This is a genomic window from Pseudomonas mandelii (assembly GCF_006438925.1).
GTDB classification, from domain to species: domain Bacteria; phylum Pseudomonadota; class Gammaproteobacteria; order Pseudomonadales; family Pseudomonadaceae; genus Aquipseudomonas; species Aquipseudomonas mandelii_C.
The window spans coordinates 1-230,101 of record NZ_RCZA01000006.1 but is presented as its reverse complement, the minus strand read 5'-3'; the positions used below and the strand labels follow the sequence as shown (position 1 = coordinate 230,101).

Annotated in this window: 207 protein-coding genes, 10 tRNA genes and 8 pseudogenes (1 of these 225 cut by a window edge); 143 read left to right on the top strand and 82 right to left on the bottom strand. The window is 58.9% G+C overall.

What is annotated here, in order from left to right; genetic code table 11:
- Positions 1-328, bottom strand: the 5' end (the start) of a protein-coding gene (gene dusA, locus EAH74_RS15760; protein ID WP_140679682.1) for a tRNA dihydrouridine(20/20a) synthase DusA. Its footprint begins 668 nt before the window's first position; 328 of the gene's 996 nt are visible here — the first part of the coding sequence; the start codon lies at positions 326-328; its stop codon lies off the left edge, out of view.
- Between the two features lie 150 nt (positions 329-478).
- Entirely contained in the window at positions 479-748 is a 270-nt protein-coding gene (locus tag EAH74_RS15755; RefSeq protein ID WP_046047769.1) for a hypothetical protein, read from the bottom strand.
- 479 nt (positions 749-1,227) lie between these two features.
- On the opposite strand from EAH74_RS15755, the gene EAH74_RS15750 reads away from it, so the two are divergent.
- Positions 1,228-1,446: a hypothetical protein gene (locus tag EAH74_RS15750; protein WP_033061890.1), complete on the top strand. Its 219-nt coding sequence runs from the start codon at positions 1,228-1,230 to the stop codon at positions 1,444-1,446.
- Positions 1,447-1,572: 126 nt separating this feature from the next.
- Here EAH74_RS15750 and EAH74_RS15745 read toward each other — a convergent pair whose 3' ends face one another.
- The 8 genes from EAH74_RS15745 to EAH74_RS15710 form a co-directional block, all read right to left on the bottom strand.
- Complete coding sequence (locus tag EAH74_RS15745; RefSeq protein ID WP_140679680.1) at positions 1,573-2,358, bottom strand: transporter substrate-binding domain-containing protein; 786 nt, start codon at positions 2,356-2,358, stop codon at positions 1,573-1,575.
- Between the two features lie 85 nt (positions 2,359-2,443).
- Positions 2,444-2,713, bottom strand: coding sequence for a heavy-metal-associated domain-containing protein (locus EAH74_RS15740; RefSeq protein WP_140679679.1), 270 nt, complete (start codon positions 2,711-2,713; stop codon positions 2,444-2,446).
- Positions 2,714-2,812: 99 nt separating this feature from the next.
- The gene (locus EAH74_RS15735) at positions 2,813-3,211 is read right to left on the bottom strand and encodes a hypothetical protein (RefSeq protein ID WP_140679678.1); all 399 of its coding nucleotides are present in this window, start codon (positions 3,209-3,211) and stop codon (positions 2,813-2,815) included.
- Positions 3,212-3,471: 260 nt separating this feature from the next.
- Positions 3,472-4,407 (bottom strand): copper homeostasis membrane protein CopD, encoded by a 936-nt coding sequence (copD, locus tag EAH74_RS15730; protein ID WP_140679677.1) that lies wholly within the window; start codon positions 4,405-4,407, stop codon positions 3,472-3,474.
- 3 nt (positions 4,408-4,410) lie between these two features.
- Complete coding sequence (gene copC / locus EAH74_RS15725; RefSeq protein ID WP_008151329.1) at positions 4,411-4,782, bottom strand: copper homeostasis periplasmic binding protein CopC; 372 nt, start codon at positions 4,780-4,782, stop codon at positions 4,411-4,413.
- A gap of 55 nt (positions 4,783-4,837) precedes the next feature.
- Positions 4,838-5,725: a copper resistance protein B gene (locus EAH74_RS15720; RefSeq protein WP_140679676.1), complete on the bottom strand. Its 888-nt coding sequence runs from the start codon at positions 5,723-5,725 to the stop codon at positions 4,838-4,840.
- 11 nt (positions 5,726-5,736) lie between these two features.
- Positions 5,737-7,434 carry a copper resistance system multicopper oxidase gene (locus tag EAH74_RS15715; protein WP_140679675.1) on the bottom strand — a complete coding sequence of 566 codons (1,698 nt, stop codon included), beginning with the start codon at positions 7,432-7,434 and terminating at the stop codon, positions 5,737-5,739.
- Positions 7,435-7,542: 108 nt separating this feature from the next.
- Positions 7,543-8,247, bottom strand: a complete 705-nt coding sequence (locus EAH74_RS15710) for a murein L,D-transpeptidase catalytic domain family protein (RefSeq protein WP_140679673.1) — start codon at positions 8,245-8,247, stop codon at positions 7,543-7,545.
- A gap of 81 nt (positions 8,248-8,328) precedes the next feature.
- On the opposite strand from EAH74_RS15710, the gene EAH74_RS15705 reads away from it, so the two are divergent.
- The 3 genes from EAH74_RS15705 to EAH74_RS15695 all read left to right on the top strand — a co-directional run bounded on the left by EAH74_RS15705 (position 8,329) and on the right by EAH74_RS15695 (position 11,627).
- Positions 8,329-10,086 (top strand): L,D-transpeptidase family protein, encoded by a 1,758-nt coding sequence (locus EAH74_RS15705; RefSeq protein ID WP_140679672.1) that lies wholly within the window; start codon positions 8,329-8,331, stop codon positions 10,084-10,086.
- Positions 10,087-10,274: 188 nt separating this feature from the next.
- Entirely contained in the window at positions 10,275-11,066 is a 792-nt protein-coding gene (locus tag EAH74_RS15700; protein ID WP_240050519.1) for a lipopolysaccharide biosynthesis protein, read from the top strand.
- A 165-nt stretch (positions 11,067-11,231) separates the two neighbouring features.
- A complete protein-coding gene (locus EAH74_RS15695) occupies positions 11,232-11,627 on the top strand; it encodes a hypothetical protein (protein WP_140679671.1) in 396 nt (131 codons plus the stop codon).
- A gap of 51 nt (positions 11,628-11,678) precedes the next feature.
- On the opposite strand, the pseudogene EAH74_RS15690 reads toward EAH74_RS15695, so the two are convergent.
- Positions 11,679-12,368, bottom strand: a pseudogene (locus EAH74_RS15690) (LysR substrate-binding domain-containing protein); the annotation flags it as partial.
- A gap of 74 nt (positions 12,369-12,442) precedes the next feature.
- Between EAH74_RS15690 and EAH74_RS15685 the strand changes: the two are divergent.
- From EAH74_RS15685 to EAH74_RS15675, 3 genes are all read left to right on the top strand, one after another.
- Positions 12,443-13,234: an aldolase gene (locus tag EAH74_RS15685; protein WP_140679670.1), complete on the top strand. Its 792-nt coding sequence runs from the start codon at positions 12,443-12,445 to the stop codon at positions 13,232-13,234.
- Positions 13,235-13,299: 65 nt separating this feature from the next.
- A complete protein-coding gene (locus EAH74_RS15680; RefSeq protein WP_140679669.1) occupies positions 13,300-14,871 on the top strand; it encodes a sensor domain-containing diguanylate cyclase in 1,572 nt (523 codons plus the stop codon).
- A 143-nt stretch (positions 14,872-15,014) separates the two neighbouring features.
- Positions 15,015-16,421, top strand: a complete 1,407-nt coding sequence (locus tag EAH74_RS15675; protein ID WP_140679668.1) for a DUF1254 domain-containing protein — start codon at positions 15,015-15,017, stop codon at positions 16,419-16,421.
- A 32-nt stretch (positions 16,422-16,453) separates the two neighbouring features.
- Here EAH74_RS15675 and EAH74_RS15670 read toward each other — a convergent pair whose 3' ends face one another.
- Genes EAH74_RS15670 through EAH74_RS15660 form a run of 3 tightly spaced genes read right to left on the bottom strand, consistent with a single transcriptional unit; the run spans position 16,454 to position 17,645 of the window.
- Entirely contained in the window at positions 16,454-16,792 is a 339-nt protein-coding gene (locus EAH74_RS15670; protein WP_140679666.1) for a hypothetical protein, read from the bottom strand.
- A gap of 35 nt (positions 16,793-16,827) precedes the next feature.
- Positions 16,828-17,400: a GNAT family N-acetyltransferase gene (locus EAH74_RS15665; protein WP_140679665.1), complete on the bottom strand. Its 573-nt coding sequence runs from the start codon at positions 17,398-17,400 to the stop codon at positions 16,828-16,830.
- The gene (locus tag EAH74_RS15660) at positions 17,400-17,645 is read right to left on the bottom strand and encodes a hypothetical protein (protein ID WP_140679664.1); all 246 of its coding nucleotides are present in this window, start codon (positions 17,643-17,645) and stop codon (positions 17,400-17,402) included. Before EAH74_RS15660 ends, EAH74_RS15665 begins: the two co-directional genes overlap by 1 nt.
- On the opposite strand from EAH74_RS15660, the gene EAH74_RS15655 reads away from it, so the two are divergent.
- The 3 genes from EAH74_RS15655 (at position 17,638) to EAH74_RS15645 (ending at position 22,042) form a co-directional block, all read left to right on the top strand.
- The gene (locus EAH74_RS15655) at positions 17,638-20,208 is read left to right on the top strand and encodes a bifunctional diguanylate cyclase/phosphodiesterase (protein WP_140679663.1); all 2,571 of its coding nucleotides are present in this window, start codon (positions 17,638-17,640) and stop codon (positions 20,206-20,208) included. The two genes, EAH74_RS15660 and EAH74_RS15655, sit on opposite strands and share 8 nt — an antisense overlap.
- 99 nt (positions 20,209-20,307) lie before the next feature.
- A complete protein-coding gene (locus tag EAH74_RS15650; RefSeq protein ID WP_140679662.1) occupies positions 20,308-21,102 on the top strand; it encodes an exodeoxyribonuclease III in 795 nt (264 codons plus the stop codon).
- 112 nt (positions 21,103-21,214) lie between these two features.
- The gene (locus tag EAH74_RS15645) at positions 21,215-22,042 is read left to right on the top strand and encodes an arylamine N-acetyltransferase family protein (protein WP_140679661.1); all 828 of its coding nucleotides are present in this window, start codon (positions 21,215-21,217) and stop codon (positions 22,040-22,042) included.
- Between the two features lie 21 nt (positions 22,043-22,063).
- Here the strand turns inward: EAH74_RS15645 and EAH74_RS15640 are convergent, their stop codons facing one another.
- Entirely contained in the window at positions 22,064-22,549 is a 486-nt protein-coding gene (locus EAH74_RS15640) for a hypothetical protein (RefSeq protein ID WP_140679659.1), read from the bottom strand.
- Positions 22,550-22,789: 240 nt separating this feature from the next.
- On the opposite strand from EAH74_RS15640, the gene EAH74_RS15635 reads away from it, so the two are divergent.
- Entirely contained in the window at positions 22,790-24,307 is a 1,518-nt protein-coding gene (locus EAH74_RS15635) for a nucleobase:cation symporter-2 family protein (protein WP_140679658.1), read from the top strand.
- Positions 24,308-24,498: 191 nt separating this feature from the next.
- On the opposite strand, the gene EAH74_RS15630 is transcribed toward EAH74_RS15635, so the two are convergent.
- Positions 24,499-24,574: transfer RNA gene (locus EAH74_RS15630), tRNA-Asn, on the bottom strand.
- 228 nt (positions 24,575-24,802) lie between these two features.
- Here EAH74_RS15630 and EAH74_RS15625 point away from each other — a divergent pair.
- Positions 24,803-25,033 (top strand): hypothetical protein, encoded by a 231-nt coding sequence (locus EAH74_RS15625; RefSeq protein ID WP_140679657.1) that lies wholly within the window; start codon positions 24,803-24,805, stop codon positions 25,031-25,033.
- Here EAH74_RS15625 and EAH74_RS15620 read toward each other — a convergent pair.
- On the bottom strand, positions 25,030-25,230 hold the full coding sequence (locus EAH74_RS15620; RefSeq protein WP_140679656.1) for a hypothetical protein: 201 nt from the start codon (positions 25,228-25,230) through the stop codon (positions 25,030-25,032). The two genes, EAH74_RS15625 and EAH74_RS15620, sit on opposite strands and share 4 nt — an antisense overlap.
- A gap of 252 nt (positions 25,231-25,482) precedes the next feature.
- Positions 25,483-26,679 carry an amino acid aminotransferase gene (locus EAH74_RS15610; RefSeq protein WP_140679654.1) on the bottom strand — a complete coding sequence of 399 codons (1,197 nt, stop codon included), beginning with the start codon at positions 26,677-26,679 and terminating at the stop codon, positions 25,483-25,485.
- A gap of 338 nt (positions 26,680-27,017) precedes the next feature.
- Between EAH74_RS15610 and uvrB the strand changes: the two genes are divergently transcribed.
- Positions 27,018-29,033, top strand: coding sequence for an excinuclease ABC subunit UvrB (gene uvrB, locus EAH74_RS15605; RefSeq protein WP_140679652.1), 2,016 nt, complete (start codon positions 27,018-27,020; stop codon positions 29,031-29,033).
- Positions 29,034-29,162: 129 nt separating this feature from the next.
- On the opposite strand, the gene EAH74_RS15600 is transcribed toward uvrB, so the two are convergent.
- Positions 29,163-30,713, bottom strand: a complete 1,551-nt coding sequence (locus tag EAH74_RS15600) for an MDR family MFS transporter (RefSeq protein ID WP_033061865.1) — start codon at positions 30,711-30,713, stop codon at positions 29,163-29,165.
- Entirely contained in the window at positions 30,703-31,752 is a 1,050-nt protein-coding gene (locus EAH74_RS15595; protein ID WP_140679651.1) for an HlyD family secretion protein, read from the bottom strand. The genes EAH74_RS15600 and EAH74_RS15595 overlap by 11 nt, the downstream gene beginning before the upstream one ends.
- 218 nt (positions 31,753-31,970) lie before the next feature.
- Between EAH74_RS15595 and gltX the strand changes: the two genes are divergently transcribed.
- The 10 genes from gltX (at position 31,971) to EAH74_RS15540 (ending at position 38,028) form a co-directional block, all read left to right on the top strand.
- A complete protein-coding gene (gene gltX, locus EAH74_RS15590) occupies positions 31,971-33,452 on the top strand; it encodes a glutamate--tRNA ligase (protein WP_140679650.1) in 1,482 nt (493 codons plus the stop codon).
- Positions 33,453-33,734: 282 nt separating this feature from the next.
- A tRNA-Ala gene (locus tag EAH74_RS15585) sits at positions 33,735-33,810 on the top strand.
- Positions 33,811-33,889: 79 nt separating this feature from the next.
- Positions 33,890-33,965 (top strand) — tRNA-Glu (locus EAH74_RS15580).
- A gap of 53 nt (positions 33,966-34,018) precedes the next feature.
- Positions 34,019-34,094, top strand: a tRNA-Ala gene (locus EAH74_RS15575).
- 80 nt (positions 34,095-34,174) lie between these two features.
- Positions 34,175-34,250, top strand: a tRNA-Glu gene (locus EAH74_RS15570).
- Positions 34,251-34,433: 183 nt separating this feature from the next.
- The gene (locus EAH74_RS15565) at positions 34,434-34,973 is read left to right on the top strand and encodes a TetR/AcrR family transcriptional regulator (RefSeq protein ID WP_008028313.1); all 540 of its coding nucleotides are present in this window, start codon (positions 34,434-34,436) and stop codon (positions 34,971-34,973) included.
- A gap of 31 nt (positions 34,974-35,004) precedes the next feature.
- On the top strand, positions 35,005-35,838 hold the full coding sequence (locus EAH74_RS15560; RefSeq protein ID WP_140679649.1) for an alpha/beta fold hydrolase: 834 nt from the start codon (positions 35,005-35,007) through the stop codon (positions 35,836-35,838).
- A 48-nt stretch (positions 35,839-35,886) separates the two neighbouring features.
- Complete coding sequence (locus EAH74_RS15555; RefSeq protein ID WP_140679648.1) at positions 35,887-36,336, top strand: acyl-CoA thioesterase; 450 nt, start codon at positions 35,887-35,889, stop codon at positions 36,334-36,336.
- Positions 36,337-36,501: 165 nt separating this feature from the next.
- Positions 36,502-37,461 carry a tRNA dihydrouridine synthase gene (locus EAH74_RS15545; RefSeq protein WP_095128599.1) on the top strand — a complete coding sequence of 320 codons (960 nt, stop codon included), beginning with the start codon at positions 36,502-36,504 and terminating at the stop codon, positions 37,459-37,461.
- Positions 37,462-37,581: 120 nt separating this feature from the next.
- Entirely contained in the window at positions 37,582-38,028 is a 447-nt protein-coding gene (locus EAH74_RS15540) for an Hsp20 family protein (RefSeq protein WP_140679647.1), read from the top strand.
- 237 nt (positions 38,029-38,265) lie between these two features.
- On the opposite strand, the gene EAH74_RS15535 is transcribed toward EAH74_RS15540, so the two are convergent.
- Positions 38,266-41,544 carry a bifunctional diguanylate cyclase/phosphodiesterase gene (locus EAH74_RS15535; RefSeq protein ID WP_140679646.1) on the bottom strand — a complete coding sequence of 1,093 codons (3,279 nt, stop codon included), beginning with the start codon at positions 41,542-41,544 and terminating at the stop codon, positions 38,266-38,268.
- Between the two features lie 66 nt (positions 41,545-41,610).
- Complete coding sequence (locus EAH74_RS15530) at positions 41,611-42,501, bottom strand: LysR family transcriptional regulator (RefSeq protein WP_140679644.1); 891 nt, start codon at positions 42,499-42,501, stop codon at positions 41,611-41,613.
- 153 nt (positions 42,502-42,654) lie between these two features.
- On the opposite strand from EAH74_RS15530, the gene leuC reads away from it, so the two are divergent.
- The 35 genes from leuC to EAH74_RS15355 all read left to right on the top strand — a co-directional run bounded on the left by leuC (position 42,655) and on the right by EAH74_RS15355 (position 82,633).
- Entirely contained in the window at positions 42,655-44,073 is a 1,419-nt protein-coding gene (leuC, locus tag EAH74_RS15525) for a 3-isopropylmalate dehydratase large subunit (protein WP_008151269.1), read from the top strand.
- A 10-nt stretch (positions 44,074-44,083) separates the two neighbouring features.
- Positions 44,084-44,728 (top strand): 3-isopropylmalate dehydratase small subunit, encoded by a 645-nt coding sequence (gene leuD, locus EAH74_RS15520; protein WP_140679643.1) that lies wholly within the window; start codon positions 44,084-44,086, stop codon positions 44,726-44,728.
- Positions 44,729-44,884: 156 nt separating this feature from the next.
- Positions 44,885-45,652, top strand: coding sequence for a class I SAM-dependent methyltransferase (locus EAH74_RS15515; protein WP_140679642.1), 768 nt, complete (start codon positions 44,885-44,887; stop codon positions 45,650-45,652).
- A 72-nt stretch (positions 45,653-45,724) separates the two neighbouring features.
- A complete protein-coding gene (leuB, locus tag EAH74_RS15510) occupies positions 45,725-46,807 on the top strand; it encodes a 3-isopropylmalate dehydrogenase (protein WP_140679641.1) in 1,083 nt (360 codons plus the stop codon).
- A gap of 69 nt (positions 46,808-46,876) precedes the next feature.
- Positions 46,877-47,989: an aspartate-semialdehyde dehydrogenase gene (asd, locus tag EAH74_RS15505; protein WP_033061853.1), complete on the top strand. Its 1,113-nt coding sequence runs from the start codon at positions 46,877-46,879 to the stop codon at positions 47,987-47,989.
- A gap of 227 nt (positions 47,990-48,216) precedes the next feature.
- Complete coding sequence (locus EAH74_RS15500) at positions 48,217-49,227, top strand: aspartate-semialdehyde dehydrogenase (protein WP_140679640.1); 1,011 nt, start codon at positions 48,217-48,219, stop codon at positions 49,225-49,227.
- A gap of 207 nt (positions 49,228-49,434) precedes the next feature.
- Positions 49,435-52,281 carry a FimV/HubP family polar landmark protein gene (locus EAH74_RS15495; RefSeq protein WP_140679639.1) on the top strand — a complete coding sequence of 949 codons (2,847 nt, stop codon included), beginning with the start codon at positions 49,435-49,437 and terminating at the stop codon, positions 52,279-52,281.
- Between the two features lie 313 nt (positions 52,282-52,594).
- Positions 52,595-53,419, top strand: a complete 825-nt coding sequence (gene truA / locus EAH74_RS15490; RefSeq protein WP_140679896.1) for a tRNA pseudouridine(38-40) synthase TruA — start codon at positions 52,595-52,597, stop codon at positions 53,417-53,419.
- Positions 53,420-53,482: 63 nt separating this feature from the next.
- On the top strand, positions 53,483-54,109 hold the full coding sequence (locus EAH74_RS15485; RefSeq protein WP_140679638.1) for a phosphoribosylanthranilate isomerase: 627 nt from the start codon (positions 53,483-53,485) through the stop codon (positions 54,107-54,109).
- A 248-nt stretch (positions 54,110-54,357) separates the two neighbouring features.
- Entirely contained in the window at positions 54,358-55,278 is a 921-nt protein-coding gene (gene accD / locus EAH74_RS15480; RefSeq protein ID WP_033061847.1) for an acetyl-CoA carboxylase, carboxyltransferase subunit beta, read from the top strand.
- A complete protein-coding gene (gene folC, locus EAH74_RS15475; RefSeq protein ID WP_140679636.1) occupies positions 55,275-56,582 on the top strand; it encodes a bifunctional tetrahydrofolate synthase/dihydrofolate synthase in 1,308 nt (435 codons plus the stop codon). The genes accD and folC overlap by 4 nt, the downstream gene beginning before the upstream one ends.
- Positions 56,566-57,216 (top strand): SPOR domain-containing protein, encoded by a 651-nt coding sequence (locus tag EAH74_RS15470; protein WP_140679635.1) that lies wholly within the window; start codon positions 56,566-56,568, stop codon positions 57,214-57,216. The genes folC and EAH74_RS15470 overlap by 17 nt, the downstream gene beginning before the upstream one ends.
- Before the next feature lie 290 nt (positions 57,217-57,506).
- The gene (locus EAH74_RS15465) at positions 57,507-58,067 is read left to right on the top strand and encodes a CvpA family protein (protein ID WP_123365499.1); all 561 of its coding nucleotides are present in this window, start codon (positions 57,507-57,509) and stop codon (positions 58,065-58,067) included.
- A gap of 41 nt (positions 58,068-58,108) precedes the next feature.
- Complete coding sequence (purF, locus tag EAH74_RS15460; RefSeq protein WP_010456022.1) at positions 58,109-59,614, top strand: amidophosphoribosyltransferase; 1,506 nt, start codon at positions 58,109-58,111, stop codon at positions 59,612-59,614.
- A 64-nt stretch (positions 59,615-59,678) separates the two neighbouring features.
- Positions 59,679-60,890 (top strand): O-succinylhomoserine sulfhydrylase, encoded by a 1,212-nt coding sequence (locus EAH74_RS15455; protein ID WP_140679634.1) that lies wholly within the window; start codon positions 59,679-59,681, stop codon positions 60,888-60,890.
- Positions 60,887-61,663, top strand: coding sequence for an SDR family oxidoreductase (locus EAH74_RS15450; RefSeq protein WP_140679633.1), 777 nt, complete (start codon positions 60,887-60,889; stop codon positions 61,661-61,663). The genes EAH74_RS15455 and EAH74_RS15450 overlap by 4 nt, the downstream gene beginning before the upstream one ends.
- A gap of 255 nt (positions 61,664-61,918) precedes the next feature.
- Positions 61,919-61,994: transfer RNA gene (locus EAH74_RS15445), tRNA-Val, on the top strand.
- Between the two features lie 55 nt (positions 61,995-62,049).
- A tRNA-Asp gene (locus EAH74_RS15440) sits at positions 62,050-62,126 on the top strand.
- Between the two features lie 93 nt (positions 62,127-62,219).
- Positions 62,220-62,296 (top strand) — tRNA-Asp (locus EAH74_RS15435).
- 392 nt (positions 62,297-62,688) lie between these two features.
- The gene (locus EAH74_RS15430; RefSeq protein ID WP_140679632.1) at positions 62,689-63,198 is read left to right on the top strand and encodes a sigma-70 family RNA polymerase sigma factor; all 510 of its coding nucleotides are present in this window, start codon (positions 62,689-62,691) and stop codon (positions 63,196-63,198) included.
- Positions 63,195-64,145 (top strand): FecR domain-containing protein, encoded by a 951-nt coding sequence (locus EAH74_RS15425; RefSeq protein WP_140679631.1) that lies wholly within the window; start codon positions 63,195-63,197, stop codon positions 64,143-64,145. The genes EAH74_RS15430 and EAH74_RS15425 overlap by 4 nt, the downstream gene beginning before the upstream one ends.
- Before the next feature lie 67 nt (positions 64,146-64,212).
- Positions 64,213-66,636, top strand: a complete 2,424-nt coding sequence (locus EAH74_RS15420) for a TonB-dependent receptor (protein WP_140679630.1) — start codon at positions 64,213-64,215, stop codon at positions 66,634-66,636.
- 355 nt (positions 66,637-66,991) lie between these two features.
- Positions 66,992-68,368: a diaminobutyrate--2-oxoglutarate transaminase gene (locus EAH74_RS15415; protein ID WP_140679895.1), complete on the top strand. Its 1,377-nt coding sequence runs from the start codon at positions 66,992-66,994 to the stop codon at positions 68,366-68,368.
- Positions 68,369-68,581: 213 nt separating this feature from the next.
- Complete coding sequence (locus tag EAH74_RS15410; protein ID WP_140679629.1) at positions 68,582-70,366, top strand: IucA/IucC family protein; 1,785 nt, start codon at positions 68,582-68,584, stop codon at positions 70,364-70,366.
- Complete coding sequence (locus EAH74_RS15405) at positions 70,359-71,570, top strand: type III PLP-dependent enzyme (protein WP_140679627.1); 1,212 nt, start codon at positions 70,359-70,361, stop codon at positions 71,568-71,570. The genes EAH74_RS15410 and EAH74_RS15405 overlap by 8 nt, the downstream gene beginning before the upstream one ends.
- Complete coding sequence (locus EAH74_RS15400) at positions 71,567-72,994, top strand: DHA2 family efflux MFS transporter permease subunit (RefSeq protein ID WP_140679894.1); 1,428 nt, start codon at positions 71,567-71,569, stop codon at positions 72,992-72,994. The genes EAH74_RS15405 and EAH74_RS15400 overlap by 4 nt, the downstream gene beginning before the upstream one ends.
- Before the next feature lie 19 nt (positions 72,995-73,013).
- Complete coding sequence (locus EAH74_RS15395) at positions 73,014-74,885, top strand: IucA/IucC family protein (RefSeq protein WP_140679626.1); 1,872 nt, start codon at positions 73,014-73,016, stop codon at positions 74,883-74,885.
- Positions 74,879-75,652, top strand: a complete 774-nt coding sequence (locus EAH74_RS15390) for an HpcH/HpaI aldolase family protein (RefSeq protein ID WP_170206625.1) — start codon at positions 74,879-74,881, stop codon at positions 75,650-75,652. Before EAH74_RS15395 ends, EAH74_RS15390 begins: the two co-directional genes overlap by 7 nt.
- 4 nt (positions 75,653-75,656) lie before the next feature.
- Positions 75,657-77,504: an IucA/IucC family protein gene (locus EAH74_RS15385; RefSeq protein WP_140679624.1), complete on the top strand. Its 1,848-nt coding sequence runs from the start codon at positions 75,657-75,659 to the stop codon at positions 77,502-77,504.
- A complete protein-coding gene (locus EAH74_RS15380) occupies positions 77,497-78,417 on the top strand; it encodes an ABC transporter substrate-binding protein (protein ID WP_140679623.1) in 921 nt (306 codons plus the stop codon). Before EAH74_RS15385 ends, EAH74_RS15380 begins: the two co-directional genes overlap by 8 nt.
- Entirely contained in the window at positions 78,414-79,403 is a 990-nt protein-coding gene (locus EAH74_RS15375; protein ID WP_140679622.1) for a FecCD family ABC transporter permease, read from the top strand. The genes EAH74_RS15380 and EAH74_RS15375 overlap by 4 nt, the downstream gene beginning before the upstream one ends.
- A complete protein-coding gene (locus tag EAH74_RS15370; protein WP_140679621.1) occupies positions 79,396-80,427 on the top strand; it encodes a FecCD family ABC transporter permease in 1,032 nt (343 codons plus the stop codon). Before EAH74_RS15375 ends, EAH74_RS15370 begins: the two co-directional genes overlap by 8 nt.
- A gap of 12 nt (positions 80,428-80,439) precedes the next feature.
- A complete protein-coding gene (locus EAH74_RS15365; RefSeq protein ID WP_140679619.1) occupies positions 80,440-81,231 on the top strand; it encodes an ABC transporter ATP-binding protein in 792 nt (263 codons plus the stop codon).
- Positions 81,228-82,010, top strand: coding sequence for an IucA/IucC family C-terminal-domain containing protein (locus EAH74_RS15360; protein ID WP_140679618.1), 783 nt, complete (start codon positions 81,228-81,230; stop codon positions 82,008-82,010). Before EAH74_RS15365 ends, EAH74_RS15360 begins: the two co-directional genes overlap by 4 nt.
- Positions 82,001-82,633 (top strand): RraA family protein, encoded by a 633-nt coding sequence (locus EAH74_RS15355; RefSeq protein ID WP_140679893.1) that lies wholly within the window; start codon positions 82,001-82,003, stop codon positions 82,631-82,633. Before EAH74_RS15360 ends, EAH74_RS15355 begins: the two co-directional genes overlap by 10 nt.
- 59 nt (positions 82,634-82,692) lie before the next feature.
- Here EAH74_RS15355 and EAH74_RS15350 read toward each other — a convergent pair whose 3' ends face one another.
- Positions 82,693-83,976 carry an NAD(P)/FAD-dependent oxidoreductase gene (locus EAH74_RS15350; RefSeq protein WP_140679617.1) on the bottom strand — a complete coding sequence of 428 codons (1,284 nt, stop codon included), beginning with the start codon at positions 83,974-83,976 and terminating at the stop codon, positions 82,693-82,695.
- Positions 83,977-84,159: 183 nt separating this feature from the next.
- Here EAH74_RS15350 and EAH74_RS15345 point away from each other — a divergent pair.
- Positions 84,160-84,236: transfer RNA gene (locus EAH74_RS15345), tRNA-Val, on the top strand.
- A gap of 112 nt (positions 84,237-84,348) precedes the next feature.
- Here the strand turns inward: EAH74_RS15345 and EAH74_RS15340 are convergent.
- The 3 genes from EAH74_RS15340 to EAH74_RS33355 all read right to left on the bottom strand — a co-directional run bounded on the left by EAH74_RS15340 (position 84,349) and on the right by EAH74_RS33355 (position 85,757).
- Entirely contained in the window at positions 84,349-85,194 is an 846-nt protein-coding gene (locus tag EAH74_RS15340) for a phage integrase Arm DNA-binding domain-containing protein (protein ID WP_140679616.1), read from the bottom strand.
- Complete coding sequence (locus tag EAH74_RS15335; protein WP_140679615.1) at positions 85,194-85,382, bottom strand: hypothetical protein; 189 nt, start codon at positions 85,380-85,382, stop codon at positions 85,194-85,196. The genes EAH74_RS15340 and EAH74_RS15335 overlap by 1 nt, the downstream gene beginning before the upstream one ends.
- A gap of 126 nt (positions 85,383-85,508) precedes the next feature.
- The gene (locus EAH74_RS33355) at positions 85,509-85,757 is read right to left on the bottom strand and encodes a hypothetical protein (protein ID WP_240050517.1); all 249 of its coding nucleotides are present in this window, start codon (positions 85,755-85,757) and stop codon (positions 85,509-85,511) included.
- Positions 85,758-86,024: 267 nt separating this feature from the next.
- Here EAH74_RS33355 and EAH74_RS15325 point away from each other — a divergent pair, with 267 nt between their 5' ends.
- Complete coding sequence (locus tag EAH74_RS15325; protein ID WP_140679614.1) at positions 86,025-86,279, top strand: hypothetical protein; 255 nt, start codon at positions 86,025-86,027, stop codon at positions 86,277-86,279.
- 32 nt (positions 86,280-86,311) lie between these two features.
- Here the strand turns inward: EAH74_RS15325 and EAH74_RS33095 are convergent.
- Positions 86,312-86,617: pseudogene (locus EAH74_RS33095) on the bottom strand (DNA methyltransferase); the annotation flags it as partial.
- Positions 86,618-87,162: 545 nt separating this feature from the next.
- Here EAH74_RS33095 and EAH74_RS32990 point away from each other — a divergent pair.
- On the top strand, positions 87,163-87,363 hold the full coding sequence (locus EAH74_RS32990; RefSeq protein ID WP_161600333.1) for a hypothetical protein: 201 nt from the start codon (positions 87,163-87,165) through the stop codon (positions 87,361-87,363).
- Between the two features lie 34 nt (positions 87,364-87,397).
- The gene (locus EAH74_RS15310) at positions 87,398-87,592 is read left to right on the top strand and encodes a hypothetical protein (RefSeq protein ID WP_140679612.1); all 195 of its coding nucleotides are present in this window, start codon (positions 87,398-87,400) and stop codon (positions 87,590-87,592) included.
- Between the two features lie 66 nt (positions 87,593-87,658).
- Here the strand turns inward: EAH74_RS15310 and EAH74_RS15305 are convergent, their stop codons facing one another.
- Positions 87,659-88,411: a carbonic anhydrase gene (locus tag EAH74_RS15305; RefSeq protein WP_140679610.1), complete on the bottom strand. Its 753-nt coding sequence runs from the start codon at positions 88,409-88,411 to the stop codon at positions 87,659-87,661.
- A gap of 176 nt (positions 88,412-88,587) precedes the next feature.
- Positions 88,588-89,295: an alpha/beta fold hydrolase gene (locus EAH74_RS15300; protein WP_140679609.1), complete on the bottom strand. Its 708-nt coding sequence runs from the start codon at positions 89,293-89,295 to the stop codon at positions 88,588-88,590.
- Between the two features lie 24 nt (positions 89,296-89,319).
- Here EAH74_RS15300 and EAH74_RS15295 point away from each other — a divergent pair, with 24 nt between their 5' ends.
- A complete protein-coding gene (locus EAH74_RS15295) occupies positions 89,320-89,559 on the top strand; it encodes a DUF6124 family protein (protein WP_140679608.1) in 240 nt (79 codons plus the stop codon).
- A gap of 122 nt (positions 89,560-89,681) precedes the next feature.
- Here EAH74_RS15295 and EAH74_RS15290 read toward each other — a convergent pair whose 3' ends face one another.
- Entirely contained in the window at positions 89,682-89,894 is a 213-nt protein-coding gene (locus EAH74_RS15290; RefSeq protein ID WP_033061943.1) for a hypothetical protein, read from the bottom strand.
- Between the two features lie 287 nt (positions 89,895-90,181).
- On the opposite strand from EAH74_RS15290, the gene EAH74_RS15285 reads away from it, so the two are divergent.
- On the top strand, positions 90,182-90,637 hold the full coding sequence (locus tag EAH74_RS15285) for a DUF2214 family protein (protein WP_140679607.1): 456 nt from the start codon (positions 90,182-90,184) through the stop codon (positions 90,635-90,637).
- A 179-nt stretch (positions 90,638-90,816) separates the two neighbouring features.
- Here the strand turns inward: EAH74_RS15285 and csrA are convergent, their stop codons facing one another.
- On the bottom strand, positions 90,817-91,011 hold the full coding sequence (csrA, locus tag EAH74_RS15280; protein ID WP_007938114.1) for a carbon storage regulator CsrA: 195 nt from the start codon (positions 91,009-91,011) through the stop codon (positions 90,817-90,819).
- 250 nt (positions 91,012-91,261) lie between these two features.
- On the opposite strand from csrA, the gene EAH74_RS15275 reads away from it, so the two are divergent.
- The gene (locus EAH74_RS15275; RefSeq protein WP_140679606.1) at positions 91,262-91,627 is read left to right on the top strand and encodes an SPOR domain-containing protein; all 366 of its coding nucleotides are present in this window, start codon (positions 91,262-91,264) and stop codon (positions 91,625-91,627) included.
- 101 nt (positions 91,628-91,728) lie between these two features.
- Positions 91,729-92,459 (top strand): annotated as a pseudogene (locus EAH74_RS15270) (siderophore-interacting protein).
- A gap of 277 nt (positions 92,460-92,736) precedes the next feature.
- Here the strand turns inward: EAH74_RS15270 and EAH74_RS15265 are convergent.
- The 4 genes from EAH74_RS15265 to EAH74_RS15250 all read right to left on the bottom strand — a co-directional run bounded on the left by EAH74_RS15265 (position 92,737) and on the right by EAH74_RS15250 (position 96,161).
- Entirely contained in the window at positions 92,737-93,426 is a 690-nt protein-coding gene (locus EAH74_RS15265; RefSeq protein WP_140679604.1) for a flavodoxin family protein, read from the bottom strand.
- A 491-nt stretch (positions 93,427-93,917) separates the two neighbouring features.
- Positions 93,918-94,607 (bottom strand): endonuclease, encoded by a 690-nt coding sequence (locus EAH74_RS15260; protein ID WP_140679602.1) that lies wholly within the window; start codon positions 94,605-94,607, stop codon positions 93,918-93,920.
- Between the two features lie 4 nt (positions 94,608-94,611).
- Positions 94,612-94,902, bottom strand: a complete 291-nt coding sequence (locus EAH74_RS15255) for a DUF1654 domain-containing protein (protein ID WP_076030442.1) — start codon at positions 94,900-94,902, stop codon at positions 94,612-94,614.
- Between the two features lie 170 nt (positions 94,903-95,072).
- Positions 95,073-96,161: an asparaginase gene (locus EAH74_RS15250; RefSeq protein ID WP_046047713.1), complete on the bottom strand. Its 1,089-nt coding sequence runs from the start codon at positions 96,159-96,161 to the stop codon at positions 95,073-95,075.
- 349 nt (positions 96,162-96,510) lie between these two features.
- Here EAH74_RS15250 and EAH74_RS15245 point away from each other — a divergent pair, with 349 nt between their 5' ends.
- From EAH74_RS15245 to EAH74_RS15210, 8 genes are all read left to right on the top strand, one after another.
- Positions 96,511-96,984 (top strand): hypothetical protein, encoded by a 474-nt coding sequence (locus EAH74_RS15245; protein WP_140679600.1) that lies wholly within the window; start codon positions 96,511-96,513, stop codon positions 96,982-96,984.
- A gap of 196 nt (positions 96,985-97,180) precedes the next feature.
- A complete protein-coding gene (locus EAH74_RS15240) occupies positions 97,181-98,137 on the top strand; it encodes a sugar ABC transporter substrate-binding protein (RefSeq protein ID WP_140679599.1) in 957 nt (318 codons plus the stop codon).
- Positions 98,138-98,193: 56 nt separating this feature from the next.
- Entirely contained in the window at positions 98,194-99,747 is a 1,554-nt protein-coding gene (locus EAH74_RS15235) for a sugar ABC transporter ATP-binding protein (RefSeq protein ID WP_140679597.1), read from the top strand.
- Positions 99,744-100,721, top strand: a complete 978-nt coding sequence (locus EAH74_RS15230; protein WP_123365555.1) for an ABC transporter permease — start codon at positions 99,744-99,746, stop codon at positions 100,719-100,721. The genes EAH74_RS15235 and EAH74_RS15230 overlap by 4 nt, the downstream gene beginning before the upstream one ends.
- A 3-nt stretch (positions 100,722-100,724) precedes the next feature.
- Positions 100,725-101,744 carry a LacI family DNA-binding transcriptional regulator gene (locus EAH74_RS15225; RefSeq protein WP_134423092.1) on the top strand — a complete coding sequence of 340 codons (1,020 nt, stop codon included), beginning with the start codon at positions 100,725-100,727 and terminating at the stop codon, positions 101,742-101,744.
- A 57-nt stretch (positions 101,745-101,801) separates the two neighbouring features.
- A complete protein-coding gene (gene rbsK / locus EAH74_RS15220; protein ID WP_140679596.1) occupies positions 101,802-102,719 on the top strand; it encodes a ribokinase in 918 nt (305 codons plus the stop codon).
- On the top strand, positions 102,716-103,120 hold the full coding sequence (rbsD, locus tag EAH74_RS15215) for a D-ribose pyranase (RefSeq protein ID WP_140679595.1): 405 nt from the start codon (positions 102,716-102,718) through the stop codon (positions 103,118-103,120). Before rbsK ends, rbsD begins: the two co-directional genes overlap by 4 nt.
- 43 nt (positions 103,121-103,163) lie before the next feature.
- Entirely contained in the window at positions 103,164-104,192 is a 1,029-nt protein-coding gene (locus EAH74_RS15210) for a nucleoside hydrolase (RefSeq protein WP_140679594.1), read from the top strand.
- Positions 104,193-104,230: 38 nt separating this feature from the next.
- On the opposite strand, the gene EAH74_RS15205 is transcribed toward EAH74_RS15210, so the two are convergent.
- The gene (locus tag EAH74_RS15205) at positions 104,231-104,437 is read right to left on the bottom strand and encodes a hypothetical protein (RefSeq protein WP_123365560.1); all 207 of its coding nucleotides are present in this window, start codon (positions 104,435-104,437) and stop codon (positions 104,231-104,233) included.
- Positions 104,438-104,569: 132 nt separating this feature from the next.
- Between EAH74_RS15205 and EAH74_RS15200 the strand changes: the two genes are divergently transcribed.
- Together EAH74_RS15200 and EAH74_RS15195 are read left to right on the top strand one after the other, a co-directional pair.
- Positions 104,570-104,875, top strand: coding sequence for a hypothetical protein (locus tag EAH74_RS15200; protein WP_140679592.1), 306 nt, complete (start codon positions 104,570-104,572; stop codon positions 104,873-104,875).
- A gap of 166 nt (positions 104,876-105,041) precedes the next feature.
- Positions 105,042-105,362 (top strand): I78 family peptidase inhibitor, encoded by a 321-nt coding sequence (locus EAH74_RS15195; protein WP_123365561.1) that lies wholly within the window; start codon positions 105,042-105,044, stop codon positions 105,360-105,362.
- A 72-nt stretch (positions 105,363-105,434) separates the two neighbouring features.
- Here EAH74_RS15195 and EAH74_RS15190 read toward each other — a convergent pair whose 3' ends face one another.
- Positions 105,435-105,647, bottom strand: coding sequence for a cold-shock protein (locus EAH74_RS15190; protein WP_007905882.1), 213 nt, complete (start codon positions 105,645-105,647; stop codon positions 105,435-105,437).
- Positions 105,648-105,939: 292 nt separating this feature from the next.
- Positions 105,940-106,242, bottom strand: a complete 303-nt coding sequence (locus tag EAH74_RS15185; protein WP_123365562.1) for a hypothetical protein — start codon at positions 106,240-106,242, stop codon at positions 105,940-105,942.
- A 374-nt stretch (positions 106,243-106,616) separates the two neighbouring features.
- Here EAH74_RS15185 and thrS point away from each other — a divergent pair, with 374 nt between their 5' ends.
- The 9 genes from thrS (at position 106,617) to EAH74_RS15140 (ending at position 114,072) form a co-directional block, all read left to right on the top strand.
- Positions 106,617-108,539, top strand: a complete 1,923-nt coding sequence (thrS, locus tag EAH74_RS15180; protein WP_140679591.1) for a threonine--tRNA ligase — start codon at positions 106,617-106,619, stop codon at positions 108,537-108,539.
- Positions 108,539-109,090, top strand: coding sequence for a translation initiation factor IF-3 (infC, locus tag EAH74_RS15175; RefSeq protein ID WP_169857083.1), 552 nt, complete (start codon positions 108,539-108,541; stop codon positions 109,088-109,090). Before thrS ends, infC begins: the two co-directional genes overlap by 1 nt.
- A 60-nt stretch (positions 109,091-109,150) precedes the next feature.
- Positions 109,151-109,345 carry a 50S ribosomal protein L35 gene (gene rpmI, locus EAH74_RS15170; RefSeq protein WP_008145659.1) on the top strand — a complete coding sequence of 65 codons (195 nt, stop codon included), beginning with the start codon at positions 109,151-109,153 and terminating at the stop codon, positions 109,343-109,345.
- Positions 109,346-109,372: 27 nt separating this feature from the next.
- Positions 109,373-109,729: a 50S ribosomal protein L20 gene (rplT, locus tag EAH74_RS15165; protein WP_007905879.1), complete on the top strand. Its 357-nt coding sequence runs from the start codon at positions 109,373-109,375 to the stop codon at positions 109,727-109,729.
- A gap of 109 nt (positions 109,730-109,838) precedes the next feature.
- The gene (gene pheS, locus EAH74_RS15160; protein WP_059404377.1) at positions 109,839-110,855 is read left to right on the top strand and encodes a phenylalanine--tRNA ligase subunit alpha; all 1,017 of its coding nucleotides are present in this window, start codon (positions 109,839-109,841) and stop codon (positions 110,853-110,855) included.
- A gap of 26 nt (positions 110,856-110,881) precedes the next feature.
- Positions 110,882-113,263: a phenylalanine--tRNA ligase subunit beta gene (pheT, locus tag EAH74_RS15155; protein WP_140679589.1), complete on the top strand. Its 2,382-nt coding sequence runs from the start codon at positions 110,882-110,884 to the stop codon at positions 113,261-113,263.
- A 3-nt stretch (positions 113,264-113,266) separates the two neighbouring features.
- Positions 113,267-113,569 carry an integration host factor subunit alpha gene (ihfA, locus tag EAH74_RS15150; protein ID WP_002553164.1) on the top strand — a complete coding sequence of 101 codons (303 nt, stop codon included), beginning with the start codon at positions 113,267-113,269 and terminating at the stop codon, positions 113,567-113,569.
- Positions 113,550-113,906 (top strand): MerR family transcriptional regulator, encoded by a 357-nt coding sequence (locus EAH74_RS15145; RefSeq protein WP_003179985.1) that lies wholly within the window; start codon positions 113,550-113,552, stop codon positions 113,904-113,906. Before ihfA ends, EAH74_RS15145 begins: the two co-directional genes overlap by 20 nt.
- Before the next feature lie 89 nt (positions 113,907-113,995).
- A tRNA-Pro gene (locus tag EAH74_RS15140) sits at positions 113,996-114,072 on the top strand.
- Between the two features lie 255 nt (positions 114,073-114,327).
- On the opposite strand, the gene EAH74_RS15135 is transcribed toward EAH74_RS15140, so the two are convergent.
- Positions 114,328-115,233, bottom strand: coding sequence for a hypothetical protein (locus tag EAH74_RS15135; RefSeq protein WP_140679588.1), 906 nt, complete (start codon positions 115,231-115,233; stop codon positions 114,328-114,330).
- Positions 115,234-115,447: 214 nt separating this feature from the next.
- Here EAH74_RS15135 and EAH74_RS15130 point away from each other — a divergent pair, with 214 nt between their 5' ends.
- Positions 115,448-118,840 carry a TM0106 family RecB-like putative nuclease gene (locus EAH74_RS15130; RefSeq protein WP_140679587.1) on the top strand — a complete coding sequence of 1,131 codons (3,393 nt, stop codon included), beginning with the start codon at positions 115,448-115,450 and terminating at the stop codon, positions 118,838-118,840.
- 419 nt (positions 118,841-119,259) lie between these two features.
- Positions 119,260-120,312, top strand: coding sequence for a hypothetical protein (locus EAH74_RS15125; RefSeq protein ID WP_140679586.1), 1,053 nt, complete (start codon positions 119,260-119,262; stop codon positions 120,310-120,312).
- Between the two features lie 49 nt (positions 120,313-120,361).
- Here the strand turns inward: EAH74_RS15125 and EAH74_RS15120 are convergent, their stop codons facing one another.
- Positions 120,362-120,565, bottom strand: a complete 204-nt coding sequence (locus tag EAH74_RS15120; protein ID WP_140679585.1) for a hypothetical protein — start codon at positions 120,563-120,565, stop codon at positions 120,362-120,364.
- Between the two features lie 59 nt (positions 120,566-120,624).
- Here EAH74_RS15120 and EAH74_RS15115 point away from each other — a divergent pair, with 59 nt between their 5' ends.
- Positions 120,625-121,065, top strand: a complete 441-nt coding sequence (locus tag EAH74_RS15115; protein ID WP_193560135.1) for a hypothetical protein — start codon at positions 120,625-120,627, stop codon at positions 121,063-121,065.
- A gap of 302 nt (positions 121,066-121,367) precedes the next feature.
- Here EAH74_RS15115 and EAH74_RS15110 read toward each other — a convergent pair whose 3' ends face one another.
- From EAH74_RS15110 to EAH74_RS15100, 3 genes are read right to left on the bottom strand one after another with little or no spacing between them, the layout of a single operon-like run.
- Positions 121,368-123,542, bottom strand: coding sequence for a DEAD/DEAH box helicase (locus EAH74_RS15110; protein ID WP_193560136.1), 2,175 nt, complete (start codon positions 123,540-123,542; stop codon positions 121,368-121,370).
- Positions 123,543-123,585: 43 nt separating this feature from the next.
- On the bottom strand, positions 123,586-124,881 hold the full coding sequence (locus EAH74_RS15105; protein ID WP_099549924.1) for an ATP-binding protein: 1,296 nt from the start codon (positions 124,879-124,881) through the stop codon (positions 123,586-123,588).
- Positions 124,878-127,301, bottom strand: coding sequence for a TerB N-terminal domain-containing protein (locus tag EAH74_RS15100; RefSeq protein ID WP_140679582.1), 2,424 nt, complete (start codon positions 127,299-127,301; stop codon positions 124,878-124,880). Before EAH74_RS15100 ends, EAH74_RS15105 begins: the two co-directional genes overlap by 4 nt.
- 843 nt (positions 127,302-128,144) lie before the next feature.
- On the opposite strand from EAH74_RS15100, the gene EAH74_RS33875 reads away from it, so the two are divergent.
- The 3 genes and pseudogenes from EAH74_RS33875 to EAH74_RS15090 form a co-directional block, all read left to right on the top strand.
- Positions 128,145-128,354, top strand: coding sequence for a YagK/YfjJ domain-containing protein (locus EAH74_RS33875; protein WP_140679581.1), 210 nt, complete (start codon positions 128,145-128,147; stop codon positions 128,352-128,354).
- 310 nt (positions 128,355-128,664) lie between these two features.
- Positions 128,665-128,826: a hypothetical protein gene (locus tag EAH74_RS32985; protein ID WP_161600332.1), complete on the top strand. Its 162-nt coding sequence runs from the start codon at positions 128,665-128,667 to the stop codon at positions 128,824-128,826.
- Positions 128,827-128,912: 86 nt separating this feature from the next.
- A pseudogene (locus EAH74_RS15090) lies at positions 128,913-129,260 on the top strand (group II intron maturase-specific domain-containing protein); the annotation flags it as partial.
- Positions 129,261-129,406: 146 nt separating this feature from the next.
- Here EAH74_RS15090 and EAH74_RS15085 read toward each other — a convergent pair.
- The 11 genes from EAH74_RS15085 to EAH74_RS33870 form a co-directional block, all read right to left on the bottom strand.
- The gene (locus tag EAH74_RS15085) at positions 129,407-130,975 is read right to left on the bottom strand and encodes an MFS transporter (protein WP_140679579.1); all 1,569 of its coding nucleotides are present in this window, start codon (positions 130,973-130,975) and stop codon (positions 129,407-129,409) included.
- Between the two features lie 51 nt (positions 130,976-131,026).
- Positions 131,027-131,575, bottom strand: a complete 549-nt coding sequence (locus tag EAH74_RS15080; protein ID WP_140679577.1) for an NADPH-dependent FMN reductase — start codon at positions 131,573-131,575, stop codon at positions 131,027-131,029.
- Positions 131,572-132,870, bottom strand: coding sequence for a cytochrome P450 (locus tag EAH74_RS15075; RefSeq protein WP_140679576.1), 1,299 nt, complete (start codon positions 132,868-132,870; stop codon positions 131,572-131,574). Before EAH74_RS15075 ends, EAH74_RS15080 begins: the two co-directional genes overlap by 4 nt.
- Positions 132,871-132,902: 32 nt before the next feature.
- A complete protein-coding gene (locus EAH74_RS15070; RefSeq protein WP_140679575.1) occupies positions 132,903-133,172 on the bottom strand; it encodes an acyl carrier protein in 270 nt (89 codons plus the stop codon).
- Positions 133,173-133,225: 53 nt separating this feature from the next.
- On the bottom strand, positions 133,226-134,959 hold the full coding sequence (locus EAH74_RS15065; RefSeq protein WP_140679573.1) for an acyl-CoA dehydrogenase family protein: 1,734 nt from the start codon (positions 134,957-134,959) through the stop codon (positions 133,226-133,228).
- Positions 134,956-136,743 (bottom strand): acyl-CoA dehydrogenase family protein, encoded by a 1,788-nt coding sequence (locus tag EAH74_RS15060; protein ID WP_140679571.1) that lies wholly within the window; start codon positions 136,741-136,743, stop codon positions 134,956-134,958. The genes EAH74_RS15065 and EAH74_RS15060 overlap by 4 nt, the downstream gene beginning before the upstream one ends.
- Positions 136,740-138,536, bottom strand: a complete 1,797-nt coding sequence (locus EAH74_RS15055) for a fatty acyl-AMP ligase (protein WP_205012915.1) — start codon at positions 138,534-138,536, stop codon at positions 136,740-136,742. The genes EAH74_RS15060 and EAH74_RS15055 overlap by 4 nt, the downstream gene beginning before the upstream one ends.
- Positions 138,537-138,597: 61 nt before the next feature.
- Positions 138,598-140,292: a thioester reductase domain-containing protein gene (locus EAH74_RS15050; protein WP_205012914.1), complete on the bottom strand. Its 1,695-nt coding sequence runs from the start codon at positions 140,290-140,292 to the stop codon at positions 138,598-138,600.
- Positions 140,289-148,541 carry a non-ribosomal peptide synthetase gene (locus EAH74_RS15045; RefSeq protein WP_140679569.1) on the bottom strand — a complete coding sequence of 2,751 codons (8,253 nt, stop codon included), beginning with the start codon at positions 148,539-148,541 and terminating at the stop codon, positions 140,289-140,291. The genes EAH74_RS15050 and EAH74_RS15045 overlap by 4 nt, the downstream gene beginning before the upstream one ends.
- Before the next feature lie 181 nt (positions 148,542-148,722).
- Positions 148,723-149,340, bottom strand: a complete 618-nt coding sequence (locus EAH74_RS15040; protein ID WP_140679567.1) for an acyl-homoserine-lactone synthase — start codon at positions 149,338-149,340, stop codon at positions 148,723-148,725.
- A gap of 84 nt (positions 149,341-149,424) precedes the next feature.
- A complete protein-coding gene (locus EAH74_RS33870) occupies positions 149,425-149,790 on the bottom strand; it encodes a DUF4902 domain-containing protein (RefSeq protein ID WP_140679565.1) in 366 nt (121 codons plus the stop codon).
- Positions 149,791-149,971: 181 nt separating this feature from the next.
- On the opposite strand from EAH74_RS33870, the gene EAH74_RS15030 reads away from it, so the two are divergent.
- Positions 149,972-150,685, top strand: a complete 714-nt coding sequence (locus tag EAH74_RS15030) for a LuxR family transcriptional regulator (RefSeq protein ID WP_161600330.1) — start codon at positions 149,972-149,974, stop codon at positions 150,683-150,685.
- Between the two features lie 900 nt (positions 150,686-151,585).
- Here EAH74_RS15030 and EAH74_RS15020 read toward each other — a convergent pair.
- Positions 151,586-152,288 (bottom strand): annotated as a pseudogene (locus EAH74_RS15020) (LysR substrate-binding domain-containing protein).
- Positions 152,289-152,375: 87 nt separating this feature from the next.
- On the opposite strand from EAH74_RS15020, the gene EAH74_RS15015 reads away from it, so the two are divergent.
- Positions 152,376-153,239 (top strand): aldo/keto reductase family oxidoreductase, encoded by an 864-nt coding sequence (locus EAH74_RS15015; RefSeq protein ID WP_140679562.1) that lies wholly within the window; start codon positions 152,376-152,378, stop codon positions 153,237-153,239.
- Positions 153,240-153,360: 121 nt separating this feature from the next.
- Here the strand turns inward: EAH74_RS15015 and EAH74_RS15010 are convergent, their stop codons facing one another.
- The 4 genes from EAH74_RS15010 to EAH74_RS33210 form a co-directional block, all read right to left on the bottom strand.
- Complete coding sequence (locus EAH74_RS15010; RefSeq protein ID WP_140679561.1) at positions 153,361-154,449, bottom strand: alkene reductase; 1,089 nt, start codon at positions 154,447-154,449, stop codon at positions 153,361-153,363.
- A gap of 89 nt (positions 154,450-154,538) precedes the next feature.
- The gene (locus tag EAH74_RS15005; protein WP_140679559.1) at positions 154,539-155,378 is read right to left on the bottom strand and encodes a pirin family protein; all 840 of its coding nucleotides are present in this window, start codon (positions 155,376-155,378) and stop codon (positions 154,539-154,541) included.
- The gene (locus EAH74_RS33215) at positions 155,375-155,545 is read right to left on the bottom strand and encodes a hypothetical protein (protein WP_205012913.1); all 171 of its coding nucleotides are present in this window, start codon (positions 155,543-155,545) and stop codon (positions 155,375-155,377) included. Before EAH74_RS33215 ends, EAH74_RS15005 begins: the two co-directional genes overlap by 4 nt.
- A gap of 21 nt (positions 155,546-155,566) precedes the next feature.
- Positions 155,567-155,923, bottom strand: a complete 357-nt coding sequence (locus tag EAH74_RS33210; RefSeq protein WP_275671798.1) for an NADPH-dependent FMN reductase — start codon at positions 155,921-155,923, stop codon at positions 155,567-155,569.
- 170 nt (positions 155,924-156,093) lie between these two features.
- Between EAH74_RS33210 and EAH74_RS14995 the strand changes: the two genes are divergently transcribed.
- Positions 156,094-157,020, top strand: a complete 927-nt coding sequence (locus EAH74_RS14995; RefSeq protein ID WP_140679557.1) for a LysR family transcriptional regulator — start codon at positions 156,094-156,096, stop codon at positions 157,018-157,020.
- A gap of 64 nt (positions 157,021-157,084) precedes the next feature.
- On the opposite strand, the pseudogene EAH74_RS14990 reads toward EAH74_RS14995, so the two are convergent.
- Positions 157,085-157,329 (bottom strand): annotated as a pseudogene (locus EAH74_RS14990) (site-specific integrase); the annotation flags it as partial.
- A gap of 221 nt (positions 157,330-157,550) precedes the next feature.
- A pseudogene (locus EAH74_RS14985) lies at positions 157,551-157,733 on the bottom strand (hypothetical protein); the annotation flags it as partial.
- Positions 157,734-157,848: 115 nt separating this feature from the next.
- Between EAH74_RS14985 and EAH74_RS14980 the strand changes: the two are divergent.
- From EAH74_RS14980 to EAH74_RS14945, 8 genes are all read left to right on the top strand, one after another.
- Positions 157,849-158,538: an SGNH/GDSL hydrolase family protein gene (locus EAH74_RS14980; protein WP_140679555.1), complete on the top strand. Its 690-nt coding sequence runs from the start codon at positions 157,849-157,851 to the stop codon at positions 158,536-158,538.
- A 372-nt stretch (positions 158,539-158,910) separates the two neighbouring features.
- Positions 158,911-159,126 (top strand): hypothetical protein, encoded by a 216-nt coding sequence (locus EAH74_RS14975; RefSeq protein ID WP_033053546.1) that lies wholly within the window; start codon positions 158,911-158,913, stop codon positions 159,124-159,126.
- Between the two features lie 37 nt (positions 159,127-159,163).
- A complete protein-coding gene (locus tag EAH74_RS14970) occupies positions 159,164-159,709 on the top strand; it encodes a DUF4410 domain-containing protein (RefSeq protein ID WP_140679553.1) in 546 nt (181 codons plus the stop codon).
- Between the two features lie 307 nt (positions 159,710-160,016).
- Positions 160,017-160,358, top strand: coding sequence for a hypothetical protein (locus EAH74_RS14965; protein ID WP_140679551.1), 342 nt, complete (start codon positions 160,017-160,019; stop codon positions 160,356-160,358).
- Between the two features lie 101 nt (positions 160,359-160,459).
- A complete protein-coding gene (locus EAH74_RS14960) occupies positions 160,460-161,716 on the top strand; it encodes a TolC family protein (protein WP_140679550.1) in 1,257 nt (418 codons plus the stop codon).
- Positions 161,713-163,197 carry an efflux RND transporter periplasmic adaptor subunit gene (locus tag EAH74_RS14955; protein WP_140679548.1) on the top strand — a complete coding sequence of 495 codons (1,485 nt, stop codon included), beginning with the start codon at positions 161,713-161,715 and terminating at the stop codon, positions 163,195-163,197. The genes EAH74_RS14960 and EAH74_RS14955 overlap by 4 nt, the downstream gene beginning before the upstream one ends.
- The gene (locus EAH74_RS14950; RefSeq protein WP_140679546.1) at positions 163,194-166,352 is read left to right on the top strand and encodes an efflux RND transporter permease subunit; all 3,159 of its coding nucleotides are present in this window, start codon (positions 163,194-163,196) and stop codon (positions 166,350-166,352) included. The genes EAH74_RS14955 and EAH74_RS14950 overlap by 4 nt, the downstream gene beginning before the upstream one ends.
- Positions 166,349-166,699: a copper-binding protein gene (locus tag EAH74_RS14945; RefSeq protein ID WP_140679544.1), complete on the top strand. Its 351-nt coding sequence runs from the start codon at positions 166,349-166,351 to the stop codon at positions 166,697-166,699. The genes EAH74_RS14950 and EAH74_RS14945 overlap by 4 nt, the downstream gene beginning before the upstream one ends.
- Before the next feature lie 160 nt (positions 166,700-166,859).
- Here EAH74_RS14945 and EAH74_RS14940 read toward each other — a convergent pair whose 3' ends face one another.
- On the bottom strand, positions 166,860-167,561 hold the full coding sequence (locus EAH74_RS14940) for a glutathione S-transferase (RefSeq protein WP_140679542.1): 702 nt from the start codon (positions 167,559-167,561) through the stop codon (positions 166,860-166,862).
- A gap of 150 nt (positions 167,562-167,711) precedes the next feature.
- On the opposite strand from EAH74_RS14940, the gene EAH74_RS14935 reads away from it, so the two are divergent.
- Positions 167,712-168,275 (top strand): TetR/AcrR family transcriptional regulator, encoded by a 564-nt coding sequence (locus tag EAH74_RS14935; protein ID WP_140679540.1) that lies wholly within the window; start codon positions 167,712-167,714, stop codon positions 168,273-168,275.
- A gap of 109 nt (positions 168,276-168,384) precedes the next feature.
- On the opposite strand, the gene EAH74_RS14930 is transcribed toward EAH74_RS14935, so the two are convergent.
- Positions 168,385-168,669: a hypothetical protein gene (locus EAH74_RS14930; protein WP_140679538.1), complete on the bottom strand. Its 285-nt coding sequence runs from the start codon at positions 168,667-168,669 to the stop codon at positions 168,385-168,387.
- A gap of 302 nt (positions 168,670-168,971) precedes the next feature.
- Positions 168,972-169,790, bottom strand: a complete 819-nt coding sequence (locus EAH74_RS14925; RefSeq protein ID WP_140679536.1) for a nuclear transport factor 2 family protein — start codon at positions 169,788-169,790, stop codon at positions 168,972-168,974.
- Positions 169,791-169,948: 158 nt separating this feature from the next.
- Between EAH74_RS14925 and EAH74_RS14920 the strand changes: the two genes are divergently transcribed.
- Together EAH74_RS14920 and EAH74_RS14915 are read left to right on the top strand one after the other, a co-directional pair.
- Positions 169,949-171,346 (top strand): NAD(P)/FAD-dependent oxidoreductase, encoded by a 1,398-nt coding sequence (locus tag EAH74_RS14920; RefSeq protein ID WP_140679534.1) that lies wholly within the window; start codon positions 169,949-169,951, stop codon positions 171,344-171,346.
- 18 nt (positions 171,347-171,364) lie between these two features.
- Complete coding sequence (locus EAH74_RS14915) at positions 171,365-171,757, top strand: cupin domain-containing protein (protein ID WP_240050516.1); 393 nt, start codon at positions 171,365-171,367, stop codon at positions 171,755-171,757.
- Here EAH74_RS14915 and EAH74_RS14910 read toward each other — a convergent pair.
- Both EAH74_RS14910 and EAH74_RS14905 read right to left on the bottom strand, forming a co-directional pair.
- Entirely contained in the window at positions 171,735-173,018 is a 1,284-nt protein-coding gene (locus EAH74_RS14910; protein WP_140679530.1) for a nucleotide disphospho-sugar-binding domain-containing protein, read from the bottom strand. The genes EAH74_RS14915 and EAH74_RS14910 overlap by 23 nt on opposite strands.
- A gap of 96 nt (positions 173,019-173,114) precedes the next feature.
- Complete coding sequence (locus EAH74_RS14905; protein ID WP_140679528.1) at positions 173,115-174,047, bottom strand: GntR family transcriptional regulator; 933 nt, start codon at positions 174,045-174,047, stop codon at positions 173,115-173,117.
- Positions 174,048-174,239: 192 nt separating this feature from the next.
- On the opposite strand from EAH74_RS14905, the gene EAH74_RS14900 reads away from it, so the two are divergent.
- From EAH74_RS14900 to EAH74_RS14820, 17 genes are all read left to right on the top strand, one after another.
- On the top strand, positions 174,240-175,295 hold the full coding sequence (locus EAH74_RS14900) for a polyamine ABC transporter substrate-binding protein (RefSeq protein WP_140679526.1): 1,056 nt from the start codon (positions 174,240-174,242) through the stop codon (positions 175,293-175,295).
- Positions 175,296-175,392: 97 nt separating this feature from the next.
- Entirely contained in the window at positions 175,393-176,253 is an 861-nt protein-coding gene (locus EAH74_RS14895) for an ABC transporter permease (protein ID WP_008145697.1), read from the top strand.
- The gene (locus EAH74_RS14890) at positions 176,250-177,056 is read left to right on the top strand and encodes an ABC transporter permease (protein ID WP_134101625.1); all 807 of its coding nucleotides are present in this window, start codon (positions 176,250-176,252) and stop codon (positions 177,054-177,056) included. The genes EAH74_RS14895 and EAH74_RS14890 overlap by 4 nt, the downstream gene beginning before the upstream one ends.
- Positions 177,049-178,128 carry an ABC transporter ATP-binding protein gene (locus EAH74_RS14885; protein ID WP_140679524.1) on the top strand — a complete coding sequence of 360 codons (1,080 nt, stop codon included), beginning with the start codon at positions 177,049-177,051 and terminating at the stop codon, positions 178,126-178,128. The genes EAH74_RS14890 and EAH74_RS14885 overlap by 8 nt, the downstream gene beginning before the upstream one ends.
- A gap of 34 nt (positions 178,129-178,162) precedes the next feature.
- Positions 178,163-179,446 carry a nucleotide disphospho-sugar-binding domain-containing protein gene (locus EAH74_RS14880; RefSeq protein WP_140679523.1) on the top strand — a complete coding sequence of 428 codons (1,284 nt, stop codon included), beginning with the start codon at positions 178,163-178,165 and terminating at the stop codon, positions 179,444-179,446.
- On the top strand, positions 179,439-179,807 hold the full coding sequence (locus EAH74_RS14875; protein ID WP_140679521.1) for a cupin domain-containing protein: 369 nt from the start codon (positions 179,439-179,441) through the stop codon (positions 179,805-179,807). The genes EAH74_RS14880 and EAH74_RS14875 overlap by 8 nt, the downstream gene beginning before the upstream one ends.
- A gap of 24 nt (positions 179,808-179,831) precedes the next feature.
- On the top strand, positions 179,832-180,176 hold the full coding sequence (locus EAH74_RS14870) for a cupin domain-containing protein (protein ID WP_140679520.1): 345 nt from the start codon (positions 179,832-179,834) through the stop codon (positions 180,174-180,176).
- A gap of 5 nt (positions 180,177-180,181) precedes the next feature.
- Complete coding sequence (locus tag EAH74_RS14865; RefSeq protein WP_140679519.1) at positions 180,182-181,249, top strand: aminoglycoside phosphotransferase family protein; 1,068 nt, start codon at positions 180,182-180,184, stop codon at positions 181,247-181,249.
- On the top strand, positions 181,236-182,744 hold the full coding sequence (locus tag EAH74_RS14860; protein WP_140679517.1) for an aldehyde dehydrogenase family protein: 1,509 nt from the start codon (positions 181,236-181,238) through the stop codon (positions 182,742-182,744). Before EAH74_RS14865 ends, EAH74_RS14860 begins: the two co-directional genes overlap by 14 nt.
- A gap of 25 nt (positions 182,745-182,769) precedes the next feature.
- Positions 182,770-183,735, top strand: a complete 966-nt coding sequence (locus EAH74_RS14855) for an NTP transferase domain-containing protein (protein ID WP_240050515.1) — start codon at positions 182,770-182,772, stop codon at positions 183,733-183,735.
- Entirely contained in the window at positions 183,728-185,206 is a 1,479-nt protein-coding gene (locus EAH74_RS14850; protein ID WP_140679516.1) for an aldehyde dehydrogenase family protein, read from the top strand. The genes EAH74_RS14855 and EAH74_RS14850 overlap by 8 nt, the downstream gene beginning before the upstream one ends.
- 170 nt (positions 185,207-185,376) lie before the next feature.
- Positions 185,377-186,549 carry an acyl-CoA dehydrogenase family protein gene (locus tag EAH74_RS14845; protein WP_140679514.1) on the top strand — a complete coding sequence of 391 codons (1,173 nt, stop codon included), beginning with the start codon at positions 185,377-185,379 and terminating at the stop codon, positions 186,547-186,549.
- A complete protein-coding gene (locus tag EAH74_RS14840; protein ID WP_140679513.1) occupies positions 186,546-187,739 on the top strand; it encodes an acyl-CoA dehydrogenase family protein in 1,194 nt (397 codons plus the stop codon). Before EAH74_RS14845 ends, EAH74_RS14840 begins: the two co-directional genes overlap by 4 nt.
- A gap of 14 nt (positions 187,740-187,753) precedes the next feature.
- A complete protein-coding gene (locus EAH74_RS14835; protein WP_046054853.1) occupies positions 187,754-188,536 on the top strand; it encodes an SDR family oxidoreductase in 783 nt (260 codons plus the stop codon).
- Between the two features lie 2 nt (positions 188,537-188,538).
- Entirely contained in the window at positions 188,539-188,997 is a 459-nt protein-coding gene (locus EAH74_RS14830) for a MaoC family dehydratase (protein WP_140679512.1), read from the top strand.
- Positions 188,998-189,028: 31 nt separating this feature from the next.
- The gene (locus tag EAH74_RS14825; protein WP_140679511.1) at positions 189,029-190,231 is read left to right on the top strand and encodes an acetyl-CoA C-acyltransferase; all 1,203 of its coding nucleotides are present in this window, start codon (positions 189,029-189,031) and stop codon (positions 190,229-190,231) included.
- Entirely contained in the window at positions 190,232-190,615 is a 384-nt protein-coding gene (locus tag EAH74_RS14820) for a steroid Delta-isomerase (protein WP_140679510.1), read from the top strand.
- A gap of 109 nt (positions 190,616-190,724) precedes the next feature.
- On the opposite strand, the gene EAH74_RS14815 is transcribed toward EAH74_RS14820, so the two are convergent.
- Positions 190,725-191,210: an SRPBCC family protein gene (locus EAH74_RS14815; protein ID WP_140679508.1), complete on the bottom strand. Its 486-nt coding sequence runs from the start codon at positions 191,208-191,210 to the stop codon at positions 190,725-190,727.
- 17 nt (positions 191,211-191,227) lie between these two features.
- Positions 191,228-192,001, bottom strand: a complete 774-nt coding sequence (locus tag EAH74_RS14810; protein ID WP_140679507.1) for an SDR family oxidoreductase — start codon at positions 191,999-192,001, stop codon at positions 191,228-191,230.
- A 163-nt stretch (positions 192,002-192,164) separates the two neighbouring features.
- Between EAH74_RS14810 and EAH74_RS14805 the strand changes: the two genes are divergently transcribed.
- Genes EAH74_RS14805 through dmpG form a run of 4 tightly spaced genes read left to right on the top strand, consistent with a single transcriptional unit; the run spans position 192,165 to position 195,755 of the window.
- Positions 192,165-192,992, top strand: coding sequence for an alpha/beta fold hydrolase (locus EAH74_RS14805; RefSeq protein ID WP_140679505.1), 828 nt, complete (start codon positions 192,165-192,167; stop codon positions 192,990-192,992).
- Complete coding sequence (locus EAH74_RS14800) at positions 192,989-193,780, top strand: fumarylacetoacetate hydrolase family protein (protein ID WP_140679503.1); 792 nt, start codon at positions 192,989-192,991, stop codon at positions 193,778-193,780. The genes EAH74_RS14805 and EAH74_RS14800 overlap by 4 nt, the downstream gene beginning before the upstream one ends.
- An 18-nt stretch (positions 193,781-193,798) precedes the next feature.
- Positions 193,799-194,707, top strand: a complete 909-nt coding sequence (locus EAH74_RS14795; RefSeq protein ID WP_140679501.1) for an acetaldehyde dehydrogenase (acetylating) — start codon at positions 193,799-193,801, stop codon at positions 194,705-194,707.
- 13 nt (positions 194,708-194,720) lie between these two features.
- Positions 194,721-195,755 (top strand): 4-hydroxy-2-oxovalerate aldolase, encoded by a 1,035-nt coding sequence (gene dmpG, locus EAH74_RS14790; protein ID WP_140679500.1) that lies wholly within the window; start codon positions 194,721-194,723, stop codon positions 195,753-195,755.
- Between the two features lie 53 nt (positions 195,756-195,808).
- On the opposite strand, the gene EAH74_RS33090 is transcribed toward dmpG, so the two are convergent.
- The 4 genes from EAH74_RS33090 to EAH74_RS14765 all read right to left on the bottom strand — a co-directional run bounded on the left by EAH74_RS33090 (position 195,809) and on the right by EAH74_RS14765 (position 199,574).
- Positions 195,809-195,976, bottom strand: a complete 168-nt coding sequence (locus EAH74_RS33090; RefSeq protein WP_170206624.1) for a hypothetical protein — start codon at positions 195,974-195,976, stop codon at positions 195,809-195,811.
- A 652-nt stretch (positions 195,977-196,628) separates the two neighbouring features.
- Positions 196,629-197,177, bottom strand: coding sequence for an ADP compounds hydrolase NudE (gene nudE, locus EAH74_RS14775; RefSeq protein WP_140679497.1), 549 nt, complete (start codon positions 197,175-197,177; stop codon positions 196,629-196,631).
- Between the two features lie 87 nt (positions 197,178-197,264).
- Positions 197,265-198,395: a helix-turn-helix transcriptional regulator gene (locus tag EAH74_RS14770; RefSeq protein WP_046054842.1), complete on the bottom strand. Its 1,131-nt coding sequence runs from the start codon at positions 198,393-198,395 to the stop codon at positions 197,265-197,267.
- Between the two features lie 135 nt (positions 198,396-198,530).
- Positions 198,531-199,574 (bottom strand): Rieske 2Fe-2S domain-containing protein, encoded by a 1,044-nt coding sequence (locus EAH74_RS14765; protein WP_140679496.1) that lies wholly within the window; start codon positions 199,572-199,574, stop codon positions 198,531-198,533.
- Positions 199,575-199,719: 145 nt separating this feature from the next.
- On the opposite strand from EAH74_RS14765, the gene EAH74_RS14760 reads away from it, so the two are divergent.
- From EAH74_RS14760 to EAH74_RS14750, 3 genes are all read left to right on the top strand, one after another.
- Positions 199,720-200,559, top strand: coding sequence for an SDR family NAD(P)-dependent oxidoreductase (locus EAH74_RS14760; RefSeq protein ID WP_140679495.1), 840 nt, complete (start codon positions 199,720-199,722; stop codon positions 200,557-200,559).
- Positions 200,546-201,490, top strand: a complete 945-nt coding sequence (locus EAH74_RS14755; RefSeq protein ID WP_140679493.1) for an alpha/beta hydrolase — start codon at positions 200,546-200,548, stop codon at positions 201,488-201,490. Before EAH74_RS14760 ends, EAH74_RS14755 begins: the two co-directional genes overlap by 14 nt.
- A gap of 251 nt (positions 201,491-201,741) precedes the next feature.
- On the top strand, positions 201,742-202,200 hold the full coding sequence (locus EAH74_RS14750; RefSeq protein WP_140679491.1) for an REP-associated tyrosine transposase: 459 nt from the start codon (positions 201,742-201,744) through the stop codon (positions 202,198-202,200).
- 193 nt (positions 202,201-202,393) lie between these two features.
- On the opposite strand, the gene EAH74_RS14745 is transcribed toward EAH74_RS14750, so the two are convergent.
- From EAH74_RS14745 to EAH74_RS14735, 3 genes are all read right to left on the bottom strand, one after another.
- Positions 202,394-203,371: a 5'/3'-nucleotidase SurE gene (locus tag EAH74_RS14745; protein WP_140679490.1), complete on the bottom strand. Its 978-nt coding sequence runs from the start codon at positions 203,369-203,371 to the stop codon at positions 202,394-202,396.
- A 77-nt stretch (positions 203,372-203,448) separates the two neighbouring features.
- Positions 203,449-204,828, bottom strand: coding sequence for a DUF1329 domain-containing protein (locus tag EAH74_RS14740; protein ID WP_140679488.1), 1,380 nt, complete (start codon positions 204,826-204,828; stop codon positions 203,449-203,451).
- A gap of 22 nt (positions 204,829-204,850) precedes the next feature.
- Entirely contained in the window at positions 204,851-206,428 is a 1,578-nt protein-coding gene (locus EAH74_RS14735; protein ID WP_140679486.1) for a DUF1302 domain-containing protein, read from the bottom strand.
- A gap of 265 nt (positions 206,429-206,693) precedes the next feature.
- Here EAH74_RS14735 and EAH74_RS14730 point away from each other — a divergent pair, with 265 nt between their 5' ends.
- Positions 206,694-208,436: an FAD-dependent oxidoreductase gene (locus tag EAH74_RS14730; protein ID WP_140679484.1), complete on the top strand. Its 1,743-nt coding sequence runs from the start codon at positions 206,694-206,696 to the stop codon at positions 208,434-208,436.
- Positions 208,433-209,311 (top strand): SDR family NAD(P)-dependent oxidoreductase, encoded by an 879-nt coding sequence (locus EAH74_RS14725; protein WP_140679482.1) that lies wholly within the window; start codon positions 208,433-208,435, stop codon positions 209,309-209,311. The genes EAH74_RS14730 and EAH74_RS14725 overlap by 4 nt, the downstream gene beginning before the upstream one ends.
- Positions 209,312-209,641: 330 nt before the next feature.
- On the opposite strand, the gene EAH74_RS14715 is transcribed toward EAH74_RS14725, so the two are convergent.
- The 6 genes from EAH74_RS14715 to EAH74_RS14690 form a co-directional block, all read right to left on the bottom strand.
- Entirely contained in the window at positions 209,642-211,222 is a 1,581-nt protein-coding gene (locus EAH74_RS14715) for a FadD3 family acyl-CoA ligase (RefSeq protein WP_140679480.1), read from the bottom strand.
- 72 nt (positions 211,223-211,294) lie between these two features.
- Entirely contained in the window at positions 211,295-212,041 is a 747-nt protein-coding gene (locus tag EAH74_RS14710) for an SDR family NAD(P)-dependent oxidoreductase (RefSeq protein WP_140679479.1), read from the bottom strand.
- Positions 212,042-212,140: 99 nt separating this feature from the next.
- Positions 212,141-213,229, bottom strand: a complete 1,089-nt coding sequence (locus EAH74_RS14705; protein ID WP_140679477.1) for a ferredoxin--NADP reductase — start codon at positions 213,227-213,229, stop codon at positions 212,141-212,143.
- A gap of 13 nt (positions 213,230-213,242) precedes the next feature.
- Complete coding sequence (locus tag EAH74_RS14700) at positions 213,243-213,998, bottom strand: glucose 1-dehydrogenase (RefSeq protein WP_140679475.1); 756 nt, start codon at positions 213,996-213,998, stop codon at positions 213,243-213,245.
- Entirely contained in the window at positions 213,986-215,665 is a 1,680-nt protein-coding gene (locus EAH74_RS14695) for an FAD-binding protein (RefSeq protein WP_140679474.1), read from the bottom strand. The genes EAH74_RS14700 and EAH74_RS14695 overlap by 13 nt, the downstream gene beginning before the upstream one ends.
- Before the next feature lie 10 nt (positions 215,666-215,675).
- Positions 215,676-216,191 (bottom strand): flavin reductase family protein, encoded by a 516-nt coding sequence (locus EAH74_RS14690; RefSeq protein WP_046049829.1) that lies wholly within the window; start codon positions 216,189-216,191, stop codon positions 215,676-215,678.
- Between the two features lie 1,015 nt (positions 216,192-217,206).
- On the opposite strand from EAH74_RS14690, the gene EAH74_RS14685 reads away from it, so the two are divergent.
- The 12 genes from EAH74_RS14685 to EAH74_RS14630 all read left to right on the top strand — a co-directional run bounded on the left by EAH74_RS14685 (position 217,207) and on the right by EAH74_RS14630 (position 229,554).
- Positions 217,207-218,391, top strand: coding sequence for a flavin-dependent monooxygenase (locus tag EAH74_RS14685; RefSeq protein WP_140679472.1), 1,185 nt, complete (start codon positions 217,207-217,209; stop codon positions 218,389-218,391).
- Between the two features lie 122 nt (positions 218,392-218,513).
- Complete coding sequence (locus EAH74_RS14680; protein WP_140679471.1) at positions 218,514-219,635, top strand: LLM class flavin-dependent oxidoreductase; 1,122 nt, start codon at positions 218,514-218,516, stop codon at positions 219,633-219,635.
- 299 nt (positions 219,636-219,934) lie between these two features.
- Positions 219,935-220,831 carry a VOC family protein gene (locus EAH74_RS14675; protein ID WP_140679469.1) on the top strand — a complete coding sequence of 299 codons (897 nt, stop codon included), beginning with the start codon at positions 219,935-219,937 and terminating at the stop codon, positions 220,829-220,831.
- A gap of 11 nt (positions 220,832-220,842) precedes the next feature.
- A complete protein-coding gene (locus tag EAH74_RS14670) occupies positions 220,843-221,724 on the top strand; it encodes a CoA transferase subunit A (RefSeq protein ID WP_140679468.1) in 882 nt (293 codons plus the stop codon).
- 12 nt (positions 221,725-221,736) lie between these two features.
- A complete protein-coding gene (locus EAH74_RS14665; protein ID WP_140679466.1) occupies positions 221,737-222,525 on the top strand; it encodes a CoA-transferase subunit beta in 789 nt (262 codons plus the stop codon).
- Between the two features lie 24 nt (positions 222,526-222,549).
- Positions 222,550-223,422: an enoyl-CoA hydratase gene (locus EAH74_RS14660; protein ID WP_140679464.1), complete on the top strand. Its 873-nt coding sequence runs from the start codon at positions 222,550-222,552 to the stop codon at positions 223,420-223,422.
- Between the two features lie 2 nt (positions 223,423-223,424).
- Positions 223,425-224,492 carry an NAD(P)H-dependent flavin oxidoreductase gene (locus EAH74_RS14655; protein ID WP_140679462.1) on the top strand — a complete coding sequence of 356 codons (1,068 nt, stop codon included), beginning with the start codon at positions 223,425-223,427 and terminating at the stop codon, positions 224,490-224,492.
- 11 nt (positions 224,493-224,503) lie between these two features.
- Positions 224,504-225,259 (top strand): enoyl-CoA hydratase family protein, encoded by a 756-nt coding sequence (locus EAH74_RS14650; protein ID WP_140679460.1) that lies wholly within the window; start codon positions 224,504-224,506, stop codon positions 225,257-225,259.
- A gap of 10 nt (positions 225,260-225,269) precedes the next feature.
- Positions 225,270-226,436, top strand: coding sequence for an acyl-CoA dehydrogenase family protein (locus EAH74_RS14645; protein WP_140679458.1), 1,167 nt, complete (start codon positions 225,270-225,272; stop codon positions 226,434-226,436).
- A gap of 10 nt (positions 226,437-226,446) precedes the next feature.
- Positions 226,447-227,511 carry an acyl-CoA dehydrogenase family protein gene (locus EAH74_RS14640; protein WP_140679456.1) on the top strand — a complete coding sequence of 355 codons (1,065 nt, stop codon included), beginning with the start codon at positions 226,447-226,449 and terminating at the stop codon, positions 227,509-227,511.
- Complete coding sequence (locus EAH74_RS14635; RefSeq protein WP_140679454.1) at positions 227,504-228,652, top strand: acetyl-CoA C-acetyltransferase; 1,149 nt, start codon at positions 227,504-227,506, stop codon at positions 228,650-228,652. Before EAH74_RS14640 ends, EAH74_RS14635 begins: the two co-directional genes overlap by 8 nt.
- 26 nt (positions 228,653-228,678) lie before the next feature.
- Complete coding sequence (locus tag EAH74_RS14630; RefSeq protein WP_140679452.1) at positions 228,679-229,554, top strand: SDR family oxidoreductase; 876 nt, start codon at positions 228,679-228,681, stop codon at positions 229,552-229,554.
- A 321-nt stretch (positions 229,555-229,875) separates the two neighbouring features.
- On the opposite strand, the pseudogene EAH74_RS33205 reads toward EAH74_RS14630, so the two are convergent.
- Positions 229,876-230,101 (bottom strand): annotated as a pseudogene (locus EAH74_RS33205) (hypothetical protein); the annotation flags it as partial.

The window sequence follows — 230,101 nt, the reverse complement described above, 5'->3', positions numbered from 1 at the left end:
TGTTCTGCACCCGATCGCTCGGGCAGCCGACATTCAGATTCACCTCGTCGTAACCGTGCTCCTGCGCCATGCGTGCGCACATCGCCAGATCCAGCGGCACACTGCCGCCGAGTTGCAGGGCGAGCGGGTGTTCGGCGTCGTTGTGGCGGAGGAAGCGGTCGTGATCGCCGTTGAGGAGTGCGCCGGTGGTGACCATTTCGGTGTAGAGGAGGGCGTGTTTGGAGAGTAGGCGTAGGAAAAAACGGCAATGCCTATCAGTCCAATCCATCATCGGGGCGACGGAGAAGCGGCGGGAGAGCGGGGCGGGTGTGGCGGTGATTGGGGGCATTGGCGGTTCTGAGATGGGTGAGGCTGGGAGGTGGGGAGTTTATCAGGATTGGGGTTGCAGGGTTTAGGCGAGCCTTTCTGCGATTGTTCTGTGTTGGTCTCGGAGTGCCCGTGGGCGGAGGGGCGTCCGGGTGGGCGCCCCGTTGTGACATCAGGACGGTTCAGCATCCATACGGCGCGCAATGACATCCAGCACATCGCATCCATCGCGCAACGGTATGCAGCAAAGCATTGCGAAGTCACTGAGAATCACCGAGTCCGTGGTGATGTCGCCGCGCATCGCGAGGTTTTCCAGGATCTGCGTTACCGCACCAATTCGGTAGCGTGCGGTGCTAAGCAGTGAATGCAGCGGTTGGGTGGTGTTTACATACAGCGAGGGAAGGTCGTCGGCGTTGCTGGTTAAAGCCATATATTCTTTCATGAGTGGTTACCAATTGTAGGTGGAAGACCTACCACTCAATTGTCGCCAAACAAAAGGGTGGTAGCTGTACGCGGGTTGGCGAACCGGACAATGGTAAAACCGGCAGACCCGAAGGTCTCCCACGCACAGCCACCAAAAAACAGGTAGCCAAGTGCGTTCAGAAACCCTCCGAGAAGAGCTCGGAGGTTTCTTTACCGTTGTCATCGAGTCGCCAAACCCGATACGTCATATGGACGCGGATCGGACTATAGGCCTCGTGACAAAGGCTCAGCAATGCGCAAGTGTACGGACAATTCCCAGAGTCGTGTAGGACGTTGCTCTTTTGACAGTTTGTCTGGGGAACACCCATTTTTACATCAGGAAACCGCAGTACCTGAACCAACGCTGTCGCCCCACCAAATTTCATAATTCCTGGTGGTCTCTCGGCATAGGATGACTACCTAAGGTCACCGCGCTTCCAACCCACAGGAAACTGAAAAATGATCTCGAACCTCTTCAAAGTCGCTCTGATCGCCGGTGCATTGCTGTTGAGCGCCTGTTCGGGTGCAAGCACCCATAGCGAATATTCGGAAGCCACCCTGCCGTCTGCCGGCTTTGGCCCGGGGCCTACCAACAACCCCAATAAGATGAATTTCCATGGCAGTGCGCTCGGCAACAGCTTCGGCGAGTACAGTTCGGGGTTGTTGCACGACGATTAACGGCGGAAGTGTTTCCGCCGTTTTGCGTTTTGCGTTTTGCCTGATGTGCCGTGTGCTTTAGGTTGGCGACTGCTGCGCAGTCGGACGCAGGCTTCGCCAGCTGCTACATGGATGGTGTACGTGCGGTTATTTGGGCTCGGGTGTCGCTATCCATTGGCCCAATACTTTTTGGTAGTTGCCTGTGACTTTGGCTAGGTGTAGCCACTGATCGACGTACAACTTCCAAGTCATGTCATCGCGCGGTAGCAAGTAAGCCTTCTCGCCGTATTGCATGAATTGCTTCGGGTTCACCGCGCACAGACCGGGTTTGAGTTTCTGCTGATACAGCGCTTCCGAAGCATCGGTGATCATCACGTCAGCCTTCTTGTCCAGCAGCTCCTGGAAGATGGTCACGTTGTCGTGAAGGCTCAATTGCGCTTTGGGTAGAAAGGCGTGAACAAAGGCTTCGTTGGTGCCGCCTGCAGGTTCGACTAAACGAACCGAAGGCTGGTTGATTTGTTCGACGGTTTGGTACAACGCCTGATCTTCGCAGCGCACCAGCGGGATTTTGCCGTCGACGTCCAGCGTGGTGCTGAAGAAGGCTTTTTTCTGGCGCTCCAGCGTGACTGAGATGCCGCCGACGCCGATGTCGCATTTGCCCGCCAGCATGTCGGGCATCAGGGTTTTCCAGGTGGTCTGCACCCATTCAACCTTGACACCCAGGCTGTCGGCCAGCGAACGGGCCATGGCGATGTCGATGCCCGAGTATTCGCCGTCCTCGGCTTTGGAGGTATAGGGCTTGTAGTCGCCCGTCGTACACACGCGCAGTTGGCCTTGTTGGATGACGTTGTCCAAATGCGATTGCTCTGCCTGAGCGCCAAACGATAGAGCGAGCAGGCCACCGAGCATCATTGTGCTTTTTATGTTTTTCATTGTTATCCGGCTTCCATGATGGAGTGGGGGCTGAGAGTACTTACTTTCTGCCGCACCGCTCAACTTCATCCTCGCCGGGGCGGACTCAGTGACAGCAGCAACTTGACCCGCCGCAGCCAGATTTCTTCTTTACGCCTTCATGTTTGTCTTCTGCCAGTACGCTTGCTGGATACCCTGCCTCCTTCAGTGCCGATAACAGAACATCGCTCTCGGCATCTCCAGTCACCTTGACCCGACCAGACACCATATCGACAGTCACTTCACCCACTCCGGCGAGCGGCTGTAACGCGGCGTTGATGTGTTTGACGCAACTCCCGCAGCTCATGCCTTCGACTTGCAGTTCAGTACTGTTCATTACGTAAACCTCTTTTACTGTGAGTGGCAGGTGGTGTGATGAAGTAGATCGATGGTTGACCTTGCCACGATGTTAAGGTCAAGCGCTTCTTTAAGAGCGTTAGTTGCTCATAGGCATCTTCATCATGCTCGACTGCTGATCCATCATTTTCATCATCATGCCCATCATCTGGTCTGATGGGTCCTTGCCGCCGGACATGCCTTTGCCCATTCCCATGCCTTGGCAGTGGTTGTGCATCATGCCCATGCTGTCCTTCATCGTGGCCATGCCTTCCTGCATGGCGGCCTGGCGTTCGGCCGGGGTTTTGGCGGCGATCATTTTTTTGTGGGCCGCCTGCATTTTTTCCATCTGTTCGCTCATGGCCTTGTCTTGCGTGGTGGCGGTGGCGGTGGCCGGTGTGGTTGGCGGTGTGTCGGGGTGATGTTCGTCGACGGCCAGAGCAACCAATGGGCTACTGATGAGCAGTGCGGCGACGAGTGCTTTGAAGTGTGTATGCATGGCAATCTCCAGTGAGTTGCGCTAAAGAGGCGAAGCCAAAGGGGGCGGCCGGAATTCCGGGCGCTCGGAGGACGGTTTTAATTGTTGAAGCGAACGAAGCGCAGGCGTGCTGGCGGCCACAGTGCGAGCACTTGGCGGATCAGCAGCGGTAGGTGAGTGCGGAACCAGAGCATAGTGTGTACCCGATCCGAGGGATTTTCTTGAGCTTAATCCCGATCAAGAGGCCGTCATTGATCCATATCAAGTGATCCCCCTTTACGTTACTCCGCGCTCATTTCCATCTCTGGACTCAATGTCCCCAACCAGGCAACCAACCCCACAATCAACACTGCCGCCACCAACTCCACTACCACGCTGCGCCGCAATGCATTCGCCGCTACCTGGTATTGCCTGTCCCGCAGCGACCGCTCCAACAGTGACCCAAGGTGAAACCGATTCAACGCGGCCAGCACCAGCATCCCGGCAAACAACCCCACTTTGATAAAAAGCAAAATCCCGTAGGTACTGAGAAACACCTCGTCAAGTTCAGGGCCGACGATGAACAGGTAGTTCACGACTCCCGTCACGGTGATCACGACCACAATCACCGCGCCCACCCATTCAAACCGCTTAACAGCACGGACCAGCAGCCGGATGTGCTCTTCGCTTTGCAGTGAGTTGATCCTCGCTAACAAGGCAAATGCGATCAACCCACCCAGCCACGCCCCCGCCGCCAGCAGATGCAAGATGTCGGTGATGAAATGCCAATACCGCCGGCTACCTTCATCCATCGCCCCATGACCGCTCCAGGCCAAGCTGGCGAGGGCGATGCCTCCAGCAGCAGACGCGATCAGCAGACTGACGCCGGGCGCCCGTTGGTTGAACATGACCGCCAAACTGCCGACAACCAGTGCAACAATGCGAACCGTCCAGGCCAACCCCACGTCCGTCTCAAACACCATCATCTCGATATGCGGACGCAGCTCGGCAAAGTTCGTCTCACCGCTCATGGCCCTGGCCATCATCACCATGCTGGCGACGGAAAACAGCACACCCAGCACCGCCGTTCCCACCAACATTGACCGAAACGGTAACGCCGCGCCCGATATCCGTTCCTGTCCTTTAAGGCTATAGAGCCCAAACAGCGCCACCCCAAACAGCAACATCAAATCCACATACAACCCAAAGCGCAGTGCAATGCTGACCGAGTCGCTCATCAATCACTTCACTTTGAACGTAACGTTGCCGGTGATCGGGTGAGTGTCCGACGACACCGCGCGCCATTCGACTTTGTAGGTGCCGGCAGGCAGTGGCGAAAGCGGTGTGATGACCATGGTTTTCGGATCGCTACCCCCAGAGACTTTGGCTTTCATGGGCATGGGGGAGTGCGCCATGCCGGGCATTTCGGTCATGACCAGTTTCGCGCCGGAAAACTGGGTCATGAGGTTTTCCGAGAAGTGCAGTTCGACAGTGCCGGGTGCCGCGCCATCCGCACCTTCTGCCGGAGTGGAGGAAAGCAGTTTTGGGTGCGCTTGAGCGAGCGCGCTCATGAGCAGCCCAATGGCAACAGCGGTAGTTTTAATCATGCGCATGCAAGGCCTCTTACCGCTTTAAGCGGTTGTTTTTTTGGTTGTTGAGTTAATGCGTTTAGAACCACAGGCGAACACCGAGGACCAGGCGTGCTTCGCTGCGATCCTCACCTTCATCGTTGGCGTAGTCGGCGGTTTTGCCGTAGGTCCGGTTCCAGGTCATGCCGATATAGGGCGCGATTTCCCGGCGGATTTCATAGCGCAGTCGCAGGCCGGCTTCGGTGTTGGATAACCCGGAACCGATACCCCGTTGCGGATCGTTTTTGCCGTAGACATTGAGCTCGGCGGTCGGCTGCAGGATCAGCCGGTTGGTCAGCAGGATGTCGTAGTCGCCTTCCAGTCGCGCGGCGGTTTGGCCGCCTTCACCGATGAAGGCGGTGGCTTCGGTTTCGAAGTTGTACAGCGCCATGCCTTGCACGCCGAACGCGGCCCAGGTTTGCGGGTCGCCAGGTTTGAAATCCTGGCGAATGCCGGTTACCACGTCCCACCACGGGGAGATTGCGTGCCCCCACAGGGCCTGGATTTCGGCGTCTTCGGTTTTGCCGTTGGTGCGTTCGCCTTCGGAGCGCAGCCACAGGCGATCGATGTCGCCGCCGATCCAGCCGGAGAGATCCCAGGCCAGAGTGCTGCCGTTGTCAGCGTCCTGCCATTCGAGTTTGTCGGCGAGGAAGTAATAGTTGAGCGCGGTGTCATGCACGCCGTGGCCGGTCGGGCTGGCATACACGGCGGCCCGGTCGGCATCGGTCAGCGCCGGGATCGGCGTGCGGCTTTCGGTCGGCGCGGCGGGCTGCATCTGGCCGTCGTCCATGCTTTGCATTTGGCTAGGGTCCATGCCCTGCATCTGGCTGTGATCCATGTTCTGCATGTCGTCGGTGGCGGCCATCGCCGAAGAAAGTGTCAGGCTCGCGGTCACGAGTGCCAAAGAGAGGGGGGTGAGTCTGGTCATGGGTAGGCGTCTCATTCTTCCACGCGAACTTCACGGAACATGCCCATTTCCATGTGGTACAGGAGATGGCAGTGATAGGCCCAGCGGCCGAGCGCATCGGCGGTGACCCGATAGCTGCGTCGGGAACCGGGCGGCATGTCGATGGTGTGTTTGCGCACCATGAACTCGCCGTTCTCATCTTCGAGGTCGCTCCACATGCCATGCAGATGGATCGGGTGGGTCATCATTGTGTCGTTGACCAGCACCACCCGAACCCGCTCGCCATATTTGAGGCGCACAGGTTCGGCGTCGGAGAACTTCACACCGTTGAACGACCAGGCAAATTTTTCCATGTGGCCGGTGAGGTGCAGTTCAATCGTGCGGCTCGGGTCGCGGCCGTCCGGGTCTTCGAAGGTGCTGCGAAGGTCGGAATAGGTCAGGACACGGCGGCCGTTGTTGCGCAGGCCCAGGCCGGGATCGTCGAGTTTGGGGGCGGTGGTCATGGCTTGCATGTCTACCAGTGGGTTGTCTTTTTCCGTCTCCGGATGAGACTGCATACCGGGCATGGCCATGGTGCTGTGATCCATACCCGCCATGCTGCCGTGATCCATTCCACCCATGCCCATGTCATCCATGGTCACCAGCGGTCGACGGTCCAGCGGCGGTACCGGCGCGGATAAACCAGCCTTCGCTGCAAGCGTGCCGCGTGCAAAGCCAGTCCGATCCATCGACTGGGCGAACAAGGTGTAAGCCGCTTCGGTCGGCTCGACAATCACATCGAAGGTCTCCGCCACCGCAATGCGAAACTCATCGACACTCACCGGTTTGACGTGTAGCCCATCCGCAGCGACCACCGTCATTTTCAGCCCGGGAATGCGCACGTCGAAATACGTCATGGCGGAGCCGTTGATGAAGCGCAGGCGCAACTTCTCGCCCGGACGGAACACGCCCGTCCAGTTCGAGTTCGGCGCCTGGCCGTTCATCAAGTAGGTGTAAGTCGCGCCGCTGACGTCGGCCAGGTCGGTGGGGTTCATCTTCATTTCGGCCCACATCTTTCGATCGGCGATCGTGGAACCCCAACCTTTCTCGCTGACGTCGTGGATGAAATCACCCACGGTGGGCTTGTTGTAGTTGTAGTAATCGGACTGCTTTTTCAGCGTCTTCATCAGGCCGACCGGATCTTCATCGGTCCAGTCGGTCAGCATCACCACGTAATCGCGGTCGTACTGGAACGGCTCCGGTTCCTTGGCGTCAATCACCAACGGCCCGTAAACGCCGGACTGCTCCTGAAATCCCGAATGGCTGTGGTACCAGTAAGTGCCGTTCTGCCGGACCTTGAACTGGTAGACATACATGCCATCTGGCTCGATGCCGTGAAAGCTCAGCCCCGGCACGCCGTCCATGTTGGCTGGCAGCAAGATGCCGTGCCAGTGAATGGAGGTGTTGTCCTTGAGTTTGTTCTTCACCCGCAATGTAACTGTGTCGCCTTCTCGCCAGCGCAGAAGGGGCCCGGGAATACCACCGTTGATGGTCATCGCGATACGCGGGTTGCCCGTGATGTTGACCGGGGTTTCGCCGATGAGCAGGTCGAAATCGGTGCCCTCCAACACCTGAGGCGCGCCAGGACTGGTGACCGCCCAGACAGGCGTGCGCCATAACCCGAAGCCGCCGAGGAGCCCGCCCACGGCCAGCCCCTTCACGAAGGTGCGTCTTGATGTGTTGGAATGCATGCCGTTTTCCCGGTCCGTCAGCGTGGAGAGCTTGACGACGAGGCTAACGGGCGGTGCCTTTCAGCAGGCTGAGGCGGGGATTACAGTTTTGACAGGTTCATGCCGTATTTATTGGCGTGTACCGGGCGTTGACGCTGCGGCCACAGTGCCGCTACCGCAATTGATATACGAAGACGACTTCAACCAGCGCTGATCCGGATAGTAAGAAAACAACAACTGCCCATCTTTCATCGAATCAATCAACTTATGCGCAATCGCCGGCCGCACAGCCGGACAACCCAGGCTTCTACCGATCCGGCCATTCGCTCGGGCAAGAACCGGACTGACATAGGGCGCCCCGTGAATAACGATCGCCCGCTCAAATGCGTTGTCATTGAAACCCGGCTCCAGACCTTCCATGCGCAAGGAATAACCGTTCTGGCCGACATAGCTCGACTGGGTGCGGTACAAACCGAGGCTGGTGGCAAAGCTTTCATTCTGGTTGGAGAACTTGACCGCCATGTTCTCGCCGCTGTTGCGACCATGGGCAACCAGTTCGTGGAACAGTAATTTACGTTTCTTCAGATCGAACACCCACAACCGTTGTTCGGTCGAAGGCAGTGAGTAGTCGATGACAGCAAGTCTTTGGACAGGTGCTTTACCTTGGGCCAAGCTGCATTGGGTAGCGCGTACGGCCAGCCCGATGACTTTGGCGTTGGCGCCAGGTGCTGCTTTGAGCAGCGCGGCTTCAAGCGAATCGGCGTAGGCTGCCGGTACCGAAACTAACGTCAGCAGCAAGGCCGAGAATAGGAAACCAAAGCGGTCTAGTGCCATATGTAAGTCTCACATTAATGTTTCGAGTCTAGCAGTGCGCAGGATGCTAGCCGTTGAATACGGGGCGATTAAGGATTATCCATGGGGCAATTAACAAGGTTATTCGTCATAAGCCGCATCTTTTTTATGGGCTTTCTGATCAGCGGCGCAGCTTTCGCAGAAACTTCGCCGATTGAGGCGGTATCTGCCGTCATCAGCAGAACTGGCGCGGCACCTGACGATTACGTCGCTCAAACGATTCAGGCGGCACTTGAGCCATTGAGTTCATCGTTTCCACCCTTGCTCACTTCCCGTGGCCATCGACGGGTGGATCCGAGTCGCGTGGTCATGGATTTTTACATGCATCGGGGTTATCGCTCGGCCTGGGCGAACGACAGCGATGTCATCCAGTTATTGAAAAGCCTGAGCGAGACCCAGGCCGATGGGTTGGACCCTGCGGACTTTCATATTGATGAGTTGGCGAACGCCAGAGCGTCGATGCAGGCAGCGGAGCCGACGGTGGCGCAACGGGCGGCGTTCGATATCGCGGCGACCCGGACCTTTATCACGGCGCTGCTGCAATTACGGCGCGGCAAGGTTGACCCTTCGCGTCTGGACATCCATTGGAACTTCGACCCCGTCGGTGCCGATCCTCGTGGAGACATGAACAACCTGTTCGCAGCGCTCGATGCTCATGACGTTGCACGCGCCTTTGCTCAAGCGCCGCCACAAGAGGCGGTTTATCGCAGCCTGCGCGTGGGTCTGGCGCAACTGCGCAAGGTTCGGGATGCTGGCGGCTGGCCGAAGATTGCCGAAGGCCAATCGCTCAAGCCAGGTATGGACGATGCCTCTGTCGCGCAGTTGCGAGCACGGTTGGTGGCAGGCGGTTATCTGGCCCCATCAAAGAAGCAGCGCACTGATTACGACGACAGCGTCGCTGCGGCGGTGAAAAAGTATCAAACCGAGCAATACCTGGGGGCGGATGGCGTGGCGGGGGCCGCGACACTGGCTGCGTTGAATGTGCCCGTAGAGGCGCGGATAGACCAGGTTCGGGTGAACATGGAGCGCGCACGTTGGTTGTTGTTCAAACTTCAGGGCACTTTTGTCATCGTTGATATTGCGGGTTACAAAGTGGCGCTTTATCGCGACGGTAAGGCGATATGGCGGTCCCGGGTTCAGGTCGGTAAGCCGTTCCGCAGTACGCCGGTGTTTCAATCCGAGATTACTTACGTAACGTTCAACCCCACCTGGACCGTGCCACCGACGATCCTCGTCAAAGATTTGCTGCCGAAGATTCAAAGAGATCCCGGCTACCTTGCGGCCAACCGGATAAGAGCGCTTGATCGAGAGGGGAATGTGCTCGATCCAGCGACCGTCGACTGGAGTAATGCGCGCGGTATCACGCTACGACAGGATGCAGGCCCGGACAGCTCGCTCGGGCAGGTGGCCATTCGGTTTCCCAATGAATATTCGATTTACCTCCACGACACGCCGCATCGCGAGTTGTTTGCGCAATCGCGCCGTGCCACCAGTTCAGGCTGCATACGGGTGGAGAACCCGCTGCAGTTGGTAGAGCTGCTGTTCAACGACCCGGTTCGTTGGAACAGCGCCGGGATACAGGCTCAACTGGCGAACGGCAAGACCGAAAACATCAGGCTTCCCGTGAAGGTGCCGGTGCTTTTGGCTTACTGGACGGTGGACCTGAGTAACGATGGTCGAGTGATGTTTAAACCCGATGTATACGGGTACGATTCCGCGGTACTGCGGGGGTTGAATCTGCCTTCGGAACTGCCTGTTCTGGATGTGCGACGAGCAGGAACTTCTGCTGTCGCGACGGGGCAAAACCGGCAATGGCCGTGAAGGAAGCGGGACCTGCTATCCGTATGTAACGGGCAGGTCATCGATGCACCAACGATGCAAGCGCTCTGCGTCAACCTTTCCGCTCCGTCGCAGATTCAGGGGTTGACGAAGCCAAAAGGTTGGCTCGCCCGTTGAAAACTATCACAATGCAAAATAGTCACTCGATGTGAAAGGATAGGAAGTTGAAGATGGATGTTGCGCAAAAAAAACCGTTACTCAACACAGGTATGCTTGATGGGCATGACCTCGATGAGTGCCGCAACATCCAAAAAGGTGCCGTGTTTATCATTGCCTCGGGGGCGTCCGCTAAAGATTTTCCGCTGGAAAAGTTTGCAGACGTTCCGATGATCACCATGAACGGTGCCATTTCCATGTTCTCCGGGACAGGTATCAAGCCGTTCTTTTATGCCTGTACGGATCAAGGCTTTTCCCGACAGCAACCCGAACTGTTTTCAGAGGCCATGCGCATCAGTCAGCGGGTTGCATTGTGGCAAGAGCACATCTGGCATACGACGGTAGCGCCTGAGGGCGAACTGTATTTACTCGGCCGAGCACCCAAACTCTCCTGGACGGACCTGGTTTTCAGGACCGATAAAGAACTCATCAGAAGTCGCAAGCTCGGAAATGGCCGCAATAGAACCCTTGGTTTCAGCAAGAACCTTAAACGCGGTTTTTTTGATGCCCGTACGGTGGCTTATCTGGCTTTGCAGATTGCCTATCACGTGGGCTTTACCAAGGTGTTTTTGGTAGGCGTCGACTTGAATCAGTCTGTGAGTCGTTTTTACGAAGAGGCCGACACGTTAGCGTCGCCATGCCTGCTCGATCAGCATTTTTATACGAGAATCCTGCCGTCGTTCGAGATCTTGTCGAAGTACGTCGTGGATGATGATTTTCAGGTCTACAACCTGTCCAGTGATTCAAGGATTCCGGTTGAACTCATTCCCCGAGTGACGTTAGATGAGATCGACAAGTTGATCTAAAGGTTGTTCGTGCTTTATTCAAATGGGCGCCCTCGGGGTGCCCATTTTTTTGTTTGTAACTAAGTGACCGGCAGCCGTTCGGCACCTGCGTCGGATCCCAAATCAGCGTCGCCTAAGCTTTGATTTATCCGGACATTCTTCCGGAACTTACAAGGACGGTGTGGCATGACTTTATTAAAGTTCGGCGCGTTGATCCTGATGGTGTGTCTGGCAGGCTGCGTCACTACCAGCAACTATGAACCACCACCGGTACCTGCATCAGCGGTAACGCTTGACGATGGGCAAATCACCAGCACGCTAGTGGGCAAGAAGTTCTATGGCACCACCCGAGAAGGCAGTCATCCGTACTCAATGAGTTTTGCTCCAAACGGAGTAGAGATGTTCGAGATGGCGCCTTACAAACCCGAAAAAGAAAAGTGGACATTGAAAGACGGCGTTATTTGTATCGAAGCAAAAGGGTATCCAACCGAATGCAGCCAAGTGAAGGTCGCCAATAATGAGTATTGGTTTGTCGACCCAAAGAATGGGAGAGTCAACGGGCATTTGAAGCTCACGCCTTGATGGTGATGCTCGTGAAGGAATGGGCGTTCGCGGTACGCCCATTCTTTGTGATCATGCCTGTCCCAGCTCGTCCCGCAAAAACTCCACCAACGTCCGTTGCAACCCGGTCAGTGCTCCCTCGCGGCTGATCAACGCCAACTCCGTCGGCGGCAATTCGGGCAGGTCGGTGCACACGCTGTGCTCAGGTAATACCGCCGAAGCGGGCAGCACCGATACGCCCAGACCTGAAGCCACCGCCGCCTGAATGCCCGTCAGGCTATGACTGCCAAACGCAACCCGCCAGGGCCGCTGAGCCACATCCAGCAGGTGAATGGCCCGTTGACGGTAAATGCAGCCCTGCGGGAACAGCGCCAATGGCAATACCCCGTTGGCTGAATCCACGCCTGCGCCTTTGACCCACACCAACACTTCCGGCCAGGCTGCCCAGCACGGCCCGCTGTCCGGTTCGCGCTTGACCAATGCAATGTCGAGGGCGCCCGCGCTCAGTTTCTGTTTGAGATCGGCGCTCATGCCGCTGATAGTTTCCAGGCGCGCTTCAGGTCTGGCCCGATTGAAGCCGGCGAGAATGACTGCCAGGCGCCTGGCGTCGAAATCCTCCGGTACGCCAATGCGCAGGATCTCCAGATCGAGGTCACTGGCCAATGCTTCAACCGCCTCCGAGGACAGCGCCAGCAAGCGCCGGGCATAGTGAATCAGCAGTTCGCCATGCTCGGTGACACTGACGTTCTGCCCGGTCCGATCAATGCGATATTAAGCACGCTGGATCAGGTCGTACCCTTGTTCACATCCCTTGGCTGGTAAAACACGGAGTCGTCATGGCACATACCCTTGCAGGCAGTTCCCGCCCCTCGCGTTACGCCGATCTGAATCTCGATTCGGAGGCCGTCATCACCGCTCGCACGGAATTGGCAGCGTGCTTTCAACTGGCGGCGCTTTACGGATTGGAGGAGGGCATCTGTAACCATTTTTCCGCCATGGTGCCAGGCCGCGATGATCTGTTTTTTGTGAACCCCTACGGCTACGCGTTCGAAGAGGTCACCGCTGACAACCTGCTGGTCTGCGATTTTCACGGCAACGTTGTGATGGGCGAAGGGCTGCCGGAAGCGACCGCGTTCTATATCCACGCGCGACTGCACAAACAGCTGCCGAGGGTGAAAGTGGCGTTTCACACGCATATGCCGCACGCCACGGCGTTGTGCCTGCTGCAAGGTCCGCCGTTGTTGTGGCTGGGGCAAACGGCCTTGAAATTCTACGGCCGTACGGCGGTGGACGAGGACTACAACGGTCTGGCGCTCGACGAGTCTGAAGGCGACCGGATTGCCAGCGTTATGGGCGATGCCGACATTCTGTTTTTGAAGAATCACGGGGTGATCGTCGCCGGGCCAACCATCGCCGAAGCCTGGGATGATCTGTATTACCTTGAACGTGCCGCCCAAGTGCAGTTGATGGCGATGGCGACCCAGCGCGAACTCAAGCCGGTGCCCCATGAGATTGCCCAGCGGGCCTATGAGCAAATGCGCCTGGGGGATGCAGAAAGTGCTCGGGCGCATTTGCACAGTGCGATGCGGCGGCTAGCCAAAGGACATTTGCCCCATACCCCCTCGTAGACTAAGCTCACAAAAAATAAGGGTTTTGGGGTGTTACCCATGCCTTACCCTTACAGGACGAGCTTTTGCCTATCCCTCTTCACGATCCGCACATCGCCACCGGCGTCACGTTGAAACGGTTACCTCTGCGCAAAGCGGCGGTGCTGTTTATCGCGGTCGTGTGCCTGAGCCTGTGCGGTTTGCTTTACCTGCAACTGGAGCAATCGCGCCGGCATGACCTGGCATTGGCGCAAGTGGCGTCATCAAACCTGACGCGGGCCATGGCGCAACAAGCCGAAGACACCTTCATGCAAGCCGATCTGGTACTGACCAGTCTGACCGACTGGATTCAGGCTGACGGTTTCGGCGCGCCCCAAAAGGCACGCTTGCAGAAAACGTTCGCCCGGCGGGTGCAGGCGCTGAATCAATTGCACGGGATATTTCTGTTCGACCAAAAGGGGCAGTGGGTCGTTACCTCTTTCGACGACCTGCCACGCGGACCAGGTGTGGCGGATCGCGATTATTTCAAGTTCCACCAGCAGAACGTCTCCTCCCTGGCGCACATCGGGCCGGCAATTCGCAGTCGGGAAAATGGCGAGTGGATCATTCCGGTATCCAAGCGTGTGAACGACAAGAATGGCAATTTCCAGGGCGTCTTGTTGGCCGGTATCAAGATGGCGTACTTCGATCAGTTCTTCAAAAGCTTCAGCATTGATGACAACGGTTCGATGTTTTTGGGATTGACCGACGGAACGCTGCTGGCGCGACGGCCGTTTGTGGAGTCGCAGATTGGCACATCACTGGCCAAGAGCGAGATCTTCGAGAAATTGCTGCCCAACGCGCCTTCCGGTAACGCGATGTTCAGCTCGCTGGTCGATGGGGTTGTGCGGTTGCATGGCTACCGTCAGCTCGACTCTTATCCATTGGTCGTGTCTGCCGCCTCGTCCAGGGAATCGATTCTCAAGGATTGGTACGACACGGCATTTCGCTCCACAGTCATCGTTGCCCTGGTGGTGTTGGGCGTGGGGCTGTTCGGTTGGATGTTCCTTTATCAGGTGCGTGTCGGCGAACAGGTCGAGGCGGATTTGCGCAAGGCAAAGGAAGCGTTGAAGCTGATCGCGACCCACGACAGCCTGACCGGCCTGGGCAATCGCCGGCTGTTCGAGGGAGCGCTGGACATCGAGTTCGGCCGTGGCGCCCGGCAGTCGAGTTCGCTGAGCCTGATCATGCTCGATATCGATTACTTCAAGCGCTACAACGACGCTTACGGCCACGTAGCCGGGGACCATTGCCTGGCTGAAGTGGCGCGGGCGGTGAAGGGATGCTGCCATCGAAAAGCCGATTTGGCCGTGCGGTACGGCGGTGAGGAATTTGCGGTATTGCTGCCCGACACCGACATTCACGGCGCGATGGTGATTGCCGAGCAGATCCGCCGCAGTGTCATGGACAAGAACATCATCCACAGCGGTTCACCGTCGGGCTTCGTGACGGTCAGTCTGGGTTGTTATTCGTTTGTGCCGACGGGGCGGGACAGCATGGAAGTATTCATCGAACGTGCGGATGCGGCGCTGTATCAAGCCAAGCATTCAGGGCGAAACCGCTCGGCGGTGCTGTCGATGGAGGGCGGTGTCGAGGCACTGCTGCGTTCGGATCGTTGAGGTATCTCGAGAGGGTGTTTCACCCGCGCAACACCCCGACCAGCCGGCTGTCTGCCTGTCAGATTCTCTTCAATTGATCGTCTAGAGTTGCGGTAACGCTGCCGATCCCGGCAGGTCTCCCCACCGCACGGATGATCGTCAGAATGTTGATTACTCAAGCATTGACAGCCGTTGCTCTAACCGTTGCAGCCTGCGCCATCTTTCCGCTCGCGAGCCACGCTCAATCGAAAGTCACAGCCGAAGAAGCACACGCCATCGGCGTGGATGCCTATGTGTATTTTTATCCGCTGTTGACCATGGACATCACCCGCCAGCAATTCACCAACATCGAACCGGGCAAGGAATTCGGTAAAGGTCCGATGAATATGTTTGTCAGTGTTCCGCAGTATCCACCTGCCGATTTCAAAGGGGTGGTGCGCTCGAATTTCGACACTTTGTATTCCATTGCCTGGCTGGATTTGACCAAAGAACCGCTGGTGATCGCAGCGCCCGATACGGCCGGGCGTTTTTATTTGCTGCCGATGCTCGACATGTGGACCGATGTATTCGCCTCACCGGGCTGGCGCACCACGGGCACTCAAGCGGGGCAGTTTCTGGTGACACCGCCGGGCTGGACCGGGACGGTGCCTGCCGGACTGAACCATCTGCCGGCGCCTACGCCCTTTGTCTGGGTCATTGGCCGCACCAAGACCGATGGCGCTGCGGACTACGCGGCCGTGCACAAAATCCAGGCTGGCTACACCGTGACACCGTTGTCCCGACTGGGTAAAAGCCCCGAGCCGGTCAGCGTGAACATTGACCCTGTCGTGGACATGAAGACCCCGCCAAAAATCCAGGTCGACTCAATGTCGGCGGCGAACTACTTTGCCTACGCCGCCGAACTGCTCAAAGTGCACCCCGCGCACATCACCGATCAGCCGATCCTGGCGCAGATGAAACGTATCGGTATCGAACCCGGAAAATCCTTCAACATGGATGCGCTGGACCCTGAAATCAAAACAGCGCTTCAGAGCGTGCCCGAGGACGCGCAGGCGCTGATGACGTGGAAGGTTCCAACCCTCGCTCGCGTGGTCAACGGCTGGTCAATGAACACCGACACCATGGGTGTCTACGGCAACTACTACCTCAAGCGGGCGATCGTCACGCAACTCGGGCTCGGCGCCAACTTGCCCGAGGATGCGATTTATCCGCTGAACATCGGCGATGTCGAAGGCAAGCCACTCGATGGAGCGAACAAGTACGTGCTGCATTTCGACAAGGGTGAAACGCCGCCGGTAAAAGCTTTCTGGTCGATCACCTTGTACGACCCCGAGGGTTTCCAGGTCGGCAATGCGCTCAACCGCTTTGCACTCAGTAGCTGGATGCCGTTCAAGACGAACGCCGACGGTTCGCTGGACATCTACCTCCAGCACGAAAACCCCGGCAAGGAGCTTGAAGCCAATTGGCTGCCGGCACCGAAGGGCGGGTTCAACCTGACCATGCGTTTGTATGGGCCCAAGCCCGATGTTTTGAACGGCAAGTGGAACCCGCCACCGGTCAAGCCCGCCTAGTCCCACGCTTCAGCCCCCAAGGCAGTCGACGATCATCGGCTGCTTTTACGCGTCCAGCTGCCCGTCCCGCCGCCGGCACCGCCCGTTCCACCGCCCGCCGCGCCCGTGCCACCCCCCGCGCCTGAGCCGCTGTTCCCGGCATTGCCAGCATTTGCGCCACTCGACGAGCCCGATCCGCTATTGCCGCCGTCAGCGTTATGGTCGCTCGAGGGTTGGCCAGGGTTATTGTTGGGCGCCATTGTCGAGCCGCTTGTTGCGCCCGGTCTTGTACCGGTCGCATCAGCGCCATCGCCTGAGGCTGCAAAAGCGCCGACGGACAGGGCGGACAGCACGCCAGCCAATAGCAGCGTGGTGACTTTGATGATCATCATGGTATGTCTCCCTCACGCCGGCGTCAGCGAAGGTCTTATTCGGCCAGCTTCCGTTCGAGGTTCTGCCGCACCTGCGGCCACTCATCATCAATGATGCTGAACCGCACCGAGTTGCGCTTGCGTCCGTCCGGCATGATCCGCTCGTGGCGCACGATGCCTTCTTGCTGCGCGCCGAGCCTGAGGATCGCGTTACGTGATTTCTGGTTGTTTTCGTCGGTGGTGAATTGCACCCGCACGCAATCCAGCGTGTCGAATGCGTACTTCAGCATCAGGTACTTGGCTTCGGTGTTGACGAAGGTTTTCTGCCAGCGGGCGCAGATCCAGCTGCTGCCGATTTCGAGCTTGCGGTTTAGCCGGTCGATTTTCCAGAAGCGCGTCGAGCCGATGACCTCGCCGGTGTCCTTGAGCACGATGACGAAGGGCAGCACAGTGCCGGCACCGCGGCCGTCGAGGGCTTTTTTGAGGTAGCTGTCGACGGTGGTCGGCGAGGGCACAACGGTGACGGTCAGGTTCCACAGTTCACCGTCCCGCGCGGCATTGACCAGCGCATCGGCATCACTCAATTGCAGGGGGCGCAGGCAGATTCGTTGACCTTCCAGTGTGTCCATCACCAGGCATTCTCGGCATCAAAAGGTACGTGGGTGTTGCGTGCAATTACAGAGCTGCGGCTGTCGATTGGCAAGGGTTGTGTCAACGGTTCTTCAATTGCTGCAATGGCTTGCGTTATCCAGGCGCCAGGGCCCAGCATGGCTGCTATGGTCAGTGAACGTTCGGCGAGTGCCCTGGTAAAAAAGCATTGCGAGCGTCGCATCCCGATCAGGCAATCGATTGACAGGATCAAGTGCATGGACATGAACGCTGTTACCACCGTCGTCGCTCCCCGTCATACGCCGATAACCCGTAATCTGGTATTTGCCGTCGGCTTGCTGTTTGTTCTGGGTGTGCTGATCGCCCTGTTGGCCTTGTTCAACATTGCCGGGAGGCTGGACGCCCAGGACCTGGCCAAGACCACTTTCTACACCCAGCGTGCGCTGGAAAATCGCATCACCGCCTCGAAAAGCTACATCGCCAGTTATGCAAACTGGACGAGCGCCTACGACCATTTGAACGGCACGGTCGATGTGCAATGGGCCTACGTCGAGCAGAACCTGGGCAAAACCTTGTTCAGCATCGATCACTACGATGGCGTCTTCGTGGTCGATCATCAGCAAACCAAATACGCAGTGGTGCGCGGGCTTCAGGTGCAGGAGGCTGCGACCACCTATCTTTCGGCATCGATGGCGACGCTGATAGAGGCAGTTCAGCGTCAGGAAAGCCTCATTGATCCCGTCAGCCAGTTCACACTGTTCGAGGGCAAACCGGCATTGATGACGGCCGCCGCGATCGTCCCCAATGACGATAGGCCGGCGGTCGATCCTCAAAGCACCTCGGTGCTGGTGTTCGTCGACCAATTAAGCCCTGACAAGCTCAGCGCCCTGAGCGCCGATTACGGTTTGCATGATTTAAACCTGGCGCCTGAAGACACCATTTCGCCCGGCAGGCCAGCCGTGGCATTGGCGGACACCGGCTACAGCCTGGTGTCCCGACTTGAGCAACCGGGTCACCAGTTACTCTGGTCGCTGCTGCCGCCATTGGGCGGCGCGCTGTTGGTGCTGGCGTTGTTAACGGCTTATTTCTTCCGGTATGTCTTACGCACGTCCGGGCACGTGGATGCCAGCTACACCAGCCTCGATTTATCGAACCAGGCGCTGGAGGCCAGTGAAGAGCGTTTTCGTGCCGTGGCTGAGGCCGCTTCCGATTGGATCTGGGAAATCGACGACAAGCATTGCATCTCTTACCTGTCAGGACGTTTCGCCACCGTTACCGGTTATTCCGATCAGCAATGGATCGGGCAGGACATCGGGCAACTGCTCAATTGCGATACGATCCCTTTGTCGCTGTGGCTGCATAAGCTCAATGAAGAACAGCCCGTCAGCCATTTGCGCTGCTCCTATCGCGATCAGTCGGGGCAACAACGTATTTGCCGGGTTTCGGCACGACCGATCCATCGCAAGGGCGCGGTGCTGGGCTATCGCGGAACGGCCAGCGACATCACCGATGAAGTCGCCGCCCATGCCCAGATCCAGCATCTGTCGTTGCACGATGCCCTGACGGGGCTGCCGAATCGCAACAAACTGGCGCGTTTCCTCGACGAGGCCCTGGCGCAGAAAGGGCATTCGGCGGCGCTGGCGCTGTTGATGATCGATCTGGATAACTTCAAGCCGATCAACGATTCCCTCGGTCACCCGGCCGGCGACGCCGTACTGCTGGAAGTGGCCACCCGATTGCGCGAGTGCACGCGGGACATAGATCTGGTCGCCCGGCTCGGTGGTGATGAGTTTGTGCTGGTGCTCAACGGCATGGACAGCCACGCCGAAATCGACCGGTTCTGCGAACGTTTGCTCGAGAGCCTGCAGCAGCCGATTCATTACGAGCATCACACGCTGCACATCGGCGCGAGCATCGGTGTCGCCTTGAGTCGGCGTCAGGGGCACATTCCCAATGAGCTGATCCGGTGTGCCGACATTGCGCTGTATCAGGCTAAATCCGATGGCAAGAAGACCTGGTGTTACTTTGCGCCGCACATGAACGATCAGATCCAGCACCGCCGACAATTGGAAAACGACTTGCGCCGGGCGATCAAGAACAACGAGTTCGTGATGCATTACCAGCCACGCTACAACATGGGCGGCAAGCAGGTGGTCTCGGTGGAAGCGTTGCTGCGCTGGCAGCATCCGGAACAGGGGTTGCTGAGCCCCGACGAGTTTATCCCTTTGGCCGAGCAGACTGACCTGATTGTGCCTTTGGGGCGCTGGGTGTTGCGCGAAGCCTGTGAAACGGCTCTGACCTGGCCCGGTGCGTTGATGGTGTCGGTCAATTTGTCGCCTGTTCAATTTGCCCGCAGTGATGTGGTGGAGGACGTCAGGGAGGCATTGATCCAGAGCCGTTTGCCGGCCAGTCGTCTGGAGCTGGAAATCACCGAAAACGTGATGCTCATCGATGTGGATGGCGCGTTGGCGACCATGAATGCGCTCAAGGAACTGGGCGTGCGGTTGAACATGGACGATTTCGGGACCGGCTATTCGTCCTTGGGTTACTTGCGCACGTACCCGTTCGACGGGATCAAGATCGACAAGCGTTTCATCTCGTCCATGAGCGGCGGCGGCAATGACCGCGCCGTGGTGCAGGCGATCATCAACCTGGGCAAAGCCATGGGCCTGACCGTGACGGCAGAGGGCGTCGAGACCCTGGAGCAACTGGACTTTCTGGTCTCGGACCAGTGCAATGAGGTGCAGGGTTTTTACTTGAGTCGGCCTATGGAAAAGCAGGCGTTACTGCCATTGCTCAGGGCGTCGCATGACGAGTTTCCAGTGTAGGGACGTGCCTTTAGTCGCCTCTCTCGCTCATAGAGGCAACTGCCGGGGCGCACCCCCGGTCACAACTGGATATCGACCCTGCGTTGCGAGCGTTGGAACATGAAGAACCTGAAAATCGCGACATTCAACGTCAACGGCATGCGCGCCCGATTGCCGAACTTGCTGGCCTGGCTTGCGCGCGAGCAACCGGACATTGCGTGTTTGCAGGAACTCAAGTCGGTCGACAGTGCTTTCCCCGCCGCCGAGCTTGAGGCCGCTGGCTACGGCGCGATCTGGCAAGGTCAGTCTTCGTGGAACGGCGTGGCGATTCTGGCGCGGGATGCTCAGCCGCTGGAGAGTCGTCGAGGCCTGCCCGGTGATGACAGCGACACCCATAGCCGGTATCTGGAGGCCGCCGTGCATGGGATTCTGGTGGGCTGCCTGTACCTGCCCAATGGCAACCCGCAGCCGGGGCCGAAGTTCGATTACAAGCTGGCGTGGTTCGAACGGCTGATCCACTACGCGCAGTCGCTTCAGGCCAGTGAGCATCCCGTGGTGCTAGCCGGTGACTACAACGTGGTGCCCACCGACCAGGACATCTACAACCCGCGATCCTGGCTGAAGGATGCGTTGCTGCAACCTGAAAGCCGCGAGTGTTATCAGCGCCTGCTGGCCCAGGGCTGGACCGATGCCTTGCGCCATCTGTATCCGGAGGATCGGCTCTATACCTTCTGGGATTATTTTCGCCAACACTGGCAAAAGAACTCAGGGCTGCGCATCGATCATCTATTGCTTAACCCGGCGCTGAGCCCTTATTTGGTTGAGGCTGGAGTTGATGCCTGGGTTCGCAACGAGCCCCACGCAAGTGATCACGCGCCGACGTGGATTCGTTTGAGTTCGCGCAAGCGGCGTTGAGATTGAAGTGTGTGGCGATTGGCTAAATCAATTGTCAGTCGAGCCGCTTTATCCCTTATACATGGCGCCCATCGGTGGAGAAATCCGCGGCCCCCTGCATAAGGACTGAGCAATGAGCGAGCCACAGCTGAGCAATCTTGCGTTGTACCTGCGGCGCCTGGGCTTCGACGCGCCTCCGGCGCCGACCCTGGAAACCCTGCGTCAACTCCAACTGCGCCACACCGGCGCCTTCCCGTTCGAAAACCTCAGCACGTTGTCGGGCCAGCCGGTGCTCATCGACCTGCCGTCCATCGAGCAAAAGGTCCTGCACGATGGCCGCGGTGGTTACTGCTACGAACTCAACAACCTGTTCCTGGCCTTGCTCCAGGCACTGGGCTTCGATGCTTGCGGTATCTCCGGCCGAGTGGTCATGGGCCAACCCGAAGGCGCGTGGACTGCCCGTACACACCGCTTGAGCTTGGTAACCCTGGACGGCGTGCGCTACATCACCGACGTCGGCTTCGGCGGCATGGTGCCCACCGCACCGCTGATGCTCGATACCCTGGCTGAACAGCTCACACCTCACGAACCCTATCGCATCGAGCAGCACGAGGATGGCTACACCCTGCGCGCCAACGTCGGCGGCGAATGGCGGGCAATGTACATTTTCGATTTGCAGCGCCAGGAAGACATCGATTACGCCGTCGGCAACTGGTATGTCTCGACCCATCCGGAATCGTCTTTTGCCAGACAGTTGATGGTGGCGCGCACCGGCGAAGGGTGGCGCCGCACGCTGAACAACGGCAGTTTTGCGATTCATCGGATCGGCAGTGAGACTGAACGGCGGCAGGTGACTGATGTGGATGAATTGATGGGTTTGTTGCGCAGCGAATTCGACATTCGGGTACCGCGGGAGGCGGCGTTGCGCCGGGTTATTGAAGGGCTGATTCAACAACCCTGAGTTGCATTTCGCCCCTGAGCCTCACAGCTCCAGCCCCTCTTGCACCACCGAAAGCAGAGTGTCTTCGGTCATGGCGATCGCATCCGGTTGTTGCCCGGATTGATCGATCGCCTGCAGCCACCATTGTGTCTCGCCGTGTTCGCTCACGGTTCGCAGCATCGAGAGTGCTTTTCCTTGGGTGCGGATCTCGACCCGCCCGGCACCATCCTCGGTGAAACGAGCGACGGGGTCGAAGGTGATGCTGTGGTGGTTGCCTTCAATCAGTAACTGGTCGATGGCGTAGTCGTAGGTCGCCCCGTCGGGATGACGCTCGAAGACGTGCGTAGGCACTCGCCGAATGTTCAGCCCGGCTTCGCTGAGCGGCGCCAGCCAGGCTTCGATGAGGTGGTAGAGCTCGTAAACCTGCGCAGGCCAGCCGTCTATCTGCTGATCGGCGCAGAGTGTCGCGTCGACGCTGGACTGCTGGGTTTGCTTCAGTTTCGCGGCGAGTTGGTCAGCCTTGCTCATGTCGATTTCCTATCGTGGTCTCAGTGAGAGCGTACCTCTATCAAGGTAGTGCACGTCTTGCCTTGCGTCATGTTGCCGGGAGGTTTTGGCTTCAAGGTGGCTTGCCGACGATGAATCTCGCGGGCTTGGAATGGCCATGTGTCCATTATCTGACTGATTAGTTGTATACAACTCTATAGACATTTGTCCTGAGTCTTGCATACAGTGTGCGCATAACAAAAACCAGGGAACCCCCCAACCATGAAAACGCCCCATGTTTCACACCCACGGCCTGAGGACGAAAATCTCGGGATCGGCGCGAATATGGCTTACGGCCTGCAACACGTTCTGACCATGTACGGCGGCATCGTCGCGGTGCCTTTGATCGTCGGCCAGGCGGCCGGGCTCTCGCCAGCGGACATCGGTTTGTTGATTGCTGCTTCATTGTTTGCAGGGGGGCTGGCGACATTGCTGCAAACCCTGGGCTTACCGTTTTTCGGCTGCCAATTGCCGCTGGTACAGGGCGTGTCGTTCTCTGGTGTCGCGACGATGGTGGCGATTGTCAGCAGTGGCGGGGAGGGCGGGTTTCAATCGATTCTCGGGGCGGTGATTGCCGCGTCGTTGATCGGCCTGCTGATCACGCCGGTGTTCTCTCGAATCACCAAGTTTTTCCCGCCGCTGGTCACGGGCATTGTGATCACCACTATCGGCCTGACCCTGATGCCAGTGGCTGCACGTTGGGCCATGGGCGGCAACAGCCATGCCCCGGACTTCGGCAGCATGGCGAACATCGGTCTGGCGGCGGTGACGCTGGTGCTGGTTCTGCTGTTGAGCAAGATCGGCAGCGCGACCATCTCCCGCTTGTCTATCCTGCTGGCGATGGTTATCGGCACGGTGATCGCGGTGTTCCTTGGCATGGCGGATTTCTCATCCGTCACCCAGGGCCCGATGTTCGGTTTCCCGACACCCTTCCATTTCGGCATGCCGACCTTCCACTTCGCCGCGATCCTGTCGATGTGCATCGTGGTGATGGTGACCCTGGTGGAAACCTCGGCCGACATCCTGGCGGTGGGTGAAATCATCGGCACCAAGGTCGACTCCAAACGCCTGGGCAACGGCCTGCGCGCCGACATGCTGTCGAGCATGATTGCGCCGATCTTCGGTTCCTTTACCCAAAGTGCCTTCGCCCAGAACGTCGGGCTGGTGGCGGTGACCGGGATCAAGAGCCGCTTCGTGGTGGTAACCGGCGGTTTGTTTCTGGTGATCCTCGGTTTGCTGCCGTTTATGGGGCGCGTCATCGCCGCTGTACCGACTTCTGTCCTCGGCGGCGCCGGTATCGTGCTGTTCGGCACCGTGGCGGCCAGCGGTATTCGTACGCTGTCCAAGGTCGATTACCGCAATAACGTCAACCTGATCATCGTCGCCACCTCCATCGGCTTCGGCATGATCCCTATCGCTGCGCCGAGCTTCTACGACCACTTCCCAAGCTGGTTCGCCACGATCTTCCACTCGGGCATCAGCTCCTCGGCGATCATGGCGATCGTGCTGAACCTGACCTTCAACCACCTCACTGCCGGTAACTCCGATCAGCAGTCGGTGTTCGCGGCTGGCACTGAACGCGTTCTGCGTTATCAGGATCTGGCAGCGTTGCGCGAAGGGGATTATTTCAGCGAAGGCAAACTGCGTGACTGCGACGGGAAAGAAGTTCCGGTGGTGGAGGCGGACCATGGACATGGAGAACCGCGTGCGGCACATGCGAAAAGCAGTGAGCATGTCTGACGGTTTATAGCTGGAGGATCAAAAGATCGCAGCCTGCGGCAGCTCCTACATTGGGAATCGCGTCCCCCGTAAATCATCGGGCGAACACAAATTCTGTAGGAGCTGCCGCAGGCTGCGATCTTTTGACTTTATGAAAAGCCACAAAAAAGCCCCTGAACCTTTCGATTCAGGGGCTTTTCGATATTGCTGTCTGGCTCCACGACCTGGACTCGAACCAGGGACCCAGTGATTAACAGTCACTTGCTCTACCAACTGAGCTATCGCGGAATGGCGTGTATGTTACTGATTCAAAAAGAGAAGTCAAGCGCCTGTTAGCAATTTGACGGGTTCATTGGGACGGACGGTGGTTTATCGACCGTGGGCGGTTACCAGAATCGCCTCAGAGGTCTACCATGGCCGCCCGGAAGTGGTCACACGCGCTACCGGCCATTCGCCGAAACAGGTACGCGCCATGAATCATTCAATCCTTACACCTCACACCAATGGGGTGTTCGCATGAGCATCGCTCAGATCAGCTTGCCCAAAGGTGTGGGTCCCCACGCCGAAAAACTGTTCGACGCAATCACGCAGGCCAGCACAGTCGAGGATCTGAACCGTGCCGGTGGCAAGGCCGAAGGTTTTGTTCTGGGCCTGGAAAGTGCCAAGGCGATCAAGAGTCAGATTGCCGAGTCGCTCTATGTCGCTTATGACGACGCCGCCAGCCAGCGTGCAACCGAACTGGCCTAACCGCCGAAGGTGACGGTGGCGAGCATCAGTTTGGCGTACAGCATCGTTGCGGCCAGTTGCACCAGCCACAAGGCCAGGCCGCCGAGAAATACGCCGGCAGCGACTTGCATCACCAGGTTGTTGTTGCGTTTGGCCGGGGTGCGAGGCACGAAGTGGTCCAGCTCATCGCGGTCTGCGCGTAGGTCATCGTTTTTCATGTGGGCTCTCGTCAGAATTCTCGGGTGTACACAAAACCTGTGGGAGCGACGGTGCGGCGATCCGACCTGCTCGCGAAGAGGTTATTACATTCAACATTGATGTTGGCTGACACGACGCTTTCGCGAGCAGGCTCGCTCCCACATTTTGATCTGCGTGCAGTCTAGAGCGGTCGTTCGCTGCGCTGGGAATTATCTGGGGCAAATAAAACGGGAAGCCCATTGGCTTCCCGTTTTTTTTTACCACTCGACGACTCAGATCACCGCAACGATGGCCTTGGTCACAACATCGATGTTGCTCTGGTTCAACGCGGCCACGCAGATGCGGCCGGTGTCCAGGGCATAGATACCGAACTCGCTGCGCAGGCGGGTCACTTGCTCAACCGTCAGGCCGGAGTAGGAGAACATGCCGCGTTGACGACCGACAAAGCTGAAATCACGCTGTGGCGCTTGCTTCGCCAGCTGCTCAACCATCTGGATGCGCATGCCGCGAATCCGCAGACGCATTTCAGCCAGTTCTTCTTCCCACTGAGCGCGCAGTTCCGGGCTGTTCAGGACAGCGGCGACGATGCTTGCACCGTGGGTCGGCGGGTTGGAGTAGTTGGTGCGGATCACGCGTTTGACTTGCGACAGCACGCGCGCGCTTTCTTCTTTCGATTCGCTGACGATCGACAGGGCGCCCACGCGCTCGCCGTACAGCGAGAAGGATTTGGAGAACGAGCTGGAGACAAAGAAGGTCAGGCCCGATTCAGCGAACAGACGCACGGCAGCGGCGTCTTCGTCGATGCCATCGCCAAAGCCCTGATAGGCCATGTCGAGGAACGGGACGTGACCTTTGGCTCTCACCACGTCAAGAACGTTTTTCCAGTCCGCCGGGCTCAGGTCCACACCGGTCGGGTTATGGCAGCACGCGTGCAGGACAACGATGGAGCCGGACGGCAGGGCGTTCAAGTCTTCCAGCAAACCAACACGGTTCACATCGTGGGTCGCAGCGTCGTAGTAGCGATAGTTCTGCACCGGGAAACCAGCCGTTTCGAACAGCGCGCGGTGGTTTTCCCAGCTTGGGTCGCTGATCGCCACGACGGCGTTCGGCAGCAGTTGCTTGAGGAAGTCGGCACCGATTTTCAGTGCGCCAGTACCGCCAACGGCTTGGGTGGTGATGACGCGGCCAGCAGCGATCAGTGGCGAGTCATTGCCAAACAGCAGTTTCTGTACGGCCTGGTCATAGGCGGCAATGCCGTCGATTGGCAAGTAGCCACGGGAAGCGTGTTGAGCGACGCGAATCGTCTCGGCTTCGACAACGGCGCGCAGGAGTGGAATTCGCCCCTCCTCGTTGCAGTAAACACCGACCCCCAGGTTGACCTTGTTGGTACGGGTATCGGCGTTGAATGCTTCGTTGAGGCCCAGGATTGGATCGCGTGGTGCCATTTCGACAGCGGAGAACAGGCTCATTTTTGCGGCGGCTCTGAATGGAATGTGGAGGGACGTGTCGCGCTCCAGCCGAATGCACTAGAGCGGTGCACAAACGGGGAGCTAGTATAGAGGCCATCTGCGATCGATGGCGACAGACGATTTGGCTTTTACGGTAAGTTTTTCCGATTATTTCTCGACCGTTAGTCGATTGGTATCGTCAAAGCTTTTACCCGATGTAGGACGTTTGCCTTGAAAGCGCGGGCAATCGGCTCCACATTGAGCACAATCCAGTTTTTTCCTCGGGCGACATCGGTCGTTTGCGGTCTTTCCCGTTGCTGCCCGGTTCGCCCGGACAGGCGCGAACCCAGAGGTTTTTCATGTCTGAATTCCAGCTAGTCACCCGCTTCGAGCCCGCCGGCGATCAGCCGGAAGCCATCCGCCTGATGGTCGAGGGCATCGAAGCCGGGCTGGCGCACCAGACGTTGCTCGGTGTGACCGGCTCGGGCAAGACCTTCAGCATCGCCAATGTGATCGCCCAGGTTCAACGTCCAACCCTGGTGCTGGCACCCAACAAGACCCTGGCCGCGCAGTTGTACGGTGAGTTCAAAGCGTTCTTTCCAAACAACGCGGTCGAATACTTCGTTTCCTACTACGACTATTACCAGCCCGAAGCCTACGTACCGTCATCGGACACCTTCATCGAGAAAGACGCCTCGATCAACGACCACATCGAGCAAATGCGGCTGTCCGCGACCAAGGCACTGCTGGAGCGCAAGGACGCGATCATCGTCACCACGGTGTCGTGCATCTACGGTCTGGGCAGTCCGGAAACCTATTTGAAGATGGTTCTGCACGTGGATCGCGGCGACAAGCTCGATCAGCGTGCGTTGCTGCGTCGTCTGGCGGACTTGCAATACACCCGCAACGACATGGAGTTTGCCCGGGCGACCTTCCGGGTCCGCGGCGATGTGATCGATATCCACCCGGCGGAATCCGATTTTGAGGCGATCCGCATCGAGCTCTTTGACGACGAAGTCGAGAAGATTTCCGCTTTCGATCCGCTGACCGGCGAAGTGACCCGGCAGCTGCCGCGGTTCACCTTCTATCCGAAAAGCCACTACGTGACGCCACGGGAAACCCTGCTCGGCGCCATCGAAGGAATCAAGGTTGAGCTTCAGGAGCGCCTGGACTACCTGCGCACCAACAACAAACTGGTGGAAGCGCAACGCCTCGAGCAGCGCACCCGGTTTGACCTGGAGATGATCCTCGAACTGGGTTACTGCAACGGCATCGAAAACTACTCGCGCTACCTGTCGGGCCGTGCGTCCGGCGAAGCGCCGCCGACCTTGTTCGATTACCTGCCGGCCGATGCCTTGCTGGTGATCGACGAATCCCACGTCAGCGTGCCGCAGGTCGGCGCGATGTATAAGGGCGACCGTTCCCGTAAAGAGACGCTGGTGGAATACGGTTTTCGCCTGCCATCCGCGCTGGATAACCGGCCGATGCGCTTCGACGAGTTCGAAAACATCAGCCCGCAGACGATCTTTGTCTCGGCCACGCCGGGCAATTACGAGGCGGAGCACGCCGGTCGCGTGGTTGAGCAACTGGTCCGTCCTACTGGCCTGGTGGACCCGCAAATCGAAATCCGCCCGGCGCTGACTCAGGTCGACGATCTGCTCTCGGAAATAGGCAAGCGCGTCGCGCTGGAAGAGCGGGTGCTGGTCACCACGCTGACCAAACGCATGTCTGAAGACTTGACCGATTACCTGGCCGACCACGGCGTGCGGGTGCGTTATCTGCACTCGGACATCGACACGGTGGAGCGGGTCGAAATCATCCGCGACCTGCGTCTGGGTACTTTCGATGTGCTGGTGGGGATCAACCTGCTGCGTGAAGGTCTGGACATGCCGGAAGTCTCGCTGGTGGCGATCCTCGATGCGGACAAGGAGGGCTTCCTGCGTTCCGAGCGCTCGCTGATCCAGACCATCGGCCGGGCGGCGCGCAACCTCAATGGTCGGGCGATTCTCTATGCGGATCGCATCACCGGTTCCATGGAGCGCGCGATCGGCGAAACCGAGCGTCGTCGCGACAAGCAGATTGCCTTCAACCTGGCCAATGGCATCACACCCAAAGGCGTGTTCAAGGACGTTGCCGACATCATGGAAGGCGCCACCGTGCCGGGGTCGCGCAGCAAGAAGCGCAAAGGCATGGCCAAGGCCGCCGAGGAAAACGCCAAGTACGAAGCCGAACTGCGCTCACCGGGCGAGATCGCCAAGCGTATCAAGGCGCTGGAAGAGAAAATGTATCAGCTGGCGCGTGATTTGGAGTTCGAAGCGGCGGCGCAGATGCGCGATGAGATTGGCAAGTTGCGTGAGCGGTTGATCACCGTCTGATTTGCTGCGCCCGTACTGGCCTCATCGCGAGCAAGCTCGCTCCCACAAGGATTGTGGGTGGACACAAATTATGTGAACACCCTCAATCCTTGTGGGAGCGAGCTTGCTCGCGATGGGGGCGCCTCGGTCTCAATGTGCTTCCCCAGCCTTGAGCCCCGCCGGCAACGCCTTGGTCAACAACACCGCCAGCATGCTGATCCCCAGCGCAATCCCGACAAAGTGAAACGCATCGTTGTAAGCCATGATCGACGCCTGCTGATGCGCAATTTCACTGAGCTTGCCCAGCGCTGCCGTCTCACTGCCAAACCGATCCGTCAGCGACGCCATGCGCTCGGCCACCTGCGGGTTGGTCGGCACAATTGCTTCACGTAAATAATCAAAGTAAGTCTTGGTTCGCGCATCCAGCAACGTGGCGAGGAGGGCGATGCCAATCGCTCCGCCCAGATTGCGCAGGATGTTGAACAGACTCGACGCTGACCCCGCGTCCTGCGGCAGGATGTACGCCGTGGCGATCAACGAAATGGTCACCATGATCAGCGGCTGGCCCAGCGCGCGGATGATCTGGATTTGATTGAACTGCGGCCCGGCGAAGTCCGGGTTCAACACCCCCGATGAAAAACTCGCCAGTCCAAATAGCCCGAAACCCAACGTGCACAGCCATTTCGGCGAGACGTATTTCATCAGCTTCGGCACCAGCGGAATCAGAAACAGCTGCGGCACGCCCATCCACATGATCACTTCGCCGATCTGCAGAGCGTTGTAGTTCTGGATCTGCGCCAGGTACAGCGGCAACAGGTAGATCGAGCCGTACAATCCGACACCCATCCCGACACTGGAAATACTTGATAAACCGAAGTTGCGATTGCGCAGAATGCCGAGGTTGATCAGCGGATTAGGCTTGGAAGTCTGCACGATCACAAAGGTGATCAGGCTGACCAGCGCGATGCTGCCCAGGGTTACGATCAGGCTCGATTCCAGCCAGTCCTTGCGATGGCCTTCCTCCAGAAACACTTGCAAACAACCGAGGCCGACACCCAGCGTGAGAATCCCCAGGTAGTCGGTGCTTTTCAGCAGTTCCCAGTGGGCTTCTTTCTTCTCCAAGCCGTACATCAGACCGGCAATCATGATCAGGCCCGGCGGAATGTTGATGTAGAAGATGTATTCCCAGCCCCAGTTCTCGGTCAGCCAGCCGCCCAGCGTCGGGCCGATAGAGGGGGCGAACGTCGCGGTCATGGCGAACATGGCCATGCCTTTGGCGCGGTGGTGTTCGGGGAGTTTGATCAACGTGAGAGTGAACGCCAGCGGGATCAGTGCGCCGCCGGTGAAACCCTGCAAGGCGCGGAAGACGATCATGCTTTCCAGGCTCCAGGCCATGGAGCAGAGCAAGGAAGCGGCAAGAAACCCGAGGGACACCCACACCGCCAGCCGTCGCGCCGAGAGCAACTGCACCAGCCACGCCGTCAGCGGGATCATGATGATTTCCGCTACCAGGTACGAGGTGGAAATCCACGAGCCTTCTTCCAGGGTCGCCGACAGCGCGCCCTGAATGTCCTTGAGCGATGAGTTGGTGATCTGGATGTCGAGCACCGCCATGAAGGCACCGAGCATCACACTCATTACCGCGATCCAGTCCCGCCGGGTCGGTTCACCGACCGGACGGATCAGTTGATCACCGGCCATCGTCAGGGGCGTCTTTGATGTTCACTTTAGCGGTGACCGACATGCCCGGACGAATCTTGCCTTGTAGCGGATTGTTCGCGGCGAAGGTCAGCTTTACCGGAATCCGTTGTACGACTTTGGTGAAGTTGCCGGTGGCATTGTCCGGCGGCAACAGGCTGAACTGCGCGCCCGAGGCGGCGAACAGGCTGTCGACTCGTGCTTCGATGGGCGTGTTGCTGTAGGCATCGAACGTCAGCTCGGCTGTTTGGCCGGGCTGCATGTGGCCGATTTGGGTTTCCTTGAAGTTGGCCTGAATCCAGATGTCCTGATCCGGGACGATCGACATCAAGTAAGCGCCCGCCTGCACATATTGGCCTTCGCGGGCGGCGCGCTGTCCGATCAGGCCACTGATGGGCGCATGGATTTCGCTGCGGGTCAGGTTCAGTTCGGCCTGGGCCAGATCGGTTTTGGCGTTGGCAATCATGGCGTCGAGGCGTTTGATCTCGGCGGTCAGGGAGTTGATTTGTTGGCGCTGACTTTGTGCGTCCGCCTGGGCCTTGGTCACTTGCGAACGGGCGATGTGGTTGTCGGCGGAGAGGGTGGTCACCCGTTCTTCCGAGACATAGCCGGGTTTGCGCAGGGTTTGCGCACGAGACAAATCGATCTGCGAACGACCGAGGCTGGCCTGGCTGGAGGCGACTTGCGCCTCGCTGGCGGCGATCAGACTGGCTTGCTGAGTCAGTTTGCTTCGGGCTTGCAGGCGTTCGGCTTCGCGGGTGGCGAGGGTGGCATTGGCGCGGTCGACGGCGAGGTGGAAGTCATCGCCTTCGAGCTTGATCAGCAACTGACCTTTCTCGACGTGCTGGTTGTCCTGCGCCAGTACTTGATCGATACGTGCGCCCAGTTGGCTCGACACGCGGGTGATCTCGCCCTGTACATAAGCGTTGTCGGTGCTTTCATAAAACCGTCCTTTGAAGAACCACTGGGCAAAAAAGCCCCCGGCAACCAGCAGGACGATCAACAGAAAAATAAACAGGCGACGCTTGAGTTGGGCAGGCATGGGCAGACTGTAGTCGAGAAATTGTAAGGAAGTTATCAGCGGTCGAATCTGGCATACAGCGAATGATGGGTAAATGCCATCGGCTGATAATCGGCCATTCACTGAAGCTAGAGCCCGTTGTAGACGCAACCTTGGCTTAAATGCCCTGCTCACTGGAGCCGGGCGGGCAACGCCTGTTACCATTCGCCCTTTGTTTTATCTTCATTTCGAGACTTGCCATGACCACCGTCCGCACTCGCATCGCGCCATCGCCTACCGGGGACCCCCACGTAGGTACCGCTTACATCGCTTTGTTCAACTACTGCTTTGCCAAGCAGCACGGCGGTGAGTTCATCCTGCGGATCGAAGACACCGACCAATTGCGTTCGACCCGCGAGTCCGAGCAACAGATTTTCGACGCCCTGCGCTGGTTGGGTATCGACTGGAGCGAAGGCCCGGATGTTGGCGGCCCGCACGGTCCTTACCGTCAGAGCGAGCGTGGCGACATCTATCAGAAGTACTGCCAGCAGTTGGTAGAAATGGGCCACGCTTTCCCGTGCTTCTGTACGGCCGAAGAACTCGACCAGATGCGCGCCGAGCAAATGGCCCGCGGCGAAACCCCGCGTTACGACGGTCGTGCGCTGTTGCTGTCCAAGGAAGAAGTCGATCGTCGCCTGGCTGCCGGCGAGCCGCATGTGATCCGCATGAAGGTGCCGAGCGAAGGCGTTTGCGTGGTGCCGGACATGCTGCGTGGCGACGTCGAGATCCCGTGGGATCGTATGGACATGCAAGTGCTGATGAAGACCGACGGTCTGCCGACGTACTTCCTGGCCAACGTCGTCGATGACCACCTGATGGGCATCACCCACGTTCTGCGTGGCGAAGAGTGGCTGCCGTCGGCGCCGAAACTGATTCTGCTGTACGAGTACTTCGGCTGGGAACAACCCGAGTTGTGCTACATGCCGCTGCTGCGTAACCCGGACAAGAGCAAGCTGTCCAAACGCAAGAACCCGACCTCGGTGACGTTCTACGAGCGCATGGGCTTCATGCCGGAAGCGATGCTCAACTACCTCGGTCGCATGGGCTGGTCGATGCCGGACGAGCGCGAGAAGTTCTCGCTGCAGGAAATGGTCGACAACTTCGACCTGAGCCGCGTCTCCCTCGGCGGGCCGATTTTCGACATCGAGAAACTGTCGTGGCTCAACGGCCAATGGCTGCGTGACCTGCCGGTGGAAGAGTTCGCTTCGCGCCTGCAAACATGGGCGCTGAACCCGGAATACATGATGAAGATCGCGCCGCACGTGCAGGGTCGGGTTGAAACCTTCAGCCAGGTCGCACCACTGGCCGGCTTCTTCTTCGCCGGTGGCGTGAACCCGGACGCCAAGCTGTTTGAATCCAAAAAGCTGTCGGGCGATCAGGTGCGTCAGTTGATGCAGTTGATTTTGTGGAAGCTGGAAAGCCTGCGGCAGTGGGAGAAGGACAGCATCACCGCAACGATTCAGGCGGTGGTCGAATCCCTGGAACTGAAATTGCGTGATGCCATGCCACTGATGTTTGCCGCGATCACTGGCCAGGCCAGTTCGGTATCGGTGCTCGATGCGATGGAGATCCTTGGCCCGGACCTGACCCGTTTCCGTCTGCGCCAGGCGATCGACCTGCTCGGTGGCGTGTCGAAGAAGGAAAACAAGGAGTGGGAAAAACTCTTGGGCAACATCGCCTGATCCACTCCGTTCCCGTGTAGCAGCTGCAAAAGGCTGCGTTGGGCTGCGCAGCGGCCCCAATGGCCGCCGCGCAATCTTTCCGAAAGGGCAGGGCGCCCAGATTGCGAGCGCTGCGCACTCGAACGCAGCCTGCGGCAGCTGCTACAGGGACGGATACGCCCCGGATTTACGGGGAAGGGCGGTAAGTGATTGTTATGTCGGCAAAAAACTTTGAAATATTTTAAAAATAAGTTTGACAGCTTTCCGATGCGCCATTAAGATTCGCCCCGTCCTCAGCGATGAGGGGCTATAGCTCAGCTGGGAGAGCGCTTGCATGGCATGCAAGAGGTCGACGGTTCGATCCCGTCTAGCTCCACCAATTTACACTTCAAGGTCTGGCCACACCGGTCTTGAAGCGATCACCACTCAGCGGTGATCAGGTGTATAGAAGGGTTTGCGTCCCCTTCGTCTAGTGGCCTAGGACACCGCCCTTTCACGGCGGTAACAGGGGTTCGAGTCCCCTAGGGGACGCCAGTTTTACAGAAGCGATGTTGCAAGATGTCGCTCCGCCGCGAGGCGAAAAATCCGGGGCTATAGCTCAGCTGGGAGAGCGCCTGCATGGCATGCAGGAGGTCAGCGGTTCGATCCCGCTTAGCTCCACCAATTTTACAGTTCAAGGTCTGGCCACACCGGCCTTGAATCGATCAGCTCTCAGCACTGATCAGTTGTATAGAAGGTTTTGCGTCCCCTTCGTCTAGTGGCCTAGGACACCGCCCTTTCACGGCGGTAACAGGGGTTCGAGTCCCCTAGGGGACGCCACGATTACCCGCTCTGCGGGATTTTATAAGGGTCATTCAATTATTGAATGGCCCTTTTGTTTGTCTGGCGTTTGGCCAAATCCCCTAATTCTTTCAAACTGTTCTTCAGACCAGCGGTCACATCCACGACTTGCGTAAAATTATTATGAGAATAATATTCTAGTCGTAATATTCGGAGGCAACGATGAACGATAAAAAAGCTCAAACCCGCGAACGCATCCTCAAGGCTGCCAGCGCAGCGCTGATTCAGCGCGGCCCGGCCGAACCGAGCGTGGGCGAAGTGATGGGCGCGGCCGGCCTGACCGTCGGCGGCTTCTATGCGCACTTCGAAAGCAAGGACGCGATGATGCTGGAAGCGTTCAAGCAATTGCTCGGTCACCGGCGTGGCTTGATCGCCGACATGGACGCCGAATTGACCGGCGAAGAACGTCGCGCGCTGGTTGCTGCGTTTTATCTGTCGCGCAAACACCGTGATTCCTCTGAGTCAGCGTGCCCGATTCCGGCTTCTGTCGGTGAGCTGGGGCGCCTGCCGGACGCGTTTCGCGTGGCGTTGAATGAGCATGTGGAAATGATGGTCGCGCAGTTGGCGGCCAGCCCGGAAGACACCGACAAAGCCTTGGCCGACATGGCCTTGATGGTCGGTGGTTTGGCTTTGGCTCGCGCGTTGGGGCCAGGAGAATTGTCCGATCGATTGCTGCGCGCCGCCAAGTCTGCGGTGCTGTGACCTAAAGGCATTGGCCTGAGGAGTGAGAGCGATGAGCACGTTGAAGTGGGTTCGTGGCGTTAATGGCACCTTGGGCTGGTTCGCACCGAAACTGGTCGCGAGCAAAATGCGACTGGCATTCATGACGCCGCGGGAACTGCCGTCGCGTGATTGGGAATTGCCGCTGCTGGCCAAGTCCGAGCGAATCACCCTGCGCTTCGGTCTCTCGGCGCTGCGTTGGGGGCAAGGTCCCGCCGTGTTGCTGATGCACGGTTGGGAAGGCCGGCCGACTCAGTTTGCCAGTCTTATCACCGCGCTGGTCGATGCCGGTTACACCGTGGTTGCGCTGGACGGTCCGGCCCACGGTCGCTCGCCGGGTCGCGAGGCCAATGTGGTGCTGTTTGCCCGGGCCATGCTTGAGGCCGCTGCCGAGTTGCCACCGCTGCAAGCCGTCATTGGCCACTCCATGGGCGGCGCCAGTGCCATGCTCGCCGTTCAGTTGGGCTTGCGTACCGAAACCCTGGTCACTATCGCTGCCCCGGCGCGGATTCTCGGCGTATTGCGCGGTTTCGCCCGCTATGTTCGGCTGCCACCGAAAGCCCGCTCGGCGTTCATTCGTCAGGTCGAAAGAGACGTCGGCATGCGCGCTGCGGCACTGGATGTCGCGCACTATCAGCTCGACATGCCCGGCCTGATCGTTCATGCCGAAGACGACTGCTACGTTCCGGTCAAGGAATCGCAGCTGATCAACGAGGCCTGGTTTGACAGCCGTCTGTTGCGCCTGGAAGAGGGGGGGCATCAGCGGGTACTGGCTGACCCTCGAGTGATCGAAGGCGTTCTCTCGTTGCTCGCCGGTCGCAGTCTGCAATCGCGCCAATCGGCCTGAGCATCCGTTACACTGCCCCGGTAAAAATTTTCTGACCGGGAGTGGGGCATGGGCTGGGATCGGGCAACGCCATTTATCATTGATCTGGAAGTCGGCGCAGAGGACATCGATGGGTTGGGTCACGCGAACAACGCGGTGTACGTGACCTGGCTCGAACGCTGTGCCTGGCGCCACTCCCAGCGGCTTGGCCTGGACCTGGTCGAGTATCGTCGACTGGATCGGGCGATGGCGGTGGTGCGGCACGAGATCGATTACCTGGCGGCCGCCTATGAAGGCGATGAGTTGCAATTGGCGACCTGGATCGTCGATTGGGACCAGCGCCTGAAAATGACCCGACACTTTCAGTTGAAACGCCCCAGCGACAACACCACGTTGCTGCGGGCGCAGACCTCCTTCGTCTGCATCGAGCTGTCGACCGGCAAGCCCAAGCGCATGCCGGCAGAGTTCATCGAAGGCTACGGCCCGGCGTTGCAGATGTTGGATACGACCAAAATCTAATGTGGGAGCGGGCTTGCTCGCGAAAGCGGTGTATCAGTCGAAACATAAGTTGTTTGACGCGCCGCCTTCGCGAGCAAGCTCGCTCCCACAGTTGATCTGCGATGTTCTGCAGATTTTCTCTGAACCCAGTAAACTGCCGCACGTTTTTCGTTGAGTGTGTTTTTCATGCAAATTGCTTTGGCGCCCATGGAGGGGTTGGTCGACAACATCCTGCGGGACGTGCTGACCCGTGTGGGCGGTATCGATTGGTGCGTGACCGAGTTCATTCGGATCAACGATCAACTGCTTACGCCTGCCTATTACCACAAATTCGGCCCGGAACTGCTGACCGGCGCCCGCACCGCATCCGGCGTGCCGCTGCGGGTGCAGCTGCTCGGTTCCGATCCGGTATGCCTGGCGGAAAACGCTGCGCTGGCTTGCGAGCTGGGGTCTGAGGTGATCGACTTGAACTTCGGCTGCCCGGCCAAGACTGTGAACAAGTCCCGTGGCGGCGCAGTGCTGCTCAAAGAGCCTGAGCTGCTGAACCAGATCGTCGAACACGTGCGTCGTGCCGTTCCGGCGCACATTCCGGTGACTGCCAAGATGCGCCTGGGTTTCGATAGCCCGGACGGTGCGCTGGTGTGTGCCACGGCCCTGGCCGAAGGGGGCGCGGCGCACATCGTGGTTCATGCACGGACCAAAACTGACGGCTACAAACCGCCAGCCCATTGGGAATGGATCCCCCGGGTGCAGGATGTCGTCAAGGTTCCGGTGTTCGCCAACGGCGACATCTGGAGCGTCGAAGACTGGCGTCGTTGCCGCGAAATCAGCGGCGTCGAGGACATCATGCTCGGTCGTGGCCTGGTGTCGCGCCCGGACCTGGCACGGCAAATCGCAATGGCGCGGGCCGGTGAGGACGTCGTCGAGATGACCTGGGCCGAGCTGTTGCCATTGATTCAGGACTTCTGGCTGCAAGCCAAGGCGCAGATGACGGCGCGCCAATCGCCGGGTCGCTTGAAGCAGTGGCTGGCGATGCTGACCCGTAATTATCCCGAAGCGGTCGAGCTGTTCACCGTGCTGCGTCGTGAGACCGAACTGGATCAGGTCTCGCGTTTACTGGGTCTTCAGGTGTCCGAAGCAGCCTGAGAAAATCTGTAAATAATCTCTTGAAAAGCAATCAGCGGTCCTTATTTAAGGATTACGCGATGCCGAATTCGGGTCGCGGAGACAAAAAAACTTGCTGATATGTTTCAGGAGATTTGAATCATGAGTACTGCATTTTCCATGGCACCACTGTTCCGTTCCTCGGTAGGCTTCGACCGTTTCAATGACCTGTTCGAAACCGCCCTGCGCAACGAGCCAGGCAGCACCTACCCACCTTACAACGTGGAAAAACACGGCGACGACCAATACCGCATCGTCGTTGCGGCCGCCGGCTTCCAGGAAGAAGACCTGGAGCTGCAAGTGGAAAAAGGTGTGCTGACCATCAGTGGCGGCAAACGTGACGCGAGCGAAGACGTCACTTATCTGTACCAAGGCATCGCACAGCGTGCCTTCAAACTGTCCTTCCGTCTGGCGGACCATATCGAAATCAAGGCCGCCGGCCTGAGCAACGGTTTGTTGAGCATCGACCTGTTGCGGGTGATACCGGAAGAGGCGAAAGCCAAACGCATCCCGATCAACGGGACACAAAAGCCAGTGCTGCAGCATTAAGGCAGAGCAATGAAAAGGGCGCCACTGGCGCCCTTTTTTGTGCCCGTCATCCAGATGATTTCAAACATTGCGCATGCTCTGTAGCAGCTGCCGAGCAGCGCGAGGCTGCGTTCGGCTGCGCAGCAGTCGTGAATTCTGCCTGCATAGTTTTCCTGGATAACCGCGAACTTTGACTTTACGACTGCTTCGCAGCCGAACGCAGCCTCGCGCTGCTCGGCAGCTGCTACAAGGTCCGTGTCACTTGAGCAACTTCTGGAAATCCTCCACCGGCAGCGGCGGGCTGTGCAAATACCCCTGATAAAAATGGCAGCCCAGCCCCTGCAAGAATTCGAGCTGCTCCGGCGTCTCTACCCCTTCGGCAATCACTTTCAATTCCAGGCTGCGGGCCATGGCAACGATGGCGCGGATGATCTCGGCGTCGTTGGGGTCGGTGGTGGCGTCGCGGATAAACGATTGGTCGATTTTCAGGGTGTCGACCGGCAGGCGCTTGAGGTAGGTCAGCGAGGAGTAACCGGTGCCGAAATCGTCCATGGCGAAACTCACGCCGAGTTTTTTCAGGTTCCGCATTTTGTTGATGGTGTCTTCCAGGTTCTGGATCACGATGCCTTCGGTGATTTCCAGTTTCAGCAGCGAGCAGGGCAGACCGTGGCTGGCGAGGCTGTGTTCGATGCGTTCGACGAAGTCGTTCTGGCGAAATTGCCGCGGGCTGATGTTCACGCACAGGCTGAAGTCCAGCGGATCGACCAGGCCATTGGCGATCAGTTGTTTGAAGGCGCTGCAGGCCTCGTCGACGATCCAGGTGCCGACTTCCAGAATCAGCCCGCTGTCCTCCAGCACCTTGATGAACTCGGTGGGCGATTGCGCGCCAAGTTCCGGGTGGTTCCAGCGCACCAGCGCCTCGGCGCCGACAATGCGGTCGTTCCGGGCGTCGACTTGAGGCTGGTAGTGCACGCGGAATTCACCCCGGGAAAGGGCCAGGCGCAGGTCGGTTTCCATGCGCAAGCGTTCGCTCGCCGCCTTCTGCATGGTGTTGTGGTACATCTGCGTGGTGTTGCGGCCCGAATCCTTGGCCCGGTAGAGGGCGATGTCGGCGCGTTTGAGCAGGTCGGTCGGGGTCGAACCATGATCGGGAATCAGTGCGATGCCGATGCTCGGGGTTACTTGCAGGCGTTGTCCGTCGAGGAACATCGGCTCCGACAGCAGTTCACGCAAGGTATCCGCCAGTTGCAGGACTTGCTCGCTGACCTCGTTGCGCGAGCCTTCGAGCCCGCTGAGCAGCACCACGAATTCGTCACCGCCCAAACGCGCGACGGTGTCTTCCATGCGCACACTGGCTTCGAGGCGCGCGGTGATGATTTTCAGCACGGTATCGCCCACCGGATGACCGAGGGAATCATTGATGTGCTTGAAGTGATCAAGGTCGAGAAACATCAGGGCGCCGCGCAGGTTGTGGCGCTTGAGCAGGGCAATCTGCTGGCTCAGGCGATCCATCAGCAGGGCGCGGTTGGGCAGGTTGGTCAGCGGGTCATGGTAGGCCAGGTGACGGATCTGCGCTTCGGCGTTTTTCAGCAGGCTGACGTCACGCGCGGTCAGCAGCAGGCAGGCGGTTTCGTTGAGGGTGATCGGTTCTACCGAGACTTCGACGGTCAGCAACTCGCCGCGTTTATTGCGCCCGAGCATTTCCTGGTGATGCACCCGGCCCTTGATCTGTAGTTCGGCGAGCAGCGCCGAACGTTGTTTTTCCTCGGCCCAGATGCCGACCTGATACACCGTGCGACCCACCACTTCATCGGCGCGGTAGCCAGTCAGGCGGCAAAAGCCATCGTTAACCTCCAGATAACGCCCGGTGTCGCGCTCGGTGATGGTGATGGCGTCCGGGCTGGAGTGGAAGGCCTTGGCGAACTTCTCTTCGCTGGCCTTGAGCGCTGCTTCCGAGCGTTGCTGCTGAGTGATATCGCGCAGGGTGGTGACGATGCACGGCTGGTCGCCGACGCTGATCTGACGGCTGGAAATCACGCAGGTCAGGGCTTGCCCGTCTTTGTGCTGAACGAGGATCGCCACGTTGTTCAGACCCTGTTCGCGGATGACCTGCTCGATCCGTCGCAGGCTTTGCGCCGAAGCGTCCCATAGGCCGATTTCGTCGGCGCCGCGGCCAATCACATCGGTGGCGCTCCAGCCGAAGGTTTGGCTGAAGCTGGAGTTGATTTCGATAAATTGGCCGGTGTCCTGACGGGTCACGCAAATGGGGTCCGGGCTGACCTGGAACAGGGTGGCGAACTTCTCTTCGGACGCCACCAGCAGCTGCTCCCGCTCCACCTGATCGGTGATGTCGAGCAAGGTGCCGGCCATGCGCAGCGGGGCACCGTTTTCATCGCGATAGAGTCGGGCGCGGCTTTCCAGGTAGCGCGAGCTGCCGTCCGGCAGTTGTACGCGGTAGGTCAGTTGATAATTGCCGGCAGGGCCTTCTCGCAGGCTGCGATAGGCATCGCGCATGGTGTCGCGCTCTTCGCCGGGCACGCCTTCAAAAAAATCGTCGAAGGATTCATGGAAAGGTATGGCTTCCAGCCCGTGCAGTTGGGCGGCGCGAGCCGAGCCGTACAGCATGCCGCTGGGAATGTGCCAGTCCCAGGTGCCGAGTTGCGCTGAATCCAGCGCCAGGTCGAGGCGCTCCTGGCTGTCTTTCAGGGCATGTTCGGCGGCTTTGCGTTCAGTGGTGTCAAGGAACGTACTCAGTAGATAAGGCTGACCTTCGAGCTCGACCTTTTGCGCGCTGAGGATGCCGTCGTGGATCTGGCCGTTGCTGGCACGAAATTGCACCTCCATGTTGATCAGTTCGCCCTTGGCCTTGGTGGCTTTGACGAGTTGCGCCCGTTGCTCCGGATGCACCCAGAGGCCCAGTTCCAGGGTGGTGCGACCGATGGCGTCCTGTACTGGCCAGCCAAACAGGCTTTCGAAATACTGGTTGGCTTCGCTGATCAGGCCGTCTTCCTGGCGAGTCAGCAGGACCATGTTCGGACACAGGTGGAACAGCGTGGCGAAGCGTTTTTCCGAGCTGCTCAACGCCTGTTCGCGCTGACGCTGGTGGGTGATTTCGCGGATGACGCCAATCATCCGTGGCCGGCCGTGTTTGTCCGGCAGCAGGCTGCCATTGATCTCCAGCCAGTGCAGGCTGCCGTCGGGCCAGCGGATGCGGTGATGCATCGCCTGTTCCAGCGGGGCGCCGGCGATCACCGCGTCGAAGGCGCGAATGGTTTTCGCCCGATCCTCTGGCGGCAGCAAGTCGAGGTATTCCAGATCCGCCGGCAGCGGTTGCCGGGGATCGAAGCCGAACAGCGCCTGGGTACCCCGCGACCAACTGATCTGCCCACGCTCGATGTCCCAATACCAGGCGCCCAAATGTGCACCGTTGAGGGCGGCCAGCAATTGTGGGGCGCTTTCCCAGCTCTGCTCGGACCGTTTTGGGTCAAGCGCCTGTATACGCGGCATCGTCGGAATACGGTCAACAGATTTCGGCATTGGCAAGCCTTGGGCTGAATTAGGCGTTAGGCACAGGTTTTCTCGGCTCTATAGGAGTAGCACAACTTAGCCTTGAGTCCCTGGCAGATCGATTTGTGCATCCAGCAGGGCCATAAAGGCCCGTGCCGCATTCGACAGCGTCCGTTCGGTGTGCAGGATATAGCCTAGCTGGCGAGTGAGTTGTATGCCCGGCAAAGGTATTCGTGCAACTTGTTCATCAAGCATGGTGCGCGGCAACACGCTCCAGGCCAGGCCGATCGAGACCATCATCTTGATGGTTTCCAGATAATTCGTGCTCATGGCGATGTTCGGCGTCAGGCCTTGAGCTTCGAACAGGCGCCGGACGATGTGGTGAGTAAAGGTGTTGCCGCCGGGGAAAACCGCCGGGTGCAGGGCAATGTCCGCCAGGCTGACCGGGCCGTGGCTGATCAGCGAGTGCTCCGGGGCGACCACGAAGTCCAGCGGGTCGTCCCACACCGGCGTGGCCTTGACCAGTGCGTGGGGCTCCGGCGCCAGGGTGATGACCGCCAGTTCGGCGCGGCCATGGAGGATTTCTTCGTAGGCCACTTCCGAATCGAGGAACTGAATATCCAGCGCCACTTGCGGGTAACGTCGGGTGAACTCCCTTAATAAGGGGGGCAAGCGGTGCAGGCCGATGTGGTGGCTGGTGGCCAGCGTCAGGCGACCGGTCACTTCGCCGGTCAGGTTGGTCAGGGCGCGGCGGGTGTCATCCAACACATTCAGAATCTGATAGGCACGCGGCAGCAAGGCGCGTCCGGCTTCGGTCAGGCCCACTTCACGTCCTAGGCGATCGAACAGGCGCACCTTCAATTGCTGCTCCAGCCCGGCAATGCGCTTGCTGATGGCCGGTTGTGTCAGGTGCAGCCGTTCGCCAGCGCCGGAGAAGCTACCGGTCTCGGCAATCGCGATAAAAGCATTGAGGTTGGCCAGATCCATTGTGGTATTCCAGTTGGTTATCCAAAGCATAAAAAATATGAATTTGAGTTATTTAATGTAACCCCCTAGGATCGACCTCACAAGCCAAGGGGCTATTGAACCGTGCACGACCCAAGGCATAGAAAATAGAAGCAAGCTGATGAGGACCGTCTGATGGCCGGCAAAACGCTTTACGACAAGCTTTGGGATTCCCATGAAGTGAAACGGCGCGACGATGGGTCGTCGCTGATCTATATCGACCGCCACATCATCCATGAAGTGACTTCGCCCCAAGCTTTCGAAGGCCTGCGTCTGGCCGGGCGCAAGCCTTGGCGCGTCGACTCGATCATCGCCACCCCGGACCACAACGTTCCGACCACTCCAGATCGCAAGGGCGGCATTGAAGCGATTACCGATCAGGTCTCGCGCCTGCAGGTTCAGACCCTCGATGACTACTGCGACGAATATGGCATCACTGAATTCAAGATGAATGATGTGCGTCAGGGCATCGTTCACGTGATCGGTCCGGAGCAGGGTGCCACCTTGCCGGGCATGACCGTGGTCTGCGGCGACTCGCACACCTCGACCCACGGCGCGTTTGGCGCATTGGCCCACGGCATCGGGACTTCCGAGGTCGAGCACGTGTTCGCCACGCAATGCCTGGTGGCCAAGAAAATGAAAAACATGCTGGTGTCGGTCGAGGGCAAGTTGCCGTTCGGCGTGACCGCCAAGGACATCGTGCTCGCCGTCATCGGCAAGATCGGCACCGCCGGCGGTAACGGCCACGCCATCGAGTTCGCCGGCAGCGCCATTCGCGATTTGTCCGTCGAAGGCCGCATGACCATCTGCAACATGTCCATTGAAGCCGGCGCTCGTGTTGGCCTGGTGGCTGCCGACGAAAAAACCGTGGCTTACGTCAAGGGTCGTCCATTTGCTCCGAAAGGCGCGGAATGGGACATGGCGGTCGAAGCCTGGAAAGACCTGGTGTCCGACGCCGATGCGGTGTTCGATACCGTGGTCGAGCTCGACGCTACTCAGATCAAGCCGCAAGTCAGCTGGGGCACATCGCCCGAGATGGTCCTGGCGGTTGATCAGAATGTGCCGGATCCGGCGAAGGAAATGGACCTGGTCAAACGCGGTTCCATCGAGCGCGCCTTGAAATACATGGGTTTGAGCGCCAATCAGGCGATCACCGATATTCAACTGGACCGCGTCTTCATTGGTTCCTGCACCAACTCGCGGATCGAAGACTTGCGCGCTGCGGCGGTGATCGCCAAGGGCCGTAAAGTCGCTTCGACCATCAAGCAAGCCATCGTGGTGCCGGGCTCGGGCCTGGTGAAGGCGCAAGCCGAGGCCGAAGGCCTGGACAAGATTTTCCTCGAAGCCGGTTTCGAGTGGCGTGAACCGGGTTGCTCGATGTGCCTGGCGATGAACCCGGACCGCTTGGAGTCGGGCGAGCATTGCGCCTCGACCTCCAACCGCAACTTCGAAGGGCGTCAGGGCGCCGGTGGCCGTACGCACCTGGTCAGCCCGGCCATGGCCGCGGCGGCTGCCGTCCACGGTCGTTTCATCGACGTTCGCGAACTGATCTGAGGAACCGCACATGAGAGCTTTTACCCAACACACCGGTTTGGTCGCCCCCTTGGACCGTGCCAACGTCGACACCGACCAGATTATTCCGAAGCAGTTCTTGAAGTCGATCAAGCGCACCGGTTTTGGTCCGAACCTGTTTGACGAATGGCGCTACCTGGACGTGGGCTATGCCTACCAGGACAACTCCAAGCGTCCGCTGAACAAGGACTTCGTCCTCAACGCCGAGCGTTATCAAGGCGCCAGCGTGCTGCTGGCCCGCGAGAACTTCGGTTGCGGCTCCAGCCGTGAACACGCGCCGTGGGCGCTGGAAGAGTACGGTTTTCGCAGCATCATTGCGCCGAGCTACGCCGACATCTTCTACAACAACAGCTTCAAGAACGGCTTGTTGCCGATCATCTTGAGCGACGCTGAAGTGGATGAGTTGTTCCAGCAGGTTGAAGCCAATCCGGGTTACGAGTTGACGGTCGACCTGCAAGCCCAGACCGTGACCCGTCCGGATGGCAAGGTCTACAGCTTTGAACTGGATGAGTTTCGTAAGCATTGCCTGGTGAATGGCCTCGACGATATTGGTCTGACATTGATGGATCACGAGGCGATTGCGTCGTTTGAAAGCAAGCACCGGGCGAGTCAGCCTTGGTTGTTTCGTGACGTTTGATTGATCCGAGATTGATGTAGACAGGGCGGGCCTCTTCGCGAGCAGGCTCGCTCCCACACAGGATTTGCGTCGTTCACAAAACCCCTGTGGGAGCGAGCCTGCTCGCGAAGACGGCAGCCCAGACAGCGTAAGGCTTAACCCCAAAAAGGAAGTCCCATGACCAGCAACGCCCAGCACAGCCAAGTCGTACAAAAGCAATTCGGTGAACAAGCCTCGGCCTACCTGAGCAGCGCCGTTCACGCTCAAGGCACCGAATTCGCGCTGCTACAGGCTGAACTGGCCGGGCAGGGCGATGCCCGGGTGCTGGACTTGGGCTGCGGCGCCGGTCACGTGAGTTTCCATGTGGCGTCGTTAGTGAAAGAAGTGGTGGCTTACGACCTGTCCCAGCAAATGCTCGACGTGGTGGCCGCAGCGGCGATTGATCGCGGTTATAGCAATGTCACCACGGTCAACGGTGCTGCCGAGCGCCTGCCATTCGCCGATGGCGAATTCGATTTCGTCTTCAGCCGTTATTCGGCGCACCATTGGAGCGATCTCGGCCTGGCCCTGCGAGAAGTTCGCCGGGTGCTGAAGCCGGGCGGCGTGGCGGCGTTCATCGACGTTTTGTCACCGGGCAGTCCGTTGTTCGACACTTACCTGCAAAGCGTCGAAGTGCTGCGCGATACCAGCCATGTGCGCGATTATTCCGCCGGCGAGTGGTTGCGTCAGGTCAGCGAAGCGGGGTTGCATACCCGCAGCACCACCCGTCAACGGCTGCGACTGGAGTACACCTCCTGGGTCGAGCGCATGCGCACACCAGAGGTGATGCGCGCGGCAATCCTCGAGTTGCAGAAATCGATGGGCAATGAAGTACGCGACTATTTTGAGATTGAGGCCGATGGTTCGTTCAGTACCGATGTGCTGGTGCTGATGGCTGAACGATAAGCGTCGAGCGATAGAATTTTTCCCGGCTGACCCGCGACCCCAGGGCACGCCGACTGATGACATGAGGAAAGCATGAGCAAGCAGATTCTGATTCTCCCAGGTGACGGTATTGGCCCGGAAATCATGGCCGAAGCGGTCAAGGTGCTGGAGCTGGCGAACGACAAGTACAGCCTGGGCTTCGAGCTGAGCCATGACGTGATCGGTGGCGCTGCCATCGACAAACACGGTGTGCCGCTGGCTGACGAAACCCTGGACCGTGCACGCGCGGCCGACGCTGTACTGCTCGGCGCCGTGGGCGGCCCGAAATGGGACACCATCGAGCGTGACATTCGCCCTGAGCGCGGCCTGCTGAAAATTCGTGCGCAACTGGGCCTGTTCGGCAACCTGCGTCCGGCGATCCTGTACCCGCAACTGGCCGAGGCTTCGAGCCTGAAGCCTGAAATCGTGGCTGGCCTGGACATCCTGATCGTCCGTGAACTGACCGGCGGCATCTACTTCGGCGCGCCACGTGGCGTTCGCACCCTGGAAAACGGCGAGCGTCAGGCTTACGACACCCTGCCGTACAGCGAAAGCGAAATCCGCCGTATCGCCCGTGTCGGTTTCGACATGGCCATGGTTCGTAACAAGAAACTGTGTTCGGTGGACAAGGCCAACGTGTTAGCGTCCAGTCAACTGTGGCGTGAAATCGTCGAGCAAGTGGCCAAGGATTACCCTGAAGTCGAACTGAGCCACATGTACGTCGACAACGCCGCGATGCAGCTGGTGCGCGCACCGAAGCAATTCGACGTGATCGTTACCGACAACCTGTTTGGTGACATTCTGTCCGACCAGGCATCGATGCTCACCGGTTCCATCGGCATGCTGCCGTCGGCGTCGTTGGATACCAACAATAAAGGCATGTACGAGCCGTGCCATGGTTCGGCGCCGGACATCGCTGGCAAAGGCATTGCCAACCCGTTGGCGACGATTCTGTCGGTGTCGATGATGTTGCGTTACAGCTTCAATCTGCAGGACGCGGCCGATGCCATCGAAAAGGCCGTCAGTCTGGTATTGGACCAGGGCCTTCGCACTGGCGACATCTGGTCGAACGGTTGCACTAAAGTCGGTACGCAGCAAATGGGTGACGCAGTAGTCGCCGCGCTGCGGAATCTGTAATCTCTCGGGCCCGCTGCAACTTTCACTCTTGAAAGCAGCGGCCCACTTTTTAAAGAAGGTGTAGTTGCGATGAAACGTGTAGGTCTGATCGGTTGGCGCGGTATGGTCGGTTCCGTGCTCATGCAGCGGATGCTGGAAGAGCAGGATTTCGATCTTATTGAGCCGGTGTTTTTCACCACTTCCAATGTCGGTGGCCAAGGCCCGTCCGTGGGCAAGGACATTGCTCCGCTCAAGGACGCTTACAGCATTGATGAGCTGAAAACCCTCGACGTGATTCTGACCTGCCAGGGTGGCGACTACACCAGCGAAGTTTTCCCGAAACTGCGCGAAGCCGGCTGGCAGGGTTACTGGATCGACGCCGCTTCCAGCCTGCGCATGCAGGATGACGCGGTGATCGTGCTGGACCCGGTGAACCGCAAGGTCATCGACCAGCAGCTCGACGCGGGCACCAAGAACTACATCGGCGGCAACTGCACCGTCAGCCTGATGCTGATGGGCCTGGGCGGTCTGTTCGAAGCCGGTCTGGTCGAGTGGATGAGCGCCATGACCTATCAGGCGGCCTCCGGTGCCGGCGCGCAGAACATGCGCGAACTGATCAAGCAAATGGGCGCGACCCACGCCGCTGTCGCCGATCAACTGGCCGACCCGGCCAGCGCGATCCTCGACATCGACCGCCGTGTGGCCGAAGCCATGCGCAGCGACGCGTACCCGACCGAAAACTTCGGCGTACCGCTGGCCGGCAGCCTGATCCCGTGGATCGACAAGGAACTGCCAAACGGTCAGAGCCGCGAAGAGTGGAAGGCCCAGGCCGAGACCAACAAGATCCTTGGTCGCTTCAAGAGCCCGATCCCGGTCGATGGCATCTGCGTGCGTATCGGCGCCATGCGCTGCCACAGCCAGGCGCTGACCATCAAGCTGAACAAAGACGTGCCGATCGCCGATATCGAAGGGCTGATCAGCCAGCACAACCCTTGGGTCAAACTGGTACCGAACAGCCGCGAAGCCAGCATTCAGGAACTGAGCCCGACGAAAGTCACCGGCACCCTGAACGTACCGGTTGGTCGTCTGCGCAAGCTGAACATGGGCACGCAGTACGTCGGCGCGTTCACCGTCGGCGACCAACTGCTGTGGGGCGCGGCCGAACCGCTGCGTCGCATGCTGCGGATCCTGCTTGAGCGTTGATCGATTGAAGTAATGAACGAACCCGCGCCTTGAAAGAGGTGCGGGTTTTTTCTTTTGGTATGTTCGTCGCCTGCAAAAAGATCGCAGCCTTCGGCAGCTCCTACATTGGTCGCGTGCAAACCCGATTTTGTAGGAGCTGCCGAAGGCTGCGATCTTTTGCTCTAAATTGCCGAACTGCCAACCACCCGGTAAAGTGCCGCTCCCCCCGTTTCGCCAGAGGTAGAACCATGAGCCAGTCCTTTGATATTGCCGTGATCGGCGCCACCGGTACTGTCGGCGAAACGCTCGTGCAGATTCTCGAAGAGCGCGACTTCCCCGTCGGCAATCTGCACCTGCTCGCCAGCAGCGAATCGGCCGGGCATTCGGTGCCGTTTCGCGGCAAGAACGTGCGGGTGCGGGAAGTCGATGAGTTCGACTTCAGTAAAGTCCAGCTGGTGTTCTTCGCTGCCGGCCCGGCGGTAACCCTGAGTTTCGCTTCGCGTGCCACGGCCGCCGGTTGCTCGCTGATCGACTTGTCCGGTGCCTTGCCGGCTGATCAGGCGCCACAGGTCGTGCCTGAAGCCAACGCTCAGGTGCTGGCCGGTTTGAAAAAGCCGTTCCAGGTCAGCAGTCCAAGCCCTTCGGCCACCACATTGGCGGTAGTGCTGGCGCCGTTGCTCGGTTTGCTCGATCTGCAACGCATCAATTTGACCGCTAGTCTGGCCGTCTCCGCCCAGGGCCGCGAAGCCGTCACCGAACTGGCACGGCAAACGGCCGAACTGCTCAATGTGCGTCCGCTGGAGCCGACCTTCTTCGATCGGCAGATGGCCTTCAACCTGCTGGCGCAAGTGGGCAAGCCAGATGATCAGGGTCACACGCTGCTGGAAAAGCGCCTGGTACGCGAGGTGCGTCAGGTCATGGCGCTGCCTTTATTAAAGATTTCCGTCACTTGCATTCAAGCCCCGGTGTTTTTTGGCGATAGCTTTAACGTGACCTTGCAGTCATCGAGCGACATCGACCTGGCTAAAGTCAACGCCGCCCTGGAAGACGCGCCCGGTATCGAGTTGGTGGAAGCCGGCGATTACCCGACGCCGGTAGGCGATGCGGTAGGGCAGGACGTGGTCTACGTTGGTCGGGTTCGCAACGGGATCGACGACCTGTCGGAACTTAATTTGTGGCTGACGTCAGATAACGTACGCAAAGGTGCAGCGCTCAATGCTGTGCAGGTGGCTGAATTGTTGATAAAAGACCTGCTGTAAAAGATACTTGGCAACAATTTGTCGAATGAATCCGGCCGGGCGCTATGCTTGGCTGGACTGCTGAAGGCGGGCTCCCTCCGGGGCTTTGCGTGGCATGAATGAAATGATCGCGCGCGATGACTTTTCGCCGCCGCGCGCAATGCCTTACGGCAGCGACTATCAACACCTTCTCGCTGGCCGAGGAATGTTCAAACAAAGGATGAGGCTATGGTTCAAGTTCGCAAACTGGTGTTAGCAATAGCGGCCGCCTCGGCGCTGTCCTCCGGTATGGCGCATGCCCTCGGGCTCGGGGAATTGACCCTGAAGTCGACGCTGAACCAGCCCCTGGTGGCAGAAATCGAGTTGCTCGACGTCAAGGACCTCACCGCTGCCGAAGTGGTGCCGAGCCTGGCTTCGCCCGAAGATTTCGCCAAGGCCGGTGTCGACCGCCAGGCGTTTCTCAATGACCTGACCTTTACCCCAGTGCTCAACGCCAGCGGCAAAAGCATCCTGCGTGTGACGTCCAGCAAACCACTCTCCGAACCCATGGTGAAATTCCTGGTTCAGGTGATGTGGCCCAACGGTCGCCTACTGCGCGATTACAGCGTGCTGCTCGATCCGTCCAAATTCTCGCCGCAAACCGCTGATGCGGCTGCGCAGCCTGCACCGACGCAAAACGTCACCGCACCGGTGACCGGTGGCACCAAACCAACCCAATACACCACCGCGCCGCGCGATACCCTGTGGGACATCGCTGCGAAGGCGCGCAATGGCGGCTCGGTCCAGCAAACCATGCTGGCCATCCAGGCGTTGAATCCGGATGCCTTTATCGACGGCAACATCAACCGGTTGAAAGCCGGTCAGGTGCTGCGTCTGCCGGATCAGACGCAGAGCGCCAGCCTGCCGCAACCGAAAGCCATTGCCGAAGTCTCCGCGCAGAACACCGCGTGGCGTCAGGGTCGTCGCTACGTGGCGAAGCCCGGGACCGGACAGCAGCAGCTCGATGCCACCAAGCGCGCTCGCGGTGAAGGCCCTTCGTCGCAAACGGCGACAGACAAGCTGAGCCTGGTCTCTGCCGAGTCCGGCAAGGCCGGTGGCAAAGGCGCCGCGGGTGATGCCAAGAATTTGAGCAACAAGCTGGCCGTGACCCAGGAAAGCCTCGACACGACCCGTCGTGACAATGCCGAACTGAAAAGCCGCATGACCGATCTGCAAAGTCAGCTGGACAAGCTGCAACGCCTGATCGAACTGAAGAACAATCAACTGGCCAAGTTGCAGGCTGAAGGTGCGGCGGGTGCGCCGGCACCCGGTGCGACCGCTCCGGCAATGTCAGCCGAACTGGCGGCCAATCCTGCGGCAACAACGCCTGCGGACGCGGCTCCGACTGCACCCGAGGCTGCTGCGCCCGAGGCCACTCCGGCTCCGGCCGAGCCGACGCCGGCAGCATCCGACGATCAGCAATTCAAAGAACTGCTGACCAATCCGTGGCTGCTAGGTCTGGCAGGTGGCGGGGCGGTGGTGGTGCTGTTCCTGCTGCTGTTGCTGGCGCGTCGCCGCAAAGCCCAGCAAGAAGCCGAGAAGCATTTGCGCATGGCCCGTGATTTGGCCGAGGAGCAGGCGTTCTCCGCTGAACTCGACCTGCCAAAAGGCATCTTCGAAGACCTGGAAGTGCCGCCGCCGAGCGTGAAGCTCGCTACCCCAACGCCACCGCCTGCACCAGCCCCTGCACCCGCGCCGGCTCCGGTGATTGCTCCGGTTGTGGTAACACCGCCGATCGCTGCGCCATTGGTTTCGCCTGCTGGCGAGCGCGATGACGACGTATTGACCAAGGCGCAGTCGCACATCACTGCCGGTCGTCTGAATCAGGCGGCTGCCTTGCTGGAAGACGGGATCAAGCAAGAGCCGCAACGCAGTGACCTGCGCCTCAAGCTGATGGAAGTCTACGGTCAGCAAGGCGACCGCGATGCATTCGTTGCCCAGGAACGCCAACTGGTGGCCAATGGTGACAACTTTGCTCAGGTCGAAAAACTCAAGAGCCGCTTCCCGGCCATGGTCATTGCGGCAGCCGGTGGTATCGCAGCCGCTGCGATCGCTGCCGAACTGGACGCGCAATATGTCAAGGATTTGCTGCTGGACGAGCCCGAAACGCCGGCACCAGCAGTGCCCGATGACTTCGACAATGCCTTCGATTTGAGCCTGGATGATCTGGAAGCTGCCGCTCCGGCAGTGGTTGCACCAGAGGCAGAAGCGGAGGCAGAGCCCGATGACTTCGACAGTGCCTTCGATTTGAGCCTGGATGATCTGGAAGCTGCCTCTCCGGCGGTGGTTGCACCGGAACCAGAACCAGAGCCAAAGGCCGAGTCCGATGATCTCGACAGTGCATTCGATTTGAGCCTGGATGATCTGGAAACTGCCCCTGCGACAGTGGTTGCACCAGAGCTAGAACCAAAACCAGAAGCAGAGCCAGTGTCTGCGGCTGAGCTGGACGACTTCCCGCTGGACGACGACTTGAGCTTCGAGTCGGTGTTGCGGCAGCAGAACGACATCAAGGAAAACCTCGATGACCTGTCGGACTTCGACCTGGATATGGACCTTGGTGGGGATGCCTCGCCGGCGACCCTGGCCGAAGACGATTTCCTGTTGAGCCTGGATGACGGCGTCAAGGACCTGGACTTGCCTGCCGCTGAAGCGCCTGCTGTTCCCGAGGCTGCGCTGGACGATCTGGAGCTGCCAGCCGATTTCGACCTGTCGCTGGCTGACGAAATGGACGCGCCAGACGCCCCGGACGCGTTTGCAGCCGAACTGGAAGACGTCAACGCCGAGCTGGATCGTCTGTCCCAGAGCCTTGGCGAGCCGAGCTTCACGGCGGAAGACGCCATGGCCTCCGCAGCTGACGAGCCGGAATTCGATTTCCTTTCCGGCACCGACGAAGTCGCTACCAAACTCGATCTGGCCCAGGCCTACATTGACATGGGCGACGCCGACGGCGCCCGGGACATCCTTAACGAGGTGGTGACCGAGGGTGACGACGGGCAGAAGAGCGAAGCCAAGGAAATGCTTTCGCGTCTGGCTTGATTGATCGGTAAGGCGTAAACAAAACGGCAGCCCATTGAGGCTGCCGTTTTTGTTTCTGTTGGAGGTGCGTTGGTGTCTGTCGGGCCGTCTTCGCGAGCAGGCTCGCTCCCACTTTGAGTCTCTGGTGTTCACAAAACCCCTGTGGGAGCGAGCCTGCTCGCGAAGAGGCCGGCACATTCAATATAATTCGACTCCGCAGGCCCCAAAAAACACACGGCTCTGGCGTCCCGGTCCGGCGGCCTTATAATGCCCGCCTTTGCGTACATCAGCAGGCTGTCACTCCTTGGCAAATATAGATAATCCGGCCGCCGAAATGGTGGCCGACGGCTTTTTCCGGATCGCGTTGGGCGTTGAATACAAAGGCTCGCGCTATCGCGGCTGGCAGCGCCAGGCTTGCGGCGTACTCACCGTGCAGGAAACGCTCGAAAAGGCCTTGTCCAAAGTCGCCGACTCACCGGTGTCGCTGCTCTGCGCCGGGCGTACGGATGCCGGCGTGCATGCGTGCGGTCAGGTGGTGCATTTCGATACCCAGGTCGAGCGTTCGATGAAAGCCTGGGTCATGGGCGCCAATATCAATTTGCCCCACGACGTCAGTGTCAGCTGGGCCAAGGTTATGCCGGCGCATTTTCATGCGCGGTTCAAGGCCATTGCCCGGCGCTATCGCTACGTGATCTACAACGATCAGATCCGCCCGGCGCACCTGAACGAAGAAATCACCTGGAACCACCGTCCGCTGGACGTCGAGCGCATGGCCGAGGCGGCGCAGTACCTGGTCGGAACCCACGATTTCAGCGCTTTCCGTGCCGGCCAGTGTCAGGCCAAGTCGCCGATCAAGGAGCTGCATCACCTGCGCGTCACGCGCCACGGCAAGATGATCGTGCTGGACATCCGCGCCAGCGCCTTCCTGCACCACATGGTGCGCAACATTGCTGGCGTGCTGATGACCATCGGTGCCGGCGAGCGCCCGGTGGAGTGGATGAAAGAAGTGCTGGAGAGCCGCATTCGCCGTTCCGGTGGGGTGACGGCGCACCCGTACGGCCTGTACCTGGTGCAGGTCGAGTACCGCGACGAGTTCGAATTGCCGGAGCGTTACATCGGGCCGCACTTCCTGACCGGCTTCTCGGAACTTGACGGCTGACGCCCTCGAACGCTTTTGTTACCATCCGGGACTTTCTCGGATTTACCTTGGGGTTCTATCGACATGTCGGCCGTTCGCAGCAAGATTTGTGGGATTACCCGCATAGAAGATGCGTTAGCGGCGGTTGAGGCCGGGGCTGATGCGATCGGATTTGTGTTCTACGCCAAAAGCCCCCGGGCCGTGACGTTTCAGCAGGCGCGCTCGATCATCGAGGCGTTGCCGCCGTTCGTGACCACTGTAGGGTTGTTCGTCAACGCCAGCCGCTGCGAGTTGGGGGAAATTCTCGACGCCGTGCCACTGGACCTGTTGCAGTTCCATGGCGACGAAACCGCGGCCGAGTGCGAAGGCTGGCATCGTCCGTACATCAAGGCGTTGCGGGTCAAGGCTGGTGACGATATCGCGGCCGCATGCGATGCGTTTCCAGGCGCCAGCGGTATCCTGCTCGACGCCTATGTCGAAGGCGTACCCGGCGGAACCGGTGAAGCGTTTGACTGGTCTCTGATACCGCAAGGCTTGAGCAAACCGATCATCCTGGCGGGCGGCTTGACGCCGGACAACGTCGCCGAGGCGATTGCCCGGGTTCAGCCTTACGCGGTGGACGTCAGCGGTGGGGTGGAGGCGAGCAAGGGCATCAAGGATCACGCAAAGATTCAGGCATTCATTAAAGCGGTTGTAGGAGCTGTCGAGTGAAACGAGGCTGCGAAGAGCCAAATCAAAAGATCGCAGCCTCGTTTCACTCGTCAGCTCCTACGTTGATGTGACGGCTGGCACACTGCCGCCGTCCACAGGCATGGCTGAGGGTTTTTGGGGTGTACGCAGGTCACGTTTAGCTGATCCGGCAACCCATCGATCATCGCCACACACATGAATTTAGCTCAAGGGCATACGCGGGGCTGCGAACCAGAGCGTTCGGGCCGCCGGTACTGGAGAAAGAAAGCATGAGCAACTGGTTAGTAGACAAACTGATCCCTTCGATCATGCGTTCCGAGGTCAAGAAGAGCTCGGTGCCTGAAGGTCTGTGGCACAAATGCCCGTCTTGCGAGGCTGTGCTGTATCGTCCGGAGCTGGAAAAGACCCTGGACGTTTGCCCCAAGTGCAACCACCACATGCGTATCGGCGCTCGCGCCCGTATCGACATCTTTCTCGACGCTGAAGGTCGTGCCGAACTGGGCGCGGACCTGGAGCCGGTTGACCGTCTGAAGTTCCGCGACGGCAAGAAGTACAAGGATCGCCTGACCGCTGCGCAGAAGCAGACCGGCGAAAAAGACGCACTGATCTCCATGAGCGGCTCCCTGCTGGGCATGCCGGTAGTGGTTTCGGCCTTCGAATTCTCCTTCATGGGTGGTTCGATGGGCGCCATCGTTGGTGAGCGTTTTGTTCGCGCTGCCAACTACGCGCTGGAAAACCGTTGCCCGATGATCTGTTTCGCCGCTTCCGGTGGTGCGCGGATGCAGGAAGCCCTGATCTCCCTGATGCAAATGGCCAAGACCTCTGCGGTGCTGGCGCGTCTGCGTGAAGAAGGCATTCCGTTCATCTCCGTGCTGACCGACCCGGTCTACGGTGGTGTTTCCGCCAGTCTGGCGATGCTCGGCGACGTGATTGTCGGTGAGCCGAAAGCCCTGATCGGCTTCGCCGGTCCGCGCGTGATCGAGCAGACCGTGCGTGAAAAACTGCCGGAAGGCTTCCAGCGCAGCGAATTCCTGCTGGAACACGGTGCGATCGACATGATCATTCATCGTCAGGAACTGCGTCCGCGCCTGGGCAATCTGCTGGCACAAATGATGGGCCTGCCGACGCCGAAATTCGTCGCCGCGCCAATCGAGCCAATCGTGGTTCCACCGGTACCTGCCAACATATGACCCAACGTACCCTTGGCGAGTGGCTCGCCTACCTTGAGCAGTTGCACCCTTCGGCCATCGACATGGGCCTGGAGCGCTCGCAACAGGTAGCGTCCCGCATGGGACTGGGCAAGCCGGCGCCTCGGGTGATCACGGTCACCGGCACCAACGGCAAAGGTTCTACCTGCGCATTCGTGGCTTCGTTGCTGCGGGCGCAGGGCCTGAACGTCGGTGTCTACAATTCGCCGCACCTGCTGCGTTACAACGAGCGGGTGCAGGTCAATGGCGTCGAAGCCACTGACGCCGAGCTGTGCGATGCCTTTGCAGCGGTCGAGGCAGGCCGTGGCGACACATCCTTGACGTACTTCGAAATGGGCACCCTGGCGGCGTTCTGGCTGTTTCAACATGCCAGTCTCGATGCAGTGGTGCTGGAAGTCGGGCTGGGCGGGCGTCTGGATACGGTCAACGTGGTCGATGCCGATATGGCGCTGGTCACCAGCATCGGTGTCGATCACGCGGACTATCTGGGTGATACCCGTGAGTCCGTAGCGTTCGAAAAGGCCGGCATCTTCCGTCAGGGCGCGCCCGCGCTCTGTGGCGACCTGAATCCTCCGCAACCTCTGCTGGATAAAGCGCGAGAGCTCAATTGCCCGTTTTTCCTGCGTGGACGCGATTTCGACCTCGGCATCACCGATCACAACTGGCAATGGCGCGGTCTTGACGCTCAAGGGCGAGTGGTCGAGCTGCATGATCTGCCGTTGCTCGATCTGCCGATGGAAAACGCCGCGCTGGCGTTGCAGGCTTACCTGTTGCTCGGGTTGCCTTGGGTGGATGCACAAATTATTGCTGCGCTGAAAGCCACTCGGGTGGTCGGTCGCCTCGATCGCCGTCAGATTGACTGGCAGGGCAAGCGCCTGAACCTGTTGCTGGACGTGGGGCATAACCCCCATGCGGCAGAGTATCTCGCTCGCCGTCTGGCCAGCCGTCCACCGGCCGGCAAGCGTCTGGCAGTGTTCGGGCTGTTGGCAGACAAGGATCTGGATGGTGTTGTCGGTGAATTGAATGCTAGTGTCCAGCATTGGGCCGTCGCGCCGCTGGATTCACCGCGAGCACGCCCGGTTGCCGATTTGCACGCGGCGTTGCAGAACCTTGGCGCCTCGGTAACGTCCTATGACAGCGTGGCCGCCGCCCTGGAAGGGCAGTGCGCGCTGGCGACGAGCGACGACGAGATTCTGTTGTTCGGATCATTTTATTGTGTCGCCGAGGCCCTCGAATGGCTGGCCCGGCGCTCCACGGAGGAAGCGGCAAATGGCATTGCTGGATAAGGCATACAAACAGCGCATGGTCGGCGCCCTGGTTCTGGTGGCGCTGGCGGTGATTTTCCTGCCGATGCTGTTTTCCCGTCAGGATGAACAGCGTCAAGTGACGGTTGAAGCCCCGACAGCGCCGCAAGCGCCTGCGGTGCCGCAAGTTCAGGTCGAGCCGGTGGTGGTGCCTGAGCCGCAAGCGCTGCCTCAGGAACCTGTGCCGAGTGATGATGAAATCGCTCAGCAAGAAGCATCGTCCACGCCGATTGCCCCAAGTGCCCCGGTTGCGCCTGCCAAACCGGTCGCGCCACCTCCGGCGCCGGTCAACAAGCCAACGGTTGCACCTGGCCAGCCCATCACGGCTGCACCGGGCAAGCCGGACACGACTCAAAGCCGCGTCGATGCCAATGGCCTGTCGGTCAGTTGGTCGGTGCAACTGGCCAGCCTGTCGAGCCGTGCAAGTGCAGAAAGCCTGCAGAAATCCCTGCGCAGCCAAGGCTACAACGCATACATTCGTACTGCCGACGGCAAGAATCGGGTGTTTGTCGGGCCGCTGATCGAGCGGGCAGAAGCTGATCGTCTGCGTGATTTGTTAAGCCGCCAGCAGAACCTCAAGGGTTATGTGGTGCGTTTTCAGCCTGAGCGTGGCTAACGAAGCGCCAATACCCGGCTTTATGTAGCAGCTGCCGAGCCTGCGAGGCTGCGTCCGGCTGCGAAGCGGCCGTAAACCCTGCTTGCACGGTGTGCCGAATAGACCGAATTGCCTGATTTTACGGCTGCTGTGCAGCCGAACGCAGGCTTCGCCAGCTGCTACAGGGGTGAGTGCAGTTTCGATAGGGGCTAAAACTATCGCCTCGATTTGAAATGCACTGACAATCGCAGCTTACCGATAAGCATGGGCTCTGCTAAAATGCGCCGCCTTATCCGTCTGTAGGCTGCACTGTGCCATTTACCTGGGTTGACTGGGCGATCGTTGCAATCGTCGCCATTTCCGCATTGATCAGTCTGAGCCGCGGCTTCGTCAAAGAAGCACTATCGCTGGTGACCTGGATCATCGCAGGAGTCGTCGCCTGGATGTTCGGTGGTTCATTGTCCGAGTACCTCACCGGATACATCCAAACGCCATCGGCACGTGTGATCACGGGCTGCGCAATCATGTTTGTCGCCACGTTAATCGTAGGCGCAATGATCAATTATCTTATCGGCGAATTGGTACGCGTCACCGGGTTGTCCGGGACCGATCGATTCCTCGGCATGGCCTTCGGCGCCGCGCGTGGCGTGTTGCTGGTGGTCGTGGCGGTCGGGCTATTGAGCCTGGGGCCGGTACAGCAGGACGGGTGGTGGCAAGAGTCACAGCTCGTGCCAAAATTTCTATTGGTTGCAGATTGGTCCAAAAACCTGATTCTCGGGTGGAGCAGTCAGTGGCTTGCCAGCGGTATCAGCATACCCGCTGAGATACCGTTCAAGGAGCACCTCTTGCCGATGGCCAAAACGCCTCAGTGAGTTGTGTTCAGTTCAGATCCATTAAGTAGGGGTTGCGTCGCATGTGTGGCATCGTCGGTATCGTCGGTAAGTCGAACGTCAATCAGGCGCTGTATGACGCGCTAACCGTCCTCCAGCACCGCGGCCAGGACGCTGCCGGTATCGTGACCAGCCATGATGGCCGGTTATTCCTGCGCAAGGACAATGGCCTGGTGCGTGACGTGTTCCATCAACGTCACATGCAGCGCCTGGTCGGTCACATGGGTATTGGCCATGTGCGTTACCCGACCGCGGGCAGCTCGACTTCGGCCGAAGCCCAACCGTTTTACGTCAACTCGCCTTACGGCATCACCCTGGCGCACAACGGTAACCTGACCAACGTTGAACAGCTGGCCAAGGAGATTTACGAATCTGACCTGCGCCACGTCAACACCAACTCCGATTCGGAAGTGCTGCTCAACGTGTTCGCGCACGAACTGGCCCAGCGCGGCAAGTTGCAGCCAACCGAAGAAGACGTGTTCGCTGCCGTCACTGACGTGCACAACCGTTGCGTCGGTGGTTACGCGGTTGTGGCGATGGTGACCGGTTACGGCATCGTCGGCTTCCGCGACCCGCACGGCATCCGTCCGATCGTCTTCGGTCAGCGTCACACCGACGAAGGCGTCGAGTACATGATCGCCTCCGAAAGCGTTTCCCTGGACGTCCTCGGTTTCACCCTGATTCGCGACCTGGCACCGGGCGAAGCGGTCTACATCACTGAAGACGGCAAGCTGCACACCCGTCAGTGCGCGACCAACCCGTCCCTGACCCCGTGCATCTTCGAACACGTGTACCTGGCGCGTCCGGACTCGATCATCGACGGCGTTTCGGTCTATAAAGCACGCCTGCGCATGGGTGAGAAACTCGCCGAGAAGATCCTGCGCGAGCGTCCGGAACACGACATCGACGTGGTCATCCCGATCCCGGATACCAGCCGCACCGCGGCTCTGGAGTTGGCGAACCACCTGGGCGTCAAGTTCCGCGAAGGTTTCGTGAAGAACCGCTACATCGGCCGGACCTTCATCATGCCAGGCCAGGCTGCACGGAAAAAATCCGTACGCCAGAAGCTCAACGCCATCGAGCTGGAATTCCGCGGCAAGAACGTAATGCTGGTGGATGACTCCATCGTTCGCGGCACCACCTGCAAGCAGATCATCCAGATGGCCCGCGAAGCCGGCGCCAAAAACGTCTACTTCTGCTCCGCGGCACCGGCCGTTCGTTACCCGAACGTTTACGGCATCGACATGCCGAGCGCTCACGAGTTGATCGCCCATAACCGTTCGACCCAGGACGTGGCTGATCTGATCGGCGCTGACTGGTTGATCTATCAGGACTTGCCTGACTTGATCGAAGCGGTCGGTGGCGGCAAGATCAAGATCGAGAAGTTCGATTGCGCGGTGTTCGACGGCCAGTACGTCACCGGTGACGTCGACGAGGCTTACCTGAACAAGATCGAGCAGGCACGTAACGATGCCTCCAAGGTCAAGACGCAGGCAGTCAGTGCGATCATTGATCTGTATAACAACTGAGTAACTACCGGCCCTGAGGGGCCGGTTTTGTATCTACCAAACGAGCAAGGCAAGGAGTGACAGCATGAGTCAGGATTGGGATGCCGGTCGGCTGGACAGCGACCTCGAAGGCGTAGCGTTCGATACCCTGGCCGTACGCGCCGGTCAGCACCGCACGCCGGAAGGCGAACACGGTGATCCGATGTTCTTCACGTCCAGCTACGTATTCCGTACCGCCGCCGACGCGGCCGCACGTTTTGCCGGTGAAGTGCCGGGCAACGTTTACTCGCGCTACACCAACCCGACCGTGCGTGCGTTCGAAGAGCGCATTGCCGCGCTGGAAAGCGCCGAACAAGCGGTGGCCACGGCGACCGGCATGGCCGCGATCATGGCAGTGGTGATGAGCCTGTGCAGCGCCGGCGATCACGTGCTGGTATCGCGCAGCGTATTCGGTTCGACCATCAGTCTGTTCGAGAAGTACTTCAAGCGCTTTGGCATTGAAGTCGATTACGTGCCTCTGGCGGACTTGTCCGGCTGGGATGCGGCGATCAAGGCCAACACTAAGTTGCTGTTCGTCGAATCGCCATCCAACCCGCTGGCTGAGCTGGTGGACATCGCCGAGCTGTCGAAAGTCGCTCACGCCAAAGGCGCGATGCTGGTGGTCGACAACTGCTTCTGCACTCCGGCGTTACAGCAACCGCTGAAGATGGGCGCGGACATCGTCGTGCACTCGGCGACCAAGTTCATCGACGGCCAGGGCCGTTGCATGGGCGGCGTAGTGGCTGGTCGCAGCGAGCAGATGAAAGAAGTCGTCGGTTTCCTGCGGACTGCCGGGCCGACCCTGAGCCCGTTCAACGCCTGGATCTTCCTCAAGGGCCTGGAAACGCTGAGCCTGCGTATGAAGGCTCACTGTGCCAATGCCCAGCAACTGGCTGAATGGCTGGAGCAGCAGGACGGCATCGAGAAAGTCCATTACGCCGGTCTCAAAAGCCATCCGCAGCACGAGTTGGCCCTGCGTCAGCAGAAAGGCTTTGGTGCGGTCGTGAGTTTCGAAGTCAAGGGCGGCAAAGAGGGCGCCTGGCGCTTTATCGACGCGACCCGTCTGATCTCCATCACCGCCAACCTCGGTGACAGCAAAACCACCATTACGCACCCAAGCACTACCTCTCACGGCCGTTTGGCACCGCAGGAGCGTGAAGCAGCGGGCATTCGTGACAGCCTGATCCGCATCGCGGTCGGTCTGGAAGACGTGGCCGACCTGCAAGCCGATCTGGCTCGCGGGTTGGCTGCCTTGTGATCGAGTTGTCCACGCCAGGCACTGGCACCAACGGCCGCGTCGCACTGGTCACGGGTGCTGCGCGGGGCATTGGTCTGGGGATCTCGGCCTGGCTGATCAGCGAAGGCTGGCAGGTGGTGTTGACTGATCTTGATCGAGTACGCGGTTCGAAAGTGGCGAAGGTGCTCGGCGACAACGCCTGGTTCATCGCCATGGACGTCTCGAACGAAGGGCAGGTGGCATTGGGCGTCGCCGAAGTGCTGGGGCAGTTCGGGCGTCTGGATGCGCTGGTGTGCAACGCGGCGGTTGCCGATCCGCACAACATCACCCTTGAAAGCCTTGATCTGGCGTACTGGAATCGGGTGCTGGCGGTGAATCTCAGTGGACCGATGCTGTTGGCCAAGCACTGTGCGCCGTACCTGCGTGCTCACAGCGGCGCGATCGTCAACCTGGCCTCGACCCGCGCCGGGCAGTCGGAACCCGACACCGAGGCTTATGCGGCGAGCAAGGGCGGCCTGCTGGCCCTGACTCATGCCTTGGCGATCAGCCTCGGGCCGGAAATCCGCGTCAATGCAGTCAGTCCGGGTTGGATCGATGCACGGGATCCCTCCACACGTCGTGCCGAACCTCTGACCGATGCCGATCATGCCCAGCATCCGGCGGGTAGGGTAGGGACGGTCGAGGACGTGGCGGCGATGGTCGCCTGGCTGTTGTCGAAGAACGCCGGTTTTGTCACGGGCCAGGAGTTCGTGGTCGACGGCGGCATGACCAAGAAGATGATTTACAGCGAGTAATAGGGCAGGGGTGCTGTCTTTAGCATTCATGTTGAATGTGCCGCCTTCGCGAGCAGGCTCGCTCCCACATTTAGAAAGCATGTTGCCTGACGAAACGAGGTCCACTGTGGGAGCGAGCCTGCTCGCGAAAGCGGTTTGACGGTTTGCGACCTTGGTGTGGAATGCAACGATTTTGTCTTTTTCAGAAAAACTTCAAGCGGGGTATTGACTTAGCTTCGGTACCTGCGTAAATTTCGCGGCCTCGGAGATGCAAACGGGTGATTAGCTCAGCTGGGAGAGCGTCTGCCTTACAAGCAGAATGTCGGCGGTTCGATCCCGTCATCACCCACCACTTCCGAGAGTCTTGCGAAAGCAAGATGGAAGCTTTTAAAAGCCTCCACCGACGCGCAGCGGTAGTTCAGTCGGTTAGAATACCGGCCTGTCACGCCGGGGGTCGCGGGTTCGAGTCCCGTCCGCTGCGCCATATTTTCCGAGTCAGAGTTTATTCTGGTTCGAGATTGAAAGCCTCGAAGCTTTCAGTCAGACGAGTTACTTGGACGCAAGTCCAAAGCGATACGCAGCGGTAGTTCAGTCGGTTAGAATACCGGCCTGTCACGCCGGGGGTCGCGGGTTCGAGTCCCGTCCGCTGCGCCATATCTGCTTCAAGGCCCACTGAACGCCTTGGAGCTACGAAGAAAGCCGCTGGTAAAGCCAGTGTCTACTTCGAGTCGATAGCAAAGACCCTGGTCGAAAGACCGGGGTTTTTTGTGTCTGCGATTTGGCTTTCTCTCCTACTCCCCGCAACCATGGGTATTCGCATCTGCCAGCCAAATGCGGCTGTGTGTCGAATTCTTACTCCTCTCGACGATATCCCTCAATAACGCTCAGCCCCGACTAACCGGTGGCTGCGTGGCAGAAACACCTGTCTCTCATTCACGTATTCAAGTTTTTCCTGGGGCAAAACTCATAAAGCGCTTGGTTTGAAGTATCAACACTAATTAGAATGAGTCGCATTTAAAATATTTCTTCGCGCAGGGTGCCTTTAGATGAGTGATGCAGCGATGCCGGCGGCGCAAACCTTCCACGACCTGTACCGCGACCATCGTGGCTGGCTCGAAAGCTGGTTGAGACGACGCATGAGCAATGGCCATGATGCGGCGGACTTGAGCCAGGATACGTTCGTGCGTTTACTCGCCAGCTCGCAGCACATCGCTGACCTGCAAGAACCCCGCGCCTATCTGGCGACAGTCGGCAAGCGACTGGTCACCAATTTCTATAAGCGCCGCAGCCTGGAGCAGGCCTACCTCAGTGCGCTGGCGCTGCTGCCTGAGGACTGCGTGCCGTCTCCCGAGCAACGTTGGTTGCTGCTGGAAACCCTGCAAGCCCTGGATGAATTGCTCGATGGATTGCCGACCGCGGTGCGACGAGCGTTTCTCTGGAGCCAGTTGGAGGGCTTGGGTTATCACGAGATTGCTGAACGCCTGCAAGTCTCGGAGCGCACGATCAAGCGCTACATGGCGCAAGCCTATGAACATTGCCTGCTGGTGGAATTGTGATCGGTTCGACCCCTTCGGCTGAAGCCCGGCAAGTCGTGCGGGCTGCCGCTCAATGGCTGGCACTCATGGAGTCAGGCGCCGCCAATGAGCGCGATCGTGCCAATCTGCAGCACTGGCGTGACAGTCATCCCAGTCACGAACAGGCCTGGCAGAAAGCCCAACTCTTGCGCCAACGCTTTGCCGACCTGCCGTCGGCACTGGCCATGGCCAGTCTGGATCGGCCGCAGACGAGTCGGCGTACGGTGCTCAAGCGCGCCGTGGGGGCGGTGGCGCTGGTGCCAACTGCTTGGCTGATCAGCCGGCAGCTACCTCTGGATGTCTGGCGCGCTGACCTGCGAACCGCGACCGGGGAGGGCAAAAAAGTCCAGTTGGCCGATGGCAGCTCGCTGCAATTGAACACCGCGAGTGCTGTCGATATCGACCTGAAGAATCGGCGACTGACACTCGTGGAGGGCGAAGTAGCGCTGAATGTGCCCGGCGCCTCGCCGCTGACGATCCAGACGCACTTCGGGCAATTGGTCGTCAATCAGAGCGAAGTGTGCGTTCGTCAGGGGCAGACGGGGTGCAAGGTGTCAGTGCTTAAAGGCGCGGTGCAGTTGCAGCCTTTGCGCGGGCCGGTCTTTTCATTGCGCGCAGGCCAGCAAGTCAGCCTTCTGGCGATAGGGGCCGGACGCGTCGAACCTTTCGATGTCCTTGCCCCAGGCTGGCGCGACGGCGTGTTGATGGCACAGAACCAGCCCCTGGGCGATTTTCTGCGCGAACTCAGCACCTATCGTCCGGGATTGTTGCGCTGGGAACCGGAACTCGAATCCCTGCGCGTCACCGGCAGTTTCCGTCTGGAAGACACCGATCGCATCCTGACGTTGCTGGCGGCCAGCTTGCCGTTGGAGGTGCATAGGCGAACCCGCTACTGGGTTACGTTGCTGCCGCGCAAAAATAGTGTTTGAGGTGTGTCCCCTTTTTTCGCGTCGCTTGTCATCCAAGGTAAGTGAAACGAAATCAGAGAGATTCTCAATGCCCGTAGTGATGCCCTGCAGTACGCGTCTGGGTTCTTCCAGGCTGCGCCCGTTGTTGCACTTGAGTCTGTTGCTGAGTCTGAGTGCCTGTCCGTTGTTCATCACTGCCGGTTGGGCCGAAGACGCGCCTCGACGCAGTTATCAGGTGCCGGCAGGAAGCCTCAGTGCAGCGCTAACCCGTTTCGCCGGGCTGGCCGGGGTCAATCTGTCAGTGGACCCGGCACTGGTGGGCAGTCGCACCAGCCCTGGACTCTCCGGCGAGTACGCGGTCGAGGAGGGCTTTGCCCGACTGTTGCAGGGTTCCGGTCTGCAACTGCAGCCGGTAGGCGAAGAGGCGTACATCCTGACCCCGGCGCCGGAAGGCAGCAGCCTGCAACTGGGCGCCACCTCGATTCTCGGTGCCATTGACCCGGTGGACGGCGATCCGTATGCCGGTGGCCAGGTCGCGCGCCGTGGTTCGCAAGGCCTGCTGGGCTCGAAAGACTTTATGGAAACGCCGTTCAGCATGACCACCTACACCAGTGAGGTGGTCAAAAACCAACAGGCGCGTACCTTGGGCGACCTGATCGCCAACGATCCTTCGGTTCGCGCCACCAACCCGGCGGGTGGGCGCTATGAGCAGTTCACCATTCGAGGGTTGAGCCTGTTCAATAGTGATGTTTCCTACAACGGTCTCTACGGCGTCCTGCCGACCTACACGATCGACATGGAGATGGCCGACCGTGTCGATGTCCTCAAAGGTCCAAGCCAGCTCATTAACGGCATCTCGCCGCGGGGCAGCGTGGGTGGCGGGATCAACGTGGTGCCCAAGCGCGCGACCGACAAGCCCATCACTTCGTTCACCGGTAGCTACGCTTCCGACAACCAGGTCGGCGGTGCCGTGGATGTCGGCCGACGCTTTGGTGAAGACAACAAGTTCGGCCTTCGTTTCAACGGCGTGAAGCAGTCCGGCGACACCGAATGGGATCACCAGAATGTCGACCGCGAGATGGCCGTGCTGGGCCTGGATTTTCGCGGTGAACGCCTGCGACTCTCGACGGATATCGGGCGCACCGAACGTGATACCGACGCACCGCAGGAGCGCGTACAGGTTGGCCCTAACGCGCAGGTTCCGCATGCCAGCGATGTGCGCCGCAACTATGCGCAGCCCTGGAGCAAGGGGAGTACCAATGACACTTTCGGGATGGTGAATGGCGAATTCGATGTCAACGATTCCGTCATGCTGTATGGCGGCGTGGGGGCACGTAAAAGTAATCATGACTTCCTCCGTCATGCCGTTTCGGTCACCAACGACGCTGGCGATTTCAGCGTTCAACCGCGAGACTTCACCCGTGACGAAAATGTCCGGACGGCCACCGCAGGAGTGCGCAACTGGTTTCATACCGGCCCGGTGAGCCATGAAGTCAACCTGGCAGCCAGCTATTACTACATGGACTTCGAAAATGGCGGTGCCCGTTATGCCACCGCCCGCAGCAACCTCTATGACCCCGTGGAAACACCAACGCCTGTCAGACCCACGCGACAGGATTCGAAGGTCTACACCGAGAACCGTTCCACCGGCGTGGCGTTGTCCGACACCCTGGGTTTCTTCGATGACCGGCTGCTGCTGACCCTCGGCGCCCGCTGGCAGCGCGTGAAGGTTGACGACTGGACCGATAACGTCAGAGGCGACACCGCCTACGACGATGAAAAGGTTTCGCCGTCGGGCGGCATCCTGTTCAAGGCGACCGACAAGCTGTCGCTGTATGCCAACTACATGGAAGGCCTGAGCCAGGGCAAGATCGCACCGTCGACCTCGGTGAACGAGGACGAGATCTTCCCGCCGTTCATCAGCCGCCAGGTCGAGGTCGGCGCCAAGTATGACGCTGGTGCTTTCGCCGTCACCGCCGCCGTGTTCCGGATCAAGCAGCCGGCCTACGAGACCAACGCCACGACGCGCGTCTTCGGCCCGAACGGCAAACGTGAGAACACCGGTGTGGAACTGAGTGTGTTCGGTGAACCGCTCGATGGTTTCCGTCTGCTCGGCGGTGTCATGTACATCGACAGCGAGTTGAGCAACACCACCAATGGCACCTTCGACGGCAACCGGGCGCCGGCCACGCCGAAATACAACGTCAACCTGGGCGCCGAGTGGGACGTACCGACCGTACAGGGCCTGACCCTGACCAGCCGCGGTATCTATTCCAGCTCGCAGTACCTGGACCAGTCCAACAACAAGGAAATCGACTCCTGGGAGCGTTTCGACGTGGGCGCACGCTACGCGTTCAAGGTCGAGGAGAAGAACATCACCCTGCGTGCCAACGTCGAGAACGTGGCGGACAAACGCTACTGGAGTTCGGCCGGAGCCTCGGATGACAGTGAGCCTGGTTTGACGCTGTCGACCCCGCGCACCTACCTACTTTCGGCGACCGTCGACTTCTGATTCACCCCTGTCATGCGCCCCAGGGAGCGGGGCGCCATCGTTGGACTATTACCTGATTCGTATAGAGGAAGGACATATGCACATCCTCAGTTAATAAACAATACAGACACTTTCGTATAAGTAGCTATCTATTGGTAGCCTGTACCGAAGTTGTCAGTTGCATTACAAGATCATGGCTGGATCATGGCACTTGCGGAGTTTTATACCAGGTTTATTAACTTGGTCTTTTGCGTGTCTGATAGTTTTTAAAGTAGTTCAAATTATCCTATGTAAATTTCCAAATAGTACTAAGAATTAGTTGCAACAACTTGCAAATGAGAATAAGTTGCATATCGAATTTAACGAGGGTGAAGCGATGTTGAATGATGGCGTATTGCACTCTAATCCTTTGCAAAAAACCAATGCCGACTATCTGGCTCGACAAAGTAAGTTCGAATCCAATGTACGCAGTTATCCACGCAAGTTGCCGCTGGCCATCGCCAAGGCGCACGGGCTCTGGGTGACCGATGTCGAGGGCAATAGTTACCTCGACTGCCTGGCCGGCGCCGGCACTTTGGCCCTGGGGCACAATCATCCGGCCGTCATGGCCAGCCTCGACAGCTTCCTCGCCTCAGGCCTGCCGATGCATACCCTGGACCTGACCACCGCGGTCAAGGACGCTTTCTGCGAAACCTTGCTCAGTCTGTTGCCGAACCAGGGCCGTGATTACTGTCTGCAATTTTGCGGGCCATCCGGGGCGGATGCAGTGGAGGCCGCGCTGAAGCTGGCCAAGACCTACACCGGGCGCAACAACATCATCAGTTTCTCCGGGGCCTACCATGGCATGACCCACGGCGCACTGGCCCTGACCGGCAACACTGCGCCGAAAAATGCCATCGCCAGCCTGATGCCCGGGGTGCAGTTCATGCCGTACCCCCACGAATACCGTTGCCCGCTGGGCATTGGCGGTGAGGCCGGGGTCGAGGCCTTGACCCACTATTTCACCCAGTTCATCGAAGACGTCGAAAGCGGCGTGTCACTGCCGGCGGCGGTGATCCTTGAAGCGGTGCAGGGTGAGGGCGGGGTCAACTGTGCCCCGGCGAACTGGCTGCGGGCGATCCGCGAAGTGACGCGCAAGCACGGCATCCTGCTGATCCTCGACGAAGTGCAGACCGGTTTCGCCCGCACCGGCAAGATGTTCGCCTTCGAACACGCCGACATCGAGCCGGACCTGATCGTCATGTCCAAAGCGGTCGGTGGCGGTTTGCCCATGGCGGTGCTGGGCATCCGTCGTGAATTCGACGCTTGGGAGCCAGGCAATCACGCCGGAACCTTCCGCGGCAACCAGATGGCCATGGCCGCCGGGCTGGCCACGTTGCAGGTGCTGCAACAGCAAAACCTCGCCGCCCAGGCCGAGCGCCGTGGCCAGTGGCTCAAGGACCGACTGGTCGAGTTGCAGGCGCATTATCCGGCCCTCGGCCAGGTGCGCGGTCGCGGCCTGATGCTGGGCATCGAGATCGTCGACGAGCGCCAGCCGGCGGATCGCCACGGGCATTTCCCGATGGACCCGGCGCTGGCTGCGGCCATCCAGCAACAGTGCTTCAAACAAGGCCTGTTGCTGGAGCGCGGCGGGCGTAAGGGCAATGTCATCCGCTTATTGCCGCCATTGATTATCGACGATGAACAATGCCAGCAAGTGATCCAGCGTTTTGAAAACGCAATGGCTGCCGCTTTATTGCAGTTGCGCCCTTGAATGAATCAATCGAAGTTGCGTTAGCAATCCGCCGAATTGCAGTTTGATGAGGTTGCTGCAAGTAACTTTGTTGGCCGTCTGATTGTTTAAAAAAGGTTCAGTGAAGTGATGTCGTTACGTGGGGTTTCGTCGGCAGTTAAACAGGTCGATCAGCAACTAATTTTTTCGCCATATAACGTGTCCAGTGGCCTCGCGGGCTACTGTGGAGCACCCATGAATCATCCAGATCGCAGTGTTTTATCGAATATGGTCAGTGAGTTGGCGACGACGCGCGCGTTGCTTAATTGTTTGATCAAAGAGTTCGCCTTGCCGGAAAACTGCCTCAGTTACAGTTGGCCGACGCAGATGCAAGGTATCGCCCCGGGCAGTTACCTCGAGGGGCTGGAATGGAAGGGCATTCCCCTGACCGTCAGCCTGCCCAACCAGCAGCAGTTCTTTGTGATGGTGGACCGCCGTGATGGTCTGGGCAGTCACCGTTACCTGTCGGACGTCTATGCGCGGCGTGGCGAGGGCGACTGGTCGTGCCTGAGGTTTACCGAGTTCGTCGAGCAGTTGCTCGCGGCGTGCGAACACATGACCCGCGCCAGCAACGACGAGTTGCTGGATCAGGTATTGCAAAGCCAGTTGCTGACCGCCGCCATCGTCGGCCACAACATGGACGGCCAGCACCCGGCACCGCTCAGCGGTTATCTCGCCAGTGAGCAGGGCTTGTGGTTCGGTCATCCGAACCACCCGGCACCCAAGGCGCGCCTGTGGCCAGCTCATCTGGCCCAGGAAACCTACGCCCCGGAATTCCAGGCCCGTACGCCGTTGCACCTGTTCGAGGTGCCGCTGGAAGGATTGAGCGTCGGGGCCAACGGCCTGAGCAAAGCCCAAGTGCTGGCCGGTTTTGCCGATCAAGCGCAGGCGCGGCCAGGGCATGCGGTTATTTGCATGCATCCGGTACAGGCCCAGCTGTTCATGCAGGATGGTCGGGTTCAGCGTTTGTTGAAATCCGCGGCCATCGTCGATCTTGGCGCCACAGGGCTGATGGCCAACCCCACGGCGTCCATCCGTACCTGGTACATCGAGGGCCATGAGTTCTTCATCAAAGGCTCGCTGAACGTGCGCATCACCAACTGCGTCAGGAAAAACGCCTGGTACGAACTGGAAAGCGCACTGATGATCGACCGAGTCTTTCGTAACCTCCAATTGACCCAACCCGAAACCCTTGGCGGGCTCTCGGTGGTGGCCGAACCGGGCAATCTGAGCTGGGCACCGCAACAGGCCAGCGAAGCCGATAACCACTGGTTCCGCGAGCAGACCGGGGCGATCCTGCGGGAGAACTTCTGCCTCGACACCGGCACCGACTGCAGCATCATGGCCGGTACGTTGTTCGCTCGTGGCCTGCATTTGCCGCCATTGGTGCATGAGTTCCTGAGCCGGTTCAACGGCAATGACATCGACGACCAACAGCTGTTGAGCTGGTTCGACGATTATCAGGCGCTGCTGCTACGGCCGGTGCTGGCGTTGTTCTTCAATCACGGCATCGTGATGGAACCGCACTTGCAGAACAGCGTGCTGGTGCATGACAACGGTCGTCCACAACGCTTGCTGCTGCGGGATTTCGAAGGGGTCAAACTGACCGATGAACTGGGTGCTTCCCGGATCGACGCAGACGTCCATCCTCGGGTGCGTGAGTCGCTGCTCTATTCCCGCCAGCAGGGCTGGAATCGCATCGTCTATTGCCTGTTCGTCAACAACTTGTCCGAGGCGGTACTGGCCTTGAGCTGGGAGCGTCCGCACCTGGCGCCGCTGATGTGGCAACGGGTGGAGCAGCAATTGATCAGCATCCGCGCCGAATTGACCCGCGCTGCGCCGGAGTTGGACGCACTGATCGCCGGCCAGCCGATTGCCTGCAAAACCAACCTGAAAGTCCGCCTGGCAGCCAAGGCTGATCGCCAGGCCAGCTACGTCAGTCTGGTGTCCCCGTGGGGCAAGGAGGCCAAGCATGGATAAGCTGCCCGCAACGGTTGTGGCCGCGATCGACGAAGTCCGTACACAACAAGAAGATCCGCTGGCGCTGTTCATCTATGACCTGGACGCGCTGAAACAGCACGTGACGCAAGTGATGGCAGCGCTGCCCGAAGGCGTGGAGCTTTACTACGCGATCAAGGCCAACAGCGAACCGCAAATCCTGGCCGCCGTCGCGCCATTGGTGCACGGGTTCGAGATTTCCTCCGGCGGCGAGATCGATCGTCTCCAGGCCTGCCCGACGCGCAAGCCATTCATCTTCTCCGGTCCCGGCAAACTGGACTCCGATCTGCGCTCGGCGCTGCAACACCAGGTCGCGGCGATTCACATCGAAAGTCTGAATGAAATCGTCCGTCTGCAACGGCTGGCACTGGAAGCGGGGCGCGTGCAAGACGTCTTGCTGCGGATCAACCCCGAACTGCCGTCGCCGCTCTCCAGCAAACTGGCGATGGCCGGTACGGCCACGCCATTCGGGATCGATGAGTCGGAACTGGCTCAGGCGGTCAGCTGGGTCGATAACGCCAGCCACCTGCGGCTCAAGGGTTTCCATGTGCATGCGATGTCCCATCAGTCGCTGGTGGAACGCCATGAACAGTTGCTTGATCTGTACCTGCAGCGCTGGCCGCAATGGAAAGCATTGTCGGCCGATCCTACGGCGATCACCCACCTCAATATGGGCGGTGGCATCGGCGTCAATTACCTCGGGCCGCAGCAATTCGATTGGCAGCGCTTGTGTGCGCATTTGGGGCAGAGCCTTGCAGCGTGTGCCGATGCGCCTATCGTGCGCTTTGAGCCCGGTCGTTTCATCAGCGCCTTCTGCGGCTATTACGCCATTGAAGTGCTGGACAGGAAAACCAGTCACGGCAAGCATTTCCTGGTCTGTCGGGGCGGCACTCATCAGTTCCGTTTGCCGGTTGCCCAGGGCCATGATCACCCGGTCATTCATCTGCCCCGGCATCGCGTAACGCCAACGGCGCCACAACAGAAGTGGACCGTCGTGGGACAACTCTGTACGCCCAAGGATGTGCTGAGCCGCGATTGCCCGCTCACGGAAGTGGAGATCGGCGACATGCTGGTGCTGCCCCTGGCGGGTGCCTATGGCTACAACATCTCCCACGCCGATTTCCTCTGTCATCCGCGACCGCCGCAGGTGTTTGTGCAAGAAGCCGGAGTCGCCCCGTGGGATTGACGTTTGCCGTGCCGCGCTGGTTGGTGGTGGTCAATGTGTTGTTGGGCACGCTGACGGTCAGCCTGAACAACAGCTCCCTGAACCCGGCGTTGCCGGCGTTTATGGAAGCCTTTGAAATCGGCCCGCTGTTGGCCACCTGGATTGTGGCTGCGTTCATGGTGAGCATGGGCATGACCATGCCCCTCACCAGTTTTCTCAGCCAGCGAATGGGGCGCAAATCTCTCTATTTGTGGGGCGTGGCGTTGTTTGTCTGCGGATCGCTGCTGGGGGCGTTGGCCAACTCCATCGCGCTGGTGATTGCCGCGCGCGTGGTGCAAGGGATCGCCAGCGGACTGATGATTCCGCTGTCGCTGGCGATCATTTTTTCGGTGTACGCCAAGGGCGAGCGGGGCAGGGTCACCGGCCTGTGGGGCGCGGCGGTCATGCTGGCGCCGGCATTGGGGCCCTTGTGCGGCAGCCTGATGCTGGAGTGGTTCAGTTGGCGCTCGCTGTTCCTGATGAATGTGCCGATTGGCCTGCTGGCGCTGATCCTTGGCATCGGCGTGCTGCCGGCTTCTGAAGCATCGGAACGCAAACCTTTCGACCTGGCGGGTTACCTGTTGATCGCGACGGGCATCGGTCTGCTGATGATTGCCGTTGGCCGCTTGCGCCATGCCGAAGCCCTCACTGATCCGCTCAACCTCGGCATGCTGCTGGCGGCCATTCTGTGTCTGGTCGCGTTTGTACGACTGGAACTGAACCGAACCGCGCCGCTGCTTAACCTGCGCATCTTTGCCCTGCGCGGTTATCGCTTGAGCGTGATCATCGCCGTGGTGCAGTCGGTCGGCATGTTCGAATGCCTGGTCCTGCTGCCGCTGCTGGTGCAAGTAGTGATGGGCTTCAGCGCTATCTGGACCGGCCTGTCGCTGCTGTGCACGGCGATGTTCGCCAGCCTGTTCGGGCATCTCGGCGGCAAGTGGCTGGACCGTCACGGCCCGCGTGGCGTGGTGCTCTGGGGGCTGCTGCTGACCGGGGGCGCCACGCTGGGATTGGGCATGCTGGGGGCTGGCGCTTCAATCGGTGTGGTGTTCTTCCTGATGATGGTCCGCGGCGCCGGGCTGGGCCTGTCCTACATCCCCATCACCACCGCAGGGCTCGATGCGCTGCCTGAACCGATGGTCACCCAGGGCGCGGCGATGAACAACATTTCCCGTCGTCTCGTCTCGTCACTGGCCATTGTGATTGCCTCGCTCTGGCTGGAGTTTCGCCTGACCGCCGAGACAGCGAACGGCGTTGTTTCGGTGGCAACTCCGGGGGCCATCAGCGAGGTCTTCTTGGCCACCGGCATCCTCATCCTGCTGGCATTGCCCTGTGCCTGGCGTTTTCCCGTTCACGCATCCGACGAGCCGGCCGAGGCATTGCCCTCAGCCCTCGAACACCGTTAATTCTTTCATGGACAAGGTTATGACTATGGCGACTTCTTCACAGGCAACACCTCAGGCTGCGGATTCAGCGCCAGGCGTCTGGCTGGCGACGGCCGATCCCCGCCACTATCAGCAAGTGGAGCAGCGCGTGGTGGGCCAACTGCTGCAAACGCTGTTGTATGAAAACGTCCTGCTGTATCGCCATTCGCCCCTCGATGGCGGCCAATACCATTTTGTCGTCAGCGGCGTCGATGCGCAGCAACAACCGGTGGAGTACCACTGCAGCGGATTGCTCAGCGAAAGCTTCGAGTTGATCCGCCTCGACTATGCCAGTCTCGAACGCGTTGACGCGTTGGGCGCGCGCCACCGGCCGCACCTTCATCAAGCACTGGCAGAGCTGTTGAGCGAACTTCAGGACAGCCCGCACCTGCCACGCTTCACTCATGAACTGGAGCAGACCCTGCTCAAGGATCTGCAATCGCGCAGTCAGGGTTACGAAGCGGCCAAGCCAACCCATCAACTGGATGTCGATGCGCTGGAACAGCACTTCATGGACGCCCACAGCTATCACCCTTGCTACAAATCGCGCATCGGTTTCTCGCTCAAGGACAACGCCCGTTACGGGCCGGAATTTGCCGCGCCCATCGCGATTGTCTGGCTGGCCGTGGCCAAGTCCTGCGGGGCGATGAATATCTCGCAGCACCTGGATTACAACGGGTTTATCCAGACGGAATTCGGACTTCAGCGCTGGCAGCACCTGGTTGAGAGCCTTACCGACCAAGGCAAGGCGATGGGCGATTACTGGCTGATGCCGGTGCACCCGTGGCAGTGGGAAAACGTCATTGTTCCCGTGTTCTACCCAGAACTGGTCAGCGGTGAGGTGATCTATCTGGGCACTACCGATGACCGTTATCAGGCGCAGCAGTCGATCCGCACCCTGGCCAACGTCACTGAGAAAAAGCGGCCTTACGTCAAGCTCGCGCTGAGCATGACCAACACCTCCAGCACGCGAATTCTGGCCCGGCATACGGTGATGAACGGCCCGATCATCACCGACTGGTTGCAGCAGTTGATCGGCAGCGACAGCACCGCCCGCGACCTTGGCTTTGTGATTCTCGGCGAAGTGGTTGGCGTCAGCTTTGACTACGATCAACTGCCCGCCACGCGGATGTCCCAGGCCTATGGCACGATGGGCACCCTGTGGCGCGAGAGCATTCACCAGTACCTGCAAGACGACGAGCAGGCGGTGCCTTTCAATGGTCTGAGTTCCGTGGACAATCGCTACGGCAGCGGTGCACAGACCCCGTTTATCGATGCGTGGATTGCTCAGTACGGCCTACACGCCTGGACGCGCCAACTGTTGCAGGTGGCAGTGTCGCCGATCATTCACATGCTGTACGCCGAAGGCATCGGCATGGAATCCCATGGGCAGAACATCGTCCTGATCGTGAAGCAGGGCTGGCCGCAACGTATCGCCCTGAAAGACTTCCATGACGGCGTGCGCTATTCACCGCAGCACTTGGGGCGCCCCGAGCTATGCCCGACCCTGGTGCCGCTGCCCGCCAGCCACGCCAAGCTCAATCGCAACTCGTTCATCCTCACCGACGACGTGGATGCGGTCCGGGATTTTTCCTGTGATTCGTTCTTTTTCATCGCCCTGGCCGAGATGGCGATCTTCCTGCATCAGCATTACCAACTGGAAGAAGCCGGGTTCTGGCAGATGACTGCCGAGGTCATCACTGCTTACCAGGCCGAGCATCCGCAACACCGTCCGCGTTATGCGGCGTTTGATGTTTTTGCGCCGTTCTATGAAGTGGAAGAGCTGACCAAGCGCCGCCTGCTGGGCGACGGCGAACGTCGTTTCAAATCGGTGCCGAATCCGCTGCACGCGTTCCGGCCGCAATCATGCTGAGGACCAATTTGCTCAAGCAGAAGCTCAGAACAGGTGAGCGGGTCTACGGCCTGATCAGCTCGATTCCGTCGCCAGCGGCCATCGAACTGATTGCCGAGGCGGGTTTTGATTTTGTGATCATCGATATGGAACACGTGCTGATCAATCCCGAGACCGTGGAGAACATGATCCGCACCGCCGAGAGTTACGCGCTGACCCCGCTGGTGCGGGTGGCCGACCTCAATCCGAAAACCCTGCTGCGCCTGCTCGATGGTGGCGCCCAGGGCATTGTCTTGCCGATGATCGAAGGCCCAGAGCCTTTGGCTGAAAGCATTCGTGCCTGCAAATACCACCCGCAGGGCACCCGCAGCCTGAATGCCGGTCGCCCCGGTGCGTTTGGCAAACACAGCCTGGGGGAGTACGTCGCGCTGGCCAACGAGCAAATCATGGTCGTGGCGATGATCGAAAGTGCCGAAGGTGTGCGGCGGGCGGCAGAAATTGCCGCTGTGCCCGGCCTCGACATGATCCTCGAAGGGGCCGCCGACTTGTCGCAATCGATGGGCCTGCCCTGGCAGATTGACCGGCCCGAGGTGCAGCAAGCGCTGCTCGCCAGTTGGCAGGCAGCCAGCGCCGCGGGCGTGCCGTATTGCGCGATTCCACGTCAGCCGGGCGACCACGAACGATGGTTGGCTCGCGGCGTAAAAAGCTTTGTTTTGGGTGACGAGCGTGGCATCGCTTTTCGTGCCCTCCAGGCCAAATTGGCCGCCACTTCAGCAGAAGGAAAATAATCGGATGAACTTCACCACAATGGCCGCCGACAAGGTGATGCAGGATCTGGTCGATTGTTTGTTGGCCGAACATTTTTTCGGTACCGAGCCGCTGAATCTGGTAGCGCCCTCGTCATCGGCCGATCAGCCGTTTACCGGGTTGAGCGCCAAACAACGGATCTGGGAATGGCCCAGCGATCCCCAAGGCTGCATCGTCATTGCCCTGCGTCCCGGTATTACCCAGCAATGGGAAAAAGTTCCGGGCACGCCGGTTTGGGCGCGACAGAATGAGCAGCTGACCGCGCTATCACCCGAGGCATTTACGACCCAGGTGTTGGCAGGCATGACCGATCGCTACCCGGACAATGAAAAAGGCTTCGCCCTGTTTCTGGATGTGCTGCGCACCAGCGTTCGGCAAACCGAGTTGTCCCTGGCCCATCGGGTTGACAGCGAACGCTTGCTGGAAAAGAGCAACGCGGACTTTTTCCTGACGATGGAACAGTGGGCTTCGCTGCGAGATCGTCCCTACCATCCGCTGGCCAAAGCCAAGCAGGGTTTGGACGACGCGGAATATCAGCAGTATCAGGCGGAGTTTGCTCGTCCGGTGGCGCTCAATTGGGTTGCGGTCGATCGCACGTTGCTGCAATGCGGCGACGGTGTGACGGACCTGGCACAGAGTTATCCCGCCCACTACCTGTTGCCGCCGCTGTTGCAGGCCAACTTGCAACAAGAGCTGCAGCAGCGGGGCATTGCCCAGAGCCACATCGCGCTGCCGGTGCACCCGTGGCAGTTCGAACACGTGCTGGAGGCACAGCTCGGCGACGCTTTCACCAAGGGGGATTGCCATCGACTGGACTTCACCGACGGTGATTTTTTCGCCACCTCGTCATTGCGCTCGATGACCCCGTGCTTCAACAGCGCCGATTACCTCAAGTTGCCGATGGCGATCTATTCACTGGGCGCGTCGCGTTATTTGCCCGCAGTAAAAATGATCAATGGCGGCTTGAGCGAGGCGCTGCTGCGTCAAGCACTGAGCAAGGATGAAACACTGCAACGGTCCCTGCACCTGTGCGACGAAACCAAGTGGTGGGCATTCATGCCGCCAGACGCAACGCTGTTCGACGAAGCGCCGCGTCACCTGTCGGCCATGGTTCGCGGCTATCCGTCGGCGCTGCTGGAAGATTCGGACACTCGACTGGTGCCCATGGCTGCATTGGGCACACCGCTGCCGGGCAGCAATCAGCACTTCTTCGATGACTGGATGGGCTACCGTCAACTGCCGGCCAACGCCGCGTCGGTGATGACGCTGTTCCGCGAGCTGTGCCACAGCTTCTTCGATATCAACCTGCGGATGTTCCGCATCGGCATGCTGGGGGAAATTCACGGGCAGAATGCGGTGCTGGTGTGGAAGGCCGGTTACGCCCAGGGTCTGCTGCTGCGCGATCACGATTCGTTGCGCATCTTCGTGCCGTGGCTGGAACGCAACGGTCTGGCTGATCCGGCTTACCGCTTGAAGAAGGGGCACGCCAACACGCTGTACCACGATCGCCCTGAAGACCTGCTGTTCTGGTTGCAGACCCTGGGCATTCAGGTCAACCTCCGCGCCATCATCGATACGCTGGCTGAGGTCTATGCATTGCCGGCGACCGGGTTGTGGACGGCGATGGGCGAAGTGCTCAACGAGTTGATCGACACCCTCGAGTTTGACGCCGAGGCGCGGATCATGATCAAGCACCAGTTGTTCGAAGCGCCACATTGGCCGCAGAAATTGCTGCTCACCCCGATGATCGAACGCGCGGGCGGCCCTGGCAGCATGCCGTTTGGCAAAGGGCAGGTGGTCAACCCGTTTCACAGGCTCGATCGTAATGCCTGAACCGCGACGTGAACCCTCCAGGCGCACGCTGTTGCGCCTGTCCCTGGGGGCGCTCGCCCTCAGGTTTTCTGCGCCGGCGTGGGCCGAGACCGGCGCCGCGCCGTTGCGGGTGATCACCCTGTTTCAGGGCGCCACCGACTGCGCCGTGGTGTTGGGCGTGACCCCGTGTGGCGTGGTTGATTCCTGGAGCGAAAAACCGACCTATAGTTATTTGCGCGCAGCTCTGGGCGCTGTACCCCATGTCGGGTTGGAAACCCAGCCCAGCCTTGAAGACATTGCACTGCTCAAGCCGGACTTGATCGTTGCCTCGCGCTTTCGCCACGAACGTATTGCACCGTTACTCAAGCAGATCGCCCCGGTGCTGATGCTGGAGGAAGTGTTTGAGTTCAAAAAGACCCTCGCGCTGATGGGCGCTGCATTACACCAGCAACAGAGGGCCGACGAGATTCTGAACCGATGGCAGCAGCGCGTGGCACAACTGTGTCAGCAACTGCGGCAGACATTTGCCGGACGCTGGCCTCCGACGGTGTCGATTCTGGACATCCGCGAAGACCATATCCGCAGTTACCTGCCAGCGAGTTTCCCGGGGTCTGTGCTCACCGAGCTGGGATTCAACTGGAGTGACAGCAGCCGGGAGGCGAGCGGGGTATCGATCAAACTCACCAGCAAGGAGAGCCTTGCGGTGGTGAATGCCGACATCTTTTTTGTGTTCCTGCGCGCGCAGAACGCGGCGGTGCAGCGCAACTACGAGAGCCTGGTGCAACACCCGCTGTGGAAGCAGATGCGTGCCCCGCGGCAAGGGCAGGTGTGGCAGGTCGATGGCGTCGCATGGAGTCTGTCGGGCGGGATGTTGGGAGCGAACCTGATGCTCGACGATGTTGCCCGTGTGGCCGCCGCGCAGGTGATCTCATGAGCCCGGGAGTAAAGCTGTGCAGCGCGGGTGTCGTGTTGCTGCTGTGCTGCGTGTTGAGCCTGGCGGTCGGTGCCACCTGGATTCCACTGCCACAGATTGCCGCGGCGTTTGTCGATCCCGACCCGTTGAGCATCAGTCATGTGCTGGTGACCACCACGCGTCTGTCGCGCACCCTGATGGCGATTTCCGTAGGCGCCAGCCTGGCGGTCGCGGGCGCCTTGATGCAGGCGCTGACGCGCAATCCGTTGGCGTCACCCGGATTGTTCGGGATCAATGCCGGAGCGACTTTTTTTATCATCCTGTTTTCCTCGATCTTCTCGCTGTCATCCCCGGATGCCTGGCTGTGGTCGGCATTCATTGGTGCTGCCGTGGCGGGTTGTCTGGTGTGGCTGATCGGCAACATGGGGCAAGGCAGTCTCAGCCCGTTGCGCATCGTGCTGGCGGGTGCGGCGATCGCCGCGTTGTTCTCCGCCTTCAGCCAGGCGCTGCTGGTGGTGAATCAGGATGGCCTGGACACGGTGCTGTTCTGGCTGGCCGGTTCGTTGTCCGAACGCAACCTGTCGAGCGCCGCACCCTTGTTGCTGACTGATGTGTTCGGGTTGTCGGGGGCGCTGTTGCTGGCCGGGCAGCTCAATGTGCTGAACACCGGGGAAGAAATTGCTACGGGGCTGGGGCAGCGAACCGGCCTGATCCGGCTGCTGATGAGCGCGCTGGTGATCTGTCTCGCGGGCAGCGCGGTGGCGTTGGCCGGCAGCATTGGTTTTATCGGTCTTCTGGTGCCGCACATGGTGCGCAAGGGGTTGTCCATCGACCATCGCTGGTTGCTGCCCGGTTGTGCGCTGCTCGGCGCCATTCTGCTGCTGTTGGCCGATACGCTGTCGCGGGTATTGATCCTGCCTCAGGAGGTGCCGGTGGGGGTGATGACGGCGCTGTTCGGCGCACCGTTTTTCATCATGTTGGCCCGGCGTGGAGGTCGTTATGGATAGGGTGGTGACCTGGCGCCGAGGCGGGTATTCCCGGCGGGTCAACCTCTCCACATGGTGGCGGTTGGCGGCGGCGCTGGTGCTGACGGTGCTGGTGATGCTCGGCTCGTTATCGCTGGGGAAAGTCATCCTTTCGCCCCTCGAGGTGATGCGAATCCTGTTTTCCAGCCAGGACGCCAGCCTGACGTTGATCGTCGAGCAACTGCGTTTTCCACGCATTGTGCTGGCGGCGCTGGTGGGGGCTGCTTTGTCGGTGTCCGGGCTGATCCTGCAAAGCATCATTCGCAACCCGCTGGCATCGCCGGACCTGCTGGGCATCACCAGCGGTGCCAGCGCCGCCGCCGTGCTTTACCTGTCGTTTTTGTCCGCGACGTTGGGTCAACAGTTTCTGCCCTTGGCCGCAATGCTCGGTGCGGGTCTGGCGACACTGGCCATTTATCTGCTGGCCTGGAAGCAGGGGGCCTCACCGCTGCGGCTGGTGCTGATCGGTGTGGGCGTCTCGGCGATGTTGACGGCGGCGACCACCTTCATTCTGGTGTTCAGTCCGCTGACCACCACTCTGTCGGCCTACGTCTGGCTGACCGGCAGCGTGTACGGCGCCAGTTGGCCTGAACCGCTGGCGCTGGCTGGCTGGTTGTTGGGGATTTTCCCATTGCTGGTGCTGCTGGCCCGTCAGGTGATGGTGCAACAGTTGGATGACAACCTGGCCCAGGGCATCGGCGTGCGCGTGCAATGGCTGCGGGCCGGTTTGTTGCTGGTGAGTGTAGCGTTGGCCGGTGCGGCCATTGCCTGGGGTGGGGCGATCGCGTTTGTCGGGCTGATTGCGCCGCATATTGCCAAACGCCTGGTGGCCCCTGGTTTCGCTGGGCAGGCCGTGATGGCAGCCCTGATTGGCGCAAATCTGGTGATGCTGGCGGACCTGGTCGGGCGCACGCTGTTTTTGCCCCTGGATTTGCCGGCCGGGATCTTTGTCGCGGTGCTGGGCACACCCTTTTTTCTCTATTTATTGATTAAACAGCGTCATTAAGGAATTCAACGTATGACGTCGATTGCAAGTCGCGGCCTGACCCTGAGTTATCAGCGCCAGGTGATTATTGACGCGCTGGACATGCAACTGCCCAAGGGCAAGATCTCGGTGCTGATTGGCAGTAACGGCTGCGGTAAAAGTACCTTGCTCAAATCCTTCGCCCGACTGCTGAAACCGCAGCAAGGCTCGGTGATTCTCAATGGTGTGGATATCCAGCAAAAATCCACGGCAGCGGTGGCGCGTGAGTTGGCCATCCTGCCCCAGACACCGACGGCGCCGGAGGGCATTACCGTTCGCCAACTCGTGGCCCTGGGCCGATACCCTTATCAGAGCTGGATGCAACAGTGGTCGGCCGAGGATGAAACCATGGTCAATCGCGCGCTGTCGCAGACCAGTCTGCAGGCGCTGGCGGATCGGCCGGTGGATGCTTTGTCCGGCGGGCAGCGCCAGCGTGCGTGGATCGCCATGACCCTGGCCCAGGACACCGGCATTGTGTTGCTGGACGAGCCGACGACCTTCCTCGACCTGGCTCACCAGATTGAAGTGCTGGACCTGCTGCGCGACCTCAACCGGCTCGAGAACAAAACCATCATCATGGTGCTTCACGACCTCAACCTGGCCTGTCGTTATGCGGATCATATGGTGGCGGTACATGAACGTACGGCATTTGCCCAAGGCCGGCCGGAGGACGTCTTGACTCAGGCGCTGGTCAAAACCGTGTTCGACCTCAACTGCCGGATTATTCCTGATCCGTTTTTTGGTACGCCGATGTGCATCCCGTTTGGTCGGGAATTGCCGCAATGACTCTGGCTCACCACTTCACCGCGCAAGAGTGGAACGTGCTGGGCGCTGGGTTGCGGTTGAAGGACAGCGCCGAGCGTGATCCATTACGCTCACTGATGGCGCGTGACCTGTTGCAGGAAGATGTGTGCGAGCGTTTGCTGGACGCATTGAGCCCGGTCATTGGCTCGCCGTCGCGGGCGATCACCGCCTCTCTGCTGGGCAAGCGCCTGTCGTTCCTGGCCACCGGCGCCTGTTTGTATGCCATGTCGGTGTACGACAAAGGACTGCTGCTGTCGCTGGACAACACGGTGATCGAGTACGGCCATGATGACGGGCTGTGGACGTCTTCGATGCCGCTGGCTCATTCCCAGCCGCTGACGTACGGCGCAGGTGAGCGCGAGGCCTGGCGGGAAACCCTGGTGCAGTCACTGTTTGCCGGGCTGTTGAAGCCGCTGTGGCAAACCTTCAACCGTGTGAGTGGTGTTTCACGGCGCATCTTGTGGGAAAACTCCGCCGTACGCGTGTATTCGTTGTATGAAAAGCGCATGGCAAAAATCGACGAGCCGTCGGTACGCGAGCGCCATGAAGCGGACTTCAGGTGGTTGCTGACCCAGGCAGAACCTGCGCTGTTCGGCCTCGATTACAACCCGTTGAGCCATTTCCGTCGTCCGCCGACACTGGTCGACGAGGGGCAGCGCAGCATTCGCTTTCGACGAACCTGCTGCTTCTATTACCTGGCGACTGAGCCCGCTGAGTATTGTTCGACCTGCCCACTGCTGCGTCCGGGGAAATGCCGATGAGTTATCAGATCAACCCTCGCCAGCAGCTCGTCACCCCGGAGTTGCTCAACGCCTACCGGTCGATCCCTTCGTCAACCATCGGCCATTTTTCTGATCGGGGTTTCCTGCGGGGGATCAAGCCGCTGTTCAACGACATCCGCATGGTCGGCACTGTCGTCACCGTCAAAGTCTTCCCGCCGGATGGCAGCATTTTGCGTGAAGCGCTGTTGCTGAGTGAGCCGGGCGACGTGCTGGTGATCGAATGTGTGGGCGACGAGGAGTGTGGCTGCTGGGGCGAACTGCGCACCCTGGCCGGGTTGATCAAGGGGTTGGCCGGCGTGGTGGTGTCGGGTGCGGTCACGGATGTCAGTGCATTGCGTCGCCATGGGTTGCCGATCTTTTGCCGGGACGTCAGTGCGTACACGACTCGCGGCATTGGCGCCCGTGGGGAGGTCAATCGGTCGATCAATGTGGGCGGGGTTCGGGTGCAACCGGGGGACTTGGCTATCGGTGATGATGACGGTGTCTACATCCTCGATGCCCTGCGTGCGGCCGAGCTGCTTCCCGAGCTCTTGGCCAAAGAGGAAATGGACCAACAGCGCAGGGCCGAATTCTTGCAGAGGCTCAATCAGCGAAAGAGCTGACTTCCCGAGCTGAAATGAAAAGGGGCAACTGTGCAGTTGCCCCTTTTTTCGTCTATCGGTCAGAAGCCGAGTTTGTCTCGCAGTCCGTAATACCAGGCGCCCAACGCAGCGAATGGTGTACGCAGCAGTTGTCCGCCGGGGAACGGGTAGTGGGGCAGGTCGGCGAACGCGTCGAAACGCTCAGCCTGGCCACGCAACGCTTCGGCCAGCACCTTGCCCGCCAGGTGCGTATAGGTCACGCCATGGCCGCTGCAACCCTGGGAATAGTAGATGTTGTCGCCCAGGCGTCCGACCTGAGGAAGACGCGACAAGGTCAGCAGGAAATTGCCGGTCCAGGCGTAATCGATCTTCACGTCCTTGAGCTGCGGGAAGGCTTTGAGCATCTTCGGCCGAATAATCGCCTCGATGTTCGCCGGATCCCGCGCGCCATACACCACGCCACCGCCGAAGACCAGGCGCTTGTCGCCGGTCAAACGGTAGTAGTCGAGCAGGTAATTGCAGTCCTCGACGCAGTAATCCTGCGGCAACAGGCTCTTGGCCAATGCTTCACCCAAGGGTTCAGTTGTGATCACCTGAGTCCCGCAGGGCATCGATTTGGCGGCCAGTTCCGGCACCAGATTGCCGAGATACGCGTTACCCGCAACGATGATGAACTTGGCCCTGACCTTGCCCTGAGGCGTATGCACCACGGGATTCGCGCCGCGCTCGATGCGCACTGCCGGCGATTGCTCGTAAATGGTGCCGCCCAGCGACTCGACCGCTGCCGCTTCGCCCAACACCAGATTCAGCGGATGAATGTGCCCACCGCTCATGTCGAGCATGCCGCCGATGTACTGGTCGCAAGCGACTACTTCACGGATGCGACGCTGATCCATCAGTTCAAGCTGCGTGTGACCGAACCGCTCCCACAGACGCTTCTGGGATTCCAGGTGGCCCATCTGCTTGGCGGTAATGGCGGCGAATACACCACCGTCCTTCAAGTCGCACTGGATATTATATTTGGCAACCCGCTCACGAATGATCCGCCCACCTTCGAACGCCATCTGCCCCAGCAATTGAGCCTGCTTGGGGCCGACACTGCGCTCGATCACATCGATGTCGCGACTATAACTGTTAACGATCTGGCCACCGTTCCGGCCCGACGCACCAAAACCTACCTTCGCCGCTTCAAGCATCGTGACCCGGAAACCGTTTTCCAGCAGAAACAGGGCAGAGGACAGACCGGTGTAACCGGCACCGATCACACAGACATCAGTCTCTACGTCATCCTGCAAGGCCGGGCGCGGCGGAACCGCATTGGCCGATGCTGCGTAATAGGATTCCGGGTAGGGGGTGTTCGCCATCCTGCAGCCTCTGTTTAATATATTTTACGAGTGCCTCGATCCTACCCGAGATAAAAATCGACCGCCAGCCACCGCAAAATCTTCTTTGCAGCCGCAAAATTAAATATTTTGCATATTCATAGAGTTAGCTCGAAAAAAGGTGTTGACACCCCTCCGGAATTCCGTAGAATGCCGCCTCACAGCAGGCACGTAGCTCAGTTGGTTAGAGCACCACCTTGACATGGTGGGGGTCGTTGGTTCGAGTCCAATCGCGCCTACCAAACAAAATCCGCTCTGCTGGGCGGTCTAGAAGGGCTCACCGAAAGGTGGGCCCTTTTTTGTTGGGTGCTGTTTGGAAAAACGTTGGAAACGATTTGGAAAAACGAACCACCATCAAAGCGTTAAATCGGCTTTCACCTTCATGTAAACCACAGCGTCATCGCCGTGACCAGCCTGGTAATGCTCAGTCATCTTCACGTCGGCATGACCCATGACAATCTCCAAGTGCACGGGCTTTCCGTAGTTCTGCGTCTTCCCGGGTGACACCTTGATGGTGTTCTGCTCGAGGTCCACGGCCGATTTCGGCCACATCACGATATCTTCCCGCCGCTGAAGACTCAGCAGACCCAAACGTATTGCTCGCCTGAGCCAGATTGGTGTCCCCACGTATTCCAATATCTTGTTCAGACCTTCGACGGTGTGCCGCTGGCGCTTCTTCTCGGCCTCTTTCTTGACCAGGGTCAGTTCGGCGGAGTTGCGATCGCACAGGCCCTTGGCCACCGTGAACGCGAACACTTGGACCAGCAGCCCTCGATGCTTGGTGTAGGCGTTGTTCTCGAAACCATCCAGATACTCGGCGATTGTCAGCACATTCAGCTGCCCCATCATCAGGTCGCCAAGGTCCTCGCGGTACCGGGCCAACTTGAATTTGATTTCCTTCATGGTGCTCGCGGCGTAGGTCTTGGTGGTCAGCCATTCCTTTTCGAAACGCTCCAGGCAACCGCTGAACTTCGGTGCGGCGTCACCGGTGAGCATGGCCAGCAACGAACCATCGTCAGCCAGCAACGGAAGCAGCTTGGCGTTGGCGGCGTTGGCCAGTTTGATGGCCTCGGCCATCGGCTTGTTGATGCTGGTCTTCTTGCCGGTGATCGGGTTCTTGTACTGCCAGTACTTCCCGTTCGGGTACAGGTTCGCTGGCAGGTCCCGGTTCTTCACTGTCCTGGCGCGCGGGGGAGCCATCAGCGCACCTCCATCATCTTGGCGAGCAACGGATCGTTCGATCCAATCACGGCTGCCTGTAGATCCACGAAATACATCCCGCCTTTTACCTCTCCGATCACTTCGCCTTCCTCAATCCATTTTTTCAACTGCTGCAGACTCAGCTTGCCGCCGGCGTAGCGCAGCTTCCGATACTCGCCTGCCTCCATGAGGCGTGGCACCCTTGCTCAGCTCGCCCAGCTCCCAGTCGTGGCGCCCGGTCTGTTGCCGCCGGCGCTGGACGATGCACTTCTTGGCTAGGGTAGGGAGCGCGTCACCGCTGAAGACGGTGGAACTCATCCCGAATCCAAGCAGTTCAGAACGTAGTCCCAACCGCAATCGGCGACGAACTCCGCGACGGTGCGAGGCCCCATGCCGCCCCAGTAGGCATTCCAGCTGTTGTCCCAGCAGTTGATGGTGATCTTGCCCTGGGCGGTCTGGTAGTTCGGATTGGATTCGGTCGGGCAGTCGCGGCGGCCGAAGTCCTCGAGGAACACGGTGATCGCGTCGAGTCGCGCCGCGCCGGTGATGACCAACTTCGTCACGGTCGACCGCTCCAACCTTTTCAATTCGTTTAGCGGCCGCTCGGACGGTGTTCGGCGAGAGTTTGAATTCCTCCGCAACTTCTGCAACGTGCTTGTAGATGAGTGCATCGTGGATTTGTTGATCTCGGGCTCCGTTACGCAGGCCCGCATAGATGACTGCTTGCATAGGTTGTCTCCAGGCAGACGCCTGCCTCGCCGGCTGGCATGATTCGTTGAAGTGAGGTATTTGTGTTCGGCCCGGCATGGAGCCGGATCAAGGAGATCGAAATGGTGTTAGTGGATAGGCCGTACCCAGTTGTCTATGAGCATCGAGGCGTTAAAGCGAAGATTGATTTCGAATGGGATAGCGACAGTGATTCTGTGCCAACAGGACTTAGAATCGCTGTTGAGATCGAAGAAAGGCAGGTTGAAGCAATCCGTGAAAATGCCAAGTACAACAGCTTCAATGAGGCGTTAGCCCGCGGTAAAGCATTGGCGAGGCTAGACATCGATTTGACTCTTGGGCCTGATCTTTCGGCTTGAAAACAGTACTCAGCGCAATAGGTTAGGGTGGGTCAGGCGGCTGGCGCAGAGTCGTGAAAAACGTCCATCTGTGCCGCGCCGTCGAGCCAGGCCGCTGCAATTCGGCGTTCAGCCATGGCGGCATAGTGCGGGTTTAGTTCGCAGAGGACTGACTTTCGGCCTTCCTGCATGGCGACCACCGCCGTGGTACCGGCACCGCCGAAAGGGTCCAGCACAATACCGCCCCGCGGAGCCCCGGCCAAAACACATGGACGGATCAGGTCGGGTGGGAAGGTGGCGAAGTGGGCACCTTTGAAGCTGTGGGTTGCCACGGTCCAAACGCTGCGGTTGTTCCGCTCACTTGGCATCACCGCAAGGGCTGAGTTCATCGACTCGTTGTCCTTGATGCGTCCCCGGCATCGTTCTTTATCGTCTGAACCATGGCCCCATCCGACACCGTTCGATTTCCTGGCCACAGCCTTCATGTTGCTGTCCCGTCCTGAAATAGGTTTACACCGGTTTCAGGACTAGACACTGCGATTTGCAAAACTCCCACCTCAAAACGCCAACTCGGCGCCCACCCTCCAGATAATCGACCTTCTTTTCGTCGTGTCTTCACTTTGCCGGTGGCCCGCTCGATGACGTGATAGGCGTTCCCGCCGAAGCGAACCGCGCTTACTGGTGCCTCCTTGCCGATCAGCACGTTGTTAATTCAGGCTTTGGATTTGGTTTGCTGTATCTGACCTGTGAATCATTGAGCGGCCTCACGGTCATATCGCTGACCTTTGCATTCAGGACGTTCAAATGAAGCGTGCAGTAATAATGTTCATGGCCATTTCAGGCTCTCTCCTGCTGGGAGGCTGTGGGCCTCACTGGGACGACGGAGAAAGGTACGGTCGAGATCGTGATCGAGGTCATGATTACCGTCGTGGATACGACCGAGGTTATGACGATGATCGAAGGGATGACCGCAGATATGATCGTCGTGACGATGATCAGGGGTATGAACGCAATCACGGCCGTGATCGTGATCGTGATCGTGACGATAGAGGCGACTGAATGCGCTTGTCTTCAGCGGCGCGGGTTGCCAGTGATTCAGGCGTAAGATAGCGGTGCTACCTCATTAAAAGGAGCCGCATATGATCGCCGGCCAAACGAACAATCAGGTATCTGAGGGCAGAGCTGTTTGGGATCAATACTTCTGCGCTGCGTTGATTGCGGAAAGCAATCTGACGGCACCGGTTGTAGGAGGGGCTACTCATGAAGACAGGCAGAACCTGTTGATTGAAAGGGCCAAAGCTCTCGCCGACAAGATGATGGAAAACAGAAAATAACCAGAGCCCAGCCATCGCGCTGGGCTCTTCACATCCGGATTTCGGCATTGATGCAGCGTTACTAAGTCAGGCAATCAAGTCTACTTTGCCACTAGCAAGGCGATAGACGCCTCCCACTATCTTCAACGTGCCCTTGCTGAGCGCATCTGTCAGCAGTGGAGAGGCATTTTTGAGGCGGTTAACCGAATCTTTGACATTCTGCGCTGTAGCGTTGTCGATAAGGCTTCCGGGGTTATTGAGCACTTTCTCGATAGAAGGTTTAAGTGCGTCAGTCAATTTCGGGATGTGGCCAGGGAATACAGTGTGATCTTTTACTGCCTTTATACCTGCACTAATGGCGCCGCAGCTCTCATGCCCCAGTACGAGGATCAGTGGTGCGCCGAGCACCGCGACAGAGTATTCAAGGCTTGCCAACCCCTCATCGGTAACGAAATTGCCCGCGACGCGTATGGCGAAAAGATCGCCTCGAGCAGTATCAAAAGCATACTCAGGGGCGATACGGGAGTCAGAGCAACCTAGTACCGACACGAACGGGTTCTGGCCTGAGACCAAGGCTTCCCGCTCTGACTTGAAGTCATGTGTCTTGGAGTTGCCGGAAACATACCGTTCATTTCCCTCCATAAGCCTTTGAAGTGCCATGTCAGGACTGATGGAGTTTTGTGGTTTTGGCGCAGCAGCGGTTTTCTCGGCAGCCTGAACGAATTTGTCGGGCAGTGCACCGGCAAGTAGCAGAGCGCCTGCCCCTAGTCCGGCAAACTGAAGAAATCTACGACGACCACTCGCGTTTTGAACAGGGTTTGAATCACATGATTTACACATGATCTTGTGTACTCAGGTCGGTTGATGGGAATGACTTGCTGTTGGAGGGCAAGTGCTTCCAGGGACCTTCGGCACTTGTGGTTGGAGTCTAGACGGGATGTAACATTATGTTGCTCAGGGTTTGCTGCCAGGCAAGGCGGGGGGCGTGGGTTTGGTCGCCTTTAACACCGAGAACCTCAAATGCCTTCAAGCGTTCTCAAAAACTCCCGGATGTGTCCGGCCGCCTCTTCAGGCGCAACCTGAAGCAGGCAGTGCGGTGCTTCGATTTCAATGATTCGTGTGTCACGCTTCATTGAAGAGACCAGCGCAGACGCTGTCCCGGGAACCACCGAATCGTGCTTAGCGCGAAGATAAATAGTCGGTACGCTGACTTGGGCGAGCTTGGCGGATACGTCAACGGCAAGAACCGATCGTAGTCGTGAACGCATTACCGAAGGGCTCACTTGAGGGATGGCCTGACGTAGCGCTACACGCAGGGCTCTCGTGGAAAACCGGCCGAGTAATAATTTGCTGATCCATCCGACAGGCACAAGGCTGAACGGCAGTGCGCCTAGCAAAAAACTCAAGTGCCTGAATATCGGCCTTGGGTTGCGTGCGAATGTGCTGCATAGCACGAGTCCCACCTGCTGGGGGAGTTGCCTGGCGCTCAGAGAAATAGCGATCGGTCCCGAGAAGGATTCACCCAGCAGTACGAATGGGCGGTCGGATGGCAGAGACTCTCGAACCAGTGACTCCAGCGCTGTGTAGCTCAGCGGAATATTGGGGGGATAGGTGATGATTAGCGTATCGAATTCGCGCTCCATGATGGCTGCAAAGGCTGCGAACAATTCACCTGTTCCATCCATTCCAGGTAGCAGGACGAGTGTGGGAGTTAATCGATTCATGTGTTCCGTCCTTGGTGAGCGACCATTCTGCCGTCGATACCGCCCCGAAAGCCCGGCACCATTTTCATCATCGACCCAGCGGTGGATGACGAAACGTTGCTCGTCCTTGCCTGCGAATCGTTGGCGCCGGCCAGCGTTATGGCCAGTGCTATCGCCGGCCTAATGGAAGGCCTGCAGCGCAAGACGATGCTGGTGCTGCAACAGGTGATCATGATGGGTGAGTTAGCGGTCAATCGCGTACTGGATAACCACAAGCCTGGGTAGTCGCCGGGCACTGTAACGAGGGGATTGCCCCCTCGTTACATGAAGAGCATGAATCACTACTGGCGTGGTTCATCTCAACAACGTCGGACCTGCGAGGTAGGTCCAACCAACTAAAATCAATCTTACCTGGCGTTCAATTTCTTCAGTTCTTCATAAGTCGCCGACTGTACAAACCAGAAGCCGGAGATGATGCACCACGTCAGGGTGCCGGTAATGAAAACGCCTGCCCCGGACCAGAAGCCCTGAACGAAAATCATGACCACTGCGGCGATCCAGATTACGGCCAGTGCGACGTACAGAACTACGTTGTTTACGCCAATTACGAACTCTTTCACGTCTATTCCCTTTTGAATGATTATCCTCTGGCTCCTTGCGCAAGGGCCAGTGGGCGGCATGATAGGTAGATAGCTGGCTGTTCGCCAGTCATGTCACGGCCTGTTACTCAAATCGACCAATAAGCAAAATCATCCTTCCAGCACCCACGCCTCATCAGTTACCGCCTGAGCAAGCAATCATGCTTCGAAAAAATCGCCCTCAGTCTGCGGATGCCTGGAAGGCAGATTTCCAGATTTTGGACTACTACTGACAAGCCCATTTCCTTATCCCTGTCAGGAGCATCCCTATGCTGTTTCACTGGTTTCTTGCGGCGATCCACCTCTTGGCTGTTGCTTTGGGCCTCTGGGCGGTGCTCACCCGAGGGACGGCATTAAGCCGCCTGGCCGCCGGTACGGCGCAGGTTCGCAGCGTTCTGGTTGCCGATAACGTATGGGGCATCTGTGCGGGTATTTTGCTGATCACAGGTTTGATGCGAGCCTTCGGTGGGTACGAAAAAGGCACCGACTATTACCTTCATCAGCCGTTGTTCCATCTGAAGATGACGCTGTTCGTGATCATTCTGCTGCTTGAAGTGGCACCAATGATCACCTTGATCAAGTGGCGGATCGCCTTGGGCAGGGGCGCTTCGATTGACCAGGGCCGAGCCAGGCTGTTTGCACGCATCAGCCATATCGAAGCGTTGTTGTTGATGTTGATGGTGATTGCGGCCACCGGCATGGCGCGCGGTGTGACCTTCGGCTAACAACGGCGTGATTCGTCGGGGTTAAAGCGAATAGTCTGACAGCCACGGCGTGGCCGGGCCGGTAGCATCGGCTTCACGTAATGGGGGGAGGAGGCGAGTGCTCAGCAAAATGCCGAGCATGAATCTCTAGCCAGCCATTGCGCTGTAACGAACGGGCTGGCTACTGACTGCAACAGGATTCAGGGAGTCTGCGGTTTGTCTGGAGCGGTGAGGCCAGCCTGAATGCGCTGATAGATTTCTTCGCGATGAACCGCAACGTCTTTCGGGGCATTGATGCCAATTCTGACTTGCTGGCCGCTAACGCCCAGAATGGTGATCGTAATGTCATCACCAATATTTATGCTTTCACCGACTTTGCGGGTGAGTATCAGCATGGTCTTCTCCTTGATTGCTTTGTAGGGCACCTGATTCGGACAGTGCAGAGGTCGGTGGTATGTATAGATTAGTGCGAAGTCTCACGGTTTGGGTGCCTCTTTCTGACGCGCAGATGCTGCATTAATTCCCAAGGCGTAACTATACAGAGGCCGCAACCATCATTCTCGTTGTTTTGAGCCCATTTTGCGGCACTCGGGAAGTATTCATGGATGCTAAAATCGCCGCTTTAAGCATTCTGAGGGAAGCGTTGTGCGCAAAATCGTCTTAGTAATCGCGGTACTGGCGCTGGCGGGATGCGGTGAGGGCAAGAGTATTGAGGCACAAAAGCCACAAGCGGCAGTCGCGGCTGCACCTTCGGTGGTATCCGCGCCACAATGGGATCTCGAAGTTCGAGGCGAAACACCTCAGGCGGTCAGCGATTTGAGCGGCTGGCTGATTGAGCACAGTTTCGTTTCCAATATCGTCAAGGAAAATGGAAAGACCCGGATTCTGCTCGGGCCATTCAGTTCGAAAGCCGAGGCCGAGGCCAAACAGACAGAAGTGCGTGCGGCGCTCACCCGGGCGAAGAAACAGAACATCGAATTGTTGGTTGTCGATCATCCAGTAGCCCAGTAGCAGTCCTTTTCCAGGCTGCGTTCGACGGAACGCCTTAAAGGGGATCCACATTGACTCGTTTCTAGACGTAGTCACTGTCGATTCCCAGTAGGAGTTCCCCCATGGCCTCCGCCACCCCTTACAAAATATTCGACGCAGTCCTGCGGCACAAAAAGGCGCTGAGTCCTCATTTGATGCGCGTCACTCTGGCCGGTCCGATGGTTACCGAAATGGCGACCAGGGCACCCAACCAGCGCGTGAAGCTATTCTTTCCGGCTGTAGAAGGTTCGCCTGCCAGGCTCGCTCATGGCGATGGCTGGTATGCACGTTACCGCTCGATACCGGTTGCCCAGCGCCCGGCAATGCGCACTTACACCATCCGACATTTGCGTGCCGAGCAGGGCGAAGTGGATATCGACTTCGTGTTGCACGGCGAAACCGGACTCGCATCCCGTTGGGCAATTCATGCAGCGGCGGGTGAGCCGATCCAGATCTTCGCACCTGATAGCCAGTTTTCGGCGCAAGACGCGGGCGGTTTCGAGTGGAAGCCACCTCAACAGCTCAAGCATCTGTTAATGGTCACCGATGCCACGGCCTTGCCCGCGGCGCTCGGCATTCTGGATGAGCTGGCAGCGCTTGCCGTACCACCGTTAATCCAGGCGTTTTTTGAAGTAGACAGTGTGGACGATGCATTGCCGGTTCCTGACGGGCCCGGACTTGCGGTGGAGTGGCTGATTCGAGATCACGCCACCGCGACTGGAGGCTGCGCAAATACTTGATCAAGGAATGCGGCATTGCCAAGGAGTCACTCAACCTGATGGGCTACTGGCGCTACAACAAAGCGGGCGGGTAGAAACGAACGCCGGCTCGATTGAATGCGGTTGAGATAACCGTATATAAATAGATCTTCAGAGCACTCCGATGCGCTCGGGGTCCACGACGTCGGATGTGGAAGGCGAGTGCCCATTGCTCGGGTAAATGGGCCGAGGATCACGATTGAGGGAGACGGCGCTTTGCCGCGCTCAGGGAGATGGATTTCTCCCCGAGGGCAGTGCCTCCACTACGGCAAAGCGGACTTTCTCGATCTGTGCCATTTATCTGATATCTGATCCCACCGATTGAGGAGGGGATCAGTCGTCAAATTGGCGCCATTCGTCGATCCCCGCGAGATTCCGCCGCCGGTTCTCTTGTGCGTCGATCCGCTGGGAAGGAAACCGGTCCGCACCGACTGTCCAACGTGCCGTCGCTCGCGCCACCCTACGTCCAAAGCGCTCCGCGCTAAGCCTATCGCCTGGGTGCGGAGCGTTCTCCACCGAGCCATCATTCAAGCTTTGAGTCATCAAGCCTAGCCATGATCCATTGACGTTCACGTCGGTGAAACCGCCATCGGTGTAGCAGCCGCCGGGCAAATCCCCGGCGCTTACCCACATCATTCCCATTTGCGCCGCGAAGACCGACATCTGCTGAAGCGCTACGAGCTTGTCGCCGGAGCGCGATCCTGAGTTTGTGAACCCGGCAGCGATCTTGTCCTTCCACTCCTGGCTACGCCACGGCACGATACCAGCCTCGAGGAACAGCTTGAACAATCCATGGGCCGACCCCATATAGGTGGGCGCACCAAAAACCATGGCATCAGCCGCCGCTAGCCGGCTCATGACAGCGTCGTCACGCCATCTGCCATCACTATCGATCTGAGCGGGCACGATCTCGATGAGTTCGGCACATGTTCCCGCAACCTCTTCTGCGCCTCGCTTGACATGCTCCGCAACAGTCCGGGTGTGACCTCTTCCGGATGAATACACAATTGCGACGATAGTCATTGATTTCTCCTGATTAGTACTGCCAATAGATGCGGGTTGGTGTGGTAACTCTGTCCCCGCTTGACGCAACAAATCCGCCCTTGACTGGGGGCCAATCCAGCGAGAATGGGTGGGAACTGCGTTCGATGCAAGTGCGGGTCACTTCCTTTCAGACCAAGAAAACAGGTTGCTATTCGCGGTGGTCGACGCAGGGGCTTCTTCCAGCAGAACAGCCCAATACTCAACGACCTTTCCATCAGATCCCTTATCGTAGCCGGCCCGTCCGGGATTGTTAGGGTTATGCTGAATGCAATTTGTGTTCTTACACACTGTGGACCGATTTCTGCTTGTGGCCGCCGGCAGCAATGGGCAGCTCTCTACCGATCATGGTTACTAAGTTTGCTGGTCAAGTCCGATGCAATGGCTGGTCAATGCAATGCAAACGAGTGATCAGTACCGATGCAATCAGGTGGTCAAGTTAAACCCGAGGCCTTTATGTTTTCAGCGTGCGCTTAACCGCAGGCTTTCATGTCGACCGGGCCGACAAACTCGTTGCCGCGTCCCATGACGCACGCCACGCTTTGGTTACGCTGTCGTTCCCAGGCCTCTACGGGATAGGTTTTGCTCCAGGCTTCGTACAGTTGTCGATCCTGTTTCGACAGGCGCAAACCATATTGCTTGCTCATGTAGAAATACGTTCGGGCGATCATGCCGCGTATGGACGGGCGGGGCATGACCTTCTTCGCCTTGAAGTCGACCTGGGTCAGGCACGAGCCATATTGGCCCGACTGCACCGGCAACCAGCCGAAACTGAAGTTGCTGCGATCGCCATTCACTTCACCAATGCTCGGCACCAGGTTGTGCAGGTCCGCTTCGGCCTTCTGGTAGATCGGATCGTAACGCGTGCAGTTCTTGCGCCCACCTTCTTGCCAGCACTGACGCTGATGGCCGATCTGCCAGGCGGGAACAATGTGTTCCCACTCGATGCGGGAAGCGCGCTTGGCGTTTTTACGCGGTACATAACCGCAGGCTGCGAGGTTGACCTTGTTGCCGGTGTATTTGCACCCGCAATAGAACTCTGTGGATTGCGGTGCGTAGAGCTTCCAGGCAACTTTCTTGGCTTCGTTGAAGGTGCGTGGGGCGCCAGCCTGGGCGCCAACGGTGATGAACAAAAACAGCAAAGCAAACCAGCGGACACTCATTGACTCAATCTTCCTTCGGAACAACCCAAAAAATCTGCACACCGCCATCGTCGCGATAGGCGAGGGTGACGTTGTCGTTCTCGTCGATTTCTTCGAGCAATTGTTCCCACTCATCCACAGGTTCGTCCGGTAGACGGAAGATCAAGGCTGCTTTGGCTTTTTGAGCAGTGGGGGAATTGATGATTTTTTGAACGCGCATACCCATGCGTTCATAGGCGTCAGGAGAGGCGGAGGTGGTGGCCACGGAATTATCCTTATTAAGCTGTACGTGCATACAGTATTTAACTGTAAGCATTTTCGCAACTGCTTAAAATTCAAGAAAATCCTCTGACAGACATTTCTTCCGTTTGGTGTAGGACCAAGGGAAAATTTTTATCGAAATATCGGAAGGGGGTGTGAGCCACTCGCCTGGGTTGGCGAGTGGTGAAAGCAGTGCCCGACCGAAACCGGTCGGGCGAGGGCGAATCAGTATTCCCAGAACATCCGTTGCAGCTCTTTGCTGTCGTTGGTCTTGGTCAGTGCAACCATGGCCAGGATGCGAGCCTTTTGCGGGTTCAGGTCATGCGCCACAACCCAGTCGTACTTGTCGTCTGGCTGTTCAGCGTTACGCAGTACGAACCCGCCGGCGTTGACGTGGGACGAACGAATGATTTGCACGCCGTCCTTGCGCAAGGCTTGCAGCGATGGGACTACACGGGACGAGACTGAGCCATTGCCGGTACCGGCGTGAATGATGGCTTTGGCGCCAGACTGAGCCAGCGCTTTGTAAGCAGTATCGCTGACATTGCCGTAGGAATAGGCGATTTCGACGTCAGGCAGGCTCTTGATGGTTTTGATGTCGAATTCCGAGTCCATGGTGTGGCGCTTGGCCGGCAGACGGAACCAGTAGGATTTGCCCTCGACCACCATGCCGAGTGGGCCCCAGGCACTTTTGAACGCCTCGGTCTTGATGTTGATCATTTTGCTGACGTCGCGACCCGACTGGATTTCATCGTTCATGGTCACCAGTACGCCTTTGCCGCGTGCCTCTTTGCTGCTGGCCACGGCCACTGCGTTGTACAGGTTCAGCATGCCATCGGCCGACATAGCGGTGCCTGGGCGCATGGAGCCGACAACGATGATTGGCTTGTCGGTTTTTTCCACCAGGTTCAGGAAGTAGGCGGTTTCTTCCAGGGTGTCGGTGCCGTGGGTGATGACGATGCCGTCGACGTCCTTGCTGTCGGCCAGCTCAGCCACGCGACGACCCAGTTGCAGCAGGTTGTCGTTGGTGATGCTTTCGGACGCGATCTGCATGACCTGTTCGCCACGAACGTTAGCCAGCTGGCTGAGTTCCGGAACCCCGGCGATCAATTGTTCGATGCCGACTTTTGCCGCTTGATAGGTCGCGCTATTGGCGGCGCTGGCGCCCGCGCCGGCAATGGTGCCGCCGGTGGCCAGGATCACCACGTTCGCCAGTTTCTGTTGGGTTTCGACTTCTTTTGCCTGAAGGGCAGTAGGCAGGAGCAGCAAGAGGGCCAAAGCGCCCGGAACGAAGGTCTTGAAAGCAGATGTCATTATTTTTCTCTCTAGTAGTGAGACGGTGCTGATGCAGGTTCATCTAGATGCGCCCCAAGTGGATCTGAACGCTTGGGGTGAATGAGATGAGCAGGATCTATACCAGTCGTACTTTGAATGAGGAAAACTTTTAACTTGATGATTTGTATCAGTATTTATTGGAGTCACGAGAATGATTACACAATCTGTTGTCCGGGTTTCCGAACGCGTTGAGTGTTTGTGTTCGGCTCTCCGAAAAGTACTACGACCTCTGTAGAGCAAATCGCCTTGCAAGATTGCGAATAGGTGCTAAAGAAACCCGCGCTTCGGTCGATGTTCCTTTAAAGGATCTTTCTACTCAGGAGTTCACATGTCGTTATCCATTGGTATCCCAAACGCCGCGGGCGTCACCATCGGCGGCAAGTCCGCCGCTACGATTCAAGCGTTGAGCGATCAGGCGGCCGATGCCGCGAATCAAGCGTTGGGTACGAAGGAAGGCGACGGCAACCAAGTCAAGACTGGCCCTTTGGGATTGGATAAAAGCGCGGGCGCGCAGACCGAAACCCCAGACGAGAGCAACCAGAGTGTGGCGGTGAAAGTCCTGCTCAAACGCATGCAAGAGCTACAACAGCAACTGCGCGAGCAACAGCAACAATTAGCCGCAGCTCAGGCGGCGTCTTATCCGACACCGGAAGCCAAGGCCACTGTGGTCATGGCCATTCAAGGACAGATTGCCGACACCAATGGTGCGTTGCTGGAAGTGTCCGCGGCCCTGGTCAAGGAACTGGCCAAGGAACTGGCCAAGGGTTCCAGCACCGGAACGGTGGTCAACACCACGGCATGACTTGAATGCCCGGTTTTTGCCAGCCAGTTCAAATAAATGGTCGTTTCTGCTCGTTGACAAATGTCGGCAGGGTTCGCATAGTTCGGTCTACGCAAACGTTTGCGCGGTGCTCTCGGTGGTTATCCATCAGTGAGCGCAATGAAGCCTACGCCAGCGCAAGCGTTGCTCACAATAATCATAAGATCGGAGTGAACCCATGAAGCTGCCATTCGCTGGACGTCTTCTCGCTGTCGCTATGCTGGCTGCCGCATCCGTCGCGTTACCTGTCTCTTCGGCCTTCGCCGAGACTCCTGAAAAACCCAAAGTCGCGCTGGTCATGAAATCCCTGGCCAATGAATTCTTCCTGACCATGGAAGACGGCGCCAAGGCCTATCAGAAAGAACACTCCGGCGATTTCGAGCTGATCTCCAACGGCATCAAAGACGAAACCGACACGGCTGGCCAGACGCGCATCGTCGAGCAAATGATTCTGGCCAAGGTCAATGCGCTGGTCATCGCGCCGGCTGACTCCAAGGCCATGGTTCCTGTGATCAAGAAAGCCATCGATGCCGGTATCACCGTGATCAACATCGACAACCAGCTGGACCCGGCTGTGGTCAAAAGCAAAAACCTCACCGTACCGTTCGTAGGCCCGGATAACCGCAAAGGCGCGCGTCTGGTGGGCGAGTACCTGGCCAAGCAACTGAAGGCCGGAGACGAAGTCGGCATCATCGAAGGCGTTTCAACCACCACCAACGCACAGCAAAGAACCGCAGGCTTCAAGGATGCGATGGAAGCGGCGCAGATCAAGGTCGTCTCTTTGCAGTCCGGTGACTGGGAAATCGACAAAGGCAACAAGGTTGCTGCCTCGATCCTCAGCGAATACCCGCAAGTCAAAGCCCTGCTGGCCGGTAACGACAGCATGGCGGTCGGCGCAGTATCCGCCGTGCGCGCAGCGGGCAAGGCCGGCAAGGTGCAAGTGGTCGGTTACGACAACATCAACGCCATCAAACCAATGCTCAAGGATGGCCGCGTTCTGGCTACCGCTGACCAGTTTGCCGCCAGGCAAGCCGTGTTTGGCATCGAGACTGCGCTGAAGATCATCAAAGGTGAGAAAGTCGACAGCGGCACCAATGGCGTGATCGAAACTCCGGTAGAGCTGGTCACCAAGTAGTCCTTCTGGCGACACAACGGTGCTCGCCCGTCGGGGCGAGCGCATGGAGAGTTTTTATGTCAGTTTCCGCCCCGAACGCTGTCCTCTCGGTCAGCGGTATCGGTAAGACCTACGCCCAACCGGTCCTGGCCGGCATCGACCTGACGCTGATGCGCGGTGAAGTGCTGGCGCTGACCGGTGAAAACGGCGCGGGAAAAAGCACGCTGTCGAAGATCATCGGCGGGCTGGTCACACCGACCACCGGCCACATGCAATTCCAGGGGCAGGATTACCGCCCCGCAAGCCGCACTCAGGCCGAAGACCTCGGCATCCGCATGGTGATGCAAGAGCTCAATCTGTTGCCGACCTTGTCGGTGGCGGAAAACCTGTTTCTCGACAACCTGCCCAGCGAGGGCGGCTGGATCAGTCGCAGGCAATTGCGCAAGGCAGCGATCGAAGCCATGGCCCAGGTCGGCCTCGACGCGATTGACCCGGACACGCTGGTGGGCGAATTGGGCATCGGTCACCAGCAAATGGTGGAGATCGCCCGCAACCTGATTGGCGATTGCCACGTGCTGATTCTCGACGAACCGACCGCAATGTTGACGAACCGTGAAGTCGAGATGCTGTTCGAGCAGATCACTCGTCTGCAAGCTCGCGGCGTGTCGATCATCTATATCTCGCACCGTCTCGAAGAACTGGCGCGGGTCGCCCAGCGTATTGCGGTACTGCGTGACGGCAACCTGGTTTGCGTCGAGCCGATGGCCAATTACAACAGCGAACAACTGGTGACGCTGATGGTCGGTCGTGAACTCGGCGAACACATCGACATGGGGCCGCGCAAGATCGGCGCTCCAGCCTTGACGGTCAAAGGGCTGACCCGCTCCGACAAGGTTCGCGATGTGTCCTTCGAAGTGCGCGCCGGCGAGATCTACGGGATTTCCGGCTTGATCGGGGCAGGGCGCACTGAGTTGCTGCGCTTGATCTTCGGTGCTGATACAGCGGACAGCGGCACGGTTGCACTCGGTTCGCCAGCACAGGTTGTCAGTATCCGCTCACCGGCGGACGCGGTCGGTCATGGCATCGCCCTGATCACCGAAGACCGCAAGGGCGAAGGCCTGCTGCTGACCCAATCGATCAGCGCGAATATTGCCTTGGGCAATATGCCGGTGATTTCCAGCGGTGGCTTCGTCAACAAGGGTGACGAGATGGCGCTGGCCCAGCGTCAGATCGACGCCATGCGCATCCGCAGTTCCAGCCCGACACAACTTGTGTCGGAACTGTCCGGCGGCAACCAGCAGAAAGTGGTGATCGGCCGGTGGCTTGAGCGTGATTGCTCGGTGATGCTGTTCGACGAGCCAACGCGTGGCATCGACGTTGGCGCCAAGTTTGACATTTATGCCTTGCTCGGTGAGCTGACCCGTCAAGGCAAAGCGCTCGTGGTGGTGTCCAGCGACCTGCGTGAGCTGATGTTGATCTGCGATCGCATCGGCGTGCTCTCTGCGGGACGTCTGATCGACACCTTTGAGCGTGACAGCTGGACCCAGGATGATTTGCTTGCCGCCGCGTTCGCCGGCTACCAAAAACGTGATGCGTTGCTCAACGAAGCAGCGCCTAGGGATCTCGCATGAATACTGCAGTGACTGCCGGCAAACGTAGTGGCAACTTTTACGGCCTCGGTACCTATCTGGGACTGGCCGGTGCCTTGCTGGCAATGGTTGCGCTGTTCTCGGTTCTAAGTAGCCATTTCCTGTCCTATGACACCTTCAGCACCCTGGCCAACCAGATTCCGGACTTGATGGTGCTGGCGGTCGGCATGACGTTCGTGTTGATCATCGGCGGTATCGACCTGTCGGTGGGCTCGGTGCTCGCGCTCGCGGCGTCAACGGTCAGCGTGGCCATTCTCGGTTGGGGCTGGAGCGTGTTGCCTGCGGCGCTGCTCGGAATGGCGGCGGCAGCACTGGCCGGGACCATCACGGGTTCGATTACTGTGGCGTGGCGGATTCCGTCGTTCATCGTGTCCCTTGGCGTGCTGGAAATGGCCCGCGGTGTGGCGTATCAGATGACCGGATCGCGCACGGCCTACATCGGTGATGCCTTCGCCTGGTTGTCCAACCCGATCGCCTTCGGCATCTCGCCGTCGTTCATCATTGCCTTACTGATCATCTTCGTTGCCCAGGCAGTACTGACGCGTACCGTGTTCGGTCGTTACCTGATCGGCATCGGCACCAACGAAGAGGCGGTGCGTCTGGCAGGGATCAATCCGAAGCCCTACAAGATCCTGGTATTCAGTCTGATGGGGCTGCTGGCCGGTATTGCCGCGCTGTTCCAGATTTCCCGTCTGGAGGCGGCGGATCCGAATGCCGGCTCCGGGCTGGAGTTGCAAGTGATCGCCGCGGTCGTGATCGGCGGCACCAGCCTGATGGGCGGTCGCGGTTCGGTCATCAGTACGTTTTTCGGGGTTCTGATCATTTCCGTATTGGCGGCCGGCCTCGCGCAGATCGGCGCAACTGAACCCACCAAACGCATCATCACCGGCGCGGTGATCGTGGTGGCGGTGGTGCTTGATACTTATCGCAGTCAGCGCGCAAGCCGGCGGACCTGAGTCATGGCAACGATCAAGGATGTGGCAGCGCTCGCGGGAATTTCCTACACCACGGTTTCCCACGTAGTGAACAAGACCCGGCCGGTGAGCGAAGAGGTGCGGGTCAAGGTTGAGGCAGCGATCAAAACTCTCGACTACGTGCCCAGTGCCGTGGCCCGGTCTCTCAAAGCCAAAACCACGGCGACCATCGGTCTTCTGGTGCCCAACAGCCTCAACCCGTACTTCGCCGAACTGGCGCGCGGCATCGAGGATTACTGCGAGCGTAATGGCTACTGCGTGATTCTCTGTAACTCCGATGACAACCCGGACAAGCAACGCAGCTACCTGCGCGTACTGCTGGAAAAGCGCATCGACGGGCTGATCGTCGCTTCGGCTGGCGGTGACGCGGGGTTGGCGGAGGGCTTGGCAGGCGTGCGTACGCCGATGGTGATCGTCGACCGTGGACTGGAAGGTGTGAATGCCGACCTGGTGCGAATCGATCACGAATACGGCGCCTATCTGGCGACCCGCCACCTTCTGGAACTGGGGCACCGGGACATCGCCACCATTGGCGGCCCGGCGAGTACCAGCGTGGCGCAGATGCGTCTGGCCGGTTATTGCCGTGCCCTGAAAGAGGCGGGTGTCGAAGTATCCCGCGAGCGCATGCTGGAAAGCGACTTCACCAGCACCGGCGGTTACAACGCCGCCGCGATACTGCTGGAAAAGAACCCGCCGAGCGCGATCTTCGCCGGTAACGACATGATTGGCATTGGTGTGCTGCGAGCGGCGGCCGAGCGCAATATTCGCGTGCCGACGGAGCTGTCGGTGATCGGCTTCGACGATATTCAGATGAGCCGCTATGTGTACCCGGCGCTGACCACCGTGGGGCAGTCGATCCTGCAACTCGGCGAGATGGCGGCCGAAGTGCTTTTAAGAAGAATCGCCACGCCGGATATGGCCACCGATCAACGGATCGTGACGCCCAGTATTGTCCTGCGGGAGTCGACTGCGCCGCTGGCCGGCGTGTTCGCCCAGTTCCGCTGAAATAGAAAGCCGCTAAATCAAAAGCACCGCTGAAACAGAATTGATGAGTAGTGACGTATGCCAGCAAAAGTAGTGGTTATAGGCAGCCTGAACATGGACCTGGTCACCCGGGCGCCACGGCTGCCCCGTGGCGGTGAAACACTGATCGGCGAGTCGTTTGCCACGGTTTCCGGTGGCAAGGGCGCGAATCAGGCGGTCGCAGCGGCGAGGCTGGGGGCGCAGGTGTCGATGGTCGGTTGCGTGGGCAGCGATGCCTACGGCGAAGAGCTGCGCGGGGCGCTGTTGGCCGAGCAGATCGATTGCCAGGCAGTCAGCACCGTCGACGATTCCAGCGGCGTAGCGTTAATCGTGGTCGATGACAACAGTCAGAACGCAATCGTGATCGTTGCCGGTGCCAACGGAGCGCTGACTGCAGAGGTGATTGACCGTTTCGACGCAGTATTGCAGGCGGCGGACGTGATCATCTGTCAGCTGGAAGTCCCGGATGCCACTGTCGGTCATGCGCTCAAGCGCGGCCGTGAGTTGGGTAAGACCATGATCCTCAACCCGGCGCCGGCCAGTCGCCCACTGCCGGCGGACTGGTACGCGTCCATCGATTATCTGATTCCCAACGAAAGCGAGGCCTCGGCGCTGAGTGGTTTGCCAGTGGATTCTCTGGCATCTGCCGAAACCGCTGCATCCCGGCTGATCTCCTTGGGCGCCAGCAAGGTCATCATCACCCTCGGTGCTCAAGGTTCGCTGTTTGCCAACGGCAAAGGCTTCGAGCACTTCCCTGCGCCGAAGGTGAAAGCTGTTGATACCACGGCGGCTGGCGACACCTTCGTCGGTGGTTTCGCCGCCGCGCTGGCGGCCGGCAAAGGCGAAGGCGACGCGATCCGTTTCGGCCAGGTTGCCGCGGCGCTGTCGGTGACCCGTGCTGGCGCGCAACCCTCGATTCCCACCTTGTCCGACGTACAGGCCTTTAAAGCACCATGAAAAAGACACCTTTGCTCAACGTCGCGTTGTCGCGGCTGATCGCATCCCTGGGCCATGGCGACAAGGTGGTGATCGGCGACGCAGGTCTGCCGGTGCCACCAGGCGTTGAACTGATCGACCTGGCCCTGACCCACGGTATCCCGGACTTCGTCAGCACGTTGAAGGTTGTGCTCAGCGAAATGCAGGTCGAAAGCCATGTATTGGCCCAGGAGATCCTGGACAAAAAGCCTTCGGCATTGGCGACGCTCGATGAGCTGAATGCCGAAGGTGCGTTGGGTCGGCGTGAGCTGCTCAGTCATGACCAATTCAAAGTCCTCAGCCGACAGGCGCGGGCGATTGTTCGTACAGGCGAATGTCAGCCCTACTGCAACATCGTGCTGGTGGCAGGGGTTACGTTCTAACTCGCTGTTGTCTTTCTGTTGTTCCACGCACAAGGAGTGCGCTATGCACCGCTATGCTCAGAAACTGCACCACCTGCTCCGGAGTCTGCTGCTTTTGTCCCTGATTACCGCAACAAGCGCCCAGGCGGCGGACAAGATCGACTTGATCATCGACACCGATCCGGGTGCCGACGACGTGGTTGCTCTGCTGTTTGCCCTGGCGTCGCCGCAAGAGCTGAACATTCGTGCGCTGACCACTGTTGCCGGCAATGTGCGTCTGGACAAGACGTCGCGGAATGCGCGGCTGGCCCGCGAGTGGGCGGGGCGCGAGGAGGTGCCGGTCTACGCAGGCGCACCGAAGCCGCTGATGCGCACACCGATCTATGCCGAGAACATCCATGGCAAGGAAGGCCTGTCGGGCGTCACCGTACATGAGCCGAAGAAAGGCCTGGCTGAGGGCAATGCGGTCAACTACCTGATCGACACCTTGAAAGCCGCCAAGCCCCACAGCATCACCATCGCCATGCTCGGTCCACAGACCAACCTGGCCCTTGCGCTGATCCAGGAACCTGAGATCGTTCAGGGCATCAAGGAGGTGGTGATCATGGGCGGGGCGCACTTCAACGGTGGCAACATTACCCCGGTGGCTGAGTTCAACCTGTTCGCCGACCCACAGGCTGCGGAAGTGGTGCTCAAAAGTGGAGTGAAGCTGACCTACCTGCCGCTGGACGTGACCCACAAGATCCTCACGAGTGAAGCGCGTCTTAAGCAGATCGCAGCGATCAACAATAATGCCAGCAAGCTGGTGGGCGATATTCTCAATGAATACGTCAAAGGCGACATGGAGCACTACGGCATTCCGGGTGGCCCGGTGCATGACGCGACAGTCATCGCCTACTTGCTCAAGCCTGAGTTGTTCACCGGTCGCTCGGTAAATGTGGTGGTTGATAGCCGCGAAGGCCCGACATTCGGCCAAACCATCGTCGACTGGTATGACGGCCTGAAAGCGCCGAAGAACGCTTTCTGGGTAGAAAGCGGCGACGCTCAAGGCTTCTTTGACCTGCTGACCGAGCGTCTGGCTCGTCTGAAGTAAGCCATAAACCCGCAGGTGCCAGCCTGCGGGTTTTACTTCTACTCGCTATGTATCAGGCCCATATAGGCGGTGGGGTACTTCTCGAATATCTGTGCGATGAATGTCTGGGCGGCTTGCGTCCCCAGTTCCTTGACCAATAGATCGATACCAATGATTGCCAACTCTTCCGGGCTGCCCGGGCTGTAAGAGCTGTGGCCCTGTGGCCACTTGGCTTTGATGTCGGCGTCGATGCTTACGGTGGTCATGATGGCGCTCGTGAAGTCGGGAAAGTCTGTGTGTCGAGTTAACCATTTTGCGCGGCTTTTGGCACTCCGACTTAGGCATGAGGGGAGGGCTATGCGACACTTGGTCTTTGACGATTTTTCAAGGAATGTGCTGTGCAGATCGATTTGAACACTCCTGACGGCTTGACCCTTGAGGCGGTGCGTCAGCTGCTGGCCTCTGCCAGCGACGATGAGCACACTCAATTGCGAGTCACCAAGGGCGGCATCGTCTACATTTCGTCAGGCGTTGTGGGCGGCACTGATATCAGTGGGCTGTTGTTTCGTCTGGAGACGTGGGCCAAGGGTTCCGGTTATGTAGGATTGGTCGCGGCCAGTGACGAGGTCTGGGTCATGCAGATTTTCAATGCCCTGAAAGAGAACTGGCCGAATCCGCCGTTCGACTACATTGATGTCTATTGAACGCTGTTCATATTCAGTCACGATTGAGTGGTAAACGGCAGGGCGATGCTCAGGCAAACTCGCCGCGTGTCCGAATAGAGGGCGGGGTGCTTGTACTCCCTGTGAAACCAAACGCCAGATTGGCGGTCGCACGATCTCAGCTTAACTATTGAAAAAAGGAGGCTTCATGCCTTGGAAGCTCGCGTCATTGGGTACTTTGTTGGCCGTTGCCATGCTGGCCGGTTGCAGCACTACCTCCACTGAGTCGGCAACAGACTCCGCGGCGACGACTGACACTGGCCACAGCCGTTGTGAGGCAAAGGCTGCCGAATTCACCATTGGCAAAAAGGCATCGCCTGAGTTGCTGGAGCAGGCGCGTACTCGCGCAGGCGCGCAGAATGCACGGTTCCTCTTGCCCACCGATATGGTGACTCTGGAGTACCGCTCTGATCGCCTGAACCTGAATACGGATGCCAACCGGGTTGTCACCCGCGTCAACTGCGGCTGATCGCTTCGGGCTTTTGTTTCGTCCATAAAAAACCCCGTCACGTGGACGGGGTTTTTTTAGTGCGGCTGAAAATTACTCAGCGCGGACTTGTGCAGCTTGCATACCCTTTTGGCCTTTCTCAGCCACGAAGGAAACGGTCTGGCCTTCTTTCAGGCTTTTGAAACCGTCGCTTTCGATAGCTTTGAAGTGTACGAACAGGTCGTCACCGCCACCTTGAGGAGTGATGAAGCCGAAGCCTTTTTCATCGTTGAACCATTTAACGGTGCCGGTTTGGCGATTAGACATGGTGTATCTCCAAGAAACATATATTTTCAGTAGTGCTGTGCTGCTCAGGCCAACTGGGCACACCGGGGTATCATAGTCGAAATGTTCGCTTTGGGAGCCCCCCGGACGTGCTGTTTGCCCTACAGTCGCGTTCTGTTTGCTGCTTTTTTTGCCTGCAAGCCCCGTTTTAAAAGGCTTTCAGCCAAAAGTAAAGACAATAAAAAAACCTGTAAAACCTGCATAAATTGTACGAAAAAGCGGTTTTCAGAGGCTTTTTACTGTCGTTGCAGGCGCAAAAAGCGCTCTGTCGGGCTTATTTTTTCGCTTTGGTATCGGCTTTGCACGCGCCAATTTGCGTCAGAGCCTTTTGCTTCAGGGCGTCACTGGCGGTGTTGTCCATCAAGGACTGGATGTCTTTGGCAGGGTACGATTTGATGGAATCGGCACCACAAGCGCAGTGAGCCTTCGCTGCTGCAGCACCGATCTGCGGAGTAGCCGCTTCTGTGCACTGAGCCATGTATTTCTCGCGCTCGCCTTTCGGCCAATCGGCATGGGCGGCCAGTGGCAACAGGAGAACGATGGGGGCGACTACTGCGAATAAACGTTTCAGACGCATGCTGGGATGCTCCTTGTGGGTCAATGTCTTGTTGTTTGAGAGGCAAAGCAGGGTTCAAGTTCAGCACTCTGGCATAAAATTGCCCGATTTGCCCCAGTGCAAAGCCTCGGTGCATCGACGACCGTTCATCTGTGCTAGCATGCCTCGCTCGGGCGTTTGCAGGCTCCGGACGACCTTCAGTCCCGGTAGCGGCAAATGTGCGAATAACCCTGATTTGAATCCCAGTCACTCTGGTTCGGTTTTCCGGTTGGCCGCAAGGCTCCTGCCGCTGTAAGGCAGGCGTTCGTCATTGAATGGCCTGGATCGGATCTTGTACTGGCTCATCCCAACCCACGTGACCTTTGGTAGGGGTCACCACTAGGAGAGGAGGCGCCATGCCAACTATTACTCTTCCCGACGGCAGTCAACGTTCATTCGATCACCCGGTATCCGTAGCCGAGGTCGCGGCATCCATTGGTGCAGGTCTGGCCAAAGCCACCGTGGCCGGCAAGGTCGATGGCAAGCTGGTCGACGCCAGCGACATCATCGGCAGCGACGCTACGCTGCAAATCATTACGCCAAAGGATGAAGAGGGGCTGGAGATCATTCGCCACTCTTGCGCCCACCTGGTTGGCCATGCGGTCAAGCAGCTGTACCCGACGGCCAAAATGGTTATCGGTCCGGTCATCGACGAAGGCTTCTATTACGACATCGCCTTCGAACGTCCTTTCACTCCAGACGACCTGGCCGCGATCGAGCAGCGCATGCAGCAGCTGATCGAAAAAGATTACGACGTGATCAAGAAAGTCACTCCGCGCGCCGAAGTGATCGAAGTGTTCAAGGCCCGCGGCGAAGACTACAAACTGCGCCTGGTCGAAGACATGCCGAACGAACAGGCCATGGGCCTGTACTATCACGAAGAATACGTCGACATGTGCCGCGGTCCGCACGTGCCGAACACGCGCTTCCTGAAATCCTTCAAGCTGACCAAGTTGTCCGGCGCCTACTGGCGTGGCGATGCCAAGAACGAGCAATTGCAGCGCGTTTACGGCACTGCGTGGGCTGACAAGAAGCAGCTGGCGGCTTACATCCAGCGCATCGAAGAAGCTGAAAAGCGCGATCACCGCAAGATCGGCAAGCGTCTGGGCCTGTTCCACACCCAGGAAGAGTCGCCGGGTATGGTGTTCTGGCACCCGAACGGCTGGACTCTGTATCAGGTGCTCGAGCAATACATGCGCAAGGTTCAGCGCGACAACGGTTACCTGGAGATCAAAACTCCGCAGGTCGTTGACCGCAGCCTGTGGGAGAAGTCCGGGCACTGGGCCAACTACGCCGACAACATGTTCACCACTCAGTCGGAAAACCGCGACTACGCCATCAAGCCGATGAACTGCCCTTGCCACGTGCAAGTGTTCAACCAAGGCTTGAAAAGCTACCGTGAGTTGCCAATGCGCTTGGCCGAATTCGGTGCTTGCCATCGTAACGAGCCATCGGGTGCGCTGCATGGCATCATGCGTGTGCGTGCGTTCACTCAGGATGACGCCCACATCTTCTGCACTGAAGAGCAGATGCAGGCCGAATCCGCTGCGTTCATCAAGCTGACCATGGACGTTTATGCCGACTTCGGCTTCAAAGAAGTCGAGATGAAGCTGTCCACTCGTCCGGAAAAACGCGTCGGTTCCGACGAACTGTGGGATCGCGCCGAAGCGGCCCTGGCTGCAGCCCTTGATAGCGCTGGCCTGCCGTACGATCTGCAGCCGGGCGAGGGTGCGTTCTACGGTCCGAAGATCGAGTTCTCGCTGAAAGATTGCCTTGGCCGCGTCTGGCAGTGTGGTACCCTTCAGCTCGATTTTAACCTGCCTGTCCGTCTGGGAGCCGAATACGTCTCTGAAGATAACAGTCGCAAGCACCCGGTTATGTTGCATCGGGCGATCCTTGGCTCCTTCGAACGTTTCGTCGGAATCCTGATCGAGCACTACGAGGGTGCATTCCCCGCGTGGCTGGCTCCGACCCAGGCAGTGATCATGAATATCACTGATAAACAGGCTGATTTCGCCGCTGAGGTTGAAAAAACTCTCAACGAAAGCGGATTTCGTGCCAAGTCTGACTTGAGAAATGAAAAGATCGGCTTTAAAATCCGCGAGCATACTTTGCTCAAGGTTCCTTATCTCTTGGTTATCGGAGATCGGGAAGTCGAGATGCAGACTGTCGCTGTGCGTACTCGTGAAGGTGCTGACCTGGGCTCGATGCCCGTCGCCCAGTTCGCCGAGTTCCTCGCTCAAGCGGTTTCCCGGCGTGGTCGCCCAGATTCGGAGTAATTACTATTAAGCGTGAAATGAGACAAGATAAACGAGCTGCACCGAAGGCCCCGATCAACGAGAATATCTCGGCACGCGAGGTTCGGTTAATTGGGGCTGAAGGTGAACAGCTTGGGATTGTGTCAATTGAAGACGCGCTTCTTAAGGCTGAAGAGGCCAAACTGGATCTGGTGGAAATTTCCGCCGATGCAGTACCCCCTGTTTGCAAACTGATGGACTACGGCAAATCGATCTTCGAAAAGAAGAAGCAGATTGCCGCGGCCAAGAAAAACCAGAAGCAGATTCAGGTTAAAGAAATCAAGTTTCGTCCAGGGACGGAGGAAGGGGATTACCAGGTAAAACTGCGCAACCTGGTACGTTTCCTGAGTGATGGGGACAGGGCCAAGGTATCCTTGCGATTCCGCGGCCGTGAGATGGCCCACCAGGAGCTGGGGATGGAACTCCTCAAGCGAGTTGAAGGTGACTTGCTCGAGTACGGTTCGGTCGAACAGCATCCTAAGATGGAAGGACGCCAACTGATCATGGTCATCGCCCCGAAAAAGAAGAAGTAATCAATAGGGCACGGCAGGCCTTCTGATTATGTTTATCAACTGAATGCGGAGTATCCGAACATGCCAAAAATGAAAACTAAAAGTGGTGCTGCTAAGCGGTTTCTGAAAACTGCTAACGGTATCAAGCACAAGCACGCTTTCAAGAGCCACATCCTGACTAAAATGTCGACCAAGCGTAAGCGTCAATTGCGCGGTAGCAGCTTGCTGGCACCGTGTGACGTGGCAAAAGTCGAGCGCATGCTGCGCCTTCGTTAATTTAGTCAAGAATAGAGGAAGTAACTCATGGCTCGTGTAAAGCGTGGCGTCATTGCCCGTAAACGTCACAAAAAAATTCTGAAACTTGCTAAAGGCTACTACGGCGCTCGCTCGCGCGTATTCCGTGTTGCCAAGCAAGCGGTAATCAAGGCAGGCCAATACGCCTACCGTGACCGTCGTCAGAAAAAACGTCAGTTCCGCGCTCTGTGGATCGCTCGTATCAACGCTGGTGCACGTATTAACGGTCTGTCCTACAGCCGTTTCATCGCCGGCCTGAAAAAAGCGTCCATCGAGATCGACCGTAAGGTTCTGGCTGATCTGGCAGTGAACGAAAAAGCGGCGTTTGCTGCGATTGTCGAGAAAGCTAAAGCCACCTTGGCTTAAGTACCCCCGACAGTCACCCGGCCTCACCTCTGTGGGGTCAGGTGTTAAACGTCATAAATAGGGGAAGAGCCTTCAAGCTCTTCCCCTATTTTGTATCTGGAGTCTGTACATGGAAAACCTGGATGCGCTCGTCTCTCAAGCTCTAGAGGCTGTGCAAAGCGCTGAAGATATCAATGCCCTGGAGCAAATCCGGGTTCACTACCTTGGCAAAAAGGGTGAATTGACTCAGGTGATGAAGACCCTGGGGAATTTGCCGGCAGAAGAGCGCCCGCAAGTCGGCGCCCTGATCAACGTTGCCAAGGAGCGTGTCACAGAGGTTCTCAATGCGCGCAAGGCACTGTTTGAAGAGGCCGACCTGGCCGCCAAACTGTCCGCCGAGTCCATTGACGTGACCCTGCCTGGCCGTGGCCAGAGCTCGGGTGGTCTGCATCCGGTTACTCGCACTCTGGAACGTATCGAACAGTTCTTCACTCACATCGGCTACGGCATTGCCGAAGGCCCTGAGGTCGAAGACGACTATCACAACTTCGAAGCACTCAACATCCCAGGCCATCACCCGGCCCGGTCGATGCATGACACCTTCTATTTCAATGCCAACATGTTGCTGCGCACCCATACCTCGCCGGTACAGGTCCGCACCATGGAATCGAAACAGCCGCCGATCCGCATCGTCTGCCCAGGCCGTGTGTACCGTAGCGACTCCGATATCACCCACTCCCCGATGTTCCACCAGGTCGAAGGCCTGCTGGTCGACCGTGATATCAACTTCGCCGACCTGAAAGGCACCATCGAAGAGTTCCTGCGCGTGTTCTTCGAAAAAGAACTGGCCGTGCGTTTCCGCCCTTCGTACTTCCCGTTCACAGAGCCATCCGCCGAAGTCGATATGGAATGCGTGATGTGCAGCGGTAAAGGCTGCCGTGTCTGCAAGCAGACTGGCTGGCTGGAAGTCATGGGCTGCGGCATGGTTCACCCGAATGTGCTGCGCATGTCCGGGATCGACCCGGAAGAGTTTTCGGGCTTTGCCTTCGGCATGGGTGTTGAACGTCTGGCCATGCTGCGTTATGGCGTGAACGACTTGCGTCTGTTCTTCGACAACGACTTGCGGTTCCTCGCGCAATTTCGCTAGTCGTAACGAATTCTTAGGAGAGCAGGATGAAATTCAGTGAACAATGGCTGCGTGGCTGGGTAAGCCCGCAGGTAAGTCGTGACGAGCTGGTTGCTCGTCTGTCGATGGCCGGTCTTGAGGTCGATAGCGTTACGCTGGCCGCCGGCGAATTCACCGGTGTGGTGGTGGGCGAGGTGCTGAGCACCGAACCGCACCCGGACGCTGACAAGTTGCGCGTTTGCCAGGTCAGCAATGGGACGGAGACCTTCCAGGTCGTTTGCGGTGCACCTAACGTGCGTCCGGGCCTGAAGATCCCGTTCGCCATGATCGGTGCCGAACTGCCAGGCGACTTCAAAATCAAGAAAGCCAAGCTGCGTGGCGTTGAGTCCAACGGCATGCTGTGCTCGCAAGCCGAGCTACAAGTCGGCGAAGGCAACGATGGCCTGATGGAATTGCCGGCCGATGCGCCGGTCGGTCAGGACATTCGTGAATACCTGAGCCTGGACGACGCCAGCATCGAGGTCGACCTGACCCCGAACCGCGGCGATTGTCTGTCCCTGGCCGGTCTGGCCCGTGAAGTCGGCGCGCTCTACGGCACCGAAGTCACCCGCCCGGTGGTTGCTGTCGTGCCAGCCGTGCACGACGAAGTGCGTTCGATCGAAGTGCTGGCGCCAGCCGCTTGCCCGCGTTACCTGGGTCGTGTGATCCGTAACGTTGACTTGTCCAAGCCAACGCCGCTGTGGATGGTCGAGCGTCTGCGTCGTGGTGACGTGCGCAGCATCGACGCTGCCGTCGACATCACCAACTACGTGATGCTGGAACTGGGTCAACCATTGCATGCATTTGATCTCGCCGAAATCAATGGCGGCATTCGCGTGCGCATGGCTGAAGAAGGCGAGAAGCTGGTACTGCTCGACGGTCAGGAAGTCAGCCTGCGTAGCGATACGCTGGTGATTGCCGACCACACCCGCGCCCTGGCCATCGCCGGCGTCATGGGTGGCGAGCACAGTGGCGTCAACACCGCGACCACTCGCGATGTATTCCTCGAAAGCGCCTTCTTCGACCAGATTGCTGTTGCTGGCAAGGCTCGTTCCTACGGCCTGCATACCGACGCCTCGCACCGTTACGAGCGTGGCGTGGATTGGCAACTGGCCCGTGAAGCGATGGAGCGCGCCACCGGCCTGCTGCTGGAAATCACCGGCGGCGAAGCCGGCCCGATCATCGAAACCGTCAGCGAACAACACCTGCCAAAAATTGCACCGGTCACTCTGCGTGCGGCGCGCATCACTCAGATGCTGGGTATGGAAATGGATTCGGCGGAAGTCGAGCGTCTGCTCAACGGCCTGGACCTGAAGGTTTCCGCCGATGGGGCAGGGCAGTGGCGCGTAGAAGTGCCGAGTCATCGCTTCGACATCAGCCTGGAAGTCGACCTGATCGAAGAGCTGGCCCGTCTGTATGGCTACAACCGTCTGCCGGTGCGTTACCCGCAGGCCCGCTTGGCGCCGCAGGCCAAGGCTGAGGCGCGTAGCGATCTGCCTGAGCTGCGTCGCCTGCTGGTGGCTCGTGGTTATCAGGAAGCTATCACGTACAGCTTCATCGATCCGAAACAGTTCGAATTGTTTAATCCGGGTGTTGAACCGCTGTTGCTGGCCAACCCTATCTCCAACGATATGGCCGCCATGCGCTCGTCCTTGTGGCCAGGCCTGGTCAAGGCACTTCAGCACAACCTGAACCGTCAACAGGATCGTGTCCGTCTGTTTGAAAGTGGTCTGCGTTTCGTTGGTCAATTAGATGGCTTGAAGCAAGAGCCGATGCTGGCGGGTGTTGTTTGCGGTAGCCGCCTGCCGGAAGGCTGGGCGCAAGGTCGCGATGTCGTGGACTTCTTCGACATCAAAGCCGACGTAGAAGCGGTGCTGGGCTTTGCCGGTGCACTGGATTCGTTCACTTTCGCCCCGGGCAAACACCCAGCGTTGCACCCGGGTCAAACCGCACGCATCGAACGTGAAGGTCGCCTGGTCGGTTTCGTCGGCGCTATTCACCCTGAATTGTCGAAAACCCTCGGTCTCGACCGTCCGGTCTTCGTTTTCGAGCTGGTTCTGGCCGAAGTGGCATTGGGTAAAATGCCTAAATTCCAGGAGTTATCGCGTTTTCCTGAAGTGCGTCGTGACCTGGCACTGATTGCGGCCAAGGACGTCGCGGCCAGTGCTGTACTGGACGTAATCCGTGAAAATGCAGGCGAATGGCTGACAGACCTCAGGCTATTTGACGTGTATCAGGGTAAAGGCATTGATCCTGATAGAAAAAGCCTTGCAGTCGGCTTGACCTGGCAGCATCCATCGCGCACTCTTAATGACGATGAGGTGAATACCACGACGCAAAACATCCTCACCTCGCTCGAACAAAGGTTGAACGCCACGTTAAGGAAGTGACGTATGGGGGCTCTGACGAAAGCTGAGATGGCGGAACGTCTGTATGAAGAGCTGGGCCTGAATAAACGGGAAGCCAAGGAATTGGTCGAACTGTTTTTTGAAGAAATCAGGCACGCTCTTGAAGACAACGAACAAGTCAAATTGTCCGGTTTCGGCAATTTCGACCTTCGGGACAAACGCCAGCGGCCTGGCCGCAATCCGAAAACGGGTGAAGAAATCCCGATCACGGCTCGCCGTGTGGTCACCTTTCGTCCAGGGCAGAAGTTGAAGGCCCGAGTTGAGGCTTATGCTGGAACCAAGTCATAACGACGAACTTCCCGTCATCCCAGGCAAACGCTACTTCACCATTGGTGAAGTCAGCGAGCTGTGTGCGGTAAAACCACACGTGCTGCGCTACTGGGAGCAGGAGTTTCCTCAACTCAACCCCGTCAAACGCCGCGGAAACCGCCGGTATTATCAGCGACAAGACGTGCTGATGATCCGGCAGATCCGCGCGCTTCTTTATGATCAGGGGTTCACCATCGGCGGCGCACGCTTGCGTTTGTCCGGCGATGAAGCCAAAGACGACACGACCCAATACAAGCAAATGATCCGCCAGATGATCGCCGAGCTGGAGGATGTTCTGGTGGTACTCAAGAAATAAATTCCTGCTTTTAAATACTTCCAGTTTTCAAAAGCTTGCGATATATTCTTGAGCGTTCTTCGAGAAGAGGAACGGGTTTCACGCCTAGTCGGGGCGTAGCGCAGTCCGGTAGCGCACTAGCATGGGGTGCTAGGGGTCGAGTGTTCGAATCACTCCGTCCCGACCATATAATTCAAAGGGTTGCGAGATTTTATCTCGCGACCCTTTTTTATTTTTGGTTGTTTTTACCCCCACAAAACCTCCGGCTCTGGGTGGAATCCTCACGGCTTTCGCGTGGGCGGACGCAGGCCTTGGCGCTCACGCGTGGTCTCTTTACCAATGTTGTTTGGTCTTTCTCTTCAGGTCCTGACATTTTTGAGTGTTTAAGACTATTTTCTTGCTTATTGAGAACTACATACAGGTAACCATCAGTTTGTTTATCTCAGGTCGCTCGGGTCATCCTGCGTACCCGGTAGTTAGGCTTGGGCGGCACTGGGATCGTATAGCCGTCGGGGACTAGACTGCGTAGGTCATAGCCCATCATGAACAATCCAGCTTCAAAGGCGTGGCAGCGGTCTACCAGCTGGGGCTGCTTGGCGAATAGTTCGGACCCTTCTAGTACCGCGCGGATGATCCAACCTAATTGGAGCTGGCGCCGTGCCCAAAGGTGGCGACTGGTGGTGGAGAGTTGCGGTGTACCGTTGTAGCCAAGCTTTAAGTGTTTTGGGTTTCGAATCTGGTCGCCGATCCCTGGCCCCCAGGCGAAGTCCAGTGTCTGCGGCGCAGTGGTGCCGGTGCCTTGGCGGTACAGGTGGTAGAGCAGCGCGATGGCGGCACCGACCCGGCCGTCATAGATGGGAGAGCCAGTGGTGTCGAGCAGGGCATGGATCTTAGTCATGCCCGAGTCGAATCTTAGGATGTTCTGCTTGGTGAGGTGGCTGAGCTGCTGCGTGCGGTCCAGCGCGAGAAGCGCCTGGCACCGCTTTAGGTAATTCACCAAGTTCTTGTCGTGCATTTGCTCCTTGAGGAATCCGACGGCGCCATCGACATTTCCCCACGCTAGGATCGCTTCGCAGGCCCCATGCGTGGCGAACTCATCGCGGGCTCGAACCGCAAGGCGCAAGCGAATGCGCAGCCGGCGCAGCTCCACCTTGACCGTCTCCCAGTTCCCGCCCCACTGGTATTCCGCCTGAACCGCTTCGATACCTTGAACCTTGCAGTCGATCGCTTTGCGCACGAACCTGCTGCGCGCGACCTTCAGATGCACTGGCAGAGTGGGGAGGTTTTCGATTAGCCAGTCGATGAGGCCGAGCACGTCCGGTTGCTCGAGAAACTGCTTGCGATTCATTCCATGGTTCCTAGTCGCGTCGTGATGAGTATGAAGCTCTAAGGTAGCGCACGACGGGGTATGTTTGAGTGCCTGTTTTTCGATCCACAGTGGATCTTTCACTATTGACTACACTCGACGAGCGGGCATTCGCTTTGGCTAATCCTAAAAGTCACTAGAGCTGGCATTTGGACGACAGAGCATCTGAATGGACTTTTGATGAGGTCGGAATCAAATGCAAAGGCTAGGCGATTCGATTTTTCTTAGTGCTTCTGACTTGGTTGGACATCTTAACTGCCGGCACTTAACGAGCCTTGACTTAGCTGTGGCAAATGGCGAGCTAGAACGCCCTGCTATCTGGGACCCATTGCTGCAGATTCTTTGGGAGCGTGGCGCACGACATGAACAAAGCTTTGTCGAGCACCTACGATCCCAGGGGCTATCCGTGACAATCATTGACGGTATCGGAGTTGATGACGAATCGGTTGAGCGCACAAGGAGCGCCATGCTCGCTGGGGATGAGATCATAGTACAAGGCGCGTTTCGCGCGAATGGTTGGGTCGGTCGCACGGATGTCCTCAGGCGAGTAGAGGCCGAGAGCGATCTTGGAGCATGGTCTTATGAGGTGATCGATACCAAGCTTGCTCGTGAGACGAAAGGTGGAACTGTCTTGCAGCTTTGCTTGTACGCCGATCTAGTCGGCACCATCCAAGGGGGTTGCCCGACACATAGCTATGTGGTTGCCCCATGGTCCGGGTATGAGCCACAGATGTATCGAATGGACGATTACGCAGCGTACTTTCGACGAGTCAAAAGCAGCCTTGTAGCTGCTATCGAGCACGCGGGGGAGGTGATCTATCCTGAACCGAAGGAGCATTGCGACATCTGTCGTTGGCAGAGTCGTTGCGACCGTAAACGTCGAGAGGATGACCATCCCTCGCTTGTGGCCGGGATCACCAAAGTCCATATCGATGAGTTAAGACGGCACGGCATAGAAACCATGACGGATCTAGCAGCAATGCCGGTTCCGCTTCCATGGAGGCCTTCGCGCGGGGCAGTACATTCGTACGAGCGGGTACGAGAGCAGGCGCGCATTCAGGTCGAGGGACGCGACGCAGGGAACGTGCTTCACGAACTTTTACCTGTGACGGAAGGATTCGGTTTAGCGAGCCTCCCCGAACCCTCAGTCGGGGATATCTTCTTCGATCTGGAGGGCGATCCATTTGCTGGGGAAGGCGGCCTTGAGTACCTGTTTGGTTATACTTTTATTGATGGTGACAATGGCATCGCTTACACGGCTGACTGGGCGCTATCTCGTGAGGAGGAAAAACTGAATTTCGAGCGTTTCATCGATTTCGTCATCGCTCGACAGGAGCAATACCCGGATCTGCACATTTACCATTTCGCACCCTATGAGCCGGCTGCTCTAAAACGGTTGATGGGGCGGCATGCAAGTCGTGAGGAAGAGATTGATGCCCTTTTGCGCTCTAAACGCTTTGTTGACCTTTACAGCGTGATACGAAATGGGCTACGAGCGAGCGTGGAAAGTTACTCGATCAAAAAGCTTGAGCCCTTATATGGTTTCATCCGAGATACAGCGCTTTCAGAAGCAAACATGGCCCTTGCTAAGGTTCAAGCATGTCTTGAGCTGGGAGATTTAGCATTCATCAGTGATGCTGATCGTTATGTTGTGACTGGATACAACCGAGATGACTGCGTATCTACATGGCGCCTTCGGGACTGGTTAGAAATACGGCGCACCAATTTGATCAATGTTGGCAATATCATTCCCCGACCGGAAGTGCCTGAGAGCTTGCCAAGCGAGGCCCTTGGTGAATGGCAAGAGAGGATCAATGGGCTTATCGAACGGTTGACGGACGGGGTTTCTACTGATGCGGCGGAGCGCACGGCCGAGGAGCATGCTCGATGGATTCTCGCGCATTCGCTCGACTGGCACCGCAGAGAACAGAAAGCGCTTTGGTGGGAGTATTTCCGCCTTTCCGACCTTATGGCAGAAGATTTGCTCGACGAGCGAGCTGGACTTTCAGGTCTAACATTTGTGGGCGTGAACGGGGGAACCGCTAAGGCCCCCATTCATCGCTACAGCTTCCCTCCTCAAGAAACGGAGATGCGCGGCAGTGAGGATTTGCACACTTTAGGAGGCAGGAAGCTAGGCAGCGTCGACGCAATTTCTCTGGATGACCGTTGGGTCGATATTAAGAAAAGAGGGGACAGTGAAAATATTCATCCTGAGGCAGTTTTTTCCCACGCAGTTATTAATACTACTGTCCTCGCCAATGCGCTTGTTCGCATCGGCGAACATGTCGTTGCTAATGGGATGGAGGGAGGCGGACCCTTTCAGGCCGCTCGTGATCTTCTGATGCGCCTGCCCCCTCGTATAGGCAATCAACCGATCCAGCATGAAGGTGAGCCTGTCCTCGATGCCGCACTCCGTGTTGCGGCACATATCGAAAGTGGACTGCTTCCAATTCAAGGGCCGCCAGGTGCCGGCAAGACGCACACAGGCTCACGCATGATCTGTTCTCTGGTACAAGCCGGGAAGACTGTTGGAGTGACTGCCAATAGTCACAAGGTCATCCGCAACCTTCTCGATGGAGTAGTGAAGGCTTCTGAAGAAATGGAAATTGATGTTTGCTGCTTTCAAAAACCTTCGGAGATGGAACCAGATCAGCAGCGATTGCGATTTGTAAGAAGTAATGCTGATTTGCTAAATGCCATCGGCAGCAGAGCAAATGTGGCAGGAGGGACTGCTTGGCTGTGGGCGTCGCCTGATGCAGCGCACTCCGTAGATGTGCTGTTTATTGATGAAGCGGCGCAAATGGCGCTTGCGAATGTAATTGCTGTATCACAAGCGGCGAATAGCGTTGTGTTGCTAGGCGATCCGCAACAACTCGATCAGCCGATGCAGGGTAGTCATCCAGAAGGCACTGATGTTTCAGCTCTGCATCATATTCTTGGTGAAGAGCAGACGATTGCGTCTGACCGAGGACTTTTTCTTGCGGAGACATGGCGTCTTCATCCGGACATCTGCTCCTATACGTCCGAACTATTCTACGAGGGGCGTCTTCATCCTCGCCCAGGATTGGAGACTCAAGCAATTCGCTCACCCGGACGCCTCAATGGTTCAGGCCTCCGCTATGTTGCAGTCGTTTCTGAAGGCAATCAGAGTTCATCGCCGGAAGAGGCTGATTGCGTTCGAACGCTCGTGGAGGAAATCCTTGCGTCAGGCACTACCTGGATCGACAGGCATGGTGTTGAGCGACTGATATCGCTTCAAGATATATTAATCATTGCTCCCTATAATGCGCAGGTGTTCGAGCTGCAGGACCGCATTCCGGGAGCTCGGATCGGAACTGTCGACAAATTCCAAGGACAGGAGGCGCCGATCGTTATTTACTCGATGACAACATCAAGTTACGTCGATGCACCGCGTGGAATGGAGTTTCTCTACAGCCTAAACCGACTGAATGTCGCTACATCACGTGCAAAATGTGTTTGTGTACTCGTTGCGTCGCCTACTTTGTTTGAGGCTCAATGCCGAACGCCCCGCCAGATGCAACTTGCCAATGCTTTCTGCCGTTACGATGAACTTGCGACGAAAATATAGAAAAAGGAGTTAGTAATCCTGACGGCCGCTGCGTTTTCTGCTGCATCACCATGGCTCGTGATGATATGTACTCGCCAGGAGCGACATCGCGCACGCGGAGCTTGGGCTTCATTAAGTCGCAGGCTCGAAGCTTGCTGTCGATGGCCAGATCGAAGAGAGCGAGATCTCTGCGTCGATGCCTGCCCCTGCGGTCCAGGACGAGGCGGCGAAATCAGACTTCGTCATGAGCGTTTATCCGAAAGGCGACAGTGGAGCAGTATCCCCGCCGGTGCAGGGCGGATAAATACGCCGGCCGGAATACAGTTGTTAGACGCAATCATCAATCAGCGGATGCGTTTGAACGATGCCATACAAGGGTAGCCTGTCACTTATAAGATTTAGGGCTTCAAAAACAGTAATGCGATGAGGTTCGTGTTCCAATGCAGCAACTTAATATCGCTGTGCCTTATGACGAACGATGCGTGCTCACACCAAGTGGTTGCGCAGTGGTGTGGCCGTTTCTGAATGCAAAGAAAGGCGATGGCCCCTATGAGCTATTTCTGGACACCAATGCCCTGAGTAAAGTGGATTGGGCGCGCCAGCTGCCGCAGCACGTCCGAGACCAGTCCATTCTGAATCCGTTGCCGGCGCTGATGGAACAGTGGTTTTCCAATCCAAAGCTTCGCGCTGACCCGATTACCCGAATAGACGCGATGACCCAAACCTTGTGCGATTTGGGCTTTAACTTTCGAGCGAATTTCGCCGAGCAACAAGTGGCCCTTTTACGCAGGAATGAAGCGGCACTGAAGACGCAGTTCAGCCTCATTTTTCCCTATGTGGTGATCATGAAATCATTGCTGTCGAGGAAGATGCCGGTGGATACGGCGCTGGCTGAGCTTGATCGAATTGGCCAGGCTGATATTCCGCGCTTCACTTCCAGCCTTATGTTGACTGCCTTAGGGGTTGTGCTGAAAAGTCAGCAGGCGCTCAAACTCGACGGGGATACGAAGCCTGCCTACTCGTATCTGGATTCCTTCCTGGCTTTCCAGTCGGGACAAAAGGTTGAGGGCAGCCACATCACAGTGCCGTACCTGCGCAACCGGGCGGGGGATTTGAACCTATGGTTGATACTGCCGACGCTACGCCAGCAGGGTTATTCATTTATTGGCACACCTGCAGTGGTCACGGGCGATAAAGTACTGCACCGATTGATCCTGCGCGTACTGCCACCGCTGCTGCATGTCAGTCAGAAAACGTGCTTTTCCATCTTTCCGGAGGGATTGGATGAGGCCCAATGCACGAAAATTCTCCAGACTGTACAGACCGTTGGGATCAGAGGCGAGATGACCACGGAGCAGCGCCGGCAGCGAGTGGCGGCGTTGTTCGAGTTGGCCAAGGATTTTTGTGCCAACGCTGAAGAGCGTGCGGCCGTAGACGAAAGTTGGCAGGAATGGTGCCTGCCGGGGCTTGGGTTGGATATCCGATTGGACTGAACTGCCAGCGCCGGTCCTGATTGCTCAGGACGGGAATTAGTTTGGTGAACTACGCGCCGGCCAATATCACGGCAGTGCCACCGACGACTTCATCAGAGAGTAACGACTCGATCAACTCCCGCACCCGCGCCGTCAAGGTGCCGAGTTGTGGAAGTGACTTGAGGATGGCCTGCATCAAGGCGCTGTCACTGCCGCGGAAGTCATAAATGGCCTGTTTGATATCGCCCGCCCCGTAGTCACGCCCTGTCGTCATGATGCTCTCGACGTCCTTTTATCCATCGGTGTTGCGTTTATCAATATAAGGCGTGGTCCGTGCACACTGTGATTCTACTAAATCGATATTGGAGGGGGAGCCTGCTCAAGGCAACTGAGCAATTGTTGAAGACCGCGTTAGGGCAAGAAGGCGTTCCGACTTCGGAGCAGATTTCAGACATTGTGAAGAACGCTGAAGCTTATGCCCAAGCCGAGAAACAAGGTGCAAATCCGACGACGTTGCAGAAAACCAACAGTGGCCTGAAAGGGCAGGTTCAGTTTTTACAAAACAAGCTGAACAAGGGCAAGGGAGGCGATCTGCCGCCTTGCTGGGCGAACGAAGCCGGCAAAGCAGAAATGTTCCTCACGGTGTACTTGAAGGAGGACTCACTGAGCTTTGAACCGGCCTGGCCGCCAACACGACAGGCAGATGCTGAAGCGCTCCCGAATTTCTTCGCTCTGATGGCAAACACCACTCGCACGTATGAGGACTTTCTTTAGGCGGCACGCCCCATCTCTGATTTAGCCAATCAACGAGAGTGTAAATTCTAGGTGCGACTGGCGAGTCAAATTCAAGGGGCAGTGATGTCCGATCGGCGCCGCCTGATGATAGAAAATTTGTTCTACAAGGTTGAAGTTCGACGTTAGGGCTTGTCGTCGACATGTGGTTTCTGAGCCGTGTTAACAGGCTCAGAATTACGCAAGGCTAGGCTGGTAATGATCACTCATCACCAGCCCAGTGGCGGGACGTCAGCGTGTTCGCGTGTAGTCGCTTCGGCGCAATGCAGTGCGGTTTCTTCCACTTATTTTTCCAGAGAATGACTCTGTGCAAAAAGAATTGCGGTCGAGATATCGAGCGATATGGAAGCAAACGACTTCATCAGCAAGGATTGCGGCAGTGCCCAATCCCACTTTTCGCGCAGCATGTTTTCCACCTCCGAAAGTATCGAGTCTAGATCAGCAGCATCCAGGCTTCCGACTTCCTTCAGTGCCATTTGGGTTCGACCGATGTCGGCGTCAACCTCAATGGTAAGGCCTGCGTTATCACAAGAAAGGCCGACATGATTGAGTAACAAGCGCAGTGCATCGTTGGCATGATCACCTAGCCAGCTCATCAGATAACATTTACCGCCCGACTCAACTATGTAGCGCTTACCAAGGCCCAGCGAAACAAATGTCTTTCGAGCCTCGTCGAGAAGCTCTTGAGCCCCTTGATCAATAAAGGGGCAGGGGATTGTGTCTGCCAAGACGGCTCGCATTTCTTGGCGTACGTTGTCATGCACCATCGCACCCAGACCATCGAACTGAGGAGGGGCACCACCGCGTGCTGCTGAAACGATGATGACTTTGGCCTGGAGATCAACATCACGAACCTGCCACCTCCGGCCTCCGAAAATAATGCGCTGATCCTTGGTCAGTGGACGGCTTACCGGCACAGATCCCAGTGCCCTACCATCGCATACAAGGCGAAATTCTTCGTCGCTGGTGAATGCGCTGTAGAACTCATAGTGGTTGATCAATCGCTCTCCAACCGTCCCAGGAAGCAGCAACCCTGAGCTGTCCTGAACAATGAGCTCGTGCTCGCCGAGCGCCTTGAGCAACTTCACAAAGTCTGGTTTCTCAACTTTTGGAAATGCTCCCTCAGCAACCAAACTTTTCCAGAGATCTGCAGCAGATGCACCGCCGCACTGGGCAATCACTGAAAGACACTGTTGAACGAGGGTGGACGCGTGAATGCCTTGAGCCCTGGGAGGTTCAAACCACCCCTTGGCCAGCAGTCGAACCATGGCAATGGTTTGAACCAAGCCTTGGCGCAGTTGATCCGAGAGGCTCGATCCATCTTTGAGTGGCGATTCCTTGCAGTAAACGCGCAGCGTTGCTTTTTCTCCTGGGCGCCTTCCCGATCGCCCTAGACGTTGTCGCAGACTCGCCACCGATGGTGGGGCACCAATCTGCACGACTGTTTTGATGCTGCCGATGTCTATGCCGAGCTCAAGCGTCGTGGTGCAAATCGCGGATGCTGCATGAGTCCCTGCCTTGAGAGCATGCTCTGCTTGCTCACGTAAGTCCTTCGAAAGGCTACCGTGATGAGGCCAGAATTCGTTAGGCACGCCGTCTTTCTCGCAGCGCCGTCGCAATTGATCTGCGTACCATTCAACCTGAGACCGGCTGTTTGGGAAAATCAGGTTGTTACTGCCGCGTAACACTTTGTAAAGATGATCGGCGATCGCGAAGTCTGGGCCTGCCTCGTTCTCTGTCTCGTCTTCATTTTCCGCCTGGTCAGAGAGCTTTACGGGCTTCTTCTTGAGCTCGCTCATGGGTGGCTGAATGTAACCACGAACTTGCACCTGGAGAGTCTGGTTGGAGCTTTTTGATTCAATGACGGTAACGCCATCGGCATTTCCCGGACGCAAAAACTCCGACGCCATCTTCATATCGCCGAGGGTGGCTGAGAGCCCGACTCTAGGGAGACGGTGGCCGGCAACAAGTTCTACCCGATGCATTAGCGACTGAAGTTGCTTGCCTCGTTCGCTACCGATGAACGCATGCAGCTCATCCACGACGATATAACGCAGGTGCTGGAACACCCCGCCAAGACTAGAACCGCGGTTGACGAACAGGGCTTCAAGGGATTCAGGAGTGATCAGAAGCACCCCCTCAGGGGACTTCAAAAAGCGATGTTTTTTGCTTGAGGAGATATCCCCGTGCCAAGCCACTACGGGAATCTCAAGCTGCTCACAAAGACGGCTTAACCTGTCCCACTGGTCGTTGATCAGGGCCTTGAGCGGGCTGATATACAGCACCGAACCGGGTGGATCATCACGATTCAGCAAATTGGTGAGTATGGGAAGAAAAGCAGCCTCGGTTTTGCCTGCCGCTGTTGCTGCGGCGATGATGACATCCTGATCGGCATCCACCAGAACAGGTACCGCCCATTCCTGGGCGTCGCGCAAGGAAGTCCAGCCTTCCGCCCAAATCCATCGCTGGATTCGGGACTCAAGTTGATCGAAACCCGATGACTCAGAGTGTGAAGGTGGCAAGTTCATCGTCCGCATCGACTTTGGTATCGTCTTCGCCGCCTGAGTCCCTTGCGACCTCGACAGCTCCAAGCAGCATCCGCCAATCGGCACCTGGGTTTTGCTCTAAGATGGCTAGCAGGTTGATGAACGCTGTGATCGTGGTGCGCGGTGTACGGAAGTAGGCTTCCCCCAGGCGCTGATTACAATGCGCCATAAACAGTGGGAGCGCCTCGTCAGGCAGTAAGTACTTTTCAGCATCTCCGCCAGCGTATACGTGACGAAGTTTCTGAAGCAGTACGTAGAAGTCTTCCGGGGTCAGGCTGGTCAGGCGAATAACCGGCCCCGACAGATCCACCAATCCTGATTTCGCAAACGAGTTCTCGGCCAATCGAGATTGCAGGGCAGGGTAGCTGAATAGCCCCCGACGAGTGTCCATCAAAAACTCAGGCGTGCCACCTAAAACGAAACCAAGCCCTTCGGACGATCCCTGTAGAGAGTCGTTGAGAATACGGAGGATCTGTTCGTAATTGGCATTACGAGCTTGGGTATTGGCCAGTTTGTAGAGGTTGACCAGTTCGTCGAGGCAGATCATCAGACCGCCAAAACCTGCAAGTCTGACGAATCTCGACAGGAGCTTGAGCTGATCGTAGACGGAGGCATCATCAATGATGGTTCGTACGCCCAAGGCTGCTCGGGCATCAGTCTTAGTGGTGAACTCTCCACGCAACCAACGGATGGCGTCGGCCTTGAGCTGCTCGTTGCCTTCTTCGAAACCTCGGCAATAGGCGGCAATCACCTCCGCAAAATCATACCCGTTGACCATCTCGGTCAGCTCGGCCAAGTGAGCACGAATAACAGTCTCGCTGTCCGTACCCGCCGCCTTGGCTTCGGTTTTGGCCTGAGAGATGAATTTCTCAACAATGCCTTGCATAGCCCCACCGTCGGGCTTCGTACGCGTCGACATGTTTTTAGCCAACTCGGAGTAAAGCGAACGTGCTTGTCCACCCGTGGCATGTAATCTGCGATCTGGGTTCAAGTCGGCATGCATGGTGACAAGCTTGCGCTCCATGGCAATGGCTCGTACCAGGTTCAGAAAAAACGTCTTGCCCGCACCGTACTCGCCAATGACGACTCGAAATGCCGATCCACTTTCAACCAGGCGATTGACGTCCTTGATCAGTGCATCTAGTTCGCCTACCCGGCCAACCTGAATCAGGTGTTGGCCCACGCGAGGAACGACGCCTGCGCGTAGCGACTGGATGACCGCATCGCGATCCTTGGCTCTGATAGTGCTCATAGGGCTAACTCTTCCAGAATGTCTGTATTGATCTCGACAGGGTCATCACCCTCAGTGACGGGCATGTCGAAACGTTCAAAAGCCATGTCGTTAATTTGTTCCAGGGCACCATCGAGCATCAGCTCCATGTCGCTGGCGGCAGCTTCAAGTTCGGAGCGGCTCCACTCAGGGCGTGAGATCAGCAACCGAAGGAATGCAGAGTGTTCTAAATCGAGACCATCAATGTCTGCACTCGATTCTTGTACTGATTCTGCCGCATCGACCAACTGTTCCGGTTCGTCAACCTGGTCATCAGTGAAGACTTTGGCAAGGAGGGCGGAGACCTCTGCGGTTTCTCGTTGCAGTTCTGCAATGCGCTCGTGATCAAGCACGAACCCTTGATTCGCAGTGGCGGTGATCGGGGTACCAGGCTCGGAACGAGGAATGCCGGCTTTTGGTTTTACGGAGGCAATACTTGCTCCAGATGCAGCACCGTGGAGATCGCTGTACAGCAACTGACTGTCTAGCTGCAGGGCCTTGTAAACGCGCTCAAGAAGTTTCACTTCCAATGGGCTGACGATGCCATCAGCTTGCGCCAGATGGGCCAGGAAGCTGGCAATCGTGCGTTTGGCTTCGACCGTTAGTGGGTCGAGTTTTTTCTTTAAGCTGGCCAGCGTTGGTGGTTGCTGGATCTGGATTCGCAGGTGTGCTTTAAGGCGTTTGCGATGGGCCACACTCAGGTGATTCCAGGAGTCGATGTGTTGAGCAAGCAGCGTAACTTCTTCAGTGGAGGTATCACCATCGGCAGAAGCCACAGCACTAGCAAGGTCGAGCGTCACCGAAGCAGCATTGTAAGCTGCAGAAGCTCGCAGTGACCCGTCTTCTGGTTGAGTCAAGAACAGCGCGATTTGATCCTCTGCCTTCGGTGTCTTACTGCCAGCCAGTACGTCGGGTTCAATACCGATGTGAAGCGATTCCAATGCGCGGGCAAGTGCAAGTACTTTGTCGCGGGACAGGGCGCCGGCGCTCTTGAACCGGCCTGCGAGTTCGCCAAAGCTCATGACAATCAGGTCGTCGCCAATTCTGAGTTGAAGCTCGTCCAATTCTGTACGGGCTGCCGTCGGCCAGAGAGCGACGGGAAGCTGCAGAAGACCTTCGAGAGCTTCTGCGCTATCAGGGTTGCGGCCCAAATATCGGCTGTAGGGTTCAAGCTCGGTAGTGCATAGCTCAACCAGCAACTGCAGGCTTTTTCGTGTGCCTGACGTGGCCAGGACATCAGGAAGGTCACTCAAGCTAAGCGTGGGCGCCATTAAGACCGCGGAGGCCGGCCGATAGCTGGTTTTAAGCTTGGTCTTGTTCTGCGCCAGGATAAGACCCTTAGGATGGGCGCTTGAGTACTTAAGCTTGAATAGTCTCGAAAAGACATCCTTACAGCGGGTCACGGGTGTGCGTTTGCTGATGTTGGGGTCAGCTAGCGCCCATGCTAAAGCCCAATCGGCATCAAGGGGGCGCTTGTTGGAAGCGAATTGCCCCAGGCCTACGCGCAGTGGCAGTGGCATCTCGTAGCTATACGCGACAACGTTGGGAGGTGGGCCAAGGTAAAGGTCTGGATCGATCTTGGTGTTGCTCAGGTAATCCAGAAAGCCTTCCGCATATCCCCTGAACGACCTATTTTCCCCGTAGATACTCAATAGGCGCTGGACTTCTTCTACGAACAAAGGAAGCTCAGCCTTGACGCCCGGGTCACTCACTGCGTCAACGAGTGCTCGACGCTCTAGACCATAGAAATACAAAAAGACGTAGCCGGTGTCTGCCAGTGGGTAACGACGGCCGCCCTCCAGCCATTGAAGGTATCCACGGCGAGCCTCTGACGTGATGGAGTGAAAACTAGGCCAATAGGACATCAGCCGTTCTTCTAGATCGACGTGTGTCTTTGCGATACGGAGCTTGGGGTTTATCAGTGAGGGTTCTTCGGCATCGTGCCGGCCACCTAGCACGCTGCCCATATAGAACATGCCACCCGGAATTAAAAAACCGGAAACGGTGACAGATTCACCTGCTGGCACCCAGCGAACATCAGGTTTTTGCGTGCTCGCATTTGGAATTTTGAAGGACTTTGAAGATGCTGAGCCGAGTTGGACAGTGTAAAAATCAGAGGTTTCCTCTGTGCCCATATGGCTCCCTGAAACTTCTCGCATAGAGAAAGTGAGGCCTGACCGTTGATGCTCTCGCAGACGTTCCGTCTCCGAAACGGCCACTGACAATTGCTCGGCCTGTCGCCTTGAGCGACGAACCAGCAGCCAAAAAACCGCGGCAATGCAAGCAATAACACCAATGGCGATCCAAGCATTTTTCGGGATCGATGCGACTGCGCCGAAGGCCAGAACGAAAATGATCAGGATGCCATTACCTGTGGAGTTTTTTGCCTTCTTCCTTGCCATGAGTCGTTTCAACCTTGAAAGATGGGTGCTGGCGCAATGGCAGTATCCGATATTTGCCCTACGAGAACCATGGGGTGAGGAACGCTATTGATCGGAAAATTTTGCTTGCGCACGAACAGCTACAATCATCAGAAGTAGCTTTTCGGCAGGAAGCGCGCAGATCATCACGCTCCATTGGCCGATTGAGAGCGATGCGCATTTGAATGACTTTTTTAATGGATATCCCGGCAATTTGGCGCATTCGCTATACCTTAGTAGCGGAACCACTGGCCGAACGAGTCTATGTTTTAGTTCAGCCGAATTGCGTACCTCAACGAAAGTGGCCGAGCAGGCAATAGCTTGATGACGTCCTCGCACTGGTCGCCGGAGCTGGCATACGGCGCCCTCGAAAAAGTCGTAGATCGTGTTGTAGCTTGCGCTGGCAAGTAGCCTGAGGACCATCAAGCTGTGTTTTGGATCGGGTGCCTGAAACTGAGTCTTAAAAGTAAGAGCAGGCGCTGAATGCCCCTGAGGTTTAAGTATTCAAGCGGCCAGCCGATAGGTTCCTAATAGGGAAGTTGACTAACAGCGGTCACGTAGCCTCGCTAGGTGAACCCAGAGCACAAGGGATTCGTGTGATGCAAATCTGCAGTTTGTCGCCAGCGGTGACCTGGCCACCCTCGTTTAGCCCCCCAGCATCCGTTCCCATACTCAGCACTCTACTGGTCATCTGTACTCAGAGCTCTCTTGGCCCTACCTGAGTCTCCAGTAAAAAGTGGCTTGCTTTCAGGGCCGCCAAGCGGCGGCAACATCGACGATCGAAAAAGGAAACGATAGTGACCCTGCAGTCCCCCGAAGTCCTGCTTGATTCAGGAGGCATGGGCCAGTGCGCTGAGGATTCCTGTCGACGATGCCAATGGCTTGGCGTATATCCGGGCCAACGCTAAATACCACCTCTCTCAGGATGACTCACAGGCAATGGATCGGTACTTCCACCGGGTGAGCTACCTCGCCAAGGCTAGGACCAAGGTCTACGGCGATCGACATCGTGCTTTTGGCTGCAGCAGACGCTGAACCACAGCAGCAGATCAGGTGGGAGCTGCTTAGCTCCCCTTTACTCAATCCATTATCCAGCAGGCACGGTCATGCTCCTTCCTTACATCAATCCACGACTTCCTTTATCTGAATCACACGCTGCAATCGTCATCAGTCGTCTGATGCAGGCCGTCGCCCGCACGGAAGAGCCGGCCTACCTCGTCACCCTGGCTGCTCTGGGCGATGAGCAGGTCACGTCACATCGCTGTGCACTCTCTTTGACTGTGTGCCGCAGATAAGCGAGGAGTATGCGGACTGCTGCGACGACGAACACCAAGAGGTGTTCTGGATGGCGTACCAAGAGATGGGGCTCGAACACAGCCCGTTGGGGCTGGTCTGCATGAACAGTTGGGAAGCAGGCTACCTAAGCACTGCTCAATCGATGAATGCGCTGGTCGATAGAATCCGGCTGCTGATCAGTTGTCGGGAGATGGATGAGGCTGGCGTGTGAAGTGATCGTCGTGTGGTATTCAGACGACTGCGTGCTGGGGTTTTGAAAGGCCTGCTCATATTCCGAAGCTTGCCCCGGTGTTAACAGTACGCGAATGCACTCGACGCCTAGGTGATCGTAGCATGCAGCAAACCGTGAACAGCTTGCGAGCTTACCTGTTGGGTTGGAAAGCTTACTTCGGGTTGTCGCAAGCCCCGAGAGTCTGGCAAGAGCTGGATGAGTGGATACGACATCGGCTGCGAGCCATCCAACTCAAACTCTGGAAGCGTGGAACGACGATCTACAGAGAGTTGCGAGCACTGTGTGCAAGCGAGAAAAACGCACGGAAAGTGGCGGGAAGCTCGCGCAGCTGGTGGCGCAACAGCAGTATGGAACTGAATCGCGTGCTGAATATGGCGTGGTTCGACAGTCTGGGATTACCACGTCTCTCCTGACTTCAATCTCTCGAACCGCCCTGTGCGGACCCGCATGCCGGGTGGTGTGGCAGAGGGACGGCCTGTGAAGGCCGTCCCTTATGCCGATCGTCCGGTCTCAGCGGGAGATCTCAAGGGCTTCTCCGGACGCCTGTTCCTCATGCTCTCTAGGCTTGATCAGACACAGCGGCCAAGCGCGGCTTGGTGTTCTCTGATGGGCTGAGTAGTTTGATAATGACGATGGACAGGAGGATGCAGATGCCAATGAGCACCAGCATAACGCTGTGGAAGGAGGCGTTGTAACTCGAGTCCATGAAGGTCCGGAACAGCTCGGCGTGGCTGGCATCGACCATCTGTAGTGGCGTTGTCAGATTGCCTGTCGCAACCGTGTTGGCCAGTAGCTTGATATCCAGCGCTGTCGCAAAATCCGGTAAATCAGCGCTCATGACCTTATGCAAGTTGGTCGCCAGCAAGGAACCGTAAAATGCAATGGCGATGGTTTCACTGCCTAGGCGAAGCGTGTTCAAGAAGCCAGCCGCCAGGCCGGACTTCTCCGGTGCGACGTTGCCTAATGCCTGGCCGTCGGCCAAGCCTGCGCACAGGCCGGTTCCCGCGCCGACGAGCAGCATGGGGCCGGCAAATGCAAGGAGTGATGCGCCGGTGCTGATGAATAGAAGGCAAATATCACCCACGATCAGAACGCCAAGGCTCACGAATAATACGGTCTTGGCCTTGATGCCGGCCTCTACCAGCTTTGCCGAAATCACCGGGCAGATAAACAACGGCAGGGCCAGTAACAACATGGCCAAGCCAGTTGTCCCCGCACTGTATCCAGCGACCGAGCTCAAGTAGCTGGGCAGGTAGGTGAGCAAGGTGAAAAAACCGAAGGATGGAGTGACGGTGGCCAGGCACCACCCAACGAACTGCCGGTTACGCAGGATCGACAGATCCAGCATGGGCTGGCGCTGGTACCGCTCGGCGAGAATAAAGGCTGCGAACGAAACCACGGACAAGACAAACAACCCGAGGGTGTCTCGACTGCTCCAGCCCCACTGGGAGCCTTGCACAATGCCGGTGACAAGTAGCAATGCACTCAGGACAAACAGCGCAATGCCGATGTAGTCGATCCGCGCATTACTGAAATGAGGCGCCTGCAGACGCATCGCAGGAATAATGGCGATCACCACACCAATGATGCCCGCGTGCACGTAGAAAATGGCGCGCCACCCTATGTTCTCCACCAGCAACCCGGAGAGCGTCGGGCCGATACCCACGCCGATCCCTACCGCGGCACCGGCCATGGCAAATGCTTTCAGTCGAGCGGCGGCGTCGAATTCCGTTGCCAATATGGCACTGCCCGCGGAAAAAATCGCCGCCGCACCGATGCCGGCAACTGCACGGGCGCAATCCAGGACCAGAATGTCCGTCGCCGTGGCGCTGATCAGAGCGCCCGCGGCATAAATAAGGGCACCCAGCGTAAAGGCTAATCTACGCCCGATAATGTCGGCCACGGCCCCCCAGGCGAGTGTGAAGCAGGCAAATGTCAGGTTGAATGCCGTCACCACCCATTGCAAGGTGGTTAATTCGGGCTTGAGTTGCATGGCGATATTTGGCAATGCGACGGCGGTGCCGGAAATCGACGTCGGGATGACAAAGATCGCCAGCAGAATTGCCAGCAGAATCAAGGCAGGGCGTGACTGTCCAGTGTGTAACGGTGTCTGTGTGGAGAGACTCATGGTTGTTATCTCTTTGGTGAACCAGAAGTGATCGAAGAGGGCCTGGGGCACTCAGAGGGCGTTGCATTCGAGCGCCCTGGCCTCGATGGCTTGGGCCAGGGCCGATAGCATGCCTTGCAGTGCCGTGGTGACGTCTGGCATGGCCAAGGCCTGTTCCTCACTCACCTGATTGCTGGAGAGTGATAACGTCGGGGAGCCTGAGTCCAGCACGTGCGCGCCCATGATGGTCAAGGTTTCCCTCAACGCTGCGGGTGCATGAGTAGAGCGTTTCGAGGAGTTGAGCAGGGCGAGGGGTTTTGCTTCGAGTTCGCCGCTGCCCACGATCCAGTCCAGGGCGTTCTTGATGACGCCCGTCACGCCATGGGCATATTCAGGACTGGCAATAATGACCGCATCGGCATTTTTCAGCGCTTCACGCAGCAACAGCACGGCAGAGGTTTCATGTCCCTCATTGTCCGGATTGAACAAGGGTATTTGGTCCATGGCCTCAAACAATGTGACGTTCATGTCCGCTGGGGTAAGCCGAGCGCACGCTCGCAGCAGTGCGGTGTTCACCGAGGAGGCTCGCAAACTCCCGGACAATGCCAGAACATGGATCATAGTGGGCTCCCCGTGTAAGGGCAGCCTCGCCGGGTTGCCTCGTTCGGCGGCACCTGGGCAGGCGTACTATGGACGGGCTCGGTAGCGGATTGCCTAGGGCCATCGGTCCAGGTGATCGGCAGTTGCTTCAGGCCATACAGCACCATTTCGTGGCGAAACGGCAGGGTGTCGATGGGGCAGGTCAATGCGAGGGTAGGCAGTTGCTTGAAAAGGCTGCGAAAGACAATTTTCAGCTCGGCACGGGCGAAATGGGCGCCGATACACTTATGCAGACCATGACCAAAGCCCAGGTGATTCCTGGCTTTGCGGTGGATATCGATCTGGTCGGGCTGCGTGTAGATCAGTTCGTCCCGATTACCTGAGTTGAGCATGACCACGACGCCTTCGCCTGCCCGGATAAGCTGGCCGCCGATTTCGACGTCAGTGGTCGCTACCCGGGGCAGGCCGGTGTGGTTGACCGAGAGATAGCGGACCATTTCGTCAATGAAGTTATCCGCCAAGGCCGGCTCTTCCAGGAAGGTCTTCAACTGTTCCGGTTGTTGAAGCAGGACCACGGTCCCCAGCCCGATGACTTGAGCCATCGTGTCGTAGGCGCTGAGCAAGAGCAAAGCTGCCAGGCCGACCAGCTCATCGTGACTGACTTGGCTGTAGCGCGCCGGGTCCTGAATCAGTCTGCCGATCAGGTCGTTTCCGGGAGCATTTTCCTTCAGGGTCACCTGCTGGTCGAAATACCCCATCAGTTCGACCACGGCGGCTTCTTGTTCCTCCGGGGAGCGGCTTCTGTCAAGGATGGTATCGGTGCGCTCCTGAACAAAACCGTGGTCGGCGTACGGGACCCCCAGCAGTTCACAGATCACTTGGGCTGCAATCGGCAGGGCGAAGGTCGTAATCAGGTCCTGTGGCGGCGTCAGTGACTCCAGTACTGCCATGTTCCGTGCGACCACGCTCTGCATCAGCGGGTTCAGCGCTTCAAGTTGAGGTCCGATGAACTCACCGACAATCAAGGCGCGAAGCCGCTTGTGGTCAGCGTCATCCATCAACAGGAAAAAGCCGGGAGGCGGGTCGATATCACCCGTCAGATAGGAGGGAAATCCTGGTCGACGAGGATCTGAACTGAAGCGCTTGTCGCTCAGGACTGCGCGAATGTCCTTGTAGCGCGTTACCAGCCAGGTACTGTCGCCGCGCGGTGTTTTCACGCGAAGTATCGGCTGCTCGACACGCAGGTGCCGGTACTCGGGTGGCGGATCAAAGGGGCAGGTTCGTTGTGTCGGAATGTCGTGTAGCGTCGCGTCCATGGTGTTCTCCATTGAGTCCTTGAGGTGCTGCATCAGCAACTGCCCGCGTTGCTGGCTAACGCTTGAGCCAGCGTGCGCAGGGTCGGAAAGTCCCAGATCACGGTTGGGTCGACGGCCATGCCAAGGTGGGTGCCGACTTCACCTACCAGTGTCAGCGCGTAGACGGAGTCGAGTCCGTATTCGCTCAAAGGCACATCAGGCTCAATGGCATCCAGGGGAAGGTTGACGTAGTCGGCAATACGGGTAGCCAGCCAACGACTCAATTCACCTGCGGAAAACGTGGGGCATGTTTGCGTCAACATCGAAAAAATCCTGTGTGGTGGAGGAATGAACAGTGCCTATGGTGTGTCGGGCGTCAGTGCCAACCTGCCGTCGCGGCCAGCGGCAGTCGGGCCAGATCAAAGCTTTGCCGGGACAGGTAGCGCTGCGTCAGTTCGTCGAGCAACGTTTCAGTCAGTGCCGCGGACAGGCGTTGACGGGTCAGCCCTGAAAGCGCAGCCAAGCGCAGCAGCACGGCCAAGACCCAGGCTGGCTGAGCCAGGAAGGGATCGCTGGTGTTCTCTTGCTGCGTCTGCCATATGCCCAGACAGGCCGAGGCGCACAGCAGGACGCTGTAGCGGCTGGCCAGGCGGAAGCTTTCCGGACTCGCCCGCGCGGTTGTTTGCTGGGCTGGAAGGGCTGCACATTGTTCGCGAAGGGCCTGAAGTTCGTCGGCAAACAGACGTACCAGGTGAAAAATCTCGCTCTCGCAACTACCTTTGGGTGTCTCTTGGGTTGAGAGCGTCAGCAAGAACGCGAGCAAGGTATCCTGCCCGCCGCTGGACAGCGCCAGGCGATCAAAACGTAATGAGGCCTGTTGCCAATCAAGCGCAAAGAGCCCCTCTGGAGCAGGTGCTGCACTGTTCCAGCCGGTCTTGGCCAGCATGGGGAGCTGCGGCAGCAACGTCATCAGGCAACTGATACGCGCCGCATGCCCAAAACCTACCGGTTGCAAATCACGTAGCAGTTTCTGAAAGATTGCCATTTCCCCTTCACGCACGTACGAGTGCGCCCCCAAGACACTGGCCAATGAGTCCATTGCCGTTACCAGGACGGCAGGGACCAGGGCCTTGACGGCGCTGCCATACAGATTCAGCTCTGCGGGGACCACATGGGCGGCATTGGCGGCAACGCTGACAAATGCATCGCACAGCAGCAGGTCGACAAAACTTTCAGCCAATCGGGCGCGAACCTGTGGCAGCTCGCAGGCCGGCTTGTTGTACAGCCTGCGAGTACGACAGTGTTTCAGTGTCAGGCGTAAACCGGTGTCGAGGATGGCGCTGAACATTCCCGGCAACGCGACACGGGTCAGTTGGAAGGCCTTGAGCGTGGTTTCCAGACCTTGGCCCGGGTTTCCGACCAGGTTTTCGATCGGGAGGTCGCACTGCGTGAATTCGACCCCACCCAGTGCGATCCCGCGCATCCCTGAAGTGCTGTAGCGCGGCTGGTCGACGAGGCTCCCCGCTGAAGCCTCTGTTCGCTCAAGCAGTATTTGTGAATGGCTTCTGCCGCCTGTTCCGCTGGCTGTCCTGGCATAGACCAGCAGCGCCTGGGCCCTCGCGGCATTGGCGATCACCTGCTTGCCGCCCTGAAGTGTGAGTCGTTCCTGGCCAAGCTGCGCGCTGCACTCGACACGGGAGATGTCGTTACCGTGTTCGAGCTCATGATAAGCACATGCCAGCTTGCCGTTGCTGAGCAGCACGGCGGCCACTCGGGCTTGTTGCGCGGGGTGTCCAGCGGTCCACACGTTGGCGGCCGCGAGGAATGAGCTCGCCCCGTATCCCAACCCCAGGCTCGGATCTCGCCGGAAGATGCAGCGCATCACCGCGATCAGCCGGTTGAGGCTGGCCAGGCGTCCACCCAGTTCCAACGGTACGAATTGAGCATTGAGTTGGTATTGATCCAGCAGTGTTTCTCCGGCCGGTAACAATTCGTGGCGCTCATCTGCAGCAACGACGGCACTGAAACCGGTGGTGTTGAGGGATTGCCATGGATCGCCCAGGAGTGCCTCGAGTTGCGATACATCGTTTGGCTGTAGCATCTGGTTCATGGGTGAGCCTCTTCTGGCGTGTCACGCAGCAAGGAGATGCCGTTAACGGGCCACTCTGTCGTGTGGTCCAGCAGCAGCGACGCCAGTGCTTCAAAGGCGTTGTGTTCACCCTCTGTCCTGTCGCCCAGCGTGCCCAGCACCCAGGCAAGGCACGCTTGCAGCCATTGCGGCTTGCGCCGCAATGCGGGGCCATCGTCGCGGGTGTGATTGAACAACCAGAACTGCAGGCAAACCGCGCCGGCGAAGCAACGTTCATACTGGCGTGCCAGTTCGAACGCGGCGTCCGGAACACCCTCGGTTGTGGGGACGTACTGGTCGAGCTCGCGGTACAGTGCTTCAACGTGAGCGAGCAGGCGCCGGCATTGGCTGGCCACGGTCTGAGGGAGTTTTTTCGCCGCCGCCAGCGCAATGATCCGGGCTGAAGCCTTGGGCAATCCCTGCAGGACACTGCAGCCTTGCAATGCAATCAACTGCAGCTGTGCAGGGTTGAACGCAGGTAGATCCAGGCCAGGTGTCAACACGATTTCCAGACCGGCGGCGCTGTTCCGAGCCCGTTTCCAGGCACTGGTCAGCAGCGGGAACTGAGTGATCAGGCTGCTGCGGTTAACCACCATGCTGCCATCGAAAATCGGCACGATACGGTGATCGCGCTCAAGCTTCTGATACATCCCGTCACGATGCACATGATCGAGAAAAGCCCTGGCACCGAGCATTTCACCCAGCCGCTTGATCACGCTCTCCACGGTGCCGGGAACAAAAGCCTTGGCGATCACGGAAATCATGCTCATCTCGTCGGGCAATGCGTGGACGCTGCGGGTGGCGGCTAGCCCGACCAGTTCTGCGCACAGGTGCATGGCGAGCGCTTCGCCCAGGGTGGCGCGGGCAAGAGGCAGATCGATCAGGTGGTTGTCGTAGAGGGCACGCGCCCGCATGAACTCCACGGCAATCTCAAACGCCTGATCCGCCGCGCCCAATGACAAGCCGACGCACGCGGTACGGGTCAGTTGCAAGGCCTTGAGGACGATTTCAAGGCCTGCGCCAGGGGCGCCAATCATCGCGTGTTGGGGCACAAAGGCGTTGTGAAGGGCTATGCCGCTGATGTCCGCGCCACGGATGCCATGGGTTTTTACCTTGGGCAACAGGCTGAAAGCCGTGCCGGGCTGCAACCGCTTGTCCAATGCAAACAGACTGTACCCCCGCGAACCTCCGGCGGGCGAGGTGCGTGCCAGCAGGCACATCACTTGACCTCGGCTGGCATTGTTGATCAGCCATTTCTCACCTTCCAGCACCCAGCCATTATCTTGCTGCGTAGCCGTCAGCTCACCGGCCAATAAATCGCTGCCATGGGAACGTTCGGTCAGCCCCCAGGCATAGACGCTGCCATTGATGACATCCTTGGCCGCCCGGGACTGCTGATCCGGGCTGCCTGCCAGCCAATAACAGACACTGCCCAGGAAGGTTTTTCCATGGCCAATGGCGACCGTCAGGTCGTGACGGGAGATCGCACGCCAAAGCTGCATCAACTCGGTCATGTCGTTCAGCTTTCCCCCGTGTTGCAGAGGAACGTAGTACACAGGCAGGCCAAAATCATTCAGCACTTGGCACGCGGCTGATGGAAAGGTTTCTTGCCTGTCCAGTTCGGCCAATACGTCACCGGCAAATGCACCCCGGGCACGTTGGGAGGCGTTGAGCAGGCGGGCCAGTTGTTGATCAGCTGGTTCCGGCGACAGCAAGCCAACCGCCGCTGGGCTTACCGATTCAGCACAGGAGGTTTGCCCCGTCATGCCGATTCACCGGCCATTGTCAGGTCCTGGGCAATGAGACCATTCTTCGCTTGCATCAGGCGCAGTTCTTGTACGGTGGCATCCAGGGACTCGTACAGTGCCGGCAGTTCATTGGCCAGAAACAGCTCGCGCATTGCCCCACGCTGGATTTTGCCGCTGGTGGTCCGCCTTACACTGCCTGAACGCAGCAATGTTACGCCCACGGCGTAAATACCAAATTCGCGCATGACGGTGCCGCGAATGGCTTGGCTGAGACTGATCAGTTTCTCGGTGTTGGGTAGACCGCGCACTTCGTGGGTGACCACGAGCGCTTCGCCACCCTCAAGCATCACACCAAAGGCGGAGCCCAGGCGACTGGCCAATTCTGGATGATGGCGGCGCAGTTCGAACTCGATGTCCTGGGGGTACAGGTTACGACCCCGGACGATGAGCATTTCCTTGATGCGGCCGCAGACGTAAAGCTCGCCCTCGTGGACCACACCCAGATCACCCGTACGCATGAAGCCGCTCTCGCCGTCGGCCGTGGTGAGGTTGAACGTGGCCTGCGTCGCCGCGTCCTTGTGCCAGTACCCGGGTGAAACACTGTCGCTGCGTAGCCAGATTTCACCGAACTGGTCGGCTGCCAATGCGACGTGTGAGGACGGGCATACGATACGAACGTCAAACCCCACCGGGACACCACAACTGACCAGTTGGCGTGAAGGCTGGCCGTCACGGGCGAGCTCGAAGCGTTTGTTGGCCAGTGCCTGGAGGTCCACATTCTGGATCAGCGGGCCGCGCTTTCCATAACCGGACACATAGACTGTCGCTTCGGCCATGCCGTAGCAGGGGCACAAGGTTTCGGCGTTGAAACCCGCAAGCGCAAAGCGCGTGCTGAAGCCTTTGAGGGTCGCCGCCTGGATCGGCTCGGAGCCATTGGTGGCAAAGGCCCAGCGGGAGAGATCGAGCCGGCTCAATTGCTCGTCGGTCACGCGCCGGCAGCAAAGATCGAAGGCGAAGTTTGGCGCGGCCGAATAGTGAATGTCGTGCTTGTCGATCATTCGCAGCCAGCTGTAGGGGCGCAGTACAAACGCCTGGGGAGTCATGAGCACGCAGCTGCTGCCGAGGAACAGGGCGGGCAGCAACTGCGCCATCAGCCCCATATCGTGGAACAGGGGAATCCAGCCACCGAAGCGGGTGTTCTCGTCGAATCCGAGTGCCTGGCGGTAGCTGTCTACGTTATGCAAGAGGTTCTGATGGGTGATCATGACACCCTTGGGCTCGCCGGTTGACCCCGAGGTGTATTGCAACAGCACCACCGTCTGGCGATCGATCTGCGGCGCGTGCCAGGTGGCATCTGACTCGATAGGTTGATCGGTGGCCAGGTAGGTACAGCTGCTCAGACCTTCTTCGTTGCCCCAGGTCTTCACCTTTTCAAGATTGTCCTGGTCCGTGAATATCGCGCTCACTCCAGCATCGACCGCAATCGATTTCACCCGGTGGCGCTCGTGCCGATATTGCCCGGGCAGCGGTGCCGGGACTGCGATCATCCCGGCGTAGATACAGGCCATGAACGCGACGGTGAAATCCAGGCCCACGGGGTACAGCAGCAGGATGCGTTCGCCGGTACTGAAGCGTGCCTGTAACCAGCCCGCCAATTCGCGGGCGGCGGTATCAAGTTGTCGATAACTGAGCGTCACCGCTTCATCGTTCTCGATGTCCTGCACCAGTGTGACCGCCTCATGATCCGCTCGGCTCAAGGCGTGGTGGCGCATCAGTTCCAGTACGTTTGGCGTGTTTTGCAAATTGACCATGTTCATATCCTCCAGTCGCGCGCCAGCGGGCGGCTCATGTGCGGTGAGAGACAGTTGGGTTTCACAAGGCGGGCACCGGTTTCAGAAAGCCGGTGCGTCGGAAGTAGTCCAGGTAAGTCGCCATCATCGCGCTGTCCAGCGGCTTGCAATGAATCCCGGATCCTGAAAGGGCTGCGTCCAACTGCGAGGTGTCGAAGCTCAAGGCCGCCCCGGTCTGGCCGACATCCGCCGACGGTTCATGTTCGGCAAACAGCATCAGGTACTTGGCCAGTTCGTTGTCTTCGCCGCGCTCCACCGCGCCGACCACTGCCCGGTACCAGTCCTTGTAGGAGAGGTCCCGCAGGGGGAATCCACAATCACGGATCATGTCGATCACGTCCTGCCAGTGCAGGCGGCGAGCGCCTGTCAGGTGGAATGTGCGCCCGTGGTGCTGGCCATTGAGGGCGACGTGAGCCACCGCGGCGGCACAGAAGTCGACGGGGACCATCTCCAGGGTGATGTCGAAGGGCAGGGCGGCTTCAGCCTGGATACAGCCTTTGATGACGGCATTGAGAAAGGTATCGCTGGAGGCCGCACCACTGCTTTGCGAGCCACAGATCTGGCCGGGTCGATAGATACAGACCGGCAGGCCACGCTCGCCGGCCTGGGCGACCAGGCGGTCGGCTACCCATTTGGTTTGCTGGTAGCCGCCCAGCACGTGTTCGGGGCTGTGTAGTGGCCCCTCACTGTAGTGATGCTCACCGTTGAGCACCGGAAATACGGCCAAGGACGAAATGTGGTGAACCGGCTTGGTCCGCGAATGGCAGGCGAAGCGCAGCACCTCTAGTGTGCCCAGTACGTTGACAGGCTTGAGCTGCCAATAGGACTGTGCATAGTTGGAGAGGGCTCCATTATGGATCACCAGATCGACAGACTCTGCCAGTGCGCTGTAGCTCGCGCGATCCAGGCCGAACCATGGCCGTCCGATATCTGCGGCAATACCGTGCAGGCGAGCCGCATCGGCGTCACGCCATAAGCCGTATTCGGCCATGTTCTGGCGAATACGGAGATTGGCTTGTTCGGCATCGGCGGCACGCACCAGCACATCAATGCAGGCTTGCGAACGATCGAGCAACTCGCGTAGCAGAAAGGCGCCGGTGTATCCGGTTCCTCCGGTCAACAGCACCCTGTTGTAGGGGGCTGCGGGTTGGCCGGGTGTAAACGCTACGGGCACGATATCGGCAGGTAGCAGGGCTTCTTCGATCAAGGCCGAGGGGGCCATGCTGCGCTCGCTGGGGGCTGTTGCGGCAATTCCAGATCGCGAGACATCGAGCATCTGGGCGAGCGCGGACACCGTCGGTTTCTCGAACAGCTGGCGCAAGCTGAGCGAGGTGCCGAAGGTTTCACGCACCCGGGCCATCATTTGCACCGCGCTGAGCGAGTTGCCACCTAAATCGAAAAAACTGTCGGTGATGCCGATTTTGTCGACCCCCAGCAAGTCGCGCCAGATCTGCACCAGTTGGAACTCATCCGCGGTACCTGGCGGCTGGTAGACCTGTGCGCCAGCGGCGCGGCCATCATGGGTCAGCTCGACCGCAGGCAGGCGTTTGCGATCTACTTTGCCATTGGGCAGCTTGGGTAACGCGTCCAGCAGCACGAAACGCGAGGGCAGCATCGCGGCCGGCAAGTGTTGTCGCGCGAACTGGCGCAGTTGGGTGCGCACGGCCGACTGAGTGACGGACGCGAGGGGGTTGTTTGTACGTGTCGACGTATTCAAGAGGTTTGCTCCAAGGACACGGCTGCGGACTGAACATCCGTTCGTTCTGTGGGCTGAGTGCGAGGCGTGGGTAGCGAGAAGTGGGCATCGAAGCGATCCATCCGCTCTTGCTCCTGCATCAACAGTCGAACCTCCAGGCCCATACCTTCAGCCAGACTGGCGATGTCTTCTGGATTGAGCGCGTGCGGATCCTCGACCAGCCACAATTGGCGCTCCAGTTCCCAGGCAATGGTGCTGGACGGCGTGTCGGCCAATAAGCGAAGCAGGGCCAGGGGTTTGACCAGGCGCAGATTGGTTATGCCGGTGATGGTCAGTGGCGCCTGGCCGATCCGGGACAGCGACTGTTCCAGCGCGGCCATGGTCGCTGGCTGCTCGGGGCTGCCCCACGCACGGCTAACGCCAGGTTCGCGCGGCTGCGGCTTGGCGTGGCCGATCAGTGACACGTCATACCGGAACGTGGTCAGCTCGTTGATGGCACGACCGCGTTTAAGCTCGATGCGCGTCTCGCTGAAGCTACCCAGCCGATTGGCCAGTTCGATGAAGTGACCTGGCGCCAGGCAGAGCTCGCCTTCCTCCTTGACGTTGCGTGTGATGTTGCTGATCAACTCGGCAGCCGTTGTCAGCGGTGCGGCCTTTTCCAACTGGGCTGTGGCGTGGAAGGCTTCCAGCAGGCCGAGATGGCGAACATCGCCGATAAATACCCGGCCGTGGGGGCTGACAACTCGAGCGGCCTCGGTCACTACCCGTTCCAGGTATTCGCTGCCCGGGAAGTACTGGATGACCGAGTTGATGACGACAGTGTCAGCGGCCCCGGTGATGACCGAAGACAATTCACCCGCATCGCCATGGATGAGTTCAACCTGACAGTGGGCATGGTCAACCGTCGACAGGCTTTGCTTGGCGGCCGCCAATGCGGTTTGTGACACATCGATGCCCAGGTAGGCCTCAACCGACGGCGCAAGGTTGCGAAGCAGCAAGCCGACCCCGACCCCTACGTCTATCAGTGAGCGAGGGTGCAGGTTGCGCACGCGTGCAACGGTGTGATCCAACCACTCTTGCATCTCGTCGATCGGGATGGGGAGCCCGGTGTAACTGCTTGCCCAGCCTGCAAACTCACTCCCTGGAACATGGCTGACGCCGCTCTGTGGATTGGCGTAGGCGCCTTCCCAGATATCGCCCCAGCGAAGGATGTGGCTGTCTTGCGCCAGCGCGTCGGCCGGATTGGCCTGCACGGAGAGATAGGCGATCAGTTCATGACCGGTGGCGGTTTCAACGGGCACGACAGCCACTGCAGTTACATCCGGATGCCGGGACAGCACACTTTCCACTTCATCCGGTTCAATACGGTGCCCGAGAATCTTGACCTGACGGTCGATCCGACCGAGCAGTTCCAGCGTGCCGTCCGGCCTCCAGCGTGCCCGGTCGCCTGTGCGATAAATCTGCCCGCGACCTTGCGGATGGACAGGGAAGCGCTCGGCCGTCAGGTCCGGGCGCCCAAGGTACAGTCCGGACACACCCTCACCTGCGATCCAGAGCTCGCCCGCCACACCGATGGGTAGACGCCGCATCTGGGCATCCAATATCAACACCTCGGTGTTGGCGATGGGTTTGCCAATCGGGATCAGGCTGCCATGCTGGTTGCGCTGCAACTCGTGTACGGTCGACCAGATGGTTGTTTCAGTAGGGCCGTACATATTGAACAGGCGTGTGTGGGGCAGGGCCGCCAACAAACGATCAGCCAGTCCCGCGGGAAATGCTTCCCCACCCACCAGTACTGCCCGGGCGCTTTCCAGGGCTGCCAGTGCTTGCGGTTCTGCGCAGACCGCGGCAATCAGTGACGGGGTACCTTGCACCAGTGTCACCGCATGCCGGCGGCACAATTGCGCGAAGCAATGTCTGGCATCGGCCACTTGGGCATCGTGCAATTGCTTGAGCCGACCCAGTGCGGCAATGCCTTGCAACGCGTCATCGGTGGCAATGCCGAAGTCCACCAGGCATGCCACTTCATCCGCACCGGCGCTGGCCAGGGCGCGCAAGGTGGGACTCACCGATTCCGGAGAGCCGAACAGGCCTGATCGGTCGAAATAGCGATCAACCGCCATATCCAGAACCGAGTCGATGTCTTCCTCGGTCATGACTTCGGGGTACTCGACCCCCATGCTAGAGAACAACAGCCGCCACAGCTCGGTGGAAGTACGCAGGTATTCCCTGAAGGGCCCGCGTGCCCTGCTGCGGGCCAGTTCGGCGTCTTCGTCGAGGTAGGTGTGCACCATGACCGTCACGTGTCCGGGGCTGGCGTGTCCTACCGCTTTTCGGGCGTTGCGATAGGTGCTGATCTTGCGTGCCAGCTCATCGATGTCCTGACCCAGAAGGTGGGTCAGCAGGTTCGCGCCGCTTGCCCCCGCACGTTCGAAGGTTTCCATGGCACCGGCCGACGTCAGCCACATAGGGGGCTCCGACTGAACGGGCCTTGGGAAAATGCGCAACGCTACGCTGTCACCGTTGCCGTTGATCCGTTCGACCGACTCGCCGCGCCAGAGACGTTTGAACTCGTCGATGTGCTCAAGCATCTGCTGTTTGCGATTGGCATACGCCTGGGGTGCCAAGGCAAAGTCGTTGGCATTCCAGCCTGAAGCGAAAGCCAGTCCAACCCGTCCCTGTGAGATGTTGTCGACCAGTGACCACTCTTCGGCCATTCGCAGCGTATCGTGCAAGGGTGCCACGATGCTGCCGCAGCGTATGGCGATCCTCTGGGTCACTGCTGCCAGCGCGGCGGACATGACCGAAGGGTTAGGGTAGAGCCCGCCAAACTCATGGAAGTGCCGCTCCGGTGTCCAAATGGCCTCCAGTCCCATGGCGTCTGCCAATTTTGCGCCCTCCATCACCAGGCGATAACCTTCCTGTCGTTGATCATCCGCAGCGCCTGCCGAAAAGAAGAACAGGCTCAGCCCAAGAGGGCGGACCGCGGCCTGGGGATCCGGCACCAGGTTCTGGATGATCCGCTCCCCGGCGATAACTACCTTGGCTCCTCGCGCCAGCGGCCACAGCAGCTCCAGTACGGAGATGTCAAAGGACATGCTGGTGAGCGCCAGTACGGTGTCTTGCGCCTTGCAGCCGATACGTCGGTCCATGCCTTCGAAAAAGTTGCTGACGTTGCGATGACGAATGACCGTGCCTTTGGGCAAGCCGGTTGAGCCGGACGTGTAGATCACATAGGCCGTGGCGTCAGCTTCCAGCTCCAGGTTGGGACGCTGGCTTGGGCGTTGTGAAATGGCCGCTTTGTCGCGGTCGATCAGTACGCTGTGCTGGACCCGGTCGACAATCTGGCAACTGCATTCCGTTACCAGGGCTGCCAGGCCGGAGTCTTCGGCAATGAAAGCGAGACGCTGGTAGGGATACTCAGGGTCGAGTGGTACATAGGCGCAGCCCGCCTTGAGTACGGCGAGGATGGCCATCACCATGTCGATGCCCCGGTAAAGGCTGACCCCTACCAGGCTGCCGGGCTTGAGCCCGCCGGCGATGAGATGGTGAGCCAGGCGATTGGCTTGCGTATCGAGTGCCAGGTAGCTGATTTCGCTATCGCGGTGGGCCAGTGCGATCGCATCAGGGGTGAGGTTCACCTGGTGCTCGAACAGGCTGTGCACGGTGGCGGTTCTGTCGAAGTCGACGTCCGTCTGGTTCCAGTCATCGAGCCTGGCCTGTTCGGCAGGCTCCATCAGTGCCAGCTCAGCGACGCAGCGGTCACCCTGTTGCACCAAGGCGATCAGCGCTTTGGCGTAATAACCGGCAAGCCGGTTGCAGAACGCTTCATCCAGGCTACTCAGGTCACAGTCCAGCCATGCGCGCAAATGACCTTCGACCGGATCAATCAGGAAGTTCACTGCCAAGGGGTAGTTGGTCTCTGCCACGCCGATGCCGTGACGAATCAGAGCCCCGTTTGCGTCTCGGCGTTTCCATAGGCTGTGAAAGTCAATGAAGTTGACATAGCTATCCAGTTGCAGGCCGTCGGCCAGCTGTTGTATCTCGGTAAAAGGGAAGCGCCTGTAGGGGGCTGCATCGCGTTCGAAAGCGAAGGCGCGGTGTGCCAACGTGAGCAGGTTTTGCTCTCGGGTGTCGATGCTCAGTGGAAGCGTATTGAGGAACACTCCCAGTACGGCATCACCACCATCCTCTTCCAGCCGGGCATTGACCACCATCCCGGTGACTACGTGCTCGGTGTTGCCCACCAGGCGCTGTACTGCCAAGTGCGCCGCCGCCAGCAAGCTTTTCAAGGGCAGGGCTTGTGTACGCGCCAACTGTTGCAATTGGCCCAGCAGTGCAGGCGCTACGCTGACTTCGAACGCTTGGTGTCGAGTGGTGCTGCTGCCCAAGGGCTTGTCACTGGCACGTGGCAGGAGGGTGGGCTCGCTGCCTGCCAAGGTCTTCCGCCAGAAGTCACGTGCCGATTCGTCCCGCAAGGCTTCGCGTTCGGCAGCCACGAAGTCGCGGTAGGACGAGGGGAGTTGAGGCAGCCAGAGGTCCTGGCCTGCCAGTGCCGCGGCATAGCGTTCGACAATTTCTTCCAGCATCGCCGCATCGCTCCATCCGTCGAGGATGACGTGGTGCTCGATAACCGACAGTTGGAAGGCATTGGGCTCGCGCAGGTGGACGGTGAAGGCCATCAATGAGGCGTTGGAAAGCTCGAAATGATGGTGTTTGGCTTTATCGACCCAGACTGCCAGGTGCCTGTCGATGGCCTCCGCCGGCTGTCCCAGCAGGCTATCGATCACTTCAAATGGCGCTGTGGCGTGCGCCTGCACCAACTGCAAGGGCTCGCTGAACGTTGAAAGGTCGAAGCGCGTTCGTAGTACCGGGTGCCTTTGCACGGTGGCGTCGATGGCGTTGCGCAACAGTGTCTCATCAAGACGGGTCGCGATATGCAGGCTGGTCACCACGCGGTAGACCGAGCTGTCGCTGGCCAGTTCCGCGTGGTAAATCATCCCGCCTTGCATCGCGGACAAGGGGTAAGCGTCCACCAGGCCGGAAGGCAGCCGCGAGCGATCCTGCGGGCGCAACAGATCGAAAGGTTGCGCGCGGGTGACCGGTGTTTCCCTGTTGAACGGGCGCAAGCGTGTGGCCAGTTGGCGCAGGGTCGGGTAGTTGAAAACGTCCTGGACGTTGAAGCTGTAACCTTGCTGCTCGGCCAGCGAACGGGCGCGAATGGCGAGCATTGAATCACCCCCCAGCGCAAAGAATGACAGCTCGGGATCGGGCGAGTCGATGCCCAACAAGCTTTGCCAGATACCGCCAAGCAGGTGTTCCTCGGGCGTCTCGAGGGGCAACGCGGCCCGGACTTGCTCGATCAGCGGTGCCGGCAACGCGCTACGGTCAAGCTTGCCGTTTCGCGAAAGGGGCAGCGCGTCCAGGAACACGAAATGCTGCGCGACCATGTACTCAGGCAGGCTGAGTGACAGATGCTCGACCAGTTCCTTCGTCGACGGGGTTTCACCGGCGGTGGCTACGACATAGGCCACCAGGCGGGCCTCCCCGGCCGGAGGCTGCCAGGCGGTGACGGCGGCCACTGCGACGCGGGGATGACTCATCAAGACGCTTTCAATTTCCCCGGGCTCGATACGAAATCCGCGGATCTTGACCTGGTCATCCAGGCGTCCAAGGAACTCAATGGCGCCATCTCGACGATAGCGTGCCAAGTCACCGGTACGGTAGACCTGGCCCTGGCCGCTGGCATCGGGCAAGAAACGCATGGCGTTCATTTCCGGCCTGTTGATGTAGCCCAAGGCAACCTGCACGCCACTGATGTACAGCTCGCCGACCGTTCCGATCGGGACCGGACACCCGGCCTCATCGAGGATATGCAGCTGGGTATTGGCAACGGGGTAGCCAATGGGCACCGAGCCCTGCGTATCGGCCGCGGAGCAGGTCCAATGCGTGACGTCGATGGACGCCTCAGTGGGGCCGTACAGGTTGTGCAAGGCGATTGCGGTCGATGGCGTGAAGGTGTCGAAGAAAGCTTTCACTGTGCCTGCGCGCAACGCCTCGCCGCTACAGAACACGCGACGTAACGGACTTGCATCTGACAAGTCGGGTTCTTCGAGGAAGAGATCAAGCATGGAGGGCACGAAGTGAAGGGTGGTCACCCTGTAGTCACGAATCAGTTGGGCAATGCGACGCGGGTCTCGGTGAGCGCCAGGCTCGGCCAGGACCAGTTGACAGCCGAACAGCAGCGGCCAGAAAAACTCCCATACCGAGACATCAAAGGTGAAGGGGGTTTTTTGCAATACGCAATCGTCGGCTTGCAGCGAGTACTGTTCTTGCATCCACAGAATGCGATTCACCACCCCTTGATGGGGGACCGCGACACCTTTGGGCTGCCCGGTTGACCCCGATGTGTAGATAACATAGGCGGCTTCCTCCGGGCTGGCGACGTGCTTCAAAGGGGAGGCCGGATGGGGCAAGTCAGGCAACGTTCGATCCACACACAGGATCCTGCATTCGGTGCTCTGCAGTCCCGCGAGGGTGCTGGTCAGGGTACTGCGGGTCAGGACCATGACCAATTGCGCGTCCTCGACCTGAAAGCCCAGGCGCTCGATCGGTAGTTCCGGATCGAGTGGGACGTAAGCGGCACCGGTTTTAAGCACAGCGAGAAGAGAAATGACCATCTCCAGCGAGCGAACGTCGCAGACCCCCACTCTCTGCCCAGGCTGCACGCCCAAGGCGACCAGGTGACCGCTCAAACGGTTGACGGCGCTTTGCAACTCGCTATAGGTGAGCGTGCCTGCAGGACCTGCGACCGCGATGCGATCGGGCGTTCGCCGCGCTTGTTCGTCCCAGAGTTCATCGAGGCTGCGAGTCAGGTCGTAGGGACGCTCAGTCGCATTCCATTTCGCCAACAGGCTGTGTTCAACGGGTAGCAGGCCATCGATCCCATGGACGGGCAGGTCGGGTTCCGCTTCCAGGAGTGCACTCAGTACTTGCAGAAACCGATCCTGATGAGCTTTCAGGTCCGCCTGGCTATAGCGCTCCGGGTTTGCGTCGAAAAACAGTTGTAGCCCGCTGCCATCGGCTCTCCCGTAACAGCCGATAAGCAGATCCTCCACCGGACCGGTCGACAGGTAGTGCGGCACCGTCACGCAATCACCAAAGCGAACTTCCTGGTCAAACGAAATGACGTTGATCACCGGTCCGCTCAAGCGACTGCGCGCACCGCCACGCTGTTGATCCCGGTGAAGGGCTTCGCCACGGTAACGCTGGTGGGCCAGAACGAAGCCGAGGTTACGTGTGACGTCGTGAACCAGGTCCTTGAAGGACGAATGGTGGGGCACATTCAGACGCAGCGGCAGTTCATTGGCCAGCATGGTTGGCGTTGAGCGCGCCGCGGCGTTCAAACGGGCTGAAACAGGCAGCGTGAGCACCAGGTCATTGCTGCTGCTCAGCTTGCGGATGTAGATCGCTATGGCAGCAATGATCAGCACCGACCAACGTGTACCGATGGACCTGGCACGGGCTTGCAAGCCTGCTTCCATCAGCGCAGGCAGCGGCGTACTCAGGCGGCGCATACCGCGGTTGGAAAGTGCGACGCTCTCGGACAGTTGCAAGGACGCAGGCGGTTGCTGCAGCTTGTCCAGCCACGCCTGTCGATCTTCCTCATGCTTGGCGCTCGCCTCGTACTGGGCTTCGTCTGCAAGAATCACTGACAAGGGGCTGGCGTTGGAAACGGGGCATTCCTTTTGCGCTGACAATGCACTGTATATTTCGCCGATACGCCGCCAATAGAGCGTCTGGCCGTACCCATCCATCAGGATATGGTGATAACGCAGGTAAAAGAATGAGCGCTCAGGACCCAGCTTGAACAGCGCATGCAGGTGCAGTTGCGAGTGGATGAGGTCCTGAGCAGTACTCAGGTCTCGCTTCATCCAGGACTGAGCCGCTTGCAGAGCGTCGGCTTGTTCGCTCAGGTCAATCACCGTCAGCGGCTGAGAGCTGTGTGGTTCAATGACTTGCCAGGGTTCACCCTGCTCCTCAACGAATCGTACTCGTAGCGCTTCTGTCTCCTGCAAGGCAAGGGCGATTGCCTGCTGAAAGAGCTCAATATCAACAGGACCCACAATCTCGAGGTACCCTGCGCAGTTATAGCGAGGATTACTGGGGTCTATGCGCTGTGCTACCCACACCCCGCGCTGGGCAGTGGATAAAGGGAGAGGGGTTACAGGTTGGGACCCGCCGAAGAGCGGGTGATGATGGCTATTCATTCTTCAAGGGATTCCTGCGCGGTTTTAAGTCGATATCGCCAACACTGAAAAAGAGCGAATTCGCGATCTATGATTGTTGTCTTGAACAGCTCTATAGGCGGCCAACTGGAACGTTGTTATATGGCTAAAAGCGAGTGCGTTGTGCGCGATGAACGAGATGCGTACTTTCAGTGAAAAAAAACTATGAATTTGTTTTAAGCGGACGCGAGGGGGGCTGGGAAGTTATATTGAGTGCGTTTTTCGTGTGCTCATCAATTTCAATCCAAAACGCGAGTACTGGTTTTCCATCGATCAGTTGCGGCGCCGACACCCGGTGAACATTGACACCCATGCGCCGCAAGAGGCGTTCGTTGCCCACTGCAGAGAAGGCGATTAAACGAGTTGCACCGAGCCGGATGGCCGCCGAGACAGTTTCTGCCACCAGGGTGCAGGTGTTTCTCCAGGATTGGAGCGTGTTGCTGTTCGGTTCGTTAAGCGGTGTTGCGGAAAAACGAGAGAGCTCCCAGGTGTCAGCGGAGTTTGGAAGAGGGATGTCACCCATGAGCTCCGGAAAAATTTCACTGAGCAAGTACGGGTGTGTCGTAGGTAGTAGTCTGGCGCACCCGCAAATATCGCCGTATTGATCTTTTGCAACAACATACACTGTATCGGTTCGATCAAACTCGTCGGCCTCTTCTCCATTTTTTGAGGGGAGAGGCCAGCCTAATTTTTCAAGAAATATCTTATGTCGATAGGAGGCTAGTGCCATCCCTAGGCGGGAGCCTAGCTCTGCGGATGTGCCTGTTACGGTCTGTAGCATGCTGCTCTCGCACTGCTTAAATTGGATCCATAGTTAGTCACGAGAGGTGGATTATTTTAAGCTGCCCTTTTGGGCAGGGGCCGGTCAGCAGGTGTGAGGGACACCGCCTTGCCATGGTTGGCTTTGGAGCCAGGAAGCTAATAATTCTTCAGTCAGTTTGGCGCCCAGGTCGTAGCCGTAGGGGTTGCGAAGCATCACGTTGGAGCTAATGCCCCCCGGGGCCAATACAGGGGGTTGGGCATGTGAGTGCCGTACCCACGCCCACCCCAGGCTGACCCGTGGTATGGTGCGTTCGCCAGCCCATTCACAGTATCCGGCTGACTCGACACAAACGCCCAGATCTCGAAGCTCTTCCAGCAGGGCGGTGTCAGGCCAGGCAAGATTCTGCTTCAGTGACAAGGTGCAGAAATCGGTAAAGGTCATGCGGATGTATCCGTCTGGAGCCAACATAGTCGTTCTCAACTGATATCAATAGGTTGCGAAATGATCCTGTGACTCATAAGGGTGAGAGCTATTCGATGAGCCATCAAGATTTTTCAGTGCTTGGGGGCAGCGATACTGGAAAAGCCTACGCAATGTGTACCGAATTCGGAATGCTACTACCGTGTGAATATGTAACAGGATGAAAATATTGGATGATTTTCGTGAAGGCATTTTCAATCTGTGTGCGGAATCGACTTCGGAGATTGTGCTGTTTGAAGGATTGAAAAAAGTGGCAGTTGAACTGGGTTTTGAAAATTGTTCCTATGGGATGCGTATTCCCATTCCAGTGACAGATCCTGGTTTTTTCTTGTTATCGAATTTTCCGAAAAATTGGGAGCAGAAATACGTCAGTAAGAACTACTTTGCGATCGACCCTACTGTTCAGCATGGGTTAAGGCATACTGCCCCGTTAACATGGTCGGTTACAGATCCTATTGGCAGACCTGATTTCTGGGAAGAGGCGCAACAGGCTGGGTTGCGTAACGGCTGGTGCATGCCTGTGCATGGGAAATTTGGAGCGGTCGGCTTGCTGTCTTTGATGCGCTCGGAAGATATTATTACCGAGAAGGAAATGCTGGTTAATGAAGCCAAGATGATCTGGGTTGCAATGACTGTGCACTCTTCAATGGCTAATCTTATCGCACCTAAAGTGGTGCCTGAATCTTCTCAAGAACTCACGCCGCGTGAGCGAGAAGTACTGAAGTGGACAGCTGTTGGGAAAACTTATGTTGAAATTGGGTATATTTTGTCTATAGACGTTCGTACCGTTAAGTTTCATTTGGTTAATACGATGCGTAAATTGAAGGCGGCGAACAAGACGGAGGCGGCAGTCAAGGCTTATATCCTTGGGATGCTGATTTGATGTGTGTCTCTGGGGGGCTACATGCGACGACGTTTATGGTCGAGGGCAAGCAGTACCTTTTTTGATATTTTTGGTGGGCAATTTAACGGTTTACCTGCTGCGCTGATTTGCAAATTGTTGGCGTTACTCAGCGCTTTCCAGAACGCTGGAAAGCTGGAAGAGCACGCGTCGCAGTTGGTCTCGAAGGGGTTGTTATAGTGTCCGACAGCGTCATGGTCGCGGCATCGTCTCCAGGTCCATAGGTTCCGATCGGCAGGGCGTATCGCTTGCCTGCGTCGTTGGTGTATTGGAAATAGAAAAGCCGGTCGCCGGCTGGGGTGATTCGAGCCAGAAGCGACCCATGGCCCCAAATTGCTACCTCACTCATCCATTTATGAGTGTGGCCAGGCTTCGCCTTCATCGCCTTATCTGTGATATTGGCCACGGTAATAATCCTTGGTAGTGAATTGAGATGAGCTTTAGACGGATGATATCGGATGCTAATGGACATCGGTTAGAATAATGTCTAGTGTTTACAAAGGTATATGAGAGTGTCTAGCATTTTGTGGGATGCCACTGGACGGAAAATCACCTTTATGGGGTGCTAGGGGTAGAGTGTTCGAATCACTCCGTCCCCACCATATAATTGAAGGGGTTGCGAGATTTTATCTCGCGACCCCTTTTTATTTTTAGGTGTTTTTACCCCCACAAAACCACTGGCTCTGGCTGGAATCTCAGCGGATATCAATGAGCTGGTTGGTGTTCTGTCGCACTATCAGCGCACCAATAGAGGCCAGCACCTGCTTTATTTGAGTCGGCGACATTGCCTATGGCGGTTTCGGCGTTCATTGAGCCGGTGATGAATAACCTCAGACTCAAGGCATTTCCGCGTTTAACATTCGTCGAATGGTTATTGATGAACTACGTTCGCTGGGCATTGATAAAGTCTATAAATGCCCTCAGAGGCGAGGGCAGATAGCGTCTACCAGGGTAATAGAGAAACGGCCCGGTAAAGCTCTGCCACCATGGTTCAAGCACCGGTTCAAGTGCCCCACTGTCTAGATAGGGCTGAAGCCAGTCCTCAAACAGGTAGACGATACCCAGTCCATCAATCGCAGCCTGAACAGTCAGGTCCACGGCGCCTCCCACCCTGACAATCAACGGCCCAGTCGGGTCCACGCTAACGGTTTCGCCATGACGTTCGTACTCCCAGAGCGGCATCGCGCCACTGGGAAATCTGCCCCGCAGGCATGCGTGTTTCAACAGATCTCGTGGGTGCTCTGGTCGACCTCTGGCATCGAGATAAGCCGGTGATGCGGCCGTCGCGAAGCGTTGAAATCGTGGGCCGATGGGGACTGCAATCATGTCCTGCTCAAGGCGTTCATCGTAACGAATACCCGCGTCACAACCTGCCGCAAGCATGTCGACGAAGCTCTCCTCGATCGTCACTTCCAGGCTGATGTCGGGATAGGTTCGCAGGAAAGGGGCAGTCTCACACCTAGCCTGGCTTCCAGGCGTCGCACGGCGTCACTGAGGCTTGAAGCGGATTTACCGCAGGACGGAAACCTCCTGCGTTGACCACCGCTACAAAGGCCAGCAAGTCTTGTTTGCATTGTTCTCTCAGCCGTACAACCTGTGCCGATTGCACCCTATTACCAATGAAGTGGTCAATGCATAGTGCGCCACACATACTCTGATTGAGGTAGACAAAATGAGCAAAGTGGCCAAAGCAGGTTCGTTCTTATTGGGCGACCGGGCGGTAAATCGTATGGGCTACGGTGCGATGCAATTGGCGGGACCTAACGTTTTTGGCCCTCCCAAGGATCCGAAAGCGGCCATTGCCGTGCTGCGTGAAGCGCTGGCGTCGGGTGTAAACCACATTGATACCGCAGATTTTTACGGCCCTCACGTGACCAACCAACTGATCCGTGAAGCTTTACACCCTTACGCTGAAAACCTGGTGATCGTGACAAAGGTCGGCGCACTCCGCGGTTCTGATGGCTCTTGGAATCCAGCGCAGAGCCCCGCCGAATTGACCCAGGCCGTGCATGACAACCTGCGCAATCTTGGTGTGGACGTACTGGATGTGGTGAACCTTAGGGCAATGGGCAACCAGCAATCGCCCGCCGAGGGGTCCATCGAGGAATCATTTACCGCACTTGTAGAATTACAACGCCAGGGGCTCATTCGCCACTTGGGCGTAAGCAATGTCACGCCATCGCAGGTCAAGCAAGCGCAGGGGATCGCTGACATCGTCTGCGTGCAGAATCACTACAATCTGTCTCATCGTGAAGACGAGACACTTATTTCTGCGTTGGGTCAGCAAGGCATTGCTTATGTGCCGTTCTTTCCTCTAGGTGGTTTCACGCCGTTGCAGTCGCAAGTACTCTCGAACGTAGCGACGCGCATTGGAGCTTCACCTCTGTGCGTGGCGCTGGCGTGGCTGCTGCAACGTGCTCCTAATATCTTGTTGATTCCTGGTACTTCCTCGGTGGCACACTTTCGAGAGAATCTCACCGCGAGTGAATTGGTCATCGCGCCTGAAATGCTGGCCGAGCTGGAGGCGCTGGGATAGCGGACGGAGCGTCCAGGGCTGATTAGTTGGAGCTTTTACCAAACAGCCCTGTAAGCGCCAGCGAATGGCTCGCGATCGCCGTGAGACATAACGCTGACTGATGTCTAATCCAGTATTTTGCTCATAGTGTCGATCGGGATTGCGCCATGGTCGGATAGTCCGTGTAACCGCGTTCCTCACCTTGGTAGAACGTCGTTGGGTCTGCTTCGTTCAAGGACTCGCCGTGTTTGAATCGCTCCACCAAATCCGGGTTGGCCAGGAACCCAGTGCCAAACGACACCAGATCAGCATCGCCTAAGCTGAGCGCCGTTGCGGCTCGCTCTGCGTCATAGCCACCATTGGCGATGTAGGTGCCACCGAAACGACGCTTTAATTCCCTGAAATCGAATGGCCCTGCACCGAGTTCAACCACGTGAAGGTAGGCTAACCCATAGCGACTGAGCATCTTCGCCGCGTAGTTGAAAGTTGCTTGGGGATCGCTGTCGCTCATGGAGAAATAATTGAATATTGGTGACAGGCGAACGCCTACGCGGCTGGCCCCGAAGACCTCGATGACGGACTCGACTACCTCCTTGAGAAATCGAGCGCGATTCTCTACAGATCCGCCGTAGGTATCGGTTCGGGTATTGGTGCCATCGCGCAGGAACTGGTCGATCAAATAACCGTTTGCACAATGGATTTCAACGCCGTCGAATCCAGCACGTTTTGCGTTTTCAGCACCTTGGCGAAAATCAGCGATCACGTCAGGAATCTCATCGAGATCCAGAGCCCTTGGGATTTCGTAAGACTTGAGTCCCTCAGAAGTGTAAATCTCGCCATCAGCCTTGATCGCTGAAGGTGCTACTGGCAGGGCGCTGTTGATCTGCACCAATGGATGTGAGAGCCGTCCGACATGCCAGAGTTGCAGGAATATCCGTCCACCTTCTGCATGAACAGCGTCGGTCACTTGTTTCCAGCCCGCGATTTGTTCGGAGGTGAAGATTCCCGGCGTTCTCATATAGCCTTTGCCTTGTGCCGAGACCTGAGAACCCTCGGTGATGATGAGGCCGGCACCGGCACGTTGCCGGTAATACTCAACCACGGTGGGCGTCGGAGCATCACCTTCACCGGCGCGGCTTCGCGTCAAAGGCGCCATGACCATGTGGTTTTTCAGAGGGAGGGAGCCGATTTGTGCAGGGGACAAAAGCAGGTCGAGATTGCTCGTGGTCATGATGTATCTCAGTAGGTTGAGGATTAATAATTCGGGATTGGTGGGATGTTTAGCGGGGAGTCGTATCGACTGAAGGCGCGCCTCAGGGGCTAGCTCAGTCGTCCCTCCTGCCGCAGGCGTTCGCCGATACGCTGTATCTCAGTTTCGCCCTGTGCCAGAGCTGCCCTGCTCGTGTGTACCGAGTAGTAGCCCGTCACCAGTTCGTACGGATGCTTCACTGCTGAGCCCAGTACGAATGAGCATTCGCCTTGAGCCACGAAATCGATGTATTGCTCGGACTCCTCAAATACGGCGAGTTCGCCGGCATTAATCAGGCCCCCTGTGTCCAGCCGTCCTGCATCAACCGCGAGCCAGGCCACGGTGTGTCCGGACGGCGGGGTATACCGCCAGCGCTCGCCGTCTTTCAAATTCACGGCGAGATAGTTCATGTCACTCGGCGCTTCAATCAGGCTCTGCGCATTACCGTAGCGGCCCAGGAGCACGCGCGCCGGGCCTGATTGCGGAACTTGGGAGGGCGCAAGATAGACGCTCAGCGCGGGGGCGTTTTCCGCCGACGGCGGTAGTGCCACCCAGAGCTGGAATCCCTGCATTGAGGACTCGTTGGCTAGCGTAGCATCGTGCCAAACCCCGTTGCCGGCGCGCATCCACTCAACACCACCGGCAAGCAATACACCTGCCGCGCCAGTGGTGTCTTCATAGGCGACGTCGCCTTTGGTCATGAAGGTAACCGTCGCGATCCCTGAGTGCGGGTGCATGCCGAAATTGGACTTACCGCGACTGGCGTTCAAACTGAAAATATCAAGGAAAATGAAAGGCTTCAAAAGCTCGCCCAGATCGCCCGGGCTCATAAGCCGCGTTATAGGGCCATGGGTGCTGCCTTTAGTGCGAAGGACAATGGCGCGTTGCAGAACAGCGACGGTGGCGGTCATATGTTTTCTCTCGGGGTTTTGAGCGCCTGGGCCCACCAGACAATGTCATCGAGCAGCGCTTTGGCTGCCTGGGCCAGATGCGGGTAATCGTTGAAGTTCTTTCCCTGTTGCCAGATGCCGATGAATTCAGCGATGCCGATATGCCCGGCATTGCGTACCGGGGCCATCTGCAACTCAATGGTCACCAGCTACAGTTGTTCGATGGCGCGACCAGTACCGCCATTACCCCCGAAACCGATCGGTTTACTGCCGAGCTCCTGGCCGGCAATGTCGAAGGCTATTTTCAGCTCGGCGCGTGTACCCTGGTCGTACTCCGGTGTGACCACGATCAGGCCGTCGATCGGTGCGAGCCTGTCGGCCCGCCGTTGTCCCGCACGGCTTTGGTCTGCTGAGGACGCCGATTGCGGATCGTCGAAGAAGGGCAGCGAGTGATCGCACAGATCGATCAATTCGATGGCGAGATCCTTGCGCTGTTTTGCTATCTCGTGGATCCAGAGCTTGTGTTTTTCATCGAAGCGAGCTTCACGGGCCGAACCGACGACGATGCCGATGGGAGGGAGAGGTGAGGTGAGGTGAGGTGAGGTGAGGTCATAGGTTGTTCCGGCAGACTGAAGGTCAAATGCAGCAATGCCTGAAGGATATGCGTCTTCGGATTGCTTTATTAGATGGCATAATTGGATTGAACTAATCCATTTAACGAAGTGGTGGCGATAAGATGATTGACCTGAATGACATCGCCTTGTTTGTACAAGTGGTACGCAACGGCAGCTTTGCCGAAGCGGCGCGGCAGCTTGGAATGCCGCCCAACACCTTAAGCAGACGCGTTCAACAACTCGAGGCGCAGCTCGGCACACGGCTGCTGCAGCGCTCCACGCGCAAGCTCACACTTACCCATTCAGGTCAGGCTTTTCATGACCGGTGCTCTGGCGCGGTAGAAGGCCTGATCGATGCCGGACAGCAATTAATGACAGGAAACCAGGAGCCGAGTGGCATCGTGCGCATTGCGGCGATGGCTGATTTCTTCGACTTCTTCCCTATGGAATGGGTGGCCGATTTTCTCGCCTTGCATCCACGGGTTCAGCTTGACTTCGTGCTAAGTGATGCACGTGCCGATTTGATCGCTGATCGGATCGACATCGCGTTTCGAGGAGGCACTTTGCAGGATTCGGGATACGTCGGTCGCCAACTCATTGGAGCAGGCAATGAAGGTTTGGTCGCCAGCCCCAAGTACCTCAATAACCGAGGTGTGCCCGCTACGCTAGAGGATCTGGTCAATCACGACTGTGTGAGTTTCGGTCATCCTAGCGGCGTCACCACGTGGCGTCTTAATGGGCCAAACGGTGTTGAGGAAGACGTGCAGATTACCAGCCGTTTCAATGGAAACACGGCTCAGGCATTGCGTAAGGCCACGGTGGCTGGCTTGGGCATTGCGTTGCTGCCGCCCACAATAGTTAATTTCGATCTTCAGGCTGGCCGCCTTGTGCCTGTGCTACCGCATTACCATCGCACTGGATACGGCCTGCATGTGCTTTATCCCAGCCGGCAACATTTGCCGTTGGCGGTATCAGCCTTTATTGGACTGGTGATGGAGAAGCTAAAAGTGGAAGCATTCCCAGCAAGGGTTTTACCTGAGCAGGTTTGACACGGTATTTGGGCTTATGACTTTCATACAGCGGGACGGGTAGTAATTTCCTCCACTATTTAGTCACGTCATCTGTATTAAACGCGTGGGCCTGGTTGCGTGCCTTGCGGATGTTCGTCAGGGATTTTGCGCGGCCAGGACCCGCAGGAGTACTCTTTGTTCTGGTCGTTCCGCCGATAGAAAAAGCTGACCGAAAAACACCGCCCTTACGGACGAGATTCGACCGGCCAAATTGCCATCCTCCCTGAGGAACCGACCGGCATCGTTGGCAGTCAGCGACTCAAGTTCTGTGATGGTGATTTTGGCCATGAAATGGGTTTCCCCTACTTTTCCCCCCACAAAAACGTCGGCTCTTGATGGACGTTCCTGGACTTTCGTAGAGCAGAACGCCGCTGGAGCTCAAGCAAATACTGGCTTGGAAAAATCCAGAGTAAAATTTTGGAAGCTTTCAAGAAGTATGAAAAAAGGCGATGGGGTGCTAAGGGGCGAGTGTTCGAATCACACCGTCCCGACCATATTTCGCAAGGGGATCAAGCAGTTAACGGCTTGATCCCCTTTCTCGTTTCAGGCCTGCGCAAAACTACCCCGGTGATTTCGCTGATATTCAGGTCAGAAATTGCTTCGGACCAGACGATTTCTTCGTGGTCCCGCTGGTAGTTTTTGGCCATGCCTTCGTTCGCATGTCCGCCAATTTTCTGCCCATCCTTTCCGGACAATGACCGAGACAATCTCGCCCACACCTTACGGGGTGAGGGCCCAATGCCACCGGTGGACGCCTCAAGCTCACAGGTTCATCCTTGCCACCTGTGAAAAGATCGGGACAGTCGAATGAATGGTTTGTGGGCCAAGGCTCTGTTTGCTGGAATGTTACTTTCGTTAAGCACGGCCAGCTTTGCTGTTCAGGAAAGCGTTCTCTATTCAAACCTTGATGCTGGCAAGGCGCAGACCGTCGTAGCTTATGGTACGAGCTTGACGGCCTTTGGCGCCTGGGTGCAGCAGCTTGGGGATGATCTGAATCAGCGTTACCCTGGACGTGCCACGGTTATAAATAGTGGCAAGGGTTCGATGTGGTCGGGATGGGGGGTTGAGAATCTCGAAAGTCGAGTTATCTCCAAAAGCCCGGACACGGTGTTTATCGAATTTGCGATCAACGACGCTTTCCTTCCCAACAAAACCACTGTCGAACAAGCGCGGAAAAACCTCGAGCTAATGATTGACCGGCTCAAGGCTGCCAAGTCATCGACGGAGATCATTTTAATGGTGACGAATCCAGTGATTGGAGGCTCTGGAGTGCAGAGACCGAAGTTAAGGGATTACTTCCAGATGTACCGGGATGTCGCAAAAGCCAGGGGACTTCGTCTGATCGACAATTATCCAAGGTGGGAGGCGGTCTTGAAATCAAATCCCGACCTGTTTAATCAGTATGTTGCGGATGGATTGCACCCAAATGCTGATGGATATCGCGCAGTGGTGACCCCGTCATTGATTGAAAATTTGAGTGGTGCCTCGCCAAATTGACCTGAACATGGATGAAAAACCCGCTTCGGCGTTTTTTTTTCGCCTGGAAACCTGGAGAAAAGCAGCAGTGTGACCCGTATTGCCAGAGCACACTGGATGACGATGCGCATCACTCAGTAGTACAAATTGCTGAATTGATATTTGCTAATTCCAGAGAGCATGAAAACCACTCGTAGCTGCTCGTAGTGGCGATTCAATGGTGATAAATTTCGCGTTGTTAGCAAGATGTATGGGCGAGAAGGGCGCGCCTATTCCTGGGCTCGGACGACGGCAACAGCTTCACCGAGCCTCAGAGCAGCACTTGTTCCGATGGGCGATGTATTCGCGCTAACAATTGAAAGACAGAGCAATGCCCTGCAGAAGGGTTACTGAATGCCGAAGAAAAAGCCGGAAAGTAAAGTAGCAGCGACGGCTACTGCTAATGAAATTGAGCACGCGATCCAAGCCCTGAACAGAATGGCTGAACGCCTTTGGGGAGATGGTCGAGAGATCGAGGCGAAAGCCCTCCTTGATGCCCTGGATTCTCTAAACAGGGCACTGGACCGGATCAGGATTGGTGAAAGCCGCAGGGTTGTGACTCTTCATTGAGGACTGCCATGCACTCCTTTTTGGATATGGACATCTAATGAAAAACACCAAGTTTTTTATCTCCCTTTCATGCGCCGTTGCCGTTTCTCTGCTGAGCGGCTGTGCGGCCTCCGTAAAAAGCGGTGGCACTGAAGCACTGACGATTGAAGAGTCCGCTAAGAAGAACTTGGTGGTGAATATTCAGGGGAACGGCAAGGTCCGGCAGAACGATGACTGGATTCGCTTGAGGCAAGAATGGAATGAGGCCCTGAAAAATGAAGCTGACCGCGCTGGATACCGCCTCACTGAGTCGCATGTAGCGAACCCCGCAGAGAAAGAGGGTGTGGGCATCAAGATCAACGTTACGAATTTCCGATATCTGACACCTGGTGCGCGCTATGCCGCTGGCGTGATGGTCGGCAACGCTTGGATTAACTCAAGTGCAGATTACTCGGATCTGAAGTCTGGACGCTTGATCGGGACCCGGACATATGACACCTCTTCATCTGCTTGGGAGGGGGTTATGTCAGCTATGACTCAAGAGCAGGTAGAGGCTATTGCGCAGCAAATCATAAGCGACATCAAGAGCGCAAAGGCTAAGTAACCTGGCGTGGCGGAGATCTGTAGGCGATCTTAATCGAGGGTTGATGAAGAGATTCGAGGGCTTGCTGCGGCGCCGGTGATCACCCAGACATTGGTTGATTTGGTGGGTGAGCTGATCTATATCCGCGCAATACCGGCACTTGTTTGGCGGAAAAATCGGCGCTCGGTGCTTGTAGAGTTCCGGTTTTTATCCGTAACGCTGGCTTAATCAAGCGATGGTGAGATCACGCTTCTTCAGCGTCTTTCAGTAGATAGCCAAGACATTTTTCGAATGGTAACCGCTGTTTTCAAAGACTACACTCCAGCCCATGAAACGCTATCTGCGGTTTTGCATCATCTTCATGATTAGCCTGGCGCTTCCCCTCAGCGGGATGGCGGGCGTTCAGGCACCGACAGAACCTTGCCCAATGAAGACGATGGGCATGGCGATGATGGATGACATGGGGATGGACTGCTGCAACGATATGAAAAGCCCTTCCGAGCACGGCAAACCTTGTAAGCCGGGCCAGGAATGCAAGACAGGCGGCATGCTGCAAGTCTCGATCTTCAAGCCTCCTGTAACCGTATTCAGCCCCGTAGTGATTTCCTTCTTCAGCAATTCCCTACCCGTACAGACCCCGTCCGGGGTATGGCGACCGCCTCGCGTTTGATTCCTGTCCCACATTGAGCCTCATTCCGCATTAGCGGGATGGACTAGCTGCGCGCATGTCTTTTTTGACGCGTGCAGTGGATGATCACAGGAATCGTAAACATGAACTCCAAGTGCTATTGCACAGGCTGGTCCCTCGTGGCCGGTCTGGCGGCAAGCGTACTGGCATTGCCGAGCTTCGCTGCCGCATTGACACTCGATGAAGCGTTGCGGCTGGCCGAAAACAATGCGCCGTCGCTGACCGCACAAGACGCCAAAATTCAGGCTGCCAGCAGTGCAGCCATCCCAGCCGGTGAGCTGCCTGACCCCAAGCTGCTGCTGGGTGTGCAGAACTACCCCATTGGCGGTCCGGATCGCTGGAGCATCGACCAGGACTTCATGACCATGCAAATGGTCGGGGTCAGGCAAGAAATGCCCAACAGCGACAAACGCAAAGCGCGCATTGAAGTTGCCGATGCAGCTGTTGATCGCGCCGCTGCGGAGCGTCGAGTCGAACGTCTGAAGGTACGCCAGTCCACGGCGTTGGCCTGGATCAGCAGCTACTCGGTTGAGCGCAAAGATGTGCTGTTCCAGGACTTCTACAAAGAAAACCGCCTGCTGAGCGATACCGTCCGGGCCCAGATTGCCGGTGGCCGCGCTCAACCCGCCGATGCGGTGACACCCAAGCAGGAAGCAGCTCAACTGGCGGAGCAACAGGACGATCTGATTCTCCAGAGAGCACAGGCCCGAGCGGCCCTCAAACGCTGGATTGGCTCCGCCGCCAACGACAAGCCTGTGGGCAGTTTGCCTGAATGGCCCGTCGATACCTCAAGCTACTCCCATAAGCTGCAACATCATCCCGAGTTAGCAGCGTTTGCGCCGATGACCCGCGAAGCGCAAGCCAAGGTTCGTGAAGCCGTGTCGGAGAAGCAGTCAGACTGGAGCTGGGAACTGGATTACCAGCACCGTGGCCGTGAGTTTGGCGATATGGTCAGCGTGCAATTTTCCTGGGATCTACCGCTGTTTCCTGACGCTCGCCAAAACCCCAAAATCGCAGCCAAACAGGCTGAACTCAGCCAGCTTGAGGCCGAGCGCGAAGCCCTGTCACGCGAGCACACTCAGCAACTGGAAAACGAACTGGCTGACTATGAACGCCTGAATCGTGCCGTGAGCCGAAACCAGGAAAGTCTGTTGCCGCTGGCCAAGGAAAAGGTCGAACTCAGCATGGCCAGTTATCGTTCCGGCAAAGGCGATTTGAACGCCGTTGTTGCCGCCCGACGTGAACTCATCGAGGCCCGTCTCAAACAGATCGACGTGGAAGAGCAGCGAGCGCTGACCAGTGCGCGTCTGTATTTTGCTTATGGGGAGTCCAGCCAATGATTCTTAAAAAATGGAACGGGGCATTGCTGGTAGGTATCTCGATGGCATTGGGTGTTACCGGTGGCTACTGGTTCGCTCACCAGCGCATGAGCGGAGTACCAGCTACCGCCCCGGAACAGAGCCTCAATCCAACGGATGAACGCAAGGCTCTGTATTGGTACGACCCCATGTACCCACAGCAAAAGTTCGATAAGCCGGGGAAATCTCCCTTTATGGACATGCAACTGGTTGCTCAGTACGCCAGTGGGAAAGGGGATCGGGCGACAGTCAGTATCGACCCAGGTCTGACCCAGAATCTCGGTCTGCGTTTTGCGACTGTCACTCGTGGGATCTTTGATTCGAGCCTCGACGTGACAGGTGCCTTGACGTTCAACGAACGTGATGTCGCTGTGATTCAGGCACGCACCCCTGGCTTTGTGGAGCGGGTCTATGCCCATGCTCCCGGCGATGTACTCAAAGCCAACGCGGCGTTGGCGGATATCCTGGTGCCGGAATGGGCCGCTGCCCAGACAGAGTTCCTTGCGCTGAAACGCAACGGGGATGCTGTCCTGTTGGCTGCGGCCCGCCAGCGACTACGACTCACAGGGATGCCGGCAACACTGATTACTGAGGTAGAGCGTGGCGGTAAGGTTCAACCCTACCTGACGCTGACCAGCCCCATTGCCGGTGTGCTGCAAGAATTGAATGTACGTGCGGGAATGACCGTGGCGACTGGCGATACTTTGGCACGCGTCAATGGCTTGAGCAGTGTCTGGCTGGCCGTGGCCGTTCCAGAATTGGATGCCGGATCGATCTCCGTGGGGCAGCCGGTCGAAGCGCGCCTGCCAGCCTTCCCAGGGACAATGCTCAACGGCAAGGTCAGCGCAATTTTGCCCGAGACCAGTCCGGACAGTCGCACGCTTCGCGTGCGGGTGGAACTACCCAATCCGGACGGACGCCTCAGACCGGGTTTGACGGCGCAGGTACGCCTGAATCGTTTGACCGGGCAAAGGGTGTTGTGGGTGCCGAGCGAAGCCGTCATTCGCACTGGCCGACGTGCCTTGGTGATGCTCGCCGAAGACGCGGGCCGCTACCGTCCCGTGGAGGTGCAACTTGGGCAGGAAAGCGATGGCAAGACGGCGATATTGAAAGGTCTGGAAGAAGGCCAGAGGGTGGTTACCTCTGGCCAGTTCTTGCTCGACTCGGAGGCCAGTCTAAAGGGCATTGTTGCAAGCTCGGAGGAAGAGTCACCGCCCAGCGCAGCAGCCTCCAGCTTTCATGAAGCGGATGGGCAGATCGTTGAGATCAACGATAAAGAAGTCACGCTTGCCCATGGTCCCTTCAAGACGCTGGGCATGCCTGGTATGACGATGACGTTCCCACTCGCTAGTCCGGCGCTGATGCAGGGCCTCAAAACGGGCGATAAGGTTCGGATTGCGGTTAGCCAGACCGATGATGGTTTGCGTGTCGAGCGTCTGGATAAATCGGGGAGTCAGCCATGATCGCTGCCCTGATTCGTTGGTCAGTGGCCAACCGATTCCTGGTGCTACTGGCGACGCTGTTTGTCACGGCTTGGGGCATTTGGTCGGTGCAGAGCACGCCCATCGATGCGCTGCCAGATCTCTCGGATGTTCAGGTGATCATCCGCACCCCTTTTCCGGGACAAGCGCCGCAGATTGTCGAGAACCAGGTGACCTATCCGTTGGCCACCACCATGCTCTCAGTACCGGGAGCCAAGACTGTACGTGGTTATTCCTTCTTCGGTGACAGCTTCGTTTACGTGCTGTTCGAAGACGGCACTGACTTGTACTGGGCTCGCTCGCGGGTGTTGGAGTATCTGAGCCAAATACAAAGTCGGTTGCCGGCCAGCGCCAAGCCGGCGTTGGGACCGGATGCGACGGGCGTGGGCTGGATCTATCAGTACGCACTGGTGGATCGCAGTGGAGGACACGACCTGGCGCAGCTACGCGCACTTCAGGACTGGTTCCTCAAGTTCGAACTCAAGACCCTGCCCAGCGTTGCGGAAGTGGCCACCGTGGGAGGCATGGTCAAGCAGTACCAGGTGCAGCTTGATCCGCTCAAACTGGCCAGTCTCGGTATTACTCAGGCTGAGGTGACCGAAGCTATCGGCAAGGCAAATCAGGAAACTGGTGGCGCGGTGCTGGAGATGGCAGAGACCGAGTTCATCGTGCGTGCTTCCGGATACTTGAAGACACTTAATGACTTTCGGGCGATCCCCTTAAAGCTGGCTTCGGGAGGAGTGCCGGTGACCCTTGGCGATGTCGCCACGATTCAGTTGGGACCGGAAATGCGGCGTGGCATTACTGAACTCGACGGCGAAGGCGAGACCGTCGGCGGCGTGGTGATTTTGCGCAGTGGCAAGAATGCTCGCGAGACCATTGCGGCAGTCAAGACCAAACTCGACGAACTGAAAAGCAGCCTGCCGGCCGGGGTGGAAATCGTCACCACCTACGACCGCAGCAAGCTGATCGACCGCGCTGTGGAAAATCTCAGCCACAAGCTAATCGAAGAGTTCATCGTCGTCGCGTTGGTGTGCGGGATCTTCCTCTGGCACCTGCGCTCATCTCTGGTGGCGATCATCTCCTTGCCTGTTGGTGTGTTGATTGCCTTCATCGTCATGCGCTACCAGGGCATCAACGCCAACATCATGTCCTTGGGCGGGATAGCCATCGCCATCGGCGCCATGGTCGATGCCGCCGTGGTGATGATCGAGAACGCCCACAAGAAGATTGAGGCTTGGCACGGGGCCAATCCGGGGGAAGAACTGAAGGGTGAACGTCATTGGCATGTAATGACCGAAGCGGCGGCAGAGGTAGGCCCCGCGCTGTTCTTCTGTTTGTTGATCATCACCCTGTCGTTCATTCCGGTGTTCACGCTGGAAGCCCAGGAAGGACGGCTGTTCGGACCTTTGGCTTTCACCAAGACCTACGCCATGGCCGCAGCGGCGGGATTGTCAGTGACCTTGGTGCCAGTGCTGATGGGCTACTGGATTCGAGGACGAATTCCCAGTGAACATCAGAACCCGTTGAGCCGGTGGTTGATTCGGATCTATCAGCCAGCCCTGGACGCAGTCTTGCGTCGACCAAAGATCACGCTGCTGGTGGCGCTATTGGTTTTTGTCAGTGCGCTATGGCCAATGTCTCGCTTGGGTGGCGAGTTTCTCCCCCCGTTGGACGAGGGCGACCTGCTCTATATGCCTTCAGCTCTGCCGGGATTGTCGGCGCAGAAAGCGGCACAACTGCTGCAGCAGACTGACCGCCTGATCAAGACCGTGCCAGAGGTTGAACACGTCTTTGGTAAAGCCGGCCGCGCTGAAACCGCCACCGACCCCGCACCGCTGGAGATGTTCGAAACCACCATCCAATTCAAGCCGCACGAGCAATGGCGTCCAGGCATGACCCAGGAAAAGTTAGTGGAAGAACTGGATCGAGTGGTACGAGTCCCTGGGCTGACGAATATCTGGATACCACCGATTCGCAACCGTATCGACATGCTTGCCACGGGGATCAAGAGTCCCATCGGAGTGAAAGTTGCCGGCACCAACCTATCGGAGATCGATGCAGCGACTCAGGCCGTCGAGCGAGTGGCCAAGGGCGTGCCCGGCGTCAGTTCGGCTCTGGCCGAGCGACTGACCGGTGGCCGCTATATCGATGTGGATATCGACCGCAAAACCGCCGCTCGCTACGGACTGAACATCGCCGATGTGCAGTCCATCGTGGCCGGCGCTATCGGCGGTGAAAATGTCGGTGAGACCATTGAAGGGCTCGCACGCTTCCCGATCAACGTGCGTTACCCACGGGAGTGGCGTGACTCGCTCGGTGCCTTGGAGCAATTGCCGATCTATACCCCGCTAGGTAGCCAGATCACCCTCGGCACAGTGGCGAAGGTCAAAGTCACGGACGGTCCGCCGATGCTCAAAAGCGAGAACGCACGACCTTCAGGTTGGGTGTACATAGATGTGCGTGGTAGGGACATTGCGTCTGTGGTCGCCGATCTACGACGGGTCGTCAATGAGCAGGTCAAGTTGCAGCCCGGCATGAGCCTGAGTTACTCAGGGCAGTTCGAGTTTCTCGAAAGGGCCAACGCACGACTCAAGCTGGTGGTGCCTGCCACGCTGTTGATCATCTTCGTGTTGCTCTACCTGACCTTCGCCCGCTTCGATGAGGCCTTGCTGATCATGGCCACTCTGCCATTCGCCCTTACTGGCGGGGCATGGTTCCTCTATCTGTTGGGGTTCAACCTGTCAGTCGCCACCGGGGTCGGCTTTATCGCCTTGGCCGGCGTTTCCGCCGAGTTTGGCGTGATCATGCTGCTCTACCTGAAGAACGCCTGGGCCGAACGTGAAGACCTCGGCGACAGCACTGAGCGCGGTCTGGTTGCGGCGATTCGTGAAGGCGCCGTGCAGCGTGTTCGACCCAAGGCCATGACCGTGGCCGTCATCATTGCTGGCTTGTTACCCATCTTGCTGGGCAGTGGGACCGGCAGCGAGGTGATGAGCCGAATTGCTGCACCCATGGTCGGCGGCATGGTCACGGCACCCTTGCTTTCCCTATTTGTTATTCCGGCGGCCTATCGCTTGATGCGTCGCCGGCACCTCTCAGTTGAACCCATCAACCCTCAAGGAAAAGTCGTATGAAACTGACCCTGATTGCAGTTGCCAGCACCGTATTCACGCTGTCTCTCTCGGCCCAAGCAGAGGATATGCCGGGCATGAAAATGGACGGAATGGAGGGCATGCAGATGAAGCAGGAAACAACGCAGGCTCCAGTCGCCACCGCCGACGGAACGATCAAGTCTATCGATACGACGAAGCATACGGTGACCATCTCTCACGGCGCTGTTCCAGCTGTGCAATGGCCGCCGATGACCATGGCCTTTTCCGTGACGGAAGATCAGCTGACAGGGCTGACGGCTGGAGACCGAGTGTCGTTTTCATTTCGAGCAGAGGGCGGCAGAGCGACGATTGTTTCAATAAAAAAGTGAATTAGCGGTGGTGGAGTGACCGGCGCACTATGTCGCGCCGGTCGTTACCAGTAAATCGTCTTGTTCAGGAAACCCGGTGCTTCGGGATGTTGCATCGACCGGTTGATCCCACAGCCGATAGCTGCCGCAGGCGAGTGAGTCATGCCCAGACACATTTTTCTCAGTTTTTTGGCTCGCCTTGTTTCACCATGGCGCGCCATTCCTGGACGCTTGATCGTTCGTTCATTCTGGCATGCCATGCATGCAATGCTTCACATTCATCAGGTATAGGCAGGTTCACCAGCGAGGCGAAAATCATGCCGCCCAGTACTGCAATGTCGGCCATCGAAAATGCATTGCCCGCCACAAAAGGCCGATTTTCCAGGACGCTGTTGAAATAGTGCATCCCCCTTACGGCCTTATCCCGCATCCGCTCACCCCATTCAGGGTTTTGAGAAAGCTCGACATCCGGCCCAAGCCCCGGCGTTGCGTGATGGAAGTACGCGCTGACAGCGTCCAGAAATTCAATTTCCGCACGCTTGGTCATCATATGGATGATGCCTTTCTCAGTGGGCGTTTTACCGGTAAGCACAGGGCTGTCATCCAGAACATCCAGGTACTGAGTGATAGCAGTGCACTCCGCGATGAGCGTACCGTCGGCCAACTCCAGGACGGGAAGTGTTCCGGAGTAGTTGATGGCTAGAAATGCTGGTTTCTTGTGCTCGCCTGTCCATAAATTGACCGGTACAAACTCGGTCCGGGACAGCAGGCCTTTCTCTGCTAACGCAATTCGGACCCGCGCCGGGTAGGGTCCGTTGTACCAGTCGTAAATTTTCATCATTGGCAATTTCGACGCGTCGAAGTGTTGCTGCTGAAAAGTCATGATTTATTTACCTACCTATCAAGTGGTAGGTAGAGATTGGGCGCTTGTTTCTGTGCTGTCAACAACTACCTACCAGTTGGCAGGTTATGAAATATGCGAGTAACATCGCGCCAAATGACCACGCCAATCAAAGAATCGAGGAATGAAAACGTGAGCGAAAATGCCCGGGAAGCCATATTGGAAGCCGCTAAAGGGGCCGCTCAAACCCACGGCTACAGTGGGATCAATTTCCGAAGCATTGCTGATGCGGTGGGGATCAAGAACGCAAGCATCTATTACCATTTCTCGAGCAAGGCCGACCTCGGCGCCGCAGTAGCCAGACGATACCGGGAGGACACTGCCAGTGTTCTGGAAGCCCTGCGCGGTGAAAACCCCGATCCGACTCGCTGTCTGCAGGCGTACCCGAGCATCTTTCGAACATCTCTGGAAGACGGCAACAGGCTGTGTTTGTCCAGCTTCATGGCTGCGGAATACCAGGACCTGCCTGAGGAGGTCAAGAGTGAAGTGCTGGCGTTTGCAGACCTCAATGTGGCGTGGCTGACGAAAGTACTCTCTGATATCGGCCTGGGAAGCACCGAAGTGTGCGAGCGACGTGCCCGCGCCATTTACACCGCCGTTGCTGGCGCTCAATTGATTGCCCGAACTCGCTTCGATATCGGTTTATTCGACGAACTGGTTCAGAGCTATCAAGAGGCGGGACTCCTTCCGACATAACTGGCTTAACGCGTCACGAATGGCTGCTTACGACTCAGGCTGTGTGACAACGTTTTAGAAACAGTTCGACAGTCAGAATCGGCGATCACCGCGTCTCGCGGATGCGGCATCAGCTCGCCGAACACCGCGCCACTCCCTTCCTGCGGTTAGACTTTTCCTCGAGTTGGATGGCGAATTCCATGGCCTCTCGGTAGTTGAAACGGTAGGCCCAGATCTTGCCAGTGTATCGCTCGATGACCTGGAAGATGCCGAGCTGCATGGTCACCACCTGGAAGCGAACACCGCGGCGCGACTTCAGTCGATTGGTGCGCCGGAAGAAATCGATGCGTGCTGCTTTGGAGTGGACAAGCAGAGCGCCGAGCTCATCGATGCGCTGCAGAAAGGATGGATGCATGTCTGATCCTCGAAGTGGGGAGCATGTATTCGTAAGCACTCGTGCCGCTAGCTGCTTGTCTATGGATGCAGAGGTAGTTCTGTCGGATAAATGTAGTCGTAAAAAAGCCACATCGAAACCTGACCCTTCTTTGTGCGACACACGGACTTCTTCGCGAACCCGAGGGGGTTCTCTCAAAACCCTTGCTGGGCCTGCGCGGATCGACTGCAGGGATGGTGATAATCACCGCCCATCTATTCAAGGCAGATTCCAGGTATTGCGGGCAAGCTATCGAGAAATTCGGCAATCTGAAGGTGTAAACCTTATTCAGGACGAGACAGTTGCTGCAAATAAGCCTTCGGCGAACACCCTGTTTTCTGCTTGAAGCAACGGTAGAACGTGGACAGCGAGTTAAAACCTGAGGCGCTGGCAATCTCGTCGATGCGCGAGGCGTGGCGTTGCGCATTCAAACGTGAAAGGGCTTCATCCAGGCGCAGCTGATTGAGGAGCGTGTAAAACGTTTGCCCCCGAACCTGATTCAGAAAGAACGAGATCTGGTTGCGTGTGTAGCCAGTCGATGCCGCGACATGAGACAGGTCCAGCCGTGGATCGAGGTAGGGCTTGGTCTGTTCGAAGTACTGCTGCAAATCATTGGCAAGCGCCCCGACCTGACGGGCTGATAATCCCAAACGACTGACCGCCTCAGCGCTATAGGCCGGGCGGGTCAACGTTGGGGCATGGCTGACCAGCATCGCGTGTTCGTTGACTTTAATGATCAGCCCGTCCCGTACCGACAACGCTTCAACAGTGCGGAATGAAACGAGACCCTCGCTGCCATTGAGCGTCACCTGGTACTGCAAGAACGCGGTGTCGCCATCGATGCGCAAGCGATCGGTGTAAATCTGAAACTCTTCTGATCCCTCCGGCATGCTTGCCGCGAGATAGTCGCGCAATTGCGAGTAGTCGATGGTCCGGTTCTGGAAAAAATCGCTGTACTCGATGGCCGGGTGATAGAGCGCCATCACGGCGTCCAGGTCACGCCGCTTCCATGCCTTGTGATAACGCACCGCAACTTCATGAGTCTGTGTGCTCGAAGGATCCGCCAGGAAAGTTGGGGTGGTGGGTAAATCAGGTACTTCCACGACGAACTCCACAGTGCAGATCAGGGCAAAGCCCAGAGTATTCCAGAAGCCGTACTTTTCCGCCCGTGTCCGCTGCGATGTTTGCCTGCCCGTTGTGCCTGTGAAAGCGTCGGTGATTGCTTTAGCGTCAGCCCATGAATTTTACGGAGCATGAGTGCATGACACTTCACATCGCGAACCAGTCCATGGCGGACGCTCGGCCTTATCCTGTCTGGCAGGAAACACGAACGCCTGCGACCGCCGCGCCGAGGCTCACGGGTGAAGTGACGTGTGATATTGCGATTGTGGGCGGCGGATTTGTCGGGCTATGGACTGCGCTGATGGCGCGTCAGCGCTGGCCTGAAGCAACCATCGTTATGCTTGAAGCCGGGCAGTGCGGTGGCGAGGCGAGTGGGCGTAATGGTGGGTTCTGTGCGCCGAGTATTTCCCACGGTGTTTCCAATGCGCTGAAACGTTGGCCCAAGGAAGCAGAGCAACTGGTGCGACTGGGCAGGGAAAACCTGGTGGCATTTGAGGAGGATCTGCAGCGCTTTGGCATGGACGTAGCGTTTGAGCGCTCCGGAAAATTGAACGTCGCGAGTCAGCCCTGGCAGGTTGAAGGGCTAAGGTCGATGCAGCGTAACTACGAGCGCTTTGGCATCGCTTGTGAATTTCTGGATGGCGAGAGGCTCAAGTCACACCTCGACTCACCGGCCTATGTCGCGGGCGTTTTCGAGCCCAATTATGCGTTGCTGAACCCGGTGAAGATGGTCGCGGAACTGCGGCGCGTGTGCCTTGCGCAAGGTGTGCAGCTGTTCGAGCATTCGCCGGTGACCGCACTGCGTCAAGATGCCAATCATCAGGTACTGGAAGCCGGACTGGGCTCTGTAAAAGCGTTCAAGGTTGCACTCGGCACCAACATCGCGCCGCCGTTGCTGGGGGAGCTGAAGTCCAAGGTCATTCCCATTTACGACTACGCATTAGCCACTCAGCCGCTCGACGATGCTCAGCTGCGCGCCATCGGTTGGGTCGGCCGCTACGGGATTGCCGACAGTGGCAATCAGTTTCATTACCTGCGCAAAACCGAAGACAACCGCATCCTCTGGGGCGGTTACGACGCCATCTATCACTTCGGGAGCCGGCGCGATGAGGCGTTGACGCAACGTCCGGAAAGCTTTGCGACATTGGCCAGGCAATTTCATTCGGCTTTCCCGGCGTTGGCGGATGTCACGTTCAGCCATGCCTGGGGCGGCATCATCGATACCTCCGCACGCACCACCCTGTTCTGCGGAACATCGTCCAACGGCCGCATTGCGTATGCCCAAGGGTTCACGGGGCAGGGCGTGTCCGCCAGTCGTTTCGCGGCACTGACCATGCTTGATTTGCTCGAGGGCAAATCTACCGAGCGCACGAAACTGGCAATGACCTCGACAGCACCTTTTCCGTTTCCCCCCGAGCCCCTGCGTTATGTGGGCGTGTCGCTGGCGCAGCGCTCACTGGCTCGCGAAGACCTTACCGGACACCGCGACTGGCTGCTCAAAGGGTTTGATGCGCTGGGCATCGGTTTTGATTCTTGAACTGGAGTGAGAATGACCATGAGTAAACCTGATCACATCATTGATTTTGCCAACCCCGATTTGCCCATCGTCGAGTTGGAAACCAGCGATCCCGAAGTGGTCGACACCCCGTATCGCAGTCGTAGCTGGCGGCACTTTGTGGCGCCGGAGAAAAAAGCGGTCGCAGGCATCTGGGAAGCGCCGGAGCACCTCGAGCGATGTGAATGCGACTACGACGAACTCTGTCATTTGCTCGAAGGGCACGTTCGTCTGACCGACAGCAATGGTGTCAGCCAGGAGTTCAAGGCCGGCGCCACGTTTGTGGTCGCCGCGGGCTTCAAAGGCACCTGGGAAAACCTGACGCCGGTGCGCAAGGTGTTCATGATCCTCAGGGGTGGTGTCGAAACCGCTAGGCCTCAGGCAACGCCATGATCGCTCGCGCCGCAATGTCAGTGCCGCGAGTCGCCTGCATATTTTCGCTGAACGTTTTGAGGCGCTGTTTCATCGACTGATCGGTCAGCAGTTGTTCGAGGGCGGCGGGAAGCGCGGACAGTGGATCGGCAAAACGCGGCAAGTAGCGGCCGACGCCGACTTCCTCGGCGCGTACGGCATTGTCGTGACCGTCCCAGCAGTAAGGAATGATCAATGACGGCAAGCCGAAGTACAGCGCTTCGCAGAAACTGTTGTTGCCACCGTGGTGGATGAACAACTGGCATTCCTTGAGCACGGCCGGCTGAGGAAACCAGCTGTCCAGAAACACGTTGTCCGGGACAGTGGTGTACATGTCCCGATAGGCGCCAACGTTGATGAGAAAGCGATAGGGCAGGGTTTCGATGGTCCCGATCAGACGATTCATCATGTCGGTGTCGGCAGCACCGAGGCTGCCGAAGCTGATGTAGATCAGCGGCGCGTCGTTGTGCCGTGGGAAGTCGGGAACGATGTAAGGCGCCTCGCGGCGTACGCAACCGTCGAGGTACACATAGCGCTGCGGGTCCAGCGGCGACTGGCGTTCATAACGCACCGGCGTCGGCGACAGCAACAGGTTGAGCCATGGTGAATCGTTGAGGAACTGGCCGGGTGGGCAGGGCGCCGTGCCGTTGCTCGCGAGAAACTGCGAAAAGCGTTCATGGGCCGGCGCGACGGCTTTGCGGTAATGCTCGGCAAAACGTTCGCGGGCATCCGCGTCGCTGGCCAGGCAGCCTGACAAATACGGTGGCACGGCAGCATCCGGCAGTTCGGTTTCAGCGCAGGAGACCATCCGCACCCATGGGCATCCCGCGTTGGCGATGGCAGGGAACATGACCACATTGTCGAGGACGATGACGTCCGGCTTAAGGCGCCCGAGCAACTGTTGCAGCGGTTTTTCCGCCTCAATCGCGGTGTCGATAATGGCTTCCCAGGCAGGGGCCACATAGCTGTCGATCTGTGCCAGCGGAGTCTGGTCGAAGTAGGGGATGTTGCGCTCGATAAAACGTTCCCAGTAATGCTGGTGTTCCGCCGCCGACAATGGACTGGCTTGTGGAATCGGGTACTCGTCGAAGCCGTATTCGGCGAAAAGCCCTTGAAAATGTTCGTGGCAGATGAAGACCGGTTTTGCTCCCAGCTCACGCAGCGATTGGGCAATGCCAATGCAGTTCAAGGCCGCGCCGAAACTGGCTTCCGGAAACAAGGCGATCAGTTTTTGTGTGTGCATGACGAGGACGTCCGAGGCGGGTACAGCCCGCCGTGCCTGAAGATGACTGGATGCTGTCTTATTTTATAAAATAAATCATCATGTTTTTTGAGCTATTCAGCGACGACCGAACAACTGGCCTTGCGGGATGCCGCGGTTGGCAGTTTGCGGGCGCTGGGCGGCGCTCAGGCGCAGGTGCAGTCGCAGCAGGTCAGCGGCGATCTCCAGCTGTCCGCGCTCGATGTGCGCGATGATTTGCAGATGTTCGCGCAGGGCTTCCTGGAGGCGGTGCACGCTGACCGTCGGAAGCAGGTTCGGCAGGCGCCGAAGGCTCTGATGCTGGAGCAGGGCGTCACCGATAAAACGATTGCCGCAGCTCTGGCCGAGCAGTTCGTGGAAGCTGATATCCAGTTCGCGAAATTGCTGGATATCGAAATGCTCTACGGGGCTCGAGAGCAAGGTTTGCATAGCGCTTCGCAGTAACGCCAAGCGTTGTGGGTCGGCATTGAAGTGGGGACTGAGCAGGGCTTCCGGCTCCAGAATCAGCCGGAATTTGAGGCTTTCTTCGAGGGCGGCGAGGCTGTTCAGCGAAGGGCGGAACAGCCAGGACTGGCCGGGGCCGCGCTCGATGGCCTGGCTTTCACTCAGTTGTTGCAGGGCTTTTTGAGCGGCCGGCCGGCCGATGTCGTAACGACGCATCAATTCGCTGATGCTGATGCTGTCCCCGAGGCGTCCGGCCATGCGGTCGCGCAGCACGGAGGTCGCCAGCTCTTCTTCCTCGGCTTGTGGCAATGCGGCATTGAACGCCTGGCCGGTCGGCGGTGCGATCAGTCGATAGCCTTTGCCGGCTTCATGACTCAGCAGGTTTTCTTCCAGCAGCACTTTAAGTGCGCCACGAATCAGTGTGCGTGACACCTGGAATGTTCGCGCCAGCGCTTGCTCGGCGACCGGATCGCCGGCCACCAGCCCGGTTTCCTGGGTGTGCTCCAGAATTCGGCGGGCGAGTTCCAGGTGGTTGGTGCGGGGTTTCTTCTCGGGTGTTTTGCTCAAGCGTCTATCTCTTTTGGGCGCGTCGACTCAGGTGCTCATCTTATGCCATGCATCGCAAAACCGTCAGGCGCAAAAAAACCGTTGACATCGAATCGTGCTGGTCCTAATTTCTAAAAAAAAACACAAGCAATCGTTTCTCTTTACGCCGTACTGCCTTCGAACACAAAAATAATCAATCGTCGGGTGAGTATTATGAGAAAGCTGAAAGGCCTTATGTGTCTGGGATTGAGCGTCTCCCTGGCGATCGCTTCACAGGCTGCAAGTGCAAAAGACATGGTGATTTCGATCTGGGACGGCTACATGGCCCCGGATGCGCTGGACAAGTTCAAAGCGGCCAGCGGCGTTGACGTCGACAAGGCGTTGCACGCGACCAACGAAGAAATCATGGGCAAGCTGATGGCGTCTGGCGGTGAAGGCTATGACGTTGTGTTTGTCTCCTCTCCCTTCGCCGAAGTCCTGCACAAGCAAGGTCTGCTGGCCGATATCGATCCCGTCAAAGTCCCCAATCTTAAAAACCTCTACCCCGAAGCCACCCAACTGGAATATGACCCGGGCAACCATTTCTCGGTGCCATACACCTGGGGCACGACCGGGATTTGCTACCGCTCCGACAAGGTCACACCGGCGCCGGTAAGCTGGAACGAACTGCTCAACCCGAGCGATGCGCTCAAAGGCAAAGTGACGATGCTCGCCACGGACCGCTGGATGCTCGGCGCCGGGTTCCTGGCCAAGGGCTGGTCGGTCAACGACAACGATCCCAAACAGATCGCCGCCGTCCGCGATCAGTTGATCGCTACCAAGAAACGCATCCTCTCCTTCGACGACACCACCTTCTACTCCAAGCTCGCTTCCGGCGAATCGCTGATGGCGCACGCGTGGGATGGCTGGTGTAACTACGGCACCCAAGCCAATGCGGCCATCAAGTTTGTCGTGCCCAAGGAAGGTTCCGACCTTTGGGTGGACACCATGGTCGTGCTGAAAAGCTCGAAGCATCAGGATGAGGCGTTCAAGTTCATCAACTTCATGCTCGCCAGGGAAAACCACGTTTGGGTGGCTGAAAACATCCTCTACAAAATCCCCAACCAGGCCGCAATGGCTGGTTTGTCCGCTGACCTACTCAAGCAATACCCCAACTTGACGATCGCCCCGAGCGAGCTGTTGAAGATGGAGCAGTTGCGCGATCTGGGTGGCACTACGCAAAAGGCCTACACCCGGGCCGTCACCGAAATCATGGCGGCACAGAACTAAGCCTCACAAAACGTAAGCCGCATCGATCCGAGGCATGCCCCGCATGCCTCGCCACGCTCGCAAGCCGCCTCCGTTCCGGGGCGGGAGGATATGGGTAATGAGTGCTTTGCATGCTGACAGGCGTCTGTCGGCCTGGCTTCTTGCGCCCGGCTTTGGCTGGCTGCTGACCTTTTTGGTGATTCCGTGCCTTTTGGTGCTGGTCTACAGCTTCGTCGAGCGCGGGGCTTATGGCGGTATCGACTGGCTATTTACCTGGGAAAACTACCAGCGCGCGTTCGATCCGCTGTATCTGGGCATCTTGCTCAAATCGGCAAAGATCGCCGGTCTGGCGACGGTGTTTGCGGTGCTGATCGGCTACCCGGCCGCCTACGCCATTGCGCGTGCTCCGCGGCGTCGGCAAGCGGTGTTCCTGTTTTTGGTGATGCTGCCGTTCTGGAGCAACTACCTGATCCGCACCTATGCCTGGATCGTCCTGCTGAATCGCGAAGGCTTGATCAACCGGATGCTGCAGATGTTCGGCTACAGCGGCGAACCGATCAGCTTGCTGTACACCGAAGCGTCGGTGGTGCTGGGGCTGGTCTACAACTACATCCCGTTTGTGATCCTGGCGATTTTCTCTTCGCTGTCACGCATCAACAACGAGCTCTGGGATGCGTCGAAAGACCTTGGTGCCTCGGGCTGGATGACTTTTCGGCGGATCATTCTGCCGTTGAGCGTTCCCGGCGTTGCGGCTGGCGCCGTGTTTGTCTTCGTCCTGAGCATCGGCAACTTCATTACCGCCGATTTGTTGGGCGGCAAGCAGGTGCAGATGGTCGGCAACCTGATCTACTCGCAGTTTCTGACGGCGCGGGACTGGCCGTTCGGTGCTGCGCTGAGTTTCTTCCTGATCGCGATCATGCTGATTCTGTTGTTCGTTCAGGCATTGGTTGCCCGTCGTGCAGAAGGGGGCCGCGCATGAGTCAGTCACGTTCGGTTGGCGGCACGGTGCTCGGCACGCACTTGGGATTGGTGTATGCCTTCCTTTATGTGCCGATCCTGGTGCTGATTCTGCTGTCGTTCAACAAGTCCGGATTACCCACGGCCTGGGGCGGCGTATCGCTGAAGTGGTACGTGGCGCTGGCGCATAACTCGGCCATTTTGTCGGCGGCTCTCAACACCTTGATCGTCGCGCTGTCGGCGACATTCATTGCCTGCGTGCTCGGGACATTCCTGGCGCTGGGCATTGAGTTGCGCCGCAAGGGTAATGACAAGGGGCAGGTGGTCGACACCTTGTTGATGGCGCCGATGATCATTCCCGACATCGTCCTGGCGATTGCGCTGCTGAGCTTTTTCAACCTGCTCAAGGTTGGGCTGGGCCTGCACTCGATCATCATCAGCCACGCCGTGTTCAACATCGCTTTCGTTTGCGCAGTGGTGCGCACGCGGCTCAAACACTTCGACTACTCGATTCTCGAGGCTTCGATCGACCTGGGTGCGAGCTGGTTCACCACGTTCCGCCGGGTGCTGCTGCCAGCGATTTTCCCCGGCGTGCTGGCGGGTGGATTGCTCTCGTTCACGTTGTCGGTGGACGAATTCATCATCGCCTTTTTCAACTCCGGTTCCGGCCAGGCGTCCACCACGTTGCCGATGCAGATCTACGCCATGATCCGATTTGGCGTGACCCCGGAAATCAACGCTCTAGCGACGCTGGTGATGCTGGTCAGCATCACCGCGCTGCTGGCTTCGCAGCGTCTCAACAAGGCTCCTCGCACCCATGAATAATTCATCTGCGGTACTGATCCTGGACAAGGTCAGCAAGTCTTATGGCAACGGTCTGGCGGTCGACGAGGTGTCGCTGAACATCCGCGAGAACGAGTTCTTTGCGCTGCTGGGTCCGTCCGGCTGCGGCAAGACCACGCTGTTGCGCATGCTCGCCGGCTTCGAAACGCCCAGCGCCGGCTGCATTTATCTGGATGGCAAAGACATCTCGCCGTTGCCGGCCAACAAGCGCCCACTGAACCTGATGTTCCAGTCCTATGCGCTGTTTCCCAACATGACCGTGCGCAAGAACATTGCCTACGGGTTGGAGATGGAGCGTCTGCCTGAGTCGGAGATCCGTCGCCGGGTCGATGAAGTGCTGAGCACCGCGCAGCTCGGTGAGCTGGCGGACCGCAAACCGGATCAGCTCTCCGGTGGTCAACGTCAGCGTGTCGCACTGGCGCGGGCGCTGGTTAAACGGCCGCGGGTGTTGCTGCTCGACGAGCCGTTGGGCGCACTCGACAAAAAGCTGCGGGAAAAAATGCAGCTCGAACTCAAACGCCTGCAACTCGAGAGCGGCATCACTTTCATCATCGTCACTCACGATCAGGAAGAAGCGTTGGTGATGTCGGACCGCATGGCCGTGCTCGATGGCGGCAAGGTCTGCCAGTGCGGCAGCCCGACCGAACTCTACGAAAATCCCAACAGCCGGTTTGTCGCCAACTTCATCGGCGTCAGCAACCTGTTTGAAGGCGTGCGATCCGGTGAGCACACGGTGCGTGTCAACGGCCAGGAGTTGGCCGTCGAGACCGACGCGCCGTTGATTCCGGGGCAAAAGGTTGCCGTCGTCGTTCGCCCGGAACGTTTACAGGTGCTGGCGGAGGAGGGCGACGACTGTGCCAATCGGGTGACCGGCAATATCGTCGAAATCGCCTATCACGGCCTCGACACCAACGTGCATGTGCAGACGGCACTCAGCGACAAAGCCTTGATCGTCCGGGTGCCGTCCTCGCAATTCGAATTTGCTCATTTTGCTATCGGTATGAGCGTCCGGCTCGGCTGGCAGGCTCGCCACGCCCGTGTTCTGACGCGCTGAACAATAAAAAAAGACCAGGCAGGAGTACCGCTCGATGAAACAGAAAGTGATCGCCTTCTTTCCGGAAGCCGCTTATGGCCCGGCGCTGAACTCAGTCGGTATCGCCCAGGCGTGCGAAGCCCTCGGCCACAAAGCTGTATTCCTCACCGACCCCGGCATGAGCGGCGTGTATGCCGGGTATGGTTTTGAAGAACACATGGTCAACATGTCGGCGCCAATGCCCGTCGAAGAAATGGCCCGCTACTGGGTCGATTTCATCAATGGCCACATTCCCAACTTCCGCAAATCCCCGCTGGATCAAATCGACAACTACGTGAAGGAATGCTGGGCCGCCATCGTCGACACCGCGAAGTGGGCGCAAAAGGATCTGCCAGCGGTGCTGGACAAGGTCAAACCGGACCTGATCTGTGTCGATAACGTGATCCTGTTCCCGGCGATCAAGCAATACGGCAAGCCTTGGGTGCGGATCATTTCCTGCTCGGAAAACGAAATCGAAGACCCGGATATCCCGCCGCACCTGTCGGGCATGAGCATCGACGACAAGGCCGGTCACGCACAGTTTCGGCAGCGTTTTGAAGACGTGATCGGGCCGATTCACGAAGACTTCAACCAGTTCCTGCAAGCCCATGGCGAGCAGCCGTATCCGCTCGGCACGTTCTTCGAAGCGTCGCCTTACATGAACCTGTTGCTGTACCCGGACGCGGTCAAGTTCGAGCGCCGTCATCCGTTGCCGGCCGAGCGCTTCCACTACCTGCAAGGGTGCGTGCGTCACGATACGACGTACGAGATTCCCGAGTTCCGCGCCAACAACGACAAACCATTGCTCTACGTCAGTTTTGGCAGCCTCGGTTCCGGCGATGTCGATTTGCTCCAGCGCCTGATCACGGCCGTTGGCAAGTTGCCTTACCGCGCGCTGTTCAATGTCGGTGAGCACCTCGATGAATACCCAGACCTGCCGGACAACGTGCTGATCTCCAACTGGTTCCCGCAGCCGTCGGTGATTGCCCAGGTCGATGCGGTGATCCACCACGGCGGCAACAACAGCTTTACCGAGTGCCTGTTCTTCGGCAAACCGGCGATTGTCATGTCGTACGTCTGGGACGGTCACGACAACGCCATGCGCGCCGAAGAAAGCGGTCACGGTTTCAAACTCGATCGCTACGACTGGAGCGAAGCGCAGTTGGCGGAAAAACTCGCCGCCTGCCTCAACGACGAGGCGATGCACCAACGTTTGCAGCACACCAGCGTGCAAATGCAATCACGCAAAGGGCCAGCGGACGCGGCCGACATTCTCGACAAGGTGCTTAACAATGCCTGATCAAAACACCACGGCGGGCATCACGCCGTACCTCGAAGCCGTCAGCAGTCGCACCGATCTGGTGGACTGGGGCGTGCAGAGCGACGCCGTCGAAGGCGTCTCGCACTCCAGCGGCCGGCTGTTGTTCAAAGGCCCGAATAACAGCCCCGAAACCGGGCTTTGGGTCTGCACGCCCGGTCGCTGGCGGCTGTCGATTCCCCGTGACGAGCTGTGCCATTTCATCGCAGGCAATGCCACTTACCGCAATGACGACGGTGAAGTGATCGAAGTTCGTCCCAACACACTGGTGTTGTTCCCGGCCGGCTGGACCGGCGAATGCCACGTCCGGGAAACCCTGCGCAACGTTTACATGCTGGCTTGAGCCTGAATTTTTTGGAGAGCAACAATGACTACCCCGTTTCTGTACGACCCGCTGAGCATCACCGACGTCAAGGATTGGGGCGTGATCCCGACCATGCTCGAAGGTGAGTCCCATGTTTCTGGCGTGGTGCTGCACAAGGGCCCCGAAGGCCAGTCCGAGTGCGGTGTGTGGATCTGCACGCCGGGTAAATGGTTTTGCCATGTCACCAGCGACGAGTTCTGCCATTTCCTCGAAGGCCGCTGCACTTACGTCCATGAGTCCGGCGAAGTGATCGAGATCAAACCCGACACGGCGGCCTTTTTCCGCAAGGACTGGAAAGGCGTATGCACCGTCCATGAGACGGTGAAAAAGGTCTACATGATCCGGTGAATGTCATGACTGAAACACGTGCGTTATCGCCAACTCGTGAGGACCAGCGCGCAGCCTTCCTGGCGCGTGCCGGCTTCGCCGAGGCGCAGCTGGTTGCGTTGCCGGCAGATGCCTCGACCCGGCGCTATTTTCGTTTAAGCGGTGAAGGTTTGCTGCTGATGGATTCGCCACCGCACAGCGAGCCGATCGGTCCTTTTGTGCAGGTTGCCCGTCACTTGCACGGGCTGGGGTTTTCCGCGCCGGCCCTGATGCAGGTTGACGAAGAGGCGGGTTTGGCGCTGATCGAAGATTTCGGCCACGACACCTACACCCGATTGCTGGCGGCAGGGCATCCGGAAGCGGCGCTGTATCGCTTGGCCGTCGATGCGTTGGTGGCGTTGCACCGCGCACCGCCGGGGGCAGAAATGGCGCCTTACGATGCCCGACAACTGAGTGACGAGTGTGCGCTGCTGATCGACTGGTACATCCCGCTGCTGATTGGCAAGGACGCGGCGCTCGACCTGCGTGATTCGTTTCTGAAGCTGTTCGCCGAGGCTTGCGGCGATGTCGCTCAACGTCGCGAAGCCTTGGTATTGCGTGACTTTCACGTCGACAACCTGATGCTGCTGGAAGGCCGCGAAGGCGTTGCGGCCTGCGGGCTGCTGGATTTTCAGGACGCCCTGATCGGTGCGGCGGCGTACGACTTGATGTCGTTGCTCGAAGACGCTCGCCGCGACGTGCCCGAAGCATTGCGCGTGGCGCTGCTGACGCACTACCTGATGCAACGTCCGGAGCTCAATGCGCCGCGTTTTCTCGAAGATTACCGGCGGTTGGCCGCCCAGCGTCACGCCAAGGTGCTGGGGATTTTTGTACGCCTGGCGGGCCGCGACGGCAAGCACGGTTACCTGGCGCATCTGCCACGCACCCTGGGTTTGTTTGTTCGAGCACTGGACGCCGAGGCTTTCGCTCCGCTGCGCGATTGGCTCAACCGGCACGTACCGGGTTGGCGCGAGGATCTGCCGCCCGCGACCTTGGCGACGTTGCGCGAAACCCCTTATCGATTGGTTCAAGGATCATCCCATGGCCACGTTTAACACTGACACTGCCCTGCGTTTCATCAACTCCGAGTACCTGCCCCTGACGAATGCCCGCGCCCGCGAAGTGCTTGACCCGGCGACGCTGCAACCTGTCGGGCAGGTCGGCCTATGCGGCGAAGCCGAGGTGCAAGCCGCCGTCGATGCCGCCACCACCGCGCAAAAACAATGGCGGTTGATCGACGCCAAAAGCCGTGCCGCGCGTTTGCATCAGTTGGCCAATGCCATCGAACAGGACGTCGCCTGTAATCGTGAAGTCGCGCGATTGATGACGCTGGAAATGGGCAAGCCGTTTCCCGAAGCCATGGGCGAACTGGCGAACTGCGCGCCGATCTTTCGTTACTACGCGGAAATGGCGCGGGACGATGCGGGCAAGGTCGCCGGCACCACGCAGATCGGCTCGTTCCAACATGTGCGGTATGAGCCTTACGGTGTCAGCGTGCACATCATGCCGTTCAACTTTCCGATCCTGTTGATGTGCTGGACGGTCGCTGCATCGCTGGCGGCGGGTAACGCCTGCATCGTCAAACCGGCCGAAGCCACAACCCTTTGCACGCTCAAGTTCATGGAGCATTTCACCTCGCTGTTGCCGGGGCTGGTGTCTTGCGTGCCGGGCGATGCGGTGACTGCGCAGCTGCTGGTGAAGTCGACCGGGACTCACGCCGTGGCTTTTACCGGCAGTGTCGCGGCGGGTAAAGCGGTGGCGGTGGCGTGTGCAGAACAGATGAAGCCGTGCGTCATCGAGGCCGGTGGCAGCGACCCGCTGATCATCTCAAAACACGCGCCACTGGACGTCGCGGCGGCGGGAGCGGTGACCGCTGCGTTCCACCTCAGCGGGCAGATTTGCACCTCGGCAGAACGCTTCTACGTGGTCGATGAGGTCCACGATGAGTTCGTCGAGCAGTTCGCCGAACGTACGCGCGCCTTACGCATCGGCCATGGTCTGGAGCGTACGGAAATCGGGCCGATGGTTAGTGAGGCTGCACGCAACAAGGTCATGCGTCTGGTCGACGACGCCTTGGCCAAGGGCGCGACCCTGGTTTGCGGCGGGAGGATTCCGCCACAGCACACGGTGGGCTGGTTCTACGAACCGACCATTCTCACCGGCGTGACCCGCGACATGGCGATTCTCCAGGAAGAGTGCTTCGGCCCCGTCGCGGCGATTTGCCGTGTCAGCGATTTCGACGAAGCGGTGCATCTGGCCAATGACTCGCCGTTCGGTCTCGGCGCATCGCTGTTCACCACCGATCTTGGCGAAGCCATGGAAGCCGCCGAGCGTCTCGAAGCCGGGATGGTCTGGGTTAACAACCCACTGATCGACAACGACGCGCTGCCGTTTGGTGGCTGGAAGATGTCAGGCCTGGGACGCGAACTCGGGCGTCAGGGCCTTGAAGCGTTCCGGCGCTCGAAAATGGTCATCATCGATCACCAGCCGAAGATTCAGGACTGGTGGTATCCGTATGCCGACGACGTGTTCTTTCGCGATCAGGTTTAACGCCGCGGAACTTGGGAGGATCGCAATGAGCGACAACATTTCCTGGCCAACCCTGGCGGTGATTCTCGCGGCCGGGCAGGGCACTCGCATGCGTTCGCAGCTGCCGAAAGTCATGCACCCGGTGGGTAATCGACCGCTGCTCGGCCATGTGCTGGCGGCGGTCGAGGCCGCGGGCATCGAGCAAGTGGCGGTGGTGCTGGGTGCTGGCAGTCGACCGGTTGCCGATTACTTGCAACTGGCTGCGCCCACTGCACGGCTGTTTACCCAGCACGAACAATTGGGCACGGCGCACGCGTTGCTCGCCGCCCGTGCCGTGTTACAGGCCCATGAACAGGGCTGCGTGCTGGTGCTGTTTGGCGATTCACCGTTGATCAGTCCGCAGACGTTGTTGCAGCTACGTCAGACGCTGATCGACGGTGCAGCGGTTGCGGTTGCCGGGTTTCACACTGAACGCCCCGGGCCTTATGGGCGACTGTTGGTGGAGGAGGGCCGCTTGCTGGCGATCCGCGAAGCCAAGGACGCCAGCCCGCAAGAATTGGACGTCAGTTTCTGCAATGGCGGTGTCATGGGCTTGCGTGCCGACACCTGTCTCTGGTTGCTGGAACGCATCGGCAACCAAAACGCGCAAGGCGAGTACTACCTCACCGACGCGGTGGCCGTGGCCAACAGCGCCGGGCTGCAAGTGACGGCGGTAGAGGTCGATGAAGACGACGTGCTCGGGGTGAATGATCGCGAGCAATTGCATGCTGCCGAACAGCTTTTCCAGCAGCGTCGACGCCAAGCGGTCATGCAGTCGGGCGTCAGCCTGATGGCGGCGGATACGGTGTTCTTCAGTGCTGATACACAGCTGGCCAAGGACGTATGCATTGAGCCTTGCGTGGTGTTTGGCCTGGGGGTGAGCGTGGGCAGCGGGGTGCGGGTCGACGCGTTCAGTCGTCTGGAAAATATTCGGCTGGAGCAGCCGCGGAATGAAGGAGTTTGCCATGCGTGATTATCAACGGCTGTACATCGGCGGCGAATGGATCGCGCCGGTACAGCGTGGGGTTTTCGAGACCGTTGACCCGAGTGATGAATCGGTTCTGGCGCAGGTCGCTGCCGCCACGTCGGACGATGTCGACCTGGCTGTCGCCGCCGCGCGCACGGCATTCGACGAAGGAGACTGGCCGCGCTGGACCGGCGCACAGCGAGCACGCGTACTGCGGAAAATGGCTGATGGCATCCGTGCGCGTCAGGACGAACTGGCCGCCATCGAAGTACGCGACAACGGCAAGCCGCTTCCGGAAGCGCTGTGGGACATCGCCGACACGGCCGGTTGTTTCGACTTCTATGCAGGCCTCGCTGAAGGTTCGGATCAACACAGCGAGCAGTCAATCGGTTTGACGGATGAACGCTTCAGTACGTCGGTGATCAAGGAGCCGGTGGGCGTGGTCGCGGCGATCATTCCGTGGAATTTCCCGATGCTGATGGCGTCGTGGAAAGTCGCTCCAGCACTGGCGGCTGGCTGCACCGTGGTGCTCAAGCCTTCGGAACTCACGCCGCTGACCGCCCTTGAGCTGGCGGGTGTTGCCGATCAGGCAGGGTTGCCGGCCGGGGTATTGAATGTTGTCACTGGACTGGGGCGTGAGGCTGGCGCGCCGCTGGCCGAACACCCGGACGTGGACAAGATCGCCTTCACCGGCAGCGTGCCGACCGGGCGCAAGATCATGCAAGCGGCAGCGGCCGAGATCAAAAACATCAGTCTGGAGCTGGGCGGTAAATCGCCCTTCGTGATCTTCGCCGACAGTGACCTCGACGCGGCGGTGGAATGGATTCTGTTCGGGATTTTCTGGAATCAGGGCCAGGTCTGTTCGGCCACTTCGCGCGTATTGGTGGAGCGCGCGTTATACCCGGTGCTGCTGGAGCGTTTGATCGCTGCCACCGAGCAGATCCAGATCGGCCAAGGCTTTACCGACAATGTGAAACTCGGGCCGCTGGTCAGCCAAGGGCAACTGGACAAAGTCCTTGAAGCGATTGCGGCCGGTCAGCAAGAGGGCGCACGACTGGTGTCGGGCGGCACACGTCCGGCCCATCTACTGAAGGGTTACTACCTGACCCCGGCGATTTTCGCCGATGTGCCGGAACAGAGTTCGGTGTGGCGCGAGGAGATTTTCGGCCCGGTGGTGTGCCTGCGTGCATTCGATACGGAAGCCGAAGCGATTCGCCTGGCCAATGACTCGCCCTTCGGCCTGGCAGCGGCTGTCATGTCGCGTGATATTCTACGCTGCGAACGGGTCGCCCGACGCTTTCGCGCCGGGATCGTCTGGGTCAACTGCTCGCAACCGACCTTCGTGGAAGCGCCTTGGGGCGGCTACAAGCAGAGCGGTATTGGCCGCGAGCTGGGTGAGTGGGGCTACAACAACTACCTCGAAACCAAGCAGATCACCCGATACAACGGCGGGGCCTGGGGCTGGTATTTGAGCTGAAGCCGGTGCGTCGCAGCTCATTCCATTCCTTCCTCGGCGGATCGGCCTCGGCATCGCCCATTCAGACTAGGCAGCCCTGACGATTCTCTCGTGCTCCCCTGGCACCAAACTCGAAGGCCAGAGGGGTGTCGCTTCATGCGTGCCCCGCCTAACGAGCAGAAGGCGCCGCGATGGAGTTTGCATTCAGCGACGAACAGGAAATGATCCGCGCATCGGCCGAGGGCTTTCTCGCCGATGTCTCGGATTCTGCCGCCGTGCGAGCGGCGATGGTCAGCGAGCGAGGTTTTGACGAGGCGCTCTGGCAGCGTCTGTGCCGCGAAATGTACTGGCCGGCGATTCATATTCCCGAAGCGTACGGCGGCCTGGGACTGGGCTTTGTCGAGCTGTCGATTTTGCTGGAACAGATGGGCCGGCGCTTGCTGTGTTCGCCGTTCTTCGCCACCGCCTGCATGGCCACACCCGCGCTGTTGCTGGCCGCCAACGAACAACAAAAACAACGCTGGCTGCCGTTGATTGCCGACGGCAGCCTCACCGCTACGCTGGCCTTCAGCAGCGCCAACGGCTGGGCGGCCAAGGATGTTCAGGCCACGGTGGTGACCGAGGGCGAGGGTTTTGTGCTGGATGGAACCCTCAATCATGTGCTCGACGGACACAGCGCTGAGCTCTTGATCATCACCGCTCGGGTTCCCGGATCGACCGGCGAGGCGGGCATCAGCCTGTTCGCCGTGGACGCGGACCGGGCGGGGATCGAGCGTCAAATGTTGCCGACCATGGACCAGACCCGTCGTCAGGCACGGGTTCAGCTCAAGGGGTTGTACCTCAGCGCTGACTGCCTGCTCGGTGAGTTCGGCTCGGGCTGGCCGCACCTGGAGCGGGTCCTGCAATTGGCGTGCATCGGCCTGGCTGCCGAACAGACCGGTGGCGCGCAGCAGGTGCTCGACCTGAGCGTTGCCTATATGCAGGAACGCCAGCAGTTCGGTCGACCCATCGCCAGTTTCCAGGCGCTCAAACACCGTGCCGCCGACATGATGCTGCAGGTCGAATGCGCACGTTCGGCCAGTTATTACGCGGCCTGCGTGGCCCAGGAAGTCCTCGATCCTGAAGGCGATCCGCAGGTGGCCGCGGAGCTGCCGCTGGCGGCGGCGCTGGCCAAGGCGCACTGCTCCGAAACCTATTTTCACTGCGCGTCCGAGTCGATCCAGTTACACGGCGGCGTTGGTTTTACCTGGGAATACGACCCGCACCTCTACTTCAAACGCGCCCGCGCCAGCGAAAGCTTTCTCGGCGCACCTGCCTGGCATCGAGAGTGCATTGCCGTGGCGATTCTTGGGGAGCAACCATGAAAATCAGTTTCAGCGAACAGGACGAGCGCTTCCGTCAGGAAGTGGCCGACTGGTTGAGCGTGAACCTGTGCGGTGAATTCGAGCCCCTGCGTTTTCGCGGTGGCCCGGGTGACGAACATATGTTTCCCGAGGAACGCAAAGCCTGGGAACGCAAACTCGCCGAGGGTGGCTGGACGTGTGTGGGCTGGGCGCCGAAGCACGGTGGGCGTGGTCTGTCGATCAGCCAGCAAGTGATTTTCCACGAAGAGTACGCCCGCGCTGGCGGCCCGGGACGCATGGGGCATATCGGCGAAGGGCTGGCCGGACCGACCATTGCCGCGTTCGGTACTGCCGAGCAGCAACAGCGCTTTCTGCCGGGCATCGTCAACGGCACGTCCTTCTGGTGCCAGGGCTATTCCGAACCGGGGGCCGGGTCCGACCTGGCCAACGTCAAGACCCGCGCGGTGCTTGATGAAGCCAGCGGCACGTGGGTGATCAACGGACAAAAAGTCTGGACCTCCCTGGCCCATGAGTCGGACTGGTGTTTTGTGATCGCCCGCACTGAACCGGGCAGCGTTGGCCATCGCGGCCTGTCCTTCTTGCTAGTGCCGATGGCCCAGACGGAAATTACCGTGCGGCCGATCGAGCAACTAACGGGCACCTCGGAGTTCAATGAAGTGTTCTTTGACAGCGCCCGAACCGATGCAGCGAACATCGTCGGCGCGCCGGGCGAGGGCTGGAAGATCGCGATGGCGTTGCTCGGTTTCGAGCGCGGGGTATCGACCCTCGGCCAGCAGATGCAATTTCACAATGAACTGGACGAAATCATCGCCATCGCCCGGGCCAATGGCGCCGCGCGCGACCCGATCCTGCGCCAGCGCCTGGCCGAGGCCTGGAGCGGGCTGCGGATCATGCGCTACAACTCGCTGCGCATGCTGTCCGGGGCGCAGGACGGTTCGCTGCGCAAGGAAGCGACCATCTACAAACTGTTCTGGTCCACCTGGCACGCCACCCTCGGCAAGCTGGCGATGGACGTCCTCGGCGCCGAGGCCGAAGTGCTGGACGCCGCGCCCTACCAACTCACCCGTTTGCAATCGCTGTATCTGTTCAGTCGCGCCGACACCCTCTACGGCGGCAGCAACGAGATCCAGCGCAACATCATCGCCGAGCGCGCCCTGGGAATGCCCAAAGAACCGCGCCTGCGCACCTGACCAAGGAGTTTTCCATGTCTGTTCCTCACTATGTTGCAGGTCACGGCCTGCTGCGTGACAAGTCGGTGCTGATCACGGCCGCGGCCGGGGCCGGTATCGGTTTTTCCGCCGCGGTGCGTGCCGCCGAGGAGGGTTGCCGTGCCTTGATGATCAGCGATATCCATGAAGGCCGGCTGGCAGAAGCGGTGTCGAAGATCCGCGAAACCACCGGTCTGCAACAGGTCTTTGGTCAGGTCTGCAATGTTGCTGACGAAGCTCAGGTTCAACAGCTGATTGCCTGCGCCGAGCGCGACCTGCAGGGCGTCGATGTGCTGATCAACAACGCCGGTCTTGGTGGTTCACGGCTGCTGGTAGACATGACGGATGAGGAGTGGAACCGGGTCCTCGATGTGACGCTCACCGGCACCATGCGCATGACCCGCGCCATGTTGCCGAAGATGATCGAGCGGCGTGCCGGGGTCATCGTCAACAACGCTTCGGTGCTGGGCTGGCGGGCGCAGAAAGAGCAGTCGCACTACGCCGCCGCCAAGGCTGGGGTCATGGCGTTGACCCGTTGCGCCGCGGTCGAGGCCGCCGACTACGGGATCCGCATCAACGCGGTGAGCCCGAGCATTGCGTTGCACGATTTCCTGCGTAAGTCCGCCCCTCAGGCGGTGCTTGATCAACTCGCCGCCAACGAAGCGTTTGGTCGTGCCGCCGAGGTTTGGGAAGTGGCCAACGTGATGATGTTTCTGGCCAGCGACTACAGTTCCTACATGACCGGCGAAGTGTTGTCGGTGTCCAGTCAGAGGGCTTGAACATGCCACGTATTTTCGACACGCCCGTCGCCTTGCACGATGCTGTGGGAGAGGTGCTGGGCGTCAGCGATTGGCTGGTTCTTGCGCAGGAGCGCATCGACCGGTTCGCCGAGGCGACCGGTGATCACCAGTGGATTCACGTCGATCCGCTCAAAGCAGCCAGCGGTCCCTTCGGCGCCTGCATCGCCCATGGCTATCTGAGCCTGGCGTTGGTCAATCTGTTTTTACCGCAGATCGTCGAGGTGCGCGGCATTGCCATGGGTGTCAATTATGGCTGCGAGCGGGTGCGCTTTCCCACGGTGGTGCGTGTTGGCTCGCGGGTGCGCGGCAGTGCGCAATTGATGGCGGTCGAGGAGGTCAAGGGCGGCGTTCAGGCGACCATTCGCGTCAGCGTTGAAATCGATGGCGAGGAACGTCCCGGCTGTGTGGTCGATACCATCAGCCGTTACTACCCCGCGTGAACCCTTTAGCAGAACATTCGAGGAATCCAGCATGAAAGAAGCCGTCATCGTTTCGACCGCCCGTACCCCGATTGGCAAAGCCTTTCGCGGTGCATTCAATGACACCGACGCCCCGCAACTCGGCGGCCATGTGGTGCGCGAAGCCGTGCGTCGCGCCGGCATCGAGCCGGGCGAAGTGGACGATGTGATCATCGGCGCGGCGGCGCAGCAGGGCACGCAGTCTTATAACTTGGGGCGTCTGTGCGCGATTGCCGGCGGCTTGCCGACTTCGGTCGCCGGGATGGCGGTTGAGCGCCAGTGTTCATCGGGGTTGATGAGCATAGCCATGGCCGCCAAAGGCATCATGTGCGACGAAATCGACATTGCCGTGGCCGGTGGCCTGGAGTCGATTTCTCTGGTGCAGAACAAACACAAGAACCTGTACCGCAATCAGTCAGGCTCGGTGATCGAGCTGGATCCGCACGCTTACATTCCAATGATCGAAACCGGCGAGATCGTCTCCGCACGCTACGGGATTTCCCGCGAGGAACAGGACGAATACAGCTATCAGAGCCAGGTGCGTACCGCGCTGGCCCAGAGTAATGGATTGTTCGACCGTGAACTCGCGCCGCTGACCAGCCGCAAGGCGATCTTCGACAAGGCCAGTGGCGAAACCCGCTACGAATCCGTCACCTTGCTGCGCGACGAGTGCAACCGCATCGACACCACCCGCGAAAGCCTGGCTGCGCTGGAACCGGTGTGGCCGGGCGGTCAGTGGAGTGAAAAGGGCCGATTCATCACAGCGGGCAATGCCTCGCAACTCTCCGATGGTGCTTCGGCCTCGGTGTTGATGAGTGCCAAATTGGCCGAAAAGCGTGGTCTGGAGCCGCTGGGGATTTATCGCGGAATGGCGGTCGCCGGCTGTAACTCCGACGAGATGGGCATCGGCCCGGTCTACGCCATCCCGAAACTGCTCAAGCGCCATGGACTGACCGTGGACCACATTGGCCTCTGGGAGTTGAACGAGGCGTTCGCCTGTCAGGTGCTGCATTGCCGCGACACCCTGGGCATTCCGCCCGAACGCATGAACGTCAACGGGGGTGCGATTTCGGTGGGGCATCCTTTCGGCATGTCCGGTGCACGGATGGTCGGTCACGCGTTGGTCGAGGGGCAGCGTCGCGGTTTGCGTTACGTGGTGGTGAGTATGTGCATCGGCGGCGGCATGGGTGCCGCCGCACTGTTCGAGGTGGTCTGAATGGTCAGTGCACAACAGATTCAAGCGACCATGGCGCGATATGTGGAATTGGTGGACGCCGGTGACATCGACGGGATCGTTGCGCTTTACAGCGAGGATGCAGTGGTCGAAGACCCGGTCGGTCAACCGCCGTTGCAGGGTATCGTCGATATAGAACGGTTCTACCGCGAAGGGCTGGGTGCGAGCAAAGTCTCGGCGACGCTGACTGGCCCGGTTCGGGCGACGTTGAACGGTTGTGGGGCGATGCCGTTTCGGGTCGATATGGAATGGGCCGGGCAACCGTGCTCGATTCATGTGATCGACGTGATGGAGTTCGATGCCGACGGCAAGATCCGCTCGATGAAAGCCTATTGGAGCGACGTCAACATGGGCCCGCAGCCCTGAGACGATTCCCTGTAGGAGCTGGCGCAGCCTGCGATCTTTTGATCTTGATCTGGTCGGCACCGCAGATATCGCCAAGATCGCAGCCTGCGGCAGCTCCTACATTGACCGGTTACACCCTGAGGGCTTGGGAATATTCCGCATTCTGCGTCCGCCCGCTTTCGTAGTACGCCTTGAGGTTCTCGGCAATCTCGCGCACGACGTTGCTGAACGCCTTCGCCAGCAACCATTCCACCACTCGGCCACCGCGCAGGCTGTAGTTCATTTGGGTGGTAATGCGTGTCGCCTCACTCTCGGCCTGCAAGGCATAACTGAAGCTGGCCTCGCGGAATGGGAAGGGCGCGCCGTCACTGGCGCGGTGCAGGATCAGTACGAAACCCGAACCTTCCTGCCATTGCACCACGCTCTCATCCAGCCACTGCCCCCCCTTGCGGAACACCCGGCGGCTGGCGCCAACCCCTTCACGTGCGCCGGGATGAAACTGGCAACTGGTCAACCCCGGTACGTAATGCGGGGCGAGGCTCAGGTCGCGCAGTTTGTCCCATGCGGCTTGTGGGGTGAGGTCGAGCAGGACGCTGTGGCTGGCAATCGCGGGCATGCTGGAATTCCTCTTGTTCAATTGGAGTGTGCTGCATTGAGAAACGCCGGGCGTTCGCCACCGCCGTGCACGGTGATAGCCGCGCCGCTGACATAACGTGCCAGCGTTGATGCCAGGTACAGACAGGTATCGCCGATGTCTTCCGGAGCCGCCAGGCGTTGCAGCGGGATGGTCGCTGCCACCCGGGCAATGCCCGCCTGATCGCCATAATGCATGGCCGCCTGCTCGGTGAGAATCAACCCGGCCGTTACAGCGTTGACCCGCACCTTGGGCGCCCACTCCACGGCCAGCGAACCGGTCAGGTTCAGCAGCCCGGCCTTGGCCGCACCATAAGCGGCAGTGCCCGGCGAGGGACGGGTCGCGCTGACGCTGCAAATGTTGATGATTGCGCCACCGTCGGCCTGCGCCTGCATCACCTGATTGGCCTGCTGACAGAGATTCAGCGGCGCCAACAGGTTGAGGCGGATGATCGCGTCGCTAAATCGCGGCGAGGCACTGGCCGCGTCGGCATTCGGTGAACCTCCGGCATTGTTGACCACTACATCGAGGTGACCGAAACGCTCGACGATACTGTCGATCAACCGCCCGGACTGCTCGACATCCCGCAGGTCGCAGGGCAGAAACAGAGCCTCGCGCCCAGAGCTGGCAGGCAGGGTGTCCGGTGCTTCGCGACCGCAGATCACCACTTCGGCACCACAGTCGAGAAAACGCTGACTGATGCCGCGACCGACACCCTTGCCACCGCCGGTGACCAGTACCACTTTGCCGCGAAAGTCCATCGGATCAAGCATGGGATACCTCGTTCTGTCGCTCGGGAATGCTGTCGATGCTAGGTCCACAGCCTGAGCCGGGCAACGTCCAAAAAGACTAGAGCGGCGTAGTCCTGTCGGACGATGTCGTTTGCCCGGGCGCTCGGAATAATCCGGCGACAACAACAGGCCGGGAGGACACCTTATGGACGCATCAGCGCAAGGACACTTCGTTACGCTGCCGGATGGTTTGCATCTGCACTACTTGGATATCGGCAACGGCGAGCCGGTGATTTTCATTCACGGCAGCGGGCCGGGCGCCAGCGGTCACAGCAATTTCAAGCAGAACTACCCGGTGTTTGCCGCGGCAGGCTACCGGACCATCGTCCCGGACCTGCCGGGTTATGGCGCTTCAGATAAGCCAGACACCCTCTACACCCTGGATTTCTTTGTCGCCGCCTTGAGTGGTTTGCTCGATGCCCTGGATATCCAGCAATGTGTGCTGGTCGGCAATTCTCTGGGCGGTGCGATCGCGATCAAACTGGCCCTCGACCAACCGCAGCGGGTCAGCCGGCTGGTGCTGATGGCGCCCGGTGGCCTGATGGAAAAAGAACAGTATTACTTGCAGATGGAAGGCATCCAGAAAATGGGGGCGGCCTTCGCCAAGGGTGAACTGCACGATGCGGGCGGAATGCGCCGGCTGCTGGCGCTGCAACTGTTCGATGAGTCCTTGATCAGCGACGAAACGGTCAATGAGCGGGTCGCCGTGGTGCGACAGCAACCGGTCTGCGTGTTGTCGACCATGCAAGTGCCGAACATGACCTCGCACCTCGACGAGTTGCAATGTCCGATCCTCGGTTTCTGGGGCATGAACGACAAATTCTGCCCGGTGTCTGGCGCGCAAACGATGATGCAGCACTGCCAGAACATTCGATTTGTACTGCTCAGCGAATGCGGGCATTGGGTGATGGTCGAGCACCGTGAACTGTTCAACGGCGAGTGCCTGGCGTTCTTTGAGGAGGCTCGCTCATGAGTGAACAACTGCGCCGTCAATTCGGCGAAGAGCTCTATCAGGCGTTGCTGAGCGGCACCACCCTCGCGCCGCTGACCGAGCGCTGGCCATCGATCAGCATCGAAGACGCTTACCATATTTCCCTCTACAGCATCGAACGCCGAGTGGCCGCCGGTGACCGGATTGTCGGCAAGAAAATCGGTGTGACGTCGGCGGCGGTCCAGCAAATGCTCAACGTGCATCAGCCGGATTTCGGTTTCATCACCCGGCAGATGTCGTTCGCCAATGACGCGCAAATCTCCCTCGCTGCGAACAAGCTGATTCAGCCGCGCGCCGAGGGCGAGATTGCCTTCAAGCTCAAGCACGATCTGATCGGCCCCGGTGTGACCGAAGCCGACGTGCTGGAAGCGACCGAATATGTGATGCCGTGCTTCGAGATCGTCGACTCACGGATTCATGACTGGCGGATCCGCATACAAGACACCGTCGCCGACAACGCCTCTTGCGGCGTGTTCGTGCTGGGTGATGTTCAGGTCGATCCACGGACACTGGATTTGCCCAACTTGCGCATGCGTGTGTTCAAGAATGGCGAGCCTGTCAGCGAAGGTTTTGGCTCGGCGGTGCAGGGTAATCCGCTCACGGCCGTGGCCTGGCTGGCCAACACCCTGGGTGCTTTCGGTATTCCGTTCAAGGCCGGGGAAATCATTCTTTCAGGCTCTTTGGTGCCGCTGGAGCCTGCGCGTGCGGGTGACCTTTTTTCTCTGACCATCGATGGCCTGGGCAGTGCCCAGGTGTCCTTCTGCGCCTGACCTGTGGGGTTTAACCGGATGAGCAAGAAACTCAGAGCGGCCATTATCGGCCCGGGTAATATCGGCACTGACTTGCTGATGAAAATGTGTCGATCGGAATGGATCGAGCCGGTCTGGATGGTCGGCGTCGACCCCCAATCCGAGGGCCTTAAACGCGCCCGTGAATTGGGCGTGAAAACCACGGCCGAAGGCGTCGACGGGCTGCTGCCCCATGTGCTCGACGATGATATTCGCATCGCTTTCGATGCCACCTCGGCCTACGTACACGCGGAAAACAGCCGCAAGCTCAATGAACTCGGGGTGATCATGATTGACCTCACGCCAGCGGCCATCGGCCCGTTCTGCGTGCCGCCGGTCAATCTCAAGGAGCATGCGGCGACGTTGGCGATGAACGTCAACATGGTGACTTGCGGTGGCCAAGCGACCATTCCGATGGTCGCGGCAGTGTCGCGGGTCCAGTCGGTGAGTTACGGCGAGATCGTCGCCACCGTGTCCTCCGGTTCGGTCGGCCCGGGCACTCGCCAGAACATCGACGAATTCACCCGCACCACGGCCGGAGCGGTGGAGAAGATTGGCGGCGCCCGACGCGGCAAGGCAATCATCGTCATCAACCCGGCCGAGCCACCGCTGATGATGCGCGACACCATCCACTGCCTGACGGATGACGAGCCGAATCAGGACGCCATTCGCACCTCGGTGTTGCAGATGGTCAAGGAAGTGCAGCGCTATGTTCCCGGCTACAAGCTGATCAATGGCCCGGTGTTCGATGGGCACAAGGTGTCGATTTTCATCGAAGTCGAAGGCCTCGGCGACTTCCTGCCAAAGTCCGCCGGCAACCTCGACATCATGACCGCTGCGGGGCTGCGTACCGCCGAGATGTTCGCCGAAGAAGCCCACAAGGGCACCCTGCAACTGCCCGTCCGTTGAGTGGAGAATTGCCATGAATTTGCAAGGTAAGAGCGTCCGTCTGCACGACATGAGCCTGCGCGACGGCATGCATGCCAAACAGCATCAAATCAGTCTGGAGCAGATGATCTCGGTCGCGACCGGTCTCGATGCGGCCGGCGTGCCGCTGATCGAAATCACCCACGGCGATGGCCTGGGCGGTGCGTCGCTGAACTACGGTTTCCCCGCCCACAGCGACGAGGATTACTTCGCGGCGGTGATCCCTCGTATGAAACAGGCCAAGGTCTCGGCGCTGTTGTTGCCGGGTATCGGCACCCTCGATCATTTGAGAATGGCCCATGAACACGGGGTGTCGACCATTCGTGTGGCCACCCACTGCACCGAGGCGGACGTCTCCGGCCAGCACATCGGCATGTCAGCGAAGATGGGCTTGGATACCGTCGGCTTTCTGATGATGGCGCACAGGGTCAGCGCAGAAAAACTGCTGGAGCAGGCGCGGTTGATGGAGAGTTATGGGGCCAACTGCATTTACTGCACTGACTCGGCTGGCTACATGCTGCCTGATGAAGTCACCGAGAAAGTCGCTGCATTGCGAGCCGGGCTGAACGCCGGGACCGAAGTCGGTTTTCACGGTCACCACAACATGGGCATGGCGATTGCCAATTCCCTTGCCGCGATCGAGGCGGGCGCCGCACGTATCGACGGTTCGGTGGCGGGGCTGGGCGCAGGGGCGGGCAATACGCCGCTTGAAGTGTTTGTCGCGGTGCTTGAGCGGATGGGCGTTAACAGTGGCATCGACCTGTACCGGATCATGGACGTTGCCGAGGACCTGGTGGTGCCGATGATGGACCAGCCGATCCGCCTCGACCGCGATGCGCTGACCCTGGGGTACGCCGGGGTCTACAGTTCGTTCCTGCTGTTCGCCAAACGGGCCGAGCAAAAGTACGGCGTTGCCGCACGTGAGCTGCTGGTGGAATTGGGTCGACGCGGCACCGTCGGCGGTCAGGAGGACATGATCGAAGACCTGGCGCTGACCCTGTCACGTTCGCGGGGTGTCTTGCCAACCTGACGTTTGGGCAACAAAAAAAACCACCGAACTGGCTTGCAGTTACGGTGGTTTTTTTATGGGAGCAGATTACGCACCAGCGGGGGATAGCAATTAATGGCACTGGCCGAGCAACTGATGAACGCGGTGGTCGGTCGGTAGGCTTCATTCTTGAAACGCTGACACAGGCTGGCGGTGCTGCCGGCGCAGACGATGATGAACAGGGCAAAGGTGGCTTTTCGCATAGCGAGACTCGACACAGATTTTATTGTTGTAGAGGCAAGGTATTGCGGCTGACGGAACGTGGCTTCGTCCGAATGGACTACACAGGCCCCTGTGGGAGGGTCAGCCCGGATATTTGCGTACGACCTCGATCCCCTGTGGGAGCGAGCCTGCTCGCGATGGCGGTGTATCAGGCGACATCAATGTTGAATGTGCCGGCGTCTTCGCGAGCAGGCTCGCTCCCACAGGTTTTTGTGTGTTGCCTGGGATTTGTGTGTGTCCCGAATCCCCTGTGGGAGCGAGCCTGCTCGCGATGGCGGTGTGTCAGGCGACATTGATGTTGAATGTGCCGGCGTCTTCGCGAGCAAGCTCGCTCCCACAGGTTTTGTGTGTTGCCTGGGATTTGTGTGTGTCCCGAATCCCCTGTGGGAGCGAGCCTGCTCGCGATGGCGGTGTGTCAGGCGACATTGATGTTGAATGTGCCGGCGTCTTCGCGAGCAGGCTCGCTCCCACAGGTTTTTGTGTGTTGCCTGGGATTTGTGTGTGTCCCGAATCCCCGGTGGGAGCGAGCCTGCTCGCGATGGCGGTGTGTCAGGCGACATTGATGTTGAATGTGCCGGCGTCTTCGCGAGCAAGCTCGCTCCCAAAGGTTTTGTGTGTTGTCTGGGATTTAAGTCATCCACGCCGGGCGATGGCCCCCATGGCCATGAACAGTGCAGCAATGGCCCGCGCTTCGTTGAGTTCGCCGCGGGCCACCAGGTCGGGGATCTGTGCCAGCGGCACGCGCAGGCATTCCAATGGTTCGGGCTCGTCGCCGACCAGTTGGCAAGGGCTCAACTGTTCGGCCAGCACTACGCGGTAGCGATGGCACAGGTGACCCGGTGCCAGGGTCAGTTCGCCCAGTTCGCTGAGGCGTGCAGCGCGCATCCCGACTTCTTCGCAGAGTTCGCGTTGCGCCGCTTGCAGATAGTTTTCATTGGGTTCTGCGCCGCCCTTGGGCAGGCCGAGCACGGTTTTTTCGACACCGACCGCATATTCACGGACCAGCAACACATGCAACGGATCGGGCATCGCCACCAGCATCACCGAGCGATAACCGGTGCCGCGCAGCCGTTCATAAACCCGCTGCTGGCCGTTGCTGAATTGCAGGTGCAAAGCTTCGATCTGAAAATAGCCGCTTTCAGCCAGTAATTCAGTCTTGAGGATGGTTGGACAGTTGCGCATGGTCAGGCCCCTGGTTGGGATAAAACCACTGTGCGCCATGCCGGGATGGCCGCCATCGTCCGAGCGGACGAGGGCGGAGGTTGAACGCTAACCGAGTGTTGCCACGCTGCGCAGGATCAGCCGCACAAGCATGGTCTGGCGGGTCACCCCGGTCTTGGAGAAGGTCGATCGCAGGTGCGCCCGCGAGGTGTTGCGGCTGATGCCCAGCTCTTCGGAGGCTTCGTCGAGGGTCAAGCCGTTGGCCAACAACATGGCCAGTTGAGTTTCGGCCGGGGTGAAGTCGAACAGTGCGCGGACGATCTCCTGTGGCGCGGTGGACTGTTGCTCCGGGTCGCTGATGAAAATCACCACGGTGGGGCATTGTTTGCCTTCGCTCCAGTCCGACAGCGGCACCGAGCGCACGATGATCCCCAGGTCCGCTCGCCCGGAAGGCCGTTGCACGCGCAGGGCTTCGACCACCGACGGGTTGCTGCTTTTTTGCGAGAGCAGCGATTGCTTCACCAGGCGCCGGAACTCTTGAGTGTCTCGCGCGGTGCCGACTTGCAGGCCGTCGTTGACCAGTTTGATGCCGTCCTTTTCCTGGATCAGCCGATCGGCGACCTGGTTGGTTTGCAGCACTTTGCCAGCCTCGTCGAGGATGATCGTACCGACCGCCAACTGATTCACCGCGCCGGCGTAGAGGTTGCGCTCGGCTTCGATGCGATTGAGCTGCATGTGGATCTTGATCGAGCGTTCCAGGTGCGGAATGAAGTGCGTCAGCAAGGCTTTCTCTTCGTTGCCGAAGGCTTTGTCATCGCGTCCGCGACTGATGCGGATACGGCACTGGGCGCCGTCGCAGGTATTGATGTCGGCGCCGAGGATGTGGAAAACATCCACCGGTTCGAGGAAATTCTTGTAGAACTCCGAGTGCTGCCAATCGTCGTTGGACACGAACTCGGCGAGGGTCACCACCTGGCGGTTGGGCAGGTCGACAAACGGGTCGAGGGTGAAAAAGTGTTTGTTGTACGACGCGGTCGCCTCGGTCGACGTACCGGTGGTGTTGACCATCAAGCCATCCACATGCGCGCTGGGCGGACGCAGGATGAAGGTCACGTACTTGCTTTCCAGGTACACGTTAAGCTGGTTGAGAAAGGTCGCCCAGGGAATGGTTTCCAGCGGTCCCTGATAGAGGTTGCCGATCAAATCACTGAACGTATCGAGGCTGAGGCTCTGCTGCATAGGGAAAACCGTTCTTATTATTAGCGTTGGCGGTGGCCGAGAATAAGCGCCGATATCGACTCCTTGCAACGCTCGGGCTCAAGGCCTGACGGGCGGCTGCCGGTCAGGCGCAGGGAGCGCGAAAGGCCGCTGTGTTCAGGCCCGTTCGCTGGCGCGCACGACGAACCGTTTTTGCTCCAGCACGTCGGCCGAGAGCGCCGCGACGTCGGTGTAGAACTGCTCGTACCAGCGGCGCAACTGATAGACCGGGCCATCGCCGTCACACAGCAGCGGGTTGTCGACGCGGGTCTTGCTGTGCCAGATCGTCACGTCTTCGTAGAAGGCTTCCTGGGCCTGTTGCACATAGGCCTTGGCCATCGCCTGATTCTGTTCTTCGCTGAGACCGGGAATCTTTTTCACCAGCACGCCATAGCGCAGGGTGAAGCTGTCGAGGTCGATCGGCACGTGGCAGTTGAGCAGGATCGAATGGATCGGCTGGCCATTCATCGCGCCGGTCATTTCGGTGATCTGATAGGCCGGGCCGAAGTAGGTAGCCACGGTGCTCAACGCGCTGTCGCCGGACAAGCGCTCACTGCGGGCGCTCATGATCTGGGTGGCCAGGTGACCTTCGAAGACGTTGCTGAATTCCTCGACGGGGGCGCCATGCACCGTACCGAAGTGCGCCATATCGGCGATGTTGTCGATCAATTCGCGGCAGTTGGTGCCGATCTGCAGTTCGGCGACTTCCCACGCGGCCCACTTTTCACTGAAGCAAGCGTCAATGCGCGGGATGCGTTGCTCAGGGAGCGGCGGGTTGCCTTCCGGGTCATGCCAGACGAACAGCAGCTGGTTTTCTTCCAAGAGCGGCCAGCTTTTGAGTCGGGCCCGTGGCGGAATGCGTTTGGCGTAAGGAATGTCATCGCAGACACCATCGGCACCCCAGCGCCAGGCGTGGAACGGGCAGCGAATCGAGTTGCCTTCAACGCAACCGGTGCTGAGGTCGGCGCCCATGTGCGGGCAATAGCCATCCAGAATATGCAGCTCGCCGTCTTCGCCCTGAAAGGCCACCAGCCGGGTGCCGAACACCTCCAGGCGATGGGCCTTGCCGTCGCGGTATTGGGCAGCCAGGCCCAGACAATGCCAGCCACGGGCGTAGCGGTCTTCCAGCAGTTTGGCTTCGATGCGGTGCAAAGTACTCATCTTATTATTCTCCCAGGGTTCACGGGCTTGGCGCCTGTCACGGATTCTGCCGCCCCTGTAGAAGCGGGCATCGTCTGAATGGACGATGGCCGGTTTACGCCCGCCCGCTCTACTGACGCCATTGGACCCAGTGCAGGAGTTGGCGATGAGCAATGAACAAGGGCCGGTCGCGGTGATTACCGGGGCCGCCAGTGGTATTGGCCGGGGGTTGGCCGAGCATGCGGCAAGATTGGGGATGCGCCTGGTGCTGGCCGATCTCGATGGGCCGGGGTTGCAAGCGCTGTGCGATGAACTACAGACGGGCGGTGCGCAGGCGATAGCTTGCGTCACGGATGTTGGCGATCTGGCGCAAGTCGAGCGCTTGCGCGATATCGCCCTCGAGCACTTTGGCGGGGTTGATCTGCTGTTCAACAACGCCGGAGTGATGCAGACCGGCTACAGCTGGGAAATCACTGCGCAGCAATGGCAACGGGTGCTCAACGTCAATCTCACCGGTGTGATCAATGGCATTCGCAGTTTCGTGCCGCTGTTTTTGCGCCAGGGGCGGGCGGCCCATGTGATCAACACGGCGTCCCTCGCGGGCTTGCTCAGCAGCCCGTTGATGGCGCCTTACAATGTGACCAAGCAGGCAGTGGTCGCACTCTCGGAAACCCTGCACTACGAATTGAGCATGCTCGGTGTGCCGGTATCGGTCTCGGTGGTGTGCCCAGGGCCGGTGGCCAGTGAAATCATGGCGTCGAATCAAGTGGTGGACGCGGCCGGTTCGTCATTCAGTCAACTGCTTGATAGCAGCATCCGCCAAGGCATGACGCCGAGCGAACTGGCGGAGCAGGTGTTCGCCGCCATCGCCGAAAAACGCTTCTGGGTCTTCCCTCACAAAGGTTTCAAACCGGCACTGGAGCGACGTGTGCAAAGCATCCTGGAAGAAACCAATCCGCTGTTTCAAATGACCGATGTAGGGGGAGATGCTGATGCCGCTCGATAAGCAGATCGCCGCAGTGCTCCAGCAGTTTCGCGACCTGCCGGAACCCGACTTCAGCCAGCTCGATGCCAAGCAATATCGGCAGTTTTCCGACAACCTGCTGCCTGCCATCCCCGGCGACCCGATGATCGAAGTGCGTCACCTGCGGGTCGCCGGCGCGGCGGGCGAACTGGATGCGCGGCTGTATCGGCCACTGGAGCAGGACAACCTGCCGCTGCTGGTGTTCTTCCACGGAGGCGGTTTTGTCATGGGCAACCTCGATACCCATGACAACCTCTGCCGTTCGCTCGCCAGTCTGACGGAGGCGGTGGTGGTGTCGGTCGCCTACCGACTGGCGCCGGAAAACAAGTTCCCGGCGGCACCGCTCGATTGTTATGCGGCCACCTGCTGGCTGGTCGAGCACGCGTCTGAACTGGGCGTCGATGGCAACCGGCTGGGCCTGGTCGGGGACAGTGCTGGGGGCAACCTGGCGCTCGCCGTGAGTCGCCTGGCGGCGCAACGCCAGGGGCCGAAAATCAGTTATCAGTGCCTGTTTTATCCGGTCACCGATGCACGCTGCGACAGCAAGTCTTATGAGGATTTTGCCGAGGGCTATTTCCTCACCGGTGCGATGATGTACTGGTTTTGGCAGCAGTACCTGCAGGATGCCGATCAGGGGGATGACCCCTTGGCCTCGCCGTTGCGCGCCGATCGGTTGGTTGACTTGCCGCCGACCACCCTGATCAGCGCCGGGTTTGATCCTTTGCGGGACGAGGGCGAGGCGTTTGCCTTGCGTCTGCGGGAAGCCGGCGTGTCAGTGCGGGTGCAGCGCTGCGAGGGCATGATTCACGGGTTTATCAGCATGGCGCCGTTTGTCGAGCGCGCTACGCAAGCCTTGTCCGATGCCGCGGCCGACCTGCGCAGGGCGCTATCTGAGGCGAACACGGCGCTCTGACGATGGCAGACTGTCAGTCAACATTGATGTTGAAAGTGGCGCCGTCATCGTCGGAGCGCCGCCCGGAGCAAGCTCGCTCCCACAGGGGACTTCTGTAGTCCACATGTTTGATGTTCACTGAAGATCAAACTGTGGGAGCGAGCTTGCTCGCGATAGCTATATTCCAGACACATTTAGCTCAAAGTCTGCCTCACCCTCTGGCATTTACAGGGCTAGCCTTCTCATGACATCAGCATGAGAGAGGCAAAGGAATGCCTGATTTACCCGCTTCACATCGTCTACGCGTCGGCCGCTATGCCGAACCCAACAGGATTTATCTGCTGACCACCAACACACTTGACCGAGAACCTGTTTTCAAGGATTTCGGCTTGGGCAGGTTGGTCGTCGACCAATTTCGAAGTGCACAGGAACAAGGCTGGGCGAACTCTTTGGCCTGGGTTGTCATGCCCGATCATTTTCATTGGTTGATCGAATTGCAGCAGTGCTCACTGAGTGGACTGATGCAAAAAACCAAATCATTGAGTACGCGCTCGGTGAACATGTCCTGCGGTCGAAGAGGCAGCCTTTGGCAACAGGGTTATCACGATCGGGCGCTGCGGCGTTATGAGGACTTGGTGAAACTTGCTCGTTATGTCGTCGCGAACCCATTGCGGGCAGGGCTGGTAGAGCGGCTCGGCGAGTATCCGCTGTGGGACGCGATTTGGGTTTGATCAGAAACCGTGTCGCCTCCATCGCGAACAAGCTCGCTCCCACAGTAGTTCGGGGTGTTCGCAGATTTTGTGTACACCCAGTAACCCTGTGGGAGCGAGCTTGCTCGCGATGGCGGTTTGGCAGGCGACATCAATGTTGAAAATGCCGGCCTCTTCGCGAGCAGGCTCGCTCCCACAGGGGATTCTGCGTGCCTTAAGGTTTGACCCCACGCAACATGTCCTTCGCCTGATCCTGCACCGCACCCGGTGCACTCATGTTGCCGTCGATCACGGTGATCACCGCGTGCCCCTGCGACAACTGATACGCATCGGCCTGTTGCTGGGCGGCCGTCGGTGTCGGCGGGGCCACCAGGTTGACGTGAACCACGCCGTCGGCGCCGTGCTGGGAGGTGAAGTTCACCCGGTCCCAATTGCCGATCGGGGCAACACTCACGCCTTTGACCTCACTGGCCGCCAGCGCCGGGTAATTGATATTCAACCCGCTGACACCCGGCAAACCGAGCACATTCAATTCGCAGCCGAGGTTGTTTTTTTCGCAGGCCTGTTTGGCTTGAGCACCCGCGAGACTCGCCTGCTCGATAACCTTCACCGCAAACCGGGCAGTGTCGTCCATGGCGCCGAGGGTTTTTCGGTAGCCGGCCTGTTGGTCGCGGATGATCAGGTCCATGTCGATGGCGGTCGACACCGCCACCGCCGGAATGCCCTTGAACATTGCGCGGACCGCTGCGTTCAAGGTGCCGGACATTTGCGTCAGCGGGCCGACGTTTTCACCAAAATTGCTGCCCGACACCACCAGGTCAGGCGGATTGTCTTTGAGCAGCACGTCCAGGCCAACATTGACTGCATCCACCGGGGTGCCGATGGCGGAAGTCTTGCCCGGGGGCGGGGTGTAGCCCTCGGGTGGGCCGACGCAAAATTTGCCTGGTGCCAACTCGGTCACTGCCAACGCCTGCCCGGGCACGACCACGCTGGCCGCGCTGATGCCACTGCTGTCGTTCAACGGACCCACGAGGGTCACCTGATGCCCGGCGGCTGTCAGCGCCCGGTACATCGCATCGATGCCGGGCGCCCGACAACCGTCGTCGTTGGTCAGCAGGATGTTCAGGGCGTTGGCCTGCATCGACAGACCGACGCTGGCCATTGCGATGACGCCAGTGAGCAATTTATTCATGGGGGTTTTCCGTGAAATGAGCGAGTTCAAAAAAGCACAACGCCCCGACCGAGTAAATCGGTCAGGGCGCAGAGGGTTTAGCGAGTGCCGAGTTTGCGCAGGTTGCCTGGGGTGAATTCGTCTTCAGTGAAGGCGGTGGCGTTGAGCTTGGCGGGCTTTTGATCGATCAACATACGGTCAACCAGATACGAGCCGGCGATCAGGTCATGGTAGATCCCGAGGCGAGCGTGGTAGCGCTGCAGCTCGTAGGCGTAGATCGAGGTCTGCATGTTGGTGCGCCAAAGCACGCCGCGGCTGTCGTAGTTGTCGGCCAGGGTAGCGGCCCAGGAATCCTCGTCCAGGTACAACACACGCTTGGCGTAAACATGCCGGGCGCCTTCTTTAAGGGTTGCCTGCAAGACCCAGACGCGGTGCTTTTCATAGCGCATGTACTGCGGATCGATGTGGCCGGTGGTGGCCAGAATCTGGTCGGTGGTCACGCTCGGGTCGTCGATCTTGTAGTTGTGGTACGGGATGTAGATTTCTTTCTTGCCGACGATGGTCCAGTTGTAGCGATCCGGTGCACCGTTGAACAAACGATCTTCGTCATACACCCGGAAGCCGCCGGCGCCACTTGGCGAGTCATAACCCACGGTCGGTGCGCGGCGTACCCGACGTTGCCCCGGGCTGTACTGCCAGGCCTGGCGAGGGGAGGCGGTCGGGTTGATGAACTCGTGACCGACGACGATCTCGCCTTTCTTGCGCACCGGCTCCAGGGTGGTGATCAGGAAGTTGGTGAGAATGCCGTTGGCGCTCTCCAGGGTTTTATCCGGGCTGGACCAGATCGAGAAGATCTTGTAATTGACCTCTTCGAGCACACGTTCCTTGTTGGAATAGACCACCGCCTGCCCGTAGTTGGCCTCTTCGGTATTGGCGCGTCCGGCCAGCGTATGGTTGAACATCAACTCGCTACCGTTCTTTGGAATCGGGAACGGCGAGGCGCCCCAGGCGTTTTGCGTGTCGTTGTTGTCGTTGGCCAGTTCGGCGCTGACCGCGTTTTTCTTGACGAGGTCTTCCAGGCGCTGATCGAAACGGAAGTCGCGATGGCTCGGGTACACCGGAATGTTGAAGGTCGCGGGGTAGCGTTTAAGCAACGCTTTTTGGCCATCGGTGAGGTTGTTGGCGTACTTGTCCATGTTTTGCGCATTGATCACGAACAACGGCTTTTCTGCCGCGTACGGGTCCGGGTACGGCGTGCCGGGGCCAGCGTATTTGAGCTGCGGCGGCAAGCCGCGCCATTTTCCGGTCCAGGCCGGGATGCTGCCGTCGGCGTTGCCCGCTTTCTCGGCACCCATCGGGGTCAGGTCCTGACCCAGGCGTGCGGCTTCTTCATTGCTGATTTTGGCCTGAACCAGGCCACTGCCGAGCAGGCTGACGGCCAACGCCGTGCCCAACAATGTGTGGGTAAATCTAGACATGCTGTGCTCCTCCATCAGGGGATCAGAACCGGTATTTGAAGTTGAGGGCGACGTTGTCGCGGTCGGCCAACGGGGCGTTGTTGGCGTTGCCCAGGTAGGCGTTGTAACGGGCCTCGACGGTGAAGTTGCCCAGATAGCGCCACGAGCTGCCGATGCTCGCGCGGTCGTCGCCCTGGCCTGAGTTGATCGATCCCACCAGTGCGCTGTCATGCTGGGCTGCGGTGCTGTAGGTGACGGGCACCGACATGTCCCAGCCGCTGAACACGTTGTTGTAATCGAAGTTCGCCTGCACCGTGTAACCGAAGGCGTCGCGGTCATAGACCAGACTGTCGGTGCCCGGCTGCGAGAATCCAGGGGCGAATGTCACAGGTTCCGACTTGTCGTTGCTGAGCACGGTGTTGTAGACCAGCTCGCCGGTGAGAGTGGTGTTGTCGGCCCATGAAGTCGGGCCGAGCACGTAGATCATCGAGGTCTGCGCCTGCAGGGTTTTGCCGCGCACCGGGCTTGAGAAACCGTTGTCGACCATCACTGGCTGACCGTCGCGGTAGCTGACTTCACCGGCCCAGCTCACGCTGCCCAGCACCGTGGAGAAACTCGCGCCGTACAGGTCAATGTTGTCGAAGTAGCGCACACGGTAGTGCCCCAGGTCGGTCTGGAAATCCAGCGACGGGGTCTTGTCGTGGTAGCGCGAGTAGTAGAGGCCGAACTCTGTGTTGTTCAGCGACTCTGCCGCATAGGTCAGGGCCACACCGTATTGGCCGCTGTCGCTCGGCTTGTCGTCACCCAGGCGTGTCAGGAAACCGCTGGCGTCGTTGAAGCCGCCCTCGTCGATGAAGTCGGTGGTGGAAAAGTAGCTACCCACGCCGAACAGCTCGGTCTTTTCCCATTTGTATTGGTAGTAGGCCTGCAGATCGAGGCTGTCGGTCAGGCTGAACTGCGTGAACAATTGGCCGACGGGCAACAGGATTTCCTTGACCTCAACCCCCGGAGTGGTCGACTTGGTCGCATCCACCGGGCTCTGGGCGGCGGAAATGCCGGGGTAGAACAGGCTTTCACCCCAGCTCACCACCTGATTGCCGAGCCGCGCGTTGAAGTTGTGGCCACCGATGTCCCAGGTGCCATACGCGTAGTAATCGAGCATGCGCAGTTCATTGCGGTGTTGATCGATGGTGTCCTGGGAGAACCGGTCGGGACGGTTGCAATGACCGCCGGCGAAGCAGTTCGAGGTGCCTGTGTCGTTGTCGTTGCCCTGATCGTAAACGTTGTCGTAGAAGCCCGTTCCACGCAGGAACACCCCGTAATCCTCACGCCATTTGATGTTGGCCTCGGTGAGAAAACCGCTGCGGTTGTTGATCAGGCTGCCTTTGTCGAACGCGTTGTCGCCGTCGTTGCCGTTGGCATTGGCCGTCAGCTTGTGATCGCGAGACTCGGTCCGCCAGGCCAGGCTGTAAGTCAGTGTGGTATCCCAGTCGACGCTCAAATCCTCGTTCGGCTGGAAACTCATGGCGCTGGCTTGACTGCCCAGTCCACCAGCCAGCAAAAGCATGGCCAGCTGTACGCGAGGGTGCAGCGATTGTGGGGCGATTATTGTTTTTATCATGTCGTCCTCATGCCCAGGTCAGACCTGCCCGACCTGCATTTCAGGGGGGTGATTGATGCTGTGGGCGACTATGGAGTCAGCTTTGGGGCGCAACATCGTCCAAGCGGACTAAGCGATTTGCACGGGGCTGGGGCGCCCATCGCCTTAGTCCCATCGGACGATGACCGTTCAGGGCTCGCGGCGAACAATCCCGAGACCGACTGCACCGGGCGAAGATCTGGCGGCGGCGGTTTCTGCCTGATGGGCGCTGAGCAAGGGTGATCGCATGAAAGCTGCCGGGATCAAATGGGATGAGTGCTGCGATGTACTGGTGATTGGCTCCGGAGCGGGGGGAATGACTGCGGCGCTGCGTGCCCACGATCTGGGCCTCAATGCGCTATTGATCGAGAAGAGCGCCGAATACGGCGGTACCTCGGCGGTGTCCGGCGGCGGCATCTGGATACCGGACAATCACCGGATCAAAGCCTTGGGCGGCAGTGATTCTGCGGCAGAAGCGATCGCCTATATCCGTGCGGTGACCCATGGCGAGATCGATGACGGGCGTATCGAAGCCTATGTCGAACACGGCCGCGAGATGGTCGAATACCTTGAGCAACAGACCCGCGTGCGCTTCGAGGCGCAGCCTCGTTATGCCGATTACTACCCGGAAGTCGAAGGCGGAAAATCGGGCTACCGCTCCATGGACCCGCAACCATTTGACGCTGCCGAACTGGGTGAAGAGTTTCTGCGCATGCGTGCGCCATCCCCCGGAACACTGATGATGGGACGCATGGCGATGACCATGAAAGAGGCACAGGTGCTGCTGTGCCGTGGCCCTGGCTGGTTGCGACTGACACTGCGGGTGATGTGGCGTTACTGGCGTGACCGCGAGGGGCGGAGGCTGTCACGGCGTGACCGCTTCCTGACCCTTGGCAATGCCTTGATCGGTGCCTTGCGCTGTTCGTTGCAGGATCGCGGCAAGTCCCTTTGGCTGAACTGTGCACTGGAAGAACTGCTGCTCGTCGGTGATCGGGTTGGCGGCGTTCGCGTCTGTCGCGACGGGCAGTTACTCAACGTCAAGGCACGCTACGGGGTGATCATCGCGGCCGGTGGTTTCGAGCGTAATCAGGCGATGCGTACGCAGTATCTGCCACAGCCGACCCAAGCCGACTGGAGTGCCACACCGCCGCACAATACCGGTGACGGCATTCGCGCCGGTCAGGCCATCGGTGCTCGCACTGCGCTGATGGACCATAGCTGGTGGGCGCCGACCACCCATGTCCAGGGCGAAGAAAAGCAGCGTGCACTGTTCGTCGAGCGGACCTTGCCGGGCTGCGTGCTGGTCAACTCTGCCGGCGAGCGCTTCGTCAACGAAGCCGCGCCCTATACCGATATCGTTTACGCGATGTACGCCAACAATCGCGAAGGCGCGGTGAGTGTGCCGTGCTGGATGGTGTTCGACGCCGAATTCCGCCGCAAGTACCCCTGCGGCGCGTTACTACCAGGCTACGCGCAGCCCGATTGGCAGCTGCCCGAGCATCTGCGCGAGTACTTTTACAAGGCCGCGAGTTTGCAGGCGCTGGCAGAAAAAATTGGCGTCGACGGTGCCGGCCTGGTCCGTACGGTGCAGCGTTTCAACGGCATGGCCGTACAGGGTGTCGACACAGATTTCCATAAAGGTGAATCGCTGTTCGATCGCTACTACGGTGATCCGAATGTGCAGCCCAATCCTTGCCTGGCGCCGTTGCTCAAAGGTCCGTTCTACGCCGTGCGCATTGATGCCGGGGATATCGGCACCAAGGGTGGTTTGCTGACCGATGTTCACGCCCGCGTGCTGCATGAGGGCGGGCAACCCATCAACGGTTTGTATGCCATCGGCAACAGCGCCGCTTCGATGATGGGGCGCACGTATCCGGGCGCCGGTTCGACCATCGGCCCGGCAATGACCTTCGGTTACCTGGCGGCCAATCACATCAAGTGTCAGATCGAGACCAGCTCGGCCAAAAGCCTGTTCAGGAGCGTCGAATGAATCAGCAACGCAAACAAGTTGCCGTCGTGACGGGCGCCAGTCGCGGGGTCGGTCAAGGCATCGCCTTGGCCCTTGGCGCTGCGGGCATGACGGTGTTCGTCACCGGACGCGATCCGGAGCACGGTGGATCGAATTTATACGGCCATGCGTTGCGCGGCTCGCTGGAAGACACCGCGGTTGCGATTACCGCTGCCGGTGGATGTGGTATTGCGGTGGTCTGCGATCATGCAGATGACACCCAGGTTCAGGCGCTGTTCGCCCGGGTTGAAAGCGAATGCGGTCAACTGGATTTGCTGGTGAACAATGCCGCGTTCATTCATGACCAGTTGATCGAGCCGGGACCTTTCTGGGAGAAGCCGCTGGACCTGGTGCGGATCCTCGACGTGGGTCTGCGTTCGGCTTATATCGCCAGTTATCACGCCGCGCCGTTGTTGCTGCGCAGCGGTCGAGGGCTGATCTGTTTCACCTCGTCATTCGGTGCCGGGTGTTACATGCATGGCCCTGCATATGGCGCGCAAAAAGCGGGTTGCGACAAGTTGGCGGCCGACATGGCCATCGATTTCGAGGGGCGAGGCGTGGCGGCGTTATCGCTATGGCTCGGCCCGCAACTGACCGAACGCACCCGGATAGCCGGCGAGCAACATGGCGAGCAATACAAGGCCTTTCTGGCCAATGCCGAAACCCCGCAATTCAACGGCCGGGTGATTCACGCTCTGCTCAATGACCCGCAGTTGATGACGTTCTCCGGGCAGACATTAATCACCGCCGAAATAGCCGCCGGTTACGGCATCAGCGAAGCCGGCGGCCGCCAGCCACCTTCCCACCGCGCCATGCTCGGCGACCCGCGCCAGCAGCATCCGGCGCGGGTGGTCTAACCCACATTCAGCAGGCCCAACCCAAAACCCTGTGGGAGCGAGCTTGCTCGCGATGAGGCCGTCACATTCAACATCTATGTTGACTGTCAGGCCGCCATCGCGAGCAAGCTCGCTCCCACAGGGATTGTGTTTAATTGACTGACTGCAAAGCCCACTCACGCAACACATTCTTGGTCACTTTGCCCGCTGCGTTGAGCGGCATGCTCTCAAGCACTCGCACCCGGCGCGGGACTTTGTAGTTGGCCATCTGCTCGCGGCACCCGCGCCAGCAGCATCCGGCGCGGGTGGTCTAACCCACATTCAGCAAGCTCGCTCCCACAGGGATTGTGTTTAATTGACTGGCTGCAAGGCCCACTCACGCAACACATTCTTGGTCACTTTCCCCGCCGCGTTGAGCGGCATGCTCTCAAGCACCCGCACCCGGCGCGGGACTTTGTAGTTGGCCATCTGCTCGCGGCACCAGGCGAGGAATCGGGCCTGCTCGATCTCAATGCCAGGAGCTGGCAGCAGGAAGGCCATCGCCACTTCACCCAGACGTTCATCGGGGATGCCGATCACCGCAACCTGAGCCACGCCGGGGTAGGTCAGCAAACAGTGCTCGATCTCCGCCGGGTACACGTTGAAACCGCCAGTGATGAACATGTCCTTGAGGCGGTCGGTGATGCGCAGGTAACCCTGTTCGTCGAGCACGCCGATGTCCCCGGTGTGCAGCCAGCCGTCGGCATCGAGGACTTCCCGGCTGGCCTGCGGATCATTGAAATAACCCTGCATCAGGTTGTAGCCGCGCACCTGAACCTCGCCGGGAGCGTTGGCCGGTTGGCTGCGGCCGGTGCTGCCAACGCAGCGGATTTCCACGCCAGGCATGGCCCGACCGCTAGTGGTGGCCACCAATTCCGGCGAATCACCAGGACGGCAGATTGTCGCAAAACCGCAGACTTCGGTAAGACCATAGGCGGTGACGATGGTGGCAAACCCCAGTTCGTCGCGCATGCGCCGGATCATCTCCACCGGAATCGCCGCGGCACCGGTCACCGCTACCCGCAATGACGTCAGGTCAAATTCGCTGCGTTGCGGATGGGCGAGCAATGACTGATAGAGCGTCGGCGGGCCGGGCAGGACGGTGATCCGTTCGCGCTCGACGCATTCAAGCACCGCCTGCACATCGAACACCTGCTGCGGCACGATGGTGCAGCCGCGCATCAGCGCCGCCAGCCAACCGGCCTTGTAACCGAAGGAATGGAAGAACGGATTGACGATCAGGTAGCGATCGCCCTCACGCAAGCCCACCACCTCGCTCCAGTCGCGTATCACCCGCAGATTTTGTCCATGGTTGGTCATCACGCCTTTGGGCTTGCCGGTGGTGCCCGAAGTGAACAGCAGGTCGGACAGCGCGTGCGGGCCAAAGCTTTGTTCGCGGGTTCGCAGGGACAATTGCGAAACGTCTGCGCCCAGGTCGAGGAAGTCATCCCAGTTCAGCGTGCCCGACCCGCCGCTGCGCAAGGTGACGATCTGTCGTAGCGCCGGCAGTGCTTCAGACGCCAGCATGCTCGGGTAGTCCGCACCCAGAAATTCACCGATGGCGAACAATATGCAGGCGCCACTTTCACGCAGGATGTAGCCAGCCTCGCTGCCTTTCATGCGGGTGTTGAGTGGCACCAGTGCAGCGCCGACACTTTGTAGCGCACCGGCGGCCACGATCCATTCCCACACATTAGGCGCCCAGATCGCCACCCGATCCCCGGCTTGAACGTTCATTGCCAGCAGCGCGCGGGCGGCTTGGCGGCGCAGTTGGTCGAGTTCTCGGTAGCTGATCGAGCGCCCGTCATCTTCGATGGCCGGGCGGTCGCCGTAGGCCTGGGCAGCGTTGGCGAACAGTTGGGCGATGGTCAGTGCGTTTGCGACAGGCGGCATGGGGCCTCCCCGGTTAGAAGACAGTGGCGAAAAAGGGAGTGGGCCGGGCAGGGCGCCCGGCCGGATAAAGAATTACTGGGCGGGCGGGGCGAAGCGGCGACCGGCGGAGAAACCACCGTCCACTGCGATCATCTGGCCGCTGACAAAGGACGCTTCGTCTGAAGCCAGGAACAGCGCGACGTTGGCCACTTCTTCCGGTTGCCCGGAGCGATTGAGCATGTGCTGCGAGGCGAAGAAGGCGTGGAAGGCTTCCTGCTCGCGGACCATGCTGGTCATCGGCGTTTCGATCAGGCCGGGGCACAAGCCGTTGACGCGGATATTGGCGTAGCCGTAATCAATGGCCATCGAGCGAGTCAGCTGGTTGATGCCGCCCTTGGAGACGTTATAGGCAACGTTGCCGTCGCAGCCTTGCAGGCCGAAGATCGAGCCGACATTGATGATCGAACCGCTGCGTTGCGACACCATCGATTCCAGCGCGTATTTGCTAGTAAGCATGCTGCCTGTCAGGTTGATGTCCATCACCCGTTGCCAGTTGGCGGTGGTGGTCTGGGTCACGCTGCCCTGATCGGCAACGCCGGCTGCGTTGACCAGCACGTCGATGTGCCCGAAGTGGCCGATGACTTCTTGCATGACCTGCTGGACCTGCGCTTCGTCGCGCACATCGAGGGTCATGAACAGGCCAGGGAAATCCGCCGGTGCGGTGCCGATGTCCAGCCCCACCACTTGCGCGCCTTCAGCGGCGAAGCGGCGCACACAGGCCAGACCGATCCCTGAAGCGCCGCCGGTAACCACCGCGACCTTGTTCTGCAAACGAGCCATAACTGCACCTCTTTTATTGTTGTGGGCTAATGCTGTGGCCGAGTCTAACCGCAGACACGGCCAAGGTGATCGTCCGTTGAGACTAGGGCTGACGGACGTTCAATCCGGGAATTTCAACCGTACCCGGGCGCCGGTTGGACGGCTCTGGCAGGCCAGCGTCCAGCCTTCGGCCAACTCTTTGTGACTGAGCACATCGTTGCGTGCCAACTGAATCTCACCTTCCTGGACGACGCACATGCAGGCCCCGCAAAAACCTTCTTCGCAAGAAGAGGGCACGTCCAGGCCTGCCGCTTTGCAGCTTTGCAGAAGGGTGTCGCCGGGGCGGCAGGCAATCTCGTGCGGTTGACCATCGAGCTCGACAATCAACGCCTCGCACAGTGATCCGAGGGCCGCGGCCCGTGCCAGGGTTGCTTCAGCGAGTAGTTCGTCGGGATCCGGAGGCGAGGCGAAGCGCTCGACGTGGATGCGTTCGGCGGCTTCGCCCTGTTCCAGCAGCGTGCGCTCCACGGTGTCCATGAACGGCCCCGGTCCGCAGATAAAGTAGTCTCCGCCAGCCGAACCGCGCAGCAGATGACGCACCTGAGCCTCGGTCAGGAAACCCTGAACCGTGTCGAGGACGTGCACCACGTGCAGTTGATCAGGATGCGCCTTGATCAACTGACACAACTCATCCTTGAAAATCACCGAGGCTTCATCACGGTTGGCGTAGATCAATTTGATCGGCCGCTGGCTGCTGCGCAGCGTCGACTTGAGTATGGAAAACACCGGAGTGATGCCCGATCCGCCACCGAACAGCACCAACGGCCTGGAGTCGGCGCCTGGCTGATGCTCGTCCAGACAGAAATGTCCGGCTGGCGGCAACACCTCCAGCCAGTCACCGACCTGCACCTCGTTCATCCAGTTCGACACCCGGCCGCCCTCGACCCGTTTGACCGTGACCTTGGGCAGCGCATCCGACAGCGGCGAGCTGGCCATGGAGTAACAGCGGGTCAACAGCTTGCCGGCGCAAGGCACGCGAAAACTCAGGAACTGGCCCGGTTTGTAACGAAAGCGCTCACGCAAGGTTGGCGGTATATCCAGCACCAGCGAGCGCGCATCAAAGGTCTCGTCGATCACCGCGCACACTTGCAATGAGTAGCTTCCCGTCGCGGGTTCGGCCGGTGTCAGGTTCTGCTGTTGCGTGCCCATGTTCACCTCGGCCTCAGAGCCCGCTGATCAATTGGGCGTTGTCGACGCGGATCTCGGCACCGTTGACGAAACGTGACTCGTCAGTGGCGAGGAACAGCACCACATTGGCAATGTCCCGGGGCGCGCACATGCGGTTCATCGGGTCTTGGTCGAGGGCTTCCTGAGGGATCGGCTGACCGCCGGTCAAGGCCTGGGTCATCGGCGTGTTGACGCCATCCGGGTGCACGCTGTTGCAGCGAATGCGGTAGCCCTGTTGCTTGCAGTGCAAGGCAATCGAGCGAGTCATTGCCGCCACCGCGCCTTTGGACGCCGAGTAGGCACAGAACATTGGCATTGCGCCGAGGGCCGCGACCGACGACATATTGATGATCGAGCCGCCGCCGGTTTCCTTCATGGCCTGGACCGCGTATTTGCAGCCGAGAAAGTACCCGTCTCCATTGATTTTCTGCACCTTCTGCCACAGTTCCAGCGTGGTGTCTTCGATGCTGCCCAAGGCCAGAATCGCAGCGTTGTTCACCAGTACGTCGAGGCGCCCGAAGTGTTCCAGGGTGGTTTTGATCACCTGTTGCCAGTCGCTTTCGCTGGCAATGTCGTGGCGAATGAACAGCGCATTGCTGCCGATTTCTGCGGCGACCTGGCGTCCGGCTTCTTCGTTGAGATCGGTCAGCACGACTTTGGCGCCTTCACGGGCCAGCAGCAGGGCGTCTTCGCGACCGATGCCGCTGGCGGCGCCGGTGATGATGCAGACTTTGCCTTCTACACGTTGCATTGTTGTTCTCCTGAGCGTGTGGTTTGAAGTGCGACTTGATCGGCCAGATGGGCAGCGGCCCGGCGACCTGAATAGATACAATCGGCCAGCGACAGGCCGGAGACATAAAGGTTGGAAGCGACCCCGACGGCATTGCGGCCGGCGCTGTAAAGGCCTCGGATCGGCTGACCTGCGTGGTCCAGCACCTGACCGCTGTGCTCGCAGACTTTCAGCCCGCCAAGGGTGATGACAGGGCAGGGAAACAGGCGGCTGGCGAATGACAGATCGAGGGCGTACCACGGTCCCTGGTCAATGTCGGCGAGCATGGCTTGCGACTTGCCGAACGTATCAACGACTTCGCCCCGCGCGGCGCGGCTATAGGTTTCTACGCTCTGTCGCAGGGCCTCGACGGGCAATCCGCAACGCTTGGCCAGCCTCGTCATGCTGTTGCTGCGCCGGGCGTTGAACAGCAAATTGAGCAGCACCGGCAGGCGCTGGAATTGCCAGACCTTGCCCGGTCCGACCTGACGCAACGCCTCGCGCACCAGCGCCCGATTGAGAATCAGAATGGCGCGGCCGTCCTGCTCTTCGACCATCGCGTGGCCGAGGGTCGCACCGTAGATTTCTTCGTTGGTGTAACGCTGCCCCCGAGCATTGACGATCAGCCCTCGGGCCCAGGCCAGTGGTGGATTGATAAAACGCCAGGCGCTGACCTTGTCCATCCGCGCCACGCTGCAACCGGCACTCTGGCCGAGGGCGATTCCGCTGCCGTTACAGCCTGTGGTCCCCAGCGGCAAACCGGCCAGATACTGCGGCGCATGCTGGCGGACCCACCCGCGATTGAAGATAAAACCGCCGCTGCTCAGCAACACACCCTGTTCGGCGCGAATCAGCTGGCGTTCGGCACTGGTTTGTTCGAGGCGTCGCAAGCGAGCGCGCAAACGGTCGGCCAATGCCGGGACGTACATGTGGATGGCGCTGGCCCAGCGCGAAAGCCGGGCATGTTGACGGGCTGCGCGACTACCGGGCGGCAGGTGCCAGGCTTCGACCCCCAACACGTGATCGCTGGTGTCGAGCACCAGCCGCCGCACTTCGCACTGGCTGCGCAGGCGCACACCGTGACGCAAGGCGCTGGCCTTGAGCGGGGCGAACAGGCTGGCGCCGGACATGCCGGGGCCTTTGGTGCGGTGACCGCGAGGTGCCGGTTTGGCAATGGCGGCATAGGCCGGCACGGCTTCGTTGCCGGAGTAATAAAGGTAGTACTGATCGCTCGGGTACGAAGTTTTATGCGGCGGCACGCTGGATTCGAACTCGACACCCTGACGCTCAAGCCACGCCAGTTGCTCACAACTGCCTTCGCAGAAGTCCCGCAAAGTCTGGCTGCTGACAGCCTCGCCGACTTCCTGGCGCAGGTAGTTGAACATCGCTTCGCTGCTGTCTTCATAGCCGGCCTGGCGCTGATACGGCGTGCCGCCACCGGCATACACTACTCCGCCACTAAGCGCGGTGGCACCGCCACCTTCAAAGCGGTCCAGCGCTAGCACCGCCAATCCGCGACTGGCCGCTTCGATGGCGGCACAGGCGCCGGCGCCGCCAAAACCGACCACCAGCAAGTCGCAGCGATCATCCCAGTTCAGCTGGTCGGCGCTGCTCACTCGCAACGCCGTCAACCCGTTCAGGCTGTCCATTTTTCGGGCCTCAGCCGGCGACAGCGAAGGAGGGTACGGGTTTCGCGGTGGTGGTGTAGGTGCCGTCGAGGTAGACCAGCGGGGTGATCGCTTCACTGGTGTGGATTTGCAGGATGCGCCCGATGAATACGGTGTGGGTGCCGTAGCTGAAATGGCCGTCTTGCCGGCAGAGGATTGCCGATTGGGCGTCTCCCAGATAGGGAATGCCGCCGGCACTGGTCAGCCAGTTGCCACGGTCGAATCGTGCTTCGCCTTTGATCGCGCCGCTGCACAGGTGGGCGAGGTCTTGTTGTTCGACGCCGAGGATGTTGACGCAGAAGTCTGCGCCGGTCGCCAGTGCGGCATGAGGGGAGGCGGTTTTGTTGATGCAGATGAGTAGCGAGGGTGGTTCGGTACTGAGGGAGTCGACGGCCGTGGCGGCCATGGCGAAGCGCTCGGAGCCGTTACTGGTGCTGATTATGGTGACTGACTTGGCCAGGCGGCGCATGGCCTGGAGCATGTCGGCTTTCAAATTGATGTCGTTCATCGCACTAGCCCTTTCGTTGTGCATGGAGTGCGATGGATTCTTGCTCCGACGCCCCGCCGTAACATCGTCCGAGGGGACTAGGCCTTGGCGGCCTTTGGGCCGACCAGGTTCTTGTTGGTTGAGTACATATCCATTTCTTCGGTGATGGCGGCTGGCGGTTTCGCCCTTACGGCGACTCACTTTTTTTACAAACGCCTAAAAAAAGTAAGCAAAAAAACGCTCGCCCCAAGCGTCCGGCCCCTCGCTTAGGCTCGGCGTTCCTTCGTTCCGGTATCCATCCGGGGACACTGCCCTCCGGTCTGCTTCGCGACGACCTACATGCAGCGTGTTCGACTGCGTCGAACGGCGCTGCGCGCCACTCCCCGGATGAACACCTCCACTCAGCCTCCCGAAGGGGCGGGTGGATCAAGATCACACGCTGCAGGCGAGCTAACGCTCGGCCTGTTGAGTGGTGAAGGGCGAAAGGCGAACACCGCCCCCCTGTGGGAGCGGGCTTGCTCGCGAAGGCGGCCTGACAGCCGACCAATCTCTTGCAGATGCCCACCATTCCCCTGTGGGAGCGAGCTTGCTCGCGATGGCGGTCTGTCAGCCGACTGATTACTCGCAGGTGTACACCATTCCCCTGTGGGAGCGAGCCTGCTCGCGATGGCGGTCTGTCAGCCGACTGATTACTCGCAGGTGTACACCATTCCCCTGTGGGAGCGAGCTTGCTCGCGATGGCGGTCTGTCAGCCGACTGATTACTCGCAGGTGTACACCATTCCCCTGTGGGAGCGAGCCTGCTCGCGATGGCGGCCTATCTACCAACCAATCTCCCAAGCTTGACTCAACGCCAGCAGGAGTCACCGGAGACCGCAATCTTTCACCCTTCTCTTAGGCACATGGTCCGTTTGAGGGATGCCCACCGCCGCACGCATTGCTTGAATGCCGCTGTGGAGGCGAGCACCACCGGTGCTGCATCCGCCCCGCTGCACGCGCGCCCCGGCGGATGGGGTGAACAGAGGAGAACAATAAAAATGCTCAACCAAGACCTGATTCGCCAGCGTCTGAGCCAACGTGCCCGCGAGCTGGTGCCGATCTTGCGTGAACGCGCCCTGAACGCCGCGCAAGCCGGCCAGCTGCCTGAAGAAACGCTGAAGGATTTCCACGACGCCGGGTTCTTTCGCATCCTTCAGCCATCGCGCTGGGAAGGCTATGAACTCGAACCCAAGGATTTCTTCGAGGTGCAGATGACCCTCGCCGAAGGCTGCATGTCCTCGGCCTGGGTGCTGGGGGTGGTGGCGATCCATAACTGGCAACTGGCGCTGTTCGATGACCGTGCGGCACAGGATGTCTGGGGCGCCGACTCCAGTGTGCTGATCTCTTCTTCCTATATGCCGGTGGGCAAGGTCGAGCGGGTCGAGAATGGTTTCAAGCTGAGCGGGCGCTGGGGGTTTTCTTCTGGCAGCAAGCATTGCGACTGGGTGTTCCTGGGGGCGTTGGTGCCACCGGAGGAGGCGGGCGGGGCGCCGGATTACCGGACTTTCCTGGTACCGCGCAGCGATTACCAGATTCTCGACAACTGGAATGTCATGGGCCTGGAAGCCACCGGCTCCCACGACATCCTGGTGGAGAACGCCTTCGTTCCGGAGTACCGCACTCATCGCGCGTTCGACGGTTTCATGCAGGACAGTCCGGGTAACGCAGTGAACACCGCGCCGCTGTTCCGCCTGCCATTCGGGCAGATTTTTGTGCGGGCTGTGTCGTCCTCGGCCATTGGTGCCCTGCAGGGCGCGGTGGATCAGTTTGTCGAGCACAATCGCGCGCGGGTCGGGGTCAACGACGGTCGCAAAATGGTCCAGGACCCGGCCGCGCAGTCCGCGCTGGCCAACGCCATGGTCTGCGTTGACGAGTGCAAAACCGTCCTGCTGCGCAACTTCGCTCTGATGTTGCAACGGGCACAAGGCGCGGAGCCATTGAGCATGCCCGAGCGGGTGAAGATGCGTTACGACTCGGCGCTGGTGGCCGACAAGTGCGCCAAAGCGGTTGCCGACCTGATGTTCAACAGCGGCGCCTCGACCATCTTCCGCAGCCACACGATCAACCGGGCATTCCGCGACATTCACACCGGCCGCGCGCACGTCGCGAATAACCCGGCCAAGTACGCCTGGAATCTCGGCGGGGTCAGCATGGGCCAGGACAGCAACGACTTTTTTCTCTGACTTTTTCCTTTGAATCAGCTAGTCCGTTTGCGTGATTCGAGCGCCCCGCCGATGCCCGAGCATGGGGGCAAGGCACAGGTCTCTGGCGCCGACTGCGCATCCAATAAACACAAGGATCAACCATGAAATTTTCACTGATTTACGAAGCCCAGACGGTGGACTCCAGCCGCGAAGGCGACCGCCGGATTTTCGAAGACACCGTCGAGCAGGCCGTGTTGGCCGACAAACTCGGCTTCGATACCTTCTGGTGCGTGGAGCACACGGCGCTGAGCAACTACTCGCACATGTCCGCGCCGGAAACCATGCTGGCCTTCGTCGCCGGCAAAACCGAACGCATCGGCATCGGCCACGGCGTAGTCTGCCTGCCACCGGCGATGAACCACCCGGTGAAAGTCGCGGAACGCATAGCGACCCTCGACCTGTTGTCCAAGGGCCGGGTGCATTTTGGCGTCGGCAAGGGTGGCACCCAGCAGGAGGCCGGCACCTTCGGCTACGACCTGGCCACGTTGCAGCCGCAGATCGACGAAATGATGTACCTGATCCCGAAAATGTTCGTGCAGGACGAAATCGAACACAACGGCGACTTCGTACAGATCCCGAAACGGCCGATACATCCCAAGCCTTATCAAGACCCGCACCCGCCGATGTACCTGGCTTGTACCAACACCGAGTCGCTGAAAAACGCCGGCGGTCGCGGCATGGGTGCACTGGTGCTGGGCTTCGGTGGCCCGGAAGAAATCGCCAAGAAAGTCGAGGTCTACCATGAAGCCTGGGACAACCGCGATGAGAAGAAACAAGTGGGTTTCCGTCCCAACCGGCACATCGCAGCCCTGTGCCCGGCCATCGTGTTGGAAAACAACGAAGAGGCGCGCCGCATCGGCATCCGTGGCCAGCGCTACTTCATGGAATCGTTGGGCTACTGGTACGGAGGTGGCGAGCGCCCGGACCCGGAGAAGTGGAAGGACGACACCTTCGTCGATGGCAACGGCCAGAGCGTGATCAAGTCGCGCTTCGCCTCGGAAGAAGTCAGCGTTGATTTCTCCGACCCGACCATGGCGATGATGAACCCCAACCACGCCTACGGCACCGTCGAGGATTGCATCGGTTACGTGCAGCGCCTGATCGATGCCGGCGCCGACGAAATCCTGTTCATCTGCCAGATGGGCACCGTGCCGCAATGGGCGCAACTGGAGACCCTGCGCAACATTGGCGAGAAAGTGATCCCGCATTTCCGCAAGGCTTAAAACCCGACACGCAAGGCGTGAACACCACATCACCCCTGTGGGAGCGAGCTTGCTCCGGGCGGCGTTCCGACGATAGCGGTCTTACATTCAACATCAATGTTGACTGGTGTGGCCCCATCGTCGGAACGCCGCCCGGAGCAAGCTCGCTCCCACAGTTTTTTTATGCGCTCACCCCGTCATTTCCGCTAGTCCCATTGGACGATGTTGCCCCCGCGCAAACCCGTTTGAATAGCCCTACATAAAGTCTCCCCCGGCAGCCGCCGATGGGCGGCTCGGCCTGAAAAACGAGGAGTGCATCCATGGATATCCGTGGTCTGGGTTACGTCACCCTGTTATCCAGCGACCTGGCGCAATGGCGTCAGTACGCAAACCAGGTGCTGGGCATGATGGTGGCCGGCAGCGATGACGATGAGCGGCTGTACCTGAAAATGGACGAGCGCCATTACCGCATTCTGGTGGAGAAAAGTACTGAGAACGGCTTCGGTGCGTGCGGCTGGGAAGTACCTGGCAAAGCGGCGCTTGAATACGCTGTCAGCGTTCTGGAACAAGCCGATGTGCAAGTCACCCGCGGCACCGTGGCCCAGGCCGAGGTTCGCAAGGTCCAGGAACTGGTGCACTTCAGCGACCCGGATGGCAACCGCCACGAATTGTTCTGGGGCCCGTTGCAGGACTTCGCACGCTTCGTCTCGCCGGTCGGGGTCAAGGGTTTTGTCACCAACGAATTGGGCATGGGCCACGTGGTACTGCCGGCACCGAGCTTCGAACGTTGCCGGGATTTCTACGAGCAAGTGCTCGGTTTCGGTCTGTCCGACCTGATGAAAGTCCGCTTCACCCCGGACCCGGCCGAGCCGCAAAAGCGCATCCACTTCCTGCACTGCAATAACGGTCGGCATCACTCGCTGGCGATCTTCGAGTGCCCGATGCCCCACGGCTGCGTGCACATGATGGTCGAGGTCAACGCGCTGGACGAAGTCGGTCGAGCGCTGGACCGGGTGCACGCCAACGGCGTGAAGCTGTCGGCCACCCTCGGTCAGCACACCAACGATCAGATGATCTCGTTCTACATCAAGACGCCATCCGGGTTTGATCTGGAGTACGGCTGCGATGGCCTGGTGGTGGATTGGGATCGCCACACGCCTTTTGAAAGCACCGTGGTCAGCCACTGGGGCCACGACTTCAGTGTCGGTCGCCAATGAGGACGATGACGATGGACAAGCGAATGACCACGGCCGAGATGGTCGGCCAACTGCGTGACGGCATGACCATCGGTATCGGTGGCTGGGGGCCGCGGCGCAAACCCATGGCGTTGGTGCGGGAGATTTTGCGCTCGGACCTCAAGGACCTCACCGTGGTCGCCTACGGTGGTGCGGATGTTGGCATGCTCTGCGCGGCCGGCAAGATCAAGAAGCTGGTGTTCGCCTTTGTTTCCCTGGATTTCATTCCACTGGAACCGTACTTCCGCAAGGCACGCCAGGAGGCGGCGCTGGAGGTGATGGAAATCGACGAAGGCATGCTCCTGCTCGGTCTGCGGGCCGCAGCGATGAATGTGCCATTTATTCCGACGGCAGTAGGCCTGGGCACCGATGTGCTGCGGCACAACCGGCAGATCAAGTTGATTGCCTCGCCCTATGCCGATGGTAAGGACTGGGTCGCGATGCCAGCGCTCAAACTCGATGCGGCGCTGATTCACGTCGACCGTGCCGATACGCGTGGTGTCTGCCAGATCAGCGGCCCCGATCACTACATGGACGACCTGTTCGTACGTGCCGCGACCCGCAGCTACGTGACCTGCGACGAACTGGTGGACAGCGAGTATTTCCACGCCGATGCCGGGCACGCGCATCAAGTGTTCTGGGAACGCAACCTGACCACCGCCGTGGCCCACGTGCCGGGCGGTGCGCATCCGTCTTCCTGCGCGCCGCTGTACGGTTTCGACGTGGCGCACTTCAAGGCTTACAACGCTTCGGCCCAAGCCGTCGATGGCTGGCAGGACTATGTCCGCAACTACGTCGACTGCACCCACGAACAGTATCTGGACAAGGTCGGCGGCCTGGCTGCAATCCGCCAACTGCCGTTGCCGATTTTTTAAGGGAGCCTTGCGATGAGCACTACCACTTACAGCCTCGCCGAACTGATGATCTGCGCCGCCTCCGAAGCCTGGCGCGACGATGGCGAGGTTCTGGCCAGCGGCATCGGCGTGATCCCGCGCCTGGCCGCCTCATTGAGCATGCTCGGCAGCAATCCGCAGCTGCTGATGACCGATTCCGAAGCCTACATGGTCGCCGAGCCGGTGCCGCTCGGCGCGCGCAACGGCTACCAGCCCAAGCGCGACAGCTGGATGGGTTTTTCGCGGATTTTCGACAACGTGTGGGGCGGCAAGCGCCATGCGCTGGTCGGCCCGACTCAGATCGACCGCTTCGGCCAGGCCAACATTTCGTGCATCGGTGACTACGCCAAGCCCAAGGCGCAAATGCTCGGCGTGCGCGGTTTTCCCGGCAACTCCATCAGCCACGCCAACTCATTTTGCGTGCCCGGCCACAACCGTCGGGTGTTCGTCGAAGGCGAGGTCGATATGGTCGCCTCGGTCGGCTACAACCCGGCGCGTCTGGCGCGCGGCTGGTCGCTGGACGACATCGATATCCGCCTGATCATCACTGACCTCTGCGTCCTGGATTTCCAGGGACCACAGCGGCAAATGCGCATTCGCTCGCTGCACCCCGGCGTGACGGTGGCCGAGGTTCAGGACAACACCGGATTTGCCCTGCATGTACCGCACGACTGCCCGACCACGGCTGCCCCGACCGTCGAGCAATTGCAGCTGATCCAGCGCCTGGACCCGCACAACCTGCGTGCCAGCCAGCTCAAAGACAACCCGCCAGGCCAACGCTGAGCGCCCCCGTTTCGGAGAAAAGTGATGGCTGAACATAACGACAAGAACGAGGCCGACGTGGTGCTTTACGAGGTGCGTGGAGCGGTGGCCCTGGTCACCATGAATCGCCCCGAGTACCACAACGCGCAGAACTCGCAGATGACCTACGCGCTGGACGCGGCGTTCCGCCGGGCCTGCGCTGACGATGAGGTGAAAGTCATCGTACTGCGTGGTGCCGGCAAGCATTTCTCCGCGGGGCATGACATCGGCACGCCGGGCCGCGACATCGATCAGTCCTTCGACCGTGCCAGCCTGTGGTACGACCACGTGAACAAGCCGGGCGGCGAGTTTCTCTACGCCCGGGAGCAGGAAGTCTATCTGGGCATGTGCCGCCGCTGGCGCGAAATGCCCAAGCCAACCATCGCCATGGTTCAGGGGGCGTGCATCGCGGGCGGGCTGATGCTGGCTTGGGTCTGCGACCTGATCGTCGCCAGTGAGGATTCTTACTTCGCGGATCCGGTGGTGCGAATGGGCATTCCCGGCGTCGAGTACTTCGCCCATGTGCATGAGTTGAACTCGCGAATCGCCAAGGAGTTTTTGTTCCTCGGCGAGCGCATGCCGGCGGCGCGCGCCTATCAAATGGGCATGCTCAACCGGGTAGTGGCCCGCGATGAACTGGAACAGCAAACCCTCGACATCGCCGGACGCATCGCGCAGATGCCGCGCCTCGGTCTGCAATTGAGCAAGCAGGCAGTCAACAACGCCGAAGACTTGATGGGCAAGCGCGCGACCATGGACATGGTCTTCGGCCTGCACCACTTCGCCCATGCGCACAATGAACTGGTGTCAGGTGACCGACTCGGCGGATATGACGCCAAGGCCATGGCCAGTTCGCAACGCACTTCGGGCGGAGCGTGAGCATGGCGATCTCTTTGAATACCCGTCTGACCGAATTACTGGGCTGTCGCTATCCGATCATCCAGACCGCGATGGGCTGGGTTGCCGATCCGAAACTGGTGGCGGCCACGGGCAATGCCGGTGGCTTCGGCTTTCTCGCCGGGGCGACCATCGAGCCTCAGCGGATGGAGGCAGCGATCCTCGAAACCCGGCGTCTGACCGGTCAGCCTTTCGGGGTCAATTTCCATATGTACCAGGCCAACGCCGCAGAGATCGTCGAGCTGGTGCTGCGCCACAACGTCAGGGCAGTCAGCTACAGCCGCTCGCCCGGCAAGCAAATGATTAGCCGTCTGAAGGACGCCGGTGTGGTGTGCATCCCCACCGTTGGAGCACTCAAGCACGCGCAGAAAGCCGTGGAAATGGGCGCCGATGCGGTCACCGTACAGGGCGGCGAGGGCGGCGGGCATACCGGCTCGGTGCCCACTTCGTTGCTGCTCGATCAAGTCGTCAACGCAGTCTCGGTGCCAGTGGTAGCCGCCGGTGGTTTCAAGGACGGTAAAGGCCTGGTCTCGGCCCTGGCCTATGGCGCCGAAGGCATCGCCATGGGCACGCGCTTTCTGATGTGCGCCGACAGTCCGGTGCCGCAGGCGACCCTGTCGCGTTACCTCGCGGTCAAGGACCCGGCGGCGATCATCATCAGTCGCGCCATCGACGGTATGCCGCAACGGATGATTCGCAACGAATTGCTCAACCAGCTTGAAGCGAGTGGTGGTCTCAAACGCTTGTTGTTGGCGGTCCGCAGTGGCCTGGCTTACCGCCGCCACAGTGGCATGAGCCTGACGCAACTGCTCGGCAGTGTTTTGAAAATGCGCGGCAGCGGTGAGCTGACGGCCGCCCAAAGCATCATGGCCGCCAACGCGCCGATGGTGATTCAGAAAGCGATGGTCGACGGGTTACCCGCCGAAGGTGTACTGCCCGCCGGCCAGATCGCCGCGTCTATCGACAGCTTGCCCAGCTGCGCCCAATTGATTGAGCAGATCGTCCGTGACGCCGAATTGCGTCTGGACGCGCTGTGCCGCCGTGTGTCGTGAAGGGGAAAGGCATGAAACCATTTAGCGTCAGTATCGATAACGGCATTGCCGAACTGGTGTTCAACCAGCCACCGGTCAACGCCTTCAATTGCCAGGGCTGGGCCGATATCGCCAGCGAGATCGAAGGCCTCGGTCGCGACGCCAGCGTGCGGGTGATCGTGATTCGCGCCCAAGGGCGCGGCTTCTGCGCCGGGGTCGACATCAAGGAACTGGCCGCCGACGGCAACCTGATCGTGGCAGTGAACAAAGGCAACTACGACAGCTTCAAGGCGATCCACCGCAACCCGAAACCGGTGATCGTTGCCGTACACGGCTTCGTCCTCGGCGGCGGCATCGGCATCTGCGGTGCGGCCGACATTCTGGTGGCCTCCGAGTGCGCCAGTTTCGGCGTACCTGAGGTCGATCGCGGTGCCATGGGTGGCGGTGCGCATTTGCAGCGGTTGTTCCCGGTGCAGAAGGTCCGTCACATGTACTTCACCGGCGAGATGATCGACGCCGCCGAGGCCTGGCGCCTGGGTGCGGTCGAGCGTGTGGTCAAGCGCGAGGACTTGCGTGAGGCCGCGTTGCAGATCGCCCGCACCATCGCCGCCAAGAGTCCGGCCATGATCAGCCTCGCCAAGGAAGCGCTGAGCGGTATCGAAGACGGCAATCTGGAAGACAAATATCGCTGGGAGCAGGGCTTCACGCTCGAGGCCTATCGCTCACTGGACTCACAGGAAGCACGCGACTCGTTCGTCGAGAAGCGCGATGCCCACTTCAACGGCTGAAGGCACTCTCATGGACCTGACATACACCCCGGCCCAGCAGGCCTTTCGCGCCGAGGCGCGGACCTGGCTGGCGGCCAATGTACCCCGTGAACCGCTGCAATCATTCGACACCGAGCAAGGCTTTGCTGAGCACCGTGCCTGGGAAAACCGGCTTAACGACGGTCGTTGGGGCATGGTCACCTGGCCGACCGATCTCGGTGGGCGCGGTTGCGACTTGATCGAGTGGTTGATCTTCGAGGAGGAGTACTACCGCTCTGGCGCGCCTGCACGGGTTAACCAGAACGGCATCTTCCTGCTCGGCCCGACGCTGATGGAATATGGCAGCGACGAACAGAAAGCGCGCTTTTTGCCACGAATGGCCACCGGTGAAGATATCTGGGCCCAGGCCTGGTCCGAGCCAGGCGCCGGCTCCGACATGGCGGCGATCCGCTCGCGCGCCGAACGGGTCGGCGACCATTACGTGATCAACGGCCAGAAAACCTGGTCGACTCGCGCCGTGTGGGCTGACTGGGTATTCGGCATTTTCCGCACCGACCCTCATTCGCAGCGCCATCAGGGCCTGACGTTTATTCTGCTGCCGCTCGACAGTCCGGGAATCACGGTACGGCCGATTCCTCAGCTCAATGGCTTGCCCGGGTTCGCCGAGATTTTCTTCGACGACGTCAAGGTTCCAGTGGAAAACGCGCTGGGCGGCGAGGGGATGGGTTGGCATGTGGCGATGTCCACCGCCGGATTCGAGCGCGGTTTGCTGCTGCGTTCACCCGCACGTTTTCAGGAAACCGCTCGGCGACTGGTGCAGCTGTACCTGGCCAACCGCGAGCAGGCTGATCGTGATCCGGCCATTGGCGAGTCGGTGATGCGCGCCTGGCTGGACGCCGAGGCTTACACCCTGAGCACCTACATGACCGCCTCGAAACTGGTGCAGGGCGGCAAGATCGGACCGGAGTCTTCGACCAACAAAATCTTCTGGTCGGAACTCGATCAGCGCATGCACGACACCGCCATGAGCATTCTCGGCTCGCGTGGCGAGCTGCTGCCCGAAGCACCTGCTGCGGGCGACGTCGGCCATTGGCTGGAAGGTTTTCTGTTTGCCCAGGCCGGACCGATCTATGCCGGCACCAACGAGATCCAGCGCAACATCATTGCCGAACGCATGCTCGGCATGCCGCGTGCCTGAGGAATAGACCATGGATTTTAGTTTCAGCCGCGACCAGTTGTTGTTCCAGGACAACGTCAGGAGTTTTCTGATCAACGAGGTCACCCCGGAGCGCATTCGCGAAATGTGGCTCAGCGACAGCGGGCGCAGCGATCAGCTCTGGGCCCAATTGGTGGAGCTGGGCCTGACTGCGCTGACCGTTCCCGAAGAGCAAGACGGGATGGGCATGAATGAGCTGGACTTCATTCTGCTCGCTCAGGAATGTGGTTATGCCGGCCTGCCCGAGCCGCTGGTGGACACGATGCTGATCGGCGTGCCGTTGCTCGCCGCCCTTGATGAAAGCCACGCGGTACTCAAACAGCACTGGCTGGCGCGCGTCGCGCAAGGCCGCGCACGGTTGGCGATTGCCGAGCCAGGTAACCCGCTGGTCAGCGATGCTCATGTCGCCGATTTGCTGTTATTGGCTCATGGCGATGAGGTGCATGCGGTCGAACCTGACGCAGTGCGCTTGACCCGCAATGTGTCGGTCGATCCCAGTCGCCAGCTGTTTCAGGTCGACTGGACGCCAACGTCCGCCACCTGCGTGGCCGCTGGCGAACAGGGCCGGCGCTTGTGGGCCGCCGCGTTTAATCGTGGCGCGCTGGGCTGTGCCGCGCAAATGCTGGGGCTGGCCAAACGCATGGTCGACCTCGCGGTGGATTACACCTTTGAACGCAAACAGTTCGGCAAACCGGTAGGTTCGTTTCAGGCGGTCAAGCATTTGATGGCCAACGTCGCGGTGCAGATCGAGTTCGCCAAAGGGCCGCTGTATCGCGCCGCCTATGCACTGGCCGAGCAGCAACCGGGGCAAGACGTGCTGGTGTCCCATGCCAAGTTGGCAACTTCGGAAGCCGCCATGCTCGCCGCGAAAAACACCATTCAGGCCCATGGCGCCATGGGTTACACCTGGGAAGTCGACCTGCATTTGTTCATGAAACGTGCCTGGGCACTGGACAAAGTCTGGGGTGATCGCGGCCATCATAAAGGGCGGATCCGCACGGCTTTGTTCTACGGCAAGCCGTGCTCCTACACTGACTGCGAGGTACACCATGCCTGAAGCCTATATTGTCGACGCCCTGCGTACACCCATCGGGCGGCGCAAGGGTGGTTTGAGCCAGATACATGCAGCCGACCTGGGCGCCCACGTCTTGCGTGCGCTGGTCGAGCGCAATGACATCCCCGATGACGATTACGACGACGTGATCTTCGGCTGTGTCGACACCATCGGTCCGCTGGCCGGAGACATTGCCCGCACCTGTTGGCTGGCTGCCGGCCTGTCGCAGGCGGTACCCGGCACCACCATCGATCGCCAGTGCGGTTCGTCCCAGCAAGCGGTGCACTTTGCCGCCCAAGCGGTGATGAGTGGCACCCAGGATGTGGTCGTCGCTGGCGGCGTGCAAACCATGACCCAAATTCCAATTTCCTCGGCGATGATCGCTGCCGAACCACTGGGCTTCAGTGACCCGTTCAGCGGCTCCGAAGGTTGGGTCCGGCGTTATGGCGCACAACCGCCGACTCAATTCCGTTCGGCGCAGATGATTGCCGAGAAGTGGGGGCTGTCCCGCGAACAACTGGAAGCCTATTCACTGGAGTCCCATCAGCGGGCATTGCGGGCCATCGAGCAAGGGCGTTTCAACCGGGAAATCGTGCCTCTGGCCGGAGTCGTGCACGACGAAACGCCGCGCCACACCAGCCTGGCGAAAATGGCCGAACTGGACGTTCTGTTTGGCTGCGACCGGGTGACCGCGGCAGTGTCCAGCCAGACCTGCGACGCGGCCAGCGCGATGCTGATCGTTTCTGAAACTGCACTCAAACGCTACGGACTGACACCGCGCGCGCGTATCCACCACCTCAGCGTGCGCGCCGAAGACCCGATCTGGATGCTCACCGCTCCAATCCCGGCCACCGCTTATGCACTCAAGCGAGCAGGGATGAAGCTGGAAGACATCGACCTGGTGGAGATCAACGAAGCCTTCGCCTCGGTGGCCATGGCCTGGCTCAAGGAGACGGGTTATCCCCATGAACAGACCAACGTCAACGGCGGGGCGATTGCCCTCGGCCATCCGCTGGGCGCCACTGGCACCCGGTTGATGTGCACGCTGTTGCATGAACTGGAGCGCTGCGGGGGACGCTTCGGCTTGCAGACCATGTGCGAAGGCGGCGGCCAGGCCAACGTGACGATTATCGAACGCTTGTAAGCGATGTATTTGAAGGGAGCAGGAACATGAAAATCTGTGAGAACCGCGTGGTGATCATCACCGGTGCCGGCGGTGGTCTGGGCCGCGCCTACGCGCTGGCCTTCGCCGCCGAGGGCGCTAAAGTGGTGGTCAACGATATCAATCGTGAAGCGGCGCTGGCCGTGGTCGGCGAAATTCTCGGGCAGGGTGGAAGCGCCGTGGCCAACAGCAACGACATCACCCGCTACGACGATGCGGCGTTGATCGTGCGCCAGGCCATCGAAACCTTCGGTGGCCTGGACGTGGTGGTCAACAACGCCGGCATCTGTCGCGACCGCATGTTCGCCAGCCTCACCGAAGCCGACTGGGATGCAGTGGTGGCCGTGCACCTCAAAGGCCACTTCTGTATCGCCAGCCACGCCGCGCGTTACTGGCGCGAGCAGGCCAAGGGTGGTGCGCAGTTGAGCGCGCGGATCATCAACACCAGTTCCGGGGCCGGTTTGCAGGGCTCCATCGGTCAGTCCAACTATGCCGCTGCCAAGGCCGGTATCGCTGCGTTGACGCTGGTGCAGGCGGCTGAACTGGGTCGCTATGGCATAACCGTCAACGCCCTGGCCCCGGCCGCGCGCACTGGAATGACCGAGCAGGTGTTCGCCGATACCATGAAAATACCCGAAGAGGGCTTCGACTACTTCGCTCCGGAAAACGTTGCGCCGCTGGTGGTCTGGCTCGGCTCGCAAGCGTCCAGTGCGGTCAACGGGCAGATGTTCGAAGTCGAGGGCGGCAAGTTGTCGATTGCTGACGGCTGGCGTAGAGGTCCGGAACTGGACAGGCAAGGGCGTTGGGCTGTGGGCGAGGTGGGGCGGGCGGTAGAGCAATTGATGGCCCGGGCGGTGCCCGCGGCGAAAGTGTACGGCAGCTGATTGGGCCGTCCTAAGGGGATCAGGCACTTGGTGCTTGGTGCTTGGTGCTTGGTCCTTGGTCCTGTTTCTCGTTTTGGGGCTGCGCAAAGCTATCCAAAGACTTCGTGATTTCCAATCCCTCTATATAGAAGGATTCGTTTTGCTCTTCTATATAGAAGAAACGGGGTGTTTTCCGGCGTTTTGCAAGTGTTTGATAGAAAAGCGCAATTAAGTGTTGACGGCAGATTCTGGAAGTCTATAATTCGCCCCACTTCCGGCGCAGTCGAAACGGAAAACTCCTTGGTAAACAATGAGTTACGCAGTTTTCGGCAGCGAGTTGCTTCAGGTCATCGAAGCCCAGAAGGAGTTGAAAGAGCGAGGTTGTTTGGCTCTTTTAACGATTCGATCTTCTCGGTCGAAAGCGGTGTAAAAGAGGTGTTGACAGCAGCGACTAACGCTGTAGAATTCGCCTCCCGCTAACGAGAGATCGGAAGCGCAAGTGGTTGAAGTTGCAAAGGAAACTTTGAAAGCTTCGAAAAATAACCGCTTGACAGCAACAGAGGCTGCT

Coding starts and splice junctions, on each gene's coding strand:
- EAH74_RS15755 (WP_046047769.1), bottom strand. CDS start 748: ATGAAAGAATATATGGCTTTAACCAGCAACGCCGACGACCTTCCCTCG.
- EAH74_RS15750 (WP_033061890.1), top strand. CDS start 1,228: ATGATCTCGAACCTCTTCAAAGTCGCTCTGATCGCCGGTGCATTGCTG.
- EAH74_RS15745 (WP_140679680.1), bottom strand. CDS start 2,358: ATGAAAAACATAAAAAGCACAATGATGCTCGGTGGCCTGCTCGCTCTA.
- EAH74_RS15740 (WP_140679679.1), bottom strand. CDS start 2,713: ATGAACAGTACTGAACTGCAAGTCGAAGGCATGAGCTGCGGGAGTTGC.
- EAH74_RS15735 (WP_140679678.1), bottom strand. CDS start 3,211: ATGCATACACACTTCAAAGCACTCGTCGCCGCACTGCTCATCAGTAGC.
- copD (WP_140679677.1), bottom strand. CDS start 4,407: ATGAGCGACTCGGTCAGCATTGCACTGCGCTTTGGGTTGTATGTGGAT.
- copC (WP_008151329.1), bottom strand. CDS start 4,782: ATGCGCATGATTAAAACTACCGCTGTTGCCATTGGGCTGCTCATGAGC.
- EAH74_RS15720 (WP_140679676.1), bottom strand. CDS start 5,725: ATGACCAGACTCACCCCCCTCTCTTTGGCACTCGTGACCGCGAGCCTG.
- EAH74_RS15715 (WP_140679675.1), bottom strand. CDS start 7,434: ATGCATTCCAACACATCAAGACGCACCTTCGTGAAGGGGCTGGCCGTG.
- EAH74_RS15710 (WP_140679673.1), bottom strand. CDS start 8,247: ATGGCACTAGACCGCTTTGGTTTCCTATTCTCGGCCTTGCTGCTGACG.
- EAH74_RS15705 (WP_140679672.1), top strand. CDS start 8,329: ATGGGGCAATTAACAAGGTTATTCGTCATAAGCCGCATCTTTTTTATG.
- EAH74_RS15700 (WP_240050519.1), top strand. CDS start 10,275: ATGGATGTTGCGCAAAAAAAACCGTTACTCAACACAGGTATGCTTGAT.
- EAH74_RS15695 (WP_140679671.1), top strand. CDS start 11,232: ATGACTTTATTAAAGTTCGGCGCGTTGATCCTGATGGTGTGTCTGGCA.
- EAH74_RS15685 (WP_140679670.1), top strand. CDS start 12,443: ATGGCACATACCCTTGCAGGCAGTTCCCGCCCCTCGCGTTACGCCGAT.
- EAH74_RS15675 (WP_140679668.1), top strand. CDS start 15,015: ATGTTGATTACTCAAGCATTGACAGCCGTTGCTCTAACCGTTGCAGCC.
- EAH74_RS15670 (WP_140679666.1), bottom strand. CDS start 16,792: ATGATGATCATCAAAGTCACCACGCTGCTATTGGCTGGCGTGCTGTCC.
- EAH74_RS15665 (WP_140679665.1), bottom strand. CDS start 17,400: ATGGACACACTGGAAGGTCAACGAATCTGCCTGCGCCCCCTGCAATTG.
- EAH74_RS15655 (WP_140679663.1), top strand. CDS start 17,638: ATGGACATGAACGCTGTTACCACCGTCGTCGCTCCCCGTCATACGCCG.
- EAH74_RS15660 (WP_140679664.1), bottom strand. CDS start 17,645: ATGTCCATGCACTTGATCCTGTCAATCGATTGCCTGATCGGGATGCGA.
- EAH74_RS15650 (WP_140679662.1), top strand. CDS start 20,308: ATGAAGAACCTGAAAATCGCGACATTCAACGTCAACGGCATGCGCGCC.
- EAH74_RS15645 (WP_140679661.1), top strand. CDS start 21,215: ATGAGCGAGCCACAGCTGAGCAATCTTGCGTTGTACCTGCGGCGCCTG.
- EAH74_RS15640 (WP_140679659.1), bottom strand. CDS start 22,549: ATGAGCAAGGCTGACCAACTCGCCGCGAAACTGAAGCAAACCCAGCAG.
- EAH74_RS15635 (WP_140679658.1), top strand. CDS start 22,790: ATGAAAACGCCCCATGTTTCACACCCACGGCCTGAGGACGAAAATCTC.
- EAH74_RS15625 (WP_140679657.1), top strand. CDS start 24,803: ATGAGCATCGCTCAGATCAGCTTGCCCAAAGGTGTGGGTCCCCACGCC.
- EAH74_RS15620 (WP_140679656.1), bottom strand. CDS start 25,230: ATGAAAAACGATGACCTACGCGCAGACCGCGATGAGCTGGACCACTTC.
- EAH74_RS15610 (WP_140679654.1), bottom strand. CDS start 26,679: ATGAGCCTGTTCTCCGCTGTCGAAATGGCACCACGCGATCCAATCCTG.
- uvrB (WP_140679652.1), top strand. CDS start 27,018: ATGTCTGAATTCCAGCTAGTCACCCGCTTCGAGCCCGCCGGCGATCAG.
- EAH74_RS15600 (WP_033061865.1), bottom strand. CDS start 30,713: ATGGCCGGTGATCAACTGATCCGTCCGGTCGGTGAACCGACCCGGCGG.
- EAH74_RS15595 (WP_140679651.1), bottom strand. CDS start 31,752: ATGCCTGCCCAACTCAAGCGTCGCCTGTTTATTTTTCTGTTGATCGTC.
- gltX (WP_140679650.1), top strand. CDS start 31,971: ATGACCACCGTCCGCACTCGCATCGCGCCATCGCCTACCGGGGACCCC.
- EAH74_RS15565 (WP_008028313.1), top strand. CDS start 34,434: ATGAACGATAAAAAAGCTCAAACCCGCGAACGCATCCTCAAGGCTGCC.
- EAH74_RS15560 (WP_140679649.1), top strand. CDS start 35,005: ATGAGCACGTTGAAGTGGGTTCGTGGCGTTAATGGCACCTTGGGCTGG.
- EAH74_RS15555 (WP_140679648.1), top strand. CDS start 35,887: ATGGGCTGGGATCGGGCAACGCCATTTATCATTGATCTGGAAGTCGGC.
- EAH74_RS15545 (WP_095128599.1), top strand. CDS start 36,502: ATGCAAATTGCTTTGGCGCCCATGGAGGGGTTGGTCGACAACATCCTG.
- EAH74_RS15540 (WP_140679647.1), top strand. CDS start 37,582: ATGAGTACTGCATTTTCCATGGCACCACTGTTCCGTTCCTCGGTAGGC.
- EAH74_RS15535 (WP_140679646.1), bottom strand. CDS start 41,544: ATGCCGAAATCTGTTGACCGTATTCCGACGATGCCGCGTATACAGGCG.
- EAH74_RS15530 (WP_140679644.1), bottom strand. CDS start 42,501: ATGGATCTGGCCAACCTCAATGCTTTTATCGCGATTGCCGAGACCGGT.
- leuC (WP_008151269.1), top strand. CDS start 42,655: ATGGCCGGCAAAACGCTTTACGACAAGCTTTGGGATTCCCATGAAGTG.
- leuD (WP_140679643.1), top strand. CDS start 44,084: ATGAGAGCTTTTACCCAACACACCGGTTTGGTCGCCCCCTTGGACCGT.
- EAH74_RS15515 (WP_140679642.1), top strand. CDS start 44,885: ATGACCAGCAACGCCCAGCACAGCCAAGTCGTACAAAAGCAATTCGGT.
- leuB (WP_140679641.1), top strand. CDS start 45,725: ATGAGCAAGCAGATTCTGATTCTCCCAGGTGACGGTATTGGCCCGGAA.
- asd (WP_033061853.1), top strand. CDS start 46,877: ATGAAACGTGTAGGTCTGATCGGTTGGCGCGGTATGGTCGGTTCCGTG.
- EAH74_RS15500 (WP_140679640.1), top strand. CDS start 48,217: ATGAGCCAGTCCTTTGATATTGCCGTGATCGGCGCCACCGGTACTGTC.
- EAH74_RS15495 (WP_140679639.1), top strand. CDS start 49,435: ATGGTTCAAGTTCGCAAACTGGTGTTAGCAATAGCGGCCGCCTCGGCG.
- truA (WP_140679896.1), top strand. CDS start 52,595: ATGGTGGCCGACGGCTTTTTCCGGATCGCGTTGGGCGTTGAATACAAA.
- EAH74_RS15485 (WP_140679638.1), top strand. CDS start 53,483: ATGTCGGCCGTTCGCAGCAAGATTTGTGGGATTACCCGCATAGAAGAT.
- accD (WP_033061847.1), top strand. CDS start 54,358: ATGAGCAACTGGTTAGTAGACAAACTGATCCCTTCGATCATGCGTTCC.
- folC (WP_140679636.1), top strand. CDS start 55,275: ATGACCCAACGTACCCTTGGCGAGTGGCTCGCCTACCTTGAGCAGTTG.
- EAH74_RS15470 (WP_140679635.1), top strand. CDS start 56,566: ATGGCATTGCTGGATAAGGCATACAAACAGCGCATGGTCGGCGCCCTG.
- purF (WP_010456022.1), top strand. CDS start 58,109: ATGTGTGGCATCGTCGGTATCGTCGGTAAGTCGAACGTCAATCAGGCG.
- EAH74_RS15455 (WP_140679634.1), top strand. CDS start 59,679: ATGAGTCAGGATTGGGATGCCGGTCGGCTGGACAGCGACCTCGAAGGC.
- EAH74_RS15430 (WP_140679632.1), top strand. CDS start 62,689: ATGAGTGATGCAGCGATGCCGGCGGCGCAAACCTTCCACGACCTGTAC.
- EAH74_RS15420 (WP_140679630.1), top strand. CDS start 64,213: ATGCCCGTAGTGATGCCCTGCAGTACGCGTCTGGGTTCTTCCAGGCTG.
- EAH74_RS15415 (WP_140679895.1), top strand. CDS start 66,992: ATGTTGAATGATGGCGTATTGCACTCTAATCCTTTGCAAAAAACCAAT.
- EAH74_RS15410 (WP_140679629.1), top strand. CDS start 68,582: ATGAATCATCCAGATCGCAGTGTTTTATCGAATATGGTCAGTGAGTTG.
- EAH74_RS15405 (WP_140679627.1), top strand. CDS start 70,359: ATGGATAAGCTGCCCGCAACGGTTGTGGCCGCGATCGACGAAGTCCGT.
- EAH74_RS15395 (WP_140679626.1), top strand. CDS start 73,014: ATGACTATGGCGACTTCTTCACAGGCAACACCTCAGGCTGCGGATTCA.
- EAH74_RS15390 (WP_170206625.1), top strand. CDS start 74,879: ATGCTGAGGACCAATTTGCTCAAGCAGAAGCTCAGAACAGGTGAGCGG.
- EAH74_RS15385 (WP_140679624.1), top strand. CDS start 75,657: ATGAACTTCACCACAATGGCCGCCGACAAGGTGATGCAGGATCTGGTC.
- EAH74_RS15380 (WP_140679623.1), top strand. CDS start 77,497: ATGCCTGAACCGCGACGTGAACCCTCCAGGCGCACGCTGTTGCGCCTG.
- EAH74_RS15375 (WP_140679622.1), top strand. CDS start 78,414: ATGAGCCCGGGAGTAAAGCTGTGCAGCGCGGGTGTCGTGTTGCTGCTG.
- EAH74_RS15370 (WP_140679621.1), top strand. CDS start 79,396: ATGGATAGGGTGGTGACCTGGCGCCGAGGCGGGTATTCCCGGCGGGTC.
- EAH74_RS15365 (WP_140679619.1), top strand. CDS start 80,440: ATGACGTCGATTGCAAGTCGCGGCCTGACCCTGAGTTATCAGCGCCAG.
- EAH74_RS15360 (WP_140679618.1), top strand. CDS start 81,228: ATGACTCTGGCTCACCACTTCACCGCGCAAGAGTGGAACGTGCTGGGC.
- EAH74_RS15355 (WP_140679893.1), top strand. CDS start 82,001: ATGCCGATGAGTTATCAGATCAACCCTCGCCAGCAGCTCGTCACCCCG.
- EAH74_RS15350 (WP_140679617.1), bottom strand. CDS start 83,976: ATGGCGAACACCCCCTACCCGGAATCCTATTACGCAGCATCGGCCAAT.
- EAH74_RS15340 (WP_140679616.1), bottom strand. CDS start 85,194: ATGGCTCCCCCGCGCGCCAGGACAGTGAAGAACCGGGACCTGCCAGCG.
- EAH74_RS15335 (WP_140679615.1), bottom strand. CDS start 85,382: ATGGAGGCAGGCGAGTATCGGAAGCTGCGCTACGCCGGCGGCAAGCTG.
- EAH74_RS15325 (WP_140679614.1), top strand. CDS start 86,025: ATGGTGTTAGTGGATAGGCCGTACCCAGTTGTCTATGAGCATCGAGGC.
- EAH74_RS15310 (WP_140679612.1), top strand. CDS start 87,398: ATGATCGCCGGCCAAACGAACAATCAGGTATCTGAGGGCAGAGCTGTT.
- EAH74_RS15305 (WP_140679610.1), bottom strand. CDS start 88,411: ATGTGTAAATCATGTGATTCAAACCCTGTTCAAAACGCGAGTGGTCGT.
- EAH74_RS15300 (WP_140679609.1), bottom strand. CDS start 89,295: ATGAATCGATTAACTCCCACACTCGTCCTGCTACCTGGAATGGATGGA.
- EAH74_RS15285 (WP_140679607.1), top strand. CDS start 90,182: ATGCTGTTTCACTGGTTTCTTGCGGCGATCCACCTCTTGGCTGTTGCT.
- csrA (WP_007938114.1), bottom strand. CDS start 91,011: ATGCTGATACTCACCCGCAAAGTCGGTGAAAGCATAAATATTGGTGAT.
- EAH74_RS15265 (WP_140679604.1), bottom strand. CDS start 93,426: ATGACTATCGTCGCAATTGTGTATTCATCCGGAAGAGGTCACACCCGG.
- EAH74_RS15260 (WP_140679602.1), bottom strand. CDS start 94,607: ATGAGTGTCCGCTGGTTTGCTTTGCTGTTTTTGTTCATCACCGTTGGC.
- EAH74_RS15255 (WP_076030442.1), bottom strand. CDS start 94,902: ATGCTTACAGTTAAATACTGTATGCACGTACAGCTTAATAAGGATAAT.
- EAH74_RS15250 (WP_046047713.1), bottom strand. CDS start 96,161: ATGACATCTGCTTTCAAGACCTTCGTTCCGGGCGCTTTGGCCCTCTTG.
- EAH74_RS15245 (WP_140679600.1), top strand. CDS start 96,511: ATGTCGTTATCCATTGGTATCCCAAACGCCGCGGGCGTCACCATCGGC.
- EAH74_RS15240 (WP_140679599.1), top strand. CDS start 97,181: ATGAAGCTGCCATTCGCTGGACGTCTTCTCGCTGTCGCTATGCTGGCT.
- EAH74_RS15235 (WP_140679597.1), top strand. CDS start 98,194: ATGTCAGTTTCCGCCCCGAACGCTGTCCTCTCGGTCAGCGGTATCGGT.
- EAH74_RS15230 (WP_123365555.1), top strand. CDS start 99,744: ATGAATACTGCAGTGACTGCCGGCAAACGTAGTGGCAACTTTTACGGC.
- EAH74_RS15225 (WP_134423092.1), top strand. CDS start 100,725: ATGGCAACGATCAAGGATGTGGCAGCGCTCGCGGGAATTTCCTACACC.
- rbsK (WP_140679596.1), top strand. CDS start 101,802: ATGCCAGCAAAAGTAGTGGTTATAGGCAGCCTGAACATGGACCTGGTC.
- rbsD (WP_140679595.1), top strand. CDS start 102,716: ATGAAAAAGACACCTTTGCTCAACGTCGCGTTGTCGCGGCTGATCGCA.
- EAH74_RS15210 (WP_140679594.1), top strand. CDS start 103,164: ATGCACCGCTATGCTCAGAAACTGCACCACCTGCTCCGGAGTCTGCTG.
- EAH74_RS15205 (WP_123365560.1), bottom strand. CDS start 104,437: ATGACCACCGTAAGCATCGACGCCGACATCAAAGCCAAGTGGCCACAG.
- EAH74_RS15195 (WP_123365561.1), top strand. CDS start 105,042: ATGCCTTGGAAGCTCGCGTCATTGGGTACTTTGTTGGCCGTTGCCATG.
- EAH74_RS15190 (WP_007905882.1), bottom strand. CDS start 105,647: ATGTCTAATCGCCAAACCGGCACCGTTAAATGGTTCAACGATGAAAAA.
- EAH74_RS15185 (WP_123365562.1), bottom strand. CDS start 106,242: ATGCGTCTGAAACGTTTATTCGCAGTAGTCGCCCCCATCGTTCTCCTG.
- thrS (WP_140679591.1), top strand. CDS start 106,617: ATGCCAACTATTACTCTTCCCGACGGCAGTCAACGTTCATTCGATCAC.
- rpmI (WP_008145659.1), top strand. CDS start 109,151: ATGCCAAAAATGAAAACTAAAAGTGGTGCTGCTAAGCGGTTTCTGAAA.
- rplT (WP_007905879.1), top strand. CDS start 109,373: ATGGCTCGTGTAAAGCGTGGCGTCATTGCCCGTAAACGTCACAAAAAA.
- pheS (WP_059404377.1), top strand. CDS start 109,839: ATGGAAAACCTGGATGCGCTCGTCTCTCAAGCTCTAGAGGCTGTGCAA.
- pheT (WP_140679589.1), top strand. CDS start 110,882: ATGAAATTCAGTGAACAATGGCTGCGTGGCTGGGTAAGCCCGCAGGTA.
- ihfA (WP_002553164.1), top strand. CDS start 113,267: ATGGGGGCTCTGACGAAAGCTGAGATGGCGGAACGTCTGTATGAAGAG.
- EAH74_RS15145 (WP_003179985.1), top strand. CDS start 113,550: ATGCTGGAACCAAGTCATAACGACGAACTTCCCGTCATCCCAGGCAAA.
- EAH74_RS15135 (WP_140679588.1), bottom strand. CDS start 115,233: ATGAATCGCAAGCAGTTTCTCGAGCAACCGGACGTGCTCGGCCTCATC.
- EAH74_RS15130 (WP_140679587.1), top strand. CDS start 115,448: ATGCAAAGGCTAGGCGATTCGATTTTTCTTAGTGCTTCTGACTTGGTT.
- EAH74_RS15125 (WP_140679586.1), top strand. CDS start 119,260: ATGCAGCAACTTAATATCGCTGTGCCTTATGACGAACGATGCGTGCTC.
- EAH74_RS15120 (WP_140679585.1), bottom strand. CDS start 120,565: ATGACGACAGGGCGTGACTACGGGGCGGGCGATATCAAACAGGCCATT.
- EAH74_RS15105 (WP_099549924.1), bottom strand. CDS start 124,881: ATGAGCACTATCAGAGCCAAGGATCGCGATGCGGTCATCCAGTCGCTA.
- EAH74_RS15100 (WP_140679582.1), bottom strand. CDS start 127,301: ATGGCAAGGAAGAAGGCAAAAAACTCCACAGGTAATGGCATCCTGATC.
- EAH74_RS32985 (WP_161600332.1), top strand. CDS start 128,665: ATGGCGTACCAAGAGATGGGGCTCGAACACAGCCCGTTGGGGCTGGTC.
- EAH74_RS15085 (WP_140679579.1), bottom strand. CDS start 130,975: ATGAGTCTCTCCACACAGACACCGTTACACACTGGACAGTCACGCCCT.
- EAH74_RS15080 (WP_140679577.1), bottom strand. CDS start 131,575: ATGATCCATGTTCTGGCATTGTCCGGGAGTTTGCGAGCCTCCTCGGTG.
- EAH74_RS15075 (WP_140679576.1), bottom strand. CDS start 132,870: ATGGACGCGACGCTACACGACATTCCGACACAACGAACCTGCCCCTTT.
- EAH74_RS15070 (WP_140679575.1), bottom strand. CDS start 133,172: ATGTTGACGCAAACATGCCCCACGTTTTCCGCAGGTGAATTGAGTCGT.
- EAH74_RS15065 (WP_140679573.1), bottom strand. CDS start 134,959: ATGAACCAGATGCTACAGCCAAACGATGTATCGCAACTCGAGGCACTC.
- EAH74_RS15060 (WP_140679571.1), bottom strand. CDS start 136,743: ATGACGGGGCAAACCTCCTGTGCTGAATCGGTAAGCCCAGCGGCGGTT.
- EAH74_RS15055 (WP_205012915.1), bottom strand. CDS start 138,536: ATGGTCAATTTGCAAAACACGCCAAACGTACTGGAACTGATGCGCCAC.
- EAH74_RS15045 (WP_140679569.1), bottom strand. CDS start 148,541: ATGAATAGCCATCATCACCCGCTCTTCGGCGGGTCCCAACCTGTAACC.
- EAH74_RS15040 (WP_140679567.1), bottom strand. CDS start 149,340: ATGCTACAGACCGTAACAGGCACATCCGCAGAGCTAGGCTCCCGCCTA.
- EAH74_RS33870 (WP_140679565.1), bottom strand. CDS start 149,790: ATGTTGGCTCCAGACGGATACATCCGCATGACCTTTACCGATTTCTGC.
- EAH74_RS15015 (WP_140679562.1), top strand. CDS start 152,376: ATGAGCAAAGTGGCCAAAGCAGGTTCGTTCTTATTGGGCGACCGGGCG.
- EAH74_RS15010 (WP_140679561.1), bottom strand. CDS start 154,449: ATGACCACGAGCAATCTCGACCTGCTTTTGTCCCCTGCACAAATCGGC.
- EAH74_RS15005 (WP_140679559.1), bottom strand. CDS start 155,378: ATGACCGCCACCGTCGCTGTTCTGCAACGCGCCATTGTCCTTCGCACT.
- EAH74_RS33215 (WP_205012913.1), bottom strand. CDS start 155,545: ATGGCCCCGGTACGCAATGCCGGGCATATCGGCATCGCTGAATTCATC.
- EAH74_RS14995 (WP_140679557.1), top strand. CDS start 156,094: ATGATTGACCTGAATGACATCGCCTTGTTTGTACAAGTGGTACGCAAC.
- EAH74_RS14980 (WP_140679555.1), top strand. CDS start 157,849: ATGAATGGTTTGTGGGCCAAGGCTCTGTTTGCTGGAATGTTACTTTCG.
- EAH74_RS14975 (WP_033053546.1), top strand. CDS start 158,911: ATGCCGAAGAAAAAGCCGGAAAGTAAAGTAGCAGCGACGGCTACTGCT.
- EAH74_RS14970 (WP_140679553.1), top strand. CDS start 159,164: ATGAAAAACACCAAGTTTTTTATCTCCCTTTCATGCGCCGTTGCCGTT.
- EAH74_RS14965 (WP_140679551.1), top strand. CDS start 160,017: ATGAAACGCTATCTGCGGTTTTGCATCATCTTCATGATTAGCCTGGCG.
- EAH74_RS14960 (WP_140679550.1), top strand. CDS start 160,460: ATGAACTCCAAGTGCTATTGCACAGGCTGGTCCCTCGTGGCCGGTCTG.
- EAH74_RS14955 (WP_140679548.1), top strand. CDS start 161,713: ATGATTCTTAAAAAATGGAACGGGGCATTGCTGGTAGGTATCTCGATG.
- EAH74_RS14950 (WP_140679546.1), top strand. CDS start 163,194: ATGATCGCTGCCCTGATTCGTTGGTCAGTGGCCAACCGATTCCTGGTG.
- EAH74_RS14945 (WP_140679544.1), top strand. CDS start 166,349: ATGAAACTGACCCTGATTGCAGTTGCCAGCACCGTATTCACGCTGTCT.
- EAH74_RS14940 (WP_140679542.1), bottom strand. CDS start 167,561: ATGACTTTTCAGCAGCAACACTTCGACGCGTCGAAATTGCCAATGATG.
- EAH74_RS14930 (WP_140679538.1), bottom strand. CDS start 168,669: ATGCATCCATCCTTTCTGCAGCGCATCGATGAGCTCGGCGCTCTGCTT.
- EAH74_RS14920 (WP_140679534.1), top strand. CDS start 169,949: ATGACACTTCACATCGCGAACCAGTCCATGGCGGACGCTCGGCCTTAT.
- EAH74_RS14915 (WP_240050516.1), top strand. CDS start 171,365: ATGAGTAAACCTGATCACATCATTGATTTTGCCAACCCCGATTTGCCC.
- EAH74_RS14910 (WP_140679530.1), bottom strand. CDS start 173,018: ATGCACACACAAAAACTGATCGCCTTGTTTCCGGAAGCCAGTTTCGGC.
- EAH74_RS14900 (WP_140679526.1), top strand. CDS start 174,240: ATGAGAAAGCTGAAAGGCCTTATGTGTCTGGGATTGAGCGTCTCCCTG.
- EAH74_RS14895 (WP_008145697.1), top strand. CDS start 175,393: ATGAGTGCTTTGCATGCTGACAGGCGTCTGTCGGCCTGGCTTCTTGCG.
- EAH74_RS14890 (WP_134101625.1), top strand. CDS start 176,250: ATGAGTCAGTCACGTTCGGTTGGCGGCACGGTGCTCGGCACGCACTTG.
- EAH74_RS14885 (WP_140679524.1), top strand. CDS start 177,049: ATGAATAATTCATCTGCGGTACTGATCCTGGACAAGGTCAGCAAGTCT.
- EAH74_RS14880 (WP_140679523.1), top strand. CDS start 178,163: ATGAAACAGAAAGTGATCGCCTTCTTTCCGGAAGCCGCTTATGGCCCG.
- EAH74_RS14875 (WP_140679521.1), top strand. CDS start 179,439: ATGCCTGATCAAAACACCACGGCGGGCATCACGCCGTACCTCGAAGCC.
- EAH74_RS14870 (WP_140679520.1), top strand. CDS start 179,832: ATGACTACCCCGTTTCTGTACGACCCGCTGAGCATCACCGACGTCAAG.
- EAH74_RS14865 (WP_140679519.1), top strand. CDS start 180,182: ATGACTGAAACACGTGCGTTATCGCCAACTCGTGAGGACCAGCGCGCA.
- EAH74_RS14860 (WP_140679517.1), top strand. CDS start 181,236: ATGGCCACGTTTAACACTGACACTGCCCTGCGTTTCATCAACTCCGAG.
- EAH74_RS14855 (WP_240050515.1), top strand. CDS start 182,770: ATGAGCGACAACATTTCCTGGCCAACCCTGGCGGTGATTCTCGCGGCC.
- EAH74_RS14850 (WP_140679516.1), top strand. CDS start 183,728: ATGCGTGATTATCAACGGCTGTACATCGGCGGCGAATGGATCGCGCCG.
- EAH74_RS14845 (WP_140679514.1), top strand. CDS start 185,377: ATGGAGTTTGCATTCAGCGACGAACAGGAAATGATCCGCGCATCGGCC.
- EAH74_RS14840 (WP_140679513.1), top strand. CDS start 186,546: ATGAAAATCAGTTTCAGCGAACAGGACGAGCGCTTCCGTCAGGAAGTG.
- EAH74_RS14835 (WP_046054853.1), top strand. CDS start 187,754: ATGTCTGTTCCTCACTATGTTGCAGGTCACGGCCTGCTGCGTGACAAG.
- EAH74_RS14830 (WP_140679512.1), top strand. CDS start 188,539: ATGCCACGTATTTTCGACACGCCCGTCGCCTTGCACGATGCTGTGGGA.
- EAH74_RS14825 (WP_140679511.1), top strand. CDS start 189,029: ATGAAAGAAGCCGTCATCGTTTCGACCGCCCGTACCCCGATTGGCAAA.
- EAH74_RS14820 (WP_140679510.1), top strand. CDS start 190,232: ATGGTCAGTGCACAACAGATTCAAGCGACCATGGCGCGATATGTGGAA.
- EAH74_RS14815 (WP_140679508.1), bottom strand. CDS start 191,210: ATGCCCGCGATTGCCAGCCACAGCGTCCTGCTCGACCTCACCCCACAA.
- EAH74_RS14810 (WP_140679507.1), bottom strand. CDS start 192,001: ATGCTTGATCCGATGGACTTTCGCGGCAAAGTGGTACTGGTCACCGGC.
- EAH74_RS14805 (WP_140679505.1), top strand. CDS start 192,165: ATGGACGCATCAGCGCAAGGACACTTCGTTACGCTGCCGGATGGTTTG.
- EAH74_RS14800 (WP_140679503.1), top strand. CDS start 192,989: ATGAGTGAACAACTGCGCCGTCAATTCGGCGAAGAGCTCTATCAGGCG.
- EAH74_RS14795 (WP_140679501.1), top strand. CDS start 193,799: ATGAGCAAGAAACTCAGAGCGGCCATTATCGGCCCGGGTAATATCGGC.
- dmpG (WP_140679500.1), top strand. CDS start 194,721: ATGAATTTGCAAGGTAAGAGCGTCCGTCTGCACGACATGAGCCTGCGC.
- EAH74_RS33090 (WP_170206624.1), bottom strand. CDS start 195,976: ATGCGAAAAGCCACCTTTGCCCTGTTCATCATCGTCTGCGCCGGCAGC.
- nudE (WP_140679497.1), bottom strand. CDS start 197,177: ATGCGCAACTGTCCAACCATCCTCAAGACTGAATTACTGGCTGAAAGC.
- EAH74_RS14770 (WP_046054842.1), bottom strand. CDS start 198,395: ATGCAGCAGAGCCTCAGCCTCGATACGTTCAGTGATTTGATCGGCAAC.
- EAH74_RS14765 (WP_140679496.1), bottom strand. CDS start 199,574: ATGAGTACTTTGCACCGCATCGAAGCCAAACTGCTGGAAGACCGCTAC.
- EAH74_RS14760 (WP_140679495.1), top strand. CDS start 199,720: ATGAGCAATGAACAAGGGCCGGTCGCGGTGATTACCGGGGCCGCCAGT.
- EAH74_RS14755 (WP_140679493.1), top strand. CDS start 200,546: ATGCCGCTCGATAAGCAGATCGCCGCAGTGCTCCAGCAGTTTCGCGAC.
- EAH74_RS14750 (WP_140679491.1), top strand. CDS start 201,742: ATGCCTGATTTACCCGCTTCACATCGTCTACGCGTCGGCCGCTATGCC.
- EAH74_RS14745 (WP_140679490.1), bottom strand. CDS start 203,371: ATGAATAAATTGCTCACTGGCGTCATCGCAATGGCCAGCGTCGGTCTG.
- EAH74_RS14740 (WP_140679488.1), bottom strand. CDS start 204,828: ATGTCTAGATTTACCCACACATTGTTGGGCACGGCGTTGGCCGTCAGC.
- EAH74_RS14735 (WP_140679486.1), bottom strand. CDS start 206,428: ATGATAAAAACAATAATCGCCCCACAATCGCTGCACCCTCGCGTACAG.
- EAH74_RS14730 (WP_140679484.1), top strand. CDS start 206,694: ATGAAAGCTGCCGGGATCAAATGGGATGAGTGCTGCGATGTACTGGTG.
- EAH74_RS14725 (WP_140679482.1), top strand. CDS start 208,433: ATGAATCAGCAACGCAAACAAGTTGCCGTCGTGACGGGCGCCAGTCGC.
- EAH74_RS14715 (WP_140679480.1), bottom strand. CDS start 211,222: ATGCCGCCTGTCGCAAACGCACTGACCATCGCCCAACTGTTCGCCAAC.
- EAH74_RS14710 (WP_140679479.1), bottom strand. CDS start 212,041: ATGGCTCGTTTGCAGAACAAGGTCGCGGTGGTTACCGGCGGCGCTTCA.
- EAH74_RS14705 (WP_140679477.1), bottom strand. CDS start 213,229: ATGGGCACGCAACAGCAGAACCTGACACCGGCCGAACCCGCGACGGGA.
- EAH74_RS14700 (WP_140679475.1), bottom strand. CDS start 213,998: ATGCAACGTGTAGAAGGCAAAGTCTGCATCATCACCGGCGCCGCCAGC.
- EAH74_RS14695 (WP_140679474.1), bottom strand. CDS start 215,665: ATGGACAGCCTGAACGGGTTGACGGCGTTGCGAGTGAGCAGCGCCGAC.
- EAH74_RS14690 (WP_046049829.1), bottom strand. CDS start 216,191: ATGAACGACATCAATTTGAAAGCCGACATGCTCCAGGCCATGCGCCGC.
- EAH74_RS14685 (WP_140679472.1), top strand. CDS start 217,207: ATGCTCAACCAAGACCTGATTCGCCAGCGTCTGAGCCAACGTGCCCGC.
- EAH74_RS14680 (WP_140679471.1), top strand. CDS start 218,514: ATGAAATTTTCACTGATTTACGAAGCCCAGACGGTGGACTCCAGCCGC.
- EAH74_RS14675 (WP_140679469.1), top strand. CDS start 219,935: ATGGATATCCGTGGTCTGGGTTACGTCACCCTGTTATCCAGCGACCTG.
- EAH74_RS14670 (WP_140679468.1), top strand. CDS start 220,843: ATGGACAAGCGAATGACCACGGCCGAGATGGTCGGCCAACTGCGTGAC.
- EAH74_RS14665 (WP_140679466.1), top strand. CDS start 221,737: ATGAGCACTACCACTTACAGCCTCGCCGAACTGATGATCTGCGCCGCC.
- EAH74_RS14660 (WP_140679464.1), top strand. CDS start 222,550: ATGGCTGAACATAACGACAAGAACGAGGCCGACGTGGTGCTTTACGAG.
- EAH74_RS14655 (WP_140679462.1), top strand. CDS start 223,425: ATGGCGATCTCTTTGAATACCCGTCTGACCGAATTACTGGGCTGTCGC.
- EAH74_RS14650 (WP_140679460.1), top strand. CDS start 224,504: ATGAAACCATTTAGCGTCAGTATCGATAACGGCATTGCCGAACTGGTG.
- EAH74_RS14645 (WP_140679458.1), top strand. CDS start 225,270: ATGGACCTGACATACACCCCGGCCCAGCAGGCCTTTCGCGCCGAGGCG.
- EAH74_RS14640 (WP_140679456.1), top strand. CDS start 226,447: ATGGATTTTAGTTTCAGCCGCGACCAGTTGTTGTTCCAGGACAACGTC.
- EAH74_RS14635 (WP_140679454.1), top strand. CDS start 227,504: ATGCCTGAAGCCTATATTGTCGACGCCCTGCGTACACCCATCGGGCGG.
- EAH74_RS14630 (WP_140679452.1), top strand. CDS start 228,679: ATGAAAATCTGTGAGAACCGCGTGGTGATCATCACCGGTGCCGGCGGT.